The following is a 176,899-nucleotide window of genomic DNA, read 5'->3' as shown; positions in this document are numbered from 1 at the left end:
TTCGCCGACGGCCTCGACTGGGACGCCGACGGCTTCGCCGCCACAGGCTATTACCGTCGGGGCGTGACGCCGGGTCTGACCCTCGGCGCGGGCGCGACCATCGCCGAAGACGGCTATGTCGGAGTCGCCGGAAATCTCGTGGCGGGTCTGCCCTATGGCGCGGGCCAGCTTGACGCGGCCTGGTCGCGGATCGACGATCCCGTGGGCGGCGCCCGGACAGGCTTCGCCGTCGAAGCCTCCTACGACGCGGATTTCGAAGGCTTCGGCGTCGACAGAGACGAGCTGAACCTCCGCGCCGCCTATCGCTCCGAAGACTTCACCCGCCTCGGCGAGGAAGGCGCAGGCCTCGAACGCCTCTCGGCGACCGGCTCCTACCGGATCCGGCTGGAGCAGGGCCCCGTCGTGAATCTCGGCGCCGGCTACGCCCGCAGCGGAGATCTGCAGGACGTCAGCCTGCGCGCCGGAGTCTCGCACAGCTTCGGCTCGGTGAGCGCCTCGGCCGCCGTGGAGCACGTCCTCCGCAACGGCGGACGCGGCGACGAAACGCGGGTTCTGGTCACGGCCTCCATGCCGCTGGGCGAGGATCGCCGGGTGCGCGGCGCCTATTCGAGCGCCCGCAACCGGGCCACGGTCGAATATGAAAAGCGCCATCAGGGCCGCGTCGGGCAATATGGCTACGCCCTGCGCGCGGAGCATGACGACGATTCGGTCGGCCTCTACGGCCGCGCGGACTACATCGCCAACCGCTTCGACGCCTCCGTCACGCTGGATCACGCGGCGCCGGACGTCGGCGCGCTCTTCGACGACGATTCGCCTCTTGTGGGCGCCCTGCGCGTCAGTTCGGGCGTCGCCTTCGCCGACGGGCGCGTGGGCGTCGGCCGCCGCGTCGGACATGGCTTCCTTCTCGTCGACCGGCATCCCACCCTGAGCGATTCGACGCTCTCCATCGGCGACAGCCTGGGAGGACGCCCTCCCATCGTCAGGACGGACGGCTTCGGCCCCATGGTCGCCCCGCTTTCGGGCGATTACCGCTTCTCCCAGGTCTCGTTGAATCTGGAGGACGCGCCCCTCGGCTACGACATCGGCTCCGGCGTCTACGCCGTGCAGGGCGGAGCCCGCGTCGGCGCGAGGACCATCGTCGGCAGCGACGCCTTCTATTCGGCGCGCGGCGTGCTCCAGGACGCGCAAGGCCAGCCCGTCGCCCTGCAATACGGACGCCTCGCCTCGCTGGACGGAAGCGCCGCCTTCGACGTCTTCACGAATTCGGCGGGAATCTTCTTCGCAAGCGGCCTCAAGCCCGGCGCTTACGATCTGGAGCTGGCGGGAGCGCGCGCCCGGATCGAGATCTCTCCCCCCACGCAGGGCGCCCTGATCGAACTGGGCGCGGTGACTCTCGGAGGAGGCTCATGAACAGGACCAGACGAATCCGCAGCGTCTTCGCGCTCTGCCTCCTGCCGCTTCTGGCCGCCCCCATGGAGGCGGCCCGGGCCTGCACGGCGGTCTGGGCCCGCTTCGCCTCCGTGCAGGACTACAACGCGACCCTCCGGGAGGCCGCCCCCGTCTTCCTCGAACTCGGCTTCGAGGAGGAAGCGGCCTGCGCCGGAGCCTCCATCTCCCTGACGCCGACCAACGGAGGCTCGATCAGGCTCGACGGCCCCGGCGGCGCGCTCGACCTGGAGACCAGAAGCGCAGAAGTGGGCGGCGGAAGCAGCCTGCGCAGCACCGTCGATCTGCGCGAGGCCCGAGGCGCCCAGGGCGGAAGAAGCCTCGAAGTCTTCCGGATCCGCCCCAACCAGTTCGTGGCGAGCGGCCCCTACGTCCGGGAGTTCGATCTGCTGATCAATGGCGCGCCGCAATCCGCGGCGCAGCCCGAATTGCGCGTTTTCGTCGCTCCGGTGGCGCGGTTCCTGACGCCCGAGCAGCCGCTCAGGGTCGACTTCGGGAATCTGGGCGCCGATCCCTTCTCCTCGCAGGGAGCCGCCCGGGAGAGACCGCGCGGCGACGTCCGGTTCCTCTATCAGGCGACGGCTCCGGTCACGATGCTGGTCACCTCGCGGCATGACGGAAAGCTGGTCCATGAGCAGGGCGCGGAGCTGACGCCCATCGCCTATGAAGTCGCGATCAATGGAACGAGCATGCCGCTGGGCGCCCAGAAGGAAGTCCACATGAGATCCGGCGACCGCAATCCGGGCCTCATCGAGATCACGCTCGACCAGATCGGCTATCGCTACGCCGGAAATTACGAGGATCGTCTGACCATCCAGATCACCGGAGAATGAGGAGAATGATCGGGCCCGCCCGGGTTTTCTCGGGCCGGGCCGGGCAGGCGACGCGAAGTCCTGCGACCTCTGCGCGGCCCGCCGCCGCAGGGAGGATCGCCGCCGCCCGGGGCGGACGCTCCGGAGCCGCAAGCCGCTCTCTGGGCCCTGATCGAAAAAGGCTTGATCGGATCGCCCCAGGCCATGTAGGGACGGAGCCTGAGGCCCCGTAGCTCAACCGGATAGAGCACTCGCCTTCTAAGCGAGCGGTTGCGTGTTCGAACCACGCCGGGGTCGCCATCCTTCTCCGATCATCGCCCGCCCGGCGACAGAGCGTCTCCGGAACCGCGCCTTGCGGCGAGGAGCGGCGCGGCTCACATGAACCCCCGACAGAGCACAAACGCGCAATCCAGAGCGGAGACAGGCCGGAACCGGCCCGTCCGCCGACCGGAGCATTCAAGATGAAGAAACTCGGCTTCCTTTCCTTCGGCCATTGGTCCCCTGAAGCGGGCTCGCCGCTGCGCACGGCGGGCGAGACGCTCAAGCAGTCCATCGAGCTCGCCGTGGCGGCGGAGGAGCTGGGACTCGACGGCGCCTATTTCCGCGTCCACCATTTCGCGCGGCAGCTGGCTTCGCCCTTTCCGCTGCTGGCGGCCATCGGCGCGCGGACCTCGAAGATCGAGATCGGCACCGGCGTCATCGACATGCGCTACGAGAATCCGCTCTACATGGTCGAGGACGCGGGCGCGGCGGATCTCATCTCGGACGGTCGGCTTCAGCTCGGGATCAGCCGGGGCTCGCCCGAGCAGGTGATCGACGGTTGGCGTCATTTCGGCTATCAGCCCGCCGAAGGCGAGACCGGCGCCGAGATGGCCCGCCGCCACACCGAGGTCTTCCTCCGGCATCTGGAGGGGAAAGGCTTCGCGCGGCCCAATCCGCGCCCGATGTTCCCGAATCCTCCGGGGCTGCTGCGTCTGGAGCCCCATTCCGAGGGGCTGAGGGATCGCATCTGGTGGGGTTCGGCCTCCAATGGAACCGCCGAATGGGCGGCGAAGATGGGCATGAACCTGCAAAGCTCCACGCTCAAGGAGGACGAGACCGGCGAGCCCTTCCACCTCCAGCAGGCGAAGCAGATCCGCCTTTACCGCGAGGCCTGGAAGGTGGCGGGCCACGAGCGTCAGCCGCGCGTTTCGGTCAGCCGCTCGATCTTCGCCCTGACCACCGACATGGACCGCCGCTATTTCGGGCGCGGCGGCAAGGAATCCGACCAGATCGGCGACATCGACGAGATGCGCGCCATCTTCGGACGCGGCTACGCCGACGAACCCGACAAGCTCATCGAGCAGCTCAAGGGCGACGAGGCCATCGCCGAAGCCGACACGCTCCTGCTGACCATCCCGAACATGCTCGGCGTGGAGTACAACGTCCATGTGATCGAGGACATCCTGAAGCATGTCGCTCCGGCGCTCGGCTGGCGCTGAGTTTTCCGCGACGCCCTCCTTCGCTCCGCAGGAGGGCGTTCGGCCTTTCCGAAAGCCCTCCATCGCCGAATCCCGTTGGCTTTCCCTCCGGAGGCGGCGCTAGACTGCCTCGCAAACTGCTCCAGAAACGCAGGGAGGCTCCATGTCGTTCACTCCATCCAGCTCCAACGCCGATCTTCAGGCCCGTCGCGTCGCCGCCGTGGCGCGGGGCGTCGGCACGGCCTGGCCGGTCTTCGCGGTCCGCGCCGAGGGCTCCGAGCTCTGGGACGCCGAAGGGCGCCGCTACATCGACTTCGCCGGCGGCATCGCGGTGCTGAACACCGGGCATCGCCATCCGAAGGTGATCGCGGCGGTCAAGGCGCAGCTCGACGCCTTCACCCACACCGCCTTCCAGATCATCCCCTACGAGCCCTATATCCGGCTCTGCGAGAAGCTGAACGCCATCGCGCCCGTGGGCGGTCCGGCGAAGTCGCTGCTCTTCTCCACCGGCGCCGAGGCCGTCGAGAACGCGGTGAAGATCGCCCGCGCCCATACGGGTCGTCCCGGCCTCATCGCCTTCAGCGGCGCCTTCCACGGCCGGACCTATCTCGCCACCGGCCTGACGGGCAAAGTCGCGCCCTACCGGACGAAATTCGGCATCGCGCCTCCGGGGATCTATCACGTCCCCTTCCCCGCCCCGAGCCTCGGGGTGACGGTGGAGGATTCGCTCAAGGCGCTGGAGACGCTCTTCCGCGCCGACATCGCTCCGACCGACGTCGCGGCCATCCTGCTGGAGCCCGTGCAGGGCGAAGGCGGCTTCCTCCCCGCGCCGAAAGAGCTCTGGGAGGCCCTGCGCGCGATCTGCGACAAACATGGAATCGTGCTGATCGCCGACGAGGTCCAGACCGGCTTCGCCCGCACCGGCAAGATGTTCGGCGTCGAGCATTCCGGCGTGACCCCCGATCTGATGACCCTCGCGAAGTCTCTGGCGGGCGGCTTCCCGCTCTCGGGCGTGGTGGGCAAGGCCGCGATCATGGACGCCGCCGACCCTGGCGGACTGGGCGGCACCTACGCCGGAAATCCCCTCGCCTGCGCGGCGGCCCTCGCGGTGCTGGAGGTCATCGAGGAGGAGAAGCTCGTGGAGCGCGGCGCGGCCCTCGGGGCGCGGATGAAGCGGAAGCTCGAAGAGATCTCCCTGCGCAACGACTCCGCCCCCATCGCCGGAATCCGCGGCCCCGGGGCCATGGTCGCCTTCGACGTCGTGAAGGCGCGCGGAAGCGACGAACCCGACGCCGAAGCCGCCAGGCGCGTGACGCAAGCCGCCATGGCGGATGGTCTGATCCTGCTCACCTGCGGCGTCCACGGCAACACCGTCCGGCTGCTCAATCCGCTGACCATCTCCGACGAGATCCTGGAGGAGGGGCTCGCCAAACTGGAGAAGGCGCTGATCCAGGCCGCCTCCTGATCCTTGCGCCGCGGAGGCCCTTTCGAGGGCCTCCGTCCCGCGTCGCGAGAATCGGCGCGGCCCATTCCGGGTCAGATCGGCCCCTGAGCCCCTTTCAGGAGGAATCTCCTTTCGAGACTTGTTCCGAAAAAATCACTCGCCTTCAAGGATGCGTCCTCTCCTGTCCCGGAAACCACGGTCAAGGGGAATCCGCTCCGGATTTCGCCTCTTCCGGCGTAGACGGAGGCGGCTCCTCGGGCGCGACATCTCGCCGCAAGAGGCGCGGACGCCGCCGCGCGCCCTCGGCGGGCTTCTCCGCGAAGATCTCCCAGAGCCCGATGACCAGTTGGCCCACCCCCACCAGCATCGAGAGAATCAGCGCCAGAGCCACGAAGAAGGGACTCGTCAGGGCGTAGTCGATCCAGTTGGGCCGGATGAAGCTCGGGCCTTCGCCGCCGAGATGCTCCACCTTCAGGGCGGTCACGCCGGGCTTGGCGATGCTGACGATGTGGAAGCCCGCCTCCTCCTCCGTCCCCGCCGTGACATGGCCGAAGCCCGAAGCCGGATTCCCCGCGCCGTCCACGAGGCTCACCCGCTCGCCGCGGCGCAGATCCCCGGACTTCACCGTCTCCGTCCCGCCGCCGAGCCCGAAGAGCGAGCTCTCCCGCGCCTCGTGGCGTCCGGAGATCAGGAGCGCCGTCTCGCCGCTCGCCATCTGGCCGCCGATGGAGCTCCAGCCCGTGAAGACCAGAGCCCCCGCCTCGGCCCAGCGCCGGGCGGTCAGATGCAGGCGCGCGCCCTCCGGCAGGCCCTCGGCGCCATGGGCCGTCACGACCAGCCCGCCCTCCGGATCGCGCCGCAGGAGCGCCCGCGCGCCGTCGCGCCAGACCACCGGCGCGCCCCCGCGGGCCTTCTCGGCGAAGAGCCGGGCGTCGCACAGGCCTTCTCCGCGCGGCGCCCGCGGCTGAGGCCGCGGCAGAGGCTCGCAGAGGATCGCCTCGCCGAGCGGCCAGGAATTGCCCGCGCCCTCGAAATGGACTTCGGCGCCGGTGGCCAGAGCCTCGATCACGAAGGTCCGCGAGCGCCAGAGCGCGCTGGAGAGAATCAGCGCCAGAAGCAGCCCCAGCAGGACAGGGCCCGCCAGAAGCGCCGACCATTTCAGCTGCGCCCGCGCGGCGCGGCGGGACAGCCTCATTCCAGAGGGCCGAAACGCAGGGTCAGGGGGATCTCCCGGCCGAGTTCGCCGTTCTTCACCGGCAGGACGATCAGCTCCGCCCGCCCCTCGGCGAAGACCTCCGCCGGAATGCGGCAGGCCGTGTCATAGGCCATGCGCACCTCGGCCCGCACCGGAGCGCAGAGGATCTCCGGCGCTTCGGGGCGGTCCTCGACCTCCACATGGGTCTGTTCGGCGCGGAAGGCGTTGATGAGCAGCAAGGCGCCTTCCGCGCCGCTCTCGGCGTCCGGACGCCCGGCCAGAGAGGCTTCCGCCGCCGTCGCCCCGGACTCCGCGCAGTCGCCGCGCGTGACGGAGAGCGCCAGCTCCTCCGGGGCGCGCCCCGCGAGGGCCTCGGGCTGGCGGGTGGGATAATCGAGAAGCGCCGTCCCGCCCGCCCAGTCCTCCGGCGCGCGGTAGAGATTCGCCGATTCGTAAAGCCCGTCCGCAGACATGACCCTCAGGCAGATTTCGGAGCCGCTCCAGTCGGCGGGGATCCAGGCGCGGAAGGCGTCGGTTTCGCCCCCGTCGCCGGAAGCGGCCTCTCCGGGCGCGGCCAGGAAGCCCAGGAACCGCGCGCCCGAGATCTTCGCCGCCGGACGCAGGATCTCGTTGAACGGATCGCTGACCAGTTGCAGACTCGGCGCGGCCCGAGGCGGAGCCTCCGGAGGGGCGGGCTCCTCCGCGAGGGCGCCCCTCGCCGCCAGTCCCGCCATCAGGGCGACGGTCGTCGTGAAGCCGCGCAGAGGCCCACCCATAGGAAACTCCCCCGTGAAGATTCTCCCGTCCGCCGCGATCCTAACAGTTTTCCTCGCCTGCGCCACGACCGGAGCGTCGGCTCAGACCGTCGCCCTGCGCGGCGGAGGCGGCGAAGGCCACGGCCTGATGATCCGCAGCGGCGGCGCCTGCTATCTGCTGACTCCGCGCCATGTGGTCGGCGAGGCGCCCGCCGCGAGCGCCCGCAGCGCCGCCCCCGTCGCGACGGGCCGCGCCTTCGTCGAGCGCCCCTTCTGGGAGGGGATGGACCTCGCCATCGGAGTCCTGCGCGGGGCTCTGGAGGCGCGCTGCGAGCTCGGGCTCCAGGCTCTGGCGGGCGAAACCCGGCTGGAGGCGGGCGGCGCGGGCGAACTGGTCTCGCTGCGGCCCTCGGGCGAGGTGGAGCGGAGGCCCATGCGGGTCTCGGACAGCGGCTATCTCACGCTGGAGGCCGAATTCACCCGCCCCGAAGACGAGGTCTTCGAGGGAATCAGCGGCTCCTTCCTCTTCATCGGAGCGCGCCCGGCGGGCATGGCGATCGAGGCTCTGGGCCAGCGTTCGGCGCGCTTCATCCGCGTCGAGGAGATCCACGCCGCCGCCGCGCGCTGGATCGGGCGGCGCGGGGCGGTCTTCACCCAGAGCGTCGCGCCCGAGGAGGCCGCCGGGCTGGAGGCCCGCGCTCCGGAGCTGGAGGCCAGGCCCGAGCGCGCCGCTCCGGCGCTCTCTGCGGCCTTCGCGGTCGCGAACGCCCTGAAGGACGGCCCTCAGGCCTATGTCTTCGCGCCGCAAGGCCCCAACCGCATGGCCTTCCGCCTCGAAGGCGAGGGCGCGCGCTCCCTGACGCGCGCGGCGATCATGACCGATCCCGAAGGCGGCCACGCCCTGCCGCGCGCGATCCTCGTCGAGGTCTCCTCGCGCGAGGACGGCGGCGGCGCGCCGCGCTTCTTCGCCTCGGGGAACATGGGGCCGGACGGGGTCTTCGATCAGAAGCGCTCGCCGGTGCTGGCGCGCTGGGTCTTCGTGACCATCTCCTCGGCCTGGACCGAAGGCCCCGTGCGCATCGACCGCATCCGCTTCGAGTGAAGCCTACTGGCGGATGGGGACGCTCATCCGGTGATTGCTGCTGTTCGTCCCGACGATGGAGACCGTGCCCGTCAGATTGCCTTCCTCATCCGGCGCCAGCAGCAGCCATTCTCCCCAGGGACGCAGCGAGACCCCGGAATCCGTGACCCGCACGGCGCATTCCTTGCCTTCGGAATCCAGAGCGCAATTCTGCTCGGGGTCGAACTTCCCGAGCTTCCAGGTGAAATAGCCCTTGAGCTCGGCGTCCACGGAGCCGCCGTATTGCGCGAAGGCGCGCAGGTAGTTGTCGCGATTGCCCGAGGTGTGCAGCCTGCCCGCGTTCACGAAGACCTCGACCCGCGGCTCGCTGGCGAAGAATCCCTCCAGCGCCTTGCGCTTCACGGCCGGATTGGGGCTGTAGAGTCCGTAATCCAGCGCGATCTTCTGGAGGTCGACGTCGCCCGACTCCAGCATGACCTTCATCGCGGCGGAGCTGCGCGCCGGATCGGGATCGGCCAGAAGCTCGTGATAGGCGCTCAGATCGCGCAGATTCTGATCCACCCTGGCGCGGATCTCCTCCACCGTCAGGCTCTGCGCCGCGGCGGCGGCGCTCCAGACCAGAACCAGAAGGCCGCAGCCCGTCGCAAGAGATCTCATCATCTGCTCCCGAATCATGTTTTCCGCTTCGTCTCAGCGCAGGGGGACGCGCACGGGAAAGGATCCGGCGCCCGGAATCTGCCCCATGCCGACCGCCTCGCCTTCCTCGTTCAGCGTGAGGAGCCACCATTCCGTCCATGGCCGGATCGAGAGGCCGCCGGAGGTGACCCGCGCCACGCAGTCCGAGCCGCCCGCCTCCACCATGCAGCCTTTCTCCGGATCATGACCGCCGATCCGCAGGCCGACATAGGCGCCGCCCTTCTGCGGATCTATGGAGCCTTCCCGCGCCTTGAGCGCGTCCAGATAGGCGCCCGTCATGCTGCTGCTCGAGGGCAGTTCCGCCGGGGTCTCCATGAGGACGTCGAGCACCGGCCCGCTCGCGAGGAAGCCCTCCAGGGCCCGGCGGCGCACGATGGGGCTGGGGCTGAAGAGCCCGTACTCCAGCGCGACGGCCTGGAGCTCCGGATCGCCGGATTCGAGCATCGTCTTCATCGCCGCCAGAGAGCGCGTCGGATCGGGATCGGCCAGAAGATCCCGATAGGCGCCGATCTCGGAGACCTCCTGCTCCATCCGCGCGCGCATCTCCTCCAGAGAGGGGCGCTGCGCCAGCGCGGGTCCCACCAGAAGGCAGGCCAATCCCAGACCGATCGGAATCCGTTTCATCCGCGCCCTCCATCCGCCATGTCCCAGCGCATGAAACCATCTCCTGCGCGCGGATCAAGAAGTTTCAACTCCGGGCCCGGGCGGCGGCGGACTTGCGCCGGACGGGAATCCTTCCCATGATCAGGAGGCTTTCCCCTCTCACCCAGGAGGCCCCGTCATGCGCATCGGCGAGGCGGCCGGATCCAGCGGCGTCTCCGCGAAGATGATCCGCCATTACGAATCCATCGGACTTCTGCCGCCCGGCGCCCGGCGCGAAAACGGCTATCGCGATTATGACGAGCGCGATCTCCACGAATTGCGCTTCATCCGGGCCGGACGCGATCTCGGCTTCTCGCTGGAGGATCTGCGGGCGCTGCTCGATCTCTGGCGCGATTCCGGCCGCCGCAGCGGCGAGGTCAAGGCTCTGGCGGCGCGGCGTCTGGCCGAGGTGGAGCGGCGGATTCACGATCTGGAGGCCATGGCGCGCAGTCTGCGCGAGCTGGTTTCGGCCTGTCAGGGCGGCTCGCGGCCCGATTGCCCCATCCTCGACCGGCTCGGCGCCGAGCCCGGACAGACCCCGTGAGCTTCCGCGAGCGCGAGGCCCTCTTCGCGGCGCCCGACGGAATCCGGCTGGCCGGGACGCTGCTCGAACCCGAAGGCGAAGGCCCCTTCCCCGCCCTGCTCTTCGCCTCGGGCTCGGGGCCGCAGAACCGCGACGAGGAGATTCTCGGACATCCCTTCTTCGGCGACCTGGCGCGCTGGTTCGGCGCGCGCGGCGTCGCCTCGCTGCGCTTCGACGACCGGGGCGTCGGAGCTTCGGAGGGCGATCACGCGCAATCCTCCGTCGCGCAGGATGTGGAGGATCTCGGGGCGGCTCTGGCTTTTCTGAAGGCTCAGGAGGGCGTGGACCCGCGCCGCATCCGGCTGGTCGGCCATAGCCAGGGAGCCCTGACCTGCGCCCTGCTGGCGGGCCGCGCGGAGGTCGAGGCCGTGGCGGCTCTGGCCGGCCCCGCCGAGCCCATGCCGGGACTGATCCACCGTCAGGCGCGCACCGCCGGGCGCGAGCTGGGATATGCGCCCGAAGTCCTGCGCCATCAGCAGGCGACCAATCAGGCCGCCTTCGACGTCATCCTGCGCGGGGGCTCCCGGGCGGAGGCCGAAGCCCTGCTGCTGGATCATCTCTTGCGCTGGCCGGGTCCGCCGCTCGGAACGCGGGAGGATCTGGCCAGGACCGCCGCCCGGATGGCCGGAGTCCTGATCTCGGCGCCTTTCGCCAGCCTCCTGCGGATCGACATGGCCGAGGTCTGGAGCGGAATGAAGACGCCGCTCGTCGCCTTCTTCGGCGGACGCGACCAGCAGGTTCCGGGCTTCGTCAACCTCAAGGCCCTGCGGGGGCTCCTGCCGCCGCAGACGCCGTTCCGGGGGCGGGTCTTCCCCCGCCTGAACCACCTGTTCCAGGAGGCGAAGACTGGCTCCGTCCGGGAATACGCAGGACTGGGCGCGGCCCCCGCTCCGGAGGTCATGGAGACTCTGGAAAGGGCCTTCGCCGAGGTCACCAGGCCGCCGCCAGCTCCTCCGCCAGCCTGAGCGTCAGGGCGCGCGCGCCCATCTCGCGGGCCAGAGGCGCGCCCTGCCCCGCCCAATGCGGGCCATATCCCGCCTCGCCTCCGGCCTTTGCGGCGGCGTTCAGAGCCTTGCCCGCGTCATAGGCGAAGGGATAGGCGGCGATCTCATGGGCGGGGATCTCCGCGCCGAAGGCCGTGAAGCGATTGGCCAGGCAACGCGCCGGACGCCCCGAAATGGCGGCGGTCAGCGTGGTCGGACGGCGGGCGGCCTCGCGCAGGGCCTGACGATGCCCCGCATCCGCCAGAGACTCCGGACAGCCGACATAGGCCGTGCCCAGTTGCGCCGCTCCCGCTCCGAGCTTCAGCGCCGCCGCTATGCCTGCGCCGTCCATGATTCCGCCCGCCGCGATCACCGGAATCGGCGAGGTCTTCGTCAGAAGCCGCACCAGCGCGAAAACCCCGAGCCGCGAATCCGGGCCCTCGGGGTCGAAGATCCCGCGATGGCCGCCCGCCTCCCAGCCCTGGGCGATCACCGCGTCGAGCCCCGCCGCCGCGACGGCCTCAGCTTCCTGCGGCTGGGTCGCGCTGGCCATGAGCCGGATCCCCGCGCCCTTCAGCGCCTTGATCCGCTCCGCCGAGGGAAGGCCGAAATGGAAGCTGACCACGGCGGGCCGCGTCTCCAGCAGCATGGAGAGCATGGAATCGTCGGTCTTGAAGCTCTGGTAGATCTCGTTCAGCCGCGCCGGAGGCTCCGCCCCGAAGCGCGCGAAGAGCGGCGCGAGAAGCTCCAGCCATTCGGCGTCGCGCCGAGGATCGGGCGCGGCGGGCTCATGGCAGAAGAGGTTGACGTGGAAATCCCGCGCGGTGCGGGCGCGGGTCTCGGCGATGGCGCGGGCGGCGGCCTCGGCGGTCATCGCCCCCAGCCCCAGAGCCCCGAGGCCGCCCGCCGCGCAGACCTCCGCCGCCAGGGCGGGAGAGGACGTCCCCGCCATGGGCGCCTGAAGGATGGGCTTCTCGCAGCCCAGAAGCCGCAAGGTCGCGACGACGGCCGCGCCGTCATTCTCCGGAGATCCCATGATCCGCCTCCTCAGAGCGACGCGGCCCCTCCGGCCGCCAGGCCCAGGCTAGAGCCTTTCCGGAGCGGAGGAAAAGGCCCCCTCGCCCCGATCAGGCGGATTTTTCCGACCTCCGGCGCCCCGGACCCCTGAAGTCAGGGGCGCTCATGGGGCGAGGAGCTTTCGGGGCTCTTGAGCGTGGAGGTGAAGCCGTCCACCACCGGAGGCCGCCCCTCCTCGCCCCAGCCGCGCAGAGCCGCCTGTCGTTCGCCGCCTTCCGCCGGGCCGCGCCAGGAGCGCTCGCGCGCGGCGGCTTCAGGTCCGGGGGCCTCGCGCCTGGAAGCCTCTCGTCCGGCGCGCCCGAAGGCGCGCTCCAGATCCCGGTCGCGACGAACTTCCCCCACGCCGGACAGGCCGCCTCCGATCTCACGCACGGATGTCGACGCCATGGCTTGATCCTTCCCGATCTGATTTCCGAAGATTCCCGATCTTCTTCCGACCGTCAGTTTACCATGACCCGGAGGGTATTCTTCAAATAAACCATGAAAATGCGGAATCCTCGCCGGAATCCTTCATGGGGCGTCCGCGATGGTTCACCATGGAACGGATCGGGAGAAAAACAGGATCCTCGCCCCCCGGAAGGAAGGCCCGGAGACCCCGGACCGGACGAAAACCGCGATTCGCCGGAAGCGCTCAGGTCGTCCCGCGACCTCGCGCCAGCTCGGGCCGGAACCCCTGCATCGGCGCACCCTGTGACAAGTCACAGAATCCAGCCGGAAAAAGCTCATTGCGAAGGGGCTAACTCGTTGGGATCATGGTGGAGTTAAGGGGATTCGAACCCCTGACCTCTGCCATGCGAGGGCAACGCTCTACCAGCTGAGCTATAACCCCATGATCACGACGTGCGGCTTGATAGGCTCCCGGCTTTCGGCTGTCAAGCGGCTTGTCGCGGGGAGGAGGCCGCTCTACTTAATGCTGCGAGCTTGGCCGTCGGGGTCGGGCCCTGCATTGGAGATTCCATGATCCCCGCCCTGATCTACCTCGTCCAGGCGGTCGCGAACCTGATTTTCTGGGCTCTGCTGATCTACATCGTCCTGACGCTGCTGATTCAGTTCAACATCGTCAATTACCGCAGCAACCAGCTCGTCCGCACGGTGGTCGACGGCCTGGAGCGCCTCGTCGAGCCCATGCTCCGACCGATTCGCCGCCTCCTGCCCGATCTGGGCGGAATCGACCTCTCGCCCATCGTGCTGATGATCGGCGTGAACTTCGTGGAGATCCTGCTCGTCAAGACCCTCGGCGCCCTCGCCTGACCGCCATGACGACGAAGCTCTGGCGCGATCTGGTCCGTCCGGCGCCCGAAGGCGGGCGCTTCGCCGTGCGCCTGACCCCCAGGGGCGGCGCAGACGCCCTCGAAGGGCTGGACCGCGACGACGCCGGGCGCCTCCATCTCAAGGCCCGCGTCAGGGCTGCGCCCGAAAAGGGCGCGGCCAACGCCGCCCTCCTGAGCCTGCTGGCCAGGAGCCTCGATCTGCCGAAACGCGATCTCGACATCGCCGCCGGGGCTCAGGCGCGGCTGAAGACCGTGGCCGCCCGCCGCCCGCCGGAGGCTCTGGCGGAGGCCCTCGCCGCCGCGCATGAAAAGGGCGCCTGATCAGGCGCCCCCTCCGGAAATCCTGCGTCCCGTCGCCGCCCCTGCGGGGCGCGCGGCCTCAGTAGCAGATGCTGTTGAAGGCGCTCTGGGCGGCGCGGAAATTCCACATGTCGAAGGCCTGGACGGCGGTGGGGGCTCCCCATCCGCTGCTGCGCCGCTCGACGACCACGGCGTCCCGCGCGATCATCATGCGGATGGTGTCGCCGTTCGCGCAATTCTTGCTGGCCAGCATCTGTTGCGCGGAGGCGCTCCCGGAGGCGAAAAGGGTCGCGCCGAGGACCAAGACGGCCGAAGCGTTCAGAATCGCCTTCATGCTGCACTCCCGTATCCTGATGTGACGCGGCGGGCCTGGGATCCGGAGCCCGTCGCCGCTCCCCATACATTGAACAGCTTTTTGACCAAACAAAAGCGAAAACGCCCAGAATCGAACATATTTGCGGGAATAAACGAATCCCCAGTCCCGAGATTAACATGACCGTAAAAAAAGAACCATGGATCACGCTGGTAGGGGGAGGATCGGCCTCCAGGGGGGCCTATCGGGCCGCCAGGCGCCTGGCGCCCCGGGTTTTCGCCGTGGACGGAGGAGCGAATCACCTGAAAGCCTGGGGCGAGCGTCCCGAAGCGATCCTCGGCGACCTCGATTCCGTGAGGGATCTCGACTGGTGGTCGTCCCAGAAAGACGTCTACGTCCTGAAGACCCCCGATCAGGAGACGACCGATTTCGAGAAGGCCCTCGACCGCCTCCAGGCGGAGGTCGTCCTCGCGGTGGGCTTCCTCGGCGGGCGGCTGGACCACGCCCTGGCGGCGCTCCACGCCCTCGCGGCCCGGCCCGGACGCAGGATCCTGCTCATCGGGGCGCAGGAGGTCGTCTTTCTCGCGCCGCCGCTCTGGCGGGCGCGGCTGAAGCCGGGAGACCGGCTCTCCATCTGGCCGATCCGCCCGGTGACGGTCTCGCGCTCGCGGGGGCTGCGCTGGCCGCTCGATCCGCTGCGGCTGGAGGCGGGGCTGAAGATCGGCTCCTCGAACGAGGTCTCGGAGCCGGAGGTCTCGGCGGCGTTCGACGCCTCCGGCGCCCTCATCCTGCTGCCCCGCGCCCGACTTGAGGCGGCGGTCGCCTCGCTGCTCGCGGCGCCCGTTCCGCCGGAGGCCTCTCCCGGACGCGCATGAACCGGAAATGGCTCTAGGCGCGCGGCGGGGGTTTGGTTTATGCGTGAGGCTCCGCCTCCGCCCGCCCTGAAGGATCCCCAGAGGACGACCATGACGCCGCGCAAGCCCTTCGTCTTCATCCGCCATGGCCAGACGGACTGGAACCTCCAGCGCAAGGCGCAGGGCTCCACGGACATTCCCCTCAACGCGACGGGACGCGCCCAGGCCCGCGCCGCCGTGGAGATCCTGCGCCCCTTCGCGCTGACGCGCGTCGTCGCCAGCCCGCTGGGGCGGGCGCGCGAAACCGCCGAGATCCTCGCCGAGGGGCTCGGGATCGAGGCCTTCGCGCTCGAGCCCGATCTGCGCGAGGCCGGATTCGGCGTGCTGGAGGGAACGCCCTGGAGCGACTCCTTCGCGGCCTTCTACGCCGGAACCCTGATCCCCGAAGGCGGAGAGGCCTTCGTCGACTTCCGGGCGCGGGCTCTGCTCGGTCTGGGGCGGGCGCTCCAGGGCGAGGGCGCGCCGCTGATCGTGGCGCATGGCGGCGTCTGGAAGGCGCTGCGCGGGGCGCTGGACATCCGTCCGCGCGGCGTCGCGCCCAATTGCGTCCCTCTGAGCGTGCGGCCTCATGGCGAGGGCTGGCTCGCCGAGGGCGACCTCGAACCGGAGAATTCCTGATGCGCCGTCTGCTGCTGATGCGCCACGCCAAATCCGCCTGGCCGCCGGGAGTCGAGGATTCGGAGCGCGGGCTCGAACCGCGCGGACGCGCCGCCGCCGCGGCCGTCGGCGCCTGGCTGAGGGCGCGCGGCGAGATCCCCGACGCGGCTCTGGTCTCGACGGCCCGCCGCACCCGCGAGACCTGGGATCTGGCGGCGCGCAGCCTCTTTCCGGAGCAGGAGCCGCCGCAGGCGCGGTTTCTGGACCGGCTCTATCTGGCCTCGCCGGAGGAGATCCTCGCGGCCCTGCGCGAGGAGGCGCCGCCCGAATCCCGGACGCTGCTGGCGCTCGGGCACAACGACGGGCTCCAGAGCTTCGCCGAGGCGCTCTGCGGCGGTCGAGCCGAGCGTCCCGCCGACGCCAGAGCCTTCGAGAAATTCCCCACCGGCGCCGTGGCGCTCTACGAGATCCGCGGAGACTGGGCGGATCTGACGCCGGGCGAGGCGCGGCTCGCGGCCTATCTCCAGCCGCGCGACCTCGCGTGAGGCGGGGCCCGGCCCGAGAGGCGCCTCAGGGGGCGCGCTCGCCGGGGAGCAGAAGCCTCACCAGAAGCCCGCCCGCCTCGGCGCGGCCGAGGGTGAGTTCGCCGTCATAGGCCTCGACGAGATCGGCCACCATCGCCAGGCCGATCCCCGAACCCGGACGCCGCGAATCCAGGCGTCCGCCCGCCGAGAGCATCCGGGCGTGCTGTTCGGGCGCGGCGCCGGGGCCGTCGTCCTCGATGGTCAGGCGCAGGCGCTCGCCCTGGAGCGTCTCGACGGCCTCGGCCGAAATCCGCAGCTCGCCGCGCGCCCAGACGCAGGCGTTGTTCATCAATTCGCCGAGCAGCTCCTGAAGATCCTCCTCGTCGCCGCGGAAGACCAGCTCCTGCGGCAGATCCAGCCGGATCGTCAGAGGCCGCTGATGCAGCCGCAGCATGGTCCGGCGCAGGCGCTCGGCGGCGGGCAGGAGCCGCGTCCGCGAGCCCTGGAGCGCCCCCACCCGCGCCCGCGCCAGTTGTCGGCGGGTCTGGCGCTCGATCTGGGCGAGGGCGTCGAAGGCCATGTCCAGACTCTCCGAGCCGGGCGGCGCGGCCCCCTCGCCGGAGACCTGGCGGGCGGCCAGGGCGTCGAGCTCGTTGCGCAGCACGGCCACCGGAGTCTTCATCTCGTGGGCGAGGTCGGCGGCGCGGCGGCGTCCCTGGGCGATCCAGCGTTCGTTGCGGTCGAGCAGTCCGTTGAGATCCTCCACCAGGGGCGCGACCTCGGCGGGATAGGCGCCTTCGATGCGCGGCGCGCGGCCCGCCCGATATTCCGCCAGAGCCGCGCGCAGAGACCGCAGGGGACTCAGCACGAAGCGGCTCTGCAAGGCGGTGGCCGCCAGCAGCGTCAGCCCGAGGGCCGTCAGGGAGAGGATCAGCGCCCGCCGGAAGCTCCCGCGCTCGGCCGCCAGAGAGGCTTCGTCCGCCGCGACGGTCAGCAGCCATTCGTCGCCGGTGCGCTCGACGCGGACCCGCCGCTGCAGGGCTCGCAGCGAGGAGCCGCCCGGACCCGGAACGCCGCTGTAGAGCCGCTGCCTTTCGCCCATCTGCGCCGAAGGCTCCGGCGTGCGGAACTGGAAGTCCCAGAGCGACACCGAGCGGAAGGCGAGGTCGCGTTCGTCGTCGGAATCTCCGCGCATCACCCGCCGCGCCACCCAGTAGATCCCGCCATAGGCCCGCCCCAGACGCGGATCCAGCGGCGCGGCGTCCGAAGGACGCGGCGCGGCGCCGCTCGGCCCCGCCAGAACGCCCAGACGCGAGGCGAAGGCGGATTCGTAATCCGCGCCCACGTTCACGGCCGCCGCCATGGCGTTGATGTAGTCGCGGAAGCGCTCGTCGAACTGACGCTCCACCGCCTCCGAGAAGAGCCGCCAGATGATCGCCCCGCTCAGGGCCATGGCCAGAGTCATCCCCAGAGCCGCCACCAGCAGGCTGCGCGCCTGGAGCGAGGGGCGTCGGGAGGGAGACCCGATCATGCGCTCTTGCGGATGATGTAGCCCCGGCCGCGCTCGGTCTGGATCAGATCCGCCGAGAGCTTGCGCCTCAGGCGCCCCACGAAGACCTCGATGGTGTTGGAGTCGGGGTCGGAATCATAGCCGTAGACATGTTCGCCGATCTCGACCCGCGAGATCACCCGCCCCGCGTTCAGCAGCAGATAGCCCAGGACGCGGCTCTCCTGAGCGGTCAGCGTCACGGCGAGGCCGTTCAGGCTGGCTTCTCCGGTGCGGGTGTCGAACTCCACCGCGCCCGCGCGCAGGATGGGGTCGGCCCAGCCGCTGGACCGCCGGATCAACGCCCGCAGACGCGCCACCAGCTCGGCGGTGTGGAAGGGCTTGGCCAGATAGTCGTCGGCGCCGGCGTCGAGGGCCTCGACCTTCTCGCGCCAGGAATCGCGGGCCGTGAGGATGAGCACCGGAGTCTTGACTCCCTTGCGCCGCCAGTCGCGCAGGACGACGCCGCCCTCGCGCTTGGGCAGCCCGAGGTCCAGCACGACCGCGTCGTAAGGCTCGGTCTCGCCGAGGAAGCCGCCCTGTTCGCCGTCGGCGGCGCCGTCCACCGCGAAGCCCGCCGCCTCGAGCGCGGCGCAGATCTGCGTCGAGAGCCGCGAATCATCCTCGACCACCAGCACCCGCATCAGGAGCCGCTCGCGGACTCGCCGCCTTCCCGAGACCCGGATTCGCCCGATCCGCCCGATCCGCCGGACTCCGAGGAGGAGCCGGAGGACTCGCCGCCCGAAGAGCTTGACGCAGAAGAGCCTGAGGCCTCCGAAGACCCCGAGGAGGAGGAGCCCGAGGATTCCGAGGCGCCCGAGGAGGAGGGGCTCGAAGCCTCTCCCGAACCCGCAGAGGCCGAGCCCGAAGACGCCGAGCCCGCAGAGGCGGAGGAGGAGCCTGCAGACTCGGCCGGGCCCGAGGGGTTCGAAGCGGAGGAGGCGCCCGTCGAGGAGGAGCCCGAGGCGCTCGGGGAGGCGGAGCCTGCGGCGCCCGCCGGGGAATCCGGAGAGCCCGCAGCCGCAGAGCTCGAGACGGAAGGGCCGGCGCTCGGGGCTGCGGCCTCCGGCGCGGCCGAAGAGACGCCCGGAGCGCTCCCTCCCCAGCTCGATTCTCCGAAGATCGCGGCGCCGAGGCTTCGTCTGGGGCGGGCGCTGCGCGCGGGACGCCCCGTCGCGGCGGCGGCCGAGTCGCCCCCCGCCCCTGAGTCGTCGGGAGAAGAGCCGGAATCGCCCGGAGAAGCGGAGGCCTCGGAAAATCCCGCAGAGGAGGCCGCCGCCGAGAAGGAGGGGCTGGACCCGGCCTCGGAGACGCCGACGCTCCAGGCGTCCTCGCGGCCCGATCCCCAGGACTCCTTGCGCCTTTCGCCCGCCGTCTCGAAGAGGGGGCGCGGAGGCGGCGAAGCGGCGTAGCCCGTCGGCGGCGGCAGAGGCAGGGTCTCGATCTCGGGCATGCGCTGCAGCGAGGCCGCGTCGTACCGGACGCCGCGCACCACGCCGCGTCCGTCCAGGACGGTCACGTCATAGACGTATCCGCTGTCGCCATACTTGAATTCGACATCCACCAGAGAACCGTCGATCTGGCCGTGGACCACGTCCAGAAGCTCGCCCAGAGGCCTCGCGGCGCCGTTCTCGACGGCGCGCAGAGCGGTCTCCGCGCTCTTGCTCCAGAATCCCTGGGCCTGGGCGGCGGAGGCGCCCAGGACGCCCAGCGTCCCCCAGAACAGCAGCCTCGCTTTCGCATACGCATACATGTCAGATTCCGCACAACGCAGCAGAGGGAATGAATCCGGTCACACAGACTCGATGCGCCGGGCCCTCGCAAAGGCTCGGCGCGCAAAACGCCGATGAAAACCTTAACAAGACCGGCGTCCCCCGTCCAGAGATCAGGGCCCCGGAGGCGAGTGCGCCCCCGGCGCGGCACACGCGACGGGGGCGAAGAACGCAACGCCGGACACAACGCTCGACAATACACGCCACGCCTTGAAGACAGACAGCAAACAGAAGACCCACACCCCGGACGAAGGCCACGAACTCGGCCCGGACGCTCGGGAGGACTGCGGGAGATCACGAAACGACAAGGACATGCATAGACCGATTCGCCTGAACCCAGCCTGAACGGCGCGTTCGGACGCCGTTCAGGAAATCATCCCTGCGAGAGAAGGCGCGCTAGCCGGGCTTGCGGTTGGGCGAGCGGCGCACGCGGGCCAGGGCGTCCACCACGCCGAAGAGCAGCTGGGCTTCTCCGGCGGTGAAGGGCGCGCGGTAAAGGGCGTTGCGCAGGCTGGATTCGACCGAGGCGCGGCGAGCCTCCGGCCAGAAGAATCCCGAATCGTCGAGCTCCTCGACCATACGGCTCAGGAGCGCGTCGATCTGGGCGCGCGGCGCGGGCGGCGGGGCCTCGGGCGGCGGCGCGGCGAGCTCCTCGCCCTCCGCCATGGCGGCGCGGCGCCATTCGTAGGAGGTCAGCAGCACGCATTGCGCCAGATTCAGCGACTTGAAGGCCGGATTGACCGGAACCGAACAGATCGCCGCGGCGCGCTCCACGTCGTCGTTTTCGAGGCCCGTGCGCTCGGGGCCGAAGAGGAAGCCGATCCTCCAGCCCTCCTTCGCGCGGGCGAGCCCGTAGCGGGAGGCCTCTTCGGGCGTGGCGGAGGCCTTGTGCAGATCGCGGTCGCGGGCGGTGGTCGCGTAGACGTGGGTCAGATCCGCGACGGCCTCGGCGGTGGTCTCGAAGACGCGGGCGCGCTCCAGAGGCCCCTCCGCGCCCGAGCAGGCCGCCCAGGCGCGTCCCTGAGGCCAGCCGTCGCGCGGGGCGACGAGCCGCAGGTCCCAGAGGCCGAAATTCCACATGGCCCGCGCCGCCGCGCCGATGTTCTCGGCGAGCTGCGGACGCACCAGAATCATCGCCGGAGCATGGGGGAGCGCCCCTTCGGGCGCCTCGGCGGCGCGGTTCTCGAGGCCGCTCATCAGGCGTCGCCGCGCATGTAGGCCGGGAGCCAGCCTTCGCGGATCTCGCGCAGCTCCTCCAGAGGCGCGGCTTCGCCCGCCAGAACCAGAGCCTCGCCCCCCGTGCGCCCGATGATCCGCGCCGTCACGCCCGCCCGGTCGGCGGCCTGAAGCAGGGCCTCGGGAGCCTCGGTCTCGACGAGATAGCGGCCCTGATCCTCGCCGAAGAACCAGCGATGCGCTTCAGAGCCCTGAGGCGGCGCGTCGAGATCCGCCCCGATCCCCCCCGCAAGGGCCATCTCCGCCGCCGCGACCGCCAGGCCGCCGTCGGACAGATCATGGCAGGCCGCCACGAGGCCGCCCTGAATCGAGCGGCGCACGAAATCGCCCGCGCGCTTCTCGGCGAGGAGGTCCACCGGCGGGGCGTCGCCCGCCTCGCGGCCGAGGATCTCGCGCAGATAGAGCGTCTGTCCGAGCCAGCAGCCGTTCGGCCCCACCAGCACCAGAGCCCGGCCCTCCTGCTTCAGCGCGAGGGTGGTCATCTGCGCCAGATCCTCGATCACCCCCACTCCGCCGATGGCCGGAGTCGGCAGGATGGCCGCGCCGTCGGTCTCGTTGTAGAGCGAGACGTTGCCCGAGACGACCGGATAATCCAGAGCCTCGCAGGCCTGGCCGATGCCCTGCACGCAGGCCACGAACTGTCCCATGACCTCGGGCTTCTCGGGATTGCCGAAATTGAGGTTGTCGGTGATCGCCAGAGGCTTCGCCCCCACGGCGGTCAGATTGCGCCAGGTCTCGGCCACGGCCTGGGCCCCGCCCCGACGCGGATTGGCCTTGCAATAGCGCGGAGTCACGTCGACCGTCATGGCGAGGCCGCGGTTGGTCCCGTGGACGCGCACCACGGCGGAGTCTCCGCCGGGGATCTGCACGGTGTCGGCCATGACCTGGTGGTCGTATTGCTCCCAGATCCAGCGGCGCGAGCAGAGGTCCGGAGAGCCCAGAAGCTTGCGCAGCGCCTCCATGGAGCCCATGGGCGCCTCCACCGGCCCGAGGGATTCGGCGGGAGGCGTCTCGGTCCAGGGCCGGTCGTATTCCGGCGCCGAGCCCGACAGCGCCTTGAGCGGCAGATCCGCCTTGACCTCGTTGCCGTGCAGGATGAGGAAGCGGTCTTCGGCGATGGTCTCGCCGACGATGGCGAAGTCCAGATCCCATTTCTCGAAGATCGCGCGGGCGACGTCCTCGAGCTCGGGATGCAGGGCCATCAGCATGCGCTCCTGGGATTCGGAGAGCATCATTTCATAGGCGGTCATGTTCTCTTCGCGGGTCGGCACCTTGTCGAGGTTCAGCCGCACGCCGAGGTCGCCCTTGTCGCCCATCTCCACGGCGGAGCAGGTGAGGCCGGCGGCGCCCATGTCCTGGATCGCCACCACGGCGCCCGTCGCCATGAGCTCAAGGCAGGCTTCGAGCAGCCGCTTCTCCGTGAAGGGATCGCCGACCTGAACCGTCGGGCGCTTCTCCTCGACGTCCTCGCCGAATTCGGCCGAGGCCATGGTGGCGCCGCCCACGCCGTCGCGGCCGGTCTTGGCCCCGAGATAGACGATGGGGCGCCCCACGCCCGAGGCCTTCGCGTAGAAGATGCCGTCGGTGCGGGCCAGGCCCACCGCCATGGCGTTGACCAGCGGATTGCCGTTGTAGGCCGGATGGAAGTTCACCTCGCCGCCGACGGTCGGCACGCCGAAGGCGTTGCCGTAGCCGCCGATGCCCGAGACCACGCCCCGCACGATGCGGCGGGTCTTCGGATGGCTCGGATCGCCGAAGCGCAGCGCGTTGAGCGCCGCCACCGGACGCGCGCCCATGGTGAAGACGTCGCGCAGGATGCCGCCGACGCCCGTCGCCGCGCCCTGATGGGGCTCGATGAAGCTGGGGTGGTTGTGGCTCTCCATCTTGAAGACCGCCGCCAGACCCTCGCCGATGTCGATGACGCCCGCGTTCTCGCCGGGGCCCTGGATCACCCAGGGGGCCCTGGTCGGCAGGGTGCGCAGCCATTTCTTCGAGGATTTGTAGGAGCAATGCTCGTTCCACATCGCCGAGAAGATCCCGAGCTCCGTGAAGCTCGGCTCCCGGCCGAGCAGATCCAGAATCCGCTGATATTCGTCAGGCTTCAGGCCGTGGTCGGCGACGAGCGCGGGCGTGATCGCAGGCTCGGCCCCGGACTTCAGGGCGGGCTTGGACTCGGGCTTCGGGGCGAGGGAGGTCATGAGGCGACTCTTTCGTCTGCGGCCGGAAGGGGGCCCGGAAGGCCCTGCATCTAACCCAAGGCGGCGCCCGTGAAAAGCTCCTGCGGCGCGAAGCCGCCCTTTCGCTTTTCCCCCGCCCTCATGATATCAGACGGCCATGGAGTTCCGGAGGATGCGTCCCATGCCGCTCGATCCCGCCTTTCTGGCCCGCCCCGTCGCCCATCGCGCCCTGCACGACCGCGCGGCGGGGCGCATCGAGAATTCCCGCGCCGCGCTGCGCGCCGCCGTCGAGGCCGGATATCCCGTCGAGATCGACGTCCAGCCCTCCGCCGACGGAATCGCCATGGTCTTCCATGACGAAGACCTCAAGCGCCTCACGGGGCGCGAGGGACGCGTCTCCGATCTGACCGCCGCCGAACTCGGGCGGATTCCCCTGCTCGACGCCCCGCCGGAGGAAACCATTCCCACCCTCTCCGAAGCTCTGGAGATCCTCGGCGGGAAGGTTCCTCTGCTCGTCGAGATCAAGGACCAGTCCGGCCATATGGGGCCGGAGGGGATCGGCGTTCTGGAGGCCGCCGTGGTCGCGGCGCTGAAGGGCCATGAGGGGCCTGTCGCGGCCATGTCCTTCAATCCGCACAGCGTCGCCTGGCTGCGCGACCATGCGCCGGATCTGGCGCGCGGCCTCGTCTCCTATGACTACAAGCACCCCGACGAAGCCGCCATCCCCCCCGAGCGCCGCGCCCGACTCGCCGCCCTGGAGGATTTCGACGAGATCGGCGCGGAATTCGTCTCCTACGGGGCGAAGTCCTTCCCGAGCGCCGCCCTTTCGGCCCTGAGGCGCCGGGGAGTCCCGGTCCTCTGCTGGACGATCCGCAGCTACACCGACATTCCCTTCGCCTCGCTCCACGCCGACCAGATCACCTTCGAGGGGTTCCGGCCCTGATGGCCTCCGCATTGACTCTCCGGCTGGTCCATGCGGCGCGGGAGATCGCGCCCGAGGCCTGGGACGCCTGCGCCGCGCCGGAAGCCGCAGAGGGAGGCCGTCCCGAAAACCCCTTCCTGACCCATCGTTTTGTTCTGGCGATGGAGGAGAGCGGTTCGGCGGCGCCTCGGGCGGGCTGGGCGGCGCATCACCTGATCGCCGAGGCGCAAGGACGGATCGTCGGAATCCTGCCGATCTATCTCAAGAGCGATTCGCAGGGCGAATACGTCTTCGACCATGGATGGGCCCAGGCCTATGAGCGGGCGGGCGGAAGCTATTATCCGAAGCTCGTTTCGGCCACGCCCTTCACGCCGGTTCCGGGGCGGCGTCTGCTGATCGCGCCCGGCGCTCCCGAGGAGACGGCCCAGGCTCTGGCGCGGGCGGGCCGGGATCTGGCGACCAACAACGGACTTTCCTCTCTGCATGTGAACTTCTGCCTTGAGGAAGAACAGAAGCTCTTCGAGGCGGAGGGATTCCTCCCGCGTCTGGATCTGCAATATCACTGGCGCGACGAAGGCTACGGCGATTACGCGGGCTTTCTCGGAGCTCTGGCCTCGCGCAAGCGCAAGGCGCTCAGGAAGGAGCGCGAAGCGGCCCAGGCGGGTCTGGAGATCCTGCGGCTCACGGGGGCGGCTCTGGAGCCAGGGCACTGGGACGCCATGTGGGTCTTCTATCAGGATACGGGGGCGCGCAAATGGGGCCGTCCCTATCTCACGCGCGAGGCCTTCCGGCGGCTCGCCGCGACCATGGCGGAGGATTGCCTGATCGTCCTCGCCCGGGAGCCGGGGGGGCCCTGGCTGGCGGGAGCGCTGAACCTCATCGGGCGCGACACGCTCTACGGGCGCTACTGGGGCGCGCTGGAGGAGCGGCCCTTCCTGCATTTCGAGGTCTGTTATCATCAGGCCATGGAGGCCGCTCTGGAGATGGGGCTGACGCGCGTCGAGGCGGGGGCTCAGGGCGAACACAAGCTCGCGCGGGGCTATCGTCCGACCCTGACGCGCTCGGCGCACTGGATCACGGATCCGGCCTTGCGCAAGCCCGTCGCGGATCATCTGCGGCGCGAACGCGCCTCGATTCTGGAGGCTCAGGCCGAACTCGACGCCGCGACGCCCTTTCGCCGCATGGACGAAGGCCCGGCTTCGGGCGAAGCTTGAGGCCCTGTCCCTGGAGCGTTTTCCGATCCTGTCGGATCGCTCCGACGCTCCAGGTTTTTCTGTGGCCGCATTTTCGCGACGCGAAGCCTGGCCGGCTGCGCTGGGAAATGCTCCAATCCAGCCGAAGGCCATGATTCCATTGCGCTTCCTTCTCGTCGCCGCGCTGCTGTGCGCGACAGCCCTGACCGCTCCTCCCGCCCGCGCCGAAGATCTGGGCGAAAGGGCGTTCCGCAAATGCCAGTCCTGCCACATGGTCGGCGAAGGGGCGAAGCTCCGCGCCGGGCCGACGCTCAATGGAATCTTCGAGGCGCCCAAGGGCGGCCTCGAGAAATACCGCTATTCGCGCGTCATGGCCGAGGCCCGCAAGGCGGGCGAGATCTGGAGCCTCGAAGCCCTCGACGCCTTCCTGACCGATCCGCGCAAGACCATGCCCGGCACGCGGATGGTCTTCGCGGGGATCCGCGATCCCGAGGAGCGGGCGGCCCTCATCCTCTGGCTCGCCCGCTTCGACAAGGAGGGGAAGGTGGAGGAATGACCCTCACCCCTCCCTGACCACGCCTTCGGCGAGCAGCGCCTCCACCTCCTTGATCGAATAGCCCGCCTCCGCGAGGATCTCGCGGGCCTGCTCGCCCAAGAGCGGCGGACGACGCCGCGTCTCCGAGGGCGTGCGGCTCAACTTCACCGGAGTCGCCACCCCCCGATAGCCCTCGCGTTCGGCCAGCATCCCCCGATGCGCCGTATGCGGATGCTCCAGAGCCTCGTCGAGGTTCCGCGCCACGCCAGCCGGGACGCCCTCATCCAGAAGCCGGGGCTCCAGCTCGTCGGCGTCGAGATCCTTCAGACGGGCGCGCAGGATCTCCGTCAGGGCCTCGCGGTTGCGGATGCGCTCGGCGTTGGAGGCGAAGCGCGGATCCTTCGCGGCCTCCTCAAGGCCCACCATCGCGCAGAACTTCGCGAATTGCCCGTTGTTGCCGATGGCCAGATAGAGCGGCCGCGTGCGGGTCGGGAAGAGGTCGTAAGGCACGATGTTCGGGTGGCCGTTGCCCGTCGAGACCGGCGTGACCCCCGACATCAGCGTGTTCGCCGCCTGAGGATGCGCCAGAGTCAAGGCGCAGTCGTAGAGCGTCGTCTCCAGCTTCTGGCCCAGGCCCGAACGCTGGCGCTCGATCACGGCCATCAGGATCGAGATCGCCGCGTAAAGCCCCGTGCCGAGGTCGGTCATGGGCGAGCCGAGCCGCATCGGGCCGCCGCCCGGCGCGCCGTTGACGCTCATCAACCCGGTCATGGCCTGGACCGCCGCGTCATAGCCCGGAAAGCCGCCCAAAGGCCCATCCGCCCCGAAGCCGCTGATGTGGCTGAAGATCAGCCTCGGGAAGCGGTCCTTCAGAGCCTCGTAGCCGAGGCCCCATTTCTCCATGCCGCCGGGCTTGAAGTTGTGGATCAGCACGTCGGCGCCCTCCAGCAGCCGCAGAAGGACTTCGCGTCCCTCCGGGCGGCCGAGGTCGAGCGCCAGAGACCGCTTGTTGCGGTTGGCGCCCGAGAAATAGGCGCTGAAGCCCTCCTTGAAGGGCGGCCCCCAGCTGCGCGTCTCGTCGCCCTGGGGCGGCTCGATCTTGACGACCTCCGCGCCGTGATCCGCGAGGATCTGCGTGCAGTAGGGACCCGCCAGAACGCGGGTCAGGTCGATCACGCGCAGGCCAGCCAGCGCGCCGAAGGGGGGTCCGCTCATCTCGTCGCCGCCTTTCTCAGAAGAAGGCCTGAAGCCCGGTGATCGCGCGCCCGAGGATCAGGGCGTGCACGTCATGAGCGCCTTCGTAGGTGTTCACGGTCTCCAGATTCTGCGCATGGCGCATCACCTGATATTCCTCCGAGATGCCGTTTCCGCCGTGCATGTCGCGCGCCATGCGGGCGATGTCCAGCGCCTTGCCGCAGTTGTTGCGCTTGACGATGGAGATCATCTCCGGCGCGGCCTGGGCCTCGTCCAGCAGACGCCCGACGCGCAGGGAGGCCTGAAGCCCCAGCGTGATCTCGGTCATCATGTTGGCGAGCTTCAATTGATAGAGCTGGTTGTTCGCGAGGGGGCGTCCGAACTGCTTGCGGTCGAGCCCATACTGGCGCGCGGCGTGATAGCAGAATTCGGCGGCGCCCATCGCGCCCCAGGAGATTCCGTAACGCGCCCGGTTGAGGCAGCCGAAAGGCCCCTTGAGCCCCTCGACGTTCGGGAGGAGCGCCTCCTCGCCGACCTCGACGCCCTCCAGCACGATCTCGCCGGTGATCGAGGCGCGCAAGCTGAGCTTGCCGCCGATCTTCGGCGCCGAGAGGCCCTTCGTCCCCTTCTCCAGCACGAAGCCGCGGATCTTGCCGCCATGGGCCTCGGATTTCGCCCAGACCACGAAGACGTCGGCGATGGGAGCGTTGCTGATCCAGGTCTTCGCGCCGTTGAGCACATAGCCCGAGGCGGTCTTCTTCGCGGTGGTCTTCATGCCCGCCGGATCGGAGCCCGCGTCCGGCTCGGTGAGTCCGAAGCAGCCGATCCACTCGCCCGCCGCCAGCTTCGGCAGATATCTGCGCCGCTGCTCTTCGGAGCCATAGGCGTAGATCGGATAGATCACGAGGCTCGCCTGAACCGAGGCCATGCTCCGATAGCCCGAATCCACGCGCTCGATCTCGCGGGCGACCAGCCCGTAAGCCACATAGGAGGCGCCGAGCCCGCCGTATTCCTCCGGCAGCGTCACCCCGAGCAGGCCCATGTCGCCCATCTCGCGGAAGATGGCCGGATCGGTCTTCTCCTCGCGATAGGCCGCGATCACGCGGGTCTGGAGCTTCTCCTGAGCATAGGCCTGCGCCGAATCACGGATCATCCGCTCTTCTTGCGTCAGTTGATCGTCCAGACGGAAGGGGTCCTCCCATGTGAAACGGCCGAGATCGGGCGCATCCTTTGCGCGCAGACGGGTGGTGTCCATTCGCCTGTCTCCTCCCTTCCCCGCCGATTTTTTCAGTCCTGACGGGGAGTTCCATGGTGAATGCGGCGGTTTCCCGAGACGCGGACCCTCCTTTCGGATAGGATGTCCGAAGGGAGGAGCGAACTCGGGAGAACGCCATGAGAAGCGGCTATACGCCCAGTTTGCCGGAACTTGAAGCCTTCGTGCGTTGCGCCCGGCTTGGTTCAGCGACTCAGGCCGCGCAGGAGCTGCATCTCACGCAAAGCGCCGTGAGCCGTTCGCTCGCGTCTCTGGAGATGCGGCTGGGCGCGCGGCTGTTCCACCGCGTCCGCCAGAGGCTGACCCTCTCGGACGCCGGACGCGCCCTGCTCCAGGACGCCGAACGCATCCTGCGCGATCTCGACGCCTCGACGCTGCGGGTCATGGCCTTCGGCGGCAGGCGCGATCTGCTGCGGGTGGCGGTCGCGCCCTGCCTCGGCCAGACCTGGCTCATGCCGCGTCTGGCGCGCTTCTCGGCGGCGACGCCTCAGGCGGCCTTCGAGCTGGCGGAGCGCGCGGGGCCCGTCGACTTCCTCGCCGAGCCCTTCGACTGCGCGCTGCAGCGCGGCGCGGCCAGGCCGGCCGCCGGAACGCGCTGGCGCCTTCTGTTCGAGGAGCGCCTGACGGCGGTGGCGGCGCCGGATCTGGCGCGCCGCTCCGGCCTCGGCGGCCGTTCCGGAGGGGCGCGGCTCTCCGACGCGGATCTGGCGCGGCTGCCGCTGATCCAGCAGGCCGAGCGCCCCAATCTCTGGCTCGACTGGTTCCAGGCCGCGGACGCGCAGGCGGATCCGACCGAAATCGCCCGGGGCCCCCGCTTTCAGGATCTGGGCCTGACGCTGGCGGCGGCGCGGGCGGGGCTCGGAGCAGCCCTGCTGCCCGAAGCCTTCGTTCTGGACGATCTCGAAAGCGGCGCGCTGACGCGCCTCTCGCCGCGCCGCCTTGAGGGCGACCAGCCTTGCCTTCTGGTCTGGCCGCAGGCCGCCGAGGCGCTGGAAGGCTTCCGGCTCTTCCATGACTGGCTCTGCGCCGAGACGGGAGCCGAGACGGGCGCCCAGCCTCCGGAGGAGACGGCGGGAGAAGCGAAGGGAGCTTCCGGCCTGGCGCCGGGACTCGCGGATCATGAGGCGGATCCCTTCACAGCCGCCGCAGGCGGTCGTTGAGCGCATTGGCGGCCAGTCTTCCGAAGGCGGCGGCGGGCGAGGCCCTCAGGGGCGGATCCTCGCCGGTCCCGACCCGCCAGCGCGAGGCGCCCTCGGCGAAGGAGGTCACGCGATAGAGGTCGGGCCGGGCCGCCAGATAGGCGCAGAGCCGTCGGAACCGCGCCTTGTTCAGCCGGTTGGGCCGCACGCCGGGAAAGCCCGGCGGCGCATGCTTCACGAATTCGAAGGGATGGGTCAGGATCGTCACCGGAGAGATCCCCCGCGCCGCCGCCTGCTCCAGAACGCCGCGCATCTCGGCGAAGGAGGTTCCGGTGACGGTCAGCAGCCGACGCGCCGTCCCGCCCGAGGGGCTCGGCGCCAGATAGCTCGTGACCGGCGTCTCGCGCACGCCCTCGACCGGCTCGCGCACGCCGGAGGCCAGGCTCAGGATCTCCGGATCGCGCGGCGGCGCATAGCCCAGCCCCACGCTGGAGCCCAGCCCGATCCCCGCCAGCTTCATCGCCCGATGGACGTTCAGCCCCGCCTTGAGCCCTCCGGCGCGGAAGGCCGCAGGACGCGGCGCGCCCCAGCGCTCCAGAGCCGCGGCGCCCTCGGTCATGAGCTCCGCCAGCTCGGCCGGAGGAAGGGCCGCGCAATCGTCGAGCGGCGCGGCGCGGCGCAGACGCTCGCGCCAGTCGGGATGGCGGAACCAGGTCCAGCAGGGATGCAGATGCAGCTGCACGTCCTGCCCGGCCTCCAGAAGCCGCGCCACCACCGATTTCATGGGCTCCTCGCCGAACCACGCGGCCTGGACCGTCTCGACGAAGAAGACGCCCCGGAAGCCGTGACGCCCGAGAATCCGCAGCAGGAAGGGAAGACCGTGATCCTCGCCCTCGGCGGGGCAATCGACATGCGCCAGCCCCACCGGCGCAAAGGCGTCGGGATCGGCGAAGGCGCCGCCGATGTTGAATTCGACATCCACGGTCAAACTGACGTCTATCGCCGGCATCCCGCCTCCCTGCAGCGCAGCCTGACGCCGAGCATGCAGAGGAATGGTCACGAAAGAATGAGCCCTCCGGCGCGAAAACGGGCCGGAAGCGGGAAAGACGGGGAGATCATGGTGAAAAGGAGACGTTCCGCGTCCTGACCCGCCTGCGGGCTCCATCACGCTTGCGCGCGAGGCCGCATCCGGGAATTCCCGTCAGGGAAAGAAGGACAAGAAAAAGCCTCCCGTTTCGGGAGGCGTTGGAGCGGGCGATGAGATTCGAACTCACGACCCCAACCTTGGCAAGGTTGTGCTCTACCCCTGAGCTACGCCCGCATTCCGCGTCCGCCGACCGCTCCAACGTCCGGCGTGGCGCGATTTATAGACGTTTCTGAAAAGCGCGCAAGAGGAAAAATCAGCCCTACGACGGATATTTTTCCCAAAACGACCCCAAACCTGAAGAATTGGTTAATTTTCCTCCGCAGACCCCGAGGCCAGGGCGGATTCCCCCAGCGGATATTCCCGCATGGCCTCGTAGACCGAGCCCCCCGTCCCCATCTCGGAGCGGTAGAGGGCGAACTCCTCCACGGCGAAGGCGGGGCTCCGGTGGAGCGCGAAGCCCTCCAGCCAGGAGATCAGCCGGTGGCGCGGCGCCTTGCGCCCGAGCCAGGCGACGGTGACATGCGGCGTGAAGTTGCGCGATTCGAACTTCACCCCCGCCTGACGCAAGGCCCGCTCGACCTTGGCCTGAAGCCGCCGCAGATCCGGATTCTCCGCCAGGGCCGCATAAAGGGCGGTGGGCTTGTCGCCTCCGAAGAGCCCCACCCCCTCCAGACGCAGCTCCAGAACCGGCGCCCGGATCGCCGAGAGCGCCAGATCGGCGTCCTCCAGCGCATGAGGATGCTGCTCGCCGAGAAAGGCGAGGGTCAGATGCAGGTTCTGCGGCGCGACCCAGCGCGCCTCGGGAACCGGAGCCCGCAGGGCCTCCAGATCGGCGGCGATCCGGACCGGCAGCGGCAAGGCGATGAAGCTGCGGATCATGCCCCTTCCCTCTCCTTTTCGCGCAGGGCTTCGGCCAGAGCCTTCAGACGCGGCCCGATTCCCTCCACCACCACCTCGACGCCCTGCGCGTTGGGATGCAGGCCGTCGGCCTGGTTCAGGGCCGGATCGGTCGCCACGCCCTCCAGCAGGAAGGGATGCAGCGTCACGTCGAATTCTCCGGCGAGGCGCGGATAGATCGGATCGAAGGAGGCGACGTAATCGGGGCCCATGTTGCGCGGCGCCATCATCCCCGCCAGCAGCGCGGCGACGTCGCGGGTCTTGAGGATCTCCAGCATGGCGCGCAGATTCGCTTCGGTCTCCTCGGGCGGCAGACCCCTCAGGGCGTCGTTGGCGCCCAGCTGCAGGATCACAAGATCGGGAGGATCATCTCCCAGAAGCCAGTCCAGACGGGCCAGTCCGCCCGCCGTGGTGTCGCCCGCGACGCCCGCGTCCTCGATGGAGGCCAGCCCCGGCGCAGCGGCGTCCATCCAGGCCTGAAGCCGCGCCACGAAGCCGTCTTCCGGGGAAAGCCCGTATCCGGCGGTCAGGCTGTCGCCGAAGGCCAGAACCCGCAAGGGCCCGGGCGCCGCCTCCTCCGCGAGGGCGCGCGGCGAGGCTCCCCCGCCCGCCAGAGCCAGCCCCCCCAGCAGAAGAGCGAGGTTGAACGCGCGGCGGCTCGGAACATATCTCCTCGGCGAAGACGGAGCGGATTCGGATCGGGAAGGGCGCGGCATGGACGGTTCCTCACAAACGGCGCGGGCGGCGCGGACGACGCGGGCGGAGCAGGCGGAAGGCGCGGAGACCCCGCCCGCCTTCGAGATCAGGGATCTGCGCCTGACCTTCTCGGGCCGGGCGGGCGCGGTGGAGATCCTCAAGGGCGTGGACGCGACGATCCGGCCCGGCGAGGCGGTGGGGATCGTGGGGGCTTCGGGCTCGGGCAAATCCTCGCTCCTCATGCTGATGGGCGGGCTCGAACAAGCCACCGGCGGAGAGATCCGCGCCTTCGGCGAAGACCTGACCCGCAAGGACGAAGACGCCCTCGCGCGGTTCCGCAGGAAGAATATGGGAATCGTGTTTCAGTCTTTCCACCTGATTCCCACCATGACCGCCCTGGAGAACGTCGCCACCCCTCTGGAGATCGCCGGAGCCCCCGACGCCTTCGAGCGCGCGGCGGCGGCTCTGGAGGGGGTGGGGCTCGGGGCGCGGCTGGATCATTATCCGGCGCAGCTCTCGGGCGGAGAACAGCAGCGCGTGGCGCTCGCCCGCGCGACGGCGCCCCGTCCCCGCATCCTGCTCGCCGACGAGCCGACGGGCAATCTCGACGGCGCCAACGGCGCGGCGATCATGAATCTGCTCTTCGGGCTGCGGCGCGACCATGGGGCGGCCCTCGTGCTGGTGACCCATGATCCGACCCTCGCGGCGCGCTGCGACCGCGTGCTCAGGATGCGCGACGGCCTGTTGCTCCCGCCGGAGGACGTCTGATGAACGGGTGGGCTCTGGCGCTGCGTCTGGCGCGGCGCGATTTCCGGGGCGGGCTCAAGGGCTTCGCCGTGGTGCTGCTCTGCCTCGCGCTGGGCGTGGGCGCCATCGCGGGCATCGGCCAGGTCTCGGAGGCGATCCAGCAGGGATTGCGCGCCGATTCGCGGGCGATTCTCGGCGGCGACCTCTCGGCTTCGGTGCGTCACCGGGCCTTCACGCCCGAAGAGATCGCGGCCCTGGAGCGCGGCTCCGTCGCGTCGAGCCGCTTCGTCGAGCTGCGGGCCATGATCGTCTTCGGCGAGGAACGGAGCCTCGCGGCGGTGAAGGGCGTGGACAAGGCCTATCCGCTCGCGGGAGACTTCGTCTCCGAGCCTCCGGAGCAATTGCCGCGCCTCTTCCTCGAAGCCCTGGACGGAGCCCCCGGCCTGCTGCTGGAGCGCTCTCTGGCGGAGCGGCTCGGCATGAAGCCGGGCGATTTCGCGCGGCTGGGAACCCAGCGGGTCCGGCTGACGGGCTATGTCGCGGATGAGCCGGATAAAGACCTCGGCGGCTTCGACGCGGCGCCGCGGGCTCTGGTTTCTCTGCCGACTCTGGAGGCCTCGGGGCTGCTGCAGCCGGGGGGCCTCTACGTCTCGACGCTGAATCTGACCCTCCCGCCCGGCGCCGACGCCCGCGCCGCCCGCGCGGCTCTGGAGCGGGGGCTGGAGGATTCGGGCCTGAGGCTGCGCGATCCCTCCCAGGCGGCCAGTTCGGTGCGCCGCTTCGTGGAGAATCTCGGCTCCTTCCTCGCTCTGGCGGGTCTGGCGGCTCTGGGCGTGGGGGGCGTGGGCGTGGCGGCGGCCACGCGGGCCCATCTGGAGCGCAAGACCGCCTCCATCGCCACGCTCAAGACGGTCGGGGCCTCCTCGGGGCTGGTGGCGCGGATCTATCTGATCCAGATCGCCTTCGTGGCGCTGATCGGCGTGGGGGCGGGGCTGGCCCTCGGCGCCCTGACGCCCTGGGCGCTTGGGGGGATCCTCCGCGAGAGCCTGCCCATCCCCGCCGATTTCCGCATCTATCTGCGCCCCCTCTTCGAGGCGGCGGTCTACGGCCTGCTGACGGCGGCGCTCTTCGCGCTCTGGCCGCTCGGACAGGCCGAGGCCACGCCGCCCGCCCGGCTCTATCGCGCCGCCGTGGAGGAGAAGCCCGTGCGGCCCGGCTGGCGCTGGATCCTCGCGACCTTCGGGGCTCTGGCGCTGATCGTGGGTTGCGCGGCGGCCTTCTCGGCCTCGCCCCGGACGGCCCTGGGCTTCCTCTCGGGAATCGCCATGGCCTTCCTGGCGCTGCGTCTGGCGGCTTCGGCTCTGGCCTGGGGAGCGCGGCGGCTCGGGCGCTCGCGGATCACGCGCGGACGCCCGGCGCTGCGTCTGGCTCTGGCGGCGGCGGGCGGCCCCGGCGGAGAAACGACCGGAGTCGCCCTGTCGCTCGGGATCGGCCTGACCCTCATGGCGACGCTCGGCCTGGTGGAGGCCAATCTCCGCCATGTCGTCGAGCAGGAGATCCCGAAGGAGGCCCCGGCCTTCTTCTTCCTCGACATCCCCGCCCCCGACGGCGAACGTTTCGAGCGCGAGGCCTCCGCCCTGCCCGGCGTGACGCGGGTGGATCGCGCGCCCATGCTGCGCGGACGCCTCGTGGCGCTGAACGGCGAGCGGCTCACCGCCGCCAACACCCCCGAGTCCGCCCGCTGGCTGATCCGGGGCGACCGGGGCCTGACCTACGCCGATTCGGCGCCGGAGGGCGTGAAGCTCACGCAGGGCGCATGGTGGCCCGCCGATTACACGGGAGAGCCTCTGGTCTCCTTCGCGGCGCGCGAGGGGGCGGAGCTTGGCCTGAAGATCGGGGATCACATTGAAGTGAACGTTCTGGGTCGGCCTCTGCGGGCGCGGGTGGCGAATTTCCGCGAAGTGGACTGGCGCGGCTTCGGCATGAACTTCGTGATGGTGTTCAACGGCGCGGCCCTGCGCTCGGCGCCGCATTCGCATCTCGCGACGCTCTACGCGCCGCCGGAAGCCGAGGCGGGCGTCCTGCGGGCGCTCGGGGCGAGCCATCCCAACGCCGCCGCCGTGGGCGTGCGCGAGGCCGTGGGACGCGCCGTCTCCGCCCTCGACCGCCTGACGCTCGGGCTGAGGGCGGCGGCGGCGGCGGTGCTGCTGGCGGGTCTGGCGGTGCTGGCCGGAGCGGTCTCGGCGGGCCAGCGCCAGAGGCTCTACGAGGCGGCGGCGCTCAAGGCGGCGGGCGCCGAGCGGAGGCTTCTGCTGGCGGCCTTCGCGCTGCGCTTCCTGCTGACGGGGGCGGCGGCGGGTCTGGTGGCCTTCGGGGCGGCCTGGGCCGGAGCCTGGGCGGTGATGCGTTTCGTGATGGAGCAACCCTTTCAGAACGCTCCGGGAGTCGCCTTCGGCGTGATCCTCGGAGGGGCGCTGCTGACCCTCGCGGCGGGCTCGGTCTTCGTCTGGCGAGCCCTGGCCGTGCGCCCCGCCCGCGTTTTGAGGACGCAGGACGGTTAAGGGGATTTCATGAAAGCTTGACCGATGCGCGCTTGAATCCGCGGCGCCCGCAACGATATCCTCCTCAAAGTCTTCAACCTCGAAAGGACCTCCGCCTATGGCGCAATATGAACGGCCCTCATTTGGCCGAACCGCCACGACCGGGACGGCCGCGAGCATCGACCAGGGGCTGCGCGCCTACATGAACCGTGTCTACGGTCTCATGGCCGGCGGCGTGGCGCTCTCGGGCGTCGTGGCCTACGCCATCGCCAACACCCCCGCGCTGGCTCAGGCCATCTACGGCACGCCGCTGCGCTGGGTCGTGATGCTGGCCCCTCTGGCCTTCATCTTCCTGATCGGCTTCCGCGCGCACAAGATGAGCGAATCCGGAGCCCTGGCGACCTTCTGGGCCTTCGCGGGCGTGATGGGCGCCTCGCTGGGCATGATCTTCCTCGTCTTCACCGGCGCGCAGATCACCCAGGCCTTCCTGATCACCGCCATCGCCTTCATGGCCATGGCCGGATACGGCTACGTCACCCAGAAGTCTCTCTCCGGGTGGGGCAGCTTCCTGTTCATGGGCGTGATCGGCCTGATCCTCGCCAGCCTGCTGAACCTGTTCATGCAGTCTTCGGCGCTTCAGTTCGCGATCTCGGCTCTGGGCGTGCTGATCTTCGCCGGTCTGACCGCCTATGACAGCCAGCGCCTGAAGAACGAATACCTCTACCTCGCCGACGCCGACGGCGGCGCCGCCTACATGGGCAAGAGCGCCATCTTCGGCGCCCTGAGCATGTATCTGAACTTCATCAACATGTTCCAGTCGGTCCTGAGCCTCATGGGCATCATGGGCGGCGACGAGTGATCCAGCCTCCTCCCGCTCCGGCGGGAGGCTGCGGAGAGACGAAGACCCCCGCGTCCGGACAGGGCGCGGGGGTTTTTCATGCCCGGAGTTCAACCCCTATCCGTCGCGGCGCCTTGCCTGAGGGGGAGGGCTCCGCGATCATGCGGCCCTCCTCCGCCCTCGCCGCCCCCTGTCCGGAGTCCTGCGCCTCATGCCTCTCCTCTCCAAGCCGCGCCTGGTTTCGCCCGCCCTGCTCGCCGCCGCGCTCGCGCTGAGCGGCTGCGCCGCCACGCCCGGCCCCGCCTCCAGCGGCTATACGCCGCTGCGCGCGATGGGCTCCGCCGCCGACGATACGGGAATCCGCATCGGCGTGGAGTCGCGGCTGGTGTCGCTCGGGACCTTCTCCTCGGTGACGGTGCGGGTCTTCCGGGGGCGGGTGCTGCTGGTGGGGCGCGTGCCCGACGCCGAGACCAGGGCTCTGGCGATGCGGGCGGCGCTCTCGGCGACGGGCGTGCGCGAGGTGCTCAACGAACTGATCGTCGGGCCGCCGGTGGGGACGCTGGCCAACATCGAGGATCTGCGCATCAGCACCCAGGTGCGCGCCGGACTCCTCGCCAACGCGAACATCAATCAGGGCAATTACGACGTGACCACCTCCGACGGCGTGGTCCATCTGCTCGGCGTGACCCCGAGCGAAGTCGAATTGCGGCTGGCCGCGGAATCCGCCTCGCGGGTGCTGGGGGTGCGCAACGTCCAGATCCACGTGCTGTCGGCGACGGATCCGCGCGCCGGATTCTGAAGCGCCCCGACCGCCTCAGGGCGCCGAAGCCGCGAGGGCCTCGGCGCAGGAGGGCGTGAGCAGGACTCCCGCCGCCGACAGCCGGGGCGCCAGCTCCGCCCAGAGCTTGCGCTCCGCCGGACGGGCGCTCGCCACGCAGGCGAGGCGCGTCCCGGAGAGGTCGGACTTCTCCAGAACGGCGGCCAGATCCGCCGGATCCGTATAGCCGGGCAAGGCGAAATCCAGCGTCGCGCCGGAGAACTCCGCGCCCGTCAGGTCATATCCCTTCTTGAGCCCGGCCACATGGGCGCCGGTGAAGTCGGCTCCGCTCAGGTCGGCGCCGGGGAGGTTCAGCACGAGCTCGGCCTCGCGGAAAACCGCCCCCGCGAGCTTCGCCCTCCCCCGGGGCTTCGCGCCCCAGAAGAGATAGACCCGCGCCTGGGAGAAATCCGCCCCGCCGAGATCCGCCCCCGCGATCCGCGCCTCGATGCGCCCGACCAGCCCCGCGCCCGAGAAATTCGCGCCCCTCAGGTCGAGATCCTCCAGCAGCAGCAGGGATTCGGGGGAATCGTCGAGTGTCTCCAGTCCCGAGAGATCGGCGATCCGCTCCTCGGCGCCGCAGAGCCGCTCCAGAGGGATCAACCCCCGCCCGAGCCCCTCGGGCAGCAGGGTCGCGCAATCGGAGAAGGCGCCCGCCAGCTCGATCATCGGATTCTCCGGATCGCGCAGATCCAGACGCGCCCCCGCCAGACGCGCTCCGAAGAACTGCGCTCCCGGCGCGAAGGCGCCGGTCAGATCCGCGCCCTTCAGATCGGCGCCCCGCAGATCCGCGAAGACCAGCGAAGCCCCCCGCAGATCCGCGCCGGAGAGATCCGCGCCGGTCAGCCGGGCGTAAGCGAGATCGGCGCCCCGCAGATCCGCGCCCCGGAAGGAGACGCTCAGCGCCTGGGTCTGGGCCAGAACCGCCCCCCGCAGGATCGCGCCGGAGAAATCTCCGCCCTCCAGATCGGCTTCCCGGAGATTGGCGCCGGTCAGATCCGCCTCCACGGCGTCGAAGGGCAGGCGGCTGCGCGAGGCGTCGAAGCCCGGAGGCGCGCCCCTCAGGGGCACCGGGCCCGCCGTCCCCAGAGCCGTCGAGGCGCCCCGCAGATCCGTCCGCGCGAGGTCCAGCGGCGCCCCCAGAGCCATCGCGAGGTCGTCGCGCAGCCGCCTCAGGCGCGGATGCTCGCCATGGAGGGCGGCATATTCGTCCAGCGCCGCAAGGCCCGCCTCCAGATCCTCCGGCGCGGCGGGAATCCGGTGGACTCCGCTCCCGCCCTCCAGACGATGGCGCGCCAGACGCAGCCAGGCTTCGGGACGGGCGGAATCCAGAGAAATCGCCAGACGGAAGGCGGCGTCGGTGGCGGGATGGTCGCCATATTCCGCCAGAGCCTCGGCGGAGGCCATGGCGGCGGCGTAGCCTTCCGGCCCTTGCGCCGCCTGTCCGGCCGCTGCGCGCAGGGTCGCGACCCGCGTCTGCGCCTCCTCCGCCAGCTTGCGGAGGGCCTGCGCCTTCTCCGCATCCTCTGCGGTCAGGCATTCGAGGCTTTCGCCCTTCCCCTCCGGGCCGGGCGCGCCGAGGATCAGAAGCCTGTCGCCGGTCTTCGCCTCGGGGCAGAAGGCCGGCTCATAGCGCATGCAGATCCAGTAATTGGGGAATTCCTCGTCCCATTGCCGGATCGTCAGGCGCTCGGGAGGCGCCCCCCAGAGCGCGCGGTCGATCTTCACGGCGGCCCGACGCATCGGAGTCCCCGCCGCGTCGCCATGGAGGAAGCCGCTCGGGCGCTTCTCGAATCCGAGGACTTCGGCCTCCGCCAGCCATGCGCCTTCCGCGAAGCGCTCGGCCAGGGTGAGCGGCGGGGTGAAGAAGCTCGGGGCGCAGGCCCATGCCGGAGAAACGGCCAGGGCGGCCAGACTCGCGCTCACGCAGATCGCCGCAGTCCGGAAGCCCATCCGCCGCTCTCCCCATATGTTCAGTGGTCAGACGGATTTCAACGCCGTCAGGAAATCCTCCACCAGATCCTCCGGATCCTCAAGCCCCGCCGAAAGACGTAGAAGTCCCGGCGAGATCCCCAGCTCGGCGCGTTTTCCGGGCGTCAGGCGCTGATGGGTCGTGGTGGCCGGATGGGTCACGATGGATTTCGCGTCGCCCAGATTGTTCGAGATGGTGAAGATCCTCAGGGCGTTCATCACCCGGAAGGCCGCCGCCTGATCCGCGACCTCGACCGAGAGCATGGTCCCGCCGCCCTCCATCTGGGCTCTGGCCACCGCGCGGTGCGGATGGTCGTCGCGGCCCGGATAGACCAGCCGCGTCAGCTTCGGGCTCTCCGCCAGAGCCTCCGCCAGACGCGCCGCGCTCGCGGCCTGAGCCCGCACGCGCAGATCCAGGGTCTCCATGCTCTTGAGCAGCAGCCAGGCCGAGAAGGGGCTCAAGGCGCCGCCCGTATGCTTGATGAAGGGCTCCAGGGTCTCGCGGATGAACTTCGTCGTCCCCAGCACCGCCCCGCCGAGCACGCGGCCCTGGCCGTCGATGTGCTTGGTGGCCGAATAGACCACGACGTCCGCCCCGAGCTGCAGCGGATGCTGGAAGATCGGCGAGGCGAAGGCGTTGTCCACGATGAGCGTCGCGCCCGCCTCATGGGCGAGGGCCGAGACCGCGCGGATGTCCACGAGGTCGAGGGTCGGGTTGGCGGGAGTCTCGATGAAGGCCGTGCGGGCGCCGCCCTTGAAGGCCGCGCGCCAGGCGTCGAGGTCGGCGCCCTCCACGAAGACCGTCTCCACGCCGTAGCGCGGGAGCAGGTTCTCCAGGATATAGAGACAGGAGCCGAAGAGCGCCTTCGAGGCCACCACCCGGTCTCCGGCCTGAACCTGGCTCAACAGCGCCGCGCTGACCGCCGCCATGCCCGAAGCCGTGGCGAAACAGGCCTCGGCGCCTTCGAGCGCCGCCAGACGATCCTCGAACATGGCCACGGTCGGATTGCCGTAACGGGCGTAGATGAAGCCGGGATCCTCGCCGGTGAAGCGCGCCTCGGCGGCCTCGGCGGAGGGATAGGCGAAAGCCTGGGTCAGGAAGATCGCTTCGGACAGCTCGCCGAACTGGCTGCGGCGGATCCCTTCATGCGTCAGAAGGGTGCGGGTCCGCCAGCCGGAGCGGCCGGATGCGGAATCGGCGGGATCTTGAGTCATGACGGCGGGACTCCATGCGAAGGCCAGAGACCGGCGGGACAGGAGACGCGCTCCAACCTTTTAGCGGGTTTGGTCAGGCGGCCCGCAATCCGGTCGATCAAATCGCCGCCGCGCGAGGAGTCGCGCGCCCGGCAAGCTAAGACTCCGCCCCTGCGGCGTCAAGCGGGCCGACGGGACCGCAAGGACGGAAAAGGCCCGCTCCGGTCGGGAGCGGGCCTTCAGGTCAGGCTCTCTGCGTCAGGGGCGGCCGGATCAGCCGCGCGACCACCAGCCGCTGCGCTTGGGCCGGGCGGGTCCGTCGGGCTCGGGCGCAGGCTCGGACTCCGCCGCAGGGGCGGACTCCGCGACAGAAGCGGGCTTGGCGGCGGGCTCGGGCGCAGGAGCGGGCTCCGGCACGGCCTCCGCGAGAGGCGCAGGGGCGGGCGCGGCGGCCTTGGGGGCCTTCGCGGCGCGCGGCGCGCGCCTGGGCCTGGCCGGCTTGGGGGCTTCGGCCGCCTCCACGGGCGCGGCCGCTTCGGCGGGCGCCTCGATGCGGGGAGCTTCAGCCTCGGCGGCGGCCTCGGCGAAGAGCTTCCCGGCGGCCAGGTCCAGCGCGTCGGGACGGCTCAGCAGGGCCGTGGCGGCGTCGCGGCTGAAGTCCTCCGAGGGCCCGGGCTCGGGCGCGGCTTCGGGCGCGACGGCCTCCGCCTCGCCCGGAGCAGCCTCCTCGGCCTGCGGCCTGCGCTCTTCGCCCCGACGTCCGCCCTTGCCGCGCGCGCGACGTCCCCGGCCTTCGCCGGATTCGGGCGCGGAAGGCGCCGGGAACTCCGGCGCGAGGATCGAACCGGACTCCTCGCCGCCGCCCAGGTCGATCACCGGCAGAGGATCCGCCTGGCGCGCCTCGGGGGCGCGGTCGCCGCGCGGCCTGCGCTCGTTGCGGCCCCGACGGCCGCCGCGCTCCTCGCGCGGCTCGAAGCGGGCTTCGGCCTCCGGGGCGGGCGCCTCGCCGAGCTCCTCGTCGGAGCGGGGCTCCTCGGTCGGGACGGGCTTGCGCGGCGTCTCGATCTCGATGCGGCGGGGCTCGGCGCGGGCTTCGATCTCCTCCTCTTCGGCGTCGGCGAAGCTGGAGTCGATCCCGACCGGACCGGCTTCCGTGCGGATCGCGGCGGTCAGGAGGAAGCGCTCGAGCCGATGCTCGGCGGGCGGCAGGCTCGGGTCGCCCTCGACATGGGCGGCCAGGGCGTAGCGCTTCTCCAGGCTGAGCAGGCGCTCGCGCTTGTGGTTGATCAGGTAGTTCGCGATGGAGACCGGCGCGACGATCTTCATGCCGACGCCCGGCTCGCGCACGCCCGCCTCTTCGGCCTCGCGCAGGATGGAGAGCGCCAGGGATTCGTCCGAGCGCACATGCCCCACGCCCTGACAATGCGGACAGGGCTTGGTCGAGGCCTCCAGCATGCCGGGGCGCAGCCGCTGACGCGACATCTCCAGCAGGCCGAAGTTCGAGATGCGCCCGATCTGCATCCGCGCGCGGTCGTTCTTGAGGCAGTCCTTGAGCTTGCGCTCCACGGCGCGGTCGTTGCGCGGATCGTCCATGTCGATGAAGTCGATGACGATCAGCCCCGCGAGGTCGCGCAGGCGCATCTGGCGCGCCAGCTCCTCGGCGGCTTCGAGGTTCGTCTTGAGCGCGGTGTCCTCGATGGAGTACTCGCGCGTCGAGCGGCCCGAGTTCACGTCCACGGCGACCAGCGCCTCGGTGATGTTGATGACGATGTAGCCCCCCGAGCGCAATTGCACGATGGGGTTGAACATGGCCGTCAGCTGGCTCTCGACCTGATGGCGGATGAACAGCGGCACGTCGTCGCGATAGGGCTTCACGTTCTTCGCATGCGAAGGCGTGAGCATCTTCATGAAGTCCTTGGCCTCGCGATAGCCGTCGTCGCCCTCGACGACGATCTCCTCGATGTCGCGGGAATAGAGGTCGCGCAGGCTGCGCTTGATGAGGTCGCCTTCCTCGTAGACCAGCTTGGGCGCCATGGAGGCGAGCGTCAGATCCCGCACGGCGGTCCACTGGCGGATCAGGTAATCATAGTCGCGCTTGATCTCGGCCTTGGTGCGGTCGGCGCCGGCGGTGCGCACGATCAGACCCATGCCCTTGGGCACGTCGAGCTCGTCGGCGGCCTCCTTGAGGCGCTTGCGGTCGGCGGCCTCGGTGATCTTGCGGCTGATGCCGCCGCCGCGCGCCGTGTTGGGCATGAGCACGCAATAGCGCCCCGCCAGCGAAACATAGGTCGTGAGCGCCGCGCCCTTGGTGCCGCGCTCCTCCTTCACCACCTGCACCAGCAGGATCTGGCGCTTCTTGATGACTTCCTGAATCTTGTAGCGGCCGCGCGGGAAACGGCGCGGCGAAGAGGCTTCGGCCTCCTCGCGGGAATCCTCCTCGCCGACGCTCTCGACCTCGAAGGCCTCGGCGTTCTCGGCCTCGCCCTGGTCCTCGCGCGCGGAGTCGAGGCCGACGAACTCGATCTCCTCGACCTCCGGCGCCTCCTCCGCGGCCTGGCGGGGCTCGGCGCCGTTCTCGTCGCGCGGCTTGCCCCGGCCCTTGCCTCCGCCCGGACGGCGGCGGCGCAGATAGCGCGCCCGACGTCCGCCCGTTCCCTCGCCGCTGGTCGAATCGTCCGGCGAGGCGGCCATGGCCTGGGCCGGTCCCTTGCGCTCGTCCGGCTCGCTCAGGCGGGCGACGGTCCCGTCTTCGAGGGTCACCTCCCGGACGGCGCCCTCCTCCTGGAGGGGGGCCTCCCCGGGTCCGGTCTCCTGAAGGACCTGCGCGGCGGGCGCCTCTGCGGGCTCCCGGGCTTCGGACTCCTGCGCCTCGGCGGCGCGGCGCTCCAGACGGAGCAGACGCGCCGAACCGCCGTCCTCGAGCGTCACCTCGCGCTCCAGGACCTCGACCCAGCCGCCCCGGGAATCGTTGCGGCGACGGTCGCGCCCCCGGCCCCGACCCCTTCCGCGACGTCCGCCGTCGTTCCGCGATTCCTCGCGTCCGCCCTGGGCGCCCGAATCGGCGTCTCCGGAGACGGCGTCCTCCGCCCCGGAGTCGAAGGCCTCGGCCTCGCGCCGCGACGACCCGTCGCGGCTTCCGGCGCGCTCGACCTCGCGTCCGCCGTTGCGTCCGCGGCCGCCGTTGCGGTCGTCGCGTCCGCGGCCGCCGTTGCGGCTTTCGCGGGCGGGGCGCTCCTCGGCCTCTTCCTGATAGGCGCGGGCGGCGTCGGCCAGCAGGGCGGCGCGGTCGGCGTGGGGGATCTGGTAGTAGTCCGGATGGATCTCGCTGAAGGGCAGGAAGCCGTGCCGGTTCCCGCCATACTCCACGAAGGCCGCCTGGAGCGACGGCTCGACGCGCGTCACGCGCGCGAGATAGACGTTTCCGGCGATCTGTTTCTTGGTGATGGTCTCGAAGTCGAACTGGTCGACCCGCTGGCCGTCCACGACGACGACCCGGGTCTCCTCCGGGTGGCTCGCGTCGATGAGCATTTTTCTGGGCATGGATGCGTCGATCGGAGCGCGCGCAAGGGCTGACGGCCCGGTCGGATCACGCCGCCGGGTCCGCAGGCGCCGCCTGCGCGCGCCGCCGCCTTTCTGATCTGTTGATGCGGTCGGGGGCCGCAGGCTCGGAGGCGGCCTTTGGGCCCGCCGTTCCTCCGCCTTGAGCGCCCCGCCTGAAGAACATGAAGCAAAACCTGACTCGTAGGGCTTGGTATGGTTGAATCTTCCGCCTCTCGGCGTCAGGTCGCGCGGAGCGGCCGCCGCAAGGGACGGCCGTATGGGGAGAGCGCCCAAATCATCCCGACGGACCTTTTTGAGCGCGCGCGCCTTTACGATAAACTCGGGCTTAATCGTAACGGCGCAAAAATCATACGGATCCCGCCGGAGATGGATTCTCTTGGGGGGAAGCCTCGGCGCTGAAGCATTCGAAGGCGGAGTCCCTCCGCCGGATCCCGCTCCGGAGCCGCGCACCGTCATACTAGACGCGCCCCGCCCCTCGCGCCAAATGTTTTTTAGGTTGGCGCGGAGATATGATACAAGGACCGAAAAAAGCCTTTCCGCCCAGACGAAGACCTTTGCGGCGAGCAGGCTGAAGTTCAGGATCGAGCAGAATGTCGAGAACCCGCCCCCCTTCCTGGCGGAGCCGGATCATCAGGGCCTTTCCCCGCGTCGGCTCCGGCGCGGCGCAGGCTCTGCCGGTTCTTCGTCGCGCCCTCTGCGTCCTCGCCCTCCTGTTGGCGACGCCCGTCTGGGCCGCGCCTTCGGTCAAGGCCGTGCGCATCGACAGCTTCGCCGCCGGAGCGCACGTCGTCATGGAGCTCGACCAGCCCCTGACGCCGCGCGTCTTCACCACGGCCAATCCGGACCGGCTGATCATCGACATGCCCGAAGTGATCTGGGGCCTGCCCCAGACCTCCGGGCCGGTGGACAGCCCCGTGATCCGCAACTTCGGCTACGCCCCCCATGTGCCGGGCGTCTCGCGCCTGGTGCTGGATCTCGCCGAGCCCGCCCAGCTTCTGGGCTATGATCTGCGCCCCGCGCCCGACGGCAGGGCCCATTATCTCGACATCGCGCTGGCCACCCGCAACGGACAGCCCCTGACCGCAGGGCCGCCCTCCGCGCCGCCCGCCCGCGTCGGGACGCAGCGCCCGCCCGCCGAGGAGCCCGAAGCCCGCAAGCCCGAGGAGACGGAGGCCGCCGCCTCGGCTGCGGCCGCGGCCGCCGCGGCGGCCGAATCGGCTCTGGCCGCCCAGCGGCTGGTCGAGGAGGAGATGCGCCGCCTCACCGAGGAGAACCGCCGCCTCGCCGAGGAAGGCCGCCGTCTGGCCGAAGACACCCAGCGCCGCCTGATCGAGGAGCGCGTCCGCATGGCCGCCCTCCAGGCCGCCGAGGAGGCGCGCCTCGCCCGGCTGCGCGAGGCCGCAGGGCCCAATCTGCTCCGCCCGACCATCGCGCCGGTGGTCGCCGCGCCGACTCCTCCGGCCCAGTCCGCCCCCGTTCCCGCGCCCGCTCCGGTCGTGGCGGCGCCGGCCCGTCCCGCGCCTCCGGCCGGGCCGCTCAAGACCGAGCGCCGCGCCGAAAGCGCCGTGCGCAAGGCCAACGCCGAAGCGCCCTCGCCGCGCGGCAAGTCGCGGACGGGCCTCGCCGGAACGCCCTACGCGCCTTCGGTGGGCGACGTCTCGGCGCTGAACACGCTCTTCTCGCGCCCCGAGGGCCAGCAGGTCGCCATGGCGGCCCCGACGCCCCGTCCCGCTCCGCCTCCGCCGCCCGCGCCTGCGGTCAAGAAGATGCTCGTGATGCTCGATCCGGGCCATGGCGGCAAGGATCCGGGCGCGGTGCGCAGCGGCGTGCGCGAAAAGGACGTGGTGCTCGACTTCGCCAAGCTGCTGCGCGACAAGCTCGTCGCGAGCGGACGCTTCGAGGTCCACATGACCCGCAACAGCGACCGCTTCGTCGAGCTCGAGGACCGCGTGGAGGCCGCCCGCGTGGTCAACGCCGACATCCTGATCTCCATCCACGCCGATTCGCTGGACGACGCGGGAGTCTCGGGCGCCACGGCCTATCTGATCTCCGAACAGGGCTCCAACGAGCGGCTCGAGCAGATCATCCAGAACAAGGATTCGGTGGGCCAGGTCGGCGGCGTGATCCTCGCCCGCGAGGACATCGACATCGCCCGCACCCTGATCGACCTCGCCCGGCGCACCACGCGGAACCTCTCCAAGGAGTTCGCCGACGAGATCATGAAGGAGTTCGCCGTGATCGCTCCGGTGGTGACCCGCGCGGTGCGTCCGGCGAACTACGTCGTGCTGCGCGCCCCCGACACCCCCGCCGTGCTGGTGGAGCTCGGATTCATGTCCAACGACGCGGATCTGAAGCGCCTCCAGTCGGAGGAATGGCGCGTCAAGGCCGCCGACGCCGTGCTGAAGGCGCTGGATTCCTGGCGTCGCCTGCACTGAAGCCCATATGCGGATGAGCCCGGGCGCGACTTTCCGCGCCGGGGAGGGGCGCTGGACAAATCCGGCGCCCTGCGCGCATAACGGAAGCTGGCGGCGTCCTCCCCCGGCGCGCCGCGCCTGAAGGCGGAATCATGCGGTTTTTCGGTCATCTCTTCAGCCTCATCGCGATCCTGAGCGTGCTCGGGGTGGCGGCGGCCGCCGGAGTCTTCTGGTGGTACGGCCGCGATCTGCCCGACCATCATCAGCTCGCCGACTACAAGCCGCCCGAACTCTCCAAGGTCTACGCCGCCGACGGCGCGCCCATCGCCGAATTCGCCCGCGAACGCAGGATCTTCGCGCCCATCGCCGAGATTCCGCCTCTGGTGCGCCAATCCTTCATCAGCGCCGAGGACAAGCGCTTCCTCAGCCATCCGGGCGTCGATCCCCTGGCGCTGGGCAACGCGGTGCGGGGCGTGCTCCAGGGCGGACGCATGCGCGGCGCCTCGACGATCACGCAGCAGGTGGTCAAGGTCATGCTCGTCGGCGACGAGCGCGAGATCGAACGCAAGATCAAGGAGGCCATCCTCGCCTTCCGCCTGGAGCGGGCCCTGAGCAAGGACCAGATCCTCGAGATCTATCTGAACCAGATCTACCTCGGCGCGGGCGCCAGCGGCGTGGCCACCGCCGCCCAGACCTATTTCGGCAAGAGCCTCGCCGAGCTGGAGCCCGAGGAGGCCGCCTATCTGGCCGCCCTGCCCCAGCGCCCCTCGCAGCTGCATCCGGTGCGCAACAAGGAGATCGCCACGAGCCGCCGCAACTACGTGCTGCGCGAGATGCGCAACAACGGCTACCTCACGCCCGAAGAGGCCGAGGCCGCCATGGCCAGGCCGCTCGAGACCCGGCTCGACGATCCCACCGCCCGCCGCGCGCCGGAGGCCTACGACTGGGCCATGGCCTATCCCATCGAGGAGATCCGCAGCGAGCTGATCGCGCGCTTCGGCGAGGAGGCCGCCTATGGCGGCGGACTCGTGGTGCGCTCCAGCATCGACCCCGCCCTGCAGGCTCTGGCGGGACGGGCCCTGCGCGAGGGGCTCAGCGAATACGACCGGCGCGACGGCTGGCGCGGCCCCGTGGGCCGCATCGAGGGCGTCGCGGCCATGGACGAGGAGGCCCGCCGCAAGGCCCTCGGCGAGATCCGCGCCCCCCGCGACCTCGGAGACTGGCGGCTCGGCGTGATCACGGCGGTCGACGCCAAGACCGCCGCCTTCGCCCCCGAACCCCGCGAGGGGCTCGATTCCGCGCCGCTGGAGCTGACGCTCGAATCCGTGCGCTGGGCGCGTCCGCGCCGCGAGGGCGGCGGGCTCGGGGCCACGCCCAAGGCCGTGGGCGAGGCGCTGAAGGTCGGCGACGTGGTCTATGTCGCGCCCGTGGATCCCAAGGCCAACGGCGGCGCCTCCTGGCAGCTGCGTCAGGCGCCGAACGTCAACGGCGCGCTCATGGCGATGGATCCCCATACGGGGCGCATCCTCGCGATGCAGGGCGGCTTCAGCGCCCAGGCCAGCGTGTTCAACCGCGCCACCCAGGCGAAGCGTCAGCCGGGCTCGGCCTTCAAGCCGATCCTCTACGCGGCCGCTCTGGACCATGGCTACACCCCCGCCACCGTGGTGCTGGACGCTCCGGTCAGCGTGGACCAGGGCGCCGGACAGGGCGTCTGGCGCCCCGAGAACTTCAGCCGCCGCTTCAACGGCCCCACCCCCGTGCGCGTGGGTCTGGAGCGCAGCTACAACGCCATCACCGTGCGCATGGCGCAGGACGTCGGGATGGACGTGATCGGCGACTACGCCGTCCGTCTGGGCGTCTACGACGGCATGCCCAATCTTCTGGCCTATGCGCTGGGCTCGGGCGAGACCACGCTCCAGCGGCTCTCGACCTCCTACGCCATGATCGCCAACGGCGGCGAGCGCGTCGCGCCGAGCCTCATCGACCGCGTGCAGGACCGCAACGGCGTCACCATCCTGCGGGCCGATTCGCGGCTCTGCGAGGGCTGCGCGACCGCCGAGCCGGGCGTCTCTCCGCCGATCCCCCAGGCCCGCGAGCGCGTGCTCGACCCGGTGACCGCCTATCAGACCACCTCCATGATGGAAGGCGTGATCCAGCGCGGCACCGCCACCCGCCTCAAGCGCCTCGGACGCCCCATCGCGGGCAAGACCGGCACCACCAACGACGCCAAGGACGCCTGGTTCATCGGCTATACGCCCGACCTGCTGCTCGGCTGCTTCATGGGATTCGACACCCCCCAGGAGCTCGGCCGCGAGGCCTCGGGCGGCGGACTCTGCGGCCCGGTCTTCGAGATCTTCATGGGCGATGCGCTCAAGGACCAGCCGCCCAAGGCCTTCGCGGTTCCGGAAGGAGTCTCCTTCGTGCGGATCGACCGGCGCACCGGCCAGCGCATGCCCGAGGGCGTCGCCAGCGACGACATGATCATGGAGGCCTTCCGCGCCGGAACCGAGCCCGAAGACGACGACAGCTACGCCCCGAGCGCCGACATCTTCGCGCCGCCGGTGGGCGAGATGGGCTACGGCTACGGACATGACGACGGCGGCGGATGGGGCGCGGGCGTCTTCGGCGCTCCGGCGGCGCCTGCGCCGGGCGGCTACGACCCCTGGCGGAGCGGCGTCCCGGCGGCGGCCCAGCCTTCCGGCCCGCTGCTCGACGTCTACGGCAATCCGGTCGGCTATCAGCCGCCTGCGCCTCCCGCGCCCTCCTGGCCCCAGGCGCAGCAGCCCCAGGCCGCGCCCTTCTACGTCGATCAATACGGACGCCCCGTGCAGACCGCCGCCCCGCAGCAGCCTCTTCCGGGCGTCTCGGAATACCACATGGACCCCCTGACCGGTCGGCTGATCCCCGTGGCGCCGCGCGGAGGCTTCCCGCAGCCCCAGCCGCAGTTTCCGGCCCAGCCGCAGCAGGCGCCTCAGGCCCAGCCGAACGCGCCGCTGTTCTACGGCGCGCCGCCGCCCGCTCCCGGCCAGGCGCCCGCGCCCGGCGCGGCGGCTCAGGCGGGCGAAGGCTTCCGGCTCGACGGAGTCTACTGACTCCCGGGCCTTGCGGATCGCGTCGGGGGAGGCGGTCTTTACCCCATCTCCCGGCGCGGCTATATAACCTCCGACATCGCCAAGATCCGAATTTGAAAGTCCCCGCCCATGCGCGCCGAAACGCAAAGCGTCGTCGAAGAGATTCGCCAGTCCCTGGCCCTGCTGCGTCGCCGGCTGGACTGGGAGACCGCGCCCCTGCGTCTGGAGGAGCTCAACGCCCGCGCGGAGGCTCCGGATCTCTGGAACGATCCGGCGAAGGCGCAGCAGGTCATGCGCGACCGGCGGATCCTGGAGGAATCCATCGACGGCTACCGGGCGCTCGAAGGCGGGCTGGAGGACAATCTCGGCTTCATCGAGCTCGGCGAGGCCGAGGGCGATTCCGAAATCGTCTCCGAAGCCGAGGCCGCCCTCGGCGAATTGCGCGAAAAGGCCCATCGCGCCGAAATGGAGGCCCTGCTCTCCGGAGAGGCCGACGGCAACGACGCCTTCCTCGAAGTCCACGCCGGAGCGGGCGGAACCGAATCCTGCGACTGGGCGCTGATGCTCTCGCGCATGTATCTGCGCTGGGCCGAAAAGCGCGGCTACAAGGTCGAGCTGATGGAGGAGACCCTCGGCGAAGAGGCCGGGCTCAAGTCGGCCACCTATCAGATCAAGGGCGAAAACGCCTATGGCTGGCTCAAGAACGAGACGGGGGTGCATCGTCTGGTGCGCATCTCGCCCTTCGACAGCCAGGCGCGGCGGCACACCTCCTTCTCCTCGGTGCTGTGCTATCCGGTGGTCGACGACACCATCGTGATCGAGGTCCAGGACAAGGACATCCGCATCGACACCATGCGCGCCTCGGGCGCGGGCGGCCAGCACGTCAACAAGACCGATTCGGCGGTGCGCATCACCCATCTGCCGACCGGAATCGTCGTCACCAGCTCGGAGAAGTCGCAGCATCAGAACCGCGACATCGCCATGAAGGCGCTGAAGTCGCGGCTCTACGAGATGGAGCTCCAGAAGCGCGCCGACGCCGACGCCGCCATGCGCGACTCCCAGGGCGAAAACGGCTGGGGACACCAGATCCGCAGCTACGTCCTCCAGCCCTACCAGATGGTGAAGGACCTGCGCACCGGGCATGAGACCTCGGATTCGCAGGGCGTGCTCGACGGCGATCTCGACGACTTCATGGGCGCCTCGCTGGCCGCCGACGCCGCCGGCAAGAGCCGCGCCGACGCCCAGGGCGCGTAAGGGCCTTCAGGATCCCTCAGGCGGGACCCTCGGGCGGGAGATCTCGGGGCGGGGGGGCCCGTCCGCCCTCCCCCTCCTCCGGACGCAGGGCGCCGCGCAGCTCCGCGACGCCCGGATCTTCTCCGCGAGTCCCGGTTCAGCCCTGGTGATGGGGCCCGGGAATCTGACGCACCTCCTGATCGCCCAGAGGATTTTCGGCGCGCTGCACCGAGCCCTCGAAATGGGCGCCCGCCTCGATGGCGATGCTCTTGTGCAGGATGTCGCCCTGAACATGGGCCGAATTGGAGAGCCGCACCTTGTTGCCCCGGATGCGGCCGATCACGCGTCCGTTGACCACCACGTCGTCGGCGACGATCTCGCCGCGGATCACGGCGGTCTCGCCGACGGTCACCATGCCCGAACGGATGTCGCCCTCGATGACGCCCTCGATCTGGACGTCTCCCTCGGCGACGAGATCGCCCCGGATGGTCAGATCCGCCGAAATCAGCGAGGTCACCGACCGCCGCGCCACGGCGGAGCTGGCGGGAGCGGGAGCGGAGGCGTTCATGGGCGGACTCACAGGGCTGGAGGTTCCGAAGACGGAGCCGGGAGAGACCGGACGCTGCGTCTCCGGCTCCTGCGTGTCGATGGGCGCGTTGAGCTTGGATTTGGAGAACATCTGGACGGCCTCGAACTGGTGGGGACGGGGACCCGAAGGAGAGTCCTGAACATGACGGATCGCCCCGAGATTTTCCGATCCATCCGGTAAAATCAAGTAAACAGCCCGCCCTCGACGGACAGGAGATCGACTTTCAGGCGAGATCCCCGGATTTCCGTCAACCGGCTTCCCCCTCCGGCGACGGGCTCTTTCAGAGGATCTGCGCGCGCAGGACCGCCAGAGTCTCGGCGGCGTGGCCCTCGGGCCTGACCTTGCGCCAGACCCGCCGCGCCACGCCCTGAGGATCGATCAGCCAGGTGGCCCGCTCGATCCCCATGTACTTCTTGCCGTACATGCTCTTCTCGACCCAGACGCCATAGGCCTGGCAGACCTCGCCTTCGGGATCGGAGACGAGGGCGTCGAGCTCCAGACCATGCTTCAGGCGGAATTTCTCGTGGGCCTTCAGCGGATCGCGCGAGACCCCGACCACCAGAGCCCCCAGAGCCGCGAACTCGGCCTTGAGGGCGGTGAACTCCTGGGCCTCCAGGGTGCAGCCGGAGGTGTCGTCCTTCGGGTAGAAATAGAGCGCGACCCAGCGTCCCCGCGTCTTCGAGAGATCGAAGACCCCCTCCTCGGCGGCTTCGCCCAGAGCGGGCGCGACGAAGGGCGGCGCGGTTTCGCCCGCCCGGGGGCCCTCGGAAGGCGCGGCGGCCTTCGCCGGAGTTTTTCCCGGAGTCTTTCCATCGGTCATGCGTGGGTCTCCTCTTCGGCGGCCTGGGCGCGGGCGTCGGCGAAGGTCTCCAGCCATTCGGCGGAGCGCATTTCGTTCAGGCGGCTGACGGTGCGCCCGAACTCGAAGGCGCCGTCTCCCGAGACGTAGAGGTCTTCGGGCTCGCCCGTCGCGGAGATGATCAGGCGACGTCCGGAATCATAGAGCACGTCGACCAGGGTGATGAAGCGCCGGGCCTCGTTGCGGCGGGCCGGGCCGAGCAGCGGCACGCGCTCCAGAATCAGGGTGTGGTAGCGGTCGGCGATGGCGAGGTAATCCGCAGGCCCCAGAGGCCGCGCGCAGAGATCGCCGAAGGTCGCCCGCGCCACGCCGTCCCAGGCGCGGGGGATCACCACGTCGCGCCCCTGCACCCGCAGCGCCTCGGAGGCGCCCGTGGCCCCGTCGGTCAGGCGGCGCCAGATCTCATCCACGTGGATCGTGGCCTCGGCGACGGGGCCGCCGAACCAGGCCTCGTTGGAGGCCAGGCCCGCCATGCGGTGATCCCGCGCCCCGACCAGCTCCACCACCTCCATGCGCTCCTGGATCAGGGCGATGAAGGGCTTGAAGCTGTCGCGGTTGAGCCCGTCCTTGTAGAGATCCGCCGGATGGCGGTTGGAGGTGGTCACCACCACCACGCCCAGAGCGAACAAGGCCTCGAAGAGCCGCCCGAGAATCATGGCGTCGGCGATGTCCGAGACCTCCATCTCGTCGAAGCAGAGCAGCCGCGCGCTCTCGGCCACGCCCCGCGCCACCGGAGGCACCGGATCGGCCACGCCGCTCTGACGCGCCTCGGCGAGGCGCTGGTGGATCTCGCGCATGAAGGCGTGGAAATGCACCCGGCGCCGGGGCTCGACGGGGGCCTCCTCGAAGAAGAGGTCCATGAGCATGGTCTTGCCCCGCCCCACCCCGCCCCAGATGTAAAGTCCGCGCGGAGTCTGCGGCGAGGAGGCGGGCTTCTTCAGGAAGGCGAAGCGCCAGGGCTTGCCGCCGCCGCCCTCGCCGGGCAGAGGCGGCGGAGTCCATGCCTCGAGCCGCTCGTGGAGATCCTGAATCTTCTGCGCGACCGCGCGCTGAGGCGCGTCTTCGGCCAGCAGGCCCTCGGCGCGGAGCGCCTCGTAACGCGCGAAGGGGCCGGAGGTCATGAGTCGGTCTCCTCGGAAGAGGCTTCAGGAAAGCCTGACCAGCCGGAGGTATCGCGCCGCCCCTTGAGGGTCAAGAGCTTGGGGGGCGCGAAGAGGCGGCCTGCGGCGTCAGAGCGGCTCCGGCTCGGCGTCGGGAAGGGCGGAGTCGGCGCGGAATCCGGCGCCCGCCTCCGCGACGCGCTCCAGTCTGCGGCCCGGCGATATGGCCTCCGGATCGAGGATCAGATGCAGCACGGCGGGCCGCCCCGCGGCGGTCGCGGCGCGGGCGGCGGCGAGGGCCTCGGGGAGGTCCTCGTTGCGCTCGACCCTCTGGCCGAAGACGCCATAGGCCTGGGCGACGGCGGCGAAATCGGGGTTCTTCAGGGCGGTGCCGCTCTGGCGGCCCGGATGGGCGCGCTCCTGATGCATGCGGATCGTGCCGTACTGGCCGTTGTCGCAGATCAGGGCCAGAAGCGCCGCCCCCTCCTGAGCGGCCGTCCCCAGCTCCTGCATGGTCATCTGCCAGCAGCCGTCTCCGGCGAAGCAGAGGACCTCCCGCTTCGGATGGCGCAGCTTCGCCGCGACGGCGGCGGGCAGGCCGTAGCCCATGCTGCCCGAAGTCGGGGCGAGCTGGGTTCCGTAGCGCCGCCAGCGCCAGTGGCGATGCAGCCAGGCGGCGTAATTCCCGGCGCCGTTGGTGGTGATCGCGTCATTGGGAGTCGTCTCGCGCAGATGGGCCATGACCGCCTCCATGGCCAGAGGCCCCGGCGTCGTCTCGGGGAGGGCGCTCCAGATCTCGAAGGCGGCGTGAGGCCGGGCGGCCTCGGGCGCCCAGAGCGGCGTCGAGGGCGGGCCCTCGGCCTCGTGCAGCGCCCCGAGGAAGCCCCCCGGCGTCGCGCAGACGGAGAGATTCGGCGCATAGACCCGGCCCAGTTCGTCGGGATCGGGATGGATGTGGATCAGCCGCTGATCGGGGCTCGGAACCTTCAGCAGCTCGTAGCCCTGGCTCGGGATCTCGCTGAAGCGCCCGCCGAGCAGGATCACCAGATCCGAAGCCTCGACGCGCTTGCGCAAGGCGCCGTCCAGCCCGAGCCCCAGATGCCCCGCATAGAGCGGATGCTCGTTGTCGAAGAGGCTCTGGCGACGGAAGGAGCAGGCCACGGGCAGCATCCAGCGCTCGGCGACCGCCCGCAGCGCCCGCACGGCCTCGGGCGTCCAGCGCGAGCCCCCGGCGATCAGCGTCGGGCGGCGCGAGATCGAGAGCAACCGCCGCACCCATTCGATCTGCGCGGCGCTCGGAGTCTGCTCCGCGGCCTCGACGCGGCGCGGGACGGCGGCCTCCGTCCGGTCGACGAGCATGTCCTCGGGCAGGGCGAGGACCACCGGACCCGGACGCCCGCTCATCGCCACATGGAAGGCCCGCGAGACGTATTCCGGAATGCGGTCGGCGTCGGGGATGGTCGCGGCCCATTTCGCCAGAGGCCCGAAGAAGGCGGCCATGTCCACCTCCTGAAAGGCCTCGCGGCCGAGATGCGCCCGCTCCACCTGGCCCACGAAGAGGATCATCGGCGTGGAGTCCTGACGCGCCACATGCACCCCCGCCGAAGCGTTGGTCGCGCCGGGGCCGCGCGTCACGAAGCAGATGCCGGGGCGTCCGCTCATCTTGCCCTCGGCTTCGGCCATCAGGGCGGCGCCGCCCTCCTGGCGGGCGACGATCAGGCGGATCTTCGAATCCCTCAGCGCGTCCAGAGCCTCCAGATAGCTTTCGCCGGGCACGCAGAAGACGCGCTCCGTCCCCTGCTCCTCCAGGGCCTCGACCAGAAGCCTTCCGCCGCTGCGCGCCATGTTCCTCTCCCTTTCGCCGGTCCTCTCCGGAATGGCGCGAGGCTTGCGCGCCTTCGGAGGTTTCCGTTACATTTTGTGAAACCGGCCTGCGGGCCGCACAGGTCCGCGCGCTCTGACGCGCTTCGGGAGGTCTCGCATGATCCGTCGTCCTTTCCTTATTGGCTCAGTTCTGCTGGCGGCTTCAAGCCTCGTCTCGCTTCCCTTCGGCGGCGCCATGGCTCAGGAGCGACCCCTGATCGCCGTCTCGCAGATCGTCGAGCATCCCGCGCTGGACGCCGCCCGACGGGGCCTCATCGACGGGCTGGACGCCGCCGGATACCGCGCCGGCGACACCATCCGCTTCTCCTATCAGACCGCCCAGGGCAATCCGGCGGTGGCCGCGCAGATCGCGCGCCAGTTCGTCGGCGAGAATCCGGCGGTTCTGGTCGGCATCGCCACCCCGACGGCTCAGGCTCTGGCCGCCGCCACCCAGGACATCCCCATCGTCTTCACCGCCGTCACCGATCCGGTGGCCGCCAAGCTGGTGGCGAGCCTCGCGAAGCCCGGCGGCAACGTCACGGGCCTCTCCGACCTGTCGCCGGTGGCCGATCACGTGAAGCTCATCCGCGAGATCCTGCCCCAGGCCAAGACCATCGGCGTCGTCTACAATCCCGGCGAGGCCAACGCCGTGGTTCTGGTCGCGGCGCTGAAGGCCGCCGCGCCGGGCCAGGGCTTCACGGTGGTCGAGGCCACCGCCTCGCGCACCTCCGAGGTCCAGAGCGCCGCCCAGGGCCTCGGCCCGCGCGTGGACGTCATCTACGCCCCTACCGACAACACCGTGGCTTCGGCCATCGACGCGCTGGTCAACGGCGCCGGGGCCTCGAAGACTCCGGTGATCGGCGGCGAGACCAGCTTCGTCGCCAGCGGCGCCGTGGCGGCGCTCGGCTTCGATTATTATCAGGTCGGCGTGCAGACCGCCGATTACGTCGTGCAGATCCTGAAGGGCAAGAAGCCCGCCGATCTGCCCGCCCGCGTGGCGGTCGGCACGGATCTGAAGGTGAACCTCGAAGCCGCCGAAGCGCTCGGGATCACGCTGCCGGAGGCGCTGCTCGCCCGCGTCACTCCCGCCGCCGAGGAAGCCGCCGCCGAAGAGCCCGCTGCGGAGGAGGCCGCCGAAGAGGCGCCCGCCGAGGCCGTCCCCGCCGAGTGATCCCGGCGATCCGGGAGCCGGCTTCCGGCTCCCGGGCGTCAGGACGGCGAGCCGGGGCCTCCCGCATGATCCGCCCTGCGGAGCGGAGGTTCCGGACGGGGATCGGGAGCCCTCGGCCGAGGGCTGCGCGCGCGCCGGTCGCCCCCTTCCCCGCCGCGCCCGCCCTTCCGGCGCGGCGTCTTCACGCGCAACCGACGACGTGCGAAAGATCCCATGACTTTCTTCAACCTCATCAACGCCTACGCCTTCTGGGGCGCCATCGAGCTGGGTCTGATCTTCGGCCTTGTGGGCCTTGGCGTCTTCCTCACCTTCCGGGCGCTCGACTTCCCCGACCTGACCGTGGACGGCGGCTTTCCGCTCGGGGCGGGCGTGGCGGCGGTGCTGATCCTCGGGGGATGGAATCCCTGGCTGGCCTGTCTGGCGGCTCTGGGGGCGGGAGCTCTGGCGGGTCTGGCGACGGGCGTTCTGGCGATCCGCTTCGGGGTGCTGCACATCCTCGCCTCGATCCTGACGATGATCGCGCTGTTCTCGATCAACATCCGGGTGATGGGCGCGCCGAACCTCTCGCTGCTGGGTCAGGAGACCATCGTCACCCCCTTCGCGCAGATGGGGCTTTCGGGGCTTTACGCGCGGCCTCTGGCGGTGGGGCTGGTGGTTCTGCTCGTGACGGGGCTGCTGACGCTGCTGTTCGTCAGCGATTTCGGACTCGCGCTGCGGGCGACGGGCGTCAACGCCCGGATGCTGCGCGCCCAGGGCGCCGATTCCCGCGCCTACACCTATTTCGGACTCGCCTTGTCGAACGGCCTCGTGGCTCTGGCGGGGGCGCTCTTCGCGCAGACCAGCGGCTTCGCCGACGTGACTTCGGGGGCGGGCACCATCGTCTTCGGCCTGGCGGCGGTGGTGCTCGGCGAGACCTTCTTCCGCAGCGGACGCATCTGGGTGGTGCTGACGGCCTGCGTGCTGGGCTCGATCATCTATCGGCTGGCTCTGGCGGTGGCGATGCAGAATCTGGGCTCGGTGGGGCTTCAGGCCTCGGATCTCAACCTGATCACGGCGCTGATCGTGGCGGCGGCGCTGATCGCCCCGAAGATCCGCGCCGAGATGCGTCAGCGCGCCGCCCGCAAGGGAGCCGCCTCATGATCAGCGTCGAGAATCTGCATGTGGTGTTCAATCCGGGCACGGCCATCGAGAACCATGCGCTGCGGGGCGTCTCGCTGACCATTCCGACGGGCGCCTTCGTCACGGTGATCGGCTCGAACGGCGCGGGGAAATCGACGCTGCTCGGGGCGCTCTCGGGCGAGGCGGCCCCCACGCAGGGCCGCATCCGGATCGAGGATCAGGAGGTGACCTTCCAGCCGGTGCACAAACGGGCGAAGCTGGCGGCGCGGGTGTTTCAGGATCCGCTCGCGGGCACCTGCGCCACGCTGAGCATCGAGGAGAACATGGCGCTGGCGCTCAAGCGCGGCGGGCGGCGCGGCTTCGGCAAGGCCGTGCGCGAGGAGCGCCGGGCGCTCTTCCGCGAGCGGCTGAAGCCTCTGGGTCTGGGGCTGGAGAACCGACTCGGCGACCGGATCGGACTGTTGTCGGGGGGTCAGCGTCAGGCGGTGAGCCTCGTGATGGCGACCCTCGCGCCGAGCCGGATCCTGCTGCTCGACGAGCATACGGCGGCTCTGGACCCGCGGATGGCGAAATTCGTGCTGGAGCTGACCCGCGACGTGGTGGCGCAATACGGCCTGACCACGCTGATGGTGACGCATTCCATGGCCGACGCCCTCGCGCATGGCTCGCGGACGATCATGCTGCATCAGGGCCGGATCGCGCTGGACGTCGCCGATCCGGAGCGCCAGAGCATGACCATCGGCGATCTGCTGGAGATGTTCTCCAAAGTCCGCGGCGAAGAGATCCGCGACGACAAGCTGCTCCTGTCGTAAGAGCCCGGCGGATCAGGCGTCTTTCCGGCGAACCGGAGGCCTGAGCCTCGGGAAGCGGACTCCGCCGCCCTCTCCCCCTTCTCCCGCCCGGAACGGCCCGTTCCGGCGGCCTCCGCCCTTCTGGGACGGGACAAGGAAAGCGCCGTCTCCTCGACGAGGAAGGCGCAGGCTCGCCCTGATCCCGCGCGCGGCTCCGACCGCAACCCTGAGCTCGATAAAATCCGGAATCTCCATTCGATATGGAGAATTCGATGACGACAATATCGTGAATGATTTTTTACAAAATGAAACTCCACCATTGAGGGCATTGATGGGGCGCCCTATGTTTTTCATGTCCAGATTGATTCCATGAAATTCCGGAGCGCCCGAATGAAAAAGACACTCACCGGCTTCATCGCTCTGTTCGCCGCCCTGCTGATCTCGAATATTGCGCATGTGGGTCCCGCGCATGCGAAAGACCCCGCAAGCAACGTCGAATACAAGACGGTCGCCATTTACGTCATCAAGAACGGCGCGGCCTGGTACCGGATCATCGACAACGGAACGCTGATCGTTCTGTCCGTCAAGGAAGCCCATGATCTGGGCCTGTCCAAGGTGGAGACCGTCGGCCATGTCGTGATGGTCATGGCCAGGGAATTCTGGGGCGACGTGACGGGAGCCGCCGCCGCCGTCAGATATGTGGCGGTCGACCATGCCTATCCGGCGGTCCTGGATGCGGTCGACTTCACGAGATACACCGTGGTCCCCGCCGCATCTGCGGCGATCGGAACTTCATACGTCTATACAAGGGACAAGATCGTCCCCGCCGCATCCTCGGCGATCGGGACTTCATATGAATATGCAAAGGACAGGATCGTCCCCGCCGCCAGAGATGCCGCCGGATCCGCCTATGACTACACGAAGGACCAGATCCTGCCCGAAGCCAGAGAGAAGGTCGAAGGCGTCAAGTCCTGGGGATCCGGGGTCATCGACAGGTGGAAGAAATAGGCGGAGCGGCTTTTCCGCCTCTTCTGATCCCAGGCCCGCCGGAGTTCTCCGACGCGCCTCTCCGCCCGGAGGCGGACGAAACGACCGTCCGGGATCGCCGCGCCGACACGCCGGATGAAGGACGGCGGGAGGCTCGGGCCCGCCGCGCCGTCCTTCCCCGGCCTCAGCCTTCCTCTTCTTCGGCGGCGAGACGCGCCACCGAAACCACGCGCTCGCCCTCGCCGACGCGGAAGAGCGTCACCCCCGAGCCGCTGCGCGACTGCACCGAGATCTGATCCGCGAAGGAGCGGATGGCCTGTCCGCCGTCGGTGGCGAGCATCAGCTGATCGCCCGCCTCCACGCGCAGAGTCGCCACCACCTGCTGACCGCCGCGTCGGCCCGTGAAGGAGAAAGCCTTCACGCCCTGAGCCCCGCGTCCCTTGATCGGATAATAATAGGCCGAAGTCCGGCGTCCGAAGCCCTCGCTGGTGACGGTCAGGACCGTCTCCTCGGCTTCGGACATCTCGGCGTAACGCTCGTCGGAGAGCGCGGCCTCCTCTTCGGCGCCGTTCTCCTCCTCGGCCTCCAGAGCCTCGACGGCGTCCTCTTCGGCCATGCTCTCCTGACGCTTGCGCTTGAGATAAGCCGAGATCTCGGCGGTGGAGGCCTCCACATGGCGCAGCACCGTCATGGAGACCACTTCGTCCCCCTCGACAAGCCGGATGCCCCGCACGCCCGTCGAGCTGCGGCTCTGGAAGACGCGCAGATCCTCCACCGCGAAGCGCGTGGCGCGGCCTCCGGCGGCGCTGAGCAGCAGGCTGTCGTTCTCGTCGCAGAGCGAAGCCCCGACCAGACGCACGCCCTCGGGCAGCACCATCGCCCGCTTGCCGTTGGACATCACCTTGGAGAAATCCGACAGCTGATTGCGCCGCACGTCGCCGTCCGAGGTGGCGAAGACGATGTTCAGCTTGTCCCAATCCTCTTCGGGGGCGTCGATGGGCATGACCGCGGCGATGGTCTCGCCCTGCTCCAGAGGCAGAAGATTCACGAAAGCCTTGCCGCGCGTGGCGCGTCCGCCCTGAGGCAGCCGCCAGACCTTCAGCTTGTAGGCCGTGCCCAGCGTCGAGAAGAACAGCACCGCCGTATGGGTGTTCGCGACGAAGAGCTGAGAAACCGCGTCCTCGTCCTTCATGCTCATGCCCGCAAGGCCCTTGCCGCCGCGCTTCTGCGAGCGGAACTCCTCGATCGGCGTGCGCTTCACATAGCCCGAAGCCGTGATGGTGACCGCCATGTCTTCGGGCGCGATGAGGTCTTCGTCTTCGAACTCCTCGGATTCCTCGAGGATCTCGGTGCGGCGCGGCCCCGCGAAGGCGGATCTCACCGTCTGAAGCTCTTCCGAGATGATCGCCAGAATCCGGGGACGCGAGCGCAGGATGTCGAGCCAGTCGACGATCTTCGCCGCCAGCTCCTTCAGCTCCGCTCCGACCTCCTCGCGGCCCAGAGCCGTCAGGCGCTGAAGGCGCAGGTCGAGGATCGCGCGGGCCTGGATCTCGGAGAGGCGATAGGTCCCGTCGGCGTTGATCTTGTGCGAGGGGTCGTCCACGAGCAGGATGTATTCCGCGATCTCCTGCGCGGGCCAGTCGCGGCCCATGAGCGCCTCGCGGGCGGCGGCCGGATCGGGCGCGGCGCGGATCAGCGCCACCACCCGGTCGACGTTCTCCACCGCCACCGCCAGACCGCAGAGCAGATGCGCCCGCTCGCGGGCTTTGGAGAGGTCGAAGGCGGTGCGCCGCGCGACGGCCTCCTCGCGGAAGGCGAGGAAGGCCCCGAGGAAGCCCTTGAGATCCAGCACCTCCGGCCGCCCGCCCGAGAGCGCCAGCATGTTGGCCGGAAAGCTCGTCTGCATGGCGGTGAACTTGAAGAGCTGGTTCAGCGTGATTTCCGGCGTGGCGTCGCGCTTGAGCTCGATCACCACCCGCACGCCGCGCCGGTCGGATTCGTCCTGCACCGAGGCGACGCCCTCGACCTTCTTCTCGCGGGCGAGGTCGGCGATCTTCTCGACGAGGGTCGACTTGTTCACCTGATAGGGGATTTCGTCGAGGATGATGGCGATGCGGTCCTTGCGGATCTCCTCGAAGCGGGTCTTCGCCCGCAGGATGATCGAGCCGCGTCCGCGATGATAGGCCGCCCGAGCGCCCGCCCTTCCGAGGATCACGCCGCCGGTGGGGAAATCCGGCGCGGGGATCCGCTCCATGAGGTCGGCGACCGTGGCCTCGGGATTCCCGATGAGGTGCAGCGTGGCGTCGATCACCTCGCCGAGGTTGTGCGGCGGGATGTTGGTGGCCATGCCCACCGCGATGCCGTTGGCGCCGTTGACCAGCAGATTCGGGAAACGCGCCGGGAGAACGCTCGGTTCGCGGTCCTGATTGTCGTAATTGGGCTGGAAATCGACGGTGTTCTTGTCGATGTCGGCGAGCAGCGCCTCTGCGACGCGCGCCATGCGGACTTCGGTGTAGCGCTGGGCGGCGGCGGGATCGCCGTCCATCGAGCCGAAATTCCCCTGGCCGTCGAGCAGCGGCAGGCTCATGGAGAAGTCCTGAGCCATGCGCACGAGGGCGTCGTAGATCGCCATGTCGCCGTGAGGGTGGTATTTGCCCATCACGTCGCCGACCACGCGGGCCGACTTGCGGTAGGGCTTCGAATGGTCGAAGCCGGATTCGTTCATGCTGTGCAGGATGCGCCGGTGAACCGGCTTGAGCCCGTCGCGCACGTCGGGGATGGCGCGGCTGACGATCACGCTCATGGCGTATTCGAGATAGCTGCGGCGCATCTCGTCTTCGATGGCCACGACGGGGGTCTCGCCGGGGTTCTGGGGGGCGCCGGGCGCGCCTGACGGGAGGTTCGGATCCACGAGGTCGGTCAAGCGGGGCTCCGGGGAGAAATTCTGGAAAAAACCCTTGAAATTCCAAGCTTTCAGGGCGCTTGCGCCCTTATATCCCTCCCCGGTCGGAAGGGCAAGCGAACCACCCTCGGAAAAGGCGGAAAACAGGCGTTTCCGGATGAAAAACCGGAGATTCTCCGCCCCGGAAGGGGCTCGGGAGATGAAAAAGGCGCCTCCTCCCTCACGGAGGAGACGCCTGTTCCGCAATCCGGCCGGAGGGGCCGCGAAGACCTATTCCGGCTCGCCCTGAGGGGGTGTCCCGGCGGCGGCCTCCACATCGACCTTGCGCGGACGTCCCCGACGCTTGGGCGCGGGCGCCTCGCCTTCGGGAGCCGGCGTCGGCTCGGCCCGCACGATGCGCGCGCGGCGCCTGGGCGCGGGCGCCTCTTCGGCGGCCGGAGCCGGGGCGGGCTCGAAGGCCTGGGGCTCGGGAGCCCGGAATTCGGGGGCCTGCTGAGGCTCGGGGGCCCGGAATTCGGGCTGAACCGTCGGAGCCGGAGCCGGAGCGGGCGTCTCGACGCGGGGCGCGGAGGCCTCTCCGGCGGCGGGGGCCGGAGCCGGAGCGAGCGTCTCGGGCGCCGGAGCAGGCCGCTCCACGCGGGGCGGCGGGGGCGGGACGGGCGCGTTCAGAAAGGCCGGAGCCGCCTCCGGATGGCCGAAGCCGGTGGGCTCGGCGGGGGCGTCGTAGGATTCGCCGTAGCCCGGACGCGGATCGCGGCTCTGGGCGGGACGATCGTAATTGCGGTCGCCGCCGCGATCTCCGGCGCGGTCGCGCTCCGCGTTGCGGTCGCGGTCGCCGTTGCGGGGCGCGAAGTCGGCGTTCTGCGGACGGTCGCCGCCGCGGTCGCGCTGGCCGTATTCGCCGCGCGGGGGCCGGTCGCGGTCGAAGCGACGGTCGTTGTTGCGGTCGCGGCCGCGGTTGTTCTCGAAGCGGCGCGGCTCGCCGGAGCCGGCGCCGTTTCCGTTTCCATTGCCGTTGTGCTGGCGGGGGCGGTCCTGCTGCTGCTGGGGCTCGAAGCGGGGGGGCCGGGAGTCGCGGGGATCGCTGTCCTCGTAGGCGCCTTCCTCGAGGCCTTCGGCTTCGGCGGCCTCCTCGCCGGCTTCGCCGAACTCCGGCGGGCGGCGGGGCTGATCCTCGTAGGCGCCGGTCGCGGCGAGGAGGATGCGGGCGTAATGCTCGGCGTGCTGATGGTAGTTCTCGGCGGCCACCCGATCCCCCGAGGTCGCGGCGTCGCGCGCGAGGGACTCGTATTTCTCGATGATCTGCTGGGCGGTGCCGCGCACCTTGCCGTCAGGCCCGGAGCTTTCGTAAACCCGATTGAGCGAAGGCCCCATGGGTTTGCGGCCGATCTTGCCCCGGGGGCCGCGGAGATTCTGGGGTTTTATGGATTGTCTCATCAAACCATCGCTTGCGTGACGACCGATCGGGCGCTTGCGGCGCCGATCTCGTCAAAACTCTAGGCGAAATACGGTTAAGCGGAAAAGAACGTGCGCTTCTTGCGTCACGTCCGCGACCCGCTTGTCGCAAGGAGGCCCCTCGCCGGCGGCTCCTCTTGACGCGCAGTCTATAGCGATTTCCGCGCCCCTGACAAGCGTTCCTCTCCGGAGATGGGTCAAAAAGACGCTTTTTCCGTCCTTTCGGGCGATTCCTCCGCCCGGCGCCGGAAAACCAGGACGCGCGGACGTCCGGCGGCGTCGTCGCGGGCCTCCTCGAGGGCGAAGCCATGGGCTCCGGCGAGGGCGGTCAGGGCCGCGCGCTGCTCGTGGCCATGCTCGAAGGCCGCGACGCCTCCCGGCGCCAGAATCTGCGCCAGATCCGCCAGAATCCGCCGGTAGGCCTCCAGACCATCCGCGCCGCCGAAGAGCGCGAGGGCGGGCTCGTGATCGGCGACCTCGGGCGCCAGATCGGGACGCTCCTCCTCGCGGATGTAAGGCGGATTGGAGACCACCAGATCGAAAGGCCCCTCGATCCCCGCCAGCCAGTCGCCGGAGCGCAGATCCGCCCGCCCCTCCAGCCCCAGAGCCGCGGCGTTGCTCCGCGCCACCGCCAGAGCGGCGGGCGAAGCCTCGACGCCGAGGCCCCGCGCCTCGGGCAGCTCGGCCAGCAGGGTCAGGATGAGACAGCCCGTTCCCAGACCGAGATCGAGAATCCGGGGAGAGGACAGGCTCCGGCGGCGCAGGGCGTCGAGGGCGGCCTCGATCAGGGCCTCGGAATCGGGGCGAGGGTCCAGCGTGTCGGGCGTGACGCGGAAGACGCGGCCGTAGAACTCGCGCCGCCCGAGGATCTGCGCCATGGGTTTGCGCGCCTCGCGGGCCGAGAGCCAGACCTCGAAGCGCGCGGCCTCGGCGGGCGCGGGCGGCTCTTCGAGCCGGAGCGTCAGGGTCGCGCGGTCGAGGCCCCCCGCCTCGGCGAGGAGCATCCGGGCCTCGCGCATGGGCTCCTCGATTCCCGCCGCCTTCAGACGCGCCGCAGCGGCGCGCAGCATTCCGGCCCGGGTCATGCGTCCAGAGCCGCGAGCCGCTCGGCCTGATCGGCGGAGGTCAGGGGATCTATGAGCAGATCCAGCGCGCCGTCGATCACCTCCTGAAGGCGATAGAGCGTCAGTTCGATGCGGTGGTCCGTCACGCGGCCCTGAGGGAAATTATAGGTCCGGATCCGCTCCGAGCGGTCGCCCGAACCGACCTGGCCCTTGCGCTCGGCGGCGCGGGCGGCGTCGGCTTCGCGGCGCTTGAGATCGAAGAGCCGGGCGCGCAGGACCTCCATGGCGCGGGCGCGGTTCTGATGCTGCGACTTCTCCGAGGAGACCACCACGATTCCCGTCGGCTTGTGGGTCAGGCGCACGGCGGAATCGGTCTTGTTCACATGCTGGCCGCCCGCCCCGGAGGCCCGCATGGTGTCGAGGATCAGATCCTCTTCGCGGATCTCGACGTCCACCTCTTCGGCCTCGGGCAGCACGGCGACGGTGGCCGCCGAAGTATGGATGCGCCCGCCCGCTTCGGTGCTCGGCACGCGCTGCACGCGGTGAGTCCCCGACTCGTATTTCAGCCGCGCGAAGACCCCCTCGCCCTTCACCCGCCAGACGCCTTCCTTGAGCCCGCCCAGATCCGTGGCGGATTCCTCCATGGCCTCGACGCTCCAGCCCCTCAGCGCCGCGTAGCGCAGATACATCCGCGCCAGGTCCTGGCCGAAGAGCGCGGCCTCCTCGCCGCCGGTTCCGGCGCGGATCTCCAGGATGGCGGAACGTTCGTCCGCGACGTCTTTGGGCAGAAGGGCCAGCTTCAGCGCGCGTTCGGCCTCGGGCAGGGCCTCGAGGATGCGGCGGCGCTCCTCTTCGGCGAGGGCGCGCATCTCGGGATCCGCCGCGAGGGCCTCGGCTTCGGCCAGCTCGCGATTCAGGCTGCGGAAGCGCCCGGCGGCCTCGGCGACGGGCCGGGCTTCGGCGTAATCCTTCATCACGCCCGCGAAATCCTCGGGCGAGAGCGAGCCGGACAGACGCGCTTCGAGATATTCGAAACGCTCGATGAGCCGTCGGAGAAGGTCGTCTGCGATCATGGGCGCATCTGCCTGCGCCCGAGGAGGCGCGTCAAGTCCGATTCGCGCTTGCGCGCCGGGCCTGATTCGCGGCCCCCTCCGGAGAGGGAGCCGTCTTCTCGCGCTTCAGAGCCGCCGCGCCCAGAGGGCGACGGCCGCCAGCAGAAGCAGCGCGCCCGCCAGCGCGCCGCCCAGAGCTCTTCACGGCAGGAGCAGGGTCTCCGTCGAGGGGAAGGAGACGTCGTAGCCGAATTTCAGCAGACGGGTTTCGCGGGGCTTCAGCTCGATCTCCCAGGCGACCACGCCGCGCCGTCCGTCGACCTCGCGGGCGGTCGGGGCCGGATCCGAGACGAGGTTGATCTTGATCCGCGCGTCCTCGGTGAAGGGCGCCGCGTCCATGACCGTGACCTTCTGCGGCTGATCGGTCAGATTCTCCAGCTTGTGCTCGAAACGGCGGCTGGTGATCTTCTCGGCGCGGAAGATGCGCTCCTCCTCGGCCTTGACCTCGACGATGCGGAACTCGACCCGCACGGCGTCGCTCTGGCCGAAGGAGACCCTGGCCTTGTCGCCGGGAGCGGTGCGGCCCAGCGTCGAGCGGCCCACGAAGACGCCGTCGCGATAGAGGCTCGCCTCGCCCGGAAGGATCGGCGCCGACGAGCCGTTGACGAAGCTCGCCTGAAGATAGGCGGATTTGTCGAGGCGCGGCGAAGTCCGCAGGACCACTTCGGCGGGGCTCTCCTCAGAGCCGATCAGCAGCTGCTTGGAGGCGCCGTCGCCGCCCAGATCCGCCGGATCGGGAATGCGGAAGCTCACCGTCTCGCCCATCATCTCGCTGGCCGCGCCGACCACCACGGCCGCCTTGCGCTGACGCAGATCGGCGGAATCCGCCATGGAGATGGGCGCCGGAGGCGGAGGGGGCGGAGGCGCAAAGGCCGCCATAGACTCCATCTGCACATTGCGCATCGCCATGCCGCCGCCGCCCATGCCGATCGAGGGACGCGGAGGCTGGAGCCCGGCCTCGAAGGAATAGGGCTCCGGCGCGGCGGAGCGACCCGAAGGCCGCGCGGTGGAGAGGGTCAGGGCCACCTTCTCCCAGGGCTCGCCGGTGGTCTGGAGGACCATGGCGCGGCGGGTCAGTTCGACGGCCGGCTTCTCGCCCATGGTCAGGCGCGCGTCGTAGACGGGGCGCCACAGCGCGTCCTCGGTCTGATAGCGCAGGACGAGCGTGATCTCGCCCGCCTCTTCGGCGGTCACGTCCACGGCCAGCACCGAGGCGTCCGACGCGCCGGAGGAGGTTTCGTTGAGCTGGGCGTGGAGCATCTCGATGCGGCGGTCGATGTTGCGGATCTCGACTTCGGTCTGCACGCGCGAGTCCTGCGCGGATTTGATCCCCTCGCCGGTGAGGCGCCAGAACTCCGCCCAATCCTCGACCGGAACCGTGGCGGCGCCTTTTTCGCGGCTGCGGGCGTCGGTCTGGCTCTGGATCATGGCCTCGATCATGCGCTTTTGCGCCTCGGCGGCGTCGAGGGCGTTCCGCGCATAGGATTTCTGGTCCTCAAGCCCCTGAATCGCGTCGAAGATGCGCTGACGCTCGCTCTCCATCCGGGCCTGAAGCGCCGCGACGTCGGCGGCGCGCTCGTCGATGGCCAGGATGCTGAAGGCCGCCTCCCCCTCGCCCTCGACGCGCAGGGTGGCGCGGTCGAAATTCTGCGGCAGCCCCGGCACGATCAGCGTATGGCGCCCCGCCGCGGTCAGCGTGAACTCCGCCTGACGCTCCACCAGGGCGCCCCTCGGATAGAGCGTGGCCGCGACCACCTTCGATTCGGCTTCGAATTCATCGGCCATGGCCGCGCTCCCCATTCCGCAAAGCGCAAGCGCCGCGGCGCTGCCGAGCAGACTCAGATGACGACGCATTCACAAGGCTCCTTCTCACATGCCGGCTCCGCGCCCGGTCAGGGGGCGGAGCTGCGGACTTCATACGCCGTTTATAACATGAACGTCACTCAAAAAACAAAGCCTCCCGAAGGCCCCGTCGTTCATCCGCATAAGGGCGCCCCCCTCCGCCGCTTGCGCCGGGGAGCCTGCGGCGCCACAAGCGGAGCCAAGCGCAAATTCAAGGCGGGATCATGACGATCAACCCTCCCCCTCTCTCCCGGGCTCCTCTGTGGCGGCCTGTCGCGCGTTTCGGCGCCGGGCTCTCGGAGGGCTCCGCCGCCGATGCGCCGAGTCTGGGCGGCAAGGGATCGCAGCTCTGCGAACTGGCGCGGCTGGGCCTGCCGACCAAACCGGGCTTCGTCATCTCGCTGGAGGCGGGGCGGGAGGCCCGGGGCGAGATCGGCCCCGATCTCTGGGCCGAGATCGAGGCGGCGCTCGGCTGGCTGGAGGAGGCCGCCGGCCTGAGCTTCTCGGATCCGGGGCGGCCTCTGCTGGTTTCGGTGCGCTCCTCGCCGCCGGTCTCGATGCCGGGGATGATGGACACGCTGCTCAACGTCGGGCTGACGCGCGAGGCCACCGCAGGACTGGCCATGCGGGCGGGGGGGAATCTCGGCTTCGCGCTGGATTGCCGGCGGCGTCTGCTGCCCGCCCTCGCGGAGATCGCCTTCGACATCGAGCCCGACCTCTTCGAGGAGGCCCTCGACGAGCTCAAGGAGGAACGCGACCTGCGCGAGGACTCCGACCTCTCCGCCGCCGACTGGGCCGAGGCGCTGGAGCGCTTCGAGCGCATCCTCGAAGAGGAGGAGGCCGCCAGCCTGCCCGATTCGCCCCGCGAACAGCTCGCGCTCGCGATCAAGGCCGTCTGGGCCAGCGCCGAGGGCGCCCGCGCCCGCGCCTGGCGGAGCCTCAACAAGCTGCCGCAGGACATGGGCTCGGCGGTGGTGGTGCAGGCCATGGCCTTCGGGAACCTCGGGCCGGATTCCGCCACCGGAGTCGTCTTCACCCGCGACCCCTCGACCGGCGCGCCGGGACTCTTCGGGGAATATCTGCCGCAGGCTCAGGGCGAGGAGGTGGTTTCGGGGCTGCGCACGCCGCGTCCCCTGTCGAGGGCCGCCCGCGAGGCCCTCGGCGGACGCGCCCTCTCGCTGGAGGAGACCGTCCCCGGCGCCTACGCCGACCTGACCGAAGCCTGCCGCAGGCTGGAGGCCGCGCGGCTCGACGTGCAGGACGTCGAATTCACCGTGGAGGCCGGAAGGCTCTTCCTCCTCCAGACCCGCCCGGCCCAGCGCACGCCCCGGGCGGCCTTGCGCATCGCGGCGGATCTGGCCTCCGAGGGGCTGATCTCGCGCGACGACGCCCTGATGCGCGTGGCCCCCGCCCTGCTGGAGCGGCTGCTCCATCCGGGCGTCGATCCCGCCGCGCGGCGCGAGACGGCGGCGCGAGGGCTGGCGGCTTCTCCGGGGGCGGCGGTGGGCGAGGCGGTCTTCAGCGCCGCCGAGGCCGAGGCTCTGGCGCGTTCGGGGCGTCCGTCGATCCTCATCCGCGCCGAGACCAGCCCCGAGGACATCCGCGGCATCTACGCCGCCGACGGCGTGCTGACCGCCCGCGGCGGCATGACCAGCCATGCGGCGGTCATCGCGCGGGGGCTCGGGAAGCCCTGCGTCTGCGGCGCCGGAGAATTGCGGATCTTCGAAGGCGAGGGGCTGGCGCGTCTGCCGGGCGGACGGATCATCCGGCGCGGCGATCCGCTGACCCTCGACGGCACGGCGGGCGAGGCGCTCTTCGGCGCCATGCCGCTGATTCCTCCGCCCCAGGAGGAGGCCTTCGAGCGGCTCATGGGCTGGGCCGACGCCCGGCGGCGTCTGGGGGTGCGGGCCAACGTCGACGCCCCCGCCGAAGCCGAACAGGCGCTGAAGTTCGGCGCCGAGGGAATCGGGCTCTGCCGCAGCGAGCAGGCGCTCTTCTCGACGGGCCGCCTGACGCCCCTGCGCGAGACGATCCTCGCCAGCGATCCCCATGAACGCCGCGCGGCTCTGGAGAAGCTCGGGGCGGCGCAGAGGGCCGATCTCGAAGCCCTGTTCCGGCCCATGGCGGGGCGGCCGGTGGCGCTGCGTCTGATGGACCCGCCGCTGCATGAGTTCCTGCCGAGGACTCCCGAGGAGATGGCCGAGACGGCGGCCTCTCTGGGCGTCTCGGCGGAGGCGGTGGCGGCGCGGGCGGCGGATCTCGCCGAGTTCAATCCGATGCTCGGGCGGCGCGGCTGCCGGATCGGCGTGCTCTATCCCGAGATCTACGAGGCCCAGGCCCGCGCGGCCTTCGAGGCGGCGCTCGACCTCGGGCCTCTGGCGCCCAAGCCTCTGGAGATCATCCTCCCCTTCCTCTCGACCCGCAGCGAGATGAGCCTCCTGCGCCGCCAGATCGAGGAGACCGCCCGCCGCGTGCTCACGGAGCGCGACGCGCCCGCCGGGGCTCTGGACTGGCGGCTCGGGGCGATGATCGAGACTCCGCGCGCGGCGCTGCGGGCGGAGGACCTCGCGGAGGATTGCGACTTCTTCACCTTCGGCACCAACGACCTGACCCAGATGACCTTCGGCCTCTCGCGCGACGACGCGGGGCGCTTCATGCGCGACTACATCGCGGCGGGAGCGCTGTCGGCGGATCCCTTCCACGTCTTCGACGAGGTGGGGGTGGGCGAGCTGATGCGGCTGGCCGTGGAGCGGGGACGCAGCCGCAAGCCGGGCCTGCTGCTCGGCGTCTGCGGCGAGCACGGCGCCGATCCCGAGGCCGTGGCCCATTTCCACGAGATGGGCGTGGATTACGTCTCCTGTTCGCCCTATCGGGCGCCTCTGGCGCGTCTGGCGGCGGCTCAGGCGGCGATCCGGGCCGAGAGGGCGGCGGTCAAGCCGCCCCCCGCCCAGGTCTGAAGCCTTCAGCCCTCCTTCAGGCCCAGCACGTCGAGCATGTCGTATTCGCCGGGCTTCTGCGTCTGGCCCCAGAAGGCGGCCTTCACGGCGCCCCGCGCGAAGAGGCTGCGGTCGGTGGCGACGTGCTTCAGCACGATCCGCTCGCCGGGCGCGGCGAAGATCACTTCATGCTCGCCCACCACGTCGCCCGCCCTCAGGCTCGCGAAGCCGATGTCGCCCCGCCGACGCGCGCCAGGCTCGCCGTCGCGGCCCCGGTCCGAGACCTCCGCGAGGTTCACGCCCCGCCCCGCCGCCGCCGCCTCGCCGAGCATCAGGGCGGTGCCCGAAGGCGCGTCCACCTTCCTGTTGTGGTGGGTTTCGAGAATCTCGACGTCGAAATCCGCGTCCAGAGCCTGCGCCACGCGCTTCGTCAGCAGGGTCAGCAGATTCACGCCGAGCGACATGTTGCCCGCCCGGATCAGCACCGCGTGACGCGCCGCAGCCTCGAGCCGCGGGAGCTGCTCCGGAACGAATCCGGTGGTGCCGATCACATGGACCAATCGCGCCTGAGCCGCCAGATCCGCATGCTCCAGCGTGGCGGCGGGCGCGGTGAAGTCGAGCGCGGCGTGGCTGTTCGCAAAGACAGGCAGAGGGTCGTCCGTCACCAGGATCCCGAGCTTGCGGCCGAATCCCAGCACCTCGCCGCCGTCCTGACCGATCCAGGGATGGCCGGGGCGCTCCGTGAGCCCGGAGAGCTCGGCGCCTTCGGTCCCCAGAACCTGGGCGGCCAGAACCCGCCCCATGCGGCCCGAGGCCCCAAGGACGGCGATGCGGATCGGCGATGACATGATGCGGGCTCTCCTCTGAACGGGAGAACCGGGCTAACGCGGCGCGGCCCGACGCGCAAGAGCCCTCGCGCAAGGGCTTTTCTTCCGCAGCGCGCTCAGAGCCGCTCCAGCCCCTCGTTGAAGCGCGCGACCGTCGCCGCGAACAGCGCGAAGGCGAGAAGCCCCGCCAGCCAGGGGAAGACTCCCGGCAGAAGACACAGAAGCCCGAGCGCCGCGTAGACCGACCATCTCTCCAGCCGCCGGACGGGCCAAGGATCGGCCTCGCCGCGGAATCCCGCGCGGTCGGCGGCGCGGCGCGCGGCGTGCAGGTCATAGGCGAGAGTCGCCGCCGACCAGACGCCCCAAGCGGTCAGCAGGGCCGCCGCCGCCAGTCCATGCGCCGCCGGAGCCTGGATCCCGAAGCCGAGAACCGCCAGGGCGGGCCCCGCGACGTTCAGCGAATCGTTGAGGAAGGCGCCCCGGTCGGTGCCGATGGTGGCCCGCGCCACGGCCCCGTCGAGGCCCCCGAGGAACCCCGCCGCCGCCAGAGGCAGCAGCCCGAGCCAGGACCAGCCGAAGGCGATCAGCGCGGCGGCCGCGACCATGCAGCCGAAAGCCGCCCAGCTGACCGAATCGGCGCGGGCTCCGAGCAGGGCGGCGCGTCGGCCCATGCGGTTCATGAAAGGATCGACGAGCGTCCTCAGACGCTGTTCAAGCACCCCGGCCTCAGCGCGGCGGCTGACGGCGGCGGTCCTCGACGCGGACCTCGGCGTAGCGCACGCCCTCGATCACGCCGTCCGGACGGGTGAAGGGGCCGGGCTCCTCGCGGGCTTCGGTCGACTTCGCCGCGCCCCCCCGGAGCTTCGCCCAGAGGCCCAGCGCCAGAGCCGCGCCGCCGCCGATCACCAGCAGGGCCGCCGAAGCGACCACCGCCGCCGCGATCAGCACGCCGCCCAGAGCCAGCGCCCCCATGGTCGCCAGAATCCCCCGCGGCGCGCGCGGCGTCGAGAAGATGAAAACCCGGTTCGGCATGAGATCGCTCCCTGGAAATCTCGTGGGCCTCGCGGCCCGGTCGGGCGCGCCCAGGCGCGCCGCTCTCCGGAAGATAAGCGTTCCTCGGCCTCCTGAAAAGACCCCCGGACGCAGGGCCTCGCCCCCGGCTCCTCACGTTCGCGCAAGCCCCCTCCGGGAGAGGCTCCCGAGGGCCCGGCCCGCGCGGAACCCCCTTGCGCCTTCTTCTTCAGGATGTTCAAACCCATGGTCAAGAACCTGGGCGGCCCTTACCATGCCGCCCGTCTTCGCGCGGGCGCTCCGCAGAGGCGATGCGCCCGCCCCGGCCGCAACAGGAGTCTTTCATGACCTTCACCCTGCCCGACCTGCCTTACGCTCATGACGCGCTCGCGTCCGCCGGCATGTCCGAAGAAACGCTGAAGCTGCATCACGACCTCCATCACAAGGCCTACGTGGACAACGCCAACAAGCTGATCGTCGGCACGGGCCTCGAGGACAAGACCCTGGAGGAGGTCGTCCGCGCCAGCCATGGCGACGCCAGACTCAAGGGCCTGTTCAACAACGCCGCCCAGCACTGGAACCACGTCCAGTTCTGGAGCTGGATGAAGCCCGCCGGCGGCGGCGAGCCTCCTGCGGCTCTGGCCGAGGCCCTCACGAAGGCCTTCGGCTCGGTCGAGGGCTTCAAGGCCGAGTTCGTGAAGGTCGGTCTGGCGCAGTTCGGTTCGGGCTGGGTCTGGCTGGTCTCGGAGAACGGCGCGCTGAAGGTGGTCTCCACGCCCAACGGCGAGAATCCGCTCCACGCCGCCGGACAGACCGCCCTGCTCGGCTCCGACGTCTGGGAGCATTCCTACTACGTCGACTTCCGCAACAAGCGTCAGGGCTACCTCGAGAACTTCCTGAACAAGCTCGTGAACTGGGACGACGTCGCGGCGCGCCTCGCCGCGATCTGAGGCCCCTCCTCCGCGCATCCCGACGCCGGGCCGGGCCTCTCGCGAGGTCCGGCCCTCTTCCATCCCGCTCCGCCGAGGCCGACATGTCCAAGTCCGGACCCTTCCTCTACGCCATCGTCGCGGTGGCCTGCTGGGGTCTTTCGCCTTTGCTCTATCATGCTCTGGAGCATGTCCCGGCGGGCGAGATCGTCGCCCATCGGGGGCTCTGGGGCGGCCTGATTCTCTTTGGAATCGGGATCTTCACCGGCCGCATCCCGCAGATCCGCGAGACCATGCGTCAGCCGAAGATCATGGGGCTGATCGCTCTGGCGGCCTTTCTCGTCTCGATCAACTGGATCGGCTTCGTCTGGGCGGTGCAGGTGGGACGCACCGCCGAATCGAGCTTCGGCTATTACATCTATCCCCTGATCGCGGCGGGCGCGGGCTACGTGCTGCTCGGGGAGCGGTTCTCGCGGCTTCAGGCGGTGGCTCTGGCTCTGGCGGGCGCGGCGGTGCTGGCTCTGGCGGCGGCGGGCGACGGCGTGCCCTGGCTGGCGCTCTATCTGGCGATCACCTTCGTCGCCTATGGATTCCTGCGCAAGCTCACGCCGGTCGGGCCCATGGCGGGCACGATTCTCGAAATGGCCATCGTCGCGCCTTTCGCGATCTTCTGGCTGGCGAAGGTTTCGGGCGGCGTCTTCGTCACGGGCGATTGGAGCGACCGCGCCTTGCTGATCTTCGCGGGGCTGGTCACGGGGGCGCCTCTGGCGCTCTTCGCCACGGCGACCAAGCGCCTGCCCTACTCCACGATCGGGATCCTGTTCTATCTGAACCCGACGCTGCAGTTTCTCTGTTCGCTCCATTTCGGCGAACCCGCCGACGCCGGAAGGCTGGCGGCCTTCGCGGTGATCTGGACGGCGGTGGGGCTCTATTGCTTCGACCTCTGGCGGCAGGGCCGACGCCCCGCGCCCGATCAGGTGAATCTCTGAAGGCTTGAGCCGGAACGGCCGCGACGACGCGCAGCCCCTGTTCAGGGCCGCGCGCCGCTGCGTCGCGTGGAGAGACGACGCTCTCGGGCGGCTCCGCCCAGCAAGAACCATGCTGGACGAAGCGGAGAACGTCGCGGCGCCTCAGCAGTAGAGCGAGGCGAGGTTCTTCGAGGAGCCCAGCGCGCTGGAGCCCATGCCGAGCACGCCGTTCACGCCCGCCTGGAAGCTGGTGAAGGCGCCGGTGCCGCTGGCGTAGCCGCTCACGCCCTTGCCGTTGATCCCGACCTGGAAGCCCGAGCCGTTGCCCGCGGCCATGATCGAGCCCTTGCCGTTCTCGAAGCCGAATTCGTAGGCGCCCTGGCCCTGGCCCGAGAGGAAGTTCTTCCCGTCGCCGACCTGGAAGCCGTAGTTCGAGGTGTTGCCCGAACCCCAGCCGCCGCCGATCCCGCCCCAGCCGCCGCCGATGCCGCCCCAGCCGCCGATGTTGATGTCGACGCCGATGTTCACGCCCGGAGCGCTGGGCTTCGTGGGGGTGGTCGGCTTGGTGGGGGTGGTCGGCTTGGTGGGGGTGGTCGGCTTGGTCGAGACCGGCGGGCAGTAGGGGGCGGCCGGCTTGGTCGGCTTGGAGGGCGTCGTGGGCTTGGAGGGCTTCGACGGGGTGGTCGGCGGGCAGTAGAAGGAGGATTTCGCGCCGTAGAAGGAGGAGCCGAAGGATTTCGAGAGGCTCGAGGAGATTCCCATTTATTTAAGTCCCCTATGGAAGTTCCGATATGAGTAACATAAGCCGGATTTTCCGAAATGGGAAGCTTGTTTCGTGTCAGAATAATCCATTTTTACGCATAGAGAGAAAAACATCCCTGGCGGAGCCCCCTCCAGACGGATCATTCCGACCCGGGCTTCCCGAAATCGCGCCGCGCCTTCTCCGCCCGGATCCCCCGTGAGGATCCGCGAATCAAGCCCGTGAAGAGAAGCCGGAGAGGCGGGCGGGCGAATCGGCAAGACCGCCAGGGCGCGCCCGAGGAAGGCCGCCCGGACGCCCCGAATCGGGACAGGCGGCCGCCGCGCCGGAGATCCGGGCGCGCGGAGCAGCCCGAAAAGCACGACGCGGCCCCCTTGCGGGAGCCGCGCCATGATCGGAACGCCTTCGAGGGGGACTCGAAGGGTTCGGGGGAGATCAGCAGAAGGCGTTCTTCCAGCTGTCCTGTCTGGCCCAGGCGCCGAAGCCCCCGAAGGGATTCGAGCCGCCGGAGAAATTCTGATTGTAGCTGTAGTTCTGGCTGTAGCCGTAGCTGCGTCCGCCCGAGCTCCAGGAGCCGCTGAAGGAGGCGGAGCCGCTCGATCCGCCGAAGCCCGGACGGCAGGCTCCGAAGCCGCCCGACCGATTCGCTCCGCCGAAGCCGCCCAGAGAGCCGAAGCCGCTTCCGAAACGGTTCGCGCCGCCGAAGCCGCCCATGGAGCCGAAACGGTTGGCTCCGCCGAATCCGCCGAAACGGTTCATGCCGCCGAAGCCCCCCATGGAGCCGAAACGGTTCGCGCCGCCGAAGCCGCCGAAGCCGCCGGAGCGGTTGGCGCCGCCGACGCTCACGCCCACCTGGACGCCGCCGCTGCGGACTCCGACGCGCAGGCCGTCGCCGTTCGAGGCGACGCGCACCTGGGCGCCCGAAGCGCCGCGCCCGCCCTGATTGAAGCTCTTGCGGAAACCGGACCCGCCGCCGGAGGACTCACGCGCATGAGCGCCTGAAGAACCGATCTTGCCCAAGGAACACATCCCGATCACTCCCGATGCAGGGTTTTCAACGACATGTTCCATGATAATCCCGGTTTTTTACTTATCCAAGATATAATGTCCCAAAATATTACTTATACAGGAAACATGTCTGAGCGCCGCCCCTCTTCGTCCCGAAACAGGTCAGAAGGCGAAATCCCCGACCCCCGCCGCCGCCCGCCAGACTCCCCCCGACGAGCGCGCGGCGCAGCCGCCATGAAAAGACGCGGCCCCCTTCCGGAGGCCGCGCCCTGCGTCGCGGCTCAAGCCGCGACGCGCGTCCGGATCACCGGATCAGCAGTCGACGCCGGGCTTGCCGGGCTTGCCGCCGCCATGGTTGTGGCCGCCGTGGCTGCCGTGGCCGCCCTGCGCGCCGCCCTTGCCGCCGCCAAAGCCGAAGCCCGGGAAGCCGCCGAAGCCGCCGCCGAAACCACCGCCGAAGCCGGGGCGATTGCCGCCGCCGAAGCCGAAGCCGCCGTGGTTGCCGTAGCCGCCGACATTCACGCCGACGCCGACGCCGGGGCGACCGCCGCCGATGTTGATGCCGATGTTGATGCCGTTGCCGCCGCGGTTGCCGCCGAAGCCGCCGTGGTTGCCATAGCCGCCGAAGCCGCCGCCGAAGCTGGGGCGATTGCCGCCGCCGAAGCCGAAGCCGCCGTGGTTGCCGTAGCCGCCGAAGCCGCCCTTGCCGCCGAAGCCGCCGTGACCACCAATACCGCCCAAGGACGAACCCATAGGAATATCTCCCATTTCGAAGTATTAACGACGAGTTGAGGATAGTCCAAAAAAAGCACAATGCAAGCGGTTATTGTTTCAGAATGGCGCATAAATGGTGGAAGTCCGCTTGACCTGCCCCGAAAAAGGACTTGCCTCCCGACCCGCCGCGAAGGATGCTCCGCAGGCCTTGCGCCTCCTTCCGATTCCCGCGCGAAGCCTCGATCCTGGAGCGCAATGACGGCTTTCTCTTCGCCCCGCATCGTCTCCGCGATCCTCGGGCCCACCAACACCGGCAAGACCCATCTCGCCATAGACCGCATGCTCGGACGCAAGTCCGGCGTGATCGGCTTCCCCCTGCGCCTGCTCGCGCGCGAAGTCTACGACCGGCTCGTGCGCGCGCGCGGGCCCTCCCAGATCGCGCTCGTGACCGGAGAGGAGAAGATCGTCCCGGCCACGGCGAAATATTACATCTGCACCGTGGAGGCCATGGCCCTCGACTGGGGCGCCGACTTCCTCGCGGTGGACGAGGTCCAGCTCTGCGCCGATCCCGAGCGCGGCCATGTCTTCACCGACCGCCTGCTCAACGCGCGCGGACTTCAGGAGACGATGTTCCTCGGCTCCGACTCCATGCGCGAGCGCATCCGCGCGCTGGTCCCCGAAGCCGAGATCCATCAGCGCGAGCGGCTCTCGACCCTCTCCTGGGTGGGCTCCAAGAAGCTGTCGCGTCTGCCGCCGCGTTCGGCGGTGGTGGCCTTCTCGGCGGAGAACGTCTACGCCATCGCCGAGCTGCTGCGCCGTCAGAAGGGCGGAGCGGCGGTGGTCATGGGCGCCATGAGCCCCCGCACCCGCAACGCCCAGGTGGAGATGTTCCAGTCCGGCGAGGTGGATTACCTCGTGGCCACCGACGCCATCGGCATGGGGCTGAATCTCGACATTCATCAGATCTTCTTCGCGGGGCTGGAGAAGTTCGACGGCCGCCGCCACCGGCCCCTGACGGTCGCGGAGCTCTCGCAGATCGCGGGCCGCGCGGGCCGCCACACCAACGACGGCGGATTCGGCGTCGCCGGCGAGGCCCGCCCCATCGACCCCGACATGATTCGCGAGATCGAGGAGCACCGCGTCGAGCCGGTCCGTCAGCTCTGGTGGCGCAACTCCAGGCTGGAGTTCGGATCGCCGGAGGCCCTGCGCAAGTCTCTGGAGGCGCCGCCGCCCGCGCCGGGCCTGATGCGGGTGCGGGAGGCCGACGACGAGGGCGTCCTCAGGATCCTGATGCGCGATTCGGAGATTCGCGATTCCGTCCGGGGCCGCCCCGCCACGAAGCTGCTCTGGGAGGTCTGCCAGACGCCGGACTTCCGCAAAAGCGGTTTGAACGAGCATGCGGCCCTCCTCGAACGCATTTACGCGTTCCTTAGCGGCGGCGGCGGCGTTATACCCACGGAGTGGATGGCCGACCAGATGGCCCGTCTCGACCGGACGGACGGCGACATCGACGCGATTTCGAAACGTCTGGCCTATATCCGGACCTGGACCTACGCGGCCCATCGTCCGGACTGGCTCGCCGACCCCGCCCATTGGCGCGAGGCGACCCGGGCGCTTGAAGACCGTCTGTCGGACGCGCTGCACGCGCGGTTGACGCAACGCTTTGTCGATCGGCGCGCGAGCCTGCTGATGCGCCGCTTGAAGCAGAAGGAGGAGCTCGTGGCGAGCGTGGATAAAGATGGATCCGTCGCCGTCGAGGGCGAGTTCGTGGGCCGCATCGAGGGCCTGCGCTTCCAGCCGGACAAGGAGGCCGAGGGCGCGCAGCTCAAGGCCCTTCTGGCCGCCAGCGCCGCCCCCGTCGCCGCCGAGCTGACCCAGCGCGTGGAGAAGCTCTACGCAGCCTCCGACGCGGAGATCGACTTCACGGAGCAAGGCGGACTCGTCTGGGACAACGTGGTCGTCGGGCGCATCGTGAAGGGCGCCGAGCCCCTCGCGCCCAGGGTCAGGGTCTTCGCCGACGACCTGCTGGAGGCCGTCAGCCGCGAGCGCGCCGAAAGGCGCCTCCAGCAATGGCTCGACCGGCGCGTGGCCACCCTCTTCGAGCCCCTGAACACTCTCAGGGGCGACGAGGCCATGACCGGCCTCGCGCGCGGCGTGGCCTTCCAGCTCTCCGAATCGCTCGGCGTGCTGCCCCGCACGGGCGACGCCGCCGCCAGCGTCAAGAGCCTCGACCAGGAAGGCCGCGGACAATTGCGCAAGCATGGCGTCCGGTTCGGCCAGCACACGATCTTCATCCCGGCGCTGCTCAAGCCTGCGGCCTCGCGGCTGAGGCTGACGCTCTGGGGCGTCTTCGGCGAGCTTGAGGAGATCCCGGCGCCGCCTCCGGCGGGCGTGGTCACCTTCCTCGCGCCCGAGGGCGTTCCGGCGCCCTATTACCCGATGTCGGGCTATCGGCGCAGCGGCGCGCGCGCCATCCGCATCGACATGCTGGAGCGCCTCGCCGATCTGATCCGCAATCTCGACGGCAGAGGCGGATTCGAGCCCTCGCTCGAAATGCTCTCCATCACCGGCCTGACGATGGACCAGTTCGTCGACCTCATGGCCGGGCTGAACTACGCCGCCGAAAAGGGCGAGCGCCCCAGGCGCAAGCCCGAATCGGCGAAGACCGCCGGAGCCGCTCCCGAAGCCGCTCCCCCCGTCGAGGCTCAGGCCCCCGAGGCCCCCGCCTCCGAGGCTCAGGCCCCCGCGCCGGAAGCCGACGCCGGGACGCCCGCTCCGGCTGAAGCCGAGGCCGCCGAGCCCCTCGCCGCCGAAGCTCCGGCCGAGGCTCCCGAGGCGCAGGCTCCCTCCGGGGCTCCTGCGCAAGCCGCCGCCGAGGCCGCGCCCAAGGCCAGAGAGCCCGCCCGCGAAGAGCTCGAAGTCTTCTATCTCCTGCGCTACAACCCCCGCCCCCGCGCCGAACGCGGCCCCCGCCGCGAAGGAAATCGCGAAGGCGGACGGGAAGGCGGCCGCGAGGGCGGTCCGCGTCGCGCGCCCCGTCCGGCGGGCGCCGGCGCCCCCGCCCCCGCGGAAGGCGCGCCGCGCGAAGCCCGCGAGCCGCGCGCGGATCGTCCGCCCCGTCGCGAAGGCGAGGGACGTCCCGACCGTCCGCGCGGAGAAGGCCGCCCCCAGGGCGAGCCCCGGCCCCAGGGCGAACAGCGCCCCCGCAGCGAAGGCGCCGACCGGCCGCCGCGCGAAGCCCGCGAAGGCGGGCGTCCGCCCCGCCGCGAAGGCGAGGGAGGCCGTCCCCAGGGCGGCTTCGAGCGTCGGGGAGGCGGCGCGCGCCGTCCGCCCGAGGATCGCGGCCCGCGCGCCTATGTGGCCGCGCCGCCGCCCGCCGCCGGCGAGAAGAAGGGCGCAGCCTCCGATTCGCCCTTCGCCGTGCTCCAGCGGCTGAAGGACCAGACTTGAGGCTCCGGCCTTGAGCAGGAACGGACGCGGCGGCGCCCGAGGCGCCCCGCAGGAGCCGGCGCCCGGATCCGCCGAGGAGCCGGGCGGCGCGCGCCGCCTCGACAAATGGCTCTTCGCGGCGCGCTGGTTCCGCACCCGGAGCGCCGCCGCCGAAGCCGTGGCCTCGGGCGCGGTGCGGCGCAACGGCGTCCGCTGCGAGAAGCCCGGCCAGACGCTCCAGCCCGGCGACGTCCTGACCATCCGCAGGGCGCGCGACGTGGCGCTGATCCGCGTGCTCGCCTTCGCCGAGCGGCGCGGCGGCGCCGGAGAGGCGCAGGCGCTCTATCAGGAAATCGGATCGGATCATGCCGAACCAGACCTTGCGTCGAAAGACGCGCGCGCCTAAGCACAGCGCCGGAGCTGCGTCTTCCGGGGCGCCGCGAGCTTGAGGGACTCCCGATGACTTACGTCGTCACCGACAATTGCATTCACTGCAAGTACACCGACTGCGTCGAGGTCTGTCCTGTGGACTGCTTCTACGAAGGCGAGAACATGCTCGTCATCCATCCCGACGAATGCATCGATTGCGGCGTCTGCGAACCGGAATGCCCCGCCGACGCGATCCGGCCCGACACCGAGCCCGATCTCGAATCCTGGATCGACCTGAACCGCAAATACGCCGGGCTCTGGCCGAACCTCACCACCGCCAAGCCCGCCCTGGCCAGCGCCGAAGCCCATGACGGCGAATCAGGCAAGCTGGAGAAGTATTTCTCCGAAGCGCCGGGCGAAGGCGACTGACCCCCTCCGGCGCGATCCTGACCGAAAGGTCAGGGCGCTTGCCGGGATGGGAATCCCTCCCGGGAAACTTGCGGCCTTCCGTCGCATTTGAGTGAAATTCATTTCAAAATTCATTTTGAGACAGCGTTCACGCCTTGAGAAAATCGCGTCTCAATGCTATAATCATGCCATAATCTGGTGAGAACACGTCGATCTTCACGCCCTGATTCCGGGACACGTGCGAGATTCGCCCGACATAACGGAGACGCTCCGGCTTTCCGCCGTGCGTCTTGCGTTATCGTGTCGAGTCGGGCGACCCGGTCGGAGGAGCGCGTCCATCGACTTGTCCGCCCGAAGGCGACCGCCGGACCAAGGCGCGTCCGCGCAAGCGGAAGGTCTCGTAAAGGCGCACCAACACGAAACAATTATGGGCGATCATGATGACGAAGACAACAAGCAAGACGCAGAAAAAGTCTCATTTTCGGGCGAATGAATATGTCGTCTACCCGACGCACGGCGTCGGGCGCATCGTTTTGATCGAGGAACGTGAAATCGCCGGCGCGAAACTTGAACTCTTCGTCATCTCCTTCGAAAAGGACAAGATGACGCTCCGCGTGCCCACCGCCAAGGCGGAAAGCATCGGCATGCGCCCGCTGGCCGACGTCGACACCCTGGGCAAGGCCCTCGACACCCTGCGCGGACGCGCCCGCGTGAAGCGGGTGATGTGGTCGCGCCGCGCGCAGGAATACGAGCAGAAGATCAACTCCGGCGATCTGATCTCCATCGCCGAGGTGGTCCGCGACCTGCATCGCGCCGACGACCAGCAGGAACAGAGCTACTCCGAGCGTCAGCTCTACGAGGCCGCCCTCCAGCGCCTCACCCGCGAGCTGGCCGTGGTCGAGAAGATCGACGAAACCGACGCCGTCAAGCGCGTCGAGAGCGCCCTCGTGCGCCGCGCCGCCTGAGCCGTCGCCTGAAATCCTTCCGCGATCCTTCGGGATCGCGCCCTCTGCTTCAACGCCCGCGCGCTTCATTTCCGAAGCGATCCTTCGCCCCGCCCGAGATCTCTCGGCGCGGGGCGTTTTCATCGCCGCAGAGTCATCGCCGCAGGGCGCGCGACCGCCCGGAGGGTCGGGATTCCCGGGGCGGCGTCACTCGCCGGAGGCCCCCAGCTCCTCAAGGCGCGCCTGATAGGCCGCGCGGTCGGTCAGGCCGTTGAACCAGCCCATGCAGGCCTCGAAGCGGAGCCATCCGGTCGCCCCGGCCTCGGCGGGGGGCTCGACGCAGGTGGCCTGTTCGCCGCGATCCGGCCCCGCATGCCAGGTGCCATAGGCTCCGCGCCCGCCCGACTCCAGCGCGAGGCTCTCGCCGCGGTCGAGGCTGGCGAAATTCGGCGCAGGCGCAGGCGGCTCCCGCCCGCAGGCCGACAGGATCAGGAGGGAGATCCCTCCCAACACGAGAATGCGCATCGTCGACTCCCCTTTTTCGAGAGGGCGAGCCTGCCAGAGACGCTCCTCCGCGTCATGCGCTTTTCAGACAGGATACGGAGGATCGCGCGCCCCGGAGAGGCCTTTCCGCAAGGAATCCGCGCGGCGCCTCAGTCGGGCGTCAGGCGATAGCCCACCCCGCGCACGGTGCGCAGGAAGCGCGGATTGGCGGCGTCGTCCTCCAGCTTGCGCCGCAGACGCGCCACCAGGACGTCCACCGCCCGCTCGTCTCCGGCGTCGAGCGCTCCCAGAAGCTCCCCCCGCTCCAGAGGCTCGTGCGGCCGCTCCGCCAGGACGGAGAGCATGGATTCCTCGGCGCCGGTCAGATGGACCGGCTCCTCGCCCCGCCGCAGCTCCCCGCGCGGGCGATCATAGGTCAGGGCGCCGAAGCGCAGCTCCGGCGGCGCCTCCGGAGCGGGCGTCAGCGGCGCCGGAGGCGGCGGACGGAAAGCCCGCCTCAGGATGGCCTCGATGCGCAAGGCCAGTTCGCGCGGCTCGAAGGGCTTGGCGAGGTAGTCGTCGGCCCCGGCCTCCAGCCCCTTGATGCGGTCGGCGGATTCGCCCCGCGCGGTCAGGAGCAGACTCGGCGGGCCGCCGGTCTCGCGCAGCCAGCGCGCCAGCGAGAACCCGTCCTCGCCGGGCATCATCACGTCCAGCACCACGAGGTCGAAGAGAATCGCCCCGATCAGACGTCGCGCGGCGGCGGCGTCGGCGGCGCCGCTGGCCCGCCAGCCCTGACGCGCCAGATAACGCTCCAGCAGCTGACGGATCCGCGCGTCGTCGTCCACCACGAGGATATGCGGCGGATCCTCCTTCATGAACGGGCGATCATGCTGAGGGCGCGGCCGCGCTCGGATTCGTCGATCATCAATTCGAGCACCCGACGGAATCCGGCGACGGCCTCGGGCCCGGCGGCCTGGAAGGCGGCGCGCATCCGGCGGCGCTGGGCCTCCTGGAGGCGCTTCTCCAGAGCCGCCCCCGCCTCGGTCAGATGCAGCCGCCGCTGACGGCGGTCCTTCTCCCCGACGCGCTGGGCGATCAGCCCCTGATCCTGCAGAGGGCGCAGCACCCGCGCCAGAGACTGCTTGGCGATGCGCAGCGTGGCCAGAAGCTCGGCGACCGTCAGCCCCGGATTCCCCCCCACGAAATGCAGCACCCGATGATGCGCCCGCCCGAGCCCCATCTCCAGCAGGATGGCGTCCGGATCGCTGGTGAAGTCGCGATAGGCGAAGAACAGGAGCTCGATCCCCTGACGCAGGTTCTGGTCGGTCAGATAGAGCAGATGATCCACCGAAAGCGGCGTGGCGGCGCGGTCGGAGGGCGGAGCGTGAGAGGAGACGGGCATGAGCGTCCTTGCCGAATCGCTTTCCGGGTGAAACGCTGGGCCGCCCGCAGCGGAAGGGCGTCGGACGGCGGCCCCCGAAATAGGGCATAAATGTTGACATAAATCTAGCCGACTGCTACCGCTCGCGCAAGGCCCCAGACAAAAGCGGCCGGAGGAGACGCCCCGTCAATCATATCGGATCTCATGAGATGTCCCAGCCCCAGCCTTTCCACGACCGTGACGGATTCATCTGGCAGGACGGCGTCCTGCGTCCGTGGCGCGAAGCCAACGTCCACATCCTGACCCATGCGCTGCATTACGCCGGGGCCGTCTTCGAGGGCGAGCGCGCTTACGGCGGCGTCATCTTCAAGTCGCGCCTGCATTCCGAGCGTCTGCACAATTCGGCGCGGATCCTCGGCTACAAGGTGCCCTTCTCCGTCGAGGAGATCGACGCCGCCAAGCAGGAGGTGCTCAAGGCCAACGGCCTCGTGGACGGATACATCCGCGCCCTGGCCTGGCGCGGCTCGGAGATGATGGGCGTCGCGGCCCAGAACAACAAGATCCACCTCGCCATCGCGGCCTGGGCCTGGGGCGCCTATTTCGCGGGCGAGCTCAAGGGCATCCGCCTGACCATGGCCGACTGGCGCCGTCCGGCGCCCGACACCGCGCCCTCCCAGGCGAAGGCCTCGGGGCTCTACATGATCGCCACGATGTCCAAGCACGCCGCCGAAGCCAAGGGCTACGCCGACGCCATGATGCTCGACTATCGCGGCCAGATCGCCGAGGCCACCGGCGCCAACGCCTTCTTCGTGAAGGACGGCAAGGTCCACACTCCGACGCCGGACTGCTTCCTCAACGGCCTGACGCGTCAGACGGTGATCGACATCCTGCGCCATCGTCAGATCGAGGTGGTCGAGCGGGCGATCCTGCCCAACGAGCTGGAGAGCTTCGAGCAATGCTTCCTCACCGGCTCCGCCGCCGAGGTCACGCCGGTCGCCGAGATCGGGCCCTATAATTACGAGGTCGGCGCGCTGACCCGGCAGGTCGTGCAGGATTACGCCGACCTCGTGCGCGGCAAGATCTCCATCTGAGCCGCAAGGCCGGATCGGGACAGGGGCGGAGCCGCGAGGCCCCGCCCCTTTTCACGTTCAGGCCAGCGCCGCGCATGCGGCGTGACGCGGACAATCCACCATGTGGTCGTTGACCAGCCCCATGGCCTGCATGGCGGCGTAGACGATCACCGGGCCGCAGAAGACGAAGCCCTCGGCCTTCAGAGCCTTGGCCAGCGCCGTGGATTCCGCCGTGGCGGTCGGGACTTCGCTCATGCTGCGGAATTCGTTCCGGATCGGGCGCCCCTCCACGAATTTCCAGAGGAAGTGCGAGAATCCTTCACGCGCCTCGATCTTCTCCCAGGCGCGGGCGCCCTTGATCGCGCCCTCTATCTTGCCGCGATGGCGCACGATCCCCGGATTCTGGAGCAGGCGCGCCACCTCCGGCTCGCCCCATTGCGCGATTCGCGCGGGCTCGAATCCCTCGAAGGCCGCGCGGAAGGCCGCGCGCTTGCGCAGGATCGTGATCCAGGAGAGGCCCGCCTGAAAGCCGTCGAGAATCAGCTTTTCATAAAGGGCCCGCCCGTCATGCTCCGGCACGCCCCATTCCTGATCGTGATAGGCGACATAAAGCGGATCCTGACCGCACCAGGGGCAACGGTCCACGGTTGAAGCTGCGGTCATGCGGCGATCTCCGGAAGAGAAAAGAGACAAAGGGCGGGGTTTTCGCAAGGCGCGTCGTGTTATCGCGAATCCGGTAGGGGTTTGGAAAGATCGCCCCGCCCATACCATGACTCCGACGCGATCACGCAGGGGCGCGGGGCCCTCGCGCGCGGGAGGCTTTGCGGGCGGGAGTTCGTCTTTTGACAGGCACGCGAATCGACGCCGAAGATCTCGCGCTCGCCTTGAAGGGCCTGGGCGACGCGGCCTTCGTCTGGCGGCTCGCCGACGACCGCCTGATCTGGTCGGAGAACGCCGAAGAAGCCCTCGACGCCCCCGGACTCGCGCGGATCGACACGGGCGCCGCCCTGCGCGCCCTTCTCGACGACGAGGATTGCCGCAATCGCGACGCCTGGCTCTCCGACCCTCATCTGCGCGGCTCCCTCGTCAGCGAATTCCGGTGGAAGGACTGCCCGGCGGGCGTCCCTCCCCGCTGGACCGAAGAGCGTCTGACCCTCGTCGAGGATTCCAGAGGCCCCCGTCTGGTCGGCGTGCTCCGCGACGCCAGCGCCCGCCGCGCGCGGGAGAACCGCCTCTCCTATCTGGCCTTCTTCGACCAGACCACCGGACATCTCAACCGCCCGCGCCTGCGCGAGCATCTGGCTCAGGTCATCGCCCGGACTCTGGCGACCCATGGCTCGGCGGCCTATCTGATCGTCGGCCTCGACAACATGGCCGGGGTGAACGACGCCTACGGCTACGACGTGGCCGACGCCGTCATCGTGCAGCTCGGCGCGCGGCTGGAGAAGCTGCTCCGCGTCGGCGATTCGCTCGGGCGGGTGGCGGGCGCCAAGTTCGGCGTGGCCCTGCCCGACCGCAGCCGCGCCGAAGTCGAGGAGCTGGTGGCCCAGATGCAGGCCGCCGCCCGCGATCCGGTGGTGCGCACCCAGGCCGGACAGGTGGCCATCACGGTTTCGGTGGGGGCGGCGCTGCTGCCCGACCACGGCCGCGCCACCCACGACGCCATGGCCGCCGCCGAAGAGGCCCTCTTCCGCGCCCGCGCCCAGGGGCCCAACAGCTTCATGATCTACGAGAGCCGGGGCGGCGGCGCCGAGCTGCGGCGGCGCAACATCACCATGGCCGGACAGATCGTGACCGCGCTGCAAGAGAACCGCATCACGCTGGCCTATCAGCCGGTGGTGCGCTCGGACGATCCCAAGGTGATGGCCTTCCACGAATGCCTGATCCGGATGCGCGATCCTTCCGGACGCATCTCCGCCGCCGCCGACTTCATGCCGGTGGCCGAACAGCTCGGCCTCGTGCGCATGCTGGACCGCCGCGTGCTGGAGCTGGCCTTCGCCACCCTGCGCGACGTTCCCAACCTGCGCCTGAGCATCAACGTCTCGCCGCAATCGGCGCTGGACCGCGACTGGATGCGGTCCCTGCGCGAGCTTTCGGAGGAACGCCGCGACCTCACCGAGCGGCTCATCGTCGAGATCACCGAGGCCACCGCCATCCACGACGGCGGCCAGACGGCCGACTTCATCACCAATCTGCGGAATCTCGGCTGCGCCATGGCCGTCGACGACTTCGGCGCGGGCTACACCTCCTTCCGGCATTTCAAGCGGCTCAAGATCGACATCGTGAAGATCGACGGCGTCTTCGTGAAGGGCGTGGAGAACAATCCCGACAACCGCACCCTCGTGCGCACGCTGGTCGAGATCGCCCGGAACTTCGAGATCATGACCGTCGCCGAGATGGTCGGCGAGGCGGAGGCCAAGACCTTGCGCGAACTGGGCGTCGATTGCCTCCAGGGCTATCATTTCGGGCGTCCGGAGCTGCATCCCGCATGGCTGCGCGACCTCGACCGCTCGCGGAGCGCGCTCGGCAAGGCGGAAGGCGCTTGACCCTCCGCGCCGGGGCGGCCTAACTCTCGGCCCATGAGCCAGAGACTTTCCCCCGAAGAGATCGACCGCTTCGGCGCCGATCCCCAGGAGACCTTCGCCCGCAATCTCGCGGGCCTGCGCGAACGCATCGCGGCGGCCGCCCTGCGCGCCGGACGCGATCCGGCGGAGATCCGGCTTCTGGCCGTCAGCAAGACCGTGCCCGCGTCCGCGCTGCGGGCGGCTCTGGCGGCGGGGATCTCCGATTTCGGCGAGAACAAGGTCCAGGAAGGCCTGGAGAAATCCGCGGAGCTGGCCGGAACCTCCGCCCGCTGGAGCGTCATCGGCCATCTCCAGAGCAACAAGATCAACCAGATGCTCCGCTTCGCCCATGAATTCCACGCGCTGGATTCGCTGAAGCTCGCCGAGGCGCTGGACAGGCGCCTCGAAGCCGAGGGCCGCGCGCTTGAAGTTCTGGTGCAGGTCAACACCTCCGGCGAGGAGAGCAAGTCCGGCCTGCCCCCCGAGGCCCTGCCCGAATTCCTCGACGCCCTGCCCCGCTTCGCTCGGCTCAGACCCAGGGGCCTGATGACCCTCGCCGCCCTGACCGAAGATCAGGCCCGCATCCGGGAATGCTTCCGCCTGCTGCGGCGTCTGCGCGACGAAGCCGTCGGGGCGCATCCCGAGATCCGCGCGCTCTCCATGGGCATGTCCGGAGATTTCGAGGCCGCCGTCGAGGAAGGCGCGACCATCCTGCGGCTGGGGTCGGCGCTCTTCGGGGCGCGGAATCCGGGGCCCTCGATCACGCCCGCCTGAGGGCTCCGCCGCCGCGCTTGACCTCGGCGCCGCGCCGCGCCTACCCATGGGCCTTCGGCGCGCGGGAGGGCCGCGCCTTCCCGAAAGCTGAAAGGCCTCGTCATGTCCGCTGTTCTCGACGCGCTCCACGCGCGCCGCTCGGTTTCGCCCCGCCGCATGGAGACGGGCGCGCCCGGCCCCTCCCTCGACCAGATCCGCGCCATCGTGGACGCAGGCTGCGCCGCGCCCGACCATGGGCTCCTGCGGCCCTGGCGCTTCGTCTACATCCCCACCGGCCTGCGCGAGACCCTCGGCGAGCGCTTCGCCGTCGCCGAGAAGGAGATCCGCCCGGAAGCCTCGGCGGAGCACCTCGCCACGACCCGCATGAAGGGAATCTGGGGATCGGAGACCATCGCGCTCATCGCCCGGATCGAACCGGAGCGCGATCACATCTCCGAAACGGATCAATGGCTGAGCGTCGGGGCGGCCATGCAGAACATGCACCTCGCCGCCGAGGCCTTCGGCTGGCGCGCCATGGTGATCTCGGGCCCGCGCCTCGAGTCGCAGACGCTGCGGACGGCCTTCAAGCTCGCGCCGGAAGAGCGTCTGGTGGGATTCCTGGTGATGGGGACGCCCTCCGTCCCCTTCCCCCAGCCGCCGCGCCCCACCTCCGCCGAGAAGCTGACCCTCTGGGAGGGCTGAAGCCTCCGGGGCCCGAGGGAATCCGCGCCTTCAGGGCGCCGAAGATCCTCCGCCCGCGCTCATGAAAAGACCCCCGCCCTTCCCGGGCGGGGGTCTTCTTGTGGTCGTTCCGGGCCCGCCGGGCGGCGGCGCGCCCGGAGGCCTCGTCTCAATTCGCCTGACGACGCAGGAAGGTGGGGATGTCGCGCGGGGAATCCCCGCCGCCGTCCTTGGATTCGCCGCGACGATCCGCCTGGGGCTCCTCGCGGCCGACGCCGCCGAGGCTCTGCGTCATGCGGCGCAGCAGATCCAGACCGCCGCCGCTGAGCAGCGAGCTGCGGGCCTGCTGGTTCGGCGCGGGCTGGGCCGGAGCCTCCGCCGGCAGAGCCGAACCGCGCGCCGGAGCCGGAGCCGCGGAGCCCGTCTCCACCGAAGGATCCACGATGCGCTCGACGTTGGGGCGCAGGATGGAGCCGGTTTCGGCGGGCGCAGGCGCGGCGGCGGCCGGAGCCGGAGCCTCGGCGCGAGCCTGGATCGGCTCGGCGCGGGGCGTGGGCTCCTGATGATGGACCGGCGCGGGAGCGCGGGCCTCGACGGGGGCCGCCGGAGCGGGCGCGGCGGGCGGCTCGACGCGGGGCGCGGCGGAAGCCGTCTCGGAGGGGCCGCGCGAACCGGGCGTCGAGGGACGGGGCGGCGGGGCGTAGGGCGTGGTGGCCGCGCGGCGGACCGCATTGCGCACCGAGGTGTTGACTCCGCCGCCCGGCTGCGGCGGCGAGGGCAAGGCCCGACGCGGCGGCAGCGGCTCGCGGGCGGGCGGATCTCCGCCGCCGGCGACCGGGGAATTCTTGAGGTCGACGTCGATGCCCGTCGCGACCACCGAGACGCGCATGCGTCCCTGCATGGTCTCGTCGAAGCAGCTGCCGACGATGATGTTGGCCTCGGGATCCACTTCCTGACGGATGCGGTTGGCGGCCTCGTCCACCTCGAACAGCTTGATGTCGTAGCCGCCGGTGATGTTGATGAGCACGCCGCGCGCGCCCTGCAGCGACACGTCGTCGAGCAGCGGATTGGCGATGGCGCGTTCGGCGGCGTCGACGGCGCGGGTGTCGCCGTCGGCTTCGCCGGTGCCCATCATGGCCTTGCCCATCTCGTTCATGACGGTGCGGACGTCGGCGAAGTCGAGGTTGATCAGGCCGGGCATGACCATGAGGTCAGTGACGCCCTTGACGCCCTGATAGAGCACGTCGTCGGCCAGCCGGAAGGCGTCGAGCACGGTGGTCTGCTCGTTGGCGACGCGGAAGAGATTCTGGTTGGGGATGATGATCAGCGTGTCGACGTAGTTCTGGAGCTCCTCGATCCCCGAATCGGCGAGCTTCATGCGCTTGCCGCCCTCGAAGAGGAAGGGCTTGGAGACCACGCCGACGGTCAGCACGCCCATTTCACGCGCCGCCCGGGCGATGACCGGAGCCGCGCCGGTGCCGGTGCCTCCGCCCATGCCGGCGGTGATGAAGCACATGTTCGCGCCTGCGAGATGATCGATGATCTCGTCGATGGTGTCTTCGGCGGCCTCGCGGCCGACCTCGGGGCGCATGCCGGCGCCCAGACCCCGGGTGACGCCGTTGCCCATCTGTATGCGGCGCGCCGAGCGCGAATGGGCCAGCGCCTGGGCGTCGGTGTTGGCGACGACGAATTCGACGCCCTCCAGCCCCTTGTCGATCATGTTGTTGACGGCGTTGCCGCCGGCTCCGCCCACGCCGAAGACGGTGATCCTCGGACGCAGTTCGCTCTCTTCGGTGATTTTCAAATTCAAGGCCATGCTCCGGCTCCGCCCGCTCAATCGATTTTTAACGCCTGCCTCGTTTCTTGTGATTCCGGAGAATAACGTAAAGATTCAAGCGCGTCACGGCCAAAACGGACCCTTTTGGGCGAAATTATGGTGATGTCTCCGTCACTTGCGCCTGCAGAGCGAAGGAAAAGCTGAGAAACCGGATGCGCGAATCGACGTAAGCCACGCTGGGGTCTGAGCTTCGCGGAGCGCGATTTCGCCCCCGCGCCTTGCGGCGCAGGCTGAAGGTCTGCGGATTCCGGAATCCTCACCAGTTGCGGCGCCACCAGTCGAAGGCGGCCGCCGCCCCCGTGCGGGGCGCGAGCGAGTCCAGAAGAGGGCCGATCCAGGCGTCTTCGCGGGCGCGAAGGGCGTGAGCCGCCAGGCCCGCCGCCGCCGCGTATTCCGGCGCCGAGGCGCCTTCCGCCGCCGAGGCCGGGCGGATGGGGCGTCCGAGGCGCACCCGCGGCCCGAAGACCGCCCGCGCCGCCTCCAGGGCGCCCATGGTCTGCGAGGCGCCGCCCGTCAGGGCGATGGGCCGTCCGCCGGAATCCTTGCCGAACTCCGCCGCCAGGCGTCCGCCCGCGTTCAGCCGGATCTGGAGCAGCTCGAACATCTCGTCGAGCCGGGGACGGATCACCCGCTCCAGCGTCGAGCGCACCATGGGCGCCGCGCCCTCGCCGCCGGTCTTCTTGAGCCGCTCGGCCTCCTGGAACCCCACGCCCAGAGCCGCCGCCACGTCGTAGGTCACATGCGAGCCGCCCATGGGCTCCACCTCGGCGTGCAGCAGCCGCCCGCCCCGGAAGGCCGCCGCCTGGATCGAGCCGCCGCCCATGTCGAAGCAGAGCGCCCCGAGGTCCAGCTCGTCGTCGCTGAGGCAGGAGAGCCCCGAGGCGTAGCCCGAAGCCGCCGCCCCCACCGGCTCGACCCCGCAGAGCCGCGCCGCCTGGGCCAGAGCTCCCAGAGCCGCCCGGTCCACCGAGACCACCCGGATCTCCGCCGAAAGCCGACGGCCCGTCCGGCCGCGCGGATCCTTCACCGCCACGCCGTCCACCGCGAAGCCGACCGGATAGGCGTCGATGGGCTCGCGGGTGCGGGGCGTGGGCTCGGGGCGGCAGGCTTCGAGCGCCCGCGCCAGATCCCGGTCTCCGACGGGCCCCCGCCCGAGCCTGAGGGTCGCGGCGGCGGGCGCCAGACGCGCCAGCCCTCCGACCGACAGAAGCCCCTGCCTGATCCGCGCCCCCGCCGAGGCCTCCGCTTCGGAGATCGCCCGCGACAGGGCTTCGGCGGCGCCCTCCGCGTCGAAGACGGCGCCGTCCGCGCCCACGCCCAGAGACCGCGCCGAGCCCGCGCCGATCACCCGCAGGCCCGAATAGAGATCGGCCTCGCGGCCTTCGCCGCTGCGGGCCAGAGCCGCCGGGTCGGCCTGGACGATCAGGACCGCCGCCCGCGAGGCCCCCATGTCCAGAGCTCCGAAAGGCCCGCCGCGCATGGCGGAGGCCAGCCTTTCCCGAAGATGTTTCTGGGCGAGGATCGGCGCGAGGCTCATCTTGGGATCATCTTCGGGTCTGAGGGGGCTCCGCCCGAAGCCGCTCGCGGTAGGCCTGCGCCTCTTCGGGCAGACTCGCCACGAGCCCTTCGGCCGCGTTGGTGTAGTTCAGTTCGAGGAAGCTGCGCTGCAGCAGCGCCGCGCCGCGCGTCATCTCGCCGAGGGCGCGCATCGCCGCGAAGGGATCGGTCTCCGGCAGCAGGATGCGGCGGCCGTCCACCAGTTCGAGGTCCCAGCGGCGCTGGCCCACCCGCGTCAGGGCGCCGATCTGCGCGCGCAGTTCGGGCCCCGCCGCCTCCAGCAGCCTCCAGGCTTCGCCGGCGGCGCGGTCGGCGCCCGCTCCGACGATCCACGGGAGGTCGAGGCGTTCGGTGGCGTCCATCACCCGGGCGATCCGCGCGCCCTCGGAGTCGATCAGCCAGAATTCGCCCCGGATCTGCCAGACCGCCGCCGGAACGCGCTCGTCCAGAGTGACGAAGACCTCGCCGGAATCGGCGAGCTCCACCGAGGCCGCCCGCACCCAGGGCGAGGCCTCCAGCCGCAGACGGGCGGCGGCGGCGTCGAAGCCCACCGCCGAGACGCGGCCGTCCGGCTCGATGCCGAGCGCCGTCCGGATCTCGTCGACGGAGAGGTTTTCGCGCCCCGTCACATGCAGCGTATGGATGGCCAGTTCGGGGCGTTGCGCCATGCGGGCGCGGATCTCGCCGGTCTGCAACGTGAAATCCGCCGGATCGCGGTCCTTGAGCAGCGCCGCCGCTCCCAGAGCGACCAGGCCCACGCCCAGAATCGCCCCGCCGATCATCCGCCAGCGGCGCGGCGGACGCGCCTCCGCGGCGCGCAGCAGGCCGCCCTTCACCTTCTCCAGCACCTGGGCCGAGGCGGCGCGGGCCCGCGATTCGGTCGGCGGCGTCACCAGGGAGGGCACGCCCTTGTCCTCCAGCGCCGGACCCTCCCAGGGATAGGGCGCGCTCATGCGGGCCACGGGCGGCGCCGCCGGAGAAGACGAAGGAGCCGCCGGAGCCTGACCGGACCCCAGACCCTGAGCGGGCTTGGGGGCGGGGCTCGGCGCGGCGGGAGCGGCCTTCAGCAGGGCCTCCGGCGCGAGGGCGGAGGCCGGAGAGGGGGCGGCGTCCTTCGCGACCGCGCCCAGCGCCTCGCCCGCCTCGGCGAGCTTGCGCGCCAGACGCTCCGCCGCCTCTGCGGCGCGCGCCTCGCGGGCGGCCTGAGCGGCGGGCGTCGGCCCCGCAGGCGGCGTGGAGGCGGAGGCGGGAGGCGGGGGCGCTTCGGTCATGGACATGGCGGAATCTTTCCTGTCGCCGGATTCGGGCGAAAGCGGGCGACGTCCAGAAAATCGCGTCCGCTTTGCCATAAGATTAACGCAGGGCCTCTCCTGACCGCCCGCCCTTCGCGCGAGGCCCGGCGCGCGCCCTGGCGCGGGCTCAGCGCCGACATGAGGCGTCCTCGACCATCCAGGAGACGAAGTCCGGGAAGGAGATCCCCAGATGCGCCGCCTGCTCGGGCGCCAGAGAGGTGGGCGTCATGCCGGGCTGGGTGTTCATCTCCAGCAGGACGAAGCCCTCGACGCCCTTCGAGTCGTCCCAGCGGATGTCGGCCCGCGCCACGCCCCGACAGCCCAGCGCCTGATAGGCGGCGGCGGCGATCCCCATGGCGGCGTCGAAGGCCGCCTCGGGCATCTCCGCCGGGACCACGTGCCGCGAGCCGCCGAGCTTGTACTTGGCGTCGTAGTCGTACCATCCGGCGGCGACGATCTCGGTGACGGTCATGGGCTCTCCGGCCCGCACCGCCACGGTGAGCTCGCGGCCCGGCGCGTAACGCTCGACCATCAGGCGCTCCTGAGCGGCGCCCTGCACCTGGGGCGGCGCATTGGCGCCCTCGCGCACGACATGCACCCCCACCGAAGAGCCCTCGTCATGAGGCTTGACCACATAGGGCGGCGCCATGAGATGCCGCGCGGCGATCTCGGCGGGCGCCGCGAGCAGGCTTTCCGCCACCGGCAGACCCGCCGCCCGGAAGATCGCCTTGGAGAGCACCTTGTCCATCGCCAGAGCCGAAGCCCGCACGCCGGAATGCGTATAGGGGATCTCCAGAAGCTCCAGCAGGCCCTGGACGCAGCCGTCTTCTCCCCATTTCCCGTGCAGCGCGTTGAAGACCGCGTCCGGCCTGGAGGCCGTCAGGCGCGCCGCCAGATCGCGGCCCGCGTCGATCTCCTCCACCTCGTAGCCCGCCGCGCGCAGACCCGCCGCGCAGGCCGCGCCCGAAGCCAGCGAGACTTCGCGTTCGGCGGAGCGTCCGCCCAGCAGCAGGGCGATGCGGCGATGACGTTTCTGGGTCATGGGCGGTCCTCAGGCTCCGGATCGGGGGTCGGGATGAAGGTTAACAGCCTCGCCCGCAACCTCGGGAGAGGCGATTCCGTATGCTCGCCTTTCCCGCGCGACCTCGACTCCGTCCGGGATGGGCGCGGCGCCCGGCGCAGGCGATCCGAGGCGCTTGATCTCCCAATGCAGATCATGGCCGCTGGTCTCGAAGACGCGGCGGCGGACCTCCTCGCCGAGCGCCTCGACCTCGGCGGCGGTCGCGCCTTCATGGGCGATGAGGAAGTTGCAATGCTGCGGACTGACCTCGGCGCCGCCGATCCTCAGGCCCCGGGCGCCCGCCTCGTCGATGAGCCGCCAGGCCGCGAGGGGCATGTGGCTTCCGTCCACCGTGGAGCGGCCCGCCGGATTGCGGAAGGTCGAGCCCCCCGTGCGGGCCTTCACCGGCTGCGAGGCCTCGCGCCGGGCGACCAGCTCCGCCATGCGGGCGCGGACGGCCTCGGGCTGGTCGGGCTCGCCCTGGAAGAGCGCCGAGACCGCCGCGGCGCCTTCCGGCCAGCCCCGGGCGCTGCGATAGCCGAAGCCCAGATCCTCGGCGGAGATCTCGCGGCGGGTTCCGTCGCGGAGCAGGAATCCGGCGGAGATCAGGCGGTCCTTGGTTTCGGTCCCGTAGCATCCGGCGTTCATGCGCAGGGCGCCGCCGATGGTCCCCGGCACGCCGCGCAGATATTCCAGTCCGCCGATTCCCGCCTCTGCGGCGGCCTCGGCGGCGCGGGAGTCCAGAGCCGCCGCGCCCGCCCGCAGCCGCGCCCCCTCCAGAGGCTCGACGGCGTTGAAGCCCCGCCCCAGACGGATCGCGACTCCGGAGATCCCCCCGTCGCGGACGAGCAGGTTGCTGCCCACCCCGAGGAAGGTCAGCGGGATCTCCTCGGGCGTCCCGGCGAGGAAGGCCGCCAGATCCTCGGGATCGGCGGGCGTGAAGAAGACCTCCGCCGGGCCGCCGACCCGGAACCAGGTGTAGGGCGCAAGCTGCGCCATGGGCGTCAGCCGCCCCCGGACCTCGGGCAGAAGCGCCAGAAGCTCGCGGGCCGAATCAGGAGTGGGCGGCGAAGTCATGCGGAGGGGGCCTTCCTGCGCGGGGGGCGAAGCAGGGCGGAGAAGCCGGAGGACTCAGGCGGCGCCTTTGGCCTTGCGCGCCTCCAGGGCGGCGAGGTCGGCGGCGAGCCCGTTGGCCCATTGCGTGATCGAGCCCGCGCCCAGACAGACCACCAGATCCCCTTCGCGGGCCTCGGCGGCGATGAGCTCGGGCAGGGCCTCGGGCGTCTCCAGAGCCAGAGCCCGCCGATGGCCGCGCAGCCGCAGGCCCTCGACGAGATGATCCCGCGTCGCGCCCTCGATGGGCGATTCGCCCGCCGCATAGACCTCGGAGATCACCGCGACGTCCGCCTCGTTGAAGCAGCCGCAGAACTGGTCGAAGAGATCATGCAGCCGCGTGAAGCGATGGGGCTGATGCACCGCGATCACCCGGCCCTCGCCCGCCGCCGAGCGGGCGGCCTTGAGCGTGGCGGCGATCTCGGCGGGATGGTGGCCGTAATCGTCGATGATCCGGATTCCCTTCCACTCGCCCGCCGGAGTGAACCGCCGCTTGACGCCCCGGAAGCCCTCCAGAGCCGCCCGGATCCCGGCGTCGCCGATCCTGAGCTGAAGCGCCACCGCGACCGCCGCAAGGGCGTTCTGCACGTTGTGCTCGCCCGGCATGGGCAGACGCAGCCCCTCCAGACGGCGCTCCGGCTCGCCCGGCCAGCGGATCACGGCGTCGAACAGCGAGGCGCCGCCCTCGGCCCGGAGATTCTCCGCCCGCACGTCGGCCTGAGGATTGAAGCCGTAGGTCACGACGCGCCGGTCGCGCATCCGCCCGACCATGGCCTGGACCTCGGGATGATCGAGGCAGCAGATCGCCGCGCCGTAAAAGGGAATGTTGGACACGAAGGTCAGGAAGGCCGCCTTGGCGGCGTCGAAGCTGCCGTAATGGTCCAGATGCTCGGGGTCGATGTTGGTGACCACCGCCACCGTCGCCGGGAGCTTGAGGAAGGTGCCGTCCGATTCGTCGGCCTCGACGACCATCCAGTCGCCCGCGCCCTTGCGCGCGTTGGAGCCGTAGGCGTGGATCACGCCGCCGTTGACCACCGTGGGATCCATGCCGCCCGCGTCGAGCATGGCCGCGCAGAGCGAGGTGGTGGTGGTCTTGCCGTGGGTTCCGGCGACGGCCACGTTCCACTTGAGGCGCATGAGTTCGGCGAGCATCTCGGCCCGGCGCACCACCGGCAGACGCCGCGCGCGGGCTTCGGCCAGCTCCGGATTCTCCGGCCTGATGGCCGAGGAGATCACCACCACCCGCGCCTCGCCGAGATTCTCCGCCGCATGTCCGGTGAAGACCCGGGCGCCGAGCCGCTCCAGCCGCTCGGAGATGGGGCTGGATTTCGCGTCCGAGCCCTGCACCTGATGTCCGAGATTCAGCAGCACTTCGGCTATGCCGCTCATGCCGATGCCGCCGATCCCGATGAAATGGATCGCGCCGATGTCGAGAGGAAGCGCCGCAGTCATGGGATTCGCCTCAAACCGTTATTTTATCGCTTTATTTTGCTCGCTCTCCGGCGTTTTACGCCCCCGGCGCCGGATTGGAAAGGCTTTCCGGGAGGAAAAGGCGGACCTCAAAAGATCAGGAGGCGGCGCAGGACGCCTCCGCCCGGAAAGCGCGGCGCGATGACGCGGCTTCCGACGGATCGCCGGAGCCGGGCCGTAGCAGGAGGGTCCATGTCTCAGGAGCACCCCCCGGAATGACCCTTCTCCCAGCCAGCCCCGACCGGCGGACCCTTCTCCGTCTTCTGGCGGCCAGCGCGGCCCTGACGGCGGGCGGCGCCGTCGCGCCTCCCTGGGCGCGTCGCGCGGCGGCTCAGGCGGGGCTGATCGCCCCCAACGTCTGCGCCCTGACGCCCGAAGTCACGGAAGGCCCCTATTACATCGATCCGAAGCTCCTGCGCGCCGATATCCGCGAGGATCGCCCCGGAATCCCGCTCAAGCTGGCCATGCAGATCGTCGACGCCTCCTGTCGGCCCCTGCCGGGCGCGCGCGTCGACATCTGGCATTGCGACGCCTCGGGCGATTATTCGGGCTATGCGAAGCAGGGCTCCGACGGCGTGACCGACACCAGCGGACAGACCTTCCTGCGCGGAACCCTCATCGCCGACGCGCGCGGCGTGGCGGATTTCGTCACGATCTATCCGGGCTGGTATCGCGGCCGCACGACCCATATCCACTTCAAGGTCTTCGTCGAGGAGCGGACGGTCCTCACCGGACAGCTCTTCTTCCCCGACGCCCTCAGCGAATACGTCTACCTCAACGACCCCCGCTACAGGCGCGACGCGACCCGCGACACCATCAACGCCCGCGACGGCATCGCCCGACAGGCGGGCGAAGGCTCCTACGCCGCCGTCCGCGAGCAGGAGGACGGCTATGAGGCCGAACTCGTGGTGGGGATCGACCCGAACGCCGTCTCGCGCGACGTCGGCATGCCCGGAGGCCCCCGAGGGCCCGGAGGCGGACCCGGCGGACGCCCGCCCGGACCTCCGCCCGAGGGATTCAGGGGAGGACCCGGCGGACGTCCCCCCGGCCCCCCGCCCGAAGGCTTCCCGGGCGGCTTCCCCGGAGGCCCGGGCGGCCCCGGCGGCTCCAGAACGCCGATCTCGCCCGCGGATCTGATCCCCGGCGCGAAAGGCTGAGGCCCGAGACGGGCTTCGCGCCGGACGCCGAAGCCCTCTCCCCGATCTCTCCGAAGCCGGAGGGGCGGCGCCTCCCGGCTCCGTTTGCGGCGTGCGGAAGGAGCTCTGGACGAATCTTCACCTCTCTCCCCATATGTGTTCCCCGGAGCCTGCCGCTCTTCAGGAGACCTGCGCCATGAAACGCCTGCTTCCCCTTCTTCTCGTCGCGGCCTTCGCCGCGCCGCATCCCGCGCTGGCGGAGAGCGGCGGCGGCAACCGGAAAGGCGCCGCGGCCTCGACCGCCCCCGCCGCCCCCGCCTCCGGAATCGATTTCGGCGACGATTCGAGCACATGGGCCCATGACGGCGAATGCGACGACCCCCGCTTCCGCGGCGAGGGCATGAGCGCCCCGCCCCTGCTCGCCGAGAACGAGGGCGCCGACGCCGCCGACTGCGGCGCGGCCTTCAAGGCCGGGAGCATCCAGCTGCGCCCCGCGAAGATCACGAGCCCCGCGATTCACGAGGGGATCGATTTCGGGACCGACTCCAGCGAATGGGCCCAGGACGGCGAATGCGACGACTCGCGCTTCCGCGGCGAGGGCATGACCGCCACCCCCCTGCTCGATCAGGACATCCGCGCCGACGCCTCGGACTGCCTCGAAGCCTTCAAGGCCGGGCGGCTCGAACTCGTCCGCTGAGCCGCCGCGCGAGACCCGAAGGAGCCCGAAGACGAAAACGGCCGCCCCGCAGACAGGACGGCCGTTCCCTCGTCAGGACGCGTTTTCAGGGCGCGGCGCGGATCAGTCGAGCTTCACGCCCGCCTCCTCGACCACCGGAGTCCATTTCGCGGTCTCGGCGGCGACATGGGCGCGCAGTTCGTCCGGCGTCCCGGCGACGATCTCGGCGCTGAACTCGGCCATGCGCGCGATCACGACGGGATCCTTCATCGCCGCGACCGCCGCCGCATGCAGGCGCTCGACGGCCTCGGGCGGCGTCCCCCTGGGCGCGAAGAGCGCGTTCCAGGTGTAGGTCTCGTAGCCGGGCAGGCTCTCGTCGATGGTGGGGATGTCCGGGAAGGAGGGCGCGCGGGTCTTGGTGGTCACGCCCAGAGCCCGCAGGGTGCCCGCCTTGATGTGCGCCGAAGCCGAAGGCAGGTTGTCGAAGATGATCGGCACCTGACCGCCGATCACGTCGTTCAGCGCCGGGCCCGAGCCCTGATAGGGGATATGCTGGATGTCCACGTCGGCCAGGCTGTTGAACAGCGCCCCCGACAGATGCAGCGGCGTGCCGTTGCCCGAAGAGGCGAAGTCGTAATGGCCGGGCTCCTCGGCGCGCACCACCTCCAGCAGCTCGTTCACGGTGGTCGGCGGGAAGTCCGGATTCACCAGAAGCACGTTCGGCACCACCACCAGAAGCGAAATGGGCTCGAAATCGGTCTGCGGGTCATAGGGCTTCTGGCGCAGCATGAGCGGATTGAGCGCATGGGTCGCCACGGTGGCCATCAGGATGGTGTAGCCGTCGGCGGCGGCGCGGGCCACGCGCGTGGCGCCGACGCTGCCGCCCGCGCCCGCCACGTTCTCGACGACCACCGACTGTCCGAGGTTCTCGCTCATCTTCTGGGCCACGATGCGCCCGACCACGTCCGTCGATCCGCCCGCGGCGAAGGGAATCACCAGCGTGACGGGACGATCCGGAAAGCCCTGCGCCCGGGCGGAGGTCGGGAAGGATGCGGCGGCGAGGCTCGCGCCGAAGGCCAGGCCCAGAGCCAGAACCGGACGGCGGGCGAAATGCGGCGACTTCATGAGGAGTTTCTCCCTGAGATCATGGATGTCGGTTCGCCCCGCGTTCCCGCGCGACGGATCTTTTTCCCCATGATAGGCGCGTTCACGGTTCAGACAAGCGCGGCGAGGCCTGCGCCTGCGCCCTCCGGCCTGCGAGAACGCGCCGCCCGCCTGCGAGAACGCGCTTGACGTCGCTCCGGACGCGGGTTAGACACCCCTCCGTCGCGCGGACCTCCGGTTCGGGCGCGTCGAAACGGGCGGTTGTAGCTCAGTTGGTTAGAGTACCGGCCTGTCACGCCGGGGGTCGCGGGTTCGAGCCCCGTCAACCGCGCCATTTCGACGCCAGACGCGACTGACCTGTGCGGTTGTAGCTCAGTTGGTTAGAGTACCGGCCTGTCACGCCGGGGGTCGCGGGTTCGAGCCCCGTCAACCGCGCCAGTTCCCCAGTCCGAAAATCCGGAGAACGACGAGATCCGAGGCGGAAGCCTGCGGATTTTTTCGTCTTTCCCTGCGCCTTTCCGGGGCGGCTTCTGGATTCCCTGGCGAATTCATGACGTATGCAGATTGATTTGTTCTTGGAAGATTCCTTCAAACATAGTAAGAACATTTCAGGCTTGAAGGATGAATATACGCTTGCAGGCCCTTGACCCGACCCGGTTTCGCGCCGCTTTCACGGCCCTTCCGCAGGAGGCTCCTCATGGCTTCGTCGCAACGCTCTCCCCTGCTTCTTCCCGTCGACTGGACCGCGCGCATGGCGGAGGCCCAGGCTCTGGCCGCCGCAGGCGGCGAACTCAGCCGCCGGATCGGCGTGGCGGCTCTGGCGGGCTTCGCGCGGGCGGCGGCGGCTTCGCCGGCGGTGGCGCCCATGGCGCGTTTCGCCCCGCGTCCGGCTCAGGAGCCCGAAGCCCCGCGCTTCTTCTCGCGGCGCATGGCGGAGCTGGCCCGCAAGCGCGTCCAGGCGGCCTGAGGCGCGGCCCCTCCGGGCTCAGAGATCGGCGCCGCGCCGCAGGGTCAGGGTGGTCCAGTCGCCGAGGACGAGCTTGAAGTCGCGGCGGAAGCCGTGGCGCTTGTAGACCGCCTCCACCCCGTCGGCCTGACGGTTCAGGATGCCCGAGAGGATCGCCCGCCCGCCCGGCGCGACATGCGCCCGCATGTCCGGCGCGAGCCTCTTCAGCGGATTGGCCAGGATGTTCGCCAGAGCCAGGTCGAAAGGCCGGCGCCGGCGCGCCTGGGGATGGTCGAAGCCCACCGCCGCCCCGGTGAAGATCCAGGGCTGGAGGCCGTTGGCCACGGCGTTCTCGCGGGCGGTGCGGGCGGCGATGGGGTCGATGTCCGTGGCGAGGGCCTTCTTGCGCCAGAGCTTCGACGCGCCCATGGCCAGAACGCCCGTGCCCGCGCCCACGTCCACGACGTTGCGCGGCGTGAAGCCCCGCTTCGCCAGACGGCTCATCGCCAGCAGACAGCCGCGCGTCGTCTCGTGATGCCCCGTGCCGAAGGCCATGGCCGCCTCGATGAGCAGGCCGTAGGCGTTGCGCGGCACCTTCTCGACGTCATGGGCGCCGTGCAGGAAGAAGCGGTCGGCCACCACCGGCGTCAGCTCGCGGCGCACCTGAGCCACCCAGTCGCGGTCGTCCATGCGCGAGACCACGAAGGGACGCGCCCCATAGGCCGCCGCCAGAAGATCCAGAGCAACCCCGTCCGGCGCCGAGGTGAAATAGACCGAAAGCTCCCAGAACTCCGTCGCCTCGTCGACCTCGAAGGTGCCGACGCCCTCCGGCGCGGGATCCAGCTCCTCCAGCGCCAGAGCCAGGGATTCCGCGGCGGCGTTCCCCGTCAGGGTCGTGAAGGCGACGTGGTTGGTCGGGACGGGCTTGAGCATGGCGAGCTTCTCCGGAGGCGGCGCGAGGCCGCCCTTGTGGCGCCGCCCCCGCCCCGGCGCAAGAGCCCGCGCGCAAAGGGCGCCTCCTCCCCCTCGCCGTGAAACCTGTTGACAGCCCCGCCCTGATTCGCGGAGCCTTCACAAAACCGTCACAAAAGCCCGGCGCGCGAACGTCGGGCCCCGGGAGGAACTCATGGTCTTCGGAATGCGGTCCGCGCTCTGCGGCCTTTTCGGCGCGACGACCTTCGTCGCGATGGCTCCGGCGCAGGCCGCCGGGACTCTCAACCTCATCTGCTCGGCGGACGTGGTCGTCTGCGAATTGCTGGAGAACGCCTTCGAACAGGAGACCGGAGTCTCCGTCAACATGGTGCGGCTCTCCTCGGGCGAGACCTACGCCAAGCTGCGCGCCGAATCCCGCAATCCGCGCACCGACGTCTGGTGGGGCGGCACGGGGGACCCTCATCTGCAAGCCGCCGCCGACAATCTGACCCAGCGTTATGAATCGCCCCGTCAGGGCGAATTGCGCGACTGGGCGATCCGCCAGTATGAGGCCTCGGGCGGCAAGACGGTCGGCGTCTACGCCGGAGCCCTCGGCTGGGGCTACAACCGCGACCTCCTCGCCGCCAAAGGCCTGGAGCCGCCGCTCTGCTGGGCGGATCTGCTCAAGCCGGGCTTCAAGGGCGAGATCCAGATCGCCAATCCGAATTCCTCGGGCACCGCCTACACCGCCCTCGCCTCGCTCGTGCAGATCATGGGCGAGGACGAGGCCTTCGCCTATCAGAAGGCGCTGAACGACAACGTCTCGCAATACACCAAATCGGGTTCGGCGCCGGTGAAGGCGGCGGGACGCGGCGAGACCATGATCGGCGTGGTCTTCATGCATGACGCCGTGGCCGTGGCCGCCGAGGGCTTCCCCGTCGAGGCGGTCGCGCCCTGCGAGGGCACGGGCTATGAAGTGGGCTCGATGTCCATCGTGCGGGGGGCGCGCAATCTGGAGAACGCCAAGCTCTGGTATGATTGGGCTTTGCGTCCCGACGTGCAGTCGCGGCTGAAGGAGGCGAAATCCTTTCAGCTCCCCTCGAACAAGCTGGCCGAGCCCCCGCCCGAGGCCCCCGACTTCGACAAGATCAAGCTGATCGACTACGACTTCGAGACCTACGGCGCCACCGAGACCCGCCGCGCCCTTCTGGAGCGCTGGGACAAGGAGATCGGCGCCAGCGCGCAATAAGCGGCCTGTCCGCGCGCCCGGAGCCTCGCCCCGCGCGGAGGCTCCGGCGATTCCCTCGTTCTTCTTCGCCGCAGGCTTCCGGCGCGGTCTTTCGCGCTCCGCCTCTTGAGCCGTCGCGGCCCTCCCTCGCTCCGAGGAGGCCCAGTCATGACCCCCGCCCCTGTTTCGGGCTCCGCCGCTTCCGCGCATCTTCCGCCGCCCCGACGCCTCGACGCCGCCCTGCTCCTCGGGCTGCTGGCCTTTCTGGTCCTGCCCTGGCACCGGATCGAGGGCGGATTCTTCGGATTCCGCTGGCTCTCGGGCTTTCCCTCCGATCCCGACACGGCGCCCGGCCTGCTCCAGATCCTAGTCCATGGGCGCGTCTGGCTTCTGGGGCCCTTGCTGGCTCTGGGGGCGGCGGCCTGGGCGCGCTTCGCGCTCAAGGACCCCGACGCGCGGGGTCGGGCCTGGGTCCGGCTCGGGGCGCTCGGGCTGGCGCTGCTGACCATCCAGGGCTTCCTGATCGGCTTCATGGGCTGGAGCTGGCTCTGGCTGGACGGGCTCTTCGGCGAGCTCGCGCAGGGACAGCCCGCCATGGGCGCGGGCGCCGTGACGACGGGCGTCGCCTTCCTGCTGATCTTCTCCTTCGGCCTGGCGGATCGCGGCGTGCTGCGCGGCGACGCCTTCGTGATCTCCTCCATCGTGTTTCTGGCGGCTCTGGTGGCGATCTTCGTCTTCTACCCCGTGACGCGGATGCTGGTCGGGGCCTTTCAGGATTTCGACGGCGCCTTCACCACGGCGGGCTTCACGCGCAACATCTCCTCGCCTTCGATCTGGAGCCTCGGCTGCGTGATCGGAGAGACGCGCTGCGGCGTGGCCTGGCGCACGCTCTGGCTGGCTCTGATGACCGCCACGGGCGCCACGACCCTCGGACTCTGCTTCGCCCTCCTCGCGACCCGCACGCGCTTTCCCTGGAAGAAGGGGCTGCGGCTGCTGACCATCCTGCCGATCATCACGCCGCCTTTCGTGGTGGGTCTGGCGCTGGTGCTGCTCTTCGGGCGCTCCGGCGTGATCACGCAGGGGCTCTCCGGCCTCTTCGGGGTGGAGCCGGGGCGCTGGCTCTACGGCCTGACGGGGGTGTGGATCGCGCAGGTGCTGTCCTTCACGCCGGTGGCCTTCCTGATCCTCATCGGGGTGGTGGAGGGCGTCAGCCCCTCCATGGAGGAGGCTTCCCAGACCCTCCGCGCCGACCGCTGGCGCACCTTCACCGAAGTCTCTCTGCCGCTGATGAAGCCGGGCCTCGCCAACGCCTTCCTCATCAGCTTCATCGAGAGCATGGCCGATTTCGGCAATCCTCTGGTGCTGGGCGGCAGCCACGGCGTGCTTTCGACGGAGATCTTCTTCGCGGTGGTCGGCGCCTCCACGGATCCTTCGCGAGCGGCGGTTCTGGCGATCATCCTGCTCGGCTTCACCCTCGCCGCCTTCATGGCCCAGAGGCTCTGGCTGGGGAAAAAGAACTTCGCGACCGTCTCGGGCAAGGGCGATTCCGGCCAGCACGCCGCCTTGCCCGACGGCGTGCGGCGGCTGGTCTACGCCGTGACGATTCCCTGGCTGCTCTTCACCGTGACCGTCTATGCGATGATCTTCGCGGGCGGCTTCGTGAAGACCTGGGGCCTCGACCACAGCCTGACCTTCGGCCATTACCTGCGGGCTTTCGGAATCTCCCGGGGCGATCAGGGGATCCTCTGGACCGGCGTGGCCTGGAACAGCTTCTGGACCACGATGAAGATCGCGCTGATCTCCGCGCCCCTGACCGCCGCCGTGGGGATGCTCACCGCCTGGCTGATCGTGCGTCAGAACTTCGTCGGGCGGGGCCTCTTCGAATTCGCCCTGATGATGAGCTTCGCCATTCCCGGCACCGTCATCGGCGTGAGCTACGTCATGGCCTTCAACATGCCGCCGCTGGAGATGACCGGTTCGGCGCTGATTCTGGTCCTGTGCTTCGTCTTCCGCAACATGCCGGTGGGCGTGCGCGGCGGCGTGGCGGCCATGAGCCAGATCGACAGGAGTCTGGACGAAGCCTCGCTGACCCTGCGGGCGAACAGCGCCCGGACCCTGCGTCGGGTGGCTCTGCCGCTCCTGCGCCCGGCGATCACGGCGGCTCTGGTCTACGCCTTCGTGCGGGCGATCACCTCGATCAGCGCGGTGATCTTCCTGGTCAGCGCGCAATACAACATGGCCACCGCCTATATCGTCGGGCTGGTCGAGAACGGCGAATATGGCGTGGCCATCGCCTATTCCTCGGCGCTCATCGTGGTGATGGCGGCCATCATCTCCGGATTTCAGCTTGTGGTGGGCGAGCGGCGTCTGCGGCGCGAGAACCGCGTCGCGGCGACCCCCGCCGATGGGAAAGGAGCCGCGGCATGAGCCTCGCCCCCGATGAGACGCGCGCAGGAAAACGCGGATCGGTCAGCTTCGAGCAGGTGAGCAAGAGCTTCGGCGCCTTCACCGCCATTCCCGGCCTCTCGCTGGAGATCGCGCCGGGGACGCTGGTCACGCTGCTCGGGCCTTCGGGCTGCGGCAAGACCACCACCCTGCGCATGCTCGCGGGGCTGGAGCATCCGACGGGCGGACGCATCCGCATCGGCGGCAAGGACGTCACCGCCCTGCCCGCCAACGCCCGCGACGTCTCGATGGTGTTCCAGTCCTACGCGCTGTTTCCGCACATGACCTCTCTGGAGAACGTGGCCTACGGGCTGCGCTCCTCGGGCGTCCGGACCAGAGAAGCGCGCGAGCGGGCCGAAGAAGGCCTGAAGCTGGTGGGGCTGGGCGGCATGGGCGCGCGGCTCCCGGCGGAGCTCTCCGGCGGCCAGCAACAGCGCGTGGCGGTGGCGCGGGCTCTGGCGCTGGAGCCGCAGGTCCTGCTGCTCGACGAACCCCTCTCGAATCTCGACGCGCGGCTGAGGCGCAGGGTGCGCACGGAGATTCGCGAGATCCAGCAAAGGCTCGGCTTCACCGCCGTCTACGTGACCCACGACCAGGACGAAGCCCTCGCGGTCTCGGATCAAATCATCGTGATGAAGGAGGGCCGGATCGCCCAGCAGGGAACGCCCCGCGAGCTCTACGACTCCCCCGCCTCGGCCTTCATCGCCGATTTCATGGGCGAGGCCAACGTCCTCCCTTGCACCGTCGAGGAGATCGCGGAGGGCGCCGCCCGGATGCGCCTCGGCGGACTCCTGCGCCGCCTGCCCGCGCCCGCCGGACTCAAACCCGGCGCCGCTCTGCTGGCGATCCGCCCCAACGCCGTCGCCCTGAGCCCCTCGGCCCCTGAAAACGCGGCCTTTCCGGGCCGCGTCGAGAGCGCCGCCTATCTCGGCGACCATGTGGAGTATGAGGTCGCCACCGCGGCCGGACGGCTCTTCGCCGTGGATTCCCGGACCGATTCGCCCATCTCCCCCGGAACCGCCGTGGCGGTGGATCTGAAGCCCCGGGGGGTGGCGCTCCTCCCCGGCTGAGGGCCGGACGGCCTGCGGAAAAAACCCGCGCCGCGCGACAGGCGGGCTGCGGTCTTATCTGATTCGAAACTCTGGCGTCTCCGAGACACGATTCGCCGGAAAGGTCGATCCGTCTTTGGTCGAAGGCTTGGGTTTTGCTCCCAAAGCGCTTATATCCCGCACTGCAACATAACGGGATCGAGGATCATGCTGGCCCATCATGCGCTCTCCGGAGCGGTGCGCCGCCTGCGCCCCTGGGAGGGGCGGCTATACGCAGAGCATCTGGAGCGCCTGCCTCCGGACGCCCGCCGCCGCCGCTTCCACGGCGAGGTCAAATCCGAAGCCCTGCGCGCGCACGCCTCGCGCGTGGTGAAAGACCCTGACAGACGCGTCTTCGGCTGGTTCGACGAAGGAATCCTGCGCGGCGCCGCCGAGATCTCCCTGCCTCAGGGCGGATCGACGGCGGAATGCGCCTTCGCCGTGGAGCCCGAAACCCAGAGGCGCGGCGTGGGCTCCGCCCTGATGGAGCGCGCCATCCTCTACGCCCGCAACCACGGCGCCACGCGCTTCATCGTGCTGACCTCCCGCGAGAATCAGCCGATGCTCAAGCTCGGGCGGAAATTCGGCTTCCACTTCGAATCCGACGGCGGAGAGATGGAAGGCGAGATCACGCCGGATCCCTTCAGCGCCTATTCGCTCTTCCTCGAAGCCGCCGAAGAGGAGACGGGCATGCTCGCCTGGCGCGGCGCCCGCAACGCCGCCTGGTGGCGCGAAGCCGGAGGCCGCTTCTGGAAAGCCTGGTCGCAGCAGCGTCAGGACAGGCTCAAGCGCGGAGCCTGAACCGGCCGCGCGGAAATCCGCCCCCTCCCCCCAAGGCTCCGGCGAGCGGCGGGGGGCCGCAGAGGATCGCGCCCCGAGATCCGGCCTCCTCATATCCGACTGAAAGAATCGGAGTTCTCCCCGCCCCGCCTTTGGGCTAGGAGGAGCCAGGCCCGCGCGACTCGCCCGTGAGTCTCCCGCGCCCCTTGGTCCGCGCTTTCAGGGAGTCTCCTCATGCTCGTCGCCATTCCCGATCTGCTCACGCGCGAGGAGACCGCCTATGTCCGTCAGACCCTGGAGGCCACGCCCTGGATCGACGGACGCGCCACCGCAGGAGATCAGGCGGCGGGGGTGAAGAAGAATCTCCAGGTTCCGCTCGAGTCCCCCGTGGGCCAGGAATTGGGACAGATCGTCCTGCGGGCTCTGGCGCGCAGCCCCGAATTCACCACGGCCGCCCTGCCCGCGCGCATCCTGCCGCCGATGTTCAACCGCTATGACGAGGGCATGGCCTTCGGCGCCCATGTCGACGGCTCGATCCGCGCCCTGCCCGGCACCGGCCAGCGCCTGCGCACCGACGTCTCCTCGACGCTCTTCCTCAGCGATCCCGAGGACTACGACGGCGGCGAACTGGTCGTGCACGACACCTACGGCGCGCATCGGGTGAAGCTTCCGGCGGGGCATCTGGTGGTCTATCCGGCCACGAGCCTGCATTCCGTCACGCCCGTGACGCGGGGCAGCCGCTGGGCCTCCTTCTTCTGGACCCAATCCATGATCCGCGACGACTGGCGCCGGAACATGCTCTACGATCTGGACCGCGCCATCATGCGGGTGCGCAGCCACATGCCCGATCAGGATCCCGCCGTCAGCGGGCTGACCTCGCATTATCACAACCTCCTGCGCCAATGGGCCGAAGTGTGAGCGGCCCCCTCATCCCTCCGGACGCCGTTTCGGCGGAGGACTACCGGCGCCATGCCCAGACGCGGCTCTCGCCCGAGGTCTGGGCCTGGCTGGAGGGCGCCGGCGCCGATGGACTCACCCGCCGCTGGAACCGCGAGGCCTTCGACGCCCAGGCCCTCGCGCCGAGGATTCTGGCGGAGATGGAGGGCGCGCAGACCTGGCTCGACTTCTTCGGGCGCAGCCTGCCGCATCCCTTCCTGGTCGCGCCCATGGCGCATCAAAGGCTCGCGCATCCCGAAGGCGAGGCGGCCATGGCGCTGGGCGCGACGGCGGCGGGCGCGGCCATGGTGGTGAGCTGTCAGGCCAGCCGCAGCTTCGCCGGAATCGCCAGAGCGGCGCCGGGGGCGGATCTCTGGCTTCAGCTGTATCTCCAGCCGGACCGGCTCGCCTCTCTGGATCTGGCGCAGCGCGCGGCGGAGGCGGGATTCCGCGGCGTCCTGCTCACGGCGGACGCCCCCGTCAACGGCCTGCGCAACGAAGAGGCCCGGGCGGGCTTCCGCCTGCCCCCCGAAGCGGCTTCGGCCAATCTCGCGGGGCCCCTGCATGCGCCCTCGCGGGCGGGTCCGGGCGAAAGCCCGGTCTTCAAGGGCATGCTCGACGCCGCCCCGACCTGGCGCGACCTCGAAGCTCTCAGATCCAGGATCGGCCTGCCGCTGCTGGTGAAGGGGATCCTCCATCCCGCCGACGCCCGGCGCGCTCTGGACTGCGGAGCGGACGGGCTCGTGGTCTCGAACCATGGCGGGCGGGTTCTCGACACGGCTCCGGCCAGCCTCGCGGCCCTGCCCTACGTGGCGGCGGAGGTGAAAGGCGCGGTCCCGATCCTGCTCGACGGCGGAGTCCGGCGCGGAACCGACGCGCTCAAGGCTCTGGCTCTGGGCGCGACGGCGGTGATGGTCGGGCGCCCCATGCTCCACGCCCTGACGGTGGGCGGAGCCTCCGGCGTGGCCCATCTGCTGACGATCCTGCGCGCCGAACTGGAGACCGCCATGACGCTCACCGGACGCCGCAGCCTCGCGGAGATCGACGCCGGAGTCCTCTGGCCGCCGAAGGCCTAGGCCCCGGCCGTTTCGGCCTCGGGCCGGGCCGGGCAGCGCGCGCAGAGCCCGCGCAATTCGAGCACCGTCCTGGCGGGACGGAAGCCCCGTCCCGAAGCCCAGGCCTTCAGCCCCTGCTCCACCGCCGCGTCGCAGAACTCCTCGACGCCGCCGCAGGACTCGCAGATCGCGAAGGCCATCAGCCTATGCGCCCCGTCATGCGGGCAGGCGTGGCCGCCATGGCCGTGATCTCCGCGATGGGCGCAGGCCACGAAGGCGTTGAGGCTCTCCAGACGATGCGCCAGCCCGAAGGCCGTCAGCTTCTCCAGAGCCCGGTAGATCTGCAAGGGCGCCCTGAGGCCCTGATCGCGCAGCTGATCCAGCAGCGCATAGGCGCTGAGCGGCCCCTCCGCCTTCTCCAGAGCGGCGAGGACCAGAGCCTGATTCTTCGTCAGATCGGGCGCGGCGTGGATATGGGCGGGCGCATGCGCATGGGCGGCCAAGGCGTGATCTCCTCCTGAACTCGTCCGAAAGGCGGATTTCGGACTTGCGGATGCGTATGTAATAACATACCAGACTCCTGCAAGCCGATCCAGCCGGGCGCTCCGCATGACCCAGAACGCACAGACCCCCCTCAGCTTCGATGATCTGACGCTCGGCTACAAGAGCCATCCGGCGGTGCATCATCTGTCGGGCGCCCTCCGCGCGGGCTCGCTGACCGCCGTGGTCGGGGCCAACGGCTCGGGGAAATCCACGCTGCTCAAGGGGATCGTGGGGCTGCTCAAGCCGATCTCGGGGCGGACGCGGATCGCGCCGGGACTGAAGATCGCCTATCTGCCGCAGCAATCGGGCATCGACGTCAGCTTTCCGGCCCAGCTGCGCGATCTGGTGGGCCTCGGGCTCTGGCCGAAGCGCGGATTGCTGGGGCGTCGGCGCCCCGAGGATGAAGCCGCCGTCTCCGGCGCCCTGCGGGCGGTGGGGCTGGCGGGCTTCGAGCGCCGCTCCCTCGACACGCTGTCCGGCGGACAGCTCCAGCGCGCGCTTTTCGCGCGGGTGATCCTCCAGGAGGCGGACCTGATCCTCCTGGACGAGCCCTTCAACGCCGTGGACGCCCGCACCATCGCCGATCTCATGAGCCTGATCCTGCGGTGGAAGGACGAAGGCCGCACGGTCCTGGCGGTGGTCCATGACCTCGACCTCGTGCGCGAACGCTTCCCCGAGGCCCTGCTTCTGGCGCGTCGGCTGGTGGCCTGGGGCCCCGCCCGCGAGACCCTGAAGCCCGAGAACCTGCTCAAGGCCCGCCGCTTCCACGAAGCCTGGGACGACGCCGCGCCCTGGTGCGCTCCGGAGCCCGAGGAGGCTTCTCCCGGCGCCCATGTCCACGGCCACGGCCATTCCCACGACCATGCGCATGACCATCGGGGGGCGGCGTGATCGCCCTGCTGCACGAGATCCTGATCCAGCCTTTCGCCGAATTCGCCTTCATGCGGCGGGCTCTGCTGGGAGCGCTGCTTCTGGCGCTGAGCGCCTGTCCGGTGGGGGTCTTCCTCATGCTGCGCGGGATGAGTCTGGCGGGCGACGCCATGGCTCACGCGATTCTCCCCGGCGCCGCGGCGGGCTTCCTGCTCTACGGGCTGGAGATCCTGCCGATGACCGTCGGCGGGCTGATCGCGGGGGCTCTGGTGGCTCTGGGGGCGGGGGCGGTCTCGCGGCTGACGATCCAGAAGGAGGACGCCTCCATGGCGGCCTTCTATCTGATGTCTCTGGCGCTGGGCGTCTGCCTGATCTCGCTGCGGGGCTCCAGCGTGGATCTCAGCAACGTGCTCTTCGGGGCGGTCCTCGCGCTGAACGACGAGGCCTTGCGGCTGATCGCGGGGGTCTGCGCCGTGACGCTGACCGCTCTGGCGATCTTCTGGCGGGCTCTGGCGGCGGATTCCCTCGACCCCCTGTTCCTGCGCTCCGTGTCGAAGATCGGGGCGCCGGCGCATTTCCTCTTTCTGGGGCTGGCGGTGCTGAACATGGTCGGCGGATTCCAGGCCCTCGGGACGCTGCTCTCCGTCGGGCTGATGATGCTGCCCGCGGCCGCCGCCCGATTCTGGGCCTCGCGGCTCTTTCCCATGGCCGTTCTGGCGGTGGGAATCGGCATGGTTTCATCCTGGGCGGGGCTTCTGCTCTCCTATCATCTGGAATTGCCTTCCGGCCCGGCCATCGTGCTGTCGGCCGGAGCGATCTACCTGGTTTCGCTGATCGCGGCGCCGCGCGGGCTGATCGCCACGCATCTGCGCGCCCGCGGCCATCGTTCGGCCTGATCTTTCCCCCTGTTCAAGGACTTCCTCCGATGCGCCTGACTCTCGCCTGCGGATTTTATGTTATAACATCCATGATCGCCGCGCCTCTGGCCGCTCAGGAGGTCAAGGCCGTGGCGAGCTTCTCGATCCTCGCCGATTTCGTGAAGCAGGTCGGGGGCGAGCGGGTGCGCGTTCAGGCTCTGGTGGGGCCGGACGGAGACGCCCACAACTACGAGCCCCGTCCTTCCGATGCGGCGGCTCTGGCGCGGGCGGACGTGGTCTTCGTCAACGGCCTGGGCTTCGAGGGCTTCCTCGACCGGCTGGTGGCGGCCAGCGAGACCAGGGCGCCGGTGATCGTCGCCTCGGAGGGCGTCGCGGCCCGCGAGGCCGAGGAGAACCACGACCACGACCATGATCATGACCACGAAAGCCACGCGGAGGACCACGACCACGATCATCACGATCATGGCCCGCTGGACCCCCACGCCTGGCAATCGGTGGCGGATGCGCGGATCTACGTCGGGAACATCCGCAAGGGGCTCTGCGCGGCCGATCCCGAGGGCTGCCCCGACTACGAGGCCCGCGCCGCCGCCTACGACGAAAAACTCGCGGCTCTGGACGCCGAGCTGCGCGCGGCCTTCTCCGCCCTGCCCGAGGCGCGCCGCCGGGTGATCGTCTCCCACGACGCCTTCGCCTATTTCGGCCAGGCTTACGGCCTGACCTTCCTCGCGGCTCAGGGGCGCTCCGCCGAGGCGGCGCCCTCCGCCGCCCGGATCGCGGCGCTGATCCGTCAGGCCCGCGAGGAGAAGGCCGCCGCCATCTTCGTCGAGAACATCGCCGATCCCCGCCTCGCCGAGCGCGTCGCCGCCGAGACCGGGCTGAAGATGGGCGGGCGGCTTTACTCCGACGCGCTTTCCGGACCTGGAGGCGTCGCGCCGGACTACCTCTCGATGATGCGCGCCAACGCCGAGGCCCTGCTCGAGGCCCTGCGATAAGCTTTTGCGGTTTTCCCGGCTGACAGACTCCGATTTCCGGCGCAGGATCCCTCCAAACTCATGATTGGGGAGGTTCTGCGCCATGTGCCACGCCTGCGTGATGGAGTCCGTTCAGCGTCAGATGCTCGACCGCCGCCGCCTGCTCAAGACCGCCGCAGGCTTCGGCCTCGGCGGTGCGGCCCTGGCCGCCGGGATCCCGACGCCCGCCCGCGCCCAGACCGCGGCGACGGGTCGGGTCGTGGACCTGACCCATACGCTCTTCCCTGACTTCCCCGCCTTCGAGGAGGGCCCGCAATTCGCTCTGGAGAAGAAATTCGACATTGCGAAGGACGGCTACAATCTGCATGTGATCCGCGTGAGCGAGCATGTGGGCACGCATCTGGACGCGCCGCTGCATTTCTCCGCCGACGGGATTTCGGTCGCGGAGATCCCCGTGGAGCGCCTCGTGGCGCCTCTGGCGGTTCTGGATCTGCGCGCCCGCGCCGCCGAAGACCCTGACGCGCAGGCCACTCCGGACGACGTGAAGGCCTGGATCGCCGAACATGGCGAGCTTCCGGCGGGGGCCTGCGTGGCGCTGCTCTCGGGCTGGGACTCCCGCGTGGCGGAGGGGACCTTCAAGAATCTCGACGCGGAAGGCCGCATGCGCTTCCCCGGCTTCCATCCCGAGACCGTCGCCTGGCTGCTGGAGGAGACCGAGGCGGGCGGAATCGCGGTGGACACCCTCTCGCTGGACCACGGGATTTCGCCGGATTTCGCCGCGCATCGCGACTGGCTCGGCGCGGGACGCTGGGGACTCGAATGCGTCGCCAGTCTGGCGGAGCTTCCGGCCTCGGGCGCGACCATCGTCGTGGGAGCGCCGAAATTCCAGGGCGGCACCGGCGGACCCACCCGCGTCGTCGCCCTGGTCTGAGCTCTTGTCCGGCCGCGCGGTTCATCCGGAGAGCCTTGCGGCTTTCCGGACCGCGCTCTGAGGAATCCGCCCATGTCCACCGTCTCGCCCCCGGCGAATCCGGAAGCCGATCCGCGCGTGAAGGCCGTCTTCGACGACATCCGCGCCACGCGCGGCAACGACTTCATCAACAACGTCTGGCGCTATCTGGCCTTCGATCCGCAGCTTCTCGAAGAGATGTGGCGCGATGTGAAGGGCGTCATGGCGACGCCCACGCTGCTGGATCCGAAGACCAAGGAATTCATCTATGCGGCGGTCTCCATCGCCAACAACTGCGAATATTGCGTGCATTCCCATCTGGCGGCGGCTCGGGCCAAGGGCGCCAGCGAGGCCGAAATCGCCGAGCTGATCCGCATCGTCTCGACGGCCGGACGCACGAATCACATCCTCAACGCCATCCGTCCCCCGGTGGACGCGGCCTTTCTCGCACAGGAGCCCCCTCATGGCTGAGGCCTACCGCATCGTCGCGCGCCATCCCGGCGGACCCGAAGTCTTCGCCCGCGAGGCGATCTCGCCGCCTCAGCCCGGCCCCGGCGAAGTCGCCTTGCGTCAGACGGCGGTGGGGGTGAACTTCATCGACATCTACCTGCGCGACGGACTCTATCCCTGGCCGCCCGGCCAGGAGACGAATCATGTCCTCGGCTCCGAGGGCGCGGGCGTGGTCGAGGCCGTCGGCGCGGGCGTGACGGAGTTCAGGCCCGGCGACCGCGTCGCCTACGGAACGGCGCGCGGCGCCTTCGCGAGCCATCGGGTCGTTCCGGCCTCGGCGCTGGTCCCCCTGCCCGCCTCCATTTCTGACGAAGTCGCGGCGGCGATCATGCTGAAGGGCCTGACGGCCTATTACCTCATCCACCAGAGCCATCCGGTTCAGGCGGGCGAGACGGTGCTCGTGCATGCGGCGGCGGGCGGCGTGGGGCAGATCCTCGGGCCCTGGCTGAAGCTCAAGGGCGTCAGGGCCATCGGCACGGCGGGCGGCCCGGAGAAGGCCGCGCTCCTCGGCGGCCTCGGCTACGCCGAGGCCATCGACTACCGCAACGAGGATTTCGTCGCCCGCGTGAAGGAGATCACCAGAGGCGAAGGCGTGGCGGCGGTCTATGACGGCGTGGGCAAGGACACCATCCTCGGCTCGGCGGCGGTGCTGAAGACCTTCGGAACCCTGGTCAGCTTCGGCCAATCCTCCGGCATGCCCGACAATTTCCGCATCGCGCATCTGGCGACCACGGGCGGCTCGGTCACGCGCCCGACGCTGTTCCATTTCGCCGCCTCGCGCGACTGGCTGCTCAAGGCTTCGGCGGCGCTCTTCGAGGCGGTGGGCTCGGGCGCGATTCCGGTGCGCATCGACTCCCTGCGGCCGCTGGAGGAGATCGGCGCGGTCCAGACCGACCTCGCCGAACGGCGCACCGTCGGCGCGACCGTGCTGAAGCCCTAAGGCTCTGAAACGCATACGCGCGCGGCGCCTCCGCCCTTCCGGACGGAGACGCCGCGCTGACGCCCCCCGGCGTCCGCCGCTCCCCCGAGGAGGAGAGAGCGGCGATCTCTTCCCGATCCGCTCCGGCGGGTCGGGGACATGTCTTGCGCGCCTGCGAGAGCCCCGGACGACGCCGGAGGCCTTGCAGGTTTCAGGCCAGAAGCCTCAGATGGAGGCGTTGGCCTCGGGACGGCGACGGGCGGCCTTGGGGCCCGCCGCCTCCTTCTCCTTGGGCGTGACGTTGGTCATGGTCAGTTCGCCGCGCAGGCCCAGACCCTCGATGTCGGGACGCTGCGTGGCGGGCCAGTATCCGGCCATGGCCAGCATCGCGTAGCCGTGCCAGGCGGACCACACCGCCATATGGATCTCGGCGGCGTCGCCCTTGAGCTTCCTGGCCGCGACCAGGGCCGCCACCGCCTCGCGGGAAGGCGCCATGGCGCGGGCGATCTGGTCGCGCAGGGCCTCGGGCGCCTCGCCGCCGAAGCCGCCCTCGCCGCCGCCGAAGGCGAGGCGGAAGTCGTCGGGGCGGGTCTCGGCGTATTGCTGGTAGGCCAGCCCCAGAGCCGCCAGACGCTTCGCCGCGTCGGGAGTCTCGGAGGCGATGGTCTCCTGGATGTCGGCCAGTTCGCCCACCGCCATGGCGCGCATGTAGTCGAGCAGAGCCGCCTTGTTCTCGAAATACGTGTAGAGGCTCATGGCGCTCATGCCGATCTCGGCGGCCACGGCGCGGATGGTCAGCCCGGCGGAGCCCTCGGCGTGCAGCAGCTTGCGCGCGGCGCGGCAGGCCTTCCGACGCACAAGAGCCTTCTCCTCTTCGGTCAGCGGCTTTCTCGGCATTGCAGTCCCCCAAATTCCCGGCGGCGACCTCTGGAGGCGCCGCGCTTTCTTGGAGCCGAGATTGTCCTGAAGTTCCTATGACAGAGTAAAAATCAGAAATTCACCGCACGGCGTTTGTCTCGAATTTTATCTATACGTCCTGAATTTCATGTTAACCTTGGTTGACATGGGTTTGATCGGGAAAGATCCGCGCCGGATTCCTCATGAAACCTTACGCGCCTTCGCGCGCTCCAGAAGAGGCGCGAGATAACGCCCCGTATGCGAGGCCGCGCTCTTGACGATCTCCTCCGGGGTTCCGGTCGCGACGATCTCGCCGCCGCCGTCTCCGCCTTCGGGGCCGAGGTCCACCACCCAGTCGGCGGTCTTCACCACGTCGAGGTTATGCTCGATGACAAGGATGGTGTTGCCCTGCTCGACCAGCTCCTGGAGCACGCCCAGAAGGGTGCGGACGTCCTCGAAATGCAGGCCCGTGGTGGGCTCGTCGAGGATGTAGAGCGTGCGGCCCGTGGCGCGGCGGGAGAGCTCCTTCGAGAGCTTCACGCGCTGGGCCTCGCCGCCGGAGAGCGTGGTGGCGGGCTGGCCGATCTTGATGTAGCCGAGGCCCACGCGCTCCAGAGTCTCCAGCTTGTCGCGGATCACCGGCACCGCCGAGAAGAATTGCGCGCCGTCCTCGACGGTCATCTCCAGCACGTCGGAGACGCTCTTGCCCTTGTAGAGCACTTCAAGGGTTTCGCGATTGTAGCGCTTCCCCTTGCAGACGTCGCATTGCACATAGACGTCCGGCAGGAAGTGCATCTCGATCTTGATCACGCCGTCGCCCTGGCAGGCCTCGCAGCGCCCGCCCTTGACGTTGAAGCTGAAGCGCCCCGGCTTGTAGCCCCGCGCCAGAGATTCCGGCAGACCCGCGAACCAGTCGCGGATCGGGCCGAAGGCGCCGGTGTAGGTCGCCGGATTGCTGCGCGGCGTGCGGCCGATGGGCGCCTGATCGATGTCGATGACCTTGTCCAGATGCTCCAGCCCCTCGATGCGCTCATGGGGCGCGGGCGCGGCGCGGGCGCCGTTCAGAGCGGCGGCGGCGGCCTTGTGCAGGGTCTCGATGATCAGCGTGGATTTCCCGCCGCCCGAAACGCCCGTCACCGCCACGAAGCAGCCGAGGGGGATTTCGAGATCCACCTTCTTGAGATTGTTCCCCGAAGCCCCGATCACCTTCAGCCGCTCGCCCGAGCCCTTGCGGCGGGTCGCGGGGATCTCGATGCGCCGCGCGCCGGAGAGATATTGGCCCGTCAGCGATTGCGGCGCAGCCTCGATCTCGGCGGGAGTCCCGGCGGCGACGATCTCGCCGCCCCGCACGCCCGCGCCGGGGCCCATGTCGAGCACGTAATCGGCGCTGCGGATGGCGTCCTCGTCATGCTCGACGACGAGCACGGTGTTGCCCTGGTCGCGCAGATTGCGCAGCGTGACCAGCAGACGGTCGTTGTCGCGCTGATGCAGCCCGATGGAGGGCTCGTCCAGCACGTAGAGCACGCCCGTCAGGCCGGAGCCGATCTGCGACGCGAGCCGGATCCGCTGGCTTTCGCCGCCCGAGAGCGTGCCCGAGCCCCGCCCGAGCGTCAGGTAATCGAGCCCCACGTTGACGAGGAAGCCCAGCCGCTCGCGGATCTCCTTGACGATCTTCTCGGCGATCTGCGCGCGCTTGGGGTCGAGTCCGGCGGCGGCGGCCTCGATCCAGCGCAGGGCCTCGCGGATGGAGCGCGCCGCCACCTGGGAGATGTTCTCGCCGGCGATCTTCACCGCCAGAGCCTCCGGCTTGAGCCGCGCCCCCTGGCAGACCGCGCAGGGCTTGGAGCCCTGGAAGCGCTCCAGATCCTCGCGCGACCAGTTGGATTCGGTCTCCTTGTAGCGCCGTTCGAGATTGGGCAGCACGCCTTCGAAAGGCCGCCGGGCCTCGTAATTCTTCTTGCCGTCCTCGAAGCGGAAGAGGATGGCCTCGCCCTTCGAGCCGGTGAGGATGAAGTCCTTCGCCTCCTCGGGCAGATCCTTCCAGGGCGTCCGGGGGTCGATCTTCAGATGGTTCGCCACGCTGTCGATGGTCTGGCGATAGAAGGAGGAGGGTTCGCCCGCCCGCGACCAAGGCGCCAGAGCGCCCTCCATCAGCGAAAGCTCCGTATTCGGAACCACGAGGCGCGGATCGAAGAACAGCTCCACCCCAAGCCCGTCGCAGGCCGGACAAGCCCCCATCGGCGCGTTGAAGGAGAAAAGCCGCGGCTCGATCTCCGGAATGCTGAAGCCCGAAACCGGACAGGCGAACTTCTCGGAGAAGACGATCTTCTCCGGCTCGCCCTCGCCCTCCGCCGGGACGGTCTCCAGAATCGCCAGACCATCCGCGAGGCGCAAGGCCGTCTCGAAGCTTTCCGCGAGGCGGCGCTCCAGATCGGGCCGGATCACCAGGCGATCCACCAGAATCTCGATGTCGTGGCGGAATTTCTTGTCGAGGGCGGGGGCCTCCTCGATGTCGTGGATGGTCCCGTCGATGCGCAGGCGCTGGAAGCCCTGCTTGCGCCACTCGGCGATCTCCTTGCGGTATTCGCCCTTGCGCTCGCGGACCACCGGCGCCAGCAGATAGACCCGCGTCCCCTCCGGCAGGGCCAGGGCCCGGTCGACCATCTGGCTGACCTGCTGAGCCTCGATGGGCAGGCCCGTCGCGGGGGAATAGGGAATCCCGGCGCGGGCGAAGAGCAGGCGCAGATAATCGTAGATCTCGGTGACCGTCCCCACCGTCGAGCGCGGATTGCGGCTGGTGGTCTTCTGCTCGATGGAGATCGCCGGAGACAGACCCTCGATGTGGTCCACGTCGGGTTTGGACATCATCTCCAGGAACTGCCGGGCGTAGGCCGAGAGCGATTCGACGTAGCGGCGCTGCCCCTCGGCGTAGATCGTGTCGAAGGCCAGCGAGGATTTCCCCGAGCCCGACAACCCCGTCAACACGACGAGTTGATCCCTTGGCAAGTCAACGTCCACGTTTTTCAGATTATGCTCGCGGGCGCCGCGGATGGAGATGGTCTTGCGCTCGGCCATGGGGCGCTCCTGATTCGGATGAGGGGGAAGGATTAACCTATAGAGAACGAAAAGAGAAGCTGTCAGAGCTCCTTCCCTCATCCGCCTGCTTGTGGCCTGGAGGTCGCGCTTTCGCCCCAACTTCGCCATAAGGAGAGTTCATGAACACCTTGCACGAAAGCCGCGAAATCGCGCTTCCGCGGAGGCTCAGATGACCGCCCGACCCTCGACCCCCAGCCCCACGCGCCGCCGTCTGCTGGCCCTGCTGGCCGCCTCCGGCGCGGCTGCGCCCGCCTGGAGCGCCCGGGCTCAGCAGCAGGCGCCCGTCTGCCTCGCCGAGCAGCGCATGGGGCCCTGGATCCTCACCACCAACGGCCGCATCTGGGGGCTGGAGGCGCCCGCCGGACTGAATCTGGGGCCCGGCCTCAGAGCCGCCTCCGGAGCGCCCGGCGCGGCGCGTATCGCCTTTCGCGGCGGACCCGAGGGCGTCAACGGATTGCTCGCGCGCTTCCCCGACATCGCCGGAGCCCCCGGACTCAGCATGGAGGGCATGCGCGCCGAAATCCGCGTGGACGGCCGCGAGGCCGCCGCAGGACCGGGCTCGGCGCCTGCGCGCTTCCGCCCCCCCTTCTGGGACTACGCCTTCGACGGCGAACTGGCGCAGAACCTCCTCGGCGGAGGCGCCCGGAGGGTCGAGGCGCGGCTGGTGCGCAGCGTCGGCGGGCGGCTGGAGATGCTCGCCAGCGCGGCGTCCGAACTGGAGGGAATCGGGCTGGCTCTGGTGCAGGTGCGCGAACTGGCCTCGGGCGAGCGCGCCCGCATGGAGGCCGGACAATGCCGGGGCTGCTTCCTGACCACGGCCTGCGTCCAGGCCGTCGGGCTGGCCGACGACTGCTGGGAGCTGCGCCAGCTGCGCCGCTTCCGCGACGAATGGCTGGCGAAACGCCCCGAAGGCCCCGCCGAAATCGCGCGCTATTATCGCGAGGCCCCGGCGGTCGCGGCGGCCCTGAGCCGCCCGGAGGCTCTGGCGCTCTATCGGCGGGTGATCCTGCCTTGCGCGCTGCTGATCCGGGCGGGCTTCATGGAGGCCGCGCATCGCCGCTATCGGGCGATGATGCGCGACCTGCTCGGGAGCTGAGCCTTCTCAGAGACCCGTGCCGACCACCGTCACCCGCGTGACGCCGCCCTGATTCAGCGCGGCGGGGGCGTCGGTGCCGTAGAGCGGCAGGCCCGCAGGCCCCTTCACCAGAGCGCCCAGAGCCAGCTGACGGCTGCCGTCGAAGAGTTCGCCGGGCGCCTCGATGCGCGCGGCGATGGGGAAGGCTCCGGCGGGGACTTCCTGCTGATGCAGCGCGATGGCCGGATTGGCCGCGTCGAAGAGGCTGAGCGTCGCCCGGGCGCCCGGCGGGACGGTCCCGACGCCCTCGACCGTCGCGTCGAGCGCCACGGCGGGCAGGGTCGAGACGGGGGCGGGGGCCTGGTCGGCGGGGCGGCCGCCGAGGTTGAAGGAGGCGCAGCCCGCCAGAAGCAGGCCGAGCGCCGCCATCGGCGCAAGGGAACGAAGCGACATGGGGTCTCCCGTCGTCGGAGGGGGGCGAAAAGCGCGACGCCCCGAAGGACGATGGCGCGGCGGCTCCGGAGCTTGCGCCCCGATCCGCCCGGATCTCCTTCAAGCTCCGATGTTTCGCGCGGGCGCGCAATCCCCCCGATGGGCGTCTTCGGCCGATTTCCGGGCGCACGCGGTCATGTGAGGCCTGGCGCTTGCGCCCTTCATGGGATCTGGCCGCTTGCGCCCGCAGGGGGGCCGCCGCGAATCGCTGTCCCGCGCAGGGGCTGACGCTCCCTGCGGGCCGGTTCGCGCGATCATGAAAAGGAGATCTGGAGGCGACGACCGGAATTGAACCGGTGTACACGGTTTTGCAGACCGTTGCGTAACCACTCCGCCACGTCGCCCCGAGGCCCTGCCTTTACCAGACCCTGCGCCTCGCCGCAAGCGCGACTCGGCCTGGCTTCGGACCCGCCTACAGGGCCTCCGGGCTTCGCCCGGCGCAGCCGAAGGGCTTCGCATCGCGAAGAGGCGGCCATGAAGGCGATTCGCGCCTTCGGGCGCTCAAGGAATCCGGGCGACGCCCTCCGCGAGATTCAACCGCAGGGCGCCCCAGGCCGCCAGCGCCAGAGCCGCCCCCGAAGCGAGAGTCCGCGCCTGATTCCAGACCTGCCAGCGCTCCGAATAGGCGCGCCAGATCTCGCGGGCCTCGTCGAGGCTCTCGGGAACCGCCGTCGCGGCGAGGGCCTCGTTCATCGGCACGTTGACCGCCATGGTCAGGATCAGCCCCCCGACGAGATAGACCGCCGCGCCCGCTCCGAACCAGAAGCCCGCCGCGCCGAAGCCCTTCGCCCGCAGGACCAGGGCCGTCGCGCCCAGAATCACGGGCGTCAGGAAGAAGGCGGGGAAGAAGACCGCGTTCCGCACCGAAGCGTTCATGGCCTGCATGGCCTGGATCGCCACGCGCGGATCCGCCTGATCGAGGCCCCACATGGTCGAGCAGACCCAGGCGTAGAAGAAGCCGAAGATCGCGCCGCACGACAGGATGGAGAGGAGGGAAAGTCCCGTGACGAAGCCGGACATGACGAATCTCCCGAAACCGTATCTTCATATACGTCTTTACAGAGGCGTATCTGAAGATACGGTGACGGACAAGACCCTTGAGGAGCCGTCAGATGCGTCAGGACGCCCGAGCCGAACGTCAGGCCGAAATCGAGGAGACCGCCTTCCGGCTGCTGCTGGAGAAAGGCTACGGCCCCACCTCGATGCTGGCGGTGGCCAGAGCGGCCAGAGCCTCCAATGAAACGCTCTACCGCTGGTACGGCGACAAGACGGGACTCTTCCGGGCCATGGTCGAGCGCAACGCCGCCGACGTCCGCAAGGCTCTGGAGGAGGCGCTCCACGCAGACGCCGATCCTCTGGCGGCTCTGGATTCCGCCGCGCCGATCCTGCTCGGGATGCTCACGGGCGAGCGCTCGGTGGCGCTGAACCGGGCCGCCGCCGCCGATTCCACGGGAGAACTGGGCGCGGCCCTCGCCGCCGGAGGACGCGGGGCGATCAAGCCGCTGATCGAGGCGGCTCTGGGGCGGGCCATGGCGGAGGGTCGGCTTGCGGCGCCCTCACCCGCCGAGGCGGCGGACTGGTTCTTCGGATTGCTGATCGGAGATCGCCAGATCCGGCGGGCGATCCGGGTCGCGCCGCCCCCCGACGAAGCCGAGACGCGGGCTCAGGCGGCGGCGGCCATGGCGGCCTTCCGGCGACTCTGCGCGCCGGAGCGAGACCACGAGGTTCAGAGATAGGCCTGGGTCACCACGTCGAGCACCTCGACGTCCCTTTCGGCCAGCCCGACCAGAACCCGCGCTCCGGAGGCGAGATGAAGCTCCACGGCGTTGCGGTGGAACACCTTGACGAGGATCTGCTCGCCCGGAAGCGTCAACCAGGCCGCGCCCTCGTCGGAGAAGAGCCGCAAGCCCTGGTCGCTGGCCTCGATCCGCCCCTTCAGGGCGCCCTTGAGTTCGGAAGGCTCGGCGTAGAGCGGCGCGACGCCGCGTCGGCGCAGGGTGCGATGTCGGGGACCCGGACCAGGGCCGCCGTCCGGCGCGCCCTGCGGATTCCAGATCCAGCGGGCGGGCATGGCGCACAGCACGTCTCCGCCCGTCAGGGTCGGCGCCCGGATCTGCGTCGTCTCGGGCGTCGTTCCGGGCGTCTGGGGCGCGACGCGTTCTCTCGGGGAGGCCTGGAGCATCGGTCCCTTCTCCTCAACCTCGCGTGCGAGCCTCATCCCGCCCGACCTGCGCTGTTGTCGGGATTGTGAAGAGCACGTCTTAAGGATAGGAGAAAAAACGCGGTTAAGCGCCCTTCACCCCTCGACGGGGAGTCCCGGGGCGGCGCGCCTCTCCTGCTCCGTTCAGAATTCGGTGGCGGCCTGCTGGCGCTCCAGATCTTCGAGCAGGCGCCGGGCGTGGAGGTCGCCGAAGGCCGAGGCCTCGCGGAAATAGGCCGCCGCGGCCTGGAGATCCTGCGCCACGCCGCGTCCGTCGCGGGCGGCCACGCCCATCCGGCGGGCGGCCTCGGGCAGATTCCGCACCCGCCAGAGCGCGTCGTAGACCGCCACCGCCACATCCGGCGATTCGCTCTCGAAGCTCCCGGCGAGGGTCAGGGCGGCGGGCGCGGTGGCCTCCACGGCGAGGGTCTCGGCGGCGGCGCGCAGATCGTCGCCCGAGCGGGCGTTGTGCAGGGCTTCGAGGAAATCCTGAAAGGGATCGCGCCGCGAGGCGCCGAAGGCCGCCACCCCGCCCGAAGAAGCCGCCCCCGTCGCGCCGCCCGGATCCATGGAGATCCCCGGACCTCCGGGCGTCCCGAGAGCGGCGGTCTGGAAGGGCGCGGGCTCGCTGCGGATGAAGCCCCCGCCCGCCTCGCCGACGGAGATCCCCGGCTCGGGCGCGGAAGGCGCGCCGACACCGGATCCGGATCCTGAGCCGGAGGGCGCGAACAGCCGCGTCGCGGCCACGCCGCCGGGCGGAGTCGGCAGGCTTTGCGGCGCGAAGCTCCCCTCGCGCAGAGCAGGCGGCGGCCAGTCGGCGGCCTGCTCGCCCGGAACTGGATCAGCTTCCGGAGAGGCCTCCGTCGATCCGCCTGCGGCGCGGCGCGCGTAGTAGCCCGCCACCTGCGTCGCCGGAGACTCGCGCCGACTCGCCGAAGCCAGAGCCTCGGCGGCGCCCAGACGCGCCAGCACCTCCGCAGGCTCGACGAGCCGCGCCCGAACCTCGGCGGCGGACGTCGTCGCGCCTCCGTCGCAGCCCGCCAGAAGCGTCGCCGCGAGCACAAGGATCAGGCCGCGCGAAACCGCCCGTCCGGACCCGGCCCCAAAGTGAAGATCATCCTGCCGCATGGAGCGCATTGAACCATAAAGAGACGGATTTTCCCATGAAAAAGAAATGCGCGTGCGGATCAGGGAAAAATTCGCCTCTTGAGGTTCGCAAGACGAAGGCCCGCCCTGAGTTCAGGACGGGCCTTCCCGGAAAGAAACGGAGTCCCCGGCAGCCCGGGGCGAGGAATCAGGGCGCGGCGACGCTGGAGCGCAGGCTCGCGCCGAGCCCGCCCATCCAGAGCTTCAACGCCTCGGCCTCGGCCTTCGCGGAGAGCACGCTCCAGGCTTCGGCCTGCTCGTCCGCGCCGAAGCGGCGGCGCAGACCCTCGCGCAGGGAGGCCGCGCCGTAATCTCCGGCGGCGGAGGCCACGCCCGCCCAGGTCAGCGCCTCGGCGTAGTCGCGCGGACGGCCCAGACCCTCGGCGGCGGCCCGCGCCAGGCGTCCGACGGCGTCGAGATCGCCCGCCTGGGCCTGCTCCGCCAGAGCGTCCCCGGCGGCCTCGGGCGCCTCGCCCTGAAGCCGCAGGATCTCGGCGAGATCGAGCCTGGCCTCGGCCCGGTCGAGCAGGGCCCGGGCTCCGGCGAGCCCTCCCGCGCCCGCCCGCAGAGCCTGGGCGTAGGCGGCGGAGGCGTCGCCCTGCGCGAGGCTCAGCCCCGCCAGAGCCAGAGCCGCTTCGGCGTCTCCGCCTTCGGCCAGAGGCGCGAGCAGACGCCGCGCGGCCTCCGGCGCATGCGGCACGCCCTCGCCCGCGATCAGCGCCCGCGCCAGAGCCAGACGACGCGCGGCCGGAAGCGACTCCGGCGCGGAGAGCGCCGTCTCGAACTCCGCCGGGTCGACCAGGGCCGCCAGACGCGGCGGCGCGGCGGCGAAGACCGGACGCAGCGCCTCCACGGCGGCTTGCGGATCGGTCAGATCGGCCAGAGCGCTCAGGCTCGGCGGAGCGGCGGGCGCGAGCGAAACCACCAGACCTCCGCCCTGAGCCGCCACGCGCGACAACTCGCGCGCCGCCGAATCGACCAGGCTGCGCCCGGCGGGCGAGAGCTCGCCGCCCTGCGTCAGCTGGCTCTCCAGCCCCTGACGCGCCGCGCCCTCGATTCCGGCGGGGCCGCCCGCCATGCCCGAGAGCGTCCGGGCGAGGCCGGGCGAGAGATTCGCCCGCAGCTCGGCCCGCAGAAGACGGCCTTCGAGGCGCGTCTCGGGGCTGCGGAACTCCGCGTCGAAGCTCCACTCCGGATCCTCAGCAGGCGCGCGAGGAATCTTGACCGAAGGCCGGTCGGCGCCGGTCGCGGGCGGCTCGACGGGCTCGGGCTCCGGAGCGGGGATCAGGACGGGATCCGGGCGCGGCGGCGTCCACTGGACCACATGCAGCCGGTCGGCGAGCAGCTCCAGCCCGACCCGGCCATAGGAAGCCTCCAGCTCGGCGGAGATCCGCCCCAGCGAAGGCCCGACCTCATAGGTCAGCGTCGCCTCGACGCGGTCGAGCTTCAGCGCCTCGGGCCCGAGCGTCGCGAGCGCGACCATCTCCTGAGGCTTGAGGCAGGCGGGCGCGATCTCGATCCCCGAGAGGGTCGCGCGCAGGGAGACCTGGCCGCGTCCCGCCGCAGCCTCGCCGATCTCGACGCGCGCGGCCTTCGCCTCGCAGCCCGGACGCCCCAGAACGGACGGAGCGCCCAGCGTCGCCCCGAGATAGGCGAGGCCGCCTTCGCCGGTCGCGATCTCCTCGTAACGGAAATCCGTCGCGGCGCGCAGGCTGACGGCGAAGCTCTGGGCGCCCAGACGCATGACGGCGTCGCGCTCGGGGCCCTCGCCCATCAGCCCGGCCACCAGCGCCAGAGGCGCCGCCGAACTGAGAAAGGCGCTGGCCATCGACATCAGCATGAAGCTCTCCACGGCTCGGATCTCCCTGAAAACGCGGCGTGGCGCCGGACGCCCCCTCGGGGGCCTCGGCGGCGACCGCGGATGATCGCCCTCCCCCACGCCGGAAGGATGCCTCGCGTCCCGTCCTGACGCAAGGCGCCCTTGCGGATCGGGTTCAGCGGGATCCCGGCCCGGGCGCGGGAGGGCGGCCTCTGCGTCCGGCGCAAGGGGGCTTTCGCTCCAGCGGCGCCGCGCAAGAAAGTTTCCTGTTCCTTGGTCGCAGGAAAGATTGCTATAGCACTTCCGACTGAGACGCGGATCAGGGCGACGCCATGGTCCGACTCCCAAAGGACAGCGAGGGGGAGAACTTATGTCCGGATCAGAACATGGCGCCGCCGTAGGCCGCGGCGCGCGGCCCTTGTCGCCGCATCTTCAGGTCTACCGACTGCCCTTGACGGCGGTGATGTCCATCCTGCACCGCGTCACGGGCTGCGCGCTCATGGGCGGAGGCGTGGCGCTCGTCTGGTGGCTGGTCGCCGCCGCGACGGGCGCGGGCGCCTTCGGCTTCGTCAACTGGCTTCTGACCAGCTGGATCGGGGGCCTGGGGATGATCGTCTTCGGCGCGGCGCTGATGTATCATCTGTGCAATGGAATCCGCCATCTCGTCTGGGATGCGGGCTTCGGCTACGAAAAGCCCGAGGTCGCCGCCTCGAACAAGGTGGTGCTCGGCGCGGCGGCCGCTCTGACCGTCGTCCTCTGTCTCTACGCCTGGCTGACCTGAGGAGGCTTTCATGGGCATGATCACGCCGCGCGCCCGGGTCGAAGGGCTCGGCTCCGCGAAATCCGGCACCGACCACTGGTGGGGCCAGCGCGTCACGGCGGTGGCGCTCGCCATCCTGACGCCGCTCTTTCTGGTGGGCTTCGTCAGGATGCTGGGCCGTCCTCACGAAGAGGTCCTGGCCTTCTACGGCCGTCCGCTCAACGCGCTCTTCGCGGCGCTGTTCATCGCGGCGGCCTTCGTCCATCTGAAGCAGGGGCTTCAGGTGGTCATCGAGGACTACGTCCATTCGCCCGCGTTGAAGACCACGGCCTTCCTCGCCAACACCCTGCTGACCACCGCTTTCGCGGCGGCCGGAATCTTCTCGCTGGCGATCATCGCCCTGCGCTGACCCGGAAGGCGGCGCGGGGGGCGTCGTCTCAGGCAATCTGATCGAGGATGTTCATGTCTTCTTACACCTATGTCGATCACGCCTATGACGTGGTGGTGGTGGGCGCCGGCGGAGCCGGTCTGCGCGCCACGCTCGGCATGGCCGAACAGGGCCTGCGCACGGCCTGCGTGACCAAGGTGTTCCCGACCCGCTCGCATACGGTGGCGGCGCAAGGGGGCATCGCCGCCTCGCTGCGCAACATGGGTCCGGACAGCTGGCAATGGCACATGTACGACACCATCAAGGGGTCGGACTGGCTCGGCGACAACGACGCCATCGAATACATGGTCCGCGAGGCGCCGAAAGCCGTCTACGAGCTGGAGCATTACGGCGTGCCCTTCAGCCGCACCGAAGAGGGCAAGATCTATCAGCGCCCCTTCGGCGGCCACATGCAGAATTACGGCGCCGGTCCTCCGGTGCAGCGCACCTGCGCCGCCGCCGACCGCACCGGACACGCCATCCTCCATACGCTTTACGGGCAATCCGTGAAGCACAACGCCGAGTTCTTCATCGAGTATTTCGCCACCGACCTCCTCATGACCGAGGACGGACGCTGCGTCGGGGTGATGGCCTGGCGGCTCGACGACGGCACCATCCACCGCTTCCGCGCGAAGCTCGTGGTTCTGGCGACGGGCGGCTACGGCCGCGCCTATTTCTCGGCCACCTCGGCGCACACCTGCACCGGAGACGGCGGCGGCATGGTCGCCCGCGCGGGCCTGCCGCTTCAGGACATGGAGTTCGTGCAGTTCCATCCGACCGGCATCTACGGCGCGGGCTGCCTCATCACCGAGGGCGCGCGCGGCGAAGGCGGATATCTCGTGAACTCCGAGGGCGAGCGCTTCATGGAGCGCTATGCGCCCTCCGCGAAGGATCTGGCCTCGCGCGACGTGGTGTCGCGCTGCATGACCATCGAGATCCGCGAGGGACGCGGCGTCGGGCCCAAGAAGGACCATATCTTCCTTCACCTCGACCATCTGCCGCCCGACGTGCTGCATGAGCGCCTCCCCGGCATTTCGGAGAGCGCCAAGATCTTCGCGGGCGTGGACCTCACCAAGGAGCCGATCCCGGTTCTGCCCACCGTGCATTACAACATGGGCGGCGTGCCGACGAACTACTGGGGCGAGGCTCTGAACCCCACCGCCGACGATCCCGACGCCGTCGTTCCGGGCCTCATGGCCGTGGGCGAGGCCGGTTGCGCCAGCGTGCATGGCGGCAATCGTCTGGGCTCCAATTCGCTGATCGACCTCGTGGTCTTCGGCCGCGCCGCCTCGATCCGCGCCAGGGAGCTGGTGGACGCCGCCGCCCCCGTGCCCTCGCTGCCCGAGGCCAGCGCCGAAAAGGCCATGGAGCGCTTCGACCGCATGCGCTACGCTAAGGGCCATGCGCCCACGGCCGAGCTGCGGCTCAAGATGCAGAAGGCCATGCAGGAGGACGCCGCCGTCTTCCGCCTGGAGGAATCGCTCCAGTCGGGTTGCCGCCGGATCTCCGAGATCTGGAGCGAGAAGGCCGACATCGGCGTCACGGACCGTTCGCTGATCTGGAATTCGGACCTCATGGAGAGCCTCGAATTCGAGAACCTGATGGCCAACGCCATCACCACCGTCTATGGCGCCGAGGCGCGCAAGGAATCCCGCGGCGCCCACGCCCGCGAGGACTACACCGAGCGCGACGACGCCAACTGGCGCAAGCACACCATCGCCCGTCTCGGCGAAGACGGCCATGTGGATCTGAGCTATCGCCCGGTCCACGCCGATCCGCTCAGCGATGAGATCGACCTCGCCAAAATCGCGCCCAAGCCGCGCGTGTATTGATCGGGAGAGCCGAAAGCCATGGTCGCCTTCACCCTGCCCAAAAATTCGCGCCTCGTCTCGGGCAAGACCTGGCCCAAGCCAGCCGACGCGAAGAACCTGCGCGCCTTCAAGGTCTATCGCTACGACCCCGAGTCGGGCGAGAATCCGCGCGTGGACACCTATTACCTCGACCTCGCCGATTGCGGGCCGATGGTCCTCGACGCGATCATCAAGATCAAGAACGAGGTCGATCCCACGCTGACCTTCCGGCGCAGCTGCCGCGAGGGAATCTGCGGCTCCTGCGCGATGAACATCGACGGGCGCAACACCCTCGCCTGCACCAAGGGTCTCGACGAGATCAAGGGCGACGTGAAGATCTATCCGCTGCCGCACATGCCGGTGGTCAAGGATCTCGTGCCGGACCTGACGCATTTCTACGCGCAGCACGCCAGCATCAAGCCCTGGCTGGAGACCAAGTCTCCGCCGCCCGCCGCCGAGTGGAAGCAGTCCATCGAGGACCGCCGCAAGCTCGACGGGCTTTACGAGTGCATCCTCTGCTCCTGCTGCTCGACCTCCTGCCCGAGCTACTGGTGGAACGGCGACCGCTATCTGGGTCCGGCGGCTCTGCTCCAGGCCTATCGCTGGATCGCCGACAGCCGCGACGAAGCCCGCGGCGAGCGGCTCGACAATCTCGAAGACCCCTTCCGGCTCTATCGCTGCCACACCATCATGAATTGCGCCAACGCCTGCCCCAAGGGCCTCAACCCGGCCAAGGCCATCGGCGAGATCAAGAAGATGATGGTCGAGCGCCGGGTCTGATCCGGAGCGCGATCCCTGAGGACAGGACGCCGCCGGGCCTCCCGGCGGCGTTTTTCATGGGGCGGGCCGCGTCAGTTCGGCGGGGGGGCGTCGCTGCTGGCGATCTCGGAGGTGGCGGTGAGGCCGAAGACGCGTTCTCCGGCCAGCCAGCGTTCGAAGGCGCGCTCCTGGGTCCAGATGGTCGCGAGGGCCGCGTTCATCTCCAGAGGCGCCATCTCCAGCCCGAGGTCTTCGAGCGTATAGCCTATGGCGTTGTAACAGACCTGCGTATGTTCGAAGAAGCTCCGGTGCGAGGGCGCGGGGATATAGGCGTTCCGCTCGTCCCAAGCCTTGCGGCAGGCGGTCAGGCTGCCGCTGTGCATGGCCCGGCAGGTCAGGGGACGCGCCGCATGGACGCGGCAGAACTTCGTCTCCGGATCGAGCATCGGACAGGCGGCGCGCTCGACGAAGCGCTGGCCGCCGCTCTTGCCGCGATGGCGCGAGTCGTGATCCAGAATCCGCGCGATGAGCGCCCGGGAGTCCTCGGGCGCAAAGGCGGTCTCGACATGGGCGGCGAGGTAGAAGGCCTCGGGCGGCAACAGACTCACCATGGTGTTGCAGCAATAGGCGCAGCCCGCGCCGCAAGCCGCCCTGAAGCGCCCCGTCTCCTGCAAGGCCCCGAGAAGATCATGGAAATAGACGTTGGAGCGCTGATGCGTCAGCCCCACGGCGCGCATCACCGTCTCGCGCGAGAGGCCGTTGCGCCGGAAGAAATCGGCGTAGCGCCGATGTTCGGTCGCGGTTTCGGGCGCTTGAATCCCTAAAGGCGCGAGAGCCATGGACCACGTCTCCTCCTATCCCGAAGGCGTAGGAACCTGCGTCCTCTTCGGCGCGGCGGCAAGAGCGCGGCGCCTCAAACGCGGATTTGTGAAGAGGCCCGGCGGCTTCAGATCCGCCTTCCCGCCGCGTCGAACCAGTGGAGCTTTTCCGCAGGGGCCCGGATTTCAAGCGCCGTTCCCGGCTCCATCCGCGCCCGGCCCGCCGTCCGGACGATCATCCGCGCGCCCCCCGCAGGCGCATGGGCGTGCAGATAGCTTTCCGCGCCCACCGGCTCCACGCCGTCGAGAATCGCCCGGATCTTCAGCCCGCCTTCGGAGGCGAAGCCGTCGAGGATCGCGTCTTCGGGGCGGAAGCCGAGAGTCGCCGCTCCGGCGGGGATGGGGCCGACCAGTTCCGCCGAAGCCGGATCGACGAGATTCATCGGCGGCGCCCCGATGAACCCCGCCACGAAGAGCGAAGCGGGCTTCTCGTAGATCTCCAGAGGATCGCCCGCCTGCTCGACTTCTCCGGCGTTCATCACCACCAGCAGATCCGCGAGGGTCATGGCTTCGAGCTGGTCATGGGTCACGTAAAGCGAGGTCACGCCGAGTTCGCGTTGCAGCCGCTTGATCTCGACGCGCATCTGGCCGCGCAGTTTGGCGTCGAGGTTGGACAGGGGCTCGTCGAAGAGGAAGACCTTGGGCTGGCGCACGATGGCCCGCCCCATCGCCACGCGCTGACGCTGGCCGCCCGACAATTCGCGCGGACGGCGGTCGAGCAGATGGCCGAGCTCCAGAGTCGCGGCGGCCTCGCGCACGCGGCGGTCGATCTCGGCCCTGGGCGTCCCGCGATTGCGCAGGCCGTAGGCCATGTTGTCATAGACCTTCATGTGCGGATAGAGCGCGTAATTCTGGAAGACCATGGCGATGTCCCGATCCGTGGGACTCACCTGATTGACCATCCGATCCCCGATGGAGATCTCGCCTTCGGAAATGGTCTCCAGCCCCGCGACCATGCGCAGGAGCGTCGATTTTCCGCAGCCCGAAGGCCCCACCAGCACGCAGAGCGCCTTGTCGGGAATGGCGATGGAGACGCCCTTCACGGCCTCCAGCCCGTTGGGATAACGCTTGCGGACCGCCTTCAGATCGACCTCGGCCATGGGATCACTTCTCCGTCTCGACGAGGCCGCGCACGAAGGCGCGCTGCATCAGGACCACCACCAGGACCGGCGGCAGGATCGCCAGAACGCAAGTCGCCATGACGATGTGCCAGGGCGTGCCATGGTCCACGAAGGAGACCATCTTGCGCAGCGCGATGACGATGGTGTTCATCTCCGCCCGGTTGGTCATCAGCAAGGGCCAGAGATATTGCGTCCAGCCATAGATGAAGAGGATCACGAACAAAGCCGCGATGTTGGATCTGGACAGGGGCAGCAGGATGTCCTTGAAGAACCTGAAGGGCCCCGCGCCGTCGATGCGCGCCGCCTCGACCAGCTCGCCGGGGATCGTCAGGAAGAACTGACGGAACAGCAGGGTCGCGGTGGCCGAGGCGATCAGAGGCAGGATCAGGCCGGTGTAGGTGTCGATCAGGTTCAGATCGACCATCACCTTGTAGGTCGGCAGGATGCGCACCTCGACCGGCAGCATCAGCGTGACGAAGATGATCCAGAAGAAGACCATCCGCCCCGGAAACCGGAAGAACACGATGGCGTAGGCCGAAGTGATCGAGATCACGATCTTCCCCACCGCGATCCCCAGAGCCATGACCGCCGTGTTGAACAACAGCCGCCAGACGGGGACTCCCCCGAGATTGGCCGCGCCCTCGAAGAAGGCGGCGCGGTAGTTCTCGACGAGATGGCCGCCCGGCGTCAGGGGCATGGGCGGACGCACGATGTCCGGCCCCGCATGGGTCGAGGCGATGAAGACGTAATAGAGCGGAAAGGCCACGACCACGATCCCGAGAATGAGGATCGCATGGGCCAGCCGGATTCCCCAGCGCGAGTCTCCGATCATGGGACGCCCTCACCCATAATGCACCCTGCGCTCGACATAGCGGAACTGGATCGCCGTCAGCAGGATCACCACCCCCATCAGGATCACCGATTGCGCCGCCGAAGACCCCAGCTGCAGATTCACGAAGCCGTCGTTGTAGACTTTATAGACGAGCGTCTCGGTGGCCTTGCCCGGCCCGCCCTGAGTCACCGCATGGATCACGCCGAAGGTGTCGAAGAAGGCGTAGACCGTGTTCACGACCAGGAGAAAGAAGGTCGTCGGGGCCAGAAGCGGAAAGACGATGGTCCGGAAGCGTTTGGGCCCGCTCGCGCCGTCGATGGCCGCCGCCTCGATCAGCGAGCGCGGAATGGCCTGAAGCCCCGCCACGAAGAACAGGAAATTATAGCTGATCTGCTTCCAGGCCGCCGCCGCGACCACCAGACCCATCGCCTGCCCGTCCTTGAGCAGAGGATCCCAGGCCACGCCGTTGGCGCGCAGCAGATAGGAGAAAGTCCCCATGGCCGGATTGAACAGGAACAGCCAGAGCATCCCCGCGATGGCCGGCGCCACGGCGTAAGGCCAGATGAGCAGCGTCCGGTAGAGCCCCTTTCCCCGGACCACCTTCTCGGCCATCACCGCCAGAGGCAGCGCCAGAGCCAGAGCCAGAAAAGCCGTGGCGAGCGAAAACACCGCCGTGACCTGCACCGAATTCAGGTAATTCGGATCGGCCAGCACGCGGCGGAAATTGGCGAATCCCACGAAGGTCGTCCGCAGGCCGAAGGGGTCTTCGCGCTGCATGGACTGCTTCAAGGCCTGGCTCGCGGGCCAGTAGAAGAACACCGCCGTGATCGCCAGTTGCGGCGCCAGCAGCAGATAGGGCAGGAGCTTGTTCGGAAAGACGACCCGACCGGACAATGGCGGCCTCCGTTTCAGGCTCCGGACCAGGAGCGTCCGGAAGAAGGCGGAGGCCTCCGCCCCCGAAAGGGCGAAGGCCGCTTGCGCGCAGGCCCGGGCTTACTTGCCGAGCGCTTCCTGAAGGGCGGCGTTGCCGCGGGTCGCGGCGTTGTCGAGGGCCTGCTGCGCGGTCTGCTGACCGGCGAGCATCCGCTCGAACTCCTCGTTCTGGATGTCGCGCAGCTGCGGCAGATTCACCGCCCGCACGCCCTTGGAGTTCGGCGTGGGCGCCTTGCCCATCATCTGGAGGATCGGAGTCTCGCGGCCGGGGTTCTTCTCGTAGAAGCCGGAGGCCCTGGTGGCTTCATAGGCTTCGAGCGTCACCGGCAGATAGCCCGAGACCTGATGCAGGCGCGACTGGATCTCGACCGAGGAGAGGAACTTGAAGAACTCCGCGACGCCCTTGTACTCCGCGTCGGAATGGCCCGCGAAGACCCAGAGGCTCGCGCCGCCGGGGATGGTGTTCTGAGGCGCGCCCTCGGCTTCGGGGTAATAGGGCAGCGAACCCAACCCGTAATTCATGCCCGAGTTCACCACGTCGCCGAGCCCGCCCGAAGATTCGGTCAGGATCGAGCATTCGCCCGAGATCAGCAGCGCCTTGGCCTCGGAGGTGCGGCCGCCGTAGCGGAAGACCTCCTCCTTCGCCAGATCCGCCAGATTCTGGAAATGCTGCACATGAAGCGGCGAATTGAAGGTCAGCTGGAAATCGGTCGAGGCGAGGCCGTTCTCCTCGGTGCCGTATTGCAGGTTGTTCCAGGCCGAAAAATTCTCCAGACCGATCCAGGTCAGCCAGGTCGAGGTCAGGCCGCAATTGGCGGCGCCGCTCGCCTTGATCTGACGGGCGGCCTCGAAGACCTCCGGCCAGGTCTGGGGCGGCTGCTCGGGGTCGAGGCCCGCCTTCGCGAAGTGATCCTTGTTGTAATAGAGGATCGGCGAGGAGGAGTTGTAGGGGAAGGAGAGCATCACGCCTTCGGGCGTCGAGTAATAGGCCGTGATCCCGGACAGATACTTGCTCTTGTCGAAGGTCTCGCCGCCCAGGGTCAGCACTTCGGCCACCGGCTTGACGGCGCCCGTCGCGCCCATCATCACGCCCGTGCCGACGTCGAAGACCTGCATGACATGGGGCGGCTGCTTCGCGCGGAAGGCCGCGATCCCGGCGTTCAGGGTCTCGGGATAGGTTCCCTTGTAGCTCGGGAGGACGCGATATTCGCTCTGGCTGGCGTTGAACTCCCTGGCGAGGGTCTCCACCACGTCGTTGTTGGCGCCCGCCATGGCGTGCCACCAGGAGATCTCCGTGACCGCGAAGGCCGGCGAGGCGGCCGAAAGCGCAGCGACAGCCGAAATCACGGCTGGAATTCCGCGAAACTTCATGGGTTCTCTCCCTGAGGGCCTGGCGGGACATCGCCGCTCGGCGTTTTATGGGCCGATCATGACAAGCGGATTACAAATCTGTCAAGAAAGACAAGGCGCTTTTCCGGGAAAGGGAAAAGCGCCCCGCCCGCCCGATCAGGAGGCCGCAGGTTCGGGCGCGGTCTCCATGCTCCAGGCGAGGGCCGCGCCGATCAGGGTTTTCGTATAGGGCTCCCGGGGGGCGTCGAAGATCCGGTCGGTCGGGCCCTCCTCGACGATCTCGCCCGACTTCATCACCATGACGTGATCCGCGATGGCGCGGATCACCGCCAGATCATGGCTGATGAAGATGTAGGAGAGCCCGTATTTCGTCTGGAGATCCCGCAGCAGCGCCAGCACCTGCCCCTGAACCGAGCGGTCCAGCGCCGAGGTCGGTTCGTCCAGCACCACCACCTTCGGCTTGAGGATCATGGCCCGCGCGATGGCGATGCGCTGACGCTGGCCGCCGGAGAACTCATGCGGGTAGCGGTTGCGCATCGAGGGCGCCAGGCCGACTTCGCGCAGGGCCTCCGAGGCGCGACGGTCGCGTTCGGCCTTCGAGAGCGCGGGCTCATGGATCAGCAGCCCCTCGGAGATGGCTTCGCCGACCGTCAGGCGGGGCGAGAGCGAGCCATAGGGATCCTGGAACACCAGCTGAAGCTGACGGCGCAAGGGCCTCATCTGCGCCCTGCCCCGGCCCGAGAGATCCTGTCCCTCGAACTCGATCCGCCCCGTCGAGGGCAGAAGCCGCAGCAGGGCCCGACCCAGGGTCGATTTCCCCGAGCCCGATTCCCCCACGACCCCGATGGTCTGGCCCTGCCTCAGCCGGAGCGAGACCCGATCCACCGCCCGGAAGACCGCGCCCTTGCCGAAGAGCCCGCCTTTCGAGCCGAACTCCACCGTGACGTTCTCGCCCTCCAGCTGCATGGGGGCCCCGGGCGCCGGAGGCTCCTTGCGGCCGCGCGGCGTCGAATCGAGGAGCATCTTGGTGTAATCCTCGCGGGGGCGGGTGAAGATCTCTTCGGCGCTCCCCTGCTCCACCACCTCGCCGCGCCGCATGACCATCACGCGCTCGGCGAAATGGCGCACCACGCCGAGGTCATGGGTGATCAGCAGGATCGCCATGCCGAAGCGCTTCTGGAGATCCCGCAGAAGATCGAGGATCTGCGCCTGGATCGTCACGTCGAGCGCCGTGGTGGGCTCGTCGGCGATGAGGATCTCGGGCTCGTTGGCCAGAGCCATGGCGATCATCACGCGCTGGCGCTGCCCGCCCGACATCTCGTGCGGATAGCTGTCGATGCGGCGCTCGGGCTCGGGGATGCCCACCAGCTTCAGAAGCTCCAGCACCCGCGCGCGGGCTCTGGCCTTGCTCAGGCCCTTGTGGTGGCGCAGAGGCTCGGCGATCTGCTCGCCCACCCGATAGAGCGGGTCGAGCGAGGTCATGGGCTCCTGGAAGATCATCGAGATCTTCGAGCCCCGGATCCTGTTCAGCGCCTTGAGTCCGGCGCCGAGCATCTCCGTTCCGCGATATTTCGCCGAGCCCGTCACGCGGCCGTTCTTCGCCAGAAGGCCCATGACGGCCATCATGGTCTGGCTCTTGCCCGAGCCCGATTCCCCCACCACCGCGAGGGTCTCGCCGGGGCGGATCTCCAGATCGATTCCCTTCACCGCCTCGACGGCGCCGTCCGGAGTGTCGAAGCTCACGCGCAGATCGCGGATCGTCAGCAGAGGTTCTTCAGCCATGTCAGCGGTCCTTCGGGTCGAAGGCGTCGCGCAGCCCGTCGCCGATGAAGTTCAGCGCGAAGAGCGTCACGACGAAGAAGAGGGAAGGCCAGATCAGCAGCCAGGGCGCCGAACGCATGTTGGCCGCGCCGTCGGAGATCAGGGCGCCCCAGCTCGTCAGGGGGGCCTGGACGCCGAGCCCCAGGAAGGAGAGGAAGCTCTCCAGCAGGATCACCTTGGGCACCACCAGCGTCACGAAGACGATCACCGGCCCGATGACGTTCGGAATGATGTGGCGGCGGATGATCTGCCAGTCCGTCAGGCCGAGGGCCTCAGCCGCGCCGACGAACTCGCGGCGCTTGAGCGCGAGGGTCTGGCCGCGCACGATGCGCGCCATGTCCAGCCATTCGATGGCCCCGATGGCCAGGAAGATCAGGATGAAGCTGCGCCCGAAGAAGACCACCAGCACCACCACCAGAAAGACGAAGGGCAGCGAATAGAGGATCTCCACGAGGCGCATCATCACGTTGTCGATGCGCCCGCCCATGTAGCCCGAGACCGCGCCGTAGAGCACCCCCACCACCAGAGAGACCAGACTCGCCAGCAGCCCCACCGCCAGAGAGATCTGGCCGCCGAGCATGATCCTCGACATGAGGTCGCGCCCGTTGGAGTCGGTGCCCATGAGGAAGGTCTCCTGGGTCACGCCGCCGGTCAGGACGAGGCGTCGGCCTTCGTCCTCATGGGCCTGCACCTGGGCCTCCTTGAAGACGTCCGAGCGGTCGAAGACGCGGGCCACCCGGGGATCCATCGCCTGGGGAGAGATCAGGACCGCCGTGAAGCGCCCGTCCTCCACCTCGAAGCTCTCCAGGGTCACGCGTCCGCGCACCGCAAGCGTGTTCGCGGCGGCGCGCAGGGTGTCTTCGTCGGGGCGCGGATGGATCGAGGGCGGAGTCTCCACATAGCTGCGATAGACGCCGTCATAGCTGTGGCTGACCAGATGCGGCCCGAGGAAGGAGAAGAGAGCCACCAGAATCAGCGTCGCGCAGCCGAACATCGCGGCCTTGTTGCGCCGGAAACGCAGCCAGGCCAGCTGTCCGAGGCTGCGGCTCGCCGCCTCCGGCTCCGGGAGCGGCAGGCCCGCGCCGGGTCCGGGATTGGGTCCGGGATCGGGCGCAGGCGTCGCGTTGGTCGAAAAGACGTCAGTCATGGCGCACCCTCGGATCCAGCAGGCCGTAGATCACATCCACGATCAGGTTGAAGACGATCACGAAGACCGCGACGAGGACCACCGTCCCCATCACCACCGTGTAGTCGCGCGCGAGGGCCCCATGCACGAAATAGCGCCCCACGCCCGGAATGGCGAAGATGGTCTCCACCACCGCCGAGCCCGTCAGAAGGCCCGCCGCGCAGGGCGCCAGATAGGAGACGATGGGCAGCATCGCGCCCCGCATGGCGTGAGTCCCCACCACGCTGCGCGCCGGAAGGCCGTAGGCGCGGGCGGTGCGGATGTGGTCGGCGCTCATGGCCTCGATCATGGCGCCGCGCGTCAGACGCGCGAAGACCGCCAGCTGCGGCAGCGCCAGGGCGATCACCGGCAGCACGAGATCCCGGAAGGAGCCCGTCCCCCAGCCGCCCGCGCGCGTCCAGGACAGCGTGATCGAGAAGATCAGCACCAGAACCGGGCCGATGACGAAATTGGGAATCGTCACGCCCGCCGTGGCCCCCGACATGATCAGGAAATCCAGAGGCCTGTTCTGGCGCAGGGCCGCCAGAAGACCCGCCAGGACGCCCCCAACCAGAGCCACCAGCAAGGCCAGTCCGCCCAGCTTGATCGAATAGCCCAGGCCCTCGCCGAGGAGGTTGGCCACGCTGCGGTCGCGGTAGATGTAGCTCGGGCCGAGATCCCCCTGAACCACATTCCCCATGTAGATCAGATATTGCCTCCACATCGGCTGATCGAAGCCGTAGGTGCGGTTGAGGTTCTCCATGATCTGCGGCGGCAGGGGGCGTTCGAGGTTGAACGGCCCCCCCGGCGCAAGCCGCATCAGGAAGAACGACAAGGTGACGATGATGAACAGCGTCGGGATGGCGCTGCCGAGGCGCCGGAGCACGAATGTCAGCATGGACTCCCCCTTGCGCGCCTCCGGGAGCCGCGGCGCCCTGCTCCGGGCGGGAGTCCGGACGCGGCGGAGCGGAAAGCGCCGTCAGGCCGGAAGACGCCGCGCGTCTCCGGCCTCGCGCGAGGCCTTCCGGAAGGCTCGGGGCCGCCGGAGCCTCGCTGGAAAGCGGGAGACGGGAACGACGGAGGCTCCCGCCCCGCTCAGGGCGACGCGCGGCGCGCCCTCCCCGCGAGAGGAGGAGCGCCGCGCGGGAGCCTCACTCCACGCTCATGAAGCGGCTGGGATGCTCGTTGTTCACGTTGTCCTCGAAGCCCTTCACGCGGGCCGAAAGACCCCAGAGCTCCGCCTTGTGCAGCAGCGGCGCGATGGGCTGATCCTTCATGAGGATGGCTTCGGCGTCATGCAGGATCTGGAAGCGCTTCTCATGATCGGTTTCGTCATAAGAGGCGGCGATCAGGGCGTCATAATCCGGATTGCTGTACTTGCCGTAGTTGAAGCCCGGATTGCCGGTGATGTTCAGGGTGAGGAAGTTCTCGGGATCGCCGTAATCGGCCACCCAGCCCGCGCGGGCCACCTGGAAGGCGCCGCCCTCCTGGAGATAGGCGTAATGCGAGGTCACGTCCTGGTTGGACATGGTCACGTTGAAGCCGAAGACCGTCTTCCACATGTCGGCGATGGCCGTCGCCACGCGCTCGTGATTGGGGTTGGTGTTGTAGCGGATGGTGATGTCGAGGGGTTTGGCGCCCGAGCCGTATCCGGCCTCCTTCATCAGCTCGACGGCCTGGTCCTCGCGGTCGAACTGCGAGAGCGCGGCGAAATCGGCCTGGGCCGGCGTGTAGCCCGCCATCGGAGGGCTGAGCGCGTAGGTGGGCAGCGAAGCCCCGAGGAAGATCTCCTGCGCGAGGAAGTCGCGGTCGATGGCCATGGAGAGCGCCCGACGCACGCGGGCGTCGCTGAAGGGCTCGGCGCGATTGTCGAAGACGTAATATTCGGTGTTGAGCGCGGGCGTGGCGCGGATGCGGTCGCCATGAGCCGCGCGCAGGCGCTCCAGATCGCTGGCCGAGAAGTTGTAGATCATGTCCAGTTCGCCCGCCTCGAAGCGGCGGACGGCGGCGGCCTGATCCTCGACCGGATAGAAGACCACCTTGTCGAGCTTCACCGCTTCGGCGTCCCAGTAATGGGGGTTCTTCGCGGCGGTCAGGCTGTCGTTGGGGATGTGGGCCTCCAGCATGAAGGGGCCGTTGGTCACCAGCTTGCCCGGACGGTTCCACTCGGCGCCGTCCTTCTCGATGTTGCCGCGATGGACCGGAAGGCCCGTCGAATGGGTCAGCAGTTCGAGGAAATAGGGCGTCGGGCGTTCGAGGACGATCTCCAGCGTCCTGTCGTCGACGGCGCGGACGCCCAGCTCCTCAGGCTTCATCTCGCCGGCGTTCACCGCCTTGGCGTTCCTGATCGGATGCAGGATGTTCGCGTATTTCGAGGCGACGGCCGGATCCTGCACGCGGCGGAGGCTGTAGACGAAGTCCTCGGCGGTCACGGGATCGCCGTTGGACCATTTCCCGGCCTCGCGGAGCTTGAAGGTGTAGACGGTTCCGTCTTCGGAGATCTCCCAGCTTTCGGCGGCGCCGGGAATGGCCTCGCCCGCCGCGTTGAAGGTGGTCAGGCCTTCGAGGAGATCCTTGAGGATGAAGCTCTCGACGTTGATCGAGATCTGCGCCGGATCCAGCGAATTGGGCTCGCCCGGATTGCCGCGATGAAGCACCGCCTCGGCCAGAGCAGGCGAGGCGCCCGCCATCAGCGCGCCGAGGATCAGCGCGGCGCGAAGGCCGCCCCTGCGAAATCCGGTCATCATTTCTTCCTTCTCCCCAAAGCTTTAGGGCGCCCTTCCGCCCTTTCATCCCTTCAGAGAGACGCAAAACGCGCGAGGGCGCAAGCCCTTTGACGGATCCGGCGAGACGGCCGCCCCTTCAGCCCGTCGTCGCCACGCCGCCGTCGATCACGAGGGCCTGTCCGGTCATCATCCGGCTGAGGCCGGAGGCGAGGAACAGCGTCGGCCCGGCGACGTCGGCGGGGGCGAGGGTCTCCTTGAGGCATTGGCGCGCGACATGGGCGGCCAGGCCCTCGGGCGTGACCCAGAGGCGCTTCTGCTTCTCGGTCAGCACCCAGCCGGGGACCAGGGCGTTGACGCGGATCCCCTCCGGCCCGAACTCCCGCGCGAGGCTGCGCGTCAGGGCCACGATGGCCGCCTTGGACGCCGTATAGGAGGGGAAGCCCTCCAGACCCATCAGATAGCTCAGCGAGGAGAAGTTGACGATCACGCCGCCGCCCGCCGCGCGCATCCCCGGCAGGACCGCCTGAGCCGCGAAGAAGCAGGACTTCAGATTGATCGCCTGATTGGCGTCCCAATAGGCCTCGGTCACGTCGAGGGTCTTGTGGCGGTCGTCGTCGGCGGCGTTGTTGACCAGGATCCCGATGGGGCCATGCGCCTCGGCGGCTCTGGCGAAGGCGGCGCGCAGGGCCTCCACGTCGGTCAGGTCGCAAGGGATGTGCAGGGGACGCGCGCCCGTGCGGCGCTCCATCTCCTCGCAGAAGGCGGAGGCGTCGGAGCGCTGGACGAAGGCCGTCTTCGCGCCCTGACGCAGGAAGGCTTCGGTCAGCGCCGCCCCGATCCCCGAGCCGCCGCCGGTGACCATCACCGAAGCGCCCGCCAATCCGGGGAATTCCGGAAAATCCGCGATCTCCATCCTGAAGCTCTCCCTGAGCGGCCCCGATCCGGGCAACCCGGACCGGCGGGCCTTCGCCCGCTTGCGTCGCGGGATCCGGAGGAGGATCGGACGCCCCTCCCGGCCCTGTCAATCGTGAAGGGCCCCGACTTCCGTTCGGACCGGGCGCGCGCTATCTTCACCAGGAAGTTGAAATCAGGAGGAATCCCCATGTCCGACGGCGTCCGCTCCCGCGCCTCCCTCGCAGGCGAGGGCTCCCTGCGCGAGAAATTCGGCGCCCTGACGCCGGTGATCGTGCTGCTCTGCGCGATCTGGGCGCTGCAGGTCCTCAACTGGATGCTCGGCTACCGGCTGAACGACTGGTTCGGCCTGGAGCCCCGCGACTTCGGCGGATTGCTCGGGATCTTCGGATCGCCCTTCCTGCACGCCAACTTCACCCACGCCATCAGCAACAGCGTGCCGCTGGCGGTTCTGGGCGGATTGGCCGTCCTCTCCGCGCGGCGCGAATTCCCCATCGCCACCTTCATCATCGTGGTGCTGGGCGGGCTGCTCACCTGGATCTTCGGGCGCGGCGGAAGCGGCCTGACCACGGTGATCCACGTCGGCGCGAGCGGGCTGATCTTCGGCTATTTCGGCTTCCTGATCGCCTATGGCTGGATCGAGCGCCGGGCTCTGCCGGTGGTGGGGGCTCTGGCCGCCATCGTGTTCTACGGCGGCCTGATCTGGGGCGTGCTGCCGACGGATCAGCGCATCTCCTGGGAGGGGCATCTCTTCGGCTTCCTCGCGGGAGTCGCCGCCGCCTACGCCGTGCGCACGAAGCGCCTCCCGGCCTAGCCGGGCGGCTCGCCGCGGCGCCTGTAGGCGGGCAGAGCCAGATTGCGCCGGATCGCGACTCCGCGCAGCAGGAAGGTGATCGCCGCCCCCAGCGGCGCCGCCAGCCAGACCGGACTCCCCGCCGCCCAGAGCCCCGCCTGAACCGCAGAGCCCGCAGCCGCCGCCGTGGCGTAGATCTCGCCGCGGAAGATGAAGGGCGTCTCCTGACAGAGCACGTCGCGGATGAGCCCCCCGAAGCTGCCGGTCATCACGCCGAGCGCCACCACGCTCACGAAGGGCAGACCCGCCGTCGCGCCGACGTGAGTCCCCACCGCCGCCGCCGTGGCCAGACCCAGAGCGTCGGCCCAGCGCAGGGCGCCCGCCCGCGCCGCGATCCGGTCGCCGAGCAGGAACATCAGGACCGCCGCCGCACCGATGGTCCCCGCCACGACGGGATCCGTCAGCCAGAAGACCGGCGTCCGCCCGAGCAGCATGTCCCGCAGGGAGCCCCCGCCCACCGCCGCCACGGCGGAGAGCACCAGAAATCCCACCGGATCGAAGCCCTTGCGCGCCGCCGCGACGCCGCCCGAAACCGCGAAGACGAAAACCGCGCCGTAATCCAGAAGCCGGATGGTCAGCGCAAGATGCTCCTCCATGGCCTCGCCTCCCTCGGAACGTCGTCGCGCGAAGCCGGACGGATTCGCGTCGGGACGACACCACCACACAAGAACGTCGGCGCGCTCGGGCGATCCGACAGGATCCGGAGGCGCTCTAGCGCCAGAGCGCCCGCAGACGCTCGCGGCGCCGCGCCAGGGTCGAGAGGAGCAGGATCCCCGTGACCGTCCGCAGACGCCCCGACTCCACCGCCTCCATGGCCTCCGCGAAGGAGAGCGTGAAGGCGCGGATGTTTTCATGCTCCTCGGGCAGGCCGTGCAGACCACCCGCCGCGCTCAGATCGGCGCGGGCGATGAAGCCGTGCATCCGCTCGACCAGAGCCCCCGGAGACGGATAGCAGGGCGGCAGCGGATCGAGATCCTCCGCGAGCAGCTTCAGCCCCGCCTCCTCCTGCGCCTCGCGCAGGGCGGCCTGAAGGGGCGTCTCGCCGGGATCGACGAGCCCCGCCACCGGCTCCCAGAGCCAGGGATGCGGATCCTCCAGAACCCAGGGCGCGGTCCGGAACTGCTCGATCAGCAGCACCCGGTCGGAAACCGGATCATAGGGCAGCAGGATGATCACCTCGCCGACGCGCAGGGCCTCGCGCGGGAAGCGGTCGCGGCCGCCGTCGAAGCGGGGGATCTCCATCTCGACCTTCTCGAAGGAGAAGAAGCCCCGGTGCAGGATCTCGCGGCGGATCTCGCGCGCGTCGGCGCGGGAGAAGCGTTCGGCGAAGGCGGAGGAATCGGCGGGCGGTCGGGCCATGATGACAAGCGGTCCTGGGGAGGGGAGATCAGAAGAGGCGTCCGCCGAGCGGCGCGTCCTCGCCGGGCCGGATCAGGATCACTTCGCCCGTCTCGTCGGGAACGCCGAGGGTCAGCACCTCGGACTTGAAGCCCGCGATGCGGCGGGGGGGGAAGTTCACCACCGCCAGGATCTGGCGGCCGATCAGCTCTCCGGGCGTGTAGCGGGCGGTGATCTGGGCGGAGCTTTGCTTGACGCCGATCTCGGGCCCGAAGTCGAGGGTCAGCTTGTAGGCGGGCTTGCGGGCGCCGGGCAGAGGCTCGACCGCCGTGATCCGGCCGACGCGGATGTCGGTCCTGAGGAAATCCTCGAAGGTGGTCTCGGGCGTGGCCCTGGGGGCGGTCCCGGGCGGGGGGGCTTCCGCGCTCATCTCGATCCTCCTGTCTGAATCCGTCTTCAGGCAGAGAGCTTCCGGCGGCGGCGGAAGTCAAGGGCGGCCTCCCCCGACAGGAGGCCCCTAACGCGGAACGCCGCCCCGGAGGGGGCGGCGTCCTGAGAATCCGGAAAGGTCTGGAAGACTTCGGGCCGAAGATCAGGCGGCGGAGCCGGTGGCCTTCTTGACGTTGTCCTTGACGGCCGCGACGGCCTTCTCGGTCTGGGCCTGGGCGGCGTTGGCGAAGCCGGCGCCGAAGCTCTTGATCTCCTCGACGCCTTCCTGGAAACGCTCCTGGACGACGGCGATGGCGTCTTCGTTGGCCTTGCGGAGAACTTCGGTCAGCTCGTTGATCTGACGCAGGTTCTTGTCGAAGGCGGCCTTGACGGCCTCGGTGTTCAGGGCCGGGTTCACGCCCACGCCGCCGTCACGGACCGACTCGGTCAGCGATTCGAAATGCGAGCGGACGATCTCGAGCTGCTTCTTGAAGACCTGCTGGTAGCCCTCGGCGGCGATGCGGTTCGCCTCGACGACGGCCTTCAGGTTCTTGCTGTGGGCCTCGGCGAGGGCCTTGGCGTCCACGCCCGGGATCTTCAGCGCTTCGAAGATCTTGCTGATGTCCTGGGGCTTGAACAGGTCGGCGTAGGCGCTGGCGTCGAACCAATTCTTCTCGGTGGTCATGGCGAATTCCTCCTGAAGCCTGCCCCGGCGGTCCATGTTGACCCTAGGGCGTCATTCATCCTGCTGGGGTATTTGTGCGATGCAGCATCCCTTGTCAAGAGGAGCTTTGCTGCACTGCAACAAAGGTTTTGCGACAAGCTTATGACGAGAGCTCCCGGCTGCGGGCCGCCGCCGCCGAGACCGCCTGCGTCATCAGGGAGGAAAGTCCTGATTCCGCTCGCATAAGATGCTCGAGGGCGGCGGCGGTGGTTCCGCCCTTGCTGGTCACGGCGGCGCGCAGCTCTGCGGCGGTTTGTCCGGACTCGGCGTCGAGCAGGGCCCCCGCTCCGCTCACGGTGGCGCGGGCCAGGCGAAGGGAGAGCTCCGCGGGCAATCCGGCTGATTCGCCCGCCGCCGCCAGAGCCTCCGCCATGTGGAAGACATAGGCCGGGCCCGAGCCCGAAACCGCCGTCACGGCGTCCATGAGGTCTTCGGAGGGCAGCCAGAGCGTTTCGCCCGCCGCCGCCATCAGCGCCTCGGCGAGGCCGCGCTCGGCGTCGTCCGCCGCCGCGTTGGCGATCAGCGCCGAGATCCCGCGTCCGATGGCGGCGGGGGTGTTGGGCATGGCCCGCACGAGGGGCGTCCCGGCGGGCAGGCGCGCCGCCAGCCAGTCCAGGGTCTTGCCCGCCGCGATGGAGAGCGCCAGACGACCCGGACCCAGCAGAGGCGCCACGCCCGGCAGGGCCTCGTCGAGGCTCTGGGGCTTGACCGCCAGAAGCACGGCGGCGGAGTCCTGCGGCGGCTGCGCCGGATTCACCTGCGCGCCCAGGGCCGCGAAGCGCTCCACGGCGGGCGAGACATGGGCCTCGTAGATCACGGCCCGCGCCGGGTCCAGGCCCGCCCGGATCCAGCCTTCCAGCAGGGCGCCGCCCATCTTGCCGCAGCCGAGCAGCGCCACGGAGCGTCCCGCCAGGCGCCCGTCGAGAGTCTTCTTCGCCGTCATCCCGGATTCTCCTCGGAATCGTGAAAAAAAAACGCGCCCGGCCCTCCAGGACCGGACGCGCGGCGTTTTCGCTCCGGGAGGCGGCTCCCTCAGGAAGCCGTCTTCCGGATCGGGGTCAATGGGCGTTTCCGGAGGCGGCGCCCTGCGCGGAGCGATGCTGCGCGTCGAGCTGGTCGTGCTTGCGCCGGCGGAGCAGGTTCAGCACCTCCACCGCCACCGAGAAGACCATCGCCACATACATGATCTTGCGGTCGAAGTGGAACTCCAGACCCTCCAGGATCAGCACCACGCCCACCATCACGAGGAAGGCCAGAGCCAGCATCTTCATGGTCGGGTTGCGGTCGATGAAGTCGGCGATGGGGCCCGCCGAGATCATCATCACCGCGATGGCCAGAGTCACGGCGGCGATCATGATCGGAAGGCTCATCTCGCGGCCCAGATGCGAGGTCAGGCCCACGGCGGTGATGATCGAATCCAGAGAGAACACGAGGTCGATCATCATGATCTGCGCGATCACCGCGCCGAAGGCCATGGCCGCCGCGCCGCCGGCGGCGGCGTCATGCCCCTCGCCGCTCAGCTCGGCCATGATCTCCTTGACCGCCTTGTAGATCAGGAAGGCGCCGCCCAGGATCAGGATCACGCCCTTCCAGGTCAGCTTGAAGTCGCCCGAGGTCCAGAGCGGAGTCGTCAGGCCCATGATCCAGGTGATCGAGAACAGCAGGAGGATGCGCATCACCAGCGCGCCGCTCAGACCGATGTAGCGCGCCCGCGGCCGCAGATGCGGAGGCAGCTTGTTGGCGATGATCGAGATGAAGATGACGTTGTCGACGCCGAGCACCACTTCCAGCGCGGCGAGGGCGGCGAAGGTCGCCCAGGCTTCGGGGCTGGTGAGCAAAGCGAGGATGGAGTCCATGTGGATGGCCTCAAGGGGTGTTGGGGGGGATGGTCGAAGGATCGGCCGCCCCCACCCCCAAGCCGGGAACCGAGGCGGTGAAGGCTCAGGGCTCGGACTCGGCCTCCGACTCGTCTCCGGCCGCCGGAGTCTTCGGCAGACGGAAGAGGTCGTCGGGATTGAGCGGCATCTCCTCTTCGGCGGGAGCTTCCTCTTCTTCGACGGCGGGAGCCTCGGGGAAGGGCGCGAGCGTCTCGGAGAGATTGCGCAGCGCGCCGTCTCCCGGCAGAGCCGCAGGACGACGGCTCGCGGCTCTGGCCACGGCCTCGTCGAGGTCGATCTGGCTGCAGAGCCCCAGCGCCACGGGGTCCACAGGGCGGATGTTCGCCATGTTCCAGTGAGTCTTGGCCCGCACCTGCTCGATGGTCGGCTTGGTCGTGCCGACGAGCTTCATGATCTGGGCGTCGGAGAGCTCGGGGTGGTTGCGCAGCAGCCAGGCGATGGCCGAAGGCCGGTCCTGACGCTTCGACAAGGGCGTGTAGCGCGGGCCCTTGCGCCGGGCGTCGGCGAGCACGGCGCTGACCGGCTTCTTGAGCCGCAGGCGGATGCGGGCGTCCTTCTCGGCGCGGCGGATCTCGTCCGCGTCGAGCTGGCCCTTGGCCACGGGATCCATGCCCTTGATGCCCTGCGCCACCTCGCCGTCGGCGATGCCGGCGATCTCCAGAGCATGCATCCCGACGAAGTCGCCGATCTGCTCGAAGGTGAGCGCGGTGTTCTCGACCAGCCAGACGGCGGTGGCCTTGGGCATCAGCACTTGGGACATGGCGAAGCTCCTTCGGACGGCGCGGCCATCGCATTCGCCGCGGAGGGGGAAGGAGAAGCGGGCGGCCCGGCGCCGTCATGATTGTCGTTAAAACGCCCTGCGGGCTATATAAGCGCGTTCGCGACGGCTGCAAAGAGGAGAAATGCGGATGCGGGAGAGCGGATCGACGCGCAGGAGAGCAGGACTCGCGCTCGCGGGCGCGCTTCTGGCGATGGGCGGAGCGGGCGGAGAAGCCCGGGCCTTCGACTCCCGGCAGAGCGTCGCGGAGCCGCCTGCGGCCTCGGCGCCCGCCGCAGAGCGCATGGCTCAGGGACGCGCCGCCGATCGCCCCGCGAGCCGTCGGGAGGGGGCCAACGCGCCCTTCGACTATTATGTGCTCGCGCTCTCCTGGTCCCCGACCTATTGCGCCGACGAGGCCCGCAATCCGGATTCGGAGCCGCAATGCGCCCCGCGCCGCCGCTATGGATTCGTGGTCCACGGGCTCTGGCCGCAGCACGAGAAGGGATGGCCCGAATTCTGCGGAGATCCGGGCTGGGTCAAGGCGGAGACCCTCGCTTCGGTGGATGGAATCGTGCCTTCGCGGCGTCTGGCGACGCATCAGTGGCGCAAGCACGGCACCTGTTCGGGGCTCGACGCCGAGGCCTATTTCGCCACCCTGCGCGAGGCCTGGGGCAAGGTGCGCATCAACGAGATCTTCGGGCGGCTCGACCGCGAATTGCGCGTGGCGCCCAAGGTGGTCGAGGAGGCCTTCCTCGAAGCGAATCCCGGATTCGTCGCCGACGGCGTGACCGTCGAGTGCCGCGGCGGCATGCTGCGCGAGGTGCGCGTCTGCTTCGACCGCAACCTCGAGCCGCGCGCCTGCGCGCCCGACGCCCGACGCGACTGCTCCGCGCAGAGCATCCGGCTGCCGCCGCTGCGCTGAAGCGTTTTCCAGCAAGGCCGCAGGCCTTGCGTCGTGAAAACGCGGCCAGAGAGGAAGCCGAAGCGTTTTCCAGCAAGGCCGCAGGCCTTGCGTCGTGAAAACGCGGCCAGAGAGGAAGTCAGGGCGTCCGGACCGATCCCGCAGGATCGGACAAAGCCCGGGCCTGTCCTCCGGAGCCTTGTGGGCGCCTGCGAAAGAACTTTCCGGAAGGCATGGACGAAGGCTCCGTTCGATTCTATCCCTAAGGCGCGGACCGAACCCCGCAAGCCGGGTTTCGCGCCCGGACAGACCAGGGCCGAAGCCCCTCGGACTCCGCAGAGGCCGGGGGCGCCAGGCCGCCGCATCCGTCCATCCCTCGACCGCCCGACGGGGCCTCAAGCCCTCCGGCGCCATGGAGAGTCCCTGATGACCAACCTCGCCCCCGCCTACAGCCCGCTGCGCCTGGAGAGCCGTCCGCTGCTCTGGAAGGTCGGCGCCGTGCTTTTCGGTTCGCTCGTCCTCGCCGGCGCCTCTCAGGTCTCCGTGCCCCTCTATCCCGTGCCCATCACCCTCCAGACCTTCGCGGTCGCCATGGTCGGCGCGCTCTACGGCTGGCGTCTCGGGGCGCTGACGGTCGTCGTCTGGCTGCTGCAGGCGGCGGCGGGGCTGCCCTTCCTCGCCGAGGCCAAGGGCGGACTCGCCCCCTTCTTCGGCCCGACGGCCGGTTATCTCTTCGCCTTCCCGCTGCTGGCCGGACTCGCCGGATGGATGGCGGCGCGCGGATGGAACGGAAGCCGCCCCCTGCTCGCCTTCGTCGGACTGGTCGGCGCGCATCTGGTCCATCTCGCCATCGGCACGGCCTGGCTGGCCTCCTGGCTCGGCGGCGACCTCCCGAAGGCCTTCGCGCTGGGCTTCGCGCCCTTCCTGATCGGCCTGGCGGTCAAGTCGGCTCTGGGCGCCGCGACGCTCAAGGGCGCGGACAGCCTCGGCGCCCGGCTCTGACGGCCGCGCGATGACGGTCCGGCTGAGGGGACATCATCTTCTCTGCCTGCTGACCTATGTGGGCGAGGGCTACAGCCCCGCCTTCGTCGCCAACGCCGACGCCCTCGCCGCCCGGATCGGATCCGGCGAGGGCGTCAGGATCGTGGCGGGGCCGGATGATCTCTGCGCGCCCCGTCTGAAGACCGAGCCCGGAACGCATCACTGCTTCACGGAGGACGTCGCCCGGCGCGACGTCGAGGCCCTGCGCGAGGCAGGAAAGCTGCTCGGGCGGGATCTCAAGCCCGGCGCGCGTCTCGCGCTGTCTCCCGAGACCCTCGGCAGGATGCGCCGCGCCTTCGCCGAAGGCCGCATCCGGAGCGCCTGCGCGGATTGCTCCTGGCGCGGACTCTGCGACGGAGTCGCGCGCAGGGGATTCGCGGGCGGAAAGCTGTCGCCTCGCCCTACTGAAGGGGGTCGCGCGTTTTCCGATCCTGTCGGATCGGTCGAAGGCTCCTGATTCCTTCGGGGCCGCCTTCTCCAGCGAAGCCGGAGAAGGCTCCCGGATCAGGAGCCGCTCTTGAAATCCAGCCCCATGGCGCGATAGCGCTCGGGATCGTCGAGCCAGTTCTCCTTCAGCTTCACGTGAAGGAAGAGATGGATCGTGCGCCCCGCCAGTTCGCCGATCTCCTTGCGGGCGGCCTGGCCCACCTGCTTGAGCGTCTGGCCGCCCTTGCCCAGCACGATGGGCCGGTGGCCCTCGCGGGCGACGTAGATCGTCTGCTCGACGCGGGCGGAGCCGTCGGGCTTCTCCTCCCAGCGGTCGGTCTCGACGGTCATCTGATAGGGCAGCTCCTCATGGAGCCGCAGCATGAGCTTCTCGCGGGTGATCTCCGCCGCCAGATGGCGCAGGGGGGCGTCGGCGATCTGGTCCTCGGGATAGAGCCAGGGGCCGGGCGGCATCTCGCCCGCGAGCCAGGTCTTGAAATCCTCCACCCCGTCGCCCTTGAGGGCCGAGATGAAGAAGGTCCGGGCGAAGTCGAGCCGCGCGTTCGCCGCCGCCGCCAGAGCCAGAAGCTCCTCGCGCTTCACGCGGTCGATCTTGTTGATCACCAGCGCGAGGGTCTGTTTCGGACGGGCGGTGGCCTTGAGCCGGTCGATGATCTCCAGCACGCCCTCGTGGAGGCTGCGCTGGGCCTCGATCAGCAGGGCCACGGCGTCGGCTTCGGCGGCGCCGCTCCAGGCGGCGGCCCCCATGGCGCGGTCGAGGCGGCGCCTCGGCGCGAAGAGTCCGGGCGTGTCCACGAAGACGATCTGCGAGCCGCCCGAGATCGCCACGCCCCGGATCAGGCCGCGCGTCGTCTGGACCTTGTGGGTCACGATGGAGACCTTGGCCCCCACCAGAGCGTTGAGCAGGGTGGATTTGCCCGCGTTGGGCTCGCCGATGAGCGCGGCGAATCCGGCGCGCGTCGGGGTTTCGTTCTGGGTCATGACGGCGCGTCTCCCGCGCGCAAGAGGTTCAGGAGGGCGGCGGCGGCGGATTGTTCGGCGGCGCGCTTGCTCGCGCCGCGTCCGCTGGCCGAACGTCCGTCGGAGAGCCGCGCCGAAATGGTGAAATGCGGCGCATGGTCGGGGCCGTCGCGCTCGCTGAGGTCGTAGAAGGGCGGCGGCAGGGCCCGGGCCTGAGCCCATTCCTGAAGCCGGGTCTTGGAATCCTGGGGCGGAGAGCCCTGGGCGTCGAAGAGCGGCGCCCAGAGGTCCAGCACGAAGTCGCGCGCCGCATCCAGCCCCCGGGCCAGATAGACCGCCGCGATCACCGCCTCCATGGCGTCGGCCAGCAGCGTAAGCTTGCGCTTGCCGCCGGTCATCACCTCGGAGCGGGCCATGCGCAGATGCTCGCCAAGATCGAGGCGCGCCGCGCTTTCGGCGCAGGCCTCGCGGCGCACGAGCTGGTTCAGACGCGGCGCCAGAAGGCTTTCGGATTCCTCCGGATGGAGCCGGGACAGCTCCTCGGCGACCACCAGGCCGAGCACCCGGTCGCCGAGGAATTCGAGGCGCTGGTTGGAGTCGCCCGGCCGCGAGGCCGCGCTCTGATGGGTCAGGGCCTCGGCGAGGAGGTCGCGCCCCTCCCCCTCCTCCATCCCGAGCCGGACCGCCAGAGCCGCGAAGCCCGCTCCCCGCCCTTCCGAAGGGCGTCGCCGCGCGGCCCGTCCCGAGACGGGTTCAGACCCCTGAGCGGCCATGGCTCCGCGCCCCTCAGTCAACGACGGTGAAGAAGCGCTGCAGACGCCACGTCCAGAAGGCCAGAGGATTGGAGGTCAGGCCGCCGCGTCCGTCGGGTTCGTCCTGGGCCGAGAGGAAGATGATCTCGGCGCGGCCGATGAGGTTCTCGGCGGGCACGTAGCCGACATGGGTCGTGCGGCTGTCCATGGAATCGTCGCGGTTGTCGCCCATCATGAAGTAATGGCCCGCCGGAACCACGAATTCCGGCGTGTTGTCGGTGGGCGAATGGTCGCTGTAGTTCAGCACCTCGTATTCGCGGCCGTTGGGCATGGTCTCGATGAAGCGCGCGTGGTTGATCTTGCGCCCGTCGGGCAGCAGATCGGAGAAATCCGCGATCCGGCGCTGAGGCAGCAGCTCGCCGTTGATGTAGAGGCGGCTGCGCTGCACCTGGATCCGGTCGCCCGGCAGGCCCACCAGACGCTTGACGTAGTCGGTGGCGTTGTCGGTGGGCAGCTTGAAGACGATCACGTCGCCGCGCTCGGGCTCCCGCGCGAGGATCCGGCCCGAAAAGAGGTCCGGGCTGAAGGGCAGAGAGTACCGGCTGTAGCCATAGGCGTATTTCGAGACGAAGAGGTAATCGCCCACCAGCAGCGTCGACTTCATCGAGCCCGAAGGAATGCTGAAGGGCTGGAACAGCACCACCCGGAAGGCCAGGGCGATCAGCAGCGCATAGACGATCGTGCGCACGAATTCGCCCAGAGTCTCGCGACGACCCTGCTCGCGCGGCGTCGCGGCGAGCGAGGAGATCGGCGAAGACTCGGACGGACGTCCCTCCGAAGGGTTCTGGTCGTTCGGATCGGGCGATGCGGGCATGAACGGGGCTTTCGCGCGGCGGGCGTTGGGCGGTATCCTTGGCGCATAAACGCCTCAGGAGGGCGGTTTGTCAAGCGCAGGGGCCCCCGGAGCAGGAGCGGCGCAGGGCCGCGCCTCGATCACCACGAAGGCCAGGGCGTAAGGCGGATCATCCGTGAGGCTCACATGGATCACGGCTTCATGGCCCTCCGGCGTCAGGGCCCGCAGCCGCTCCAGAGCCCCGCCCGTCAGACGCAGGGTCGGCTGGCCGGAAGGAAGATTGGCGACCTCCATCTCGCGCCAGGCGACGCCCATCCGCAGACCGGTGCCCAGAGCCTTGGAGCAGGCTTCCTTCGCGGCCCAGCGCCGGGCGTAGGGCTCTTCGGGCTTCGCCGAGCGCCGGGCGCGGGCCCTTTCGCCCTCGGTGAAGACGCGCTCCTCGAAGCGGAGGCCGAAGCGCTCCAGAGTCCTCTGGATGCGGCGGATGTCCGCCAGATCCGACCCGATCCCGAGAATCACGACGCCGAAGGCGCAAGCGCGCGCCCCTCCGCCATGGCCGCCTTCATGCGCCGGATGGCCGCCTCAAGCCCGACGAAGACCGCATCCGAAACCAGGAAATGCCCGATGTTCAATTCGCGGATCTCCGGCGCGCGGGCGATCTCGCGGGCGAGCTCACAGGTCAGGCCGTGGCCCGCATGGACCTCCAGCCCGAGGCCATGCGCCAGACGCGCGCCCTCGCGCAATTCGCGCAGCAGACGGGCGGCCTCTCCGGCCTCGCCCGCGTGATGGGCGTCGCACCAGGCGCCGGTGTGCAGCTCGACCACCGCCGCTCCGATCTGCGCCGAGGCTTCGATCTGGCGCGGATCCGCCCCGATGAAGAGAGAGACCCGCGACCCCGCCGCGCGCAAAGGCGCGATGAACTCCGAGAGCCGCGCCTTGTCCCCCGCGACCTCCAGGCCGCCTTCGGTGGTGCGCTCCTCGCGGCGCTCGGGCACGAGGCAGACCGCATGCGGCTTCAGCCTCAGCGCCAGAGCCTGCATTTCGGCGGTGGCGGCCATCTCGAAATTCAGGGGCTTCGTCAGCTCGACCGCCAGACGCTCCATGTCGGCGTCGGTGATGTGGCGGCGGTCCTCGCGCAGATGGGCGGTGATTCCGTCGGCGCCCGCGGCCTCGGCGCGCTGCGCCGCCTCCACGGGATCCGGATGGCGGCCGCCCCGCGCATTGCGCAGCGTGGCCACATGATCGACGTTGACCCCCAGACGCAACGGCGCGCTCATGACGGATTCCCCTTCCCTGCGGCCCGGCCCTCCCGTCAGGAGGCCGGATCCTCCGGCTTCTTCAGCTCGCCGCCCGGAGGCGTCCCCTTCTCGCGGTCCTTGCCCCTCTCGCGGCCCTTGAGCTCCTCGCGGACGCTCTGGAGCGCCCGCAGCCCCACCAGAGCCGCGCCCGACTCGCGCGGCTCGGCGACCGGCGGCGCCCTCTGGGCCGCGATCTCGGCCAGACGCGCGGCGCGCTTCTCGGCGCGGCGCTTCTGGAAGGCGTCCGTGCCCTTGTAGACCAGATAATAGCACAGCAGCGCGCAGAGAATCCCCGGGATCAGCCCGCCCACCAGATAAGGCCAGAAGACTTCGTCGAAGAGCCGCCAGGCCTGACGCATCACCCGTCCGAAGGTGACGATGTGCCCGCCCTCGCCCTCGTCGATCTCGCTGGCGACCCAGCGCAGGAAGGTCGCCCAGAGATCCGCGAAGGACTGGAGGATCGTCTCGCCCTGCGCCTCGCCGTGATGCGAGCGCCCGAGCATCCAGCGTCCGAGCGAAACCGACATCACCGCGATGGGCCCGATGGTGAAGGCGTTGCCCACGAACTGCCCCACCGCCGCCGCCAGCAGATTGCCCCGGAAGATCCAGGCCAGCGCCAGACAGCCGATCATGTGGAAGCCGAAGAGCGGCGTGAAGGAGATCAGCGCCCCGAAGGCGAACCCCAGAGCGATGCTGTGCGGCGTGTCCTTGAGGCGCTGGACCTTGCGTCCGAAATACTGGAAGCCCCGACGCCAGCCCTTGCGCGGCCAGATCATGCTCCGCGTCCAGGCCAGCCAGCTTTGCGGAGTGCGCCGCTTGAACACCGCCGCGCCCTCCCGCGCTCAGACCAGCCCGCGGCTGCCCGGCTTCACCGCCGGGATCGCCGCAAGCTCGGGAGGAAGGGCGTCGGGAGCCCAGGCGGGCGCGCCGATCCCCGTCAGCGCGACCAGAGGGACGCCGATGTCGGCCGCCCCGCCCGAGCGGTTCACCAGACAGGCGCCGCCCACCGGATCTCCGCCCGCCGCGCGGATCGCGTCGAGGCATTCGCGCGAGGAGAGCCCGGTCGTCACCACGTCCTCGACCATGAGGATCCGCGCGCCCGCCGGAATCGCGAAGCCGCGGCGGAACTGGAACTTCCCTTCGACGCGCTCGGCGAAGATCGAGGGAACCCCGAGCTGACGCGCCAGCTCGTAGCCCACCACCACTCCGCCCATCGCCGGAGAGACGCAGAGGTCGACGGGCCCGATCCCGGAGGCGCGGACCTTCTCCGCCAGCGCCCCGCAGAGCCGCGCGGCGCGCGCCGGATCCATCATCACCCGGGCGCATTGCAGATAGACGGAGCTGCGCAGCCCCGAGCTGAGGATGAAATGCCCCTCCAGCAGAGCCCCGGCGGCGCGGAATTCGTCCAGAACGGCGTCGGGGGGAAGGGCGGAAGGGGCGGCCATGGTCTTCAACTCCTCTGGGTCCCGGGGCCGGAGGCGGCGGGGGGCTGCGCGAGCGCCTCCCCCTCCATCACGCGCTCGACCGAATCGACCGGATCGGCGTTCTTCAGGCCGCCTATGATCGCCGCGAGATGGCGAAAGCTGCGGACCTCTATGTTGACGCGGAATTCGTAAAAGGCGGCTTTCCGGTCGATCAGATGCAGATCGTCGATGTTGGCGCCCTGGTCCGCGAGGATCTGGCAGAGCTGCGCCAGAGCCCCCGGCGTGTTGATCAGCCGCACCCGCAGAGCCGCCACATGATCGTCGAAACGCTCTTCGTCCGGCGACCATTCGGCTTCGCGCCACTGGTCGGCGTTCTCCTCGTCGGCGGCCACCACGGGGCATTCGCGCCGATGGGCGAGGAAGCCGCCTTCGGGATGGGGAATCGCCAGGATCTTGTCGCCGGGCACCGGCCGGCAGCAGCTCGCCAGCTTGAGGCCCCGCCGCAGCGTCTCCTGAGGCGCGTCGAGGAAGCGCGCGGGCTGGCTGGCGCGCTCGCCCGTCGCTCCCACGGTCTTGGGCGCATGGCCCGGATGCATCAGCGCGATCACCCGCGCCGCGCTCACGAACTGCGGCGCCGCCCTGGCGTCCCAGCGGGCGACGTCGGCGAGGACCTCCTGACGGCTCATCGCCCAGCGGGCCGCCGCGACGTCCACGTCGCGGGCGTCGTATTCGAGCCCCGCCGTGCGGTAGGCGAAGCGCAGGATCCGTTCGCCGCTGATGGCGGCTTCGGCGATCTCCTGCTCCTCCAGCGCGCGGCGGATCGCCGAGCGGGCGCGGCCGGTCTTGACGATCTGCTCCCACCAGCCTTCGGGGCGCTGGTTCTCGGAGCGGCGGATCTCGACCACGTCGCCGTTGCGCAGCTTCGCCGTGAGCGCCGCCCGCAGGCCGTTGATCTCGCCGCCGACGCAGGTGTCGCCGACCCGGGTGTGGATGGCGTAGGCGAAGTCCAGCAGCGTCGCGCCCTGAGGCAGGCGCTTCACCTCGCCCTTGGGCGTGAAGCAGAAGACGCGGTCGTGATAGAACTCCATCCGCGCGGTGGCGAGGGCGTCGCGGGGATTCTCGGAATCCAGCTCCTCGGCGACCTCGGCCAGCCAGGCCTGAGGGTCCATCTTGAAGCGCTGGGCGTTGGAGACGCCGTCCTTGTAGCTCCAGTGCGCCGCCACGCCGGTTTCGGCGAGTTCGTGCATGTCCTCGGTGCGGATCTGCACCTCGACGCGCTGGGTGCCCTCCAGCGCGTCGGCGCCGGTCATCATGACGGTGGTGTGCAGCGAGCGGTAGCCGTTGGCCTTGGGCAGCGAGACGTAATCCTTGAAGCGGCCCGGCACCACATGCCAGCGCTGATGGATCGCCCCGAGCGCCCGATAGCAGTCGTCGGCGGTGCGCAGGATCACCCGGAAGGCGATCACGTCGGAGAGCTGCTGGAAGCCGTCGTCGTCGTCGGGATTGAGGTGCTTCTCCTGCAGCTTGCGCCAGATGGAGAAGGGGCGCTTCATCCGCCCCCCGACCCGCGCGCCGACCACGTGATTGCGTCCGAGCTCCATCTCCAGGGCCTCGGAGACCGAACGGATCACCGCTTCGCTGGTCTCGCGCCCGCCGCCGCGCTCGCGGCGCATCTGGGCGATGCGCCGGATGATCGACTGATAGCCCGCGGGATTGAGCGTCCGGAAGCAGGCGTCCTCCAGATCCTCGCGCATCTCCTGCATGCCCATGCGGCCGGCGAGGGGCGCGTAGATCTCCAGGGTCTCGCGGGCGATGCGCTGCTGCTTGTCGGGGCGCAGGTTCTCCAGAGTGCTCATGTTGTGCTGGCGGTCGGCCAGCTTCACCAGAAGCACGCGGGCGTCCTCGGCCACCGCGAGGATGAGCTTGCGCAGATTCTCGGCCTGCTCGGACTGCTTGACGCGCTGGCGCTCGAATTCGTCGGGCGCGACGGATTCCCCGCCCCGGGCGGCGCTCTCGCGGATGGCCTTCTTGCGGATGTCGGCCATCTTGCCGACCTTGGTGACGCCCAGCACGATGCGCAGCACGTCCGGCCCGCAGGCGTCGAGGATCTCGCTTTCGGGGGTGGGGGTGTCCTCGATCACGTCATGGAGCATGGCCGCCGCGATGGTCGCGTCGTCCAGCTTGTAGCCCATGAGGATCGAGACCGCCGCCAGAGGATGGCTGAAATAGGGCGTGACGCCGTCGGCGCGGGTCTGATGGGCGTGCGAGGCCGCGCCGATGGCGTAGGCGCGGCGCAGCATCTCCGAATCCGACTTCGGATTATAGGCCCGGACGCGGGCGACCAGTTCATCGGCCGACATCATCAGCGGAGTCTCCTCCCGGCGTCGGGGTCGGCGCCGGAAGCGGGACGCCGACGCGGGACGATCAGGACTTGCCCATCTCGTTGAGGGCCTGGATCAGGTCGGCCTCGGTGAGCGGCTGCTCGTCGGGACGATCCTCGCTCTCGTTCATGCGCTCGGCCATGCCGTCGTCGTCGGGCTCGTCGACCTCGACGTGCTTCTGGAGGCTTTCGATGGCCGATTCGCGCAGGCCCTCGGGCGAGAGCTTCACTTCGGCGATCTCGCGCAACGCGACGACGGGATTCTTGTCCCCGTCCTGCTCGACGAGCAGCGACGCGCCCGAAGCGATGGCGCGCGCGCGATGGGCGGCCAGAAGAACGATCTCGAAACGATTCGGGATCTTGTCGATGCAATCCTCGACGGTCACGCGGGCCATGGGGGCGTCATCCTCAAGACTGGACGGAATGCGGGTGCGAAGGGGCGATATAGACCCCGGACCGCTCAGGGTCAAGGCGCCCTCCCGCTCAGCCCGCGCGCCCAGACCCCCGCAAGACCCCCCGCCAGCCCCGCAAACGCCTGAGGAGGCCCGGAATCCGCGCGCGATCTCCGCCGGACCGGGGCCTGACCGGGGCGCCCCGCCCCGCGCGGCGCGCGGCGCCGCAGGAGGCCGCCGAAGGCCCGGAAAGCCCCGACGCGGCGCCGAATCGTCCGTCTGCGCCGTCGCGTTCCGGAGGCTTGTCCGGAGAACGTTAAGGCGTCAAGATGGGAAGGCGCTTAAAAAACGTCTTGGAAGCCTCGGAAAAGACTTCTATTTCTTTTTCCTTGCAGGTATAAAAAACCCGCCGTATTCGTTAACGTGAACACACGCTCCGGAATGGGTTTGAATCGAAATTCAACCGTCGTGCGAAATCCGATTCGTCAAGGCTCGACCTTGCGTCAGGGCTCCGCGCGACCTTCGGCTTCGACCTGCGGAAATCCCGGAGACCGCACCCCTAGTCTAGCGAGGGAATCATGAGTCGTTTCTGGTCCAGTTTCGCCGCCGCCGCCGTCGGCGCGACGCTTTGGGCGGGCTCGGCCGCCGCTGGCGGCTACGGCGCGCCGTCCGCTCCCTGCGGCCCGGCCCCGGCCCCCTGCGGCGGCTTCGCCGCCCCCGCCACGACCTTCCTGCCGCCGCCGCCGGCCGTCGGCCCCAACTGCGGCCCCGGCTACGCCCAGCCTTTCGGCTATCAGGGCGGCTTCCATGGCTATCGCCCGGCTCCGCCGCCGCCGATCTGCACCACCGAAATCCAGTGGCAGACCACCTACCGCACCGAGCAGCGCTGCCATGAGACCTGGCGCGAAGTCTCGATCCCGGTCAGCCGCGCGGCTTCGGTCCCCGGAACCTGCGGCCCCAATCAGGTCTGCCAGCAGGACGTCTTCCGGATCAAGGTGCCCCATTGCGAGCCCCGCACCGTGACCGTCCCGGTCTCCAACCCGGTCCGCGTCACCACCTGCCGCCAGCCTGACGTCAACTCCTGCGGCGTGGTCGGCCAGCCGCTCGAAGACCGCCGCTGGAGCGACCGCTGGGACCGCAACGATCGTTGGGACCGCTGGGACGGTCGCGACGGCCGTTGGGACGGCAAGGGCCATGGCGGCTTCGGCCGCGACGACTGGCGCCGTCCGGCTCCGCCGATCCACAACCCCGGCCCGTCCTTCCACACGGGTTCGGTCTTCGGGCCCTCCTACGGCGGCCCGGTGACCAACTACCGCGCGGCCCGCACCTCGCTGAGCGTCGACCTCGGCGACGCGGCCCCGGCCTCCGCCACGGTCGTCGCCTCCGCTCCGGCGGTCGAGGTCGCCCCGGCGGCGCCCGTCGCCAGCGGCTCGACCCAGTGGCTGCCCTACTGAGTCGCGGATCGGCTCCGGCGCGCGGGACCTCCCGCGCCGGAGCCCTCGCGGTTCGAACGCGCGCGCGGCTTTCGGGAGACAGCCGCGCGCGAAGCGTTTCCGGGGTCTTGCGGCGCGGCGCTTTCTTGCGGCACCCTTGCCGCCGCGACGTCTCCGCCTGCGCCTTGCGGCCCCGGCCCGAGGCGCCGAAGCCGGAGACGCAAGGGGAGGCGCGCGATGGTCGAGTATCAGGTTGAATCGCTCATCGCCGAGGGCGCCATCGCCCGACGCACGCAGGATCTCGCGGCGGACATCTCCGCCGCCTTCGCCGACACCGATCAGCTGCTTCTGGTCGGGCTTCTGCGGGGCTCCTTCATCTTCATCGCCGATCTCGCCCGACAGCTGGACCTGTCCTGCGAAGTCGACTTCATGGTCGTCTCCTCCTATGGCCAGGGTCTGGAATCCTCGGGCAACGTGCGCATCCTCAAGGATCTGGACACCGAGATCGCCGGGCGCGACGTGCTCATCGTCGAGGACATCGTGGACACCGGCCGCACCCTCTCCAAGGTTCTGGAGATGCTGAAGCTGCGCAATCCGCGCCGGATCGAGATCTGCACGCTGCTCAACAAGCCCTCGCGGCGGACGGTGGATCTGGACGTGCGCTGGATCGGCTTCGACGTGGGCGACGAATTCGTCGTGGGCTACGGCATCGACTACGCCCAGCGCAACCGCACCCTGCCCTATATCGGCGTGGTCAAGCCCCTCGCGGCGCCTCCCGCCGAGGGCTGATCCTCAGCCCGGGAGCCAGTCCGACCTTCGTCGGATGACCCGTCCATGCATGCCCGCTATGCGCAATCCGGGCGCCTCAAGGCTCCCAAAGCGGTTTATAAAGGGGGCATCGGAGATTTGACGCGGGCGTGGCCCGTGTGAAGGCTCTGTCCTCCCTATGATCTGGCCCGGCCGCGCGACGACGCGCAGCCGGGCTTTTTTTTCAGGCCCGCGCCCAGAAGCCGAGGAGATCGGCGCCGCAGGGCTCCAGGGATTCGAGCCGCCAGCGCGGCGCCTGCGCGAGGCGCTCCAGACCGAGCGGCCCCATCGCCGGACGCGATTCGCTCCCCAGCGCCGCCCCCGCCGAGAACCAGGCCAGGGAATCGACCAGATCCGCCCCGATCAGCCCCGCCGCCAGACGCCCCCCGCCCTCGCAGAAGACCCGCGTCAGGCCGCGCGTCCCCAGCTCCGCGAAGACCGCCCGCAGGTTCAGTCCGCCCTCGGGCGCCATGGGGACGGCGATCAGCTCGGCGCCCGCCGCGCGCAGAGCCTCGGCGCGCTCCGGCGGCGCCTCGGGGCCGTGGAGGATCCAGAGCGGGCGCTTCTGCGCCGTGGCGACCAGCCGCGACTCCGGAGGCGCCTCCAGCCGCGAATCGAGCAGGAGCCGCAAGGGAGACCGCCCCTCCAGCCCTTCGATCCGCACGTCCAGAGCGGGGTCGTCGGCGCGCAGGGTGGCCAGTCCGACGAGAATCGCGTCATGCTCGGCGCGCATCAGATGGACCCGACGCCGCGCCTCGGGTCCGGTGATCCAGCGCGATTCGCCGCTCGCCAGAGCGATCCGCCCATCCAGAGAAGCCGCCAGCTTCAGCGTGAGGAAAGGCCGTCCTTCGCGCAGGCGGGTCAGGAATCCGGCGTTGAGCCGCGCCGCGGCCTCGGCCTCGACGCCCTCCGTCACGGCGATTCCCGCCGCCCGCAGAATCGCGAAGCCGCGCCCCGCCACGCGCGGATCCGGATCGCCCAGAGCCGCCACCACCCGCGCCGGAGCCGCCGCCACGAGGGCCTCCGCGCAAGGGGGCGTGCGGCCGTGATGGGCGCAGGGCTCCAGAGTCACATAGACCGTCGCGCCCTTCGCGTCGCCGCCCGCCGCCGCCAGAGCCGCGAGCGCCGCCCGCTCGGCGTGGGGACGCCCGCCCGCCGCCGTGCGTCCGCGCGCCAGAAGGGCCCCGTCCCGCAGGATCAGGCAGCCCACCGAAGGATTCGGCCAGGTCTCGCCCAGGCCCCGACGCGCCAGAGCCAGAGCCGCCCGCATCCGGCGGGCGTCCTCCTCGCGGTTCATGAGGGTTTCTTCGCCGCCTTGGATTCCTCGGCCGCATGACGGATCGCGGCGGCGAAATCCTCGAAATCGGCGGCTTCGTTGAAATCCTTGTAGACCGAGGCGAAGCGCACGTAGGCCACCGCGTCGAGATCGGACAGCGCCTCCATGGCCATCTCGCCGATCTTGCCGCTGGCGATCTCCGATTCGCCCAGCGTCTCGACCCGCCGCGCCAGACCGCTCACCAGCTGGTCGATCCGCTCCTCGGCGAGAGGCCGCTTGCGCATGGCGATCCGCAGCGAACGCGCGAGCTTCTCGCGGTCGAAGGGCTCGCGTCCGCCGTCCTTCTTGCGCACCATGACCTCGCGCAGCTGCGCGCGCTCATAGGTGGTGAAGCGCGCCCCGCAGGAAGGACAGACCCGCCGACGCCGGATCGCGGATTGATCCTCGGCGGGGCGGGAATCCTTCACCTGGGTGTCGGGCTCGGCGCAGAAGGGACAGCGCATGGCTCGGGCTCCTCAAAACAGGGGCGGATCCCCGCCCTCGCGCCAGAATTTCTGCTTGCGGTAGATCGTCGCCGGAGAAACCCCCAGAAACACCGCAGCCTTGCGCACGTCGCCCTGACAGAGCTCCACCGCCCGCTCGATGGCCTCGCGTTCGAGGTCGGAAAGCGGCCGGATCGCCCGGGAGAGCGCCACCAGATCGTCGGGATTGGGCGCGGAGCCCTCGCCCAGAGAGATCGCCGGCGCCGCCTCGCGCCCTCGCTGCGGCGCATGCCCTCCGAAGACCGCCCCCGCCGCAGGTCGGGCCGGAAGCCCCCCTCCCCGCACCAGAGCGGGCAGCATGGCCGCGGTCAGCATGGCCCCGTCGTTGAGCACCACGGCGTTGCGCAGGGCGTTCTGCAGCTGGCGCACGTTGCCCGGCCAGCCGAAGCCCAGCAGCGCCGCCCTGGCGTCCTCGGCGAGCCCCTTGAAGCTGCGGCCCTCCTCGGCGGCGTAGAGCTGCACGAAGCGGTCGGCGATCATCAGCACGTCGTCGCCGCGCTCGCGCAGCGGCGGAAGCCCGATGGGAATCACATGCAGGCGATAATAGAGGTCTTCCCGGAAACGCCCCGCGCTCACCTCCTCCAGAGGATCGCGGTTGGTCGCGCAGACGAAGCGCACGTCCACATGCTGCGCCGCCGCCCGCCCCACCGGATTGAAGGCCCCCGTCTGCACGAAGCGCAGAAGCTTCGTCTGCAGATGCGGCGACATCTCGCAGATCTCGTCCAGAAAGAGCGTGCCCCCGTCCGCCAGACGCGCCGCGCCCGGCTTGTCGGCCACGGCGCCCGTGAAGGCGCCCTTCACATGGCCGAACATCTCGCTTTCCATGAGCTCGCCGGGGATCGCCGCGCAGTTGATCGCCACGAAGGGCCGCTCCCGACGCGGGCTCTGCTGATGGATCGCCTGGGCGCAGACCTCCTTGCCCACGCCGCTCTCGCCGGTCACGAAGACCGTGGCGCTGGAGCGCGCCGCGCTCTCGATGGCCCGATAGACGCCCTGCATGGCGTCGCTGGCCCCCACGAAGCCTTCGAACTGGGCGCGGCGCGCGGGCGCGGACGTCCCCGGAACGGGCGGCGCCGCCAGAGCCTGCGCGAAACGGCGGCGGTCGGCGTGATTGGCGATGGCCGTGATCAGCCGGTCCGGACCGAAAGGCTTGACGAGGAAATCGGCGGCGCCCGAGCGCATCGCCTCCACCGCCACGCCGATGGAGCCATGCGCCGTGATCACCACCGCCGGAAGGCCCGGATGGCTCTCGCCGAGCTGACGCAGAACCTCCATGCCGTCGCAGTCGGGCAGCTTCAGATCGAGCAGCACCAGGTCGGGTTCTTCGGCGCGCACGGCCTCCAGAGCCCCCGCGCCCGTCTCGACATGCGAAACCTTGTAAGGCTCGTCGCGCAGATAGCCCATGTAGGTGCGCGCCAGAGCCGCCGCATCCTCCACGAGGAGAATGCGCAGGGGCCTGTCGGCGACGGAGGGCGGTGCGGTCGGAGGAGCCATGGGCGCGCTGAAGCCTCTGTTATCATTTTGAGACGCAGAATTAGGCGGACGGAGGGGAGGCGTCAAGCCGAATCGCGGGGCGAGAAGCGCGCCCCCGGCAGACGCACCCGCGCCCGCAGACCCCGCCCCGGCGCCGTGACGATCTCCAGATCTCCCCCATGGAAGCGCGCCAGAGATTTCACGATGGGCAGGCCCAGCCCCGTGCCCTTGTGGCGCTTGCCGCTTTCGAGCTGGCCGAAGGGCTCCAGAGCCACCGCGACCTCGTCGGCTTCGAGCCCCGGCCCCTCGTCGGCCACTTCGAGCAGCAGGCCGCCCTGGGGCTCGCGCTCGACCCGCAGCACCACCGTTCCGCCCGAAGGCGAGAACTTCGCCGCGTTGGAGAGCAGATTCAGCAGGATCTGCTTGAGCCGCCGCTCGTCGCCCCAGAAGGGCGGCAGATGCGGGTCCGCCGCCTCGACGAAACGCTTGTCGCGCCCGTCGTCCAGCCGCGCGGCGTAGCGGAGGCTCTGATGGGCGATGAAGCCCAGATCGCACCAGCTTTCCGCAAGATGCAGATCGCCCGTCTCGGCCCGCGAGAGGTCGATCAGATCATTGATCAGATCCAGCAGGAGCTCGCCGCTGGAGAGGATGTCGCCCGCGTAATCGGCCGCCTCCGCCGAGGTCAGCGCCGAGGCCCTCGGACGGCGCAGGATCTCGGCGTTGCCGATCACCACGTTCAGCGGCGTGCGCAGCTCATGGCTGATGTTCGCGAGGAAGGCGCTTTTCGCCCGACTCGCCGCCAGGGCCTCGTCGCGGGCGGTCTCCAGAGCCTGACGCGCCAGAGCCAGTTCGTTGCGCTGCTGCACGAGGTTGCGCTGGAGACGGGCCGTCTCGGCCGCGTCCTGGAGCACGAGCGCCAGCTGGCCGGAATGCGGATCGAGATAGGCCCGCAGATTGACGTATTGCGGCGATTCGCCGTCGCCGCCGCAGTGGATGGAGACGTTCTCGAAGCTCAGCCCCCGCAGCTCCTCGCCCGAGCGGATCCGCCGGAGCGTCTCCTCGCAGCCGATCAGGGCGGGAAAGGCCTCCAGGGCGTCGTCTCCGACGGAGGCGGCGAACTTCTCGCCCCCGAGCACATGCGTGACCCGCAGATCCGGGTCGAGCAGGGCGATGGCCATGTCCCCGCGCGAAAACAGACTCCGCGCCGCCCAGAGCAGCGCCTCCTCCTCGGTCGAAGCCCCCATGGCGCCTCTGGTCGCATCCTGCATGCCGCCCGCCGTCATTGATGGCTCCGACCCGAAGCCCGAAGTCCGGAAGACCAGACGCCGGAAGCCTGCGCGAAGATCAAGGCCCCTGCAAGGCGTCCGGGGCGCCGGGGTCGGGGAATCTCACAGGCCATAGGCCAGAACCTGCGTTCCGAGCTTGCGGAAGGCTTCGCGCACGCCCGCGCCGGTCAGGGCGCTGGTGAGCAGGGGCTCCACGCCGAAGCGGTCCTCCAGATCCGGCAGCCCGAGCCTCTCGCGGGCGTCGGGCGCCGCGACGAGGTCCGCCTTGTTGAAGGCCAGGGCGAAGGGGCGTCCGGGCGCCTGCTCCTCGAACATCTCGGCGTAGGCGGAGACCGTCCGCAGCGCGGTGGCCCGCGTGGCGTCGCCCACGATCAGCGCCCCCGAGGCCCCGATCACGTAGCGCTCGGCGTGAGGGCCGGGCTCGGCGGCGCCCTCCACGTCCCAGATCATGAAGCGCAGACGCAGGGGCTCCTCCTCGAAGAGGATCTCGTCCTCGTATTTGTAGAGATTCACCCCGAGCGTCGCGTGATAATCCTGCGCGAAGGCGTTGAACACGTAACGGCGGATGAGCGAGGTCTTGCCGACCCCGAAATCTCCCAATACGCAAATCTTGTGGGTCTTCATCCGACGCCCTCCTGGCCGAGACGTGCCGCGCCTCCGCGCCGGAGAAAAATCCCCCGCCTTCATCCGGCGGCATGATGCGAAGCCCGCCGCGCCCTGTCCAGCTTCTTCGCGCCTGCGGGAGGTTTTGCGGGCCCGGTGCGGCTTTCAGCGCGCAATCGGCGGCCTCCGGAGCCCTTCGCCCCAACCGGAATCTTCCGTATCCGGATCCATGGCGCGAAACGGAGCGGATCGCGCTCGCCAGGCGCGAGGCCGCGCGGAGACGGACGGCCTCGGGCGGCGAATCTCCCCGCCCCGCAGGAGGCCTCCGGGCTCAGGGCGCGAACTGCTCGCGCAGGATCCTTTCGTCGAGGCCGTGGCCGTCGTCGAAGAGCAGCCGCAGCGTGACCTCCTGGGCGGAACGGATCTCGACCCGCGCCACGTCGCGGATCTCGGTCATGTCGGCCACGGCGCTGACCGGGCGCTTCTCGACCTCCAGCACCTCGAAGACCACCTCGGCCCGTTCGGGCAGCACCGCGCCGCGCCAGCGGCGGGGGCGGAAGGCCGAGATGGGCGTCAGGGCCAGAAGCGCCGCCCCGATGGGCAGGATCGGTCCATGCGCCGAGAAGTTGTAGGCGGTGCTCCCCGCCGGCGTGGAGACCAGGGCGCCGTCGCAGATCAGCTCCGGCAGACGCTCGGCGCCGTCCACGAAGATGCGCAGCTTCGCCGCCTGGCGGCTCTCGCGCAGCAGCGAGACCTCGTTGACCGCCAGCGCCGTCAGGGGCGAGGCGGCGCCGCGTCCCCAGGCCCGCATCCGCAGGGGATGCAGAAGGGATTCCTGCGCCCGCTCCAGACGGCCCGGCAGATCCTCTTCCTGATATTCGTTCATCAGGAAGCCGACCGAGCCGCAATTCATGCCGTAGATGGGTTTTTCGAGATCCATGTGCCGGTGCAGCGTGTCGAGCATGGCCCCGTCGCCGCCGAGCGCCACGATGACGTCGGCCTGGTCGAGCGGCGTCTCGCCATAGCGCGCGGCGAGACGATCCCGCGCCTGCCGCGCCTGTCCGGTCGCGCTCGCGACGAAAGCCGCCTTCATGCCGTCCCTCCCCAAAGCTGGCCGCTCCGTCTCCGGAAGCCTGCGGAGGCTCCGCTGTTTCGCCGCGAAGCGCAAGCCGCTCCGCATGAAAAAACGACGCCCCGCCGGTGAGGGCGGGGCGTCGCGGAAGATTCGGAGATCAGATCGCAGACCGGATCAGAGGCGCAGGCCCAGAGCCGACAGCGTGTCGATGGTCAGACCGCCGGTGCCCTCGCCAGCGGACTGCTGGAAGCGGGTGACCGCCGAGGTGGTGGCCGGACCATAGACGCCGTCCAGCGGGCCCTGGTAGAAGCCGCGCTCCTGGAGAGCCTGCTGCAGGCGGCGGATGATCTCGGGCGAGGCGTTGGTCTCGCAGAGAACTTCCTTCCACTGCAGCGACTCTTCCGCGACCAGCACGTTGCGCGTGATGGTGCGGACGTCGGCCGCGACCGGCACGCGACGGATGTCGGCGGGACGATCGACGACGCGGACCGGCACGGACTGGCTCTGGCCCTGGACCGCCACGCGGCGAACCTCGGCCGGACGGTCCACGACGCGACGGGTGATGGTCGCGGTCTTGGCCGGGATCGCCACGCGGCGAACCTGAGCCGGGGTGTCCACGACGCGACGGGTGATCGTCGCGGTGCGGGCGCCGCCGCCGGCGCCGGTGGAGCGGACCTGACCACGGACCGGGTTGCCGGCGCTGTCACGGAAGACCTGACCGTCGGCCGCGAGAGCGAAGCCCTCGGGGCTGACGCCCACGGCGCCCGGGATCACGTTGCCGTTGACGTCCACGACGACGTTGCCGCCGCCGTAGCCGCCGCCGACGCCGAGACGCTCGACGCTCGCCGGGGCCGCGAGCTCGCGGGTGGCGACGGTCTGGGTCTTGGCGGGAACCGTGACGGCGCGGGCGCCGGCCGGGGTCGCGACCTGACGGACCTGGATGGTCTGGGTCTTGGCCGGGACGGCGATGCGCTGCACCTGAGCCGGGGTCTCGACGACGCGGCGGGTGATGGTGGCGGTCTTGGCCGGAACCACGACGACCTGCTGCGAGGACGGACGGTCCACGACGCGGATCTGCACGGTCTGCGACTTGGCCGGGACCGTCACGCGACGGACTTCAGCCGGACGGTCGACCACGCGGATCTGGATCGTCTGGGTCTTGGCCGGGATGGCCACGCGCTGCACGGAGGCCGGGGTGTCCACCACGCGACGGGTGTAGCCCTGGCTGGCCGCGCCGCCGCCGGCGGAGCGGAGCTGACCGCGGACCGGGTTGCCGGCGCTGTCACGGAAGACCTGGCCGTCGGCCGCGAGAGCGAAGCCCTCGGGGCTGACGCCCACGGCGCCCGGGATCACGTTGCCGTTGACGTCCACGACGACGTTGCCGCCGGTGGTGTAGCCGCCGACGCGCTGCACGGAGGCCGGGGTGTCCACCACGCGACGGGTGATCGTCGTGTACTGGGCCGGGGTGCGCACGACCTGCACGGAGGCCGGGGTGCGGACGATGCGGCGGGTGACGGTCTCATACTGGGCCGGAACTTCGACCAGGCAGAGGATCTCGCCGGTGGAGAGCGACTTCGTCTCCTTGATGGAGGCGCCGGTGATCTCGCCGCCCATGGCGTCGATGATCGCGATCGGGTTCTCGCCGCGCTTCCAGGTGGTGTAGGCCTCGCGGACCAGCACGCGGTCGGACACGGTCTCGTACTGAGCCGGGACGACCTGGTGCTGCTCGCCCTCGGCCTGGACCAGGACCTGCTCGGTCACGGTGCGGTAGGTGGCCGGGACGACCTGAAGCTGCTCGGCCGCTTCGTCAGGGGCGCCGGCGACGGCGACGCTGCGGTAGGTGGCCGGAACGACCTGCAGGGTCTCGGAGGCCTCTTCGACCACGACCTGCTGCTCGACGGTGCGGTAGGAGGCCGGGATCACCTCGAGGGTCTCGTAGGCGGGCTCGACGACCAGCTCCTGGGCGGCGGTGCGGAAGGTCGGCGGGACGATCTGGACCTGCTCGTAGGCGGGCTCGACGACCACGGTCTCCTGCACGGTGCGGAAGGTCGGGGGAACGACCTGGAGGGTCTCGTAACCGTCCTCGACGACCACTTCCTGCTGGAGGGTCTGGAAGGTGGCGGGAACGGCCTCAAGCACCTCGTAGGCGGGCTCGACGACGATCTGCTGCTGGCCGGCGCGGAACTGGGCCGGGACGACGCGCAGCTGCTCGGCGGCTTCCTCGACCACGACGGTCTCGGAGACGGAGCGGTAGGTCGCCGGGATCACTTCCAGCGTCTCGCCCTCGTCCTCGACCACGACGGTCTCGGAGACGGTGCGGTAGGTCGCCGGAACGACCTCGAGGGACTCGGCGGCTTCCTGCACGACCACGGTCTCGGTGACCGTCTTGTAGGTCGCCGGAACGACTTCGATCGTCTCGGAGGCTTCGGAGGCCACGACGTTCTCGGTGACCGTGCGGTACTGGGCCGGGATCACGACGCGGGCGTAGCAACGGCCGGGGGCCGCGTTCGGCGGATAGGCGCCGCCGAAGGCCGCGGCGGCGGCCGAGGCGCTGAGCGCGCCCTGAACCGGGGCGGAGGCGTAGCCGGCCGCCGAGGTGGTGGTCGCGCCGTAGACGGGCTGGGCGGCGTAGCCGGCCTGGCCGGACTGGACCGCGTAGGCCGCGCCGGCCTGAGCCGCGTAGGCGGCCTGGGCCGCAGCGTCCGCCGCGTAGATCTGAGCGCCGTAGCCGTCGGCCGAAGCCGCCGACACCAGCGCGCTGGTCGCCGCGCCAGCGACCACCAAGCAGCTGCTCGTCAAAAGCAGGCTCTTACGCTTCATTGCATCTCTCCACTTTTATCGCCTTCGCGCTCATCCCGTGTCGAGGGCCCGCCGGTCTGCGCCGACGCGTCCTCATCGGACCGAACCTTAGCAAACCTTGTTCCAGTCGACGTCCTTCTTGCCCGAGGACTGACGTCCTGAGAACAAGCGCCCTACCCGCTCCCCAGCGTCCTGAAACGCCTATGCGGAAGCGCAGGAGATTGGTTAGCATAGCCGCTTCTCGAATTCATTCAAAAAAGGCACAATCGTCGTTAACGAACCAAAACTGTGGCGCCCGATCAACGATCCGCCCGAATCCTTCCGGAAGCCTCCCTGTTTTCGGCGCGCGCAGGTCCTGCGTCAAGCCTCTCTGGACGGGCGGACCCCTCCCCTTATAGAGAAGAGCCTCGTTGAGGGGGGCGCCTTCGGGCGGAAGCCGCCCCCCGATGTTCCTAGATGCGGAATCCGGGAGGATTTTCATGACGCTAGATCCCATTCGCCCTCAGGGCTTCTTTTCGGATTCCCTCGCGGAGGCCGATCCCGAGATCGCGGGCGCCGTCTCCGGCGAATTGCGCCGTCAGCGCGAGGAGATCGAACTGATCGCTTCCGAGAACATCGTCTCCAGGGCGGTGATGGAGGCGCAAGGCTCTGTACTTACGAATAAATACGCCGAAGGATACCCCGGACGCCGCTATTACGGCGGATGCGGATTCGTGGACGTCGCGGAGACTCTCGCCATCGAGCGGGCCAAGGCCCTCTTCGGGGCTCGATTCGCCAACGTCCAGCCCCATTCGGGCGCCCAGGCGAATCAAGCGGTCTTCATGGCGCTGCTCAAGCCCGATGACCCGTTCCTGGGCATGGAGCTGCCGTCGGGCGGCCATCTCACCCATGGAGCGCGTGCGAACCAATCGGGAAAGTGGTTCAAAGCGATACAGTACGGCGTGCGAAAACAGGATTCCCTGATCGATTACGATCAGGTCGCCGCTCTGGCCTCAGAACACAAGCCGAAGCTGATTCTCGCAGGCGGCTCGGCGATCCCCAGGGAGATCGACTTTAAGAAGTTCCGCGAAATCGCTGATTCGGTTGGCGCGGTCCTTCATGTGGACATGGCCCATTTCGCCGGGCTCGTCGCGGGCGGCGTCCATCCCAATCCGGTGGACTACGCCGACGTGGTCACCACCACCACCCACAAGACCCTCCGCGGGCCGCGCGGCGGCATGGTGCTGACCAATTCCGAAGAGATCCACAAGAAGATCAACAGCGCCGTCTTCCCCGGACTCCAGGGCGGCCCGCTGATGCACGTCATCGCCGCCAAGGCGGTCGCCTTCAGGGAGGCGCTGGATCCGAGCTTCAAGGCCTACGCCCGGCAGGTGGTCGCCAACGCGCAGGCGCTGGCCGACGAACTGCTCAAGGGCGGACTGGCCATCGTCACCGGCGGCACCGACACGCATCTGATGCTCGTCGACCTGAGGCCCAAGGGCGTCACGGGCGTCGACGCCGAGAAGGCGCTCGGCCGCGCGCACATCACCTGCAACAAGAACGGCGTGCCCTTCGACCCCGCGCCGCCCACCGTCACCTCGGGCGTTCGGCTCGGGTCTCCGGCGGGCACCACGCGCGGATTCCGCGAAGAGGAGTTCCGCGAGATCGGACGCCTCATCGTCGAGGTGGTGGACGGGCTCGCGGCCAACGGCGCCGAGGCCAACGGAGAGGTCGAGGCCGAGGTGAAGGAGAAGGTCCTCGCCCTCTGCGCGCGCTTCCCGCTCTACTGATCCCGCGAGCGCGCGCCGCCCTCTGCGCGGGGCGGCGCGCCGCACGACCAAAGACGGGTTCGACCTCGCCCCTCTTCCTCGGTTATCCTCCCTCCTTATGACTTCGGCGCATATGAAGGCGACGACCGCCCGGCGCGCCTGCTTCCGGGAGGAAAGCCATGCTCCGCATCCGCCCCCCCGCGCTCGGCGCGGTTCTCGCGTTCGCCGCGCTCTCGGCCGCGCCGGCCTCGGCGCAGGAGATCCCGCCCGATCCGCTGAAATCCGGGATGTGGGAGCTGGTCGCCGAGGAGAATTTCCCCGGAGAGATCGTCTTCGATCCGCGCGTGAAGCTGAGTCTGCCCGCCGCCGCCGAAGACCAGTTCCACGTCCCCGTCACCATCGACGCCCGCGCGCTGGCCGCCGAGATCGGCCCCATCGAGGAGATGGTGGTCGCGGCGGATCTCAATCCGATCATCCATGCGGTCACCTTCCGGCCCGGCGAGAAGGCCGAGCCCTTCCTCGGGCTGCGGATCAAGGTCGAGCAGACGACGCCGGTGCGGGTGGGCGTGCGGGGCGCGGATGGAATCTGGAGGGTCGCCGCCGCCGTGATCGACGCCGCGGGCGGAGGCTGTTCGGCGCCCGCCGCGGCTCATGGCCAGAAGGACTGGATGTCCACGCTCGGCGAGGCGCGGGCTCTGGCCAGCCGCAGCGACGCCGGAGAGACCCGCCTCTCCTTCCGGATGCGTCATCCGATGGATACGGGCTTCGCCGCCGGCGTGCCCATCTTCCATCTGGGCGAGCTGAGCCTCACGCTCGAGTCCGGCGAGGAGCTGGCCGGGCTGGAGATCTCCGCCCCGATCAGCGAGGATCCGACCTTCAATCTGCTGACCCGGCCTTCGGTCGGCGGAGCGGCGGTCTCCGTGGCGGCGCGCGACAGCGAGGGCAACCGCTTCGCCTTCTCGATCCCCCTGCCCGGGGAGGCCGTGAATTGAGCCCCGCCCCGGAGGCCACGGAGGACACGCAGGAGAGCGGCGTGAATCGCCGCGCCCTGCTCGGCGGAGCGGCGGCCCTGGCGGCCTTCGCGGGGATCGGGCCGCTCCGGGCGCAGTCCCACGCCGCGCCCCGGAGCTACCGGCTGGAGGCCGTGGAGATCGCCGCCCGCACCTGGTGCGTCTACGGCGCTCAGGAGGATCTGACCCGCGCCAACGGCGGCGCCATCGCCAACGCGGCCTTCATCCAGACTCCCGACGGGGTGGTGGTGATCGACACCGGCCCCTCGAAGCGTTACGGCGAGGCGCTCGCCCAGCTCGTCGCCGACAGGCTGCCCGGCAAGCGGATCCTGCGCGTCTACAACACGCATCATCATCCGGACCACGTCTTCGGCAACCAGGCCTTTCCGCGCGAGGCCCTTGCGGCCCCTCAGGCGGTGATCGAGGCCATGACGGCCCAGGGCGAGGCTCTGGCGGCCAACATGTACCGGATCCTCGGCGACTGGATGCGCGGCACGGTCCCCACGCCGCCGGGACGGGCCCTCAACGCCTCCCGCGAGGAGATCGGCGGGCGGGTCTTCACGCTGACCGAACTGAAGGGGCACACCGCCTGCGACCTCGTCGTCCGCGACGAGGAGACGGGCCTCGTCTTCGCGGGAGACCTCGCCTTCCTCGACCGGGCGCCCACCACGCCCAACGCCGACCTGCCCGCCTGGCGCGCTTCTCTGGCGGCGCTGCGGCGGATGGAGCGGGAGTCCCTGCTGCCCGGACATGGCCCCGTCGATCCGGCGGGCGCCTCTCTGGAGCAGACCCTCGACTGGCTGGACTGGCTCGAAGGGACGCTGCGCGAGAGCGTCGCGCGGGGCCTCACCATGAACGAGGCCATGGCGACTCCAATTCCCGCGCGCTTCGCGGCGCTCGGCGTGGCCCGGACGGAGTTCGAACGCTCCGTCGTGCATCTGCGGACGCGGCTCGAGGAGGAGATCCTCGCGGAGGCTCCGTCAGGCGGCTGATCAGGGAACGCCGCCCGAAGACGACGAACCGGCGCCGTTGACCTTGTCCAGAATACCATGCTGATACATGTCGTGCATGGCGCCGCTGAGCGCCGCGCCCGCCACGATCGCCACGATGGTCATCATGGAGGCGATCAGGCCGTATTCGATGGAGGTGGCGCCTCTGGCGCTTCGCATGAACTCCCGGATATTCCCCATATTTCCACCCTCATGACCCGACTCGCACAAGTCCGCCCCGCGAATTTCCCCCAATTCCGTTGAGGGTCTTTTAAGAAACATTATGAACGATTTGTCATCGAGCCGGATCCTTCGCGCCCCCCCCTTGCGCGATTGACCGGACTTCGGCCTGAAGGTAGCTTTCCGCGCGCCCGGAGGCCCCCGTTCAGGTCTTCCGGAGCCGCTTTGGAGAGACGGACCATGCCGAACGCCCCCGTGAACGCGCCGCCGCGCTGCTTCCAGGATCTCATCCTCACGCTGTCGCGCTACTGGGCGAGCCGGGGATGCGCCATCCTCCAGCCCTACGACATGGAGGTCGGGGCGGGCACCTTCCATCCGGCGACCACGCTGCGTTCGCTCGGCGCGCGCCCCTGGGCGGCGGCCTACGTCCAGCCCTCGCGGCGGCCCAAGGACGGCCGCTACGGCGAGAACCCCAACCGTCTGCAGCATTACTACCAGTATCAGGTGATCCTCAAGCCGAGCCCTCCCGACCTGCAGGAGCAGTATCTCGGCTCTCTGCGGGCCATCGGGCTCGACCCCTCCGTGCATGACGTGCGCTTCGTCGAGGACGACTGGGAGAGCCCCACGCTCGGCGCCTGGGGCCTCGGCTGGGAGGTCTGGTGCGACGGCATGGAGGTCTCGCAATACACCTATTTTCAACAGGTGGGAGGCCATGACTGCCGGCCCGTCTCGGGAGAGCTGACCTATGGTCTGGAGCGTCTCGCCATGTATGTCTTCGGCGTCGAGAACGTCTACGACCTGCCGTTCAATTCGCCCGATTCGCCCGTTCCGCTGAAATACGGCGACGTCTTCCACCAGACCGAGCGCGAATACTCCCGCTGGAACTTCGAGATCGCCGACACCGACATGCTCTTCCAGCATTTCCTCGACGCCGAGGCCGAATGCGGACGCATCCTCGCCGCCTCGCAGGAGGAGGGCTCCATCGTCATGGCCCATCCGGCCTACGACCAGTGCATCAAGGCCAGCCATGTGTTCAATCTGCTCGACGCGCGCGGGGTGATCTCGGTCACCGAGCGCCAAGCCTACATCGCGAGGGTTCGCGCGCTGGCCAAGGCCTGCGCCGACGCCTATCTGCGCACGCCCCAAGGCGCGGACGAAGCCGTCTGACCGCCCTTCCCCCTTAGGCCGGCTTCCCGAGGACGCCCCCCATGCCCGACCTTCTGCTCGAACTGCTCTCCGAAGAGATCCCGGCCCGCATGCAAAAGCGCGCCCGCGAGGATCTGCATCGCCTGATGGAGGCCGAGCTGAAAGCCGCCGGCCTCGAATGGCGCGTGGCGCGGGCCTTCTCGACGCCGCGCCGCCTGGCTCTGGCGGCCTTCGGCCTGCCCGCCGAGACCGCCGCCCAGGTCGAGGAGCGCAAGGGACCCCGCGTGGACGCCCCGGACGCCGCCATCGAAGGCTTCCTGCGCAGCACCGGCCTGACCCTCGACGAGCTGGAGGTCCGGCCCGACGAGCGCGGCGCGGTCTATTTCGCCGTGCGGCGCAAGCCGGGCCGCGCGACCGCCGAGGCGCTCCGGGAGATCGTGCCGCGGGTGATCCAGGGCTTTCCCTGGCCCAAATCCATGCGCTGGGGCTCGGGGACGCTGCGCTGGGTGCGGCCCTTGCGCTCGATCATCTGCCTCTTCGGCGAGAAGGGCGCGGCGCAGGTCGTGCCGGTCGAGGTCGAGAACGTCCCCTGCGGAAGGACGACCTGGGGCCATCGCGTCCACGCCCCCGCCCCCATCGAGGTGACCGGCCCCGAGGATTACGTCGAGAAGCTGGCGCGCGCCTTCGTGGTGCTCGACCAGGACGCCCGGCGCAAGTATCTGACCGACCAGATCGCCGCCCGGCTCGCGAGCTCCGGGCTGGAGATGCTCCCCGACGAGGCCCTGATGGAGGAGGTCACCGGCCTCGTCGAATGGCCCAATCCGCTGGTGGGGGCCGTCGATCCGGAGTTCCAGGAGCTGCCCGCCGAAGTGCTCCAGACCTCCATGCGCGAGCATCAGAAATATTTCTCGCTGCGCAAGCCGGGCGAAGAGAAGATCTCGGGCTTCGTGGCGGCGGCCAACCTGCGGCCTCAGGACGGCGGCGCCAGGATGCTCGCGGGCTATGAGCGCGTGCTGCGCGCCCGGCTCTCGGACGCCCGCTTCTTCTGGGAGAACGACCTCGCCACGCCGCTCGACGCCCGTCTGGAGCGGCTGAACCACATCGTCTTCCACGCGCGCCTCGGCGCCCAGGGCGACCGGGTGGCGCGTCTGCGGGCGCTCTCGGCCGAGGTGGGCGAGGCCTTCGGCGCCGATCCCGAGATCGTCGACCGCGCCGCGCTGCTGGCCAAGGCCGATCTCGTGACGGACATGGTCGGCGAATTTCCCGAGCTTCAGGGCCGCATGGGCCGCCGCTACGCCGAGGCCGCCGGAGAGGATCCCCAGGTCGCCGAGGCCATCGAGGAGCATTACCGCCCGGTCGGGGCTCAGGACGGCACGCCCCGCAGCGCCGCCGCCGCCGCCGTGGCCGTGGCGGATCGTCTGGATCTGCTCGTCTGCTTCTGGACCATCGACGAGAAGCCGACCGGCTCGAAGGACCCCTTCGGACTGCGGCGCGCGGCGGTGGGCATCCTGCGCATCATGATGGAGAACGCCCGCCGCGCCGACCTCGAGGAGCTGGCCGAACGCCATTACTTCCTCGCCGAGCGCGCCCGTCAGCATGTCGAGCAGAGCGAGCGCGGCGCCGAGGGCGCGGTGCGGCGCAATCTCTCGGTGCGCGTGCTGGACCGGCTCTACGAAGGCGACGAGAACGCCGCCATGGCCGCCGCCGACCTCGACCGCGACAAGTCGCTGGGGGTGCTGGCCCGGGGCTGGAAGGAGAAGTCCCTCGCGCTCTCCCATGACCTCATGAGCTTCTTCACCGACCGGCTCACCGCGCTGATGCGCGACGAGATGGGCTTCCGTCACGACGTGGTCTCGGCGGTGCTGAACCAGGGCTCGGCGCGAGACCCGGCTCTGGCGATGATCCAGGCCCGCATGCTGACCGAATTCCTCGCGCAGTCGGATTCGCAGAATCTGCTGGCGGCCTACAAGCGGGCGGCCAACATCCTGCGCGCCGAAGAGCGCAAGGAGAGCGTCGACTTCTCGCGGCATCCGGATCCGGCGCTCTTCCAGCTCGTGGCCGAGAAGGCGCTCCACGAAGCCGCCAACGTGGTCGAGGCTCAGGCGCAGCTCGCGCTCAAGCGCGAGGACTTCCAGGGGGCGCTCATGGCCATGACCCGCCTGCGCGAGCCGCTCGACGACTTCTTCCGCGACGTGACCGTCAACGCCGAGGACCCGGCCCTGCGGCGCAACCGCCTGCGGCTGCTGAGCCGTCTGCGGGCGCTCATGCTGGAGGCCGCCGACTTCGACGCTCTGGAGGGGTGATCTCCCGAGCGGGCTGAAACGCCGAAGGGGAGGGCTCGCGCCCTCCCCTTCTTCATTCCTCGCCGGAGGCCCGCCCTCAGGCGAAGCGGAAATGCATGACGTCGCCGTCCTGCACGACGTATTCCTTGCCTTCGAGCCGCATCTTTCCGGCTTCCTTGGCGCCCGCCTCGCCCTTGCTGGCGATGAAGTCGGCGTAGGCGATGGTTTCGGCCCGGATGAAGCCCTTCTCGAAATCCGTATGGATCACGCCCGCCGCCTGAGGCCCCTTCCAGCCTTTATGGATGGTCCAGGCGCGGGTCTCCTTCGGCCCCACAGTGAAATAGGTGATCAGCCCGAGCAGGCCGTAGCCCGCGCGGATCAGACGGTCGAGGCCGGGCTCCTCCAGCTTCATCTCGTCGAGGAACATGGCGCGCTCCTCGTCTTCAAGCTGGGAGATCTCCGCCTCGATGGCCGCCGAGATCACCACGCAGGCGGCGCCTTCGGCCCTGGCGCGCTCGAAGACTTTGGCGGAATGGGCGTTGCCGTCGCGGGCGTTGGCCTCCTCGACGTTGCAGACGTAGACCACCGGCTTCGAGGTCAGCAGCTGCAGCATCTCGAAGGCCTTGCGCTCCTCGTTGGAGACTTCGAGCTTGCGGGCGGGCTCGCCGTCGGCCAGCAGCACGCGCACGCGCTCCAGCAGATCCGCCGCGAGCGCGGCTTCCTTGTCGCCGCCCGCCCTGGCCTTCTTCTGGAGCGGCGCGAGGCGCTTCTCGACGCTCTCCAGATCGGCGAGCATCAGCTCCGTCTCGATGATCTCGATGTCGGCGATGGGATCGACGCGGCCCTCGACATGGGTGACGTCGCCGTCCTCGAAGCAGCGGACCACATGGGCGACCGCGTCCACCTCGCGGATGTTGGCGAGGAACTGGTTGCCGAGGCCCTCGCCGCGCGAGGCGCCCTTGACCAGA

General features: G+C 69.7%; 160 protein-coding genes, 6 tRNA genes and 1 riboswitch (1 of these 167 only partly in view). Of the genes, 73 read left to right on the top strand and 93 right to left on the bottom strand.

Annotated elements, in window-relative coordinates; translation table 11 throughout:
• The 5 genes from PHN62_RS03845 to gabT form a co-directional block, all read left to right on the top strand.
• Nucleotides 1-1,410 (top strand): fimbria/pilus outer membrane usher protein (locus PHN62_RS03845; RefSeq protein WP_300146518.1); only part of this gene is annotated, 1,410 nt, incomplete at its 5' end.
• Entirely contained in the window at nucleotides 1,407-2,279 is an 873-nt protein-coding gene (locus PHN62_RS03840; protein ID WP_300146515.1) for a hypothetical protein, read from the top strand. The genes PHN62_RS03845 and PHN62_RS03840, both read left to right, overlap by 4 nt.
• A 202-nt stretch (nucleotides 2,280-2,481) precedes the next feature.
• A tRNA-Arg gene (locus PHN62_RS03835) sits at nucleotides 2,482-2,558 on the top strand.
• A 161-nt stretch (nucleotides 2,559-2,719) separates the two neighbouring features.
• A complete protein-coding gene (locus tag PHN62_RS03830; protein WP_300146513.1) occupies nucleotides 2,720-3,739 on the top strand; it encodes an LLM class flavin-dependent oxidoreductase in 1,020 nt (339 codons plus the stop codon).
• A gap of 142 nt (nucleotides 3,740-3,881) precedes the next feature.
• Nucleotides 3,882-5,183, top strand: coding sequence for a 4-aminobutyrate--2-oxoglutarate transaminase (gene gabT, locus PHN62_RS03825; protein ID WP_300146511.1), 1,302 nt, complete (start codon nucleotides 3,882-3,884; stop codon nucleotides 5,181-5,183).
• Between the two features lie 178 nt (nucleotides 5,184-5,361).
• On the opposite strand, the gene PHN62_RS03820 is transcribed toward gabT, so the two are convergent.
• On the bottom strand, nucleotides 5,362-6,357 hold the full coding sequence (locus PHN62_RS03820) for a hypothetical protein (protein WP_300146508.1): 996 nt from the start codon (nucleotides 6,355-6,357) through the stop codon (nucleotides 5,362-5,364).
• Nucleotides 6,354-7,133, bottom strand: a complete 780-nt coding sequence (locus PHN62_RS03815; protein ID WP_300146505.1) for a hypothetical protein — start codon at nucleotides 7,131-7,133, stop codon at nucleotides 6,354-6,356. The genes PHN62_RS03820 and PHN62_RS03815 overlap by 4 nt, the downstream gene beginning before the upstream one ends.
• 13 nt (nucleotides 7,134-7,146) lie before the next feature.
• On the opposite strand from PHN62_RS03815, the gene PHN62_RS03810 reads away from it, so the two are divergent.
• Nucleotides 7,147-8,214: a hypothetical protein gene (locus PHN62_RS03810; RefSeq protein ID WP_300146502.1), complete on the top strand. Its 1,068-nt coding sequence runs from the start codon at nucleotides 7,147-7,149 to the stop codon at nucleotides 8,212-8,214.
• 3 nt (nucleotides 8,215-8,217) lie between these two features.
• On the opposite strand, the gene PHN62_RS03805 is transcribed toward PHN62_RS03810, so the two are convergent.
• Both PHN62_RS03805 and PHN62_RS03800 read right to left on the bottom strand, forming a co-directional pair.
• Nucleotides 8,218-8,853: a hypothetical protein gene (locus PHN62_RS03805; protein ID WP_300146499.1), complete on the bottom strand. Its 636-nt coding sequence runs from the start codon at nucleotides 8,851-8,853 to the stop codon at nucleotides 8,218-8,220.
• A 30-nt stretch (nucleotides 8,854-8,883) separates the two neighbouring features.
• The gene (locus PHN62_RS03800; protein ID WP_300146497.1) at nucleotides 8,884-9,513 is read right to left on the bottom strand and encodes a hypothetical protein; all 630 of its coding nucleotides are present in this window, start codon (nucleotides 9,511-9,513) and stop codon (nucleotides 8,884-8,886) included.
• Nucleotides 9,514-9,670: 157 nt separating this feature from the next.
• Between PHN62_RS03800 and cueR the strand changes: the two genes are divergently transcribed.
• Nucleotides 9,671-10,075, top strand: a complete 405-nt coding sequence (cueR, locus tag PHN62_RS03795) for a Cu(I)-responsive transcriptional regulator (protein ID WP_300146494.1) — start codon at nucleotides 9,671-9,673, stop codon at nucleotides 10,073-10,075.
• On the top strand, nucleotides 10,072-11,079 hold the full coding sequence (locus tag PHN62_RS03790) for a S9 family peptidase (protein ID WP_300146491.1): 1,008 nt from the start codon (nucleotides 10,072-10,074) through the stop codon (nucleotides 11,077-11,079). Before cueR ends, PHN62_RS03790 begins: the two co-directional genes overlap by 4 nt.
• Here PHN62_RS03790 and PHN62_RS03785 read toward each other — a convergent pair.
• The 3 genes from PHN62_RS03785 to PHN62_RS03775 all read right to left on the bottom strand — a co-directional run bounded on the left by PHN62_RS03785 (nucleotide 11,045) and on the right by PHN62_RS03775 (nucleotide 13,003).
• A complete protein-coding gene (locus PHN62_RS03785) occupies nucleotides 11,045-12,133 on the bottom strand; it encodes a nitronate monooxygenase (RefSeq protein ID WP_300146489.1) in 1,089 nt (362 codons plus the stop codon). The two genes, PHN62_RS03790 and PHN62_RS03785, sit on opposite strands and share 35 nt — an antisense overlap.
• Nucleotides 12,134-12,267: 134 nt before the next feature.
• Nucleotides 12,268-12,561, bottom strand: a complete 294-nt coding sequence (locus tag PHN62_RS03780; RefSeq protein ID WP_300146488.1) for a hypothetical protein — start codon at nucleotides 12,559-12,561, stop codon at nucleotides 12,268-12,270.
• Between the two features lie 366 nt (nucleotides 12,562-12,927).
• Nucleotides 12,928-13,003 (bottom strand) — tRNA-Ala (locus PHN62_RS03775).
• Nucleotides 13,004-13,131: 128 nt separating this feature from the next.
• Here PHN62_RS03775 and PHN62_RS03770 point away from each other — a divergent pair.
• Together PHN62_RS03770 and PHN62_RS03765 are read left to right on the top strand one after the other, a co-directional pair.
• Nucleotides 13,132-13,425, top strand: a complete 294-nt coding sequence (locus PHN62_RS03770) for a YggT family protein (protein ID WP_300146486.1) — start codon at nucleotides 13,132-13,134, stop codon at nucleotides 13,423-13,425.
• A gap of 5 nt (nucleotides 13,426-13,430) precedes the next feature.
• Complete coding sequence (locus PHN62_RS03765; RefSeq protein ID WP_300146483.1) at nucleotides 13,431-13,766, top strand: DUF167 family protein; 336 nt, start codon at nucleotides 13,431-13,433, stop codon at nucleotides 13,764-13,766.
• 58 nt (nucleotides 13,767-13,824) lie between these two features.
• On the opposite strand, the gene PHN62_RS03760 is transcribed toward PHN62_RS03765, so the two are convergent.
• A complete protein-coding gene (locus tag PHN62_RS03760) occupies nucleotides 13,825-14,079 on the bottom strand; it encodes a hypothetical protein (protein ID WP_300146480.1) in 255 nt (84 codons plus the stop codon).
• A 158-nt stretch (nucleotides 14,080-14,237) separates the two neighbouring features.
• Here PHN62_RS03760 and PHN62_RS03755 point away from each other — a divergent pair, with 158 nt between their 5' ends.
• Genes PHN62_RS03755 through PHN62_RS03745 form a run of 3 tightly spaced genes read left to right on the top strand, consistent with a single transcriptional unit; the run spans nucleotide 14,238 to nucleotide 16,114 of the window.
• Nucleotides 14,238-14,933 (top strand): thiamine diphosphokinase, encoded by a 696-nt coding sequence (locus tag PHN62_RS03755; protein ID WP_300146477.1) that lies wholly within the window; start codon nucleotides 14,238-14,240, stop codon nucleotides 14,931-14,933.
• Nucleotides 14,934-14,972: 39 nt separating this feature from the next.
• Nucleotides 14,973-15,590 (top strand): histidine phosphatase family protein, encoded by a 618-nt coding sequence (locus PHN62_RS03750; protein WP_300146474.1) that lies wholly within the window; start codon nucleotides 14,973-14,975, stop codon nucleotides 15,588-15,590.
• Nucleotides 15,590-16,114 (top strand): histidine phosphatase family protein, encoded by a 525-nt coding sequence (locus PHN62_RS03745; protein WP_300146472.1) that lies wholly within the window; start codon nucleotides 15,590-15,592, stop codon nucleotides 16,112-16,114. Before PHN62_RS03750 ends, PHN62_RS03745 begins: the two co-directional genes overlap by 1 nt.
• Nucleotides 16,115-16,139: 25 nt before the next feature.
• On the opposite strand, the gene PHN62_RS03740 is transcribed toward PHN62_RS03745, so the two are convergent.
• The 5 genes from PHN62_RS03740 to purL form a co-directional block, all read right to left on the bottom strand.
• Complete coding sequence (locus tag PHN62_RS03740; protein WP_300146470.1) at nucleotides 16,140-17,624, bottom strand: sensor histidine kinase; 1,485 nt, start codon at nucleotides 17,622-17,624, stop codon at nucleotides 16,140-16,142.
• Nucleotides 17,621-18,283 (bottom strand): response regulator transcription factor, encoded by a 663-nt coding sequence (locus tag PHN62_RS03735; protein ID WP_300146466.1) that lies wholly within the window; start codon nucleotides 18,281-18,283, stop codon nucleotides 17,621-17,623. The genes PHN62_RS03740 and PHN62_RS03735 overlap by 4 nt, the downstream gene beginning before the upstream one ends.
• Nucleotides 18,283-19,392: a hypothetical protein gene (locus PHN62_RS03730; protein WP_300146463.1), complete on the bottom strand. Its 1,110-nt coding sequence runs from the start codon at nucleotides 19,390-19,392 to the stop codon at nucleotides 18,283-18,285. Before PHN62_RS03730 ends, PHN62_RS03735 begins: the two co-directional genes overlap by 1 nt.
• 415 nt (nucleotides 19,393-19,807) lie before the next feature.
• Nucleotides 19,808-20,608 carry an RNA methyltransferase gene (locus PHN62_RS03725; RefSeq protein WP_300146461.1) on the bottom strand — a complete coding sequence of 267 codons (801 nt, stop codon included), beginning with the start codon at nucleotides 20,606-20,608 and terminating at the stop codon, nucleotides 19,808-19,810.
• Nucleotides 20,608-22,845: a phosphoribosylformylglycinamidine synthase subunit PurL gene (gene purL, locus PHN62_RS03720; protein ID WP_300146458.1), complete on the bottom strand. Its 2,238-nt coding sequence runs from the start codon at nucleotides 22,843-22,845 to the stop codon at nucleotides 20,608-20,610. The genes PHN62_RS03725 and purL overlap by 1 nt, the downstream gene beginning before the upstream one ends.
• 160 nt (nucleotides 22,846-23,005) lie before the next feature.
• On the opposite strand from purL, the gene PHN62_RS03715 reads away from it, so the two are divergent.
• The 3 genes from PHN62_RS03715 to PHN62_RS03705 all read left to right on the top strand — a co-directional run bounded on the left by PHN62_RS03715 (nucleotide 23,006) and on the right by PHN62_RS03705 (nucleotide 25,495).
• Entirely contained in the window at nucleotides 23,006-23,767 is a 762-nt protein-coding gene (locus tag PHN62_RS03715; protein WP_300146455.1) for a glycerophosphodiester phosphodiesterase family protein, read from the top strand.
• Nucleotides 23,767-24,960, top strand: a complete 1,194-nt coding sequence (locus tag PHN62_RS03710; RefSeq protein WP_300146452.1) for a GNAT family N-acetyltransferase — start codon at nucleotides 23,767-23,769, stop codon at nucleotides 24,958-24,960. Before PHN62_RS03715 ends, PHN62_RS03710 begins: the two co-directional genes overlap by 1 nt.
• A 130-nt stretch (nucleotides 24,961-25,090) precedes the next feature.
• Nucleotides 25,091-25,495 carry a c-type cytochrome gene (locus PHN62_RS03705; RefSeq protein ID WP_300146450.1) on the top strand — a complete coding sequence of 135 codons (405 nt, stop codon included), beginning with the start codon at nucleotides 25,091-25,093 and terminating at the stop codon, nucleotides 25,493-25,495.
• 3 nt (nucleotides 25,496-25,498) lie between these two features.
• On the opposite strand, the gene PHN62_RS03700 is transcribed toward PHN62_RS03705, so the two are convergent.
• On the bottom strand, nucleotides 25,499-26,689 hold the full coding sequence (locus tag PHN62_RS03700; RefSeq protein WP_300146447.1) for a CaiB/BaiF CoA-transferase family protein: 1,191 nt from the start codon (nucleotides 26,687-26,689) through the stop codon (nucleotides 25,499-25,501).
• A gap of 16 nt (nucleotides 26,690-26,705) precedes the next feature.
• Entirely contained in the window at nucleotides 26,706-27,923 is a 1,218-nt protein-coding gene (locus PHN62_RS03695; protein WP_300146445.1) for an acyl-CoA dehydrogenase, read from the bottom strand.
• Nucleotides 27,924-28,060: 137 nt separating this feature from the next.
• Between PHN62_RS03695 and PHN62_RS03690 the strand changes: the two genes are divergently transcribed.
• A complete protein-coding gene (locus PHN62_RS03690; protein ID WP_300146442.1) occupies nucleotides 28,061-29,101 on the top strand; it encodes a LysR substrate-binding domain-containing protein in 1,041 nt (346 codons plus the stop codon).
• On the opposite strand, the gene PHN62_RS03685 is transcribed toward PHN62_RS03690, so the two are convergent.
• The 4 genes from PHN62_RS03685 to PHN62_RS03670 all read right to left on the bottom strand — a co-directional run bounded on the left by PHN62_RS03685 (nucleotide 29,076) and on the right by PHN62_RS03670 (nucleotide 31,840).
• The gene (locus PHN62_RS03685; protein WP_300146439.1) at nucleotides 29,076-30,089 is read right to left on the bottom strand and encodes a hypothetical protein; all 1,014 of its coding nucleotides are present in this window, start codon (nucleotides 30,087-30,089) and stop codon (nucleotides 29,076-29,078) included. The genes PHN62_RS03690 and PHN62_RS03685 overlap by 26 nt on opposite strands.
• Nucleotides 30,090-30,326: 237 nt before the next feature.
• Nucleotides 30,327-30,401, bottom strand: a tRNA-Gly gene (locus tag PHN62_RS03680).
• Between the two features lie 132 nt (nucleotides 30,402-30,533).
• On the bottom strand, nucleotides 30,534-31,106 hold the full coding sequence (thpR, locus tag PHN62_RS03675) for an RNA 2',3'-cyclic phosphodiesterase (RefSeq protein WP_300146437.1): 573 nt from the start codon (nucleotides 31,104-31,106) through the stop codon (nucleotides 30,534-30,536).
• Nucleotides 31,103-31,840, bottom strand: a complete 738-nt coding sequence (locus PHN62_RS03670) for an arylesterase (protein ID WP_300146434.1) — start codon at nucleotides 31,838-31,840, stop codon at nucleotides 31,103-31,105. Before PHN62_RS03670 ends, thpR begins: the two co-directional genes overlap by 4 nt.
• Between PHN62_RS03670 and PHN62_RS03665 the strand changes: the two genes are divergently transcribed.
• The 4 genes from PHN62_RS03665 (at nucleotide 31,839) to PHN62_RS03650 (ending at nucleotide 36,744) form a co-directional block, all read left to right on the top strand.
• Entirely contained in the window at nucleotides 31,839-32,588 is a 750-nt protein-coding gene (locus PHN62_RS03665) for an ABC transporter ATP-binding protein (RefSeq protein ID WP_300146431.1), read from the top strand. The genes PHN62_RS03670 and PHN62_RS03665 overlap by 2 nt on opposite strands.
• Nucleotides 32,588-35,128 (top strand): FtsX-like permease family protein, encoded by a 2,541-nt coding sequence (locus tag PHN62_RS03660; RefSeq protein WP_300146429.1) that lies wholly within the window; start codon nucleotides 32,588-32,590, stop codon nucleotides 35,126-35,128. Before PHN62_RS03665 ends, PHN62_RS03660 begins: the two co-directional genes overlap by 1 nt.
• A gap of 97 nt (nucleotides 35,129-35,225) precedes the next feature.
• Nucleotides 35,226-35,966, top strand: coding sequence for a Bax inhibitor-1/YccA family protein (locus PHN62_RS03655; protein ID WP_300146426.1), 741 nt, complete (start codon nucleotides 35,226-35,228; stop codon nucleotides 35,964-35,966).
• A 190-nt stretch (nucleotides 35,967-36,156) separates the two neighbouring features.
• Complete coding sequence (locus tag PHN62_RS03650) at nucleotides 36,157-36,744, top strand: BON domain-containing protein (RefSeq protein WP_300146424.1); 588 nt, start codon at nucleotides 36,157-36,159, stop codon at nucleotides 36,742-36,744.
• 15 nt (nucleotides 36,745-36,759) lie between these two features.
• Here PHN62_RS03650 and PHN62_RS03645 read toward each other — a convergent pair whose 3' ends face one another.
• The 3 genes from PHN62_RS03645 to PHN62_RS03635 form a co-directional block, all read right to left on the bottom strand.
• Nucleotides 36,760-38,715, bottom strand: coding sequence for a pentapeptide repeat-containing protein (locus PHN62_RS03645; protein ID WP_300146421.1), 1,956 nt, complete (start codon nucleotides 38,713-38,715; stop codon nucleotides 36,760-36,762).
• Nucleotides 38,716-38,742: 27 nt separating this feature from the next.
• Nucleotides 38,743-39,948: an O-succinylhomoserine sulfhydrylase gene (gene metZ, locus PHN62_RS03640; RefSeq protein WP_300146419.1), complete on the bottom strand. Its 1,206-nt coding sequence runs from the start codon at nucleotides 39,946-39,948 to the stop codon at nucleotides 38,743-38,745.
• 40 nt (nucleotides 39,949-39,988) lie between these two features.
• Nucleotides 39,989-40,067, bottom strand: a riboswitch (SAM riboswitch).
• A 133-nt stretch (nucleotides 40,068-40,200) separates the two neighbouring features.
• Nucleotides 40,201-43,467 (bottom strand): Rne/Rng family ribonuclease, encoded by a 3,267-nt coding sequence (locus PHN62_RS03635; RefSeq protein ID WP_300146416.1) that lies wholly within the window; start codon nucleotides 43,465-43,467, stop codon nucleotides 40,201-40,203.
• A 611-nt stretch (nucleotides 43,468-44,078) separates the two neighbouring features.
• Between PHN62_RS03635 and PHN62_RS03630 the strand changes: the two genes are divergently transcribed.
• The 3 genes from PHN62_RS03630 to prfB all read left to right on the top strand — a co-directional run bounded on the left by PHN62_RS03630 (nucleotide 44,079) and on the right by prfB (nucleotide 50,227).
• Nucleotides 44,079-45,923 (top strand): N-acetylmuramoyl-L-alanine amidase, encoded by a 1,845-nt coding sequence (locus PHN62_RS03630; RefSeq protein ID WP_300146414.1) that lies wholly within the window; start codon nucleotides 44,079-44,081, stop codon nucleotides 45,921-45,923.
• Between the two features lie 131 nt (nucleotides 45,924-46,054).
• Nucleotides 46,055-48,994 carry a penicillin-binding protein 1A gene (locus PHN62_RS03625; protein ID WP_300146411.1) on the top strand — a complete coding sequence of 980 codons (2,940 nt, stop codon included), beginning with the start codon at nucleotides 46,055-46,057 and terminating at the stop codon, nucleotides 48,992-48,994.
• A 108-nt stretch (nucleotides 48,995-49,102) separates the two neighbouring features.
• Nucleotides 49,103-50,227, top strand: a complete 1,125-nt coding sequence (prfB, locus tag PHN62_RS03620) for a peptide chain release factor 2 (protein WP_300146409.1) — start codon at nucleotides 49,103-49,105, stop codon at nucleotides 50,225-50,227.
• Nucleotides 50,228-50,363: 136 nt separating this feature from the next.
• Here the strand turns inward: prfB and PHN62_RS03615 are convergent, their stop codons facing one another.
• The 4 genes from PHN62_RS03615 to PHN62_RS03600 all read right to left on the bottom strand — a co-directional run bounded on the left by PHN62_RS03615 (nucleotide 50,364) and on the right by PHN62_RS03600 (nucleotide 54,599).
• Nucleotides 50,364-50,885, bottom strand: coding sequence for a polymer-forming cytoskeletal protein (locus PHN62_RS03615; RefSeq protein ID WP_300146406.1), 522 nt, complete (start codon nucleotides 50,883-50,885; stop codon nucleotides 50,364-50,366).
• Nucleotides 50,886-51,075: 190 nt separating this feature from the next.
• Nucleotides 51,076-51,615, bottom strand: a complete 540-nt coding sequence (locus PHN62_RS03610; RefSeq protein WP_300146403.1) for a peroxiredoxin — start codon at nucleotides 51,613-51,615, stop codon at nucleotides 51,076-51,078.
• Nucleotides 51,612-52,775, bottom strand: a complete 1,164-nt coding sequence (zapE, locus tag PHN62_RS03605) for a cell division protein ZapE (RefSeq protein WP_300146401.1) — start codon at nucleotides 52,773-52,775, stop codon at nucleotides 51,612-51,614. Before zapE ends, PHN62_RS03610 begins: the two co-directional genes overlap by 4 nt.
• Before the next feature lie 108 nt (nucleotides 52,776-52,883).
• Entirely contained in the window at nucleotides 52,884-54,599 is a 1,716-nt protein-coding gene (locus PHN62_RS03600) for a thiamine pyrophosphate-binding protein (RefSeq protein ID WP_300146398.1), read from the bottom strand.
• Between the two features lie 136 nt (nucleotides 54,600-54,735).
• Between PHN62_RS03600 and PHN62_RS03595 the strand changes: the two genes are divergently transcribed.
• From PHN62_RS03595 to PHN62_RS03580, 4 genes are all read left to right on the top strand, one after another.
• Nucleotides 54,736-55,788, top strand: coding sequence for an ABC transporter substrate-binding protein (locus PHN62_RS03595; RefSeq protein WP_300146395.1), 1,053 nt, complete (start codon nucleotides 54,736-54,738; stop codon nucleotides 55,786-55,788).
• 213 nt (nucleotides 55,789-56,001) lie between these two features.
• Nucleotides 56,002-56,928: an ABC transporter permease gene (locus tag PHN62_RS03590; RefSeq protein ID WP_300146392.1), complete on the top strand. Its 927-nt coding sequence runs from the start codon at nucleotides 56,002-56,004 to the stop codon at nucleotides 56,926-56,928.
• A complete protein-coding gene (locus PHN62_RS03585; protein ID WP_300146390.1) occupies nucleotides 56,925-57,719 on the top strand; it encodes an ABC transporter ATP-binding protein in 795 nt (264 codons plus the stop codon). Before PHN62_RS03590 ends, PHN62_RS03585 begins: the two co-directional genes overlap by 4 nt.
• 369 nt (nucleotides 57,720-58,088) lie before the next feature.
• Nucleotides 58,089-58,706: a hypothetical protein gene (locus PHN62_RS03580; protein ID WP_300146387.1), complete on the top strand. Its 618-nt coding sequence runs from the start codon at nucleotides 58,089-58,091 to the stop codon at nucleotides 58,704-58,706.
• 163 nt (nucleotides 58,707-58,869) lie between these two features.
• Here the strand turns inward: PHN62_RS03580 and gyrA are convergent, their stop codons facing one another.
• From gyrA to PHN62_RS03555, 5 genes are all read right to left on the bottom strand, one after another.
• Nucleotides 58,870-61,533, bottom strand: coding sequence for a DNA gyrase subunit A (gene gyrA / locus PHN62_RS03575; RefSeq protein ID WP_300146527.1), 2,664 nt, complete (start codon nucleotides 61,531-61,533; stop codon nucleotides 58,870-58,872).
• Between the two features lie 324 nt (nucleotides 61,534-61,857).
• The gene (locus PHN62_RS03570; RefSeq protein WP_300146384.1) at nucleotides 61,858-63,024 is read right to left on the bottom strand and encodes a DUF4167 domain-containing protein; all 1,167 of its coding nucleotides are present in this window, start codon (nucleotides 63,022-63,024) and stop codon (nucleotides 61,858-61,860) included.
• Nucleotides 63,025-63,239: 215 nt separating this feature from the next.
• On the bottom strand, nucleotides 63,240-64,127 hold the full coding sequence (gene prmC / locus PHN62_RS03565) for a peptide chain release factor N(5)-glutamine methyltransferase (RefSeq protein ID WP_300146381.1): 888 nt from the start codon (nucleotides 64,125-64,127) through the stop codon (nucleotides 63,240-63,242).
• Entirely contained in the window at nucleotides 64,124-65,179 is a 1,056-nt protein-coding gene (gene prfA / locus PHN62_RS03560; protein ID WP_300146379.1) for a peptide chain release factor 1, read from the bottom strand. Before prfA ends, prmC begins: the two co-directional genes overlap by 4 nt.
• 180 nt (nucleotides 65,180-65,359) lie before the next feature.
• A complete protein-coding gene (locus PHN62_RS03555) occupies nucleotides 65,360-67,072 on the bottom strand; it encodes a mucoidy inhibitor MuiA family protein (RefSeq protein WP_300146376.1) in 1,713 nt (570 codons plus the stop codon).
• A 212-nt stretch (nucleotides 67,073-67,284) separates the two neighbouring features.
• Between PHN62_RS03555 and ppdK the strand changes: the two genes are divergently transcribed.
• On the top strand, nucleotides 67,285-70,017 hold the full coding sequence (gene ppdK, locus PHN62_RS03550) for a pyruvate, phosphate dikinase (protein ID WP_300146374.1): 2,733 nt from the start codon (nucleotides 67,285-67,287) through the stop codon (nucleotides 70,015-70,017).
• 5 nt (nucleotides 70,018-70,022) lie between these two features.
• Here the strand turns inward: ppdK and dapB are convergent, their stop codons facing one another.
• The 3 genes from dapB to PHN62_RS03535 form a co-directional block, all read right to left on the bottom strand.
• Complete coding sequence (gene dapB, locus PHN62_RS03545; RefSeq protein ID WP_300146371.1) at nucleotides 70,023-70,844, bottom strand: 4-hydroxy-tetrahydrodipicolinate reductase; 822 nt, start codon at nucleotides 70,842-70,844, stop codon at nucleotides 70,023-70,025.
• A gap of 95 nt (nucleotides 70,845-70,939) precedes the next feature.
• Entirely contained in the window at nucleotides 70,940-71,542 is a 603-nt protein-coding gene (locus PHN62_RS03540; protein ID WP_300146368.1) for a CDP-alcohol phosphatidyltransferase family protein, read from the bottom strand.
• 7 nt (nucleotides 71,543-71,549) lie between these two features.
• Nucleotides 71,550-71,855 (bottom strand): hypothetical protein, encoded by a 306-nt coding sequence (locus PHN62_RS03535; RefSeq protein ID WP_300146365.1) that lies wholly within the window; start codon nucleotides 71,853-71,855, stop codon nucleotides 71,550-71,552.
• Between the two features lie 323 nt (nucleotides 71,856-72,178).
• Here PHN62_RS03535 and PHN62_RS03530 point away from each other — a divergent pair, with 323 nt between their 5' ends.
• Both PHN62_RS03530 and rarD read left to right on the top strand, forming a co-directional pair.
• Nucleotides 72,179-72,784: a superoxide dismutase gene (locus tag PHN62_RS03530; protein WP_300146362.1), complete on the top strand. Its 606-nt coding sequence runs from the start codon at nucleotides 72,179-72,181 to the stop codon at nucleotides 72,782-72,784.
• A gap of 83 nt (nucleotides 72,785-72,867) precedes the next feature.
• Nucleotides 72,868-73,752: an EamA family transporter RarD gene (gene rarD / locus PHN62_RS03525; RefSeq protein ID WP_300146360.1), complete on the top strand. Its 885-nt coding sequence runs from the start codon at nucleotides 72,868-72,870 to the stop codon at nucleotides 73,750-73,752.
• A 141-nt stretch (nucleotides 73,753-73,893) separates the two neighbouring features.
• Here rarD and PHN62_RS03520 read toward each other — a convergent pair whose 3' ends face one another.
• From PHN62_RS03520 to PHN62_RS03510, 3 genes are all read right to left on the bottom strand, one after another.
• Nucleotides 73,894-74,493 (bottom strand): hypothetical protein, encoded by a 600-nt coding sequence (locus PHN62_RS03520; protein ID WP_300146357.1) that lies wholly within the window; start codon nucleotides 74,491-74,493, stop codon nucleotides 73,894-73,896.
• A gap of 433 nt (nucleotides 74,494-74,926) precedes the next feature.
• On the bottom strand, nucleotides 74,927-75,520 hold the full coding sequence (locus PHN62_RS03515) for a hypothetical protein (protein ID WP_300146354.1): 594 nt from the start codon (nucleotides 75,518-75,520) through the stop codon (nucleotides 74,927-74,929).
• A 291-nt stretch (nucleotides 75,521-75,811) separates the two neighbouring features.
• Nucleotides 75,812-76,252 carry a hypothetical protein gene (locus PHN62_RS03510; protein ID WP_300146352.1) on the bottom strand — a complete coding sequence of 147 codons (441 nt, stop codon included), beginning with the start codon at nucleotides 76,250-76,252 and terminating at the stop codon, nucleotides 75,812-75,814.
• A gap of 216 nt (nucleotides 76,253-76,468) precedes the next feature.
• Here PHN62_RS03510 and PHN62_RS03505 point away from each other — a divergent pair, with 216 nt between their 5' ends.
• The 4 genes from PHN62_RS03505 (at nucleotide 76,469) to PHN62_RS03490 (ending at nucleotide 81,384) form a co-directional block, all read left to right on the top strand.
• Nucleotides 76,469-79,663, top strand: a complete 3,195-nt coding sequence (locus PHN62_RS03505) for a helicase-related protein (protein WP_300146349.1) — start codon at nucleotides 76,469-76,471, stop codon at nucleotides 79,661-79,663.
• Between the two features lie 10 nt (nucleotides 79,664-79,673).
• Nucleotides 79,674-80,048, top strand: a complete 375-nt coding sequence (locus tag PHN62_RS03500) for a S4 domain-containing protein (protein WP_300146347.1) — start codon at nucleotides 79,674-79,676, stop codon at nucleotides 80,046-80,048.
• A 53-nt stretch (nucleotides 80,049-80,101) separates the two neighbouring features.
• The gene (gene fdxA / locus PHN62_RS03495; protein ID WP_300146344.1) at nucleotides 80,102-80,440 is read left to right on the top strand and encodes a ferredoxin FdxA; all 339 of its coding nucleotides are present in this window, start codon (nucleotides 80,102-80,104) and stop codon (nucleotides 80,438-80,440) included.
• A 419-nt stretch (nucleotides 80,441-80,859) separates the two neighbouring features.
• Nucleotides 80,860-81,384: a CarD family transcriptional regulator gene (locus PHN62_RS03490; protein WP_300146341.1), complete on the top strand. Its 525-nt coding sequence runs from the start codon at nucleotides 80,860-80,862 to the stop codon at nucleotides 81,382-81,384.
• A 186-nt stretch (nucleotides 81,385-81,570) separates the two neighbouring features.
• Here the strand turns inward: PHN62_RS03490 and PHN62_RS03485 are convergent, their stop codons facing one another.
• The 3 genes from PHN62_RS03485 to PHN62_RS03475 form a co-directional block, all read right to left on the bottom strand.
• Nucleotides 81,571-81,888 (bottom strand): hypothetical protein, encoded by a 318-nt coding sequence (locus PHN62_RS03485; protein ID WP_300146338.1) that lies wholly within the window; start codon nucleotides 81,886-81,888, stop codon nucleotides 81,571-81,573.
• A gap of 128 nt (nucleotides 81,889-82,016) precedes the next feature.
• Nucleotides 82,017-82,724: a response regulator gene (locus tag PHN62_RS03480; protein WP_300146335.1), complete on the bottom strand. Its 708-nt coding sequence runs from the start codon at nucleotides 82,722-82,724 to the stop codon at nucleotides 82,017-82,019.
• Nucleotides 82,721-83,251: a MarR family transcriptional regulator gene (locus PHN62_RS03475; RefSeq protein ID WP_300146332.1), complete on the bottom strand. Its 531-nt coding sequence runs from the start codon at nucleotides 83,249-83,251 to the stop codon at nucleotides 82,721-82,723. The genes PHN62_RS03480 and PHN62_RS03475 overlap by 4 nt, the downstream gene beginning before the upstream one ends.
• A gap of 188 nt (nucleotides 83,252-83,439) precedes the next feature.
• Between PHN62_RS03475 and PHN62_RS03470 the strand changes: the two genes are divergently transcribed.
• Nucleotides 83,440-84,321, top strand: a complete 882-nt coding sequence (locus PHN62_RS03470) for a branched-chain amino acid aminotransferase (protein ID WP_300146330.1) — start codon at nucleotides 83,440-83,442, stop codon at nucleotides 84,319-84,321.
• A 57-nt stretch (nucleotides 84,322-84,378) separates the two neighbouring features.
• Here the strand turns inward: PHN62_RS03470 and PHN62_RS03465 are convergent, their stop codons facing one another.
• On the bottom strand, nucleotides 84,379-84,963 hold the full coding sequence (locus tag PHN62_RS03465; protein ID WP_300146327.1) for a DNA-3-methyladenine glycosylase I: 585 nt from the start codon (nucleotides 84,961-84,963) through the stop codon (nucleotides 84,379-84,381).
• Nucleotides 84,964-85,142: 179 nt separating this feature from the next.
• Between PHN62_RS03465 and PHN62_RS03460 the strand changes: the two genes are divergently transcribed.
• From PHN62_RS03460 to PHN62_RS03450, 3 genes are all read left to right on the top strand, one after another.
• Entirely contained in the window at nucleotides 85,143-86,846 is a 1,704-nt protein-coding gene (locus PHN62_RS03460; RefSeq protein ID WP_300146324.1) for a bifunctional diguanylate cyclase/phosphodiesterase, read from the top strand.
• A 33-nt stretch (nucleotides 86,847-86,879) separates the two neighbouring features.
• A complete protein-coding gene (locus tag PHN62_RS03455) occupies nucleotides 86,880-87,638 on the top strand; it encodes a YggS family pyridoxal phosphate-dependent enzyme (protein ID WP_300146321.1) in 759 nt (252 codons plus the stop codon).
• 102 nt (nucleotides 87,639-87,740) lie between these two features.
• Complete coding sequence (locus PHN62_RS03450; protein WP_300146318.1) at nucleotides 87,741-88,319, top strand: nitroreductase family protein; 579 nt, start codon at nucleotides 87,741-87,743, stop codon at nucleotides 88,317-88,319.
• Between the two features lie 148 nt (nucleotides 88,320-88,467).
• On the opposite strand, the gene ftsZ is transcribed toward PHN62_RS03450, so the two are convergent.
• The 6 genes from ftsZ to murC form a co-directional block, all read right to left on the bottom strand.
• Nucleotides 88,468-90,114 (bottom strand): cell division protein FtsZ, encoded by a 1,647-nt coding sequence (gene ftsZ, locus PHN62_RS03445; protein ID WP_300146315.1) that lies wholly within the window; start codon nucleotides 90,112-90,114, stop codon nucleotides 88,468-88,470.
• Between the two features lie 277 nt (nucleotides 90,115-90,391).
• Complete coding sequence (locus PHN62_RS03440) at nucleotides 90,392-91,672, bottom strand: cell division protein FtsA (protein WP_300146312.1); 1,281 nt, start codon at nucleotides 91,670-91,672, stop codon at nucleotides 90,392-90,394.
• Between the two features lie 7 nt (nucleotides 91,673-91,679).
• Nucleotides 91,680-92,969, bottom strand: coding sequence for a cell division protein FtsQ/DivIB (locus PHN62_RS03435; protein ID WP_300146310.1), 1,290 nt, complete (start codon nucleotides 92,967-92,969; stop codon nucleotides 91,680-91,682).
• 142 nt (nucleotides 92,970-93,111) lie between these two features.
• Nucleotides 93,112-94,026, bottom strand: coding sequence for a D-alanine--D-alanine ligase (locus PHN62_RS03430; RefSeq protein ID WP_300146307.1), 915 nt, complete (start codon nucleotides 94,024-94,026; stop codon nucleotides 93,112-93,114).
• Nucleotides 94,027-94,035: 9 nt separating this feature from the next.
• The gene (gene murB, locus PHN62_RS03425) at nucleotides 94,036-95,121 is read right to left on the bottom strand and encodes a UDP-N-acetylmuramate dehydrogenase (RefSeq protein ID WP_300146304.1); all 1,086 of its coding nucleotides are present in this window, start codon (nucleotides 95,119-95,121) and stop codon (nucleotides 94,036-94,038) included.
• Nucleotides 95,122-95,175: 54 nt separating this feature from the next.
• Nucleotides 95,176-96,609, bottom strand: a complete 1,434-nt coding sequence (gene murC, locus PHN62_RS03420; RefSeq protein WP_300146301.1) for a UDP-N-acetylmuramate--L-alanine ligase — start codon at nucleotides 96,607-96,609, stop codon at nucleotides 95,176-95,178.
• Nucleotides 96,610-96,842: 233 nt separating this feature from the next.
• Between murC and PHN62_RS03415 the strand changes: the two genes are divergently transcribed.
• Both PHN62_RS03415 and PHN62_RS03410 read left to right on the top strand, forming a co-directional pair.
• A complete protein-coding gene (locus PHN62_RS03415; RefSeq protein WP_300146298.1) occupies nucleotides 96,843-97,784 on the top strand; it encodes an intradiol ring-cleavage dioxygenase in 942 nt (313 codons plus the stop codon).
• 175 nt (nucleotides 97,785-97,959) lie between these two features.
• On the top strand, nucleotides 97,960-98,460 hold the full coding sequence (locus PHN62_RS03410) for a hypothetical protein (protein WP_300146295.1): 501 nt from the start codon (nucleotides 97,960-97,962) through the stop codon (nucleotides 98,458-98,460).
• Between the two features lie 102 nt (nucleotides 98,461-98,562).
• Here PHN62_RS03410 and PHN62_RS03405 read toward each other — a convergent pair whose 3' ends face one another.
• Nucleotides 98,563-99,564, bottom strand: a complete 1,002-nt coding sequence (locus tag PHN62_RS03405) for a tripartite tricarboxylate transporter substrate binding protein (RefSeq protein WP_300146292.1) — start codon at nucleotides 99,562-99,564, stop codon at nucleotides 98,563-98,565.
• 236 nt (nucleotides 99,565-99,800) lie between these two features.
• On the opposite strand from PHN62_RS03405, the gene PHN62_RS03400 reads away from it, so the two are divergent.
• The 3 genes from PHN62_RS03400 (at nucleotide 99,801) to PHN62_RS03390 (ending at nucleotide 100,510) form a co-directional block, all read left to right on the top strand.
• A tRNA-Asp gene (locus PHN62_RS03400) sits at nucleotides 99,801-99,877 on the top strand.
• A gap of 27 nt (nucleotides 99,878-99,904) precedes the next feature.
• A tRNA-Asp gene (locus PHN62_RS03395) sits at nucleotides 99,905-99,981 on the top strand.
• A 259-nt stretch (nucleotides 99,982-100,240) separates the two neighbouring features.
• On the top strand, nucleotides 100,241-100,510 hold the full coding sequence (locus PHN62_RS03390) for a hypothetical protein (RefSeq protein WP_300146289.1): 270 nt from the start codon (nucleotides 100,241-100,243) through the stop codon (nucleotides 100,508-100,510).
• Nucleotides 100,511-100,528: 18 nt separating this feature from the next.
• On the opposite strand, the gene PHN62_RS03385 is transcribed toward PHN62_RS03390, so the two are convergent.
• Nucleotides 100,529-101,422, bottom strand: coding sequence for a 50S ribosomal protein L11 methyltransferase (locus PHN62_RS03385; protein ID WP_300146286.1), 894 nt, complete (start codon nucleotides 101,420-101,422; stop codon nucleotides 100,529-100,531).
• A 193-nt stretch (nucleotides 101,423-101,615) separates the two neighbouring features.
• Here PHN62_RS03385 and PHN62_RS03380 point away from each other — a divergent pair, with 193 nt between their 5' ends.
• From PHN62_RS03380 to PHN62_RS03355, 6 genes are all read left to right on the top strand, one after another.
• Nucleotides 101,616-102,650 carry an ABC transporter substrate-binding protein gene (locus PHN62_RS03380; RefSeq protein ID WP_300146283.1) on the top strand — a complete coding sequence of 345 codons (1,035 nt, stop codon included), beginning with the start codon at nucleotides 101,616-101,618 and terminating at the stop codon, nucleotides 102,648-102,650.
• A 147-nt stretch (nucleotides 102,651-102,797) separates the two neighbouring features.
• On the top strand, nucleotides 102,798-105,056 hold the full coding sequence (locus tag PHN62_RS03375) for an iron ABC transporter permease (RefSeq protein ID WP_300146281.1): 2,259 nt from the start codon (nucleotides 102,798-102,800) through the stop codon (nucleotides 105,054-105,056).
• Entirely contained in the window at nucleotides 105,053-106,144 is a 1,092-nt protein-coding gene (locus tag PHN62_RS03370) for an ABC transporter ATP-binding protein (RefSeq protein ID WP_300146279.1), read from the top strand. Before PHN62_RS03375 ends, PHN62_RS03370 begins: the two co-directional genes overlap by 4 nt.
• A gap of 186 nt (nucleotides 106,145-106,330) precedes the next feature.
• A complete protein-coding gene (locus PHN62_RS03365; RefSeq protein WP_300146276.1) occupies nucleotides 106,331-106,963 on the top strand; it encodes a GNAT family N-acetyltransferase in 633 nt (210 codons plus the stop codon).
• A 213-nt stretch (nucleotides 106,964-107,176) separates the two neighbouring features.
• On the top strand, nucleotides 107,177-107,860 hold the full coding sequence (locus PHN62_RS03360; protein ID WP_300146273.1) for a Fe2+-dependent dioxygenase: 684 nt from the start codon (nucleotides 107,177-107,179) through the stop codon (nucleotides 107,858-107,860).
• Nucleotides 107,857-108,954, top strand: a complete 1,098-nt coding sequence (locus PHN62_RS03355) for an alpha-hydroxy acid oxidase (protein WP_300146269.1) — start codon at nucleotides 107,857-107,859, stop codon at nucleotides 108,952-108,954. The genes PHN62_RS03360 and PHN62_RS03355 overlap by 4 nt, the downstream gene beginning before the upstream one ends.
• Here PHN62_RS03355 and PHN62_RS03350 read toward each other — a convergent pair.
• Nucleotides 108,951-109,436, bottom strand: coding sequence for a Fur family transcriptional regulator (locus tag PHN62_RS03350; protein WP_300146267.1), 486 nt, complete (start codon nucleotides 109,434-109,436; stop codon nucleotides 108,951-108,953). The genes PHN62_RS03355 and PHN62_RS03350 overlap by 4 nt on opposite strands.
• Before the next feature lie 106 nt (nucleotides 109,437-109,542).
• Here PHN62_RS03350 and aztA point away from each other — a divergent pair, with 106 nt between their 5' ends.
• The 6 genes from aztA to PHN62_RS03320 all read left to right on the top strand — a co-directional run bounded on the left by aztA (nucleotide 109,543) and on the right by PHN62_RS03320 (nucleotide 114,594).
• A complete protein-coding gene (gene aztA, locus PHN62_RS03345) occupies nucleotides 109,543-110,367 on the top strand; it encodes a zinc ABC transporter ATP-binding protein AztA (RefSeq protein WP_300146265.1) in 825 nt (274 codons plus the stop codon).
• Nucleotides 110,364-111,242 carry a zinc ABC transporter permease AztB gene (gene aztB, locus PHN62_RS03340; RefSeq protein ID WP_300146263.1) on the top strand — a complete coding sequence of 293 codons (879 nt, stop codon included), beginning with the start codon at nucleotides 110,364-110,366 and terminating at the stop codon, nucleotides 111,240-111,242. Before aztA ends, aztB begins: the two co-directional genes overlap by 4 nt.
• Before the next feature lie 29 nt (nucleotides 111,243-111,271).
• On the top strand, nucleotides 111,272-112,216 hold the full coding sequence (locus PHN62_RS03335; RefSeq protein ID WP_300146260.1) for a zinc ABC transporter substrate-binding protein: 945 nt from the start codon (nucleotides 111,272-111,274) through the stop codon (nucleotides 112,214-112,216).
• Nucleotides 112,217-112,298: 82 nt separating this feature from the next.
• Complete coding sequence (locus PHN62_RS03330) at nucleotides 112,299-113,126, top strand: cyclase family protein (RefSeq protein ID WP_300146258.1); 828 nt, start codon at nucleotides 112,299-112,301, stop codon at nucleotides 113,124-113,126.
• Between the two features lie 72 nt (nucleotides 113,127-113,198).
• Nucleotides 113,199-113,615, top strand: a complete 417-nt coding sequence (locus PHN62_RS03325) for a carboxymuconolactone decarboxylase family protein (protein ID WP_300146255.1) — start codon at nucleotides 113,199-113,201, stop codon at nucleotides 113,613-113,615.
• A complete protein-coding gene (locus PHN62_RS03320; protein WP_300146252.1) occupies nucleotides 113,608-114,594 on the top strand; it encodes a quinone oxidoreductase in 987 nt (328 codons plus the stop codon). Before PHN62_RS03325 ends, PHN62_RS03320 begins: the two co-directional genes overlap by 8 nt.
• Before the next feature lie 204 nt (nucleotides 114,595-114,798).
• Here the strand turns inward: PHN62_RS03320 and PHN62_RS03315 are convergent, their stop codons facing one another.
• Nucleotides 114,799-115,470, bottom strand: a complete 672-nt coding sequence (locus PHN62_RS03315; RefSeq protein ID WP_300146251.1) for a TetR/AcrR family transcriptional regulator — start codon at nucleotides 115,468-115,470, stop codon at nucleotides 114,799-114,801.
• A gap of 201 nt (nucleotides 115,471-115,671) precedes the next feature.
• Nucleotides 115,672-118,545 carry an excinuclease ABC subunit UvrA gene (uvrA, locus tag PHN62_RS03310; protein WP_300146249.1) on the bottom strand — a complete coding sequence of 958 codons (2,874 nt, stop codon included), beginning with the start codon at nucleotides 118,543-118,545 and terminating at the stop codon, nucleotides 115,672-115,674.
• A gap of 190 nt (nucleotides 118,546-118,735) precedes the next feature.
• On the opposite strand from uvrA, the gene PHN62_RS03305 reads away from it, so the two are divergent.
• Entirely contained in the window at nucleotides 118,736-119,662 is a 927-nt protein-coding gene (locus PHN62_RS03305) for a CFI-box-CTERM domain-containing protein (protein WP_300146248.1), read from the top strand.
• 6 nt (nucleotides 119,663-119,668) lie between these two features.
• On the opposite strand, the gene PHN62_RS03300 is transcribed toward PHN62_RS03305, so the two are convergent.
• The 3 genes from PHN62_RS03300 to PHN62_RS03290 all read right to left on the bottom strand — a co-directional run bounded on the left by PHN62_RS03300 (nucleotide 119,669) and on the right by PHN62_RS03290 (nucleotide 121,153).
• A complete protein-coding gene (locus PHN62_RS03300) occupies nucleotides 119,669-120,094 on the bottom strand; it encodes a hypothetical protein (RefSeq protein ID WP_300146246.1) in 426 nt (141 codons plus the stop codon).
• A 309-nt stretch (nucleotides 120,095-120,403) separates the two neighbouring features.
• A tRNA-Cys gene (locus tag PHN62_RS03295) sits at nucleotides 120,404-120,477 on the bottom strand.
• Between the two features lie 157 nt (nucleotides 120,478-120,634).
• Nucleotides 120,635-121,153, bottom strand: a complete 519-nt coding sequence (locus PHN62_RS03290; RefSeq protein WP_300146244.1) for a DUF1772 domain-containing protein — start codon at nucleotides 121,151-121,153, stop codon at nucleotides 120,635-120,637.
• Between the two features lie 92 nt (nucleotides 121,154-121,245).
• On the opposite strand from PHN62_RS03290, the gene PHN62_RS03285 reads away from it, so the two are divergent.
• Nucleotides 121,246-121,869, top strand: a complete 624-nt coding sequence (locus PHN62_RS03285) for a TetR/AcrR family transcriptional regulator (protein ID WP_300146242.1) — start codon at nucleotides 121,246-121,248, stop codon at nucleotides 121,867-121,869.
• On the opposite strand, the gene PHN62_RS03280 is transcribed toward PHN62_RS03285, so the two are convergent.
• The 3 genes from PHN62_RS03280 to PHN62_RS03270 all read right to left on the bottom strand — a co-directional run bounded on the left by PHN62_RS03280 (nucleotide 121,860) and on the right by PHN62_RS03270 (nucleotide 125,331).
• Nucleotides 121,860-122,315, bottom strand: a complete 456-nt coding sequence (locus PHN62_RS03280; protein WP_300146240.1) for a hypothetical protein — start codon at nucleotides 122,313-122,315, stop codon at nucleotides 121,860-121,862. The genes PHN62_RS03285 and PHN62_RS03280 overlap by 10 nt on opposite strands.
• 162 nt (nucleotides 122,316-122,477) lie before the next feature.
• The gene (locus tag PHN62_RS03275) at nucleotides 122,478-123,461 is read right to left on the bottom strand and encodes a hypothetical protein (protein ID WP_300146239.1); all 984 of its coding nucleotides are present in this window, start codon (nucleotides 123,459-123,461) and stop codon (nucleotides 122,478-122,480) included.
• Between the two features lie 166 nt (nucleotides 123,462-123,627).
• On the bottom strand, nucleotides 123,628-125,331 hold the full coding sequence (locus PHN62_RS03270) for a hypothetical protein (protein ID WP_300146237.1): 1,704 nt from the start codon (nucleotides 125,329-125,331) through the stop codon (nucleotides 123,628-123,630).
• A gap of 337 nt (nucleotides 125,332-125,668) precedes the next feature.
• On the opposite strand from PHN62_RS03270, the gene sdhC reads away from it, so the two are divergent.
• The 4 genes from sdhC to PHN62_RS03250 are packed head-to-tail and all read left to right on the top strand — an operon-like array spanning nucleotide 125,669 to nucleotide 129,115.
• On the top strand, nucleotides 125,669-126,079 hold the full coding sequence (gene sdhC / locus PHN62_RS03265; protein ID WP_300146236.1) for a succinate dehydrogenase, cytochrome b556 subunit: 411 nt from the start codon (nucleotides 125,669-125,671) through the stop codon (nucleotides 126,077-126,079).
• Between the two features lie 10 nt (nucleotides 126,080-126,089).
• Nucleotides 126,090-126,467, top strand: coding sequence for a succinate dehydrogenase, hydrophobic membrane anchor protein (gene sdhD, locus PHN62_RS03260; protein ID WP_300146234.1), 378 nt, complete (start codon nucleotides 126,090-126,092; stop codon nucleotides 126,465-126,467).
• Nucleotides 126,468-126,520: 53 nt separating this feature from the next.
• The gene (gene sdhA, locus PHN62_RS03255; RefSeq protein WP_300146233.1) at nucleotides 126,521-128,317 is read left to right on the top strand and encodes a succinate dehydrogenase flavoprotein subunit; all 1,797 of its coding nucleotides are present in this window, start codon (nucleotides 126,521-126,523) and stop codon (nucleotides 128,315-128,317) included.
• Nucleotides 128,318-128,335: 18 nt separating this feature from the next.
• On the top strand, nucleotides 128,336-129,115 hold the full coding sequence (locus tag PHN62_RS03250) for a succinate dehydrogenase iron-sulfur subunit (protein WP_300146231.1): 780 nt from the start codon (nucleotides 128,336-128,338) through the stop codon (nucleotides 129,113-129,115).
• A gap of 71 nt (nucleotides 129,116-129,186) precedes the next feature.
• Here the strand turns inward: PHN62_RS03250 and PHN62_RS03245 are convergent, their stop codons facing one another.
• The 10 genes from PHN62_RS03245 to PHN62_RS03200 form a co-directional block, all read right to left on the bottom strand.
• Nucleotides 129,187-129,933 carry a YkgJ family cysteine cluster protein gene (locus tag PHN62_RS03245; RefSeq protein ID WP_300146229.1) on the bottom strand — a complete coding sequence of 249 codons (747 nt, stop codon included), beginning with the start codon at nucleotides 129,931-129,933 and terminating at the stop codon, nucleotides 129,187-129,189.
• 107 nt (nucleotides 129,934-130,040) lie between these two features.
• The gene (ugpC, locus tag PHN62_RS03240) at nucleotides 130,041-131,072 is read right to left on the bottom strand and encodes a sn-glycerol-3-phosphate ABC transporter ATP-binding protein UgpC (protein WP_300146227.1); all 1,032 of its coding nucleotides are present in this window, start codon (nucleotides 131,070-131,072) and stop codon (nucleotides 130,041-130,043) included.
• Nucleotides 131,073-131,076: 4 nt separating this feature from the next.
• On the bottom strand, nucleotides 131,077-131,925 hold the full coding sequence (ugpE, locus tag PHN62_RS03235) for a sn-glycerol-3-phosphate ABC transporter permease UgpE (RefSeq protein WP_300146225.1): 849 nt from the start codon (nucleotides 131,923-131,925) through the stop codon (nucleotides 131,077-131,079).
• A 9-nt stretch (nucleotides 131,926-131,934) separates the two neighbouring features.
• Nucleotides 131,935-132,819 (bottom strand): sn-glycerol-3-phosphate ABC transporter permease UgpA, encoded by an 885-nt coding sequence (gene ugpA, locus PHN62_RS03230; RefSeq protein ID WP_300146223.1) that lies wholly within the window; start codon nucleotides 132,817-132,819, stop codon nucleotides 131,935-131,937.
• 99 nt (nucleotides 132,820-132,918) lie between these two features.
• Nucleotides 132,919-134,229, bottom strand: coding sequence for a sn-glycerol-3-phosphate ABC transporter substrate-binding protein UgpB (gene ugpB, locus PHN62_RS03225; protein ID WP_300146222.1), 1,311 nt, complete (start codon nucleotides 134,227-134,229; stop codon nucleotides 132,919-132,921).
• 135 nt (nucleotides 134,230-134,364) lie between these two features.
• Complete coding sequence (locus PHN62_RS03220) at nucleotides 134,365-135,990, bottom strand: ABC transporter ATP-binding protein (RefSeq protein WP_300146221.1); 1,626 nt, start codon at nucleotides 135,988-135,990, stop codon at nucleotides 134,365-134,367.
• Between the two features lies 1 nt (nucleotide 135,991).
• On the bottom strand, nucleotides 135,992-137,176 hold the full coding sequence (locus PHN62_RS03215) for an ABC transporter permease (RefSeq protein WP_300146219.1): 1,185 nt from the start codon (nucleotides 137,174-137,176) through the stop codon (nucleotides 135,992-135,994).
• Nucleotides 137,169-138,092 carry an ABC transporter permease subunit gene (locus tag PHN62_RS03210; protein ID WP_300146217.1) on the bottom strand — a complete coding sequence of 308 codons (924 nt, stop codon included), beginning with the start codon at nucleotides 138,090-138,092 and terminating at the stop codon, nucleotides 137,169-137,171. The genes PHN62_RS03215 and PHN62_RS03210 overlap by 8 nt, the downstream gene beginning before the upstream one ends.
• Nucleotides 138,093-138,345: 253 nt before the next feature.
• Entirely contained in the window at nucleotides 138,346-139,941 is a 1,596-nt protein-coding gene (locus PHN62_RS03205) for a peptide ABC transporter substrate-binding protein (RefSeq protein WP_300146215.1), read from the bottom strand.
• 115 nt (nucleotides 139,942-140,056) lie between these two features.
• Complete coding sequence (locus PHN62_RS03200; protein ID WP_300146213.1) at nucleotides 140,057-140,833, bottom strand: SDR family NAD(P)-dependent oxidoreductase; 777 nt, start codon at nucleotides 140,831-140,833, stop codon at nucleotides 140,057-140,059.
• A 189-nt stretch (nucleotides 140,834-141,022) separates the two neighbouring features.
• On the opposite strand from PHN62_RS03200, the gene PHN62_RS03195 reads away from it, so the two are divergent.
• The gene (locus PHN62_RS03195) at nucleotides 141,023-141,646 is read left to right on the top strand and encodes a rhomboid family intramembrane serine protease (RefSeq protein WP_300146210.1); all 624 of its coding nucleotides are present in this window, start codon (nucleotides 141,023-141,025) and stop codon (nucleotides 141,644-141,646) included.
• Here PHN62_RS03195 and PHN62_RS03190 read toward each other — a convergent pair.
• The 7 genes from PHN62_RS03190 to PHN62_RS03160 form a co-directional block, all read right to left on the bottom strand.
• Complete coding sequence (locus tag PHN62_RS03190) at nucleotides 141,643-142,281, bottom strand: trimeric intracellular cation channel family protein (protein ID WP_300146207.1); 639 nt, start codon at nucleotides 142,279-142,281, stop codon at nucleotides 141,643-141,645. The genes PHN62_RS03195 and PHN62_RS03190 overlap by 4 nt on opposite strands.
• A 115-nt stretch (nucleotides 142,282-142,396) precedes the next feature.
• On the bottom strand, nucleotides 142,397-143,044 hold the full coding sequence (locus PHN62_RS03185) for an NUDIX domain-containing protein (RefSeq protein ID WP_300146204.1): 648 nt from the start codon (nucleotides 143,042-143,044) through the stop codon (nucleotides 142,397-142,399).
• Between the two features lie 28 nt (nucleotides 143,045-143,072).
• Complete coding sequence (locus PHN62_RS03180; RefSeq protein ID WP_300146202.1) at nucleotides 143,073-143,453, bottom strand: tRNA-binding protein; 381 nt, start codon at nucleotides 143,451-143,453, stop codon at nucleotides 143,073-143,075.
• A gap of 162 nt (nucleotides 143,454-143,615) precedes the next feature.
• Nucleotides 143,616-144,137, bottom strand: coding sequence for a TIGR01841 family phasin (phaP, locus tag PHN62_RS03175; protein ID WP_300146200.1), 522 nt, complete (start codon nucleotides 144,135-144,137; stop codon nucleotides 143,616-143,618).
• 139 nt (nucleotides 144,138-144,276) lie between these two features.
• Complete coding sequence (gene proC / locus PHN62_RS03170; RefSeq protein WP_300146197.1) at nucleotides 144,277-145,119, bottom strand: pyrroline-5-carboxylate reductase; 843 nt, start codon at nucleotides 145,117-145,119, stop codon at nucleotides 144,277-144,279.
• A gap of 115 nt (nucleotides 145,120-145,234) precedes the next feature.
• Nucleotides 145,235-146,032 carry a TerC family protein gene (locus PHN62_RS03165; protein WP_300146194.1) on the bottom strand — a complete coding sequence of 266 codons (798 nt, stop codon included), beginning with the start codon at nucleotides 146,030-146,032 and terminating at the stop codon, nucleotides 145,235-145,237.
• Nucleotides 146,033-146,117: 85 nt separating this feature from the next.
• The gene (locus PHN62_RS03160; protein ID WP_300146191.1) at nucleotides 146,118-146,834 is read right to left on the bottom strand and encodes a DUF1013 domain-containing protein; all 717 of its coding nucleotides are present in this window, start codon (nucleotides 146,832-146,834) and stop codon (nucleotides 146,118-146,120) included.
• Nucleotides 146,835-146,982: 148 nt separating this feature from the next.
• Between PHN62_RS03160 and PHN62_RS03155 the strand changes: the two genes are divergently transcribed.
• The 3 genes from PHN62_RS03155 (at nucleotide 146,983) to PHN62_RS03145 (ending at nucleotide 149,233) form a co-directional block, all read left to right on the top strand.
• Nucleotides 146,983-147,756, top strand: a complete 774-nt coding sequence (locus PHN62_RS03155) for a ribonuclease T2 (RefSeq protein ID WP_300146189.1) — start codon at nucleotides 146,983-146,985, stop codon at nucleotides 147,754-147,756.
• 405 nt (nucleotides 147,757-148,161) lie between these two features.
• A complete protein-coding gene (locus PHN62_RS03150) occupies nucleotides 148,162-148,737 on the top strand; it encodes a biotin transporter BioY (RefSeq protein ID WP_300146187.1) in 576 nt (191 codons plus the stop codon).
• 10 nt (nucleotides 148,738-148,747) lie between these two features.
• Nucleotides 148,748-149,233, top strand: coding sequence for a DUF1284 domain-containing protein (locus tag PHN62_RS03145; RefSeq protein WP_300146185.1), 486 nt, complete (start codon nucleotides 148,748-148,750; stop codon nucleotides 149,231-149,233).
• A 47-nt stretch (nucleotides 149,234-149,280) separates the two neighbouring features.
• Here the strand turns inward: PHN62_RS03145 and era are convergent, their stop codons facing one another.
• The 9 genes from era to rpoZ form a co-directional block, all read right to left on the bottom strand.
• Nucleotides 149,281-150,204 carry a GTPase Era gene (gene era / locus PHN62_RS03140; protein WP_300146182.1) on the bottom strand — a complete coding sequence of 308 codons (924 nt, stop codon included), beginning with the start codon at nucleotides 150,202-150,204 and terminating at the stop codon, nucleotides 149,281-149,283.
• On the bottom strand, nucleotides 150,201-150,956 hold the full coding sequence (gene rnc / locus PHN62_RS03135; protein WP_300146179.1) for a ribonuclease III: 756 nt from the start codon (nucleotides 150,954-150,956) through the stop codon (nucleotides 150,201-150,203). Before rnc ends, era begins: the two co-directional genes overlap by 4 nt.
• Before the next feature lie 13 nt (nucleotides 150,957-150,969).
• Nucleotides 150,970-151,809: a signal peptidase I gene (gene lepB, locus PHN62_RS03130; RefSeq protein WP_300146176.1), complete on the bottom strand. Its 840-nt coding sequence runs from the start codon at nucleotides 151,807-151,809 to the stop codon at nucleotides 150,970-150,972.
• 54 nt (nucleotides 151,810-151,863) lie between these two features.
• A complete protein-coding gene (acpS, locus tag PHN62_RS03125; RefSeq protein ID WP_300146174.1) occupies nucleotides 151,864-152,307 on the bottom strand; it encodes a holo-ACP synthase in 444 nt (147 codons plus the stop codon).
• A complete protein-coding gene (locus tag PHN62_RS03120) occupies nucleotides 152,304-153,065 on the bottom strand; it encodes a pyridoxine 5'-phosphate synthase (RefSeq protein ID WP_300146172.1) in 762 nt (253 codons plus the stop codon). The genes acpS and PHN62_RS03120 overlap by 4 nt, the downstream gene beginning before the upstream one ends.
• Nucleotides 153,066-153,100: 35 nt before the next feature.
• Entirely contained in the window at nucleotides 153,101-153,910 is an 810-nt protein-coding gene (locus PHN62_RS03115; protein ID WP_300146169.1) for a DUF2062 domain-containing protein, read from the bottom strand.
• A gap of 18 nt (nucleotides 153,911-153,928) precedes the next feature.
• Nucleotides 153,929-154,531, bottom strand: coding sequence for an orotate phosphoribosyltransferase (pyrE, locus tag PHN62_RS03110; RefSeq protein ID WP_300146166.1), 603 nt, complete (start codon nucleotides 154,529-154,531; stop codon nucleotides 153,929-153,931).
• Nucleotides 154,532-154,536: 5 nt separating this feature from the next.
• Nucleotides 154,537-156,873: a RelA/SpoT family protein gene (locus tag PHN62_RS03105; RefSeq protein ID WP_300146164.1), complete on the bottom strand. Its 2,337-nt coding sequence runs from the start codon at nucleotides 156,871-156,873 to the stop codon at nucleotides 154,537-154,539.
• Between the two features lie 61 nt (nucleotides 156,874-156,934).
• Nucleotides 156,935-157,285 (bottom strand): DNA-directed RNA polymerase subunit omega, encoded by a 351-nt coding sequence (rpoZ, locus tag PHN62_RS03100; RefSeq protein ID WP_300146162.1) that lies wholly within the window; start codon nucleotides 157,283-157,285, stop codon nucleotides 156,935-156,937.
• 575 nt (nucleotides 157,286-157,860) lie between these two features.
• Here rpoZ and PHN62_RS03095 point away from each other — a divergent pair.
• A complete protein-coding gene (locus PHN62_RS03095) occupies nucleotides 157,861-158,736 on the top strand; it encodes a hypothetical protein (protein ID WP_300146159.1) in 876 nt (291 codons plus the stop codon).
• A 216-nt stretch (nucleotides 158,737-158,952) separates the two neighbouring features.
• Nucleotides 158,953-159,504, top strand: coding sequence for a hypoxanthine phosphoribosyltransferase (gene hpt, locus PHN62_RS03090; protein WP_300146156.1), 552 nt, complete (start codon nucleotides 158,953-158,955; stop codon nucleotides 159,502-159,504).
• 202 nt (nucleotides 159,505-159,706) lie between these two features.
• On the opposite strand, the gene ribD is transcribed toward hpt, so the two are convergent.
• From ribD to PHN62_RS03055, 7 genes are all read right to left on the bottom strand, one after another.
• On the bottom strand, nucleotides 159,707-160,819 hold the full coding sequence (gene ribD / locus PHN62_RS03085; protein WP_300146153.1) for a bifunctional diaminohydroxyphosphoribosylaminopyrimidine deaminase/5-amino-6-(5-phosphoribosylamino)uracil reductase RibD: 1,113 nt from the start codon (nucleotides 160,817-160,819) through the stop codon (nucleotides 159,707-159,709).
• Nucleotides 160,816-161,301, bottom strand: coding sequence for a transcriptional regulator NrdR (gene nrdR / locus PHN62_RS03080; protein ID WP_300146149.1), 486 nt, complete (start codon nucleotides 161,299-161,301; stop codon nucleotides 160,816-160,818). The genes ribD and nrdR overlap by 4 nt, the downstream gene beginning before the upstream one ends.
• Before the next feature lie 12 nt (nucleotides 161,302-161,313).
• The gene (locus PHN62_RS03075; protein WP_300146146.1) at nucleotides 161,314-162,834 is read right to left on the bottom strand and encodes a sigma-54 dependent transcriptional regulator; all 1,521 of its coding nucleotides are present in this window, start codon (nucleotides 162,832-162,834) and stop codon (nucleotides 161,314-161,316) included.
• A gap of 62 nt (nucleotides 162,835-162,896) precedes the next feature.
• On the bottom strand, nucleotides 162,897-164,096 hold the full coding sequence (locus PHN62_RS03070; protein ID WP_300146143.1) for a sensor histidine kinase KdpD: 1,200 nt from the start codon (nucleotides 164,094-164,096) through the stop codon (nucleotides 162,897-162,899).
• Between the two features lie 105 nt (nucleotides 164,097-164,201).
• On the bottom strand, nucleotides 164,202-164,723 hold the full coding sequence (locus PHN62_RS03065) for a Rab family GTPase (RefSeq protein ID WP_300146141.1): 522 nt from the start codon (nucleotides 164,721-164,723) through the stop codon (nucleotides 164,202-164,204).
• A 310-nt stretch (nucleotides 164,724-165,033) separates the two neighbouring features.
• Entirely contained in the window at nucleotides 165,034-165,795 is a 762-nt protein-coding gene (locus tag PHN62_RS03060) for an NAD kinase (protein ID WP_300146138.1), read from the bottom strand.
• Nucleotides 165,796-165,951: 156 nt separating this feature from the next.
• A complete protein-coding gene (locus PHN62_RS03055; protein ID WP_300146135.1) occupies nucleotides 165,952-168,597 on the bottom strand; it encodes a peptidoglycan-binding protein in 2,646 nt (881 codons plus the stop codon).
• A 458-nt stretch (nucleotides 168,598-169,055) separates the two neighbouring features.
• On the opposite strand from PHN62_RS03055, the gene glyA reads away from it, so the two are divergent.
• From glyA to PHN62_RS03040, 3 genes are all read left to right on the top strand, one after another.
• A complete protein-coding gene (gene glyA, locus PHN62_RS03050; protein WP_300146132.1) occupies nucleotides 169,056-170,345 on the top strand; it encodes a serine hydroxymethyltransferase in 1,290 nt (429 codons plus the stop codon).
• Nucleotides 170,346-170,503: 158 nt separating this feature from the next.
• Nucleotides 170,504-171,316, top strand: a complete 813-nt coding sequence (locus PHN62_RS03045) for a quinoprotein dehydrogenase-associated SoxYZ-like carrier (protein ID WP_300146129.1) — start codon at nucleotides 170,504-170,506, stop codon at nucleotides 171,314-171,316.
• Complete coding sequence (locus tag PHN62_RS03040) at nucleotides 171,313-172,326, top strand: quinoprotein relay system zinc metallohydrolase 1 (protein WP_300146126.1); 1,014 nt, start codon at nucleotides 171,313-171,315, stop codon at nucleotides 172,324-172,326. Before PHN62_RS03045 ends, PHN62_RS03040 begins: the two co-directional genes overlap by 4 nt.
• On the opposite strand, the gene PHN62_RS03035 is transcribed toward PHN62_RS03040, so the two are convergent.
• Entirely contained in the window at nucleotides 172,327-172,503 is a 177-nt protein-coding gene (locus tag PHN62_RS03035; protein WP_300146122.1) for a Flp family type IVb pilin, read from the bottom strand.
• Between the two features lie 240 nt (nucleotides 172,504-172,743).
• Between PHN62_RS03035 and PHN62_RS03030 the strand changes: the two genes are divergently transcribed.
• Both PHN62_RS03030 and glyS read left to right on the top strand, forming a co-directional pair.
• Nucleotides 172,744-173,670, top strand: a complete 927-nt coding sequence (locus tag PHN62_RS03030; protein WP_300146119.1) for a glycine--tRNA ligase subunit alpha — start codon at nucleotides 172,744-172,746, stop codon at nucleotides 173,668-173,670.
• A gap of 41 nt (nucleotides 173,671-173,711) precedes the next feature.
• Nucleotides 173,712-175,952 carry a glycine--tRNA ligase subunit beta gene (glyS, locus tag PHN62_RS03025; protein ID WP_300146116.1) on the top strand — a complete coding sequence of 747 codons (2,241 nt, stop codon included), beginning with the start codon at nucleotides 173,712-173,714 and terminating at the stop codon, nucleotides 175,950-175,952.
• 76 nt (nucleotides 175,953-176,028) lie between these two features.
• Here glyS and ychF read toward each other — a convergent pair whose 3' ends face one another.
• Nucleotides 176,029-176,899: the 3' portion of a redox-regulated ATPase YchF gene (gene ychF / locus PHN62_RS03020; protein WP_300146113.1), read on the bottom strand. 227 nt of this gene lie beyond the right edge of the window; only the last 871 of its 1,098 coding nucleotides appear in the window; its start codon lies beyond the right edge, outside the window; its stop codon occupies nucleotides 176,029-176,031.

The organism is Neomegalonema sp. (genome assembly GCF_028688855.1).
GTDB lineage: Bacteria > Pseudomonadota > Alphaproteobacteria > Rhodobacterales > Rhodobacteraceae > Neomegalonema.
Note: the sequence above shows the minus strand (reverse complement) of the source record. Positions and strands in the feature narration are given on the sequence as shown.

Bases quoted from the DNA above. Each gene is read 5' to 3' on its own strand.
- PHN62_RS03840 (WP_300146515.1), top strand. From the start codon at position 1,407: ATGAACAGGACCAGACGAATCCGCAGCGTCTTCGCGCTCTGCCTCCTG.
- PHN62_RS03830 (WP_300146513.1), top strand. From the start codon at position 2,720: ATGAAGAAACTCGGCTTCCTTTCCTTCGGCCATTGGTCCCCTGAAGCG.
- gabT (WP_300146511.1), top strand. From the start codon at position 3,882: ATGTCGTTCACTCCATCCAGCTCCAACGCCGATCTTCAGGCCCGTCGC.
- PHN62_RS03820 (WP_300146508.1), bottom strand. From the start codon at position 6,357: ATGAGGCTGTCCCGCCGCGCCGCGCGGGCGCAGCTGAAATGGTCGGCG.
- PHN62_RS03815 (WP_300146505.1), bottom strand. From the start codon at position 7,133: ATGGGTGGGCCTCTGCGCGGCTTCACGACGACCGTCGCCCTGATGGCG.
- PHN62_RS03805 (WP_300146499.1), bottom strand. From the start codon at position 8,853: ATGATGAGATCTCTTGCGACGGGCTGCGGCCTTCTGGTTCTGGTCTGG.
- PHN62_RS03800 (WP_300146497.1), bottom strand. From the start codon at position 9,513: ATGAAACGGATTCCGATCGGTCTGGGATTGGCCTGCCTTCTGGTGGGA.
- cueR (WP_300146494.1), top strand. From the start codon at position 9,671: ATGCGCATCGGCGAGGCGGCCGGATCCAGCGGCGTCTCCGCGAAGATG.
- PHN62_RS03785 (WP_300146489.1), bottom strand. From the start codon at position 12,133: ATGGGATCTCCGGAGAATGACGGCGCGGCCGTCGTCGCGACCTTGCGG.
- PHN62_RS03780 (WP_300146488.1), bottom strand. From the start codon at position 12,561: ATGGCGTCGACATCCGTGCGTGAGATCGGAGGCGGCCTGTCCGGCGTG.
- PHN62_RS03770 (WP_300146486.1), top strand. From the start codon at position 13,132: ATGATCCCCGCCCTGATCTACCTCGTCCAGGCGGTCGCGAACCTGATT.
- PHN62_RS03765 (WP_300146483.1), top strand. From the start codon at position 13,431: ATGACGACGAAGCTCTGGCGCGATCTGGTCCGTCCGGCGCCCGAAGGC.
- PHN62_RS03760 (WP_300146480.1), bottom strand. From the start codon at position 14,079: ATGAAGGCGATTCTGAACGCTTCGGCCGTCTTGGTCCTCGGCGCGACC.
- PHN62_RS03755 (WP_300146477.1), top strand. From the start codon at position 14,238: ATGACCGTAAAAAAAGAACCATGGATCACGCTGGTAGGGGGAGGATCG.
- PHN62_RS03750 (WP_300146474.1), top strand. From the start codon at position 14,973: ATGCGTGAGGCTCCGCCTCCGCCCGCCCTGAAGGATCCCCAGAGGACG.
- PHN62_RS03745 (WP_300146472.1), top strand. From the start codon at position 15,590: ATGCGCCGTCTGCTGCTGATGCGCCACGCCAAATCCGCCTGGCCGCCG.
- PHN62_RS03740 (WP_300146470.1), bottom strand. From the start codon at position 17,624: ATGATCGGGTCTCCCTCCCGACGCCCCTCGCTCCAGGCGCGCAGCCTG.
- PHN62_RS03735 (WP_300146466.1), bottom strand. From the start codon at position 18,283: ATGCGGGTGCTGGTGGTCGAGGATGATTCGCGGCTCTCGACGCAGATC.
- PHN62_RS03730 (WP_300146463.1), bottom strand. From the start codon at position 19,392: ATGTATGCGTATGCGAAAGCGAGGCTGCTGTTCTGGGGGACGCTGGGC.
- PHN62_RS03725 (WP_300146461.1), bottom strand. From the start codon at position 20,608: ATGAGCGGCCTCGAGAACCGCGCCGCCGAGGCGCCCGAAGGGGCGCTC.
- purL (WP_300146458.1), bottom strand. From the start codon at position 22,845: ATGACCTCCCTCGCCCCGAAGCCCGAGTCCAAGCCCGCCCTGAAGTCC.
- PHN62_RS03715 (WP_300146455.1), top strand. From the start codon at position 23,006: ATGCCGCTCGATCCCGCCTTTCTGGCCCGCCCCGTCGCCCATCGCGCC.
- PHN62_RS03710 (WP_300146452.1), top strand. From the start codon at position 23,767: ATGGCCTCCGCATTGACTCTCCGGCTGGTCCATGCGGCGCGGGAGATC.
- PHN62_RS03705 (WP_300146450.1), top strand. From the start codon at position 25,091: ATGATTCCATTGCGCTTCCTTCTCGTCGCCGCGCTGCTGTGCGCGACA.
- PHN62_RS03700 (WP_300146447.1), bottom strand. From the start codon at position 26,689: ATGAGCGGACCCCCCTTCGGCGCGCTGGCTGGCCTGCGCGTGATCGAC.
- PHN62_RS03695 (WP_300146445.1), bottom strand. From the start codon at position 27,923: ATGGACACCACCCGTCTGCGCGCAAAGGATGCGCCCGATCTCGGCCGT.
- PHN62_RS03690 (WP_300146442.1), top strand. From the start codon at position 28,061: ATGAGAAGCGGCTATACGCCCAGTTTGCCGGAACTTGAAGCCTTCGTG.
- PHN62_RS03685 (WP_300146439.1), bottom strand. From the start codon at position 30,089: ATGCCGGCGATAGACGTCAGTTTGACCGTGGATGTCGAATTCAACATC.
- thpR (WP_300146437.1), bottom strand. From the start codon at position 31,106: ATGATCCGCAGCTTCATCGCCTTGCCGCTGCCGGTCCGGATCGCCGCC.
- PHN62_RS03665 (WP_300146431.1), top strand. From the start codon at position 31,839: ATGGACGGTTCCTCACAAACGGCGCGGGCGGCGCGGACGACGCGGGCG.
- PHN62_RS03670 (WP_300146434.1), bottom strand. From the start codon at position 31,840: ATGCCGCGCCCTTCCCGATCCGAATCCGCTCCGTCTTCGCCGAGGAGA.
- PHN62_RS03660 (WP_300146429.1), top strand. From the start codon at position 32,588: ATGAACGGGTGGGCTCTGGCGCTGCGTCTGGCGCGGCGCGATTTCCGG.
- PHN62_RS03655 (WP_300146426.1), top strand. From the start codon at position 35,226: ATGGCGCAATATGAACGGCCCTCATTTGGCCGAACCGCCACGACCGGG.
- PHN62_RS03650 (WP_300146424.1), top strand. From the start codon at position 36,157: ATGCCTCTCCTCTCCAAGCCGCGCCTGGTTTCGCCCGCCCTGCTCGCC.
- PHN62_RS03645 (WP_300146421.1), bottom strand. From the start codon at position 38,715: ATGGGCTTCCGGACTGCGGCGATCTGCGTGAGCGCGAGTCTGGCCGCC.
- metZ (WP_300146419.1), bottom strand. From the start codon at position 39,948: ATGACTCAAGATCCCGCCGATTCCGCATCCGGCCGCTCCGGCTGGCGG.
- PHN62_RS03635 (WP_300146416.1), bottom strand. From the start codon at position 43,467: ATGCCCAGAAAAATGCTCATCGACGCGAGCCACCCGGAGGAGACCCGG.
- PHN62_RS03630 (WP_300146414.1), top strand. From the start codon at position 44,079: ATGTCGAGAACCCGCCCCCCTTCCTGGCGGAGCCGGATCATCAGGGCC.
- PHN62_RS03625 (WP_300146411.1), top strand. From the start codon at position 46,055: ATGCGGTTTTTCGGTCATCTCTTCAGCCTCATCGCGATCCTGAGCGTG.
- prfB (WP_300146409.1), top strand. From the start codon at position 49,103: ATGCGCGCCGAAACGCAAAGCGTCGTCGAAGAGATTCGCCAGTCCCTG.
- PHN62_RS03615 (WP_300146406.1), bottom strand. From the start codon at position 50,885: ATGTTCTCCAAATCCAAGCTCAACGCGCCCATCGACACGCAGGAGCCG.
- PHN62_RS03610 (WP_300146403.1), bottom strand. From the start codon at position 51,615: ATGACCGATGGAAAGACTCCGGGAAAAACTCCGGCGAAGGCCGCCGCG.
- zapE (WP_300146401.1), bottom strand. From the start codon at position 52,775: ATGACCTCCGGCCCCTTCGCGCGTTACGAGGCGCTCCGCGCCGAGGGC.
- PHN62_RS03600 (WP_300146398.1), bottom strand. From the start codon at position 54,599: ATGGCGCGCAGCGGCGGAAGGCTTCTGGTCGAGGCCCTGGAGGAGCAG.
- PHN62_RS03595 (WP_300146395.1), top strand. From the start codon at position 54,736: ATGATCCGTCGTCCTTTCCTTATTGGCTCAGTTCTGCTGGCGGCTTCA.
- PHN62_RS03590 (WP_300146392.1), top strand. From the start codon at position 56,002: ATGACTTTCTTCAACCTCATCAACGCCTACGCCTTCTGGGGCGCCATC.
- PHN62_RS03585 (WP_300146390.1), top strand. From the start codon at position 56,925: ATGATCAGCGTCGAGAATCTGCATGTGGTGTTCAATCCGGGCACGGCC.
- PHN62_RS03580 (WP_300146387.1), top strand. From the start codon at position 58,089: ATGAAAAAGACACTCACCGGCTTCATCGCTCTGTTCGCCGCCCTGCTG.
- PHN62_RS03570 (WP_300146384.1), bottom strand. From the start codon at position 63,024: ATGAGACAATCCATAAAACCCCAGAATCTCCGCGGCCCCCGGGGCAAG.
- prmC (WP_300146381.1), bottom strand. From the start codon at position 64,127: ATGACCCGGGCCGGAATGCTGCGCGCCGCTGCGGCGCGTCTGAAGGCG.
- prfA (WP_300146379.1), bottom strand. From the start codon at position 65,179: ATGATCGCAGACGACCTTCTCCGACGGCTCATCGAGCGTTTCGAATAT.
- PHN62_RS03555 (WP_300146376.1), bottom strand. From the start codon at position 67,072: ATGCGTCGTCATCTGAGTCTGCTCGGCAGCGCCGCGGCGCTTGCGCTT.
- ppdK (WP_300146374.1), top strand. From the start codon at position 67,285: ATGACGATCAACCCTCCCCCTCTCTCCCGGGCTCCTCTGTGGCGGCCT.
- dapB (WP_300146371.1), bottom strand. From the start codon at position 70,844: ATGTCATCGCCGATCCGCATCGCCGTCCTTGGGGCCTCGGGCCGCATG.
- PHN62_RS03535 (WP_300146365.1), bottom strand. From the start codon at position 71,855: ATGCCGAACCGGGTTTTCATCTTCTCGACGCCGCGCGCGCCGCGGGGG.
- PHN62_RS03530 (WP_300146362.1), top strand. From the start codon at position 72,179: ATGACCTTCACCCTGCCCGACCTGCCTTACGCTCATGACGCGCTCGCG.
- rarD (WP_300146360.1), top strand. From the start codon at position 72,868: ATGTCCAAGTCCGGACCCTTCCTCTACGCCATCGTCGCGGTGGCCTGC.
- PHN62_RS03520 (WP_300146357.1), bottom strand. From the start codon at position 74,493: ATGGGAATCTCCTCGAGCCTCTCGAAATCCTTCGGCTCCTCCTTCTAC.
- PHN62_RS03515 (WP_300146354.1), bottom strand. From the start codon at position 75,520: ATGTGTTCCTTGGGCAAGATCGGTTCTTCAGGCGCTCATGCGCGTGAG.
- PHN62_RS03510 (WP_300146352.1), bottom strand. From the start codon at position 76,252: ATGGGTTCGTCCTTGGGCGGTATTGGTGGTCACGGCGGCTTCGGCGGC.
- PHN62_RS03505 (WP_300146349.1), top strand. From the start codon at position 76,469: ATGACGGCTTTCTCTTCGCCCCGCATCGTCTCCGCGATCCTCGGGCCC.
- fdxA (WP_300146344.1), top strand. From the start codon at position 80,102: ATGACTTACGTCGTCACCGACAATTGCATTCACTGCAAGTACACCGAC.
- PHN62_RS03490 (WP_300146341.1), top strand. From the start codon at position 80,860: ATGACGAAGACAACAAGCAAGACGCAGAAAAAGTCTCATTTTCGGGCG.
- PHN62_RS03485 (WP_300146338.1), bottom strand. From the start codon at position 81,888: ATGCGCATTCTCGTGTTGGGAGGGATCTCCCTCCTGATCCTGTCGGCC.
- PHN62_RS03480 (WP_300146335.1), bottom strand. From the start codon at position 82,724: ATGAAGGAGGATCCGCCGCATATCCTCGTGGTGGACGACGACGCGCGG.
- PHN62_RS03475 (WP_300146332.1), bottom strand. From the start codon at position 83,251: ATGCCCGTCTCCTCTCACGCTCCGCCCTCCGACCGCGCCGCCACGCCG.
- PHN62_RS03470 (WP_300146330.1), top strand. From the start codon at position 83,440: ATGTCCCAGCCCCAGCCTTTCCACGACCGTGACGGATTCATCTGGCAG.
- PHN62_RS03465 (WP_300146327.1), bottom strand. From the start codon at position 84,963: ATGACCGCAGCTTCAACCGTGGACCGTTGCCCCTGGTGCGGTCAGGAT.
- PHN62_RS03455 (WP_300146321.1), top strand. From the start codon at position 86,880: ATGAGCCAGAGACTTTCCCCCGAAGAGATCGACCGCTTCGGCGCCGAT.
- PHN62_RS03450 (WP_300146318.1), top strand. From the start codon at position 87,741: ATGTCCGCTGTTCTCGACGCGCTCCACGCGCGCCGCTCGGTTTCGCCC.
- ftsZ (WP_300146315.1), bottom strand. From the start codon at position 90,114: ATGGCCTTGAATTTGAAAATCACCGAAGAGAGCGAACTGCGTCCGAGG.
- PHN62_RS03440 (WP_300146312.1), bottom strand. From the start codon at position 91,672: ATGAGCCTCGCGCCGATCCTCGCCCAGAAACATCTTCGGGAAAGGCTG.
- PHN62_RS03435 (WP_300146310.1), bottom strand. From the start codon at position 92,969: ATGTCCATGACCGAAGCGCCCCCGCCTCCCGCCTCCGCCTCCACGCCG.
- PHN62_RS03430 (WP_300146307.1), bottom strand. From the start codon at position 94,026: ATGACCCAGAAACGTCATCGCCGCATCGCCCTGCTGCTGGGCGGACGC.
- murB (WP_300146304.1), bottom strand. From the start codon at position 95,121: ATGACTTCGCCGCCCACTCCTGATTCGGCCCGCGAGCTTCTGGCGCTT.
- murC (WP_300146301.1), bottom strand. From the start codon at position 96,609: ATGACTGCGGCGCTTCCTCTCGACATCGGCGCGATCCATTTCATCGGG.
- PHN62_RS03415 (WP_300146298.1), top strand. From the start codon at position 96,843: ATGACCCTTCTCCCAGCCAGCCCCGACCGGCGGACCCTTCTCCGTCTT.
- PHN62_RS03410 (WP_300146295.1), top strand. From the start codon at position 97,960: ATGAAACGCCTGCTTCCCCTTCTTCTCGTCGCGGCCTTCGCCGCGCCG.
- PHN62_RS03405 (WP_300146292.1), bottom strand. From the start codon at position 99,564: ATGAAGTCGCCGCATTTCGCCCGCCGTCCGGTTCTGGCTCTGGGCCTG.
- PHN62_RS03390 (WP_300146289.1), top strand. From the start codon at position 100,241: ATGGCTTCGTCGCAACGCTCTCCCCTGCTTCTTCCCGTCGACTGGACC.
- PHN62_RS03385 (WP_300146286.1), bottom strand. From the start codon at position 101,422: ATGCTCAAGCCCGTCCCGACCAACCACGTCGCCTTCACGACCCTGACG.
- PHN62_RS03380 (WP_300146283.1), top strand. From the start codon at position 101,616: ATGGTCTTCGGAATGCGGTCCGCGCTCTGCGGCCTTTTCGGCGCGACG.
- PHN62_RS03375 (WP_300146281.1), top strand. From the start codon at position 102,798: ATGACCCCCGCCCCTGTTTCGGGCTCCGCCGCTTCCGCGCATCTTCCG.
- PHN62_RS03370 (WP_300146279.1), top strand. From the start codon at position 105,053: ATGAGCCTCGCCCCCGATGAGACGCGCGCAGGAAAACGCGGATCGGTC.
- PHN62_RS03365 (WP_300146276.1), top strand. From the start codon at position 106,331: ATGCTGGCCCATCATGCGCTCTCCGGAGCGGTGCGCCGCCTGCGCCCC.
- PHN62_RS03360 (WP_300146273.1), top strand. From the start codon at position 107,177: ATGCTCGTCGCCATTCCCGATCTGCTCACGCGCGAGGAGACCGCCTAT.
- aztA (WP_300146265.1), top strand. From the start codon at position 109,543: ATGACCCAGAACGCACAGACCCCCCTCAGCTTCGATGATCTGACGCTC.
- PHN62_RS03335 (WP_300146260.1), top strand. From the start codon at position 111,272: ATGCGCCTGACTCTCGCCTGCGGATTTTATGTTATAACATCCATGATC.
- PHN62_RS03330 (WP_300146258.1), top strand. From the start codon at position 112,299: ATGTGCCACGCCTGCGTGATGGAGTCCGTTCAGCGTCAGATGCTCGAC.
- PHN62_RS03325 (WP_300146255.1), top strand. From the start codon at position 113,199: ATGTCCACCGTCTCGCCCCCGGCGAATCCGGAAGCCGATCCGCGCGTG.
- PHN62_RS03320 (WP_300146252.1), top strand. From the start codon at position 113,608: ATGGCTGAGGCCTACCGCATCGTCGCGCGCCATCCCGGCGGACCCGAA.
- PHN62_RS03315 (WP_300146251.1), bottom strand. From the start codon at position 115,470: ATGCCGAGAAAGCCGCTGACCGAAGAGGAGAAGGCTCTTGTGCGTCGG.
- uvrA (WP_300146249.1), bottom strand. From the start codon at position 118,545: ATGGCCGAGCGCAAGACCATCTCCATCCGCGGCGCCCGCGAGCATAAT.
- PHN62_RS03305 (WP_300146248.1), top strand. From the start codon at position 118,736: ATGACCGCCCGACCCTCGACCCCCAGCCCCACGCGCCGCCGTCTGCTG.
- PHN62_RS03300 (WP_300146246.1), bottom strand. From the start codon at position 120,094: ATGTCGCTTCGTTCCCTTGCGCCGATGGCGGCGCTCGGCCTGCTTCTG.
- PHN62_RS03290 (WP_300146244.1), bottom strand. From the start codon at position 121,153: ATGTCCGGCTTCGTCACGGGACTTTCCCTCCTCTCCATCCTGTCGTGC.
- PHN62_RS03285 (WP_300146242.1), top strand. From the start codon at position 121,246: ATGCGTCAGGACGCCCGAGCCGAACGTCAGGCCGAAATCGAGGAGACC.
- PHN62_RS03280 (WP_300146240.1), bottom strand. From the start codon at position 122,315: ATGCTCCAGGCCTCCCCGAGAGAACGCGTCGCGCCCCAGACGCCCGGA.
- PHN62_RS03275 (WP_300146239.1), bottom strand. From the start codon at position 123,461: ATGCGGCAGGATGATCTTCACTTTGGGGCCGGGTCCGGACGGGCGGTT.
- sdhC (WP_300146236.1), top strand. From the start codon at position 125,669: ATGTCCGGATCAGAACATGGCGCCGCCGTAGGCCGCGGCGCGCGGCCC.
- sdhD (WP_300146234.1), top strand. From the start codon at position 126,090: ATGGGCATGATCACGCCGCGCGCCCGGGTCGAAGGGCTCGGCTCCGCG.
- sdhA (WP_300146233.1), top strand. From the start codon at position 126,521: ATGTCTTCTTACACCTATGTCGATCACGCCTATGACGTGGTGGTGGTG.
- PHN62_RS03250 (WP_300146231.1), top strand. From the start codon at position 128,336: ATGGTCGCCTTCACCCTGCCCAAAAATTCGCGCCTCGTCTCGGGCAAG.
- PHN62_RS03245 (WP_300146229.1), bottom strand. From the start codon at position 129,933: ATGGCTCTCGCGCCTTTAGGGATTCAAGCGCCCGAAACCGCGACCGAA.
- ugpC (WP_300146227.1), bottom strand. From the start codon at position 131,072: ATGGCCGAGGTCGATCTGAAGGCGGTCCGCAAGCGTTATCCCAACGGG.
- ugpE (WP_300146225.1), bottom strand. From the start codon at position 131,925: ATGATCGGAGACTCGCGCTGGGGAATCCGGCTGGCCCATGCGATCCTC.
- ugpB (WP_300146222.1), bottom strand. From the start codon at position 134,229: ATGAAGTTTCGCGGAATTCCAGCCGTGATTTCGGCTGTCGCTGCGCTT.
- PHN62_RS03220 (WP_300146221.1), bottom strand. From the start codon at position 135,990: ATGGCTGAAGAACCTCTGCTGACGATCCGCGATCTGCGCGTGAGCTTC.
- PHN62_RS03215 (WP_300146219.1), bottom strand. From the start codon at position 137,176: ATGACTGACGTCTTTTCGACCAACGCGACGCCTGCGCCCGATCCCGGA.
- PHN62_RS03210 (WP_300146217.1), bottom strand. From the start codon at position 138,092: ATGCTGACATTCGTGCTCCGGCGCCTCGGCAGCGCCATCCCGACGCTG.
- PHN62_RS03205 (WP_300146215.1), bottom strand. From the start codon at position 139,941: ATGATGACCGGATTTCGCAGGGGCGGCCTTCGCGCCGCGCTGATCCTC.
- PHN62_RS03200 (WP_300146213.1), bottom strand. From the start codon at position 140,833: ATGGAGATCGCGGATTTTCCGGAATTCCCCGGATTGGCGGGCGCTTCG.
- PHN62_RS03195 (WP_300146210.1), top strand. From the start codon at position 141,023: ATGTCCGACGGCGTCCGCTCCCGCGCCTCCCTCGCAGGCGAGGGCTCC.
- PHN62_RS03190 (WP_300146207.1), bottom strand. From the start codon at position 142,281: ATGGAGGAGCATCTTGCGCTGACCATCCGGCTTCTGGATTACGGCGCG.
- PHN62_RS03185 (WP_300146204.1), bottom strand. From the start codon at position 143,044: ATGGCCCGACCGCCCGCCGATTCCTCCGCCTTCGCCGAACGCTTCTCC.
- PHN62_RS03180 (WP_300146202.1), bottom strand. From the start codon at position 143,453: ATGAGCGCGGAAGCCCCCCCGCCCGGGACCGCCCCCAGGGCCACGCCC.
- phaP (WP_300146200.1), bottom strand. From the start codon at position 144,137: ATGACCACCGAGAAGAATTGGTTCGACGCCAGCGCCTACGCCGACCTG.
- proC (WP_300146197.1), bottom strand. From the start codon at position 145,119: ATGACGGCGAAGAAGACTCTCGACGGGCGCCTGGCGGGACGCTCCGTG.
- PHN62_RS03165 (WP_300146194.1), bottom strand. From the start codon at position 146,032: ATGGACTCCATCCTCGCTTTGCTCACCAGCCCCGAAGCCTGGGCGACC.
- PHN62_RS03160 (WP_300146191.1), bottom strand. From the start codon at position 146,834: ATGTCCCAAGTGCTGATGCCCAAGGCCACCGCCGTCTGGCTGGTCGAG.
- PHN62_RS03155 (WP_300146189.1), top strand. From the start codon at position 146,983: ATGCGGGAGAGCGGATCGACGCGCAGGAGAGCAGGACTCGCGCTCGCG.
- PHN62_RS03150 (WP_300146187.1), top strand. From the start codon at position 148,162: ATGACCAACCTCGCCCCCGCCTACAGCCCGCTGCGCCTGGAGAGCCGT.
- PHN62_RS03145 (WP_300146185.1), top strand. From the start codon at position 148,748: ATGACGGTCCGGCTGAGGGGACATCATCTTCTCTGCCTGCTGACCTAT.
- era (WP_300146182.1), bottom strand. From the start codon at position 150,204: ATGACCCAGAACGAAACCCCGACGCGCGCCGGATTCGCCGCGCTCATC.
- rnc (WP_300146179.1), bottom strand. From the start codon at position 150,956: ATGGCCGCTCAGGGGTCTGAACCCGTCTCGGGACGGGCCGCGCGGCGA.
- lepB (WP_300146176.1), bottom strand. From the start codon at position 151,809: ATGCCCGCATCGCCCGATCCGAACGACCAGAACCCTTCGGAGGGACGT.
- PHN62_RS03120 (WP_300146172.1), bottom strand. From the start codon at position 153,065: ATGAGCGCGCCGTTGCGTCTGGGGGTCAACGTCGATCATGTGGCCACG.
- pyrE (WP_300146166.1), bottom strand. From the start codon at position 154,531: ATGGCCGCCCCTTCCGCCCTTCCCCCCGACGCCGTTCTGGACGAATTC.
- PHN62_RS03105 (WP_300146164.1), bottom strand. From the start codon at position 156,873: ATGATGTCGGCCGATGAACTGGTCGCCCGCGTCCGGGCCTATAATCCG.
- rpoZ (WP_300146162.1), bottom strand. From the start codon at position 157,285: ATGGCCCGCGTGACCGTCGAGGATTGCATCGACAAGATCCCGAATCGT.
- PHN62_RS03095 (WP_300146159.1), top strand. From the start codon at position 157,861: ATGAGTCGTTTCTGGTCCAGTTTCGCCGCCGCCGCCGTCGGCGCGACG.
- hpt (WP_300146156.1), top strand. From the start codon at position 158,953: ATGGTCGAGTATCAGGTTGAATCGCTCATCGCCGAGGGCGCCATCGCC.
- ribD (WP_300146153.1), bottom strand. From the start codon at position 160,819: ATGAACCGCGAGGAGGACGCCCGCCGGATGCGGGCGGCTCTGGCTCTG.
- nrdR (WP_300146149.1), bottom strand. From the start codon at position 161,301: ATGCGCTGTCCCTTCTGCGCCGAGCCCGACACCCAGGTGAAGGATTCC.
- PHN62_RS03075 (WP_300146146.1), bottom strand. From the start codon at position 162,834: ATGGCTCCTCCGACCGCACCGCCCTCCGTCGCCGACAGGCCCCTGCGC.
- PHN62_RS03070 (WP_300146143.1), bottom strand. From the start codon at position 164,096: ATGACGGCGGGCGGCATGCAGGATGCGACCAGAGGCGCCATGGGGGCT.
- PHN62_RS03065 (WP_300146141.1), bottom strand. From the start codon at position 164,723: ATGAAGACCCACAAGATTTGCGTATTGGGAGATTTCGGGGTCGGCAAG.
- PHN62_RS03060 (WP_300146138.1), bottom strand. From the start codon at position 165,795: ATGAAGGCGGCTTTCGTCGCGAGCGCGACCGGACAGGCGCGGCAGGCG.
- PHN62_RS03055 (WP_300146135.1), bottom strand. From the start codon at position 168,597: ATGAAGCGTAAGAGCCTGCTTTTGACGAGCAGCTGCTTGGTGGTCGCT.
- glyA (WP_300146132.1), top strand. From the start codon at position 169,056: ATGACGCTAGATCCCATTCGCCCTCAGGGCTTCTTTTCGGATTCCCTC.
- PHN62_RS03045 (WP_300146129.1), top strand. From the start codon at position 170,504: ATGCTCCGCATCCGCCCCCCCGCGCTCGGCGCGGTTCTCGCGTTCGCC.
- PHN62_RS03035 (WP_300146122.1), bottom strand. From the start codon at position 172,503: ATGCGAAGCGCCAGAGGCGCCACCTCCATCGAATACGGCCTGATCGCC.
- PHN62_RS03030 (WP_300146119.1), top strand. From the start codon at position 172,744: ATGCCGAACGCCCCCGTGAACGCGCCGCCGCGCTGCTTCCAGGATCTC.
- glyS (WP_300146116.1), top strand. From the start codon at position 173,712: ATGCCCGACCTTCTGCTCGAACTGCTCTCCGAAGAGATCCCGGCCCGC.